This is a genomic window from Polymorphospora sp. NPDC050346 (assembly GCF_040655695.1).
Classification (GTDB): domain Bacteria; phylum Actinomycetota; class Actinomycetes; order Mycobacteriales; family Micromonosporaceae; genus Polymorphospora; species Polymorphospora lycopeni.
This window is the reverse complement of sequence record NZ_JBFAKM010000010.1, coordinates 1-223,934: the sequence shown is the minus strand read 5'-3', so window position 1 is coordinate 223,934 and position 223,934 is coordinate 1. Positions and strand designations below refer to the sequence as shown.

General features: G+C 72.1%; 182 protein-coding genes and 4 pseudogenes. 79 read left to right on the top strand and 107 right to left on the bottom strand.

The window, feature by feature from the left end:
• The 7 genes and pseudogenes from AB0I42_RS13570 to AB0I42_RS13540 form a co-directional block, all read right to left on the bottom strand.
• A pseudogene (locus AB0I42_RS13570) lies at positions 1 to 820 on the bottom strand (IS1634 family transposase); the annotation flags it as partial.
• Between the two features lie 57 nt (positions 821 to 877).
• Positions 878 to 1,111, bottom strand: a pseudogene (locus AB0I42_RS13565) (hypothetical protein); the annotation flags it as partial.
• 938 nt (positions 1,112 to 2,049) lie between these two features.
• Positions 2,050 to 8,916, bottom strand: a complete 6,867-nt coding sequence (locus tag AB0I42_RS13560) for a polymorphic toxin-type HINT domain-containing protein (RefSeq protein WP_357537146.1) — start codon at positions 8,914 to 8,916, stop codon at positions 2,050 to 2,052.
• Between the two features lie 90 nt (positions 8,917 to 9,006).
• Positions 9,007 to 12,303, bottom strand: a complete 3,297-nt coding sequence (locus tag AB0I42_RS13555; RefSeq protein WP_357537143.1) for a DNRLRE domain-containing protein — start codon at positions 12,301 to 12,303, stop codon at positions 9,007 to 9,009.
• 1,014 nt (positions 12,304 to 13,317) lie between these two features.
• Positions 13,318 to 13,605, bottom strand: a complete 288-nt coding sequence (locus AB0I42_RS13550) for a hypothetical protein (protein WP_357537141.1) — start codon at positions 13,603 to 13,605, stop codon at positions 13,318 to 13,320.
• 35 nt (positions 13,606 to 13,640) lie between these two features.
• Positions 13,641 to 14,315, bottom strand: coding sequence for a response regulator transcription factor (locus AB0I42_RS13545; RefSeq protein WP_357537139.1), 675 nt, complete (start codon positions 14,313 to 14,315; stop codon positions 13,641 to 13,643).
• Positions 14,316 to 14,322: 7 nt separating this feature from the next.
• Positions 14,323 to 15,459 carry a histidine kinase gene (locus AB0I42_RS13540; protein WP_357537137.1) on the bottom strand — a complete coding sequence of 379 codons (1,137 nt, stop codon included), beginning with the start codon at positions 15,457 to 15,459 and terminating at the stop codon, positions 14,323 to 14,325.
• A gap of 173 nt (positions 15,460 to 15,632) precedes the next feature.
• Between AB0I42_RS13540 and AB0I42_RS13535 the strand changes: the two genes are divergently transcribed.
• Positions 15,633 to 16,310 carry a DUF2306 domain-containing protein gene (locus AB0I42_RS13535; RefSeq protein WP_357537135.1) on the top strand — a complete coding sequence of 226 codons (678 nt, stop codon included), beginning with the start codon at positions 15,633 to 15,635 and terminating at the stop codon, positions 16,308 to 16,310.
• Between the two features lie 676 nt (positions 16,311 to 16,986).
• On the opposite strand, the gene AB0I42_RS13530 is transcribed toward AB0I42_RS13535, so the two are convergent.
• The 3 genes from AB0I42_RS13530 to AB0I42_RS13520 form a co-directional block, all read right to left on the bottom strand.
• On the bottom strand, positions 16,987 to 18,165 hold the full coding sequence (locus AB0I42_RS13530; RefSeq protein WP_357537133.1) for an IS110 family transposase: 1,179 nt from the start codon (positions 18,163 to 18,165) through the stop codon (positions 16,987 to 16,989).
• Between the two features lie 378 nt (positions 18,166 to 18,543).
• On the bottom strand, positions 18,544 to 18,939 hold the full coding sequence (locus AB0I42_RS13525; protein ID WP_357537131.1) for a hypothetical protein: 396 nt from the start codon (positions 18,937 to 18,939) through the stop codon (positions 18,544 to 18,546).
• A 30-nt stretch (positions 18,940 to 18,969) separates the two neighbouring features.
• Positions 18,970 to 20,979: a hypothetical protein gene (locus AB0I42_RS13520; RefSeq protein WP_357537162.1), complete on the bottom strand. Its 2,010-nt coding sequence runs from the start codon at positions 20,977 to 20,979 to the stop codon at positions 18,970 to 18,972.
• A gap of 680 nt (positions 20,980 to 21,659) precedes the next feature.
• Between AB0I42_RS13520 and AB0I42_RS13515 the strand changes: the two genes are divergently transcribed.
• From AB0I42_RS13515 to AB0I42_RS13490, 6 genes are all read left to right on the top strand, one after another.
• Positions 21,660 to 22,178, top strand: coding sequence for a hypothetical protein (locus AB0I42_RS13515; RefSeq protein WP_357537129.1), 519 nt, complete (start codon positions 21,660 to 21,662; stop codon positions 22,176 to 22,178).
• 319 nt (positions 22,179 to 22,497) lie between these two features.
• Positions 22,498 to 22,716 carry a hypothetical protein gene (locus tag AB0I42_RS13510; protein WP_357537127.1) on the top strand — a complete coding sequence of 73 codons (219 nt, stop codon included), beginning with the start codon at positions 22,498 to 22,500 and terminating at the stop codon, positions 22,714 to 22,716.
• 504 nt (positions 22,717 to 23,220) lie between these two features.
• Positions 23,221 to 23,817 carry a TetR family transcriptional regulator gene (locus AB0I42_RS13505; protein WP_357537125.1) on the top strand — a complete coding sequence of 199 codons (597 nt, stop codon included), beginning with the start codon at positions 23,221 to 23,223 and terminating at the stop codon, positions 23,815 to 23,817.
• A complete protein-coding gene (locus tag AB0I42_RS13500; RefSeq protein WP_357537123.1) occupies positions 23,814 to 25,364 on the top strand; it encodes an MFS transporter in 1,551 nt (516 codons plus the stop codon). The genes AB0I42_RS13505 and AB0I42_RS13500 overlap by 4 nt, the downstream gene beginning before the upstream one ends.
• Positions 25,365 to 25,439: 75 nt before the next feature.
• The gene (locus AB0I42_RS13495) at positions 25,440 to 26,192 is read left to right on the top strand and encodes a MerR family transcriptional regulator (RefSeq protein WP_357537121.1); all 753 of its coding nucleotides are present in this window, start codon (positions 25,440 to 25,442) and stop codon (positions 26,190 to 26,192) included.
• The gene (locus AB0I42_RS13490) at positions 26,189 to 28,645 is read left to right on the top strand and encodes a PEP/pyruvate-binding domain-containing protein (protein ID WP_357537118.1); all 2,457 of its coding nucleotides are present in this window, start codon (positions 26,189 to 26,191) and stop codon (positions 28,643 to 28,645) included. The genes AB0I42_RS13495 and AB0I42_RS13490 overlap by 4 nt, the downstream gene beginning before the upstream one ends.
• Before the next feature lie 21 nt (positions 28,646 to 28,666).
• Here the strand turns inward: AB0I42_RS13490 and AB0I42_RS13485 are convergent, their stop codons facing one another.
• On the bottom strand, positions 28,667 to 29,929 hold the full coding sequence (locus AB0I42_RS13485) for a citrate synthase (protein WP_357537116.1): 1,263 nt from the start codon (positions 29,927 to 29,929) through the stop codon (positions 28,667 to 28,669).
• A 68-nt stretch (positions 29,930 to 29,997) separates the two neighbouring features.
• Between AB0I42_RS13485 and AB0I42_RS13480 the strand changes: the two genes are divergently transcribed.
• Positions 29,998 to 31,104 carry a citrate synthase 2 gene (locus AB0I42_RS13480; RefSeq protein WP_357537114.1) on the top strand — a complete coding sequence of 369 codons (1,107 nt, stop codon included), beginning with the start codon at positions 29,998 to 30,000 and terminating at the stop codon, positions 31,102 to 31,104.
• 104 nt (positions 31,105 to 31,208) lie between these two features.
• Here AB0I42_RS13480 and AB0I42_RS13475 read toward each other — a convergent pair whose 3' ends face one another.
• Entirely contained in the window at positions 31,209 to 32,132 is a 924-nt protein-coding gene (locus tag AB0I42_RS13475) for an NmrA family NAD(P)-binding protein (protein ID WP_357537112.1), read from the bottom strand.
• 94 nt (positions 32,133 to 32,226) lie between these two features.
• Here AB0I42_RS13475 and AB0I42_RS13470 point away from each other — a divergent pair, with 94 nt between their 5' ends.
• Positions 32,227 to 32,814: a helix-turn-helix domain-containing protein gene (locus AB0I42_RS13470; RefSeq protein ID WP_357537110.1), complete on the top strand. Its 588-nt coding sequence runs from the start codon at positions 32,227 to 32,229 to the stop codon at positions 32,812 to 32,814.
• Between the two features lie 1,680 nt (positions 32,815 to 34,494).
• Here AB0I42_RS13470 and AB0I42_RS13465 read toward each other — a convergent pair.
• Entirely contained in the window at positions 34,495 to 35,388 is an 894-nt protein-coding gene (locus tag AB0I42_RS13465) for a LysR family transcriptional regulator ArgP (RefSeq protein WP_357537108.1), read from the bottom strand.
• 72 nt (positions 35,389 to 35,460) lie between these two features.
• On the opposite strand from AB0I42_RS13465, the gene AB0I42_RS13460 reads away from it, so the two are divergent.
• Positions 35,461 to 36,057 (top strand): LysE family transporter, encoded by a 597-nt coding sequence (locus AB0I42_RS13460; protein WP_357537106.1) that lies wholly within the window; start codon positions 35,461 to 35,463, stop codon positions 36,055 to 36,057.
• A gap of 15 nt (positions 36,058 to 36,072) precedes the next feature.
• Here the strand turns inward: AB0I42_RS13460 and soxR are convergent, their stop codons facing one another.
• Positions 36,073 to 36,522, bottom strand: coding sequence for a redox-sensitive transcriptional activator SoxR (soxR, locus tag AB0I42_RS13455; protein ID WP_357537104.1), 450 nt, complete (start codon positions 36,520 to 36,522; stop codon positions 36,073 to 36,075).
• Positions 36,523 to 36,698: 176 nt separating this feature from the next.
• Here soxR and AB0I42_RS13450 point away from each other — a divergent pair, with 176 nt between their 5' ends.
• The gene (locus AB0I42_RS13450) at positions 36,699 to 37,637 is read left to right on the top strand and encodes an NADP-dependent oxidoreductase (RefSeq protein ID WP_357537102.1); all 939 of its coding nucleotides are present in this window, start codon (positions 36,699 to 36,701) and stop codon (positions 37,635 to 37,637) included.
• A gap of 81 nt (positions 37,638 to 37,718) precedes the next feature.
• Positions 37,719 to 38,057, top strand: coding sequence for an Imm51 family immunity protein (locus AB0I42_RS13445; protein ID WP_357537100.1), 339 nt, complete (start codon positions 37,719 to 37,721; stop codon positions 38,055 to 38,057).
• A gap of 53 nt (positions 38,058 to 38,110) precedes the next feature.
• Here the strand turns inward: AB0I42_RS13445 and AB0I42_RS13440 are convergent, their stop codons facing one another.
• The 6 genes from AB0I42_RS13440 to AB0I42_RS13415 form a co-directional block, all read right to left on the bottom strand.
• On the bottom strand, positions 38,111 to 39,169 hold the full coding sequence (locus tag AB0I42_RS13440) for a cobalamin-independent methionine synthase II family protein (protein WP_357537098.1): 1,059 nt from the start codon (positions 39,167 to 39,169) through the stop codon (positions 38,111 to 38,113).
• A gap of 139 nt (positions 39,170 to 39,308) precedes the next feature.
• Complete coding sequence (locus AB0I42_RS13435) at positions 39,309 to 40,241, bottom strand: proline dehydrogenase family protein (protein WP_357537096.1); 933 nt, start codon at positions 40,239 to 40,241, stop codon at positions 39,309 to 39,311.
• A gap of 16 nt (positions 40,242 to 40,257) precedes the next feature.
• Entirely contained in the window at positions 40,258 to 41,622 is a 1,365-nt protein-coding gene (locus AB0I42_RS13430; RefSeq protein ID WP_357537094.1) for an amidohydrolase family protein, read from the bottom strand.
• Positions 41,619 to 42,308, bottom strand: a complete 690-nt coding sequence (locus AB0I42_RS13425; protein ID WP_357537092.1) for a hypothetical protein — start codon at positions 42,306 to 42,308, stop codon at positions 41,619 to 41,621. Before AB0I42_RS13425 ends, AB0I42_RS13430 begins: the two co-directional genes overlap by 4 nt.
• Positions 42,305 to 43,036: a PIG-L deacetylase family protein gene (locus AB0I42_RS13420; RefSeq protein ID WP_357537089.1), complete on the bottom strand. Its 732-nt coding sequence runs from the start codon at positions 43,034 to 43,036 to the stop codon at positions 42,305 to 42,307. The genes AB0I42_RS13425 and AB0I42_RS13420 overlap by 4 nt, the downstream gene beginning before the upstream one ends.
• Positions 43,037 to 43,137: 101 nt before the next feature.
• Positions 43,138 to 44,955, bottom strand: coding sequence for a class I adenylate-forming enzyme family protein (locus tag AB0I42_RS13415; RefSeq protein WP_357537087.1), 1,818 nt, complete (start codon positions 44,953 to 44,955; stop codon positions 43,138 to 43,140).
• Between the two features lie 369 nt (positions 44,956 to 45,324).
• Here AB0I42_RS13415 and AB0I42_RS13410 point away from each other — a divergent pair, with 369 nt between their 5' ends.
• Positions 45,325 to 46,926 carry a thiamine pyrophosphate-dependent enzyme gene (locus AB0I42_RS13410; RefSeq protein WP_357537085.1) on the top strand — a complete coding sequence of 534 codons (1,602 nt, stop codon included), beginning with the start codon at positions 45,325 to 45,327 and terminating at the stop codon, positions 46,924 to 46,926.
• 59 nt (positions 46,927 to 46,985) lie between these two features.
• The gene (locus AB0I42_RS13405) at positions 46,986 to 48,158 is read left to right on the top strand and encodes a pyridoxal phosphate-dependent aminotransferase (protein WP_357537083.1); all 1,173 of its coding nucleotides are present in this window, start codon (positions 46,986 to 46,988) and stop codon (positions 48,156 to 48,158) included.
• A 58-nt stretch (positions 48,159 to 48,216) separates the two neighbouring features.
• On the opposite strand, the gene dapA is transcribed toward AB0I42_RS13405, so the two are convergent.
• From dapA to AB0I42_RS13375, 6 genes are read right to left on the bottom strand one after another with little or no spacing between them, the layout of a single operon-like run.
• Positions 48,217 to 49,101 carry a 4-hydroxy-tetrahydrodipicolinate synthase gene (gene dapA, locus AB0I42_RS13400; protein WP_357537081.1) on the bottom strand — a complete coding sequence of 295 codons (885 nt, stop codon included), beginning with the start codon at positions 49,099 to 49,101 and terminating at the stop codon, positions 48,217 to 48,219.
• A 33-nt stretch (positions 49,102 to 49,134) separates the two neighbouring features.
• Entirely contained in the window at positions 49,135 to 50,043 is a 909-nt protein-coding gene (locus AB0I42_RS13395) for a hypothetical protein (RefSeq protein ID WP_357537079.1), read from the bottom strand.
• Positions 50,044 to 50,091: 48 nt separating this feature from the next.
• On the bottom strand, positions 50,092 to 51,402 hold the full coding sequence (locus AB0I42_RS13390) for a type III PLP-dependent enzyme (protein ID WP_357537077.1): 1,311 nt from the start codon (positions 51,400 to 51,402) through the stop codon (positions 50,092 to 50,094).
• The gene (locus AB0I42_RS13385) at positions 51,399 to 52,937 is read right to left on the bottom strand and encodes a class I adenylate-forming enzyme family protein (RefSeq protein WP_357537075.1); all 1,539 of its coding nucleotides are present in this window, start codon (positions 52,935 to 52,937) and stop codon (positions 51,399 to 51,401) included. Before AB0I42_RS13385 ends, AB0I42_RS13390 begins: the two co-directional genes overlap by 4 nt.
• Positions 52,930 to 53,724, bottom strand: coding sequence for an alpha/beta hydrolase (locus AB0I42_RS13380; RefSeq protein ID WP_357537073.1), 795 nt, complete (start codon positions 53,722 to 53,724; stop codon positions 52,930 to 52,932). Before AB0I42_RS13380 ends, AB0I42_RS13385 begins: the two co-directional genes overlap by 8 nt.
• Positions 53,724 to 53,981 carry a phosphopantetheine-binding protein gene (locus AB0I42_RS13375; protein ID WP_357537071.1) on the bottom strand — a complete coding sequence of 86 codons (258 nt, stop codon included), beginning with the start codon at positions 53,979 to 53,981 and terminating at the stop codon, positions 53,724 to 53,726. The genes AB0I42_RS13380 and AB0I42_RS13375 overlap by 1 nt, the downstream gene beginning before the upstream one ends.
• A gap of 303 nt (positions 53,982 to 54,284) precedes the next feature.
• Between AB0I42_RS13375 and AB0I42_RS13370 the strand changes: the two genes are divergently transcribed.
• From AB0I42_RS13370 to AB0I42_RS13360, 3 genes are read left to right on the top strand one after another with little or no spacing between them, the layout of a single operon-like run.
• Positions 54,285 to 54,602 carry a phosphopantetheine-binding protein gene (locus AB0I42_RS13370; RefSeq protein WP_357537068.1) on the top strand — a complete coding sequence of 106 codons (318 nt, stop codon included), beginning with the start codon at positions 54,285 to 54,287 and terminating at the stop codon, positions 54,600 to 54,602.
• Positions 54,603 to 54,606: 4 nt separating this feature from the next.
• Positions 54,607 to 55,542, top strand: a complete 936-nt coding sequence (locus AB0I42_RS13365) for a hypothetical protein (RefSeq protein ID WP_357537066.1) — start codon at positions 54,607 to 54,609, stop codon at positions 55,540 to 55,542.
• Positions 55,539 to 56,699 (top strand): acyl-CoA dehydrogenase family protein, encoded by a 1,161-nt coding sequence (locus AB0I42_RS13360; protein WP_357537065.1) that lies wholly within the window; start codon positions 55,539 to 55,541, stop codon positions 56,697 to 56,699. The genes AB0I42_RS13365 and AB0I42_RS13360 overlap by 4 nt, the downstream gene beginning before the upstream one ends.
• A 9-nt stretch (positions 56,700 to 56,708) precedes the next feature.
• Here AB0I42_RS13360 and AB0I42_RS13355 read toward each other — a convergent pair whose 3' ends face one another.
• From AB0I42_RS13355 to AB0I42_RS13340, 4 genes are all read right to left on the bottom strand, one after another.
• Entirely contained in the window at positions 56,709 to 58,478 is a 1,770-nt protein-coding gene (locus AB0I42_RS13355) for an NAD(P)/FAD-dependent oxidoreductase (protein ID WP_357537062.1), read from the bottom strand.
• A 72-nt stretch (positions 58,479 to 58,550) separates the two neighbouring features.
• Positions 58,551 to 59,855, bottom strand: a complete 1,305-nt coding sequence (locus tag AB0I42_RS13350; protein WP_357537060.1) for a serine hydroxymethyltransferase — start codon at positions 59,853 to 59,855, stop codon at positions 58,551 to 58,553.
• 300 nt (positions 59,856 to 60,155) lie between these two features.
• A complete protein-coding gene (locus tag AB0I42_RS13345; RefSeq protein ID WP_357537058.1) occupies positions 60,156 to 60,665 on the bottom strand; it encodes a DinB family protein in 510 nt (169 codons plus the stop codon).
• 206 nt (positions 60,666 to 60,871) lie between these two features.
• Positions 60,872 to 62,611 (bottom strand): condensation domain-containing protein, encoded by a 1,740-nt coding sequence (locus AB0I42_RS13340; RefSeq protein ID WP_357537056.1) that lies wholly within the window; start codon positions 62,609 to 62,611, stop codon positions 60,872 to 60,874.
• A 353-nt stretch (positions 62,612 to 62,964) separates the two neighbouring features.
• On the opposite strand from AB0I42_RS13340, the gene AB0I42_RS13335 reads away from it, so the two are divergent.
• Positions 62,965 to 64,866 (top strand): ABC transporter ATP-binding protein, encoded by a 1,902-nt coding sequence (locus AB0I42_RS13335; protein ID WP_357537054.1) that lies wholly within the window; start codon positions 62,965 to 62,967, stop codon positions 64,864 to 64,866.
• The gene (locus AB0I42_RS13330; protein ID WP_357537052.1) at positions 64,866 to 66,650 is read left to right on the top strand and encodes an ABC transporter ATP-binding protein; all 1,785 of its coding nucleotides are present in this window, start codon (positions 64,866 to 64,868) and stop codon (positions 66,648 to 66,650) included. Before AB0I42_RS13335 ends, AB0I42_RS13330 begins: the two co-directional genes overlap by 1 nt.
• Positions 66,651 to 66,665: 15 nt before the next feature.
• On the opposite strand, the gene AB0I42_RS13325 is transcribed toward AB0I42_RS13330, so the two are convergent.
• The 10 genes from AB0I42_RS13325 to AB0I42_RS13280 are packed head-to-tail and all read right to left on the bottom strand — an operon-like array spanning position 66,666 to position 77,126.
• Positions 66,666 to 68,297, bottom strand: coding sequence for an FAD-dependent oxidoreductase (locus AB0I42_RS13325; RefSeq protein WP_357537050.1), 1,632 nt, complete (start codon positions 68,295 to 68,297; stop codon positions 66,666 to 66,668).
• Complete coding sequence (locus AB0I42_RS13320) at positions 68,297 to 69,004, bottom strand: GntR family transcriptional regulator (RefSeq protein ID WP_357537048.1); 708 nt, start codon at positions 69,002 to 69,004, stop codon at positions 68,297 to 68,299. Before AB0I42_RS13320 ends, AB0I42_RS13325 begins: the two co-directional genes overlap by 1 nt.
• Positions 69,004 to 69,690 (bottom strand): putative N-acetylmannosamine-6-phosphate 2-epimerase, encoded by a 687-nt coding sequence (locus AB0I42_RS13315; protein ID WP_357537046.1) that lies wholly within the window; start codon positions 69,688 to 69,690, stop codon positions 69,004 to 69,006. Before AB0I42_RS13315 ends, AB0I42_RS13320 begins: the two co-directional genes overlap by 1 nt.
• On the bottom strand, positions 69,687 to 70,655 hold the full coding sequence (locus tag AB0I42_RS13310; protein WP_357537044.1) for a BadF/BadG/BcrA/BcrD ATPase family protein: 969 nt from the start codon (positions 70,653 to 70,655) through the stop codon (positions 69,687 to 69,689). Before AB0I42_RS13310 ends, AB0I42_RS13315 begins: the two co-directional genes overlap by 4 nt.
• On the bottom strand, positions 70,655 to 71,677 hold the full coding sequence (locus AB0I42_RS13305; protein ID WP_357537042.1) for a dipeptide ABC transporter ATP-binding protein: 1,023 nt from the start codon (positions 71,675 to 71,677) through the stop codon (positions 70,655 to 70,657). The genes AB0I42_RS13310 and AB0I42_RS13305 overlap by 1 nt, the downstream gene beginning before the upstream one ends.
• On the bottom strand, positions 71,649 to 72,674 hold the full coding sequence (locus AB0I42_RS13300; RefSeq protein ID WP_357537039.1) for an ABC transporter ATP-binding protein: 1,026 nt from the start codon (positions 72,672 to 72,674) through the stop codon (positions 71,649 to 71,651). The genes AB0I42_RS13305 and AB0I42_RS13300 overlap by 29 nt, the downstream gene beginning before the upstream one ends.
• Before the next feature lie 46 nt (positions 72,675 to 72,720).
• Positions 72,721 to 74,235, bottom strand: a complete 1,515-nt coding sequence (locus AB0I42_RS13295) for an ABC transporter substrate-binding protein (RefSeq protein ID WP_357537037.1) — start codon at positions 74,233 to 74,235, stop codon at positions 72,721 to 72,723.
• Between the two features lie 21 nt (positions 74,236 to 74,256).
• Positions 74,257 to 75,189: an ABC transporter permease gene (locus tag AB0I42_RS13290; protein ID WP_357537035.1), complete on the bottom strand. Its 933-nt coding sequence runs from the start codon at positions 75,187 to 75,189 to the stop codon at positions 74,257 to 74,259.
• Between the two features lie 13 nt (positions 75,190 to 75,202).
• Positions 75,203 to 76,126 carry an ABC transporter permease gene (locus AB0I42_RS13285; RefSeq protein ID WP_357537033.1) on the bottom strand — a complete coding sequence of 308 codons (924 nt, stop codon included), beginning with the start codon at positions 76,124 to 76,126 and terminating at the stop codon, positions 75,203 to 75,205.
• A 10-nt stretch (positions 76,127 to 76,136) separates the two neighbouring features.
• Complete coding sequence (locus tag AB0I42_RS13280; RefSeq protein ID WP_357537031.1) at positions 76,137 to 77,126, bottom strand: Gfo/Idh/MocA family oxidoreductase; 990 nt, start codon at positions 77,124 to 77,126, stop codon at positions 76,137 to 76,139.
• A gap of 189 nt (positions 77,127 to 77,315) precedes the next feature.
• On the opposite strand from AB0I42_RS13280, the gene AB0I42_RS13275 reads away from it, so the two are divergent.
• On the top strand, positions 77,316 to 77,678 hold the full coding sequence (locus AB0I42_RS13275; RefSeq protein ID WP_357537029.1) for a hypothetical protein: 363 nt from the start codon (positions 77,316 to 77,318) through the stop codon (positions 77,676 to 77,678).
• Positions 77,679 to 77,705: 27 nt separating this feature from the next.
• On the opposite strand, the gene AB0I42_RS13270 is transcribed toward AB0I42_RS13275, so the two are convergent.
• The 3 genes from AB0I42_RS13270 to AB0I42_RS13260 all read right to left on the bottom strand — a co-directional run bounded on the left by AB0I42_RS13270 (position 77,706) and on the right by AB0I42_RS13260 (position 80,200).
• Positions 77,706 to 78,164: a hypothetical protein gene (locus AB0I42_RS13270; RefSeq protein ID WP_357537027.1), complete on the bottom strand. Its 459-nt coding sequence runs from the start codon at positions 78,162 to 78,164 to the stop codon at positions 77,706 to 77,708.
• Positions 78,165 to 78,293: 129 nt separating this feature from the next.
• Entirely contained in the window at positions 78,294 to 79,058 is a 765-nt protein-coding gene (locus tag AB0I42_RS13265; protein ID WP_357537024.1) for a TIGR03089 family protein, read from the bottom strand.
• Between the two features lie 59 nt (positions 79,059 to 79,117).
• On the bottom strand, positions 79,118 to 80,200 hold the full coding sequence (locus AB0I42_RS13260; RefSeq protein ID WP_357537022.1) for a hypothetical protein: 1,083 nt from the start codon (positions 80,198 to 80,200) through the stop codon (positions 79,118 to 79,120).
• A 140-nt stretch (positions 80,201 to 80,340) separates the two neighbouring features.
• Between AB0I42_RS13260 and AB0I42_RS13255 the strand changes: the two genes are divergently transcribed.
• The 3 genes from AB0I42_RS13255 (at position 80,341) to AB0I42_RS13245 (ending at position 83,535) form a co-directional block, all read left to right on the top strand.
• A complete protein-coding gene (locus AB0I42_RS13255) occupies positions 80,341 to 81,366 on the top strand; it encodes a suppressor of fused domain protein (RefSeq protein WP_357537020.1) in 1,026 nt (341 codons plus the stop codon).
• Positions 81,367 to 81,475: 109 nt separating this feature from the next.
• On the top strand, positions 81,476 to 82,762 hold the full coding sequence (locus AB0I42_RS13250) for a VWA domain-containing protein (RefSeq protein ID WP_357537018.1): 1,287 nt from the start codon (positions 81,476 to 81,478) through the stop codon (positions 82,760 to 82,762).
• The gene (locus AB0I42_RS13245) at positions 82,759 to 83,535 is read left to right on the top strand and encodes a peptidase (RefSeq protein ID WP_357537016.1); all 777 of its coding nucleotides are present in this window, start codon (positions 82,759 to 82,761) and stop codon (positions 83,533 to 83,535) included. Before AB0I42_RS13250 ends, AB0I42_RS13245 begins: the two co-directional genes overlap by 4 nt.
• 48 nt (positions 83,536 to 83,583) lie before the next feature.
• Here AB0I42_RS13245 and AB0I42_RS13240 read toward each other — a convergent pair whose 3' ends face one another.
• From AB0I42_RS13240 to AB0I42_RS13230, 3 genes are all read right to left on the bottom strand, one after another.
• Complete coding sequence (locus tag AB0I42_RS13240; protein WP_357537014.1) at positions 83,584 to 84,678, bottom strand: hypothetical protein; 1,095 nt, start codon at positions 84,676 to 84,678, stop codon at positions 83,584 to 83,586.
• Positions 84,679 to 84,780: 102 nt separating this feature from the next.
• On the bottom strand, positions 84,781 to 85,446 hold the full coding sequence (prfH, locus tag AB0I42_RS13235) for a peptide chain release factor H (RefSeq protein WP_357537012.1): 666 nt from the start codon (positions 85,444 to 85,446) through the stop codon (positions 84,781 to 84,783).
• A complete protein-coding gene (locus AB0I42_RS13230) occupies positions 85,443 to 86,618 on the bottom strand; it encodes an RNA ligase RtcB family protein (protein WP_357537010.1) in 1,176 nt (391 codons plus the stop codon). Before AB0I42_RS13230 ends, prfH begins: the two co-directional genes overlap by 4 nt.
• Before the next feature lie 502 nt (positions 86,619 to 87,120).
• Here AB0I42_RS13230 and AB0I42_RS13225 point away from each other — a divergent pair.
• From AB0I42_RS13225 to AB0I42_RS13180, 10 genes and pseudogenes are all read left to right on the top strand, one after another.
• On the top strand, positions 87,121 to 87,780 hold the full coding sequence (locus tag AB0I42_RS13225) for a hypothetical protein (protein ID WP_357537008.1): 660 nt from the start codon (positions 87,121 to 87,123) through the stop codon (positions 87,778 to 87,780).
• Between the two features lie 5 nt (positions 87,781 to 87,785).
• The gene (locus AB0I42_RS13220) at positions 87,786 to 88,889 is read left to right on the top strand and encodes an SRPBCC family protein (RefSeq protein WP_357537006.1); all 1,104 of its coding nucleotides are present in this window, start codon (positions 87,786 to 87,788) and stop codon (positions 88,887 to 88,889) included.
• A 2-nt stretch (positions 88,890 to 88,891) separates the two neighbouring features.
• Positions 88,892 to 89,092, top strand: a pseudogene (gene gvpJ, locus AB0I42_RS13215) (gas vesicle protein GvpJ); the annotation flags it as partial.
• A gap of 182 nt (positions 89,093 to 89,274) precedes the next feature.
• Positions 89,275 to 90,054, top strand: a complete 780-nt coding sequence (locus AB0I42_RS13210) for a GvpL/GvpF family gas vesicle protein (protein WP_357537160.1) — start codon at positions 89,275 to 89,277, stop codon at positions 90,052 to 90,054.
• 4 nt (positions 90,055 to 90,058) lie between these two features.
• Positions 90,059 to 90,274 (top strand): gas vesicle protein GvpG, encoded by a 216-nt coding sequence (locus AB0I42_RS13205; RefSeq protein WP_357537004.1) that lies wholly within the window; start codon positions 90,059 to 90,061, stop codon positions 90,272 to 90,274.
• 25 nt (positions 90,275 to 90,299) lie between these two features.
• Positions 90,300 to 90,764: a gas vesicle protein GvpO gene (gvpO, locus tag AB0I42_RS13200; protein ID WP_357537002.1), complete on the top strand. Its 465-nt coding sequence runs from the start codon at positions 90,300 to 90,302 to the stop codon at positions 90,762 to 90,764.
• 7 nt (positions 90,765 to 90,771) lie between these two features.
• Positions 90,772 to 91,122 (top strand): gas vesicle protein, encoded by a 351-nt coding sequence (locus AB0I42_RS13195; RefSeq protein WP_357537000.1) that lies wholly within the window; start codon positions 90,772 to 90,774, stop codon positions 91,120 to 91,122.
• The gene (locus AB0I42_RS13190) at positions 91,119 to 91,898 is read left to right on the top strand and encodes a GvpL/GvpF family gas vesicle protein (protein ID WP_357536998.1); all 780 of its coding nucleotides are present in this window, start codon (positions 91,119 to 91,121) and stop codon (positions 91,896 to 91,898) included. Before AB0I42_RS13195 ends, AB0I42_RS13190 begins: the two co-directional genes overlap by 4 nt.
• Entirely contained in the window at positions 91,895 to 92,206 is a 312-nt protein-coding gene (locus AB0I42_RS13185) for a gas vesicle protein (protein ID WP_357536996.1), read from the top strand. The genes AB0I42_RS13190 and AB0I42_RS13185 overlap by 4 nt, the downstream gene beginning before the upstream one ends.
• Positions 92,207 to 92,367: 161 nt before the next feature.
• Positions 92,368 to 92,631 carry a gas vesicle protein K gene (locus tag AB0I42_RS13180; protein ID WP_357536995.1) on the top strand — a complete coding sequence of 88 codons (264 nt, stop codon included), beginning with the start codon at positions 92,368 to 92,370 and terminating at the stop codon, positions 92,629 to 92,631.
• 19 nt (positions 92,632 to 92,650) lie between these two features.
• Here AB0I42_RS13180 and AB0I42_RS13175 read toward each other — a convergent pair whose 3' ends face one another.
• Both AB0I42_RS13175 and AB0I42_RS13170 read right to left on the bottom strand, forming a co-directional pair.
• Positions 92,651 to 93,214, bottom strand: coding sequence for a dihydrofolate reductase family protein (locus AB0I42_RS13175; protein WP_357536994.1), 564 nt, complete (start codon positions 93,212 to 93,214; stop codon positions 92,651 to 92,653).
• 53 nt (positions 93,215 to 93,267) lie between these two features.
• On the bottom strand, positions 93,268 to 93,819 hold the full coding sequence (locus AB0I42_RS13170) for a pyridoxamine 5'-phosphate oxidase family protein (RefSeq protein ID WP_357536992.1): 552 nt from the start codon (positions 93,817 to 93,819) through the stop codon (positions 93,268 to 93,270).
• 104 nt (positions 93,820 to 93,923) lie between these two features.
• On the opposite strand from AB0I42_RS13170, the pseudogene AB0I42_RS13165 reads away from it, so the two are divergent.
• The 3 genes and pseudogenes from AB0I42_RS13165 to AB0I42_RS13155 form a co-directional block, all read left to right on the top strand.
• A pseudogene (locus AB0I42_RS13165) lies at positions 93,924 to 94,763 on the top strand (LysR substrate-binding domain-containing protein); the annotation flags it as partial.
• Between the two features lie 183 nt (positions 94,764 to 94,946).
• The gene (locus tag AB0I42_RS13160; RefSeq protein WP_357537158.1) at positions 94,947 to 95,945 is read left to right on the top strand and encodes an RNA polymerase subunit sigma-70; all 999 of its coding nucleotides are present in this window, start codon (positions 94,947 to 94,949) and stop codon (positions 95,943 to 95,945) included.
• A 143-nt stretch (positions 95,946 to 96,088) separates the two neighbouring features.
• On the top strand, positions 96,089 to 96,547 hold the full coding sequence (locus AB0I42_RS13155; RefSeq protein ID WP_357536990.1) for a DUF6069 family protein: 459 nt from the start codon (positions 96,089 to 96,091) through the stop codon (positions 96,545 to 96,547).
• 2 nt (positions 96,548 to 96,549) lie between these two features.
• Here AB0I42_RS13155 and AB0I42_RS13150 read toward each other — a convergent pair whose 3' ends face one another.
• From AB0I42_RS13150 to AB0I42_RS13130, 5 genes are read right to left on the bottom strand one after another with little or no spacing between them, the layout of a single operon-like run.
• The gene (locus AB0I42_RS13150) at positions 96,550 to 98,115 is read right to left on the bottom strand and encodes a long-chain fatty acid--CoA ligase (RefSeq protein ID WP_357536988.1); all 1,566 of its coding nucleotides are present in this window, start codon (positions 98,113 to 98,115) and stop codon (positions 96,550 to 96,552) included.
• Positions 98,112 to 98,579 carry a MaoC family dehydratase gene (locus AB0I42_RS13145; RefSeq protein ID WP_357536986.1) on the bottom strand — a complete coding sequence of 156 codons (468 nt, stop codon included), beginning with the start codon at positions 98,577 to 98,579 and terminating at the stop codon, positions 98,112 to 98,114. The genes AB0I42_RS13150 and AB0I42_RS13145 overlap by 4 nt, the downstream gene beginning before the upstream one ends.
• The gene (locus AB0I42_RS13140; RefSeq protein ID WP_357536984.1) at positions 98,576 to 99,748 is read right to left on the bottom strand and encodes an acyl-CoA dehydrogenase family protein; all 1,173 of its coding nucleotides are present in this window, start codon (positions 99,746 to 99,748) and stop codon (positions 98,576 to 98,578) included. The genes AB0I42_RS13145 and AB0I42_RS13140 overlap by 4 nt, the downstream gene beginning before the upstream one ends.
• A gap of 34 nt (positions 99,749 to 99,782) precedes the next feature.
• Positions 99,783 to 100,541 (bottom strand): 3-oxoacyl-ACP reductase FabG, encoded by a 759-nt coding sequence (gene fabG, locus AB0I42_RS13135; protein ID WP_357536982.1) that lies wholly within the window; start codon positions 100,539 to 100,541, stop codon positions 99,783 to 99,785.
• Positions 100,542 to 100,561: 20 nt separating this feature from the next.
• Entirely contained in the window at positions 100,562 to 101,713 is a 1,152-nt protein-coding gene (locus AB0I42_RS13130; RefSeq protein ID WP_357536980.1) for an acyl-CoA dehydrogenase family protein, read from the bottom strand.
• Positions 101,714 to 101,802: 89 nt separating this feature from the next.
• Between AB0I42_RS13130 and AB0I42_RS13125 the strand changes: the two genes are divergently transcribed.
• The 3 genes from AB0I42_RS13125 to AB0I42_RS13115 all read left to right on the top strand — a co-directional run bounded on the left by AB0I42_RS13125 (position 101,803) and on the right by AB0I42_RS13115 (position 105,024).
• Complete coding sequence (locus AB0I42_RS13125; protein ID WP_357536979.1) at positions 101,803 to 102,441, top strand: TetR/AcrR family transcriptional regulator C-terminal domain-containing protein; 639 nt, start codon at positions 101,803 to 101,805, stop codon at positions 102,439 to 102,441.
• Between the two features lie 91 nt (positions 102,442 to 102,532).
• The gene (locus tag AB0I42_RS13120; protein WP_357536978.1) at positions 102,533 to 103,951 is read left to right on the top strand and encodes an aldehyde dehydrogenase family protein; all 1,419 of its coding nucleotides are present in this window, start codon (positions 102,533 to 102,535) and stop codon (positions 103,949 to 103,951) included.
• Complete coding sequence (locus AB0I42_RS13115; RefSeq protein ID WP_357536976.1) at positions 103,948 to 105,024, top strand: alcohol dehydrogenase catalytic domain-containing protein; 1,077 nt, start codon at positions 103,948 to 103,950, stop codon at positions 105,022 to 105,024. Before AB0I42_RS13120 ends, AB0I42_RS13115 begins: the two co-directional genes overlap by 4 nt.
• 8 nt (positions 105,025 to 105,032) lie before the next feature.
• Here the strand turns inward: AB0I42_RS13115 and AB0I42_RS13110 are convergent, their stop codons facing one another.
• Together AB0I42_RS13110 and AB0I42_RS13105 are read right to left on the bottom strand one after the other, a co-directional pair.
• Entirely contained in the window at positions 105,033 to 107,927 is a 2,895-nt protein-coding gene (locus tag AB0I42_RS13110) for an AAA family ATPase (RefSeq protein ID WP_357536974.1), read from the bottom strand.
• 135 nt (positions 107,928 to 108,062) lie between these two features.
• Positions 108,063 to 108,647, bottom strand: a complete 585-nt coding sequence (locus AB0I42_RS13105; protein WP_357536972.1) for a TetR family transcriptional regulator C-terminal domain-containing protein — start codon at positions 108,645 to 108,647, stop codon at positions 108,063 to 108,065.
• Positions 108,648 to 108,708: 61 nt separating this feature from the next.
• Here AB0I42_RS13105 and AB0I42_RS13100 point away from each other — a divergent pair, with 61 nt between their 5' ends.
• Both AB0I42_RS13100 and AB0I42_RS13095 read left to right on the top strand, forming a co-directional pair.
• Positions 108,709 to 109,431 carry a CPBP family intramembrane glutamic endopeptidase gene (locus AB0I42_RS13100; RefSeq protein WP_357536971.1) on the top strand — a complete coding sequence of 241 codons (723 nt, stop codon included), beginning with the start codon at positions 108,709 to 108,711 and terminating at the stop codon, positions 109,429 to 109,431.
• 97 nt (positions 109,432 to 109,528) lie between these two features.
• The gene (locus AB0I42_RS13095; protein WP_357536969.1) at positions 109,529 to 110,563 is read left to right on the top strand and encodes a hypothetical protein; all 1,035 of its coding nucleotides are present in this window, start codon (positions 109,529 to 109,531) and stop codon (positions 110,561 to 110,563) included.
• 13 nt (positions 110,564 to 110,576) lie between these two features.
• Here the strand turns inward: AB0I42_RS13095 and AB0I42_RS13090 are convergent, their stop codons facing one another.
• The 5 genes from AB0I42_RS13090 to AB0I42_RS13070 form a co-directional block, all read right to left on the bottom strand.
• A complete protein-coding gene (locus AB0I42_RS13090) occupies positions 110,577 to 111,182 on the bottom strand; it encodes a TetR/AcrR family transcriptional regulator (RefSeq protein ID WP_357536968.1) in 606 nt (201 codons plus the stop codon).
• Positions 111,183 to 111,234: 52 nt separating this feature from the next.
• Complete coding sequence (locus AB0I42_RS13085; protein WP_357536966.1) at positions 111,235 to 112,449, bottom strand: acyl-CoA dehydrogenase family protein; 1,215 nt, start codon at positions 112,447 to 112,449, stop codon at positions 111,235 to 111,237.
• A gap of 70 nt (positions 112,450 to 112,519) precedes the next feature.
• Positions 112,520 to 113,542 carry a phosphotransferase family protein gene (locus AB0I42_RS13080; protein ID WP_357536964.1) on the bottom strand — a complete coding sequence of 341 codons (1,023 nt, stop codon included), beginning with the start codon at positions 113,540 to 113,542 and terminating at the stop codon, positions 112,520 to 112,522.
• Between the two features lie 30 nt (positions 113,543 to 113,572).
• Positions 113,573 to 114,421, bottom strand: a complete 849-nt coding sequence (locus tag AB0I42_RS13075) for an SDR family oxidoreductase (RefSeq protein WP_357536963.1) — start codon at positions 114,419 to 114,421, stop codon at positions 113,573 to 113,575.
• Positions 114,418 to 115,203, bottom strand: a complete 786-nt coding sequence (locus AB0I42_RS13070) for an SDR family oxidoreductase (RefSeq protein WP_357536961.1) — start codon at positions 115,201 to 115,203, stop codon at positions 114,418 to 114,420. The genes AB0I42_RS13075 and AB0I42_RS13070 overlap by 4 nt, the downstream gene beginning before the upstream one ends.
• Positions 115,204 to 115,337: 134 nt before the next feature.
• Here AB0I42_RS13070 and AB0I42_RS13065 point away from each other — a divergent pair, with 134 nt between their 5' ends.
• Positions 115,338 to 116,561, top strand: coding sequence for an acetyl-CoA C-acetyltransferase (locus tag AB0I42_RS13065; protein WP_357536960.1), 1,224 nt, complete (start codon positions 115,338 to 115,340; stop codon positions 116,559 to 116,561).
• Positions 116,562 to 116,620: 59 nt separating this feature from the next.
• On the opposite strand, the gene AB0I42_RS13060 is transcribed toward AB0I42_RS13065, so the two are convergent.
• The 8 genes from AB0I42_RS13060 to AB0I42_RS13025 form a co-directional block, all read right to left on the bottom strand.
• Positions 116,621 to 117,901: an ABC transporter substrate-binding protein gene (locus AB0I42_RS13060; protein WP_357536958.1), complete on the bottom strand. Its 1,281-nt coding sequence runs from the start codon at positions 117,899 to 117,901 to the stop codon at positions 116,621 to 116,623.
• Positions 117,902 to 117,993: 92 nt separating this feature from the next.
• Positions 117,994 to 119,082, bottom strand: coding sequence for a branched-chain amino acid ABC transporter permease (locus AB0I42_RS13055; protein WP_357537156.1), 1,089 nt, complete (start codon positions 119,080 to 119,082; stop codon positions 117,994 to 117,996).
• 2 nt (positions 119,083 to 119,084) lie between these two features.
• Positions 119,085 to 119,963 carry a branched-chain amino acid ABC transporter permease gene (locus AB0I42_RS13050; protein WP_357536957.1) on the bottom strand — a complete coding sequence of 293 codons (879 nt, stop codon included), beginning with the start codon at positions 119,961 to 119,963 and terminating at the stop codon, positions 119,085 to 119,087.
• Positions 119,964 to 119,976: 13 nt separating this feature from the next.
• Positions 119,977 to 120,708: an ABC transporter ATP-binding protein gene (locus AB0I42_RS13045; protein ID WP_357536955.1), complete on the bottom strand. Its 732-nt coding sequence runs from the start codon at positions 120,706 to 120,708 to the stop codon at positions 119,977 to 119,979.
• A 70-nt stretch (positions 120,709 to 120,778) separates the two neighbouring features.
• Positions 120,779 to 121,669: an ABC transporter ATP-binding protein gene (locus AB0I42_RS13040; protein ID WP_357536953.1), complete on the bottom strand. Its 891-nt coding sequence runs from the start codon at positions 121,667 to 121,669 to the stop codon at positions 120,779 to 120,781.
• A gap of 129 nt (positions 121,670 to 121,798) precedes the next feature.
• Positions 121,799 to 122,905, bottom strand: coding sequence for an acyl-CoA dehydrogenase family protein (locus AB0I42_RS13035; RefSeq protein ID WP_357536951.1), 1,107 nt, complete (start codon positions 122,903 to 122,905; stop codon positions 121,799 to 121,801).
• A complete protein-coding gene (locus AB0I42_RS13030; protein ID WP_357536950.1) occupies positions 122,902 to 124,101 on the bottom strand; it encodes an acyl-CoA dehydrogenase family protein in 1,200 nt (399 codons plus the stop codon). The genes AB0I42_RS13035 and AB0I42_RS13030 overlap by 4 nt, the downstream gene beginning before the upstream one ends.
• Positions 124,102 to 124,263: 162 nt before the next feature.
• On the bottom strand, positions 124,264 to 125,160 hold the full coding sequence (locus tag AB0I42_RS13025; RefSeq protein ID WP_357536948.1) for an alpha/beta hydrolase: 897 nt from the start codon (positions 125,158 to 125,160) through the stop codon (positions 124,264 to 124,266).
• A gap of 264 nt (positions 125,161 to 125,424) precedes the next feature.
• Between AB0I42_RS13025 and AB0I42_RS13020 the strand changes: the two genes are divergently transcribed.
• A complete protein-coding gene (locus AB0I42_RS13020) occupies positions 125,425 to 126,357 on the top strand; it encodes an ion transporter (RefSeq protein ID WP_357536946.1) in 933 nt (310 codons plus the stop codon).
• Between the two features lie 67 nt (positions 126,358 to 126,424).
• Here AB0I42_RS13020 and AB0I42_RS13015 read toward each other — a convergent pair whose 3' ends face one another.
• Positions 126,425 to 127,630: a hypothetical protein gene (locus tag AB0I42_RS13015; protein WP_357536944.1), complete on the bottom strand. Its 1,206-nt coding sequence runs from the start codon at positions 127,628 to 127,630 to the stop codon at positions 126,425 to 126,427.
• A 361-nt stretch (positions 127,631 to 127,991) separates the two neighbouring features.
• Here AB0I42_RS13015 and AB0I42_RS13010 point away from each other — a divergent pair, with 361 nt between their 5' ends.
• Entirely contained in the window at positions 127,992 to 130,928 is a 2,937-nt protein-coding gene (locus AB0I42_RS13010) for an AAA family ATPase (protein WP_357536942.1), read from the top strand.
• Between the two features lie 35 nt (positions 130,929 to 130,963).
• Here AB0I42_RS13010 and AB0I42_RS13005 read toward each other — a convergent pair whose 3' ends face one another.
• The 5 genes from AB0I42_RS13005 to AB0I42_RS12985 form a co-directional block, all read right to left on the bottom strand.
• Entirely contained in the window at positions 130,964 to 131,950 is a 987-nt protein-coding gene (locus AB0I42_RS13005) for a LacI family DNA-binding transcriptional regulator (protein WP_357536940.1), read from the bottom strand.
• A 279-nt stretch (positions 131,951 to 132,229) separates the two neighbouring features.
• Positions 132,230 to 133,732: an L-arabinose isomerase gene (gene araA / locus AB0I42_RS13000; protein WP_357536938.1), complete on the bottom strand. Its 1,503-nt coding sequence runs from the start codon at positions 133,730 to 133,732 to the stop codon at positions 132,230 to 132,232.
• Positions 133,733 to 133,758: 26 nt separating this feature from the next.
• Positions 133,759 to 134,748, bottom strand: a complete 990-nt coding sequence (gene yjfF, locus AB0I42_RS12995) for a galactofuranose ABC transporter, permease protein YjfF (protein WP_357536936.1) — start codon at positions 134,746 to 134,748, stop codon at positions 133,759 to 133,761.
• Entirely contained in the window at positions 134,745 to 135,812 is a 1,068-nt protein-coding gene (locus AB0I42_RS12990; protein ID WP_357536934.1) for an ABC transporter permease, read from the bottom strand. Before AB0I42_RS12990 ends, yjfF begins: the two co-directional genes overlap by 4 nt.
• Positions 135,809 to 137,350, bottom strand: coding sequence for a sugar ABC transporter ATP-binding protein (locus AB0I42_RS12985; protein WP_357536932.1), 1,542 nt, complete (start codon positions 137,348 to 137,350; stop codon positions 135,809 to 135,811). The genes AB0I42_RS12990 and AB0I42_RS12985 overlap by 4 nt, the downstream gene beginning before the upstream one ends.
• 161 nt (positions 137,351 to 137,511) lie before the next feature.
• Between AB0I42_RS12985 and AB0I42_RS12980 the strand changes: the two genes are divergently transcribed.
• Complete coding sequence (locus AB0I42_RS12980; RefSeq protein ID WP_357536930.1) at positions 137,512 to 138,717, top strand: RNA-guided endonuclease TnpB family protein; 1,206 nt, start codon at positions 137,512 to 137,514, stop codon at positions 138,715 to 138,717.
• Between the two features lie 123 nt (positions 138,718 to 138,840).
• Here the strand turns inward: AB0I42_RS12980 and AB0I42_RS12975 are convergent, their stop codons facing one another.
• The 3 genes from AB0I42_RS12975 to araB form a co-directional block, all read right to left on the bottom strand.
• A complete protein-coding gene (locus AB0I42_RS12975; protein ID WP_357536929.1) occupies positions 138,841 to 139,842 on the bottom strand; it encodes an ABC transporter substrate-binding protein in 1,002 nt (333 codons plus the stop codon).
• A gap of 135 nt (positions 139,843 to 139,977) precedes the next feature.
• Positions 139,978 to 140,670, bottom strand: a complete 693-nt coding sequence (locus AB0I42_RS12970) for an L-ribulose-5-phosphate 4-epimerase (protein WP_357536927.1) — start codon at positions 140,668 to 140,670, stop codon at positions 139,978 to 139,980.
• Positions 140,667 to 142,349, bottom strand: coding sequence for a ribulokinase (araB, locus tag AB0I42_RS12965; RefSeq protein WP_357536925.1), 1,683 nt, complete (start codon positions 142,347 to 142,349; stop codon positions 140,667 to 140,669). Before araB ends, AB0I42_RS12970 begins: the two co-directional genes overlap by 4 nt.
• A gap of 343 nt (positions 142,350 to 142,692) precedes the next feature.
• On the opposite strand from araB, the gene AB0I42_RS12960 reads away from it, so the two are divergent.
• A complete protein-coding gene (locus AB0I42_RS12960; protein WP_357536923.1) occupies positions 142,693 to 143,364 on the top strand; it encodes an NADPH-dependent F420 reductase in 672 nt (223 codons plus the stop codon).
• A 41-nt stretch (positions 143,365 to 143,405) separates the two neighbouring features.
• On the opposite strand, the gene AB0I42_RS12955 is transcribed toward AB0I42_RS12960, so the two are convergent.
• Positions 143,406 to 144,026 (bottom strand): M23 family metallopeptidase, encoded by a 621-nt coding sequence (locus AB0I42_RS12955; RefSeq protein ID WP_357536922.1) that lies wholly within the window; start codon positions 144,024 to 144,026, stop codon positions 143,406 to 143,408.
• Positions 144,027 to 144,189: 163 nt separating this feature from the next.
• Between AB0I42_RS12955 and mltG the strand changes: the two genes are divergently transcribed.
• The 3 genes from mltG to AB0I42_RS12940 all read left to right on the top strand — a co-directional run bounded on the left by mltG (position 144,190) and on the right by AB0I42_RS12940 (position 147,224).
• Positions 144,190 to 145,335 carry an endolytic transglycosylase MltG gene (gene mltG, locus AB0I42_RS12950; protein ID WP_357536920.1) on the top strand — a complete coding sequence of 382 codons (1,146 nt, stop codon included), beginning with the start codon at positions 144,190 to 144,192 and terminating at the stop codon, positions 145,333 to 145,335.
• A gap of 100 nt (positions 145,336 to 145,435) precedes the next feature.
• Positions 145,436 to 146,260: a nuclease-related domain-containing protein gene (locus AB0I42_RS12945; protein ID WP_357536919.1), complete on the top strand. Its 825-nt coding sequence runs from the start codon at positions 145,436 to 145,438 to the stop codon at positions 146,258 to 146,260.
• A gap of 193 nt (positions 146,261 to 146,453) precedes the next feature.
• Positions 146,454 to 147,224, top strand: a complete 771-nt coding sequence (locus AB0I42_RS12940) for a cutinase family protein (protein ID WP_357536916.1) — start codon at positions 146,454 to 146,456, stop codon at positions 147,222 to 147,224.
• A 43-nt stretch (positions 147,225 to 147,267) separates the two neighbouring features.
• Here the strand turns inward: AB0I42_RS12940 and AB0I42_RS12935 are convergent, their stop codons facing one another.
• Entirely contained in the window at positions 147,268 to 148,212 is a 945-nt protein-coding gene (locus AB0I42_RS12935; protein WP_357536915.1) for a saccharopine dehydrogenase, read from the bottom strand.
• Positions 148,213 to 148,282: 70 nt separating this feature from the next.
• Between AB0I42_RS12935 and AB0I42_RS12930 the strand changes: the two genes are divergently transcribed.
• From AB0I42_RS12930 to AB0I42_RS12920, 3 genes are all read left to right on the top strand, one after another.
• Entirely contained in the window at positions 148,283 to 149,230 is a 948-nt protein-coding gene (locus AB0I42_RS12930) for a helix-turn-helix domain-containing protein (RefSeq protein WP_357536913.1), read from the top strand.
• A gap of 233 nt (positions 149,231 to 149,463) precedes the next feature.
• Positions 149,464 to 150,003 carry a DUF1349 domain-containing protein gene (locus AB0I42_RS12925; RefSeq protein ID WP_357536911.1) on the top strand — a complete coding sequence of 180 codons (540 nt, stop codon included), beginning with the start codon at positions 149,464 to 149,466 and terminating at the stop codon, positions 150,001 to 150,003.
• Between the two features lie 178 nt (positions 150,004 to 150,181).
• A complete protein-coding gene (locus AB0I42_RS12920) occupies positions 150,182 to 150,937 on the top strand; it encodes a DUF4184 family protein (RefSeq protein ID WP_357536909.1) in 756 nt (251 codons plus the stop codon).
• A 10-nt stretch (positions 150,938 to 150,947) separates the two neighbouring features.
• On the opposite strand, the gene AB0I42_RS12915 is transcribed toward AB0I42_RS12920, so the two are convergent.
• Positions 150,948 to 152,309 carry a hypothetical protein gene (locus tag AB0I42_RS12915; protein ID WP_357536907.1) on the bottom strand — a complete coding sequence of 454 codons (1,362 nt, stop codon included), beginning with the start codon at positions 152,307 to 152,309 and terminating at the stop codon, positions 150,948 to 150,950.
• Between the two features lie 150 nt (positions 152,310 to 152,459).
• Here AB0I42_RS12915 and AB0I42_RS12910 point away from each other — a divergent pair, with 150 nt between their 5' ends.
• Entirely contained in the window at positions 152,460 to 152,951 is a 492-nt protein-coding gene (locus tag AB0I42_RS12910; protein WP_357536905.1) for a MaoC family dehydratase, read from the top strand.
• Positions 152,952 to 152,954: 3 nt separating this feature from the next.
• On the opposite strand, the gene AB0I42_RS12905 is transcribed toward AB0I42_RS12910, so the two are convergent.
• From AB0I42_RS12905 to AB0I42_RS12880, 6 genes are all read right to left on the bottom strand, one after another.
• Positions 152,955 to 153,911 (bottom strand): ornithine cyclodeaminase family protein, encoded by a 957-nt coding sequence (locus tag AB0I42_RS12905; RefSeq protein WP_357536903.1) that lies wholly within the window; start codon positions 153,909 to 153,911, stop codon positions 152,955 to 152,957.
• A complete protein-coding gene (locus AB0I42_RS12900) occupies positions 153,908 to 154,777 on the bottom strand; it encodes an aldolase/citrate lyase family protein (RefSeq protein WP_357536901.1) in 870 nt (289 codons plus the stop codon). Before AB0I42_RS12900 ends, AB0I42_RS12905 begins: the two co-directional genes overlap by 4 nt.
• Entirely contained in the window at positions 154,774 to 156,027 is a 1,254-nt protein-coding gene (locus AB0I42_RS12895; RefSeq protein ID WP_357536899.1) for an aminotransferase class I/II-fold pyridoxal phosphate-dependent enzyme, read from the bottom strand. The genes AB0I42_RS12900 and AB0I42_RS12895 overlap by 4 nt, the downstream gene beginning before the upstream one ends.
• The gene (locus AB0I42_RS12890) at positions 156,024 to 156,833 is read right to left on the bottom strand and encodes a cupin-like domain-containing protein (RefSeq protein ID WP_357537154.1); all 810 of its coding nucleotides are present in this window, start codon (positions 156,831 to 156,833) and stop codon (positions 156,024 to 156,026) included. Before AB0I42_RS12890 ends, AB0I42_RS12895 begins: the two co-directional genes overlap by 4 nt.
• A 62-nt stretch (positions 156,834 to 156,895) precedes the next feature.
• Entirely contained in the window at positions 156,896 to 157,921 is a 1,026-nt protein-coding gene (gene dmpG, locus AB0I42_RS12885; RefSeq protein WP_357536897.1) for a 4-hydroxy-2-oxovalerate aldolase, read from the bottom strand.
• Positions 157,918 to 158,847: an acetaldehyde dehydrogenase (acetylating) gene (locus AB0I42_RS12880; protein WP_357536896.1), complete on the bottom strand. Its 930-nt coding sequence runs from the start codon at positions 158,845 to 158,847 to the stop codon at positions 157,918 to 157,920. The genes dmpG and AB0I42_RS12880 overlap by 4 nt, the downstream gene beginning before the upstream one ends.
• Before the next feature lie 1,011 nt (positions 158,848 to 159,858).
• On the opposite strand from AB0I42_RS12880, the gene AB0I42_RS12875 reads away from it, so the two are divergent.
• The gene (locus AB0I42_RS12875) at positions 159,859 to 161,199 is read left to right on the top strand and encodes an MFS transporter (RefSeq protein WP_357536895.1); all 1,341 of its coding nucleotides are present in this window, start codon (positions 159,859 to 159,861) and stop codon (positions 161,197 to 161,199) included.
• A gap of 4 nt (positions 161,200 to 161,203) precedes the next feature.
• Complete coding sequence (locus tag AB0I42_RS12870) at positions 161,204 to 162,589, top strand: hypothetical protein (RefSeq protein WP_357536893.1); 1,386 nt, start codon at positions 161,204 to 161,206, stop codon at positions 162,587 to 162,589.
• Between the two features lie 62 nt (positions 162,590 to 162,651).
• On the opposite strand, the gene AB0I42_RS12865 is transcribed toward AB0I42_RS12870, so the two are convergent.
• Positions 162,652 to 164,157, bottom strand: coding sequence for an aminopeptidase P family protein (locus tag AB0I42_RS12865; RefSeq protein WP_357536892.1), 1,506 nt, complete (start codon positions 164,155 to 164,157; stop codon positions 162,652 to 162,654).
• Positions 164,158 to 164,254: 97 nt separating this feature from the next.
• Complete coding sequence (locus tag AB0I42_RS12860; protein ID WP_357536890.1) at positions 164,255 to 165,457, bottom strand: cytochrome P450; 1,203 nt, start codon at positions 165,455 to 165,457, stop codon at positions 164,255 to 164,257.
• Positions 165,458 to 166,149: 692 nt separating this feature from the next.
• On the opposite strand from AB0I42_RS12860, the gene AB0I42_RS12855 reads away from it, so the two are divergent.
• The 3 genes from AB0I42_RS12855 to AB0I42_RS12845 all read left to right on the top strand — a co-directional run bounded on the left by AB0I42_RS12855 (position 166,150) and on the right by AB0I42_RS12845 (position 170,719).
• Positions 166,150 to 169,248 (top strand): beta-L-arabinofuranosidase domain-containing protein, encoded by a 3,099-nt coding sequence (locus tag AB0I42_RS12855; RefSeq protein WP_357536887.1) that lies wholly within the window; start codon positions 166,150 to 166,152, stop codon positions 169,246 to 169,248.
• A gap of 105 nt (positions 169,249 to 169,353) precedes the next feature.
• Positions 169,354 to 169,860 (top strand): hypothetical protein, encoded by a 507-nt coding sequence (locus tag AB0I42_RS12850; protein WP_357536885.1) that lies wholly within the window; start codon positions 169,354 to 169,356, stop codon positions 169,858 to 169,860.
• Positions 169,861 to 169,900: 40 nt separating this feature from the next.
• Positions 169,901 to 170,719 carry a MerR family transcriptional regulator gene (locus AB0I42_RS12845; protein WP_357536883.1) on the top strand — a complete coding sequence of 273 codons (819 nt, stop codon included), beginning with the start codon at positions 169,901 to 169,903 and terminating at the stop codon, positions 170,717 to 170,719.
• Positions 170,720 to 170,746: 27 nt separating this feature from the next.
• Here AB0I42_RS12845 and AB0I42_RS12840 read toward each other — a convergent pair whose 3' ends face one another.
• Complete coding sequence (locus AB0I42_RS12840) at positions 170,747 to 171,148, bottom strand: peptidase inhibitor family I36 protein (protein ID WP_357536881.1); 402 nt, start codon at positions 171,146 to 171,148, stop codon at positions 170,747 to 170,749.
• 287 nt (positions 171,149 to 171,435) lie between these two features.
• Here AB0I42_RS12840 and AB0I42_RS12835 point away from each other — a divergent pair, with 287 nt between their 5' ends.
• Positions 171,436 to 172,554 (top strand): M14 family zinc carboxypeptidase, encoded by a 1,119-nt coding sequence (locus AB0I42_RS12835; protein ID WP_357536879.1) that lies wholly within the window; start codon positions 171,436 to 171,438, stop codon positions 172,552 to 172,554.
• A gap of 96 nt (positions 172,555 to 172,650) precedes the next feature.
• Here AB0I42_RS12835 and AB0I42_RS12830 read toward each other — a convergent pair whose 3' ends face one another.
• On the bottom strand, positions 172,651 to 173,631 hold the full coding sequence (locus AB0I42_RS12830; RefSeq protein WP_357536877.1) for a hypothetical protein: 981 nt from the start codon (positions 173,629 to 173,631) through the stop codon (positions 172,651 to 172,653).
• 860 nt (positions 173,632 to 174,491) lie between these two features.
• The gene (locus AB0I42_RS12825) at positions 174,492 to 175,865 is read right to left on the bottom strand and encodes a hypothetical protein (protein WP_357537152.1); all 1,374 of its coding nucleotides are present in this window, start codon (positions 175,863 to 175,865) and stop codon (positions 174,492 to 174,494) included.
• Positions 175,866 to 176,264: 399 nt separating this feature from the next.
• Here AB0I42_RS12825 and AB0I42_RS12820 point away from each other — a divergent pair, with 399 nt between their 5' ends.
• The 5 genes from AB0I42_RS12820 (at position 176,265) to AB0I42_RS12800 (ending at position 179,979) form a co-directional block, all read left to right on the top strand.
• Positions 176,265 to 176,915: a glycosyltransferase family 2 protein gene (locus AB0I42_RS12820; RefSeq protein WP_357536875.1), complete on the top strand. Its 651-nt coding sequence runs from the start codon at positions 176,265 to 176,267 to the stop codon at positions 176,913 to 176,915.
• A gap of 65 nt (positions 176,916 to 176,980) precedes the next feature.
• On the top strand, positions 176,981 to 177,721 hold the full coding sequence (locus tag AB0I42_RS12815; protein ID WP_357537150.1) for a DUF2064 domain-containing protein: 741 nt from the start codon (positions 176,981 to 176,983) through the stop codon (positions 177,719 to 177,721).
• A gap of 41 nt (positions 177,722 to 177,762) precedes the next feature.
• Positions 177,763 to 178,359, top strand: coding sequence for a class I SAM-dependent methyltransferase (locus AB0I42_RS12810; protein ID WP_357537148.1), 597 nt, complete (start codon positions 177,763 to 177,765; stop codon positions 178,357 to 178,359).
• Between the two features lie 13 nt (positions 178,360 to 178,372).
• Positions 178,373 to 179,515 (top strand): molybdopterin-dependent oxidoreductase, encoded by a 1,143-nt coding sequence (locus AB0I42_RS12805; RefSeq protein ID WP_357536873.1) that lies wholly within the window; start codon positions 178,373 to 178,375, stop codon positions 179,513 to 179,515.
• Positions 179,512 to 179,979 (top strand): hypothetical protein, encoded by a 468-nt coding sequence (locus AB0I42_RS12800; RefSeq protein ID WP_357536871.1) that lies wholly within the window; start codon positions 179,512 to 179,514, stop codon positions 179,977 to 179,979. The genes AB0I42_RS12805 and AB0I42_RS12800 overlap by 4 nt, the downstream gene beginning before the upstream one ends.
• On the opposite strand, the gene AB0I42_RS12795 is transcribed toward AB0I42_RS12800, so the two are convergent.
• Together AB0I42_RS12795 and AB0I42_RS12790 are read right to left on the bottom strand one after the other, a co-directional pair.
• Positions 179,964 to 180,272 carry an AzlD domain-containing protein gene (locus AB0I42_RS12795; protein ID WP_357536869.1) on the bottom strand — a complete coding sequence of 103 codons (309 nt, stop codon included), beginning with the start codon at positions 180,270 to 180,272 and terminating at the stop codon, positions 179,964 to 179,966. The two genes, AB0I42_RS12800 and AB0I42_RS12795, sit on opposite strands and share 16 nt — an antisense overlap.
• The gene (locus AB0I42_RS12790; RefSeq protein WP_357536867.1) at positions 180,269 to 180,997 is read right to left on the bottom strand and encodes an AzlC family ABC transporter permease; all 729 of its coding nucleotides are present in this window, start codon (positions 180,995 to 180,997) and stop codon (positions 180,269 to 180,271) included. The genes AB0I42_RS12795 and AB0I42_RS12790 overlap by 4 nt, the downstream gene beginning before the upstream one ends.
• A 712-nt stretch (positions 180,998 to 181,709) precedes the next feature.
• Here AB0I42_RS12790 and AB0I42_RS12785 point away from each other — a divergent pair.
• The 10 genes from AB0I42_RS12785 to AB0I42_RS12740 all read left to right on the top strand — a co-directional run bounded on the left by AB0I42_RS12785 (position 181,710) and on the right by AB0I42_RS12740 (position 203,589).
• Positions 181,710 to 181,913 carry an MbtH family protein gene (locus AB0I42_RS12785; protein ID WP_357536865.1) on the top strand — a complete coding sequence of 68 codons (204 nt, stop codon included), beginning with the start codon at positions 181,710 to 181,712 and terminating at the stop codon, positions 181,911 to 181,913.
• Positions 181,914 to 181,937: 24 nt separating this feature from the next.
• On the top strand, positions 181,938 to 185,237 hold the full coding sequence (locus tag AB0I42_RS12780) for an amino acid adenylation domain-containing protein (RefSeq protein WP_357536863.1): 3,300 nt from the start codon (positions 181,938 to 181,940) through the stop codon (positions 185,235 to 185,237).
• 19 nt (positions 185,238 to 185,256) lie between these two features.
• Positions 185,257 to 187,878 (top strand): amino acid adenylation domain-containing protein, encoded by a 2,622-nt coding sequence (locus tag AB0I42_RS12775; RefSeq protein WP_357536862.1) that lies wholly within the window; start codon positions 185,257 to 185,259, stop codon positions 187,876 to 187,878.
• Between the two features lie 16 nt (positions 187,879 to 187,894).
• On the top strand, positions 187,895 to 195,085 hold the full coding sequence (locus tag AB0I42_RS12770; protein ID WP_357536861.1) for an amino acid adenylation domain-containing protein: 7,191 nt from the start codon (positions 187,895 to 187,897) through the stop codon (positions 195,083 to 195,085).
• Positions 195,085 to 196,242 (top strand): acyl-CoA dehydrogenase family protein, encoded by a 1,158-nt coding sequence (locus AB0I42_RS12765; protein WP_357536859.1) that lies wholly within the window; start codon positions 195,085 to 195,087, stop codon positions 196,240 to 196,242. Before AB0I42_RS12770 ends, AB0I42_RS12765 begins: the two co-directional genes overlap by 1 nt.
• Positions 196,239 to 197,345, top strand: a complete 1,107-nt coding sequence (locus AB0I42_RS12760) for an acyl-CoA dehydrogenase (RefSeq protein ID WP_357536858.1) — start codon at positions 196,239 to 196,241, stop codon at positions 197,343 to 197,345. The genes AB0I42_RS12765 and AB0I42_RS12760 overlap by 4 nt, the downstream gene beginning before the upstream one ends.
• A 14-nt stretch (positions 197,346 to 197,359) precedes the next feature.
• Complete coding sequence (locus AB0I42_RS12755; RefSeq protein WP_357536856.1) at positions 197,360 to 198,679, top strand: MFS transporter; 1,320 nt, start codon at positions 197,360 to 197,362, stop codon at positions 198,677 to 198,679.
• Between the two features lie 84 nt (positions 198,680 to 198,763).
• Complete coding sequence (locus AB0I42_RS12750; protein WP_357536855.1) at positions 198,764 to 199,825, top strand: winged helix DNA-binding domain-containing protein; 1,062 nt, start codon at positions 198,764 to 198,766, stop codon at positions 199,823 to 199,825.
• A 52-nt stretch (positions 199,826 to 199,877) separates the two neighbouring features.
• Complete coding sequence (locus AB0I42_RS12745) at positions 199,878 to 200,390, top strand: NUDIX domain-containing protein (RefSeq protein WP_357536853.1); 513 nt, start codon at positions 199,878 to 199,880, stop codon at positions 200,388 to 200,390.
• A gap of 298 nt (positions 200,391 to 200,688) precedes the next feature.
• On the top strand, positions 200,689 to 203,589 hold the full coding sequence (locus tag AB0I42_RS12740; RefSeq protein WP_357536851.1) for a BTAD domain-containing putative transcriptional regulator: 2,901 nt from the start codon (positions 200,689 to 200,691) through the stop codon (positions 203,587 to 203,589).
• Here the strand turns inward: AB0I42_RS12740 and AB0I42_RS12735 are convergent.
• Genes AB0I42_RS12735 through AB0I42_RS12725 form a run of 3 tightly spaced genes read right to left on the bottom strand, consistent with a single transcriptional unit; the run spans position 203,567 to position 206,300 of the window.
• Positions 203,567 to 204,394: a 5'/3'-nucleotidase SurE gene (locus AB0I42_RS12735; protein ID WP_357536850.1), complete on the bottom strand. Its 828-nt coding sequence runs from the start codon at positions 204,392 to 204,394 to the stop codon at positions 203,567 to 203,569. The genes AB0I42_RS12740 and AB0I42_RS12735 overlap by 23 nt on opposite strands.
• A gap of 9 nt (positions 204,395 to 204,403) precedes the next feature.
• A complete protein-coding gene (locus AB0I42_RS12730) occupies positions 204,404 to 205,330 on the bottom strand; it encodes a PfkB family carbohydrate kinase (protein WP_357536849.1) in 927 nt (308 codons plus the stop codon).
• Positions 205,331 to 205,379: 49 nt separating this feature from the next.
• Complete coding sequence (locus tag AB0I42_RS12725; RefSeq protein ID WP_357536848.1) at positions 205,380 to 206,300, bottom strand: PfkB family carbohydrate kinase; 921 nt, start codon at positions 206,298 to 206,300, stop codon at positions 205,380 to 205,382.
• A gap of 94 nt (positions 206,301 to 206,394) precedes the next feature.
• Here AB0I42_RS12725 and AB0I42_RS12720 point away from each other — a divergent pair, with 94 nt between their 5' ends.
• A complete protein-coding gene (locus tag AB0I42_RS12720) occupies positions 206,395 to 207,750 on the top strand; it encodes a hypothetical protein (protein ID WP_357536847.1) in 1,356 nt (451 codons plus the stop codon).
• Between the two features lie 14 nt (positions 207,751 to 207,764).
• On the opposite strand, the gene AB0I42_RS12715 is transcribed toward AB0I42_RS12720, so the two are convergent.
• The 7 genes from AB0I42_RS12715 to AB0I42_RS12685 form a co-directional block, all read right to left on the bottom strand.
• Complete coding sequence (locus AB0I42_RS12715) at positions 207,765 to 208,346, bottom strand: DNA starvation/stationary phase protection protein (RefSeq protein WP_357536846.1); 582 nt, start codon at positions 208,344 to 208,346, stop codon at positions 207,765 to 207,767.
• A 337-nt stretch (positions 208,347 to 208,683) separates the two neighbouring features.
• Positions 208,684 to 210,726: a glycogen debranching N-terminal domain-containing protein gene (locus AB0I42_RS12710; RefSeq protein WP_357536844.1), complete on the bottom strand. Its 2,043-nt coding sequence runs from the start codon at positions 210,724 to 210,726 to the stop codon at positions 208,684 to 208,686.
• A complete protein-coding gene (locus tag AB0I42_RS12705) occupies positions 210,723 to 211,112 on the bottom strand; it encodes an SCP2 sterol-binding domain-containing protein (protein WP_357536842.1) in 390 nt (129 codons plus the stop codon). Before AB0I42_RS12705 ends, AB0I42_RS12710 begins: the two co-directional genes overlap by 4 nt.
• Positions 211,113 to 211,222: 110 nt before the next feature.
• A complete protein-coding gene (locus AB0I42_RS12700; protein ID WP_357536841.1) occupies positions 211,223 to 212,335 on the bottom strand; it encodes an LLM class flavin-dependent oxidoreductase in 1,113 nt (370 codons plus the stop codon).
• Positions 212,336 to 212,399: 64 nt separating this feature from the next.
• Entirely contained in the window at positions 212,400 to 213,767 is a 1,368-nt protein-coding gene (locus tag AB0I42_RS12695; protein WP_357536839.1) for an NtaA/DmoA family FMN-dependent monooxygenase, read from the bottom strand.
• Positions 213,768 to 213,805: 38 nt separating this feature from the next.
• A complete protein-coding gene (locus AB0I42_RS12690) occupies positions 213,806 to 214,978 on the bottom strand; it encodes an LLM class flavin-dependent oxidoreductase (protein WP_357536837.1) in 1,173 nt (390 codons plus the stop codon).
• 156 nt (positions 214,979 to 215,134) lie between these two features.
• Positions 215,135 to 215,683, bottom strand: coding sequence for an adenylate kinase (locus AB0I42_RS12685; RefSeq protein ID WP_357536836.1), 549 nt, complete (start codon positions 215,681 to 215,683; stop codon positions 215,135 to 215,137).
• Between the two features lie 97 nt (positions 215,684 to 215,780).
• On the opposite strand from AB0I42_RS12685, the gene AB0I42_RS12680 reads away from it, so the two are divergent.
• Both AB0I42_RS12680 and AB0I42_RS12675 read left to right on the top strand, forming a co-directional pair.
• On the top strand, positions 215,781 to 217,226 hold the full coding sequence (locus tag AB0I42_RS12680) for an MFS transporter (RefSeq protein WP_357536835.1): 1,446 nt from the start codon (positions 215,781 to 215,783) through the stop codon (positions 217,224 to 217,226).
• Positions 217,227 to 217,267: 41 nt separating this feature from the next.
• The gene (locus AB0I42_RS12675; RefSeq protein ID WP_357536833.1) at positions 217,268 to 217,681 is read left to right on the top strand and encodes a VOC family protein; all 414 of its coding nucleotides are present in this window, start codon (positions 217,268 to 217,270) and stop codon (positions 217,679 to 217,681) included.
• A gap of 15 nt (positions 217,682 to 217,696) precedes the next feature.
• Here the strand turns inward: AB0I42_RS12675 and AB0I42_RS12670 are convergent, their stop codons facing one another.
• Complete coding sequence (locus AB0I42_RS12670) at positions 217,697 to 219,280, bottom strand: winged helix-turn-helix domain-containing protein (RefSeq protein WP_357536831.1); 1,584 nt, start codon at positions 219,278 to 219,280, stop codon at positions 217,697 to 217,699.
• A gap of 195 nt (positions 219,281 to 219,475) precedes the next feature.
• Here AB0I42_RS12670 and AB0I42_RS12665 point away from each other — a divergent pair, with 195 nt between their 5' ends.
• A complete protein-coding gene (locus AB0I42_RS12665; RefSeq protein WP_357536829.1) occupies positions 219,476 to 220,123 on the top strand; it encodes a response regulator transcription factor in 648 nt (215 codons plus the stop codon).
• 30 nt (positions 220,124 to 220,153) lie between these two features.
• Here AB0I42_RS12665 and AB0I42_RS12660 read toward each other — a convergent pair whose 3' ends face one another.
• From AB0I42_RS12660 to AB0I42_RS12650, 3 genes are all read right to left on the bottom strand, one after another.
• Positions 220,154 to 220,804 carry a response regulator transcription factor gene (locus AB0I42_RS12660; protein WP_357536827.1) on the bottom strand — a complete coding sequence of 217 codons (651 nt, stop codon included), beginning with the start codon at positions 220,802 to 220,804 and terminating at the stop codon, positions 220,154 to 220,156.
• The gene (locus tag AB0I42_RS12655; protein WP_357536824.1) at positions 220,801 to 221,859 is read right to left on the bottom strand and encodes a histidine kinase; all 1,059 of its coding nucleotides are present in this window, start codon (positions 221,857 to 221,859) and stop codon (positions 220,801 to 220,803) included. Before AB0I42_RS12655 ends, AB0I42_RS12660 begins: the two co-directional genes overlap by 4 nt.
• A gap of 135 nt (positions 221,860 to 221,994) precedes the next feature.
• Positions 221,995 to 223,320, bottom strand: coding sequence for an RNA-guided endonuclease TnpB family protein (locus AB0I42_RS12650; protein ID WP_357536822.1), 1,326 nt, complete (start codon positions 223,318 to 223,320; stop codon positions 221,995 to 221,997).
• A gap of 155 nt (positions 223,321 to 223,475) precedes the next feature.
• Between AB0I42_RS12650 and AB0I42_RS12645 the strand changes: the two genes are divergently transcribed.
• Positions 223,476 to 223,853 carry a hypothetical protein gene (locus tag AB0I42_RS12645; protein ID WP_357536820.1) on the top strand — a complete coding sequence of 126 codons (378 nt, stop codon included), beginning with the start codon at positions 223,476 to 223,478 and terminating at the stop codon, positions 223,851 to 223,853.
• The last annotated feature ends 81 nt before the right edge of the window (positions 223,854 to 223,934 follow it).

The window sequence follows — 223,934 nt, the reverse complement described above, 5'->3', positions numbered from 1 at the left end:
ACGACGTAGGGGACCTCGGGGATCCGGGCGCCGAGAATGAACGACAACCCGGCTTCCTCGATCGCCTTCTGGTTCGCCGCTGACACCATGCCCGCGTCGGCCACGATCGTCACGTCGGGCAGCTGGTGGGCGGCCATGAACGCGCGGATCGTCGGCAGCATCGTGGTCGTCTCGGCCTTGTTGCCCTCGAACGCGTCGACCATCAACGGGAATCCGGTCGCGTCGGTCAGCAGACCGATCGTGATCTGCGGTTCCAGGCGCCGTTCCTTGGAGAACCCGGGTTCGCGGAACCCGTCGCCGGCATCGGTCTCGAAGTACAGCGTCGACACGTCGTAGAGCACCAGGCTGGCCGGGCCCAAACCAGCGTGCGTGGCGCAGGCCGCAGCCAGCCGCTGTCGCCACGACTCCTGCGCGAACACGGGTAGGCGACGCTTGATGGTCGCGTACGACGGCGCCCGCACGCCCGTCTCCTCGAGGACCCGTAGGCTGTCGAGCTTGCTGGTCGGCTCGATGATCCGGGCCAACACGAGCTGCCGGAACACGTCGTCCCCACCTGCCGCCCGCGCGAACCCGAGCACCTCATAGGCGTGCGTGAGAGCGTCCCCCAGGTGCCCCATCCGCGCCGACGTGATCGGCAACGGATCACCCGCGCTGCGCTGGCCGACCTCAGTGCGCTCCAGCCCCAGGTCCAGCTCGCCCTGCCCGCGGCCAGACGCCGCCGGGCGACCGCCCGCAAGACCTCCAGCCCGGCCTCGTCGTGCGCCGACCCGATGTGCTCGATATCCCGCGACCCACGCCGTGAGGAGTAGACGATCTGCACCGCCCTCGCGCCTGACGCGGTCCTCACCGTGCGCACATACGGGGACATCAGCCCACCCTACGACCCGGGATTAGTGCGCAGATCCGCCGACGACGAGCCAAGAACCCGCTGGTCAGCGCCAGGAGCCCGCTCAGGAACCATGATCGTGAGCCAAGTCAGGTTCAACGGCGCTTTCCACCGCATGGCCCACCTGCGGCGGCCGGCGCCGGTGGGGTCGAGGCTCATTAACGCCATGTACACGCACTTGAGCGCGGCCTGCTCGGTCGGGAAGTGGCCACGGGCCCTACCAGCAGATCCTGCACATCCTCGGCACCCCGCCCACCGGCATGCAGGCAAAGGCCATCTGCCTCGCACTCGGCATCGAGCCCTCACCGAAACACGTGAAAGCACCCGCGCGAAGCTGAAACGCATGGTCAACCGCCAAGCCCTGACCGAAGACGAACCCGGAGTATTCACACTCGCCCAGAAAACGGACCTAATCCTCCGAATCGTCCTCTCAGGGACCCTCGCCAGACACCACGAAGGATCTGTGACGGAGGTCTGGCCACGCACCCCTCTCCGGTGCACATCGAGGCGCGATCACTACTCTCCGTCACGAGTTCGACTGAAAGCCGTCCGTCACAACTGCCCCTCAATCGCGAGCCAAGCCTGGACTTCCCGACGAATTTCTGGATTCGTCAAGCGATCGGCAATCCATGGCAGTGCGGACAAAATTCTCTCAACCCCCCTTAGTGCCAACGCTTGAGCATCAGGCTCCTGACTTACAGAGTCGTAGGGAGACCCGACAGGAGCGAAGAAAGATTCATCGGCAGCTAAGTACTGCCCTCTCCTGGATTGAGCCGCTGCCACTGCCTCGTCTCGCGGCAACGGAACATGATCCAGTGCCCAAGCGGCAGACCCGTCAGGTGTCAGCACGACCGGCATCTCACTAACCGGCAAGTCGAGACGGACCGCTGCTGCCGCGAGCCTAAGCAACCAGTACGCCCCCAACGATGCATCAATATCGCGGCGTTCGACAGCAAGAATTGCAGCCACAGCACTGATCTTTAGGTCGGATATCCGTTGAGAGCGATCAACGTTCCTCAGCGGGCTAACGGCCGATTCTACCGACTCGAACAGCGCCTGCCACCACTGAGGTGACGCCCGTCGGGGGAACCGAGCGCGCAGCCACTCACCGAGCGAGTCGAGCGGGATCACCCGAAGTTCCTGCAACTCTGATCGCGTTTCCACTATGGAGCCCTTCCGCCGTAATCTCTAATAGCTCTTAGTGGAATCCTCACACCTACCGCACCAAAGGCGTCCACGCCTCGCTGAATGAACGTGCCAGCACAGCTAGGACACGGAGTATAGTGGCCCGTCATGTTGTCGAACGATGTCACCGCACCGTTCCGGAACGAGATCTGCCCTGCCGCCATAACAGGAGCACCACCCGAAGCTACCGTGTGATGGATACCGCGCCCCGCAGCAACCATATTCAGGTTTCCTCCCTCCCCCACTGTCCAGAGAAAATCCCCGCTTCCCGAGGCTGCGCGCGAGAAGCCAGAAGTACCCGCTGCAACAGGCGAAACGCCCGCAAAATCTGCTTCCATCAGCTCTAGCGACAGATCCCCAGGTCGATTGTTTGGAACTGGCCCGCAGTTGTGGACCAGCACCGGCTGGTCACCGGCGATCACATAGTACGTGTGGATGTCGGCAACGGTGAGGTTGTGTACGGTGGCGATCTTGTCGTAGGCGACGATGTCTATGACGCGAACCCGTGCGCCGTCGGGTGTCAGTAGTTCGTCGCCGGCTCGCAGGTCGATTGCGTCGCGCCAGGCGTCTTGGCTTGCCACCCAGAAGGGGTGGTCTCCGGTCGCGGTGAGGATCTCGTCTCGATCCTGCGTCCCTACGGAGTCAGTGATGACCTTGACGAGGGTCTTGGCGCCATCGCCGACGATGAGCGCGGTGACTGGCTTGCTGGCCGTCACGCCGGTTTCGGGGTCCGTGGCAAGAACCTCGTCTCCAACCGCCAGGGCAGCGATTGGTTTCGTTGTTCCGTCGGCCATCAGGACGAGTGTGGTGGGGAGGAAGCTGTTCTTGCAGCCGGGTGACTTGATTCCGGCTCGGCCTCCGGCGGCGAGTGAGGCGCCGGCTATTGCGCCCTTGGTCCAGCTTTCGGCGGCGCCTTCCCAGTCGCCGTTGGCTACGTGTCCCCAGGTGCCGAGTAGTCCGGCGTATGCGTCGTACACCGCCACGACTGGGCTGATCAGTGCCGTGACGTAGTTGGTTCCGAGGGTGACGGCGGCTTCGGTGGCGAAGTCGGTTATGGACATCCGGCCGTCGAGCACGGCTTTTCCGTTGTTGATGGTTGATGTCCAGCCGTCGACGACGGTGTTGACCGCCGCTACGAAGGGGTCGTAGGTGGATTGTTTGACGCCGGAGTAGATCCCGCTTCCGACCTTCTGCCACCATGTTTTGTTGTTCTTGTTGTTTTTGTTGGTGTCGCCGATGTTCGGCCAGACGGTGACCTGGATCGGCGGTTCTTTCGGTGCTGGCGTCGGTCCGCCGCCGTCGCGCGACGCGGAGAGGTGCTTCAGTCCGGTGGGGTCGCTGTAGGTAGTGGGGTTGTTGTTGCTGTAGGCGTAGCCGTGCCATTGCTGGGGGTCGGCGTGGTCGATGATGGGGTCGACTGAGATGAAGCGGCCGATGGCGGGGTCGTAGTGGCGGGCGCCGATGTGGGTGAGGCCGGTGTCGTCTTTGGTGCCGCCGACGAAGCCCTTGTCCATGACGGTGGGCCAGGTGCCGCTGGTGGTGCCGCGTTCTTCGCCGAAGGGCAGGGTTCGGCGGCGGCTGGCGTTGAGGGTGTTCTTGTCGATGGTGGCTTCGGCGGTGCCGTGGTGGTCGGCGGCGAGCCAGTTCAGGTTGCCGCTGTTGTCGCGGACGGCGATGGTGCCGGCGGCGCCGCTGTAGTAGCGGGTGGCGGTTGCCGTGGCGGTGGTGTCTTTGCGGACTTCGGTCCCGCCGGGTAGGTAGAGGGTGGTGCCGGTCGGGTCGCGGCGGATGAGTCGGTTGCCGTCGGCGTCGTAGAGGTAGGTGGTGTCGTCGGCGCCTTCGGTGACGGTGTCGAGTTTGCCTTCGTTGTTCCAGGTGAGGGTTTGAGTGCCGGTGGGGCCGGGTCGGCTGGTGGTGTTGCCGGCGGCGTCGTAGGTGTAGGTCTTTGTTGCCGGGTTGGGGCCGGTGGTGGTGATGCTGGTGACGGTGTGGGGTTTCGATCCGGCGGGTCCGCCCGGGTTGGGATGCTGGTAGGTGTGGACGGTGTTGGTGGTGGCGTGGCGGGTTTCGGTGAGTCGGTTGCCGGTGTCGTCGTAGGTGTAGGAGTGCCAGTAGGGTGCCGGTCCGCCGAGTCCGGCGACGGTGCGGGTGGTGTCGCAGTCGTGGCTGGACGGGGTCCAGGCGTTGGTGAGTCGGCGTAGGTGGTCGTAGTTGTAGCACTGGGTGTCGGCGGTGCCACCAAGCGGCGTGTCGGCGATTTCGGTGAGGTTGCCGGCGTGGTCGTAGGTGTAGGCGAAGTCGAAAACCGGCGACTTGGCGTGGGGTGTGGCGGTGGAGGTGGTGCGGCGGCCGGTTCGCTCGTCGAAGCCGTTGGCGAGTACGAGGGGGGTGCTGCTGCCGCCGAGTTGTTGCTCGATGACCTGGCCGAGCTTGTTGTAGGTGACGCCGGTGTAGACGAGGCTATGAGTCGTCGACATCAGGCTGCTCTCCAGGCCGATGTCGTTGTAGAGGTGGGCGAGGTTCTCGCTGGGCAGGCCCGCTGCTGCGGGTAGGCGGCTGGTGGCGGGGGATCCGTTGGGCCGGTAGGTGACGCTGGTCGTGTAGGTGCAGGGGGTGAGGGTGCCGGCGGCGCATAGGCCGGTTTCGGAGGCGGGGATGGTGACGCTGCTGCCGGTGGGTCGGCCGGCTGTGTCGTAGCCGTTGACGCGGGTGGTGTAGGCGTTGGTCGAGCCGGCGGGTTCGTAGCGGATGGATTCGGTGAGCTTGCCGATGCCGTTGGTGAGGGTGTCGTAGACCCATTCGGCGCGTTTGGGGCCAGTGGTGGAACCGTCGCGCAGGCTTGTCGGCCGGCCGAGCGCGTCGTAGGTGTAGGCGAGGGTGATGTTGCGGCCGTCGGTGCGGGTGACAAGTTGTCCGGCCGCGTCGTAGGTGGTGGTGTTGACGCCCTGGTCGGGGTCTTCCTCGCTGATCTGTCGGCCGAGTTGGTCGTAGGTGTAGCGCCAGGTGTTGCCGGCGGCGTCGGTCATGGCGACCAGTTCGTCGCGGCGGCTGTAGGTGTAGCTGATCGAGGTGTAGGTGCTGGGGTTGGTGCTGCCGGCGTCAGCGCGGTTCTTGTACTGGCGCAGTTCGGTGGTGCGGCCGAGGGCGTCGACGATCGTGGTGGTGGCGGTGCCGCCGTCGGGTGGGGTGACGGTTGTGCGGTCGCCGTGGTGGGCGGTGACGGTGCGCCATTTCTCGGTCAGGGCGATCTTGAAGATGGCGTTGGTGAGCCGGCCTGCGCCGTCGTAGACGTTCTCGGTGTGTGCGGGTACGACGGAGGCGCCGACGCCGCCGACGAGGATGGGTTCTGGTGCCGTGCCGCTGCTGTCGTAGTAGGGGACGGAGGCCCACTCGACCAGGCCGCGGGAGTCGTAGACGGTGTCGGTGATGATTCGTCCGCCGCCGGGTGCCTGGGTCTGGGTCTGCCGTTCGCGTAGCAGTCCGTCGTAGAGGGTGATGGAGGTGGAGTAGGTGGGGCTGACTGACGGGGTGAGCTGTTTGCTGATGACGGCGGTGGGCTGTGTGGTGTGAGGTAGGTAGATGAACTCGGCGTTCGGGGCGTTGGGGTAGGTGGCCTTCGCCCGGCCAGGACCCCAGACCTTTAGTAGCCGGCCGAGGCCGTCGTAGGTCATGTCGGTGCGGGACCCGTTCTCGCCGACGATCGTCGCGGGCAGTTTCCAGGCCGGGACCATGGTCGTGGTGGCGGTGTGGCCGGCCGCGTTGGTGACCTTGACGGTCGTGACCGGGCCGCTGGTCGACGGGGTGAACTCGGTGGACGTGACCCGGCCGAGGGCGTCGTAGGCGTCGGTGGCGCGGCCGTTGGCGTCGTACTCGGTGCGGGCGCTGGTCGTCCACACCGGGGTGGTGCCGGACCAGGACGAGATGTTCTCGACCTTGGCGACGATGCCCCGCTCGGGCAGGTCGGTGTCCCAGTCGTTGTTGACGTCGTCGTAGGTGTTTCGCGTCGAGGCGAGCATGTCGCCGGGCAGGGCCGGGGTGGCGGCGCAGTTGACACCGACGCGCTCGGTGCGCTTGACCCTGTCGAGCATCCAGTTGTTGGCGTTGCGGGCGTACCAGGTCCGGGTGCAGACGTCGTCGCTGGTTGTTGCCTCGTCGCCGAACTCGTCGGTCTGGGTGGGCAGGTTGTCGCTGTTGAAGGTCGTGACGCTCTTTGTCCAGCGGGTGCTGCCGTCGGCGAGCTTGGTGCGGGTACGGGTGGTGCCGGTGTTGACCATCCAGGCGTTCAGCGGCCCGGCGGTCGCGTTCGGGCCCTGCTTCACCGGGGTGTAGATGGTGCCGCTGATCCAGGGTCCGTCGTCTCCGAGCAGGGTCGTCTGCTCGCGCAGCATGCCGGAGTAGGCGTTGTGGTCCTCGATGCCGGTGCCCTGCGAGTCGGTGATCCACACGTCGCGGGTGCCGGAGGGTTGCTTGTCGCCGTCCATCCCGCGCAGGTAGAGGTATTCGGTGGCGGACTGAACTCCGGATTCCAGGCCGGTGCGGACCTGGACTCGGCTGTAGCCGCGGTAGTCGCCCCAGGTGCGTTTCTCCGGTTCGACGAGTTCGGAGTCGTCGTAGCGCCAGGCCGGGGTGTCGAGGTAGTCGTAGTTGGTCTGTTCGTGGGTGAAGCCGCCGGTGTTGTCGTAGACGTCGACCCGGTTCACGACGTACTTGTGGAACCAGTCCAGCGTCGGTTCCTCACCGGGCGGCCCGTAGTACTGCGGGAAGCACCGTTTGGTGTTGTTGTGCTCGGTGGGCCGATTGCTGCGGGTGCATTCGGTGGGCGAGTAGCTGACGGCGATTTGGGCGCCGGCTTCGGTGGTGATGGTGTTGATCCGGTAGCGGAACAGGTTGGATCGGCCGTCGTGGGGGCCGTCGACCCGGTTGGCGAGCGGCTCGGAGCCGGGGTCGAACACGGTCTCCGGGTCGGATACCTCGGATCCGCCGGCGGTGGTGACCTTGCCGGTGCGGGTGATGCCGGCAAGCCACATCGGCTCGCCCTCGTTTCCACCGGACTGCAGGTAGGTGTGGCGCAGGCGCCAAGACTCGACGTCGTTGTAGGTGTCGCCGCTGCCGGAGTAGACCTGGCTGCGGATCGTGTCGAGTCGCTGGCTGGTCCAGAATGTGGGTGCGGTCTGGGTGGTGCAGGGGGCGGCGGCGCAGTACTGGTCCCAGGGGGTGTCGACCCACGACGCGGCGACCGGGTTCGAGCCTGACCAGCAGTTGGTGACGCAGCGGTCTTCGGTCTCGAAGAGGACCTGGGCGGCGGCACGGGTGGTTGACGGCGCGTCGGTCCGGTTGCCGTACTCGACGCGGGTCAGGTGGCCGCCGCGGTCGTAGGTGGTGCGTTTGTTGACGTCGTCCTCGCGGGCATAGGCGCCGGTTTCCCGCTCGTAGAAGTAGGTCATGGTGTTGCCGTGCGGGTCCACGACGTGGTCGAGGTTCCATCGCCAGGCCTGCGTGCGGCGCGATCCGGGGAAGTTGCCGGCGGTGTAGCCGGGCTCGTTCGGGTGGTTGCCGTACACCGGCACCGTCCACACCGACTTGGTGGCCGTTGAGGCGCTGGAGCCTCCGGGGCTGGTGTTGCGGCCGAAGAAGTACTGGGTGCCGTCGATCGTGGTGATCTTCCAGTACTCGCCGTCGTCGTCGGTGTTGGCGAAAGAGGTGTTCTTGAGCAGTTCGACCTTCGACCCGTCGTCGCTGACACCCTTCCACGTGTTGCCCGTCGACTTGACCAGTTCGGTGGCCCGGCCGTTGAGCGACATGGTGGCGTTGCCGTCCGGTTTACCCCAGCACAGGTCGCCGCCGTGGTAGGAGGTGTTGTTCGGGGTGACGCCGCCGACTGCGGTCTTGTCCGTGTCGCACGGCTTGTACTTGCGTTCGATGTAGCCGGGCCACATCTCCCAGCCGTCACCGATCCAGGAACCCTGGGTGTTGGTGCCACCGGTGCGGCCGTCGACCGAGCCCGAGGAGTACGACATCTGCAGCGTCGGTTCCGGCCCGCCGACACCGGGCACGACCCGGATCGTGTTGGACCAGGAGAAGTCGCCGGTCTGCTGCGACACCTGCCACTTGCCCGCCGCGGACAGGCTGGTGGCGCTGTAGTCGCCGTTGTCACCCGAGGCGCTCGAGGCCAGCGCCACCGCAGACGCCCCGGTCGCCGACAGCGGCACCACCGCGGAGACCGTTGACGACGCCAGGTCGTTGGTGCTGTCCAGCGGCGTGCCGTCGGGAAGGGTGACCAGCCGCAACCGGCTGGCCCAAGCGCCGCCGTACGCTCTGGCGAACTTGCTGTAGTCCACCCGCACCGTTACCGCACCGCCGGCGCGCACGTTGTCGGCCCGGCCGATCCGCAGCACAACCCCGGGCACCCCGGCGCGGGCCGCGCTCGCCCGGTCCGCGACCTGGACCGTGACCTTGCCGACCGGCGCGGACGCCGGGCCGTCGAGGGCGCGCTGGCCGGCCTGGTCCGACACCCCGGAGACCCACACCGGCAGGTCGCCTGCTTTCGCGCCGACGGCATTCCCACCACGGGCGCGGGCAGGATCGGCAACATCGACGGTCGCGGTGCCGGGTGCGGGCCAGTCGACCCGCGGTGTCTTGCGGACCTCCCGGTCGCCGGCCGTCCACACCGGTCGGACCTTGTGTTTGACAGGGGCCACGGCCACACCTGTGACGTCCTTGCCCTCCGGCGCCCGCCACTGCGAGCCGGGCTCGGCCGAGCTGGGTGTGCCGACCAGCAGGGTGGCGGCGACCCCCACCGCGACGGCGCCACCGACACGGCGGCTGGCCCGCCCCGCTCGCCGCATCACCGTCGCGGTAAACAGCGGCTTACTGCCCACAACGTCCACGAGAATCCTTCCCACTGGTCGAGCCGCAGCGAAGATCAAGGCAGGCGCTCACATGGCCGCGTGAAGCGCAATGTCCCAGTCCGCCCACACCAACTGGACGGCGTAGACGTGGTCAAGGTCACCGATCCACCCCTGGGCGGCGGCGCCGTTCCAGGCGCGACCGATGGCGAATTCGCCGGTGGCCGACCAGGCGCCGCTGTAGGCGGCCTGCGCGACGGCGCCGCCGAAGTCGGGTGGGCCGTTGACATAGATCTTGACCAGGCCGGCGACGGGGTCGTAGATGCCGACGAGGCTGACCCATTCGCCGGCGACGACGTAGTCCGTGGTGCAGGCGGCGGCTTCGGTCGCGGTGGCCGAGTCGGATCCGGCGAAGGTGAAGCACCAGGCGCCGTCCGGCTCGTTGTCGCCGTTGAGGTCGAGGTCGTTACGGAAGCCGAGCCGGAACATCGACGTGTTGACGCCGTCCTGGGAGACAGCGGTACGGGACTGCTCGGTGTCGGTGAGCCGGACCCAGGCCGCGACCGTGAAGCCAGCGGGCGCCGCGGTGTTCAGCACCGGCGACGCGGTGGCCAACTCGCCGGTGCCGTCGAGGGTGACAGCGCCCGCGCCGACCCGGCCCGGGCTGGTCCAGGACACGCCGGTACCGCTCAGCGTTGCGGGACGGGTGTCGGGAACCGAGGCCGCGACACTTCCAGTGTTGTCGTCCAGGTGCCAGTGCCAGGCACCGCTGCTCGGAGCGACCAGGAACCGGTAGATCTTCGGGTCCGAACTCACTCCGACGGAGTTGCGGGACTGTACGGACAGCACGTTGAGGCCGTCACGGGTGGGGGTGACCGACTCGACCGTGGTGGTGCCGACGACCTCACGGACCGACAGGTCGTCCCAGTACACGGCCTTGCCGGAGCCGACGTTGAAGCCGTTGTACAGGCGGATGAACGCGTCGGTCGCCGACGACGGGACGGTCATCGCGACCGAGAGCCGCTGCCATCCGTTGGTGATGGAAGCTTTCGGGGAGGCGATCTCGGTGAACGTCGTACCAACGCCGTAGAAGGCGACCAGACGCAGGCCGCGGCTGGCGCCGGTCGCTCCGGGTGGGTTCAGGCCCGTCGCGGCGGGAACGTAGACCCAGCCGGAGATTACGTACCGTTTCCCGGCCTGCATGCCGACGCGCATGCCGCCGTAGTCGCCGCCGACCGTAGCGTAGGTGTCACCGACCGCACCGCCGGGGTTCCCGCCCGATGCCAGTGGGGTGAGCGACAACGAGTCGGTGGAGCCGTGACCCAGGCTCGTGTTGCGGGCCAGGGTCACGTTGACCGGGTCGAAGCCGGTCACGCCGGTGGAGACCTGCTGCTGGTTGGCCGAAAGCTGCTCCGCCTGCGGGCTTCCCGCCGCGACGGTGACGGCGTTGCCGCCGTTGAGTTGATAGACGTACTCCGTCACGTTGGAAGCGCCGTTCGGTCCGAACGTGAACGTGCCCGCCTGCCCAGGCCCGCCGTTCCAGGTGCCGGCCGACATCTCCGCGTACGGGGTGGCCGAAACGGTCGGCAGGGTCAGGTCGTCAGGAACCACCTCGAACACGAACCAGCCCGAGTAGGCGCCACAGGTCCAACTGTCGCAGGCCCTCACCCGCCACTGGTACGTCCCCGTCGGCAACGCCCCACCCGCCGACGGCACGATCCGCCACCAACGCGCCGACCCGGACGACACACCGGTCACCGTGCTACCGGACGCCGCCAGACGCGTGGTCCCGGCGCTGTTGAACACCTCGTACTCCGCACGCAGCACCCCGCCGTCAGGGTCGGAGACCGTCGCCCTGATCTGGGGCGTACCCGACCGCACCGCAGCCGGCGAGGCACACGACGTGTAACACGAATCGATCGCCAACCCGGTCGGCACGTTCGGGGTCCGGTTGTACACCAACTCCACGTACGGAGTGTTCGACGACGCCTCCGACGAGTTGAACTTCTTCCATCCGTCGTGATGGTTCTCGTTCGTAGCCTTGAGGCCGATGTTCGCGGTGTGGGACTGAGTGTTGAAGCTGTGCTGGAACGTCTTTCTCACCGATATCTCGACGTATCGAGAGGCACACTCCGACGAGTAGCCCCTGGTCTCATCCGAGGTGCCGTCCAGTTCCCGCCACGCCGGCCAACTGTTCCACCGCACCGTGTGGTTCACGAAGTCGGTACGCCACGCCTCCCAGCCCGCCTTGGTGCACGACCACGAATGCGTGGGCCACAGGTGCAGGCTTGCCGACACCACCGTCGCCCCCCAGTAGCCGCCAAGATTGTGGAAGCTGAGAAACGACCTGGCCCGGCATGGGCTGGCGCAACCCCGGAGGGCGTCGTTGCTGTAACCCAGCCTCAACTCCTTGGCCTTGGACTCGTCGCTGGAGTACGTGTTCTGCACGAACGCGTCGAACGCCGGGTTCAGGTTGACCGATGGATCGATCGTGACCGGATACTCCACCAGTGGATCGTCGAAGAACGACTCGTCCGGCGTCAGCACCAGATCCGTATCCGACCCATTCGGCACCATCGACACATCCACGGCCGCCGCATACACGTGGTCCGACAGTTCAGGCGCCACCCGCGCGTCCCACATCCGCGCCTGCGACACCACCACCGACGACTGCGACGCCGTCCGCCACCGCAACGCCGCCCCCGATGCCGACTCCGGCACCGACCCGTCCCCGGTACGCCACGGCATCGCGATCGACGACATGCTCGCCGCCGCGGCCGCGTTCTTCACCAGGAAGTAGTACTCGTAACCGCTCCTACCGACCTCGACCACCAGATCCACACCAGGCTTCACCTCGGCATAGGTCGCCTTCTGCCCATCGAGGACCGGCGCCGGCAACACACCCCGCCACCCCAACTCACTCGCATCGGCCCCGGTGCCCAACTCCACCAGCGAATCCGACTCCACACCACGTGCACCCGACAACCGCAGATGATGGGCATGCGCCTTCGGCCCCACACTGCCGTCCGGCTTGACCTCCAACGTCAGATCCACATCGACCCAGTCACCAGACGCGTCACGCGCCCGCACCGGCGCCAGATGCTGCTCCGCCCTAAACGTCCCGTCCGGCAATGCCCATACCCGCGAAATCTCCGACGTCATCGCCGTCACCTCGACCGGCTGACGAGTCCGGTACGCCAACGCCATCGCCGACGCCTCGTCCAACTCGTCGAGTGAGGACTGCGACTGGCCCGACGCATCGGGCGCCGGGACCGGCGGCGCCGCGACCGCAGCAGCCGACGGCAACGACAAACCAGCAACAACAAGGGCCAGGACCACCATCCCGAACGGCCACTTCGGACAACATGACGACAGCCGACCCAGCACCGAGAACCCCCGTGATCGCGGTCAAGACATTCCGCAGCGACGATAGAGATCGACACGAAGTGTGTAAATAGCGATCACAATTCGTGATCACAAATTAGACATCGCCCACCATGACAGCCATCATGATCACTCTCAGGCACCTGCGCAAATGCCACCAGAAGAACTATTGCCCGATATCCGATTTCGACAGATCACGCACCGCCGCAGAGCACCGAGTTGCCCCTGCCGGAGCGGGGCAATCAACCTTGACTAGCGACGATCGCAAAAGGTGCGGCCCACCCCGCCACACATTCATCGACTCTCATCGATACTGCGGGTCGGACGGCCGAACTATCCCCAGTCATCGGGTCTGCGATAGCCGACACGTCCGGGCCCCCGGATGGAGCACGAGGCCGACCTCCCACCACAGCCAACGACACAGCGATGCAACCCTGCTAGACAGCGCTGGCGACAAGCCCTTCCAACCGCCCCCGAGAGAGTCCTCGAGACGGGGTTCCGTATTCCGCCGAACCCGGAGCACACTTCCGGCTTCGAGAAGAGGTCACAACCTCCATCGCCCCTGATCAGCACCCCCTTCCCACGGCCAGCGCGAAGACCTCTTCCAAACCGCTCGCCGCCAACACTGATTCGCCACTCCTGCACTCATCCTGCTCCCAAGGAAACGTTCAGTAGCTCTCCTGCCCCTTACTGACCACTCCCCCGCACCTGCCCCTGCCAGGCAGGATAGAGAGCCGTTGAAGTCCTTTCGGAGCCGTTGAGCGCAGTTGTGTCAAGGAACGGTCCGCAACGCTCTGACCAGGAGAAACGCAAACAGCCGCAGGTCGGGCGGAGACGATCCACGCAGGTCAGGCCGGTTGGACGCCGTTCAGCGCCGTTGGAAGCGACCCGCTGCTCCCAATCTGCTCCCTGGTTCCGCTCAGACGGTAGGGATGGCCGGATTCGAACCGACGACCCCTTGATCCGGATGCTACCGATCCCACGCCCGGCGCTCCGGGCGATGGCCCGGGCCGGCTGTCAGCGGCTTCGAGCGCGGTGTTCGTCGGCGGCGACCCGGATGTCGCGGTGGTCGCGGACCGCCGCGCGTGCCATCCGTGCCAGCGCCGCGAGATCGCCGTCGGCAAGCACGAGTACGTCGTCGAGCACGTCCGGCGGGAGGCACAACTCCTGCGGCCCGTAGCAGTCGTGCCATGCCAGGTCGGCCAGCTCCAGCAGGTCCAGCGCCGCCTCGACCTCCGGCTGACGGAACGACGCGGCGATCCGGGGCAGGCGTTCCCCACGTCGCTGTGCGCTGCCGACCGCCACGTGGCGCCCTCCGATACCTGATCGAGAGTGCCACCCTACTTCGGCGGCCCGAGCCCCTTCCTGACCCGGTCGGTCTCGTACGCCCAGATGGCGATCTCGACCCGGTTACGGACGCCGAGCTTGGCCATCAGGCTCGCGATGTGGGACTTGACGGTGCTGAGGCTGATGTGCAGCTCGTCGGCGATCTCGCCGTTGGTGCGACCGCGTGCGACGGCGACGAGGACCTGCTCCTCCCGGTCGGTGAGGGCGTCGACCGGCTGCCTCGGCGGCGCGGCCGGTCCCGCGTCGACGAAGGCCGTGAGCAGTCGGGTCGTGATGCTCGGGGCGATGAGCGCGTCGCCCTCGGCGGCGGCGTGCACGGCCTGGGTGAGCAGGGCCGTACCGGAGTCCTTGAGCAGGAACCCGCGCGCGCCGGCGCGCAGCGCGGCGTAGACGTACTCGTCGAGGTCGAAGGTGGTGATGACGACCACGGCGAGGGGATCGGCGACCGCGGGCCCGGCGAGGCGGCGGGTCGCCTCGATTCCGTCCACATTGGGCATTCGGATGTCGAAGAGGCACACGTCCGGGCGCAGGTGCCGGGCCAGCTCGACGGCCCGGCCGCCGTCGGCGGCCTCGCCCACGACCTCGATGCCGGGCTGGGCGTCGAGGATCATCGTCAAGCCGGTACGGACGATCTCCTGGTCGTCGGCGACGACCACGCGGATGGCCATGAGGCGATTATGCGGCCGTCGCGCTCCGGGGCAGCACCACGGCCACCGTCCAGCCCCGGTCGGGGTTGGGACCGGCCTCGCACGTGCCACCGAGGAGGCTCGCGCGCTCGGTCATGCCGACGATGCCGAACCCGCCCGGTCCGGCGGGGCGGGCCGAACCGGTGTCGCCGTCGTCGGTCACGCGCAGGCGTACGGATCCGGCGTCGGCGGCGACCCGGACCTCGATGCGGGTCGCGTGGCGGGCATGTCGTCGCGCGTTGGTCACCGACTCCTGCGCGAGGCGGTAGACGGCGGTGCCGACGGTCGCCGGGATGCCGTCGAGGTCGCCGGCCAGTTCCACGTCGACGATCGGACCGGGCTGGGAACCGTTCGCCAGCCATACGAGGTCGGGGATGCCCGGGTTGGGTGCCAGGTCCGCCGGTCCGGTCCGGCGCAGCGTGTGCACCATCGTCCGCATCTCGGCGAGGGCGCGCGCCGCCTCGGCCTCGATGACGCGAAGCGCGTCGACGGCGGCGTCCGGCCGGGTCGCCGCCACCGCGATGCCGGCCTGGGCCCGGATCGCCATCGCCGAGACGTGATGGGCCACGGTGTCGTGCAGGTCGCGGGCCAGCCGCTCGCGTTCGAGCAGTTTGGCCTGGTCGAGGCCGCGGGCCCAGAGCATCGCCCGGTACCGGAACGCGATGGCCAGGGCGAAGGTCGCGAACAGCACGACGAACCCGATGACCATCTCGGTGAGGTCGACGTAACCCAGCGCCGCCGACAGGAAGTTCTTGGCGACGATGAGCGCCGCGCCGGCCACCGCCTCCCGACCGGAACCCCAACGGAACAACCCGTACGGCAGGGCCAGCAGGTAGACCATGGTGACCAGGTCGGGTTCGCGGCCGATGAACAGCGGGGTCACGCCGGTGGCGACGAAGGCGATCGCGACCATCGGCAGCGGCCGGGCGCGGCGCCACAACAACGTCGGCACCAGCGCCAACGTGATGATCACCGCGGCGGCGCGCGCCGGGATGTCCGGCCGCAGGAGTCCCTCGAGGACCGTGAGCGATGCGACCACGCCCACGAGCGCCCAGTCCCGCCAGCCCAGCTCGGGCGGGTCGGGGGCTCGGGGCGCGCCCCACACGGAGCGGAGAAGCTCACGCACGTACCGATCGTACGCAGCGCCCGCCGGCACCGGATTGGCCCAAAGTACGGCTGGCGTCCCGTTCCATCGGCCGGGTCGGATCCGGCCCGCGCTCCGATGAGTTCCTGCGCACCGGCCGGGAGTATCGACGCACGACGACGGGCAACAAGAATCAGGCAACGGGAAGGGCAGCCGTGAACTCCTCCGCCAGATCGAACTGGCTCATCCCCACCGGCCTGCTCGTGCTCGCCGCCGTACCGGTGGTCGCGGGCGGGCTACGACTGACCGAGTTGGCCGGCGGCGGGCAGGTGCTGCCGGACGGCGAACGGATCGGCTCCGCGCCGGTGCCCGTGATACTGCACATCGTCGGTGTCACCGTGTACGGCATCCTCGGCGCGTTCCAGTTCGCGCCCGGCTTCCGGCGCCGGCGCCGGGGCTGGCACCGGGCCGCGGGACGGCTGCTGGTGCCCTGTGGACTGCTCGCCGCGCTGAGTGGACTGTGGCTGACCCTGTTCATGCCGCGCGCGGCCATCGACGGTGACGTGTTGGCGGTCATCCGGGTGGTGGTGAGCGTCGCCATGGCCGGTTGCCTCGTCCTCGGCTTCGTCGCGGTCCGGCGGCGGGACTTCGCCCGGCACCGGGCGTGGATGATCCGCGGCTACGCGATCGGCATGGGCGCGGGCACGCAGGCCTTCACCGCGGCGGCCTGGGTCGCGGTGGCCGGCCCGCTCACGATGTCGGGCAAGACCGGCACCATGACCGCGGCCTGGCTGATCAACGTGGTCGTCGCGGAATGGATCATCCGCCGCCGTCCGGTCACGGCCCCCGGCCGGCCGGTGCCGGCGCCGGCCGGAATCGCCCCGTCGATTTGATCGTCTGCGGTTCAGCACTGCCGGTACGGCGTGTCGAATGCCTGGGCAGCAGACGATCAAGGCGGCACGGACGCCGCACGCGGAAACCGTTGCTCTATCCCCTGAGCTACGGGGGCGCGATGATCCAGACTAGCTAGCAGCGGCTGTCGGCGTACCGCAGGGAGCCGCAGGCGCGATCGACGCCGGCACCGCCACCAGCGGATCACACGACGACCCACACGCGCGCGGCCCGAACAGGCGGTCTTCAGCGACGGACACGATCGGTCGAGATCGGTCACGACCGGTCACCGTTGCCGGAGCACGCACCGGGCACACACACAAAGGCCAGCGATACCTGTTCACGCCGGCCGGTCTCGTCGAGGTGATGCCCTCCAGATGCGGGGTTGTCCCGAGCCGGCGTCTGGCTGTCCGCCGATCAACTCCCCCGCGGCCCGCGGGTGGCGCGAGTTGGAGCGGCTTCGGTGAGCGGGTAGCGACGCTTCGGACGGGCGCGATATCGGCGGCATCCGCACACGCCCAACTCGTCCCATCCCGCGAGCAGGTACACCAGCTGGCGGGGGCCACGACCAGAACGCCGCCCACGACAGACGCGCCGCCGCCGATCCAGACCACACGGTCCGTTACCTCCCCGACACTTTTCGCAAGCCGATACGCCCTCTTCTGGCTCCCCTCTGTGTCAAGACGCCGGCGGGAGTGGGGTTCTATGCTGGGTTGCGGCGGGTCCGGGAAGTGACTTGTCCGAAGAGCCGGCGTGGGGATGTGAGCCGGTCGCGCTGGAGTCGGTAGCCGTTTCCCGTTGTCCTCCCGGGCCCGTCGTCGTGGCGGCTGCGGTGTCGTTGATCATGCGCCGGTAGACGATGTCGGACAGGCGTCGCTTGAGCGCACGCATCGCTTCCATCGATGTCTTGCCGGAGGCTTTCTTCCGGTCGAAGTAGGTGCGGCCTTCGGTGGGGTTACGCAGCTGGACGGTGGCCATGATGTGCAGCACCCGGTTGATCTGCCGGTTCCCGGCACGGGAGAGCCGGTGTCGTACCTGTTCGCCGGAGGATGCGTCGATGGGGGCGGTGCCGTTCCAGGAGGCGAAGTGGGCGCGGTTGGGGAACCGGCTGATGTCGCCGACCTCGACCAACAGCCGGGCGGCGCCGGAGGGTCCGATGCCGTGCAGGTCCATCAGCGTGGTGCCGGTGGCGGCGACCAGGTCCTTCAGCTCCTTGTCGGCCTCCTTGGATCGTCGGTAGACCCGTTCGAGGTCGCTGATCAGTTCCGCGGCGACCCGGCGTCGGGTCTTGCCGACCACGTCACGGGGGCGGACCGTGGCCAACATTGCTTTGGCCTGGGCGGCGGACAGGCTCTTCTTCGCGCCACCCGGGATGAGTTCCAGCAGCAGCTGGTGCAGCTGGGACACCATTCGGGTGTGGTCCTCGCCGAGGGATCGGCGCCGGTCGACCAGGATCCGCAGCAGGGCGAGCTGTTCGTCGTTGACCAGCGGACGTAGTCCTGCCATCCGGGTACCCACCAGCGCGACGGAGTGGGCGTCGGTGGCGTCGGTCTTGCGGCCCTGCCCGGTGGCGAACACCCGCGCCCTGGCGGACAGCTTCGGCGGCACATCCACGATCTGCTCGCCATCGGCCAGCAGCCGGTTGGCGATGTGCCGGCCGATTCCCTGGCAGCCCTCGATCGCCCAGACCCGGTTCGGCCACCGTTTGGCGTACGTCTTCATCGCGGTGTAGCCGTCGCGGTCGGTGTCGAACCGGCCGCCGCCAACGACGGTCTCGTCGCCGGCCATGACCTCGATCGTGGCAGAGCGTTTGTGCGGGTCCATCCCGATGACCACACGGTCCGATGTGACAGTCACAGCGTCCTCCGATGCTCGATCCATCTGGTTGTCGAGCCGGGAGGGCAACGCTACTTCGAGCCGAGCAAACCCCTCTTGAGCCTCTCCCCGCCCCTGGGGCGACGCCCGGAGCCGCGCAGGCCAAAAGAGAGCCACACGACCAGCGTGGGCAGCCGATGTGAGAGCGACAGCCCGGGCGCCTCGACCGAAGCCTGGCCGGGCAACGGTCGCAGGTCAATGAAACAAGTAGCCGATGAGCGGACGTCGCGCTCGCTGTCGTACCGATGTGAGTTCGCCGAGAAGTGGCCGTGGGCGCCGGCCTGGTCGCGCAAGTCTTGCATGGCGACCGTACTTCTCGGCGATGTGCGGGCCTGCTGGCAAACGCTGATTGTCAGCGGGCTACAGGTTGTTGATTCGGGCCAGCAGCTCTGCCTCGGTCAGATTCTCCAGGACCGCGTCCTGCTTGCGGCCCAGGACTGCCAGCAGCTTTTCCTTCTCCAGTTTCTTGGCTGCCGCCGCCTTCGCCGACTGGTCCTCCGCGAGGCGGATGGCGATGACGTGCTTGACGACCTCCAACTTGGTCTCCAAGGTTGCCTTGGCCGGATTGGTCTCGGTGGCCACGAACGACTCGGTGTCGATGGCCTTGAGTTCGGCGTTGACCGCCTTGGCCACGTCATCGAGGCTGAAGCCGGACATGGCGGTCAACGGAAGCTCCCACAGCTGTTCCGTGGTCAGCAGTCCCTTGGCCGACGGGTAGCGGAATTTCTCCCGTGTGGCCTTTTCAAAAATGGTCACGATGGCCTCTCAAATTTTCTGGGTAGGAAATCAGAACTGGATACTGATGAGGTGGCGCCGGCCGTCGGTCATGGTCACCTTGGCGACCACAGAGCTGCGGACCGTGGAGCTGAAGCCGAGGCCAGACAGCTGATCCGGGGACGGCTCGCACTTGGTGCGATCGCCGAGAACCTCGAACACCTTGCGGTGCGGTTGCAGGTCGCCGCGGAGGAACTCGTTGTAGATTCCCCGGGTCGGTTGGTCGTTCACGCACCCTTTCAGGATGAAGAAGTAGTGGCGGTTGCCGACCTCGCCGTCGTCGAAGTAGTTCGGCGAGTACATGATGGTGGACACCGGCACGAACTGTTCGGTGGTGATTCCCCACAGGTTCTTGCCTGCGCTGCCCGGCTGCATGTCCTTACCCGGCCGGAAAGCGGTGATCACCTCGTCGGCGACCGTCATCCGGCCCACCTCGACGGTCTCCTTGTGGCCGACCGCCCGCTCGTGGCTGTAATGCTCGATTTTCCCGTTGCTCTCGGTCTCGATCACAAAGCCGACCTCGGTGCTTTCCCGCTTGTTGAACTGGTGCACCTCGATCCGATACTCGCCGTCGGGGACGTTGTCGGTCCAGGTAACGTTCTCCACCGGCTCGCGCGAGAACATCCCGCCCGCGTTCATGTCGACGTCCAGCTTGTTGCGTTTCTCCTTGTACCAGATGTGGTCGCCGTTGGGTTCGAACACGTGCAGGTCGAGGTCGTCGTGGTTGAACCAGGACAGGCTCACCCGCAGCTTGCCGGTGACGTTACCGCCGGCCCGCTTGACCTTCTCCTTGATCGAGTCGGTGACGTTGCCGTTGTAGGACCAGCCGAAATCGTTGTCCCAGGTGAACAGCCGCGGGGCGGCCGGGTGCCGGCCGGTGGTGAGACTGACGAAGTGCGGTTCGTGGCTGTTGGCGACCCACAGGTCGATGGTCGCGGCGCCAGGCAGGATGTCTTTCATGAAGGTGACCACGGGAGTCTCCTCCGGCTTCGCGTCACGAAGGCGCGCACCTGCCGACCTCATGGTGGCCGCCTGCATGAGCAGCCCTTCGATGCCGTCCTTCATGCGTGACTGTGTGTCGTTGTCGACCCATAGCACGTTGGTAACCGACACGTCGGACAGCCGGGCGAACCGTCGCTGCAACGACTCCTCGATGCCCAACTCGTCGATGGTCTTCATGGCAGCCTTGACCATGGCCGGGGTGATCAACGCCGTGGGGCGCTGGTAATTCTGCGGTGCCACCTTCGTCTCGAACGACCGGACCGCCTGCTCCAGGTCGACGCCCGCGGAGAGATCCTGGACAAGGGTGCCGATCACCGTGTTGCGGAACCGGGCCGCCGGGTTCATGGCGTTGGCGAAAATGAAGGCCTGTCCGTCGGTCGCCTTCGTCCACCGGTTCTGCAGTGACCGGAACTCGGTCACCGCCCGACGATGCTCCGTGCCGCGGTAGAGGGCGTTGTCGTCGATGAGGTCGACGACGGTGTCCAGAGCGTGCTGGGTCAGCTCGGCCAGGCCACGCCGGAACACCTGTACCGCGGCGTCGAAGGTGCCCCGTGCCGCGCCGACGTCTTTGATGCGATGCCGCTTCTCCACCCGGCCGTGCAGGTGGTGCCACACCTCGACCTGGCCGTCGCGCAGCGTCCGGGTCGTCCTCGTCCCGTACTGCGCCTCGGTGGACCGGAAAATGGTGGACAACGGCAGCGTGCTGACGAATTCGTCCATTGCGGCGGCGACGATGGAGAAAACCGGGTCGGATGCAGACACCCCGGACCAGACGGAGCGGACCTGTCCGTTGTGGATCTCGACGATGTTACCGAAATTCTTGATGAACCCGCGGCAGGTCGAGCAGTCGTACTCGGACCGCTCACGGAACCGGAGATTGGTGCCGGCAGGGAAGGAATCGAGAAAGGTGAGCCAGAGTGAGTCCCGGTCGAGACCGTCACCGACGACGTACAGCTCGTCCTTGGACATCGCGGACAGACGTGTAGTCACATCCGTCACGAACTGCTGGAAATCACCCACTGTGTCATCCTCCTTGATCACCGGAGATCCTATGGAGTGCCTGCAATCGGAGAAACGCATTTCCGGCTGTCCGCATGGTCACGGACGGGCGCCGGTGGCCGGCGGTCAGTCGACCGGATTCGCGTACGGCGGTAGGGTGCCGAGCCGGCGGTCAGCAGTTCCGCCAGTTGGCCGGTGGCTCAGTTGCGCAGATCCCGACTCACGCCGTGGTTGCCTTCCCGGGCACCGGCGGGCCTGGGTGGTCGGGGCATGCTCCGCATGATGATTTTCCTCGCCACCAACAACTCCGCCGACTACTGCGAGGAGACCGGCGTCCTCGCGCTCGAACTACGTGCCGAGATCGCGAGGGTCACCTGAGACCTGACCCGAGTAGCGGATCTCGAACATCCTCTCAAGCACGCCAGGCTCGCACCGAGGGACCGTGTGAACGCGCGCTTGATCAGGTACTCGCTCATGCCGCCGATAGTGCGCGTCGGCGCCGAAGCACCCCATCACTCGGTGGCCGTCAGCGGTGGTACGTCCAGGTGCGAGGCCGTCCTGTCGTGCCGCTGACCGTACGCGCTGACGACCCTGAGCCGTCCGGTCGTCAAGGGTGGCAGGCATCCTGGACAAGCCGAGAGCAGTAGCGGACTTCCGTGGCGCGTTGGTGGCATAGAATCGCTTGGATATTGGGGGTCTCCTTGCGTCTGTTGCTGGCTTGCCTCGTGGCCATCGTTTCGGTCGGGCTCGTCGCGTTCGGTGGCGTGAGCGCGCTTGCTGGGTTCCTGGACCAGCGCGCGGCGGATCGCGTGTACGTGGTCCAGTTCAAACGCCCCGGCGACGAATGCGGCGGCGCGCGGCAGTTGCACCTCGACGTGACCGACGGAAAGCCGCTGAGCTGCCGACCAGGGTATGCGGGGGTCGTCGGGGGATACGCCAGAAACGACCTGCCCGGCTTCGCCGACGCGCAGAACGAGCAGGTGCTGGCCTTGGCCGAAGGGCTCGGCGGCGATGGGCTGTCGAGCGCTGAGCAACGCCAGATCCAGGACCGGGTGGATCAGATCTTGGCCACGGTGCCAGCCGCCGAGCGGCCGGACCGCAAGCCGGGCTTGTGGGGCGCGCGCCAGGCCTGGCTAGGGGGTGGGCTGGCCATGGCCGGCGTGATCGGGTTGGTTGCCCTCTTGCTGCTCGCCATCCGCGCTACTAAGCGGGGACGCTGAGGTGGAGCGGCCTGGGTGGGACATCAGACCGCGCGGAGCGGCTTCGCCGCGAAGACTGGCAGCTCATGCTGACCAAGACAGAGATCAGCGCCATGATCACGTATACGGACATGCCGCGATCCGGGCACACGGAGCGTGCCATCGGCAGGTCGGTAACCGTCCGGAACTGCCGAGTTGAGGACGTTGTGGCGAACGAACCAATTAGGAGCAGGCGACAACGGGCGAGCGACCGAAGGTACGGATTCAGCGTCTCGTCTGAGCCGAACGGCTTTGCGGCTACGCTGCCGGCCGTCCGGGCTCCTACTGGTACGGTCGGCGGGTGATCGTCGAGGAGCACTGGTGGAACGGGGAGGCGGCGACACGAAGGCGTCGCGACATCTACATTCGTACCGATGGTCGTCGCTGGGAAGTGCAGGCGCAGATCGGTGGTGCGCACGGCCGTTCAGAGGTGCTGGAGTGCTTCAGCCGTAGCTCGGCGAGCATCCTCGCGAGGGCTTGGCGCGGGGGCAACCCGGCTTGGCGCGAGCTGCCTCACTGAGGGTAGTGCCGTCGGGCGTCAGGCTGACGGCAGGCACAAGGTCCCTCGACCGAAGGGCCTCGACTGGCGGAGAGCGGGAACCCAACCGCGTTTCAACTTCTGATCCACGATCCTCACCCTCCACTGGGCGTCCGGCATCTCCGAAACGATCGCCTCCCCGCCTTCAGAGTAGGCACACCAGTGCCCCACCTGCCCGCCACGGCCTCGGGGCCGTGGCGGATCGCGTACGGGTGCGCGTGGGTTGCCCGAACCAATACAGCTCGATGACCTCAATGGCGCGACCGCGTTTCATCGGAGCGGGCACGGAGCGTGCTGGTACAGGAATGCGTGCCATCCGTGGCCAGTGTGCAGCTTGTCGGGCTGCCGCAGTGTCGAACATCGGCACACGGAAACCACCGTGCGGTTCTGTCGCGTGACGGCACCAACGCCGACTCACCCTTGACAGTCAGGTACAGATGTACTGGTACGCTCGTACTAGTACATCCGTACCTGATGGGGTGGGAGATGCCTGACGTGGATGTGGGGGCCGGCAGCGCGCCGATCGAGCGGTCGCGGCGCGACCCGGAGGGCCGCCGGCGGGCGATCGTGGAAGCGGCGGCGGCGCTGATCGTGGAGGACGGACTGACCGACCTGACCCACCGGCGGGTGGCCGCCCGGGCCGGGGTCTCACTGAGCGCGACGACGTACTACTTCTCCTCGCTGGAGGAGCTGAGCGAGGAGGCGCTGCGCCTGCTCGCCGACCGGATCGACACCGAGCTGGCGGCCGTCGCCGAGACGCTGGCGGCCCACGGCGGCGACCCGGCCGTGCTGGCCGGGATCCTGCACGGCTACCTGCTGGAGCCGACGCGGGTGCAGGCCGACACCGCGCTCTACCTGGCCGCGACCCAGCGGCCGGCGCTGCGCCCACTGGCGCTGCGCTGGTTCGACGGCCTGGTCGAGGTTCTGTCGAACCACGTCGACGCGGGCACCGCGACGGCGCTGGCGGTCTACGCCGACGGCGTGACCGTGCACGCGATGCTGCACGACGAGATCCTCGACCTCACCGCGATCACCAGGGCGGTGACGGCGCTGATGCGTCCCGACGACGGGAGCCGGCGATGAGCGCGCCGCAGGACGTCCAGCCGGCCCCGGGCCTGTCGAGGGCGCGCCGGTGGGCCTGCCTGGCCGTGCTGTCGGCCAGCCTGCTGGTGGTCGTCATGGACATGACCGTGCTCAACGTGGCACTGCCCGACCTCGCGGCCGACCTGTCGCCGACGTCCGACCAGCAGTTGTGGATCGTCGACACGTACTCGCTGATCCTCGCCGGTCTGCTGGTGCCGATGAGCGCGCTGGCCGACCGGTGGGGCCGCCGGCTGCTCCTGCTGGGCGGCTTCGCGGTCTTCGGTGCCGCGTCGCTGCTGGTCCTGGCCGCCGACACCCCGAACGCGGTGATCGCGGTACGCGCCCTGCTGGGCGTCGGCGGAGCGATGATCATGCCGACCACGCTGTCGATGATCCGTACGGTGTTCACCGATCCGGGCGAGCGGGCGACCGCGCTCGGGGTGTGGGCGGCGGTGTCGTCGCTGGGCGCCGCGGTGGGACCGATCGTCGGCGGACTGCTGCTGGAGCACTTCTCGTGGCAGGCGGCGTTCCTGGTCAACGTGCCGCTCATGGTCGCGGCGCTGGTCGCCGGGCGGCTGCTGCTGCCGGAGGCGCGTGACCCGTCCCCGCCCCGCTGGGACGTGGTGGCGACCGTGCTGGCGATCGTGGGCATGGTGTCGCTGGTGTGGGCGATCAAGCAGTTCGCCAAGTACTTCGCCGACGACGGGCTGGCCCAGCCGGCCGCCTGGGCGGCGCTGACCCTGGCGATGGTGCTGCTCGGCTGGTTCGTGCTGCGCTGCCTGCGCCGGCCGGACCCGCTGCTCGACGTACGGCTGTTCACCCGCGCCCCGTTCACGGCCGGCACGGTCGCGGCGCTGGTGTCGATGTTCGCGATGGCGGCGCTGCTGCTCCTCGTCGCGCAGTGGCTGCAACTGGTCGAGGGCCAGTCGCCGCTGCAGGCCGGGGTGCACCTGCTGCCGATGGCGGCCGGGGCGGTGGTCGCCGCGCCGCTGGCACCCGCGCTGGCCGGGCGCGTCGGGGCCCGTACCGTCCTCGCCGGCGGGCTGGCCGTGGCCGGCGTCGGTTTCCTCGTGCTCTACGCCGCCGCCGGGCCGCTCAGCTATCCGGCGGTACTCGTCGCCCTGGCGCTGCTCGGCGCCGGCTCGGGGTCGCTGGCGATCGCGTCGGCGATCATCATGTCTGGCACCCCGCAGAGCAAGGCCGGCAACGCCGCCGCGATCGAGGAGACGGCGTACGACCTCGGCAACGTGCTCGGCGTGGCGATCCTGGGCAGCGTCGCCGCCGCGCTCTACCGCGACCGGCTCGCCGGCCTGACCGGGGAGGGCGTCGACGGCTCGCTCGTCGCCGCCGCACAGGAGTCGCTCGGTGCCGCCCTGCACGTCGCCGCGCAGGCCGGCGTACCGGAACTCGCCGCCCGTGCCCGGGACGCCTTCACCGATTCGCTGGTGCAGATCGGTCTGGTCGGCGGCCTGGCGATGCTCGCCGCCGCGGCCGTCGTCTACATCCTCGTGCCCCGCAGCCTCGACCTGACCAAGCAGCAGCACTGAGCCGGTCACGACACCGACCGCCGGTTCGCCGGTTCGCTTGACCTTGCCGCAGCGTCAACGTTTCTACTGGTGGTCATGCGGATCGGCGAACTGGCGGCGCTGGTCGGGGTGTCCACCCGGACCGTGCGGCACTACCACCACCAGGGGCTGCTGCCCGAACCGGGCCGGCGGCTGAACGGATACCGCGAGTACGAACTGCGGGACGCGGTCGTGCTCGCCCGGATCCGCCGGCTGACCGAGCTGGGCCTGTCGCTGGACGAGATCCGCGACGTGCTCGCCGACGACGAGGGCCGCGAGCTGCGTGACGTACTGCTGGAACTGGACGCCGACCTGGCCCGGCAGCAGGCGGAGATCACGACCCGGCGGGACCGGCTGGCGGCGCTGCTGGCCGCGACCGACCTCGGTCCGGACTCGGCGATGTCGCCCGCCCTGGCCGAGGTCCTGGGTGGGCTGCCGGCCGGCGGGTCGCGGTTCGCGGCGTTCGACCGGCAGGTGCTCGGCCTGATCGAGGCCGCCGCCGAACCGGCCCACCGCGACGGGTTCGCCGCGCTGTTCCGGCCGCTCACCGAGCCGGACGCGGTGCGGCGGGGGCACGCGCTCAACGCCCGGATGGACGAACTCGCCGACGCCACCCCGGACGACCCGCGGGTCGCCGCGCTCGCCGCCGACCTCGCCGCGCACCTGCCGGACGAGATGGTGACGGCGCTGGTGGACAGTCTCGACGATCCCGACTCCAGCCACTGGCTGGAGGTGACGTCGCGCGAACTGCCTCCCGCACAGCAGGCGGTGATCCGGTCGATGGTCGAGTTGTTGAAGGAGCAGGGATGAACATCGCGGTAGTGGACCTGGCCGGAATCGACACCGGCATGGCGGACCTGGTCGGTGGCAAGGCGGCCGGCCTGGCCCGGATGATCCGCGCCGGTGAGCGGGTGCCCGGCGGGTTCTGCGTCACCACCACGGCGTTGGTCGGCGGGACGCTCCCGGTCGGGGAGATCGAGCGGGCGTACGAGCGGATGGGCGGCGGCGCTGTCGCCGTACGGTCCAGCGCCACCGCCGAGGACCTGCCCGACGCCAGCTTCGCCGGACAGCACGTCACGGTCCTTTCCGTGACCGGGCTGCCGGACCTGCTCGAGGCGGTCCGCGCCTGCCTGGACTCGCTGGACTCCGAACGGGTCGCGGCCTACCGCGCGGCCAGCGGAGTCGGTGCCGCGCGGATGGCGGTCGTCGTGCAGCGGATGGTCGACGCCGCGGTGGCCGGGGTGCTGTTCACCGCCAACCCGGTCACCGGGAGCCGGTCCGAGATGGTCGTCGACGCGGCGCCGGGGCCGGGCGCCGCCCTGGTCGACGGGGCGGTGGACGCCGACCACTACGTACTGGCGGCCGACGGCCGCCCCGACCGGGTCGACGGCTGCCTCGCCCCGCAGCGGTTGGCCGAGCTGTACGCGGCCGGCCGGCGGCTGCGGGACCGGGCCGGGACACCGCAGGACGTCGAGTGGGCCGTGGACCACGACGGGGTGCTCTGGCTGCTCCAGTCCCGGCCGGTCACCACCCTCTTCCCCGTGCCGCCGCAGACCGGCCGGCCCGGTCCCCGCGTCTACCTGGAGCTGGGCGGGCAGTTCCAGGGGGTGTTGCAGCCGTTCACACCGATGGGGGTCGCGGCGCTGCGGGCCGTCGCCGCGGGCATCGGCGGCGGGTCCGGCAAGGAGGGCCGTCCTGGCAAGGACGGCCGGTCCGGCAACGACAGTTCGGTCGTCGAGATCGGGGGCCGCCTCTACTTCGACCTCACCGACACCGTCCGCCGCCCCGGCGCCGACCGCTGGCTGCCGAAGTTCGTGGAGGCGGACTTCGGCCCCCGGGTGCGGACCGTGGTCGAGCAGGTGCTGGCCGATCCGCGCTTCGCCCCCGACCCGAAGCCGGCCCGCCGGGGCGGCGGAGTCGGGCCGCTGCTGCGCGTCGCCCCGCGTGCCGTCGCCGGCGTCGTACGGGCACTGGCCCGCCCCGCACCGGCCCGCGACCGGGCGTTGCGCGCGGTCGACGAGTTCCGGCGGGAGTCCGTCGCCCCGCCCGGGCTGGACACGGCCGCGCGGCGGCTGCGTTTCGTCGCGGACGTCGGGCTGCCGACCCGGAACCTGGAGCGGATGATCTGGCCACTGATGGCCGGCATCCTGGCCGGCGCCGCACCGGCGGCGCTGCTGAAGGGCGTCGCGACCGAGGCCGAGGTCCGCACGGTGCTGGGCGGCATGCCGCACAACATCACCATCGAGATGGACCTGGCGCTGTGGGAGATCGCCGAACGGGCCGGCGGACACCGCGAGCTGCTGCTCGGCGTCCCGGCGGCCGAACTGGCCGCCCGCTATCTCGCCGGGGAACTTCCCGACATCGGGCTGGCCGGGTTCCTGGACCGGTTCGGGCACCGCGCCGCCGTCGAGATCGACATCGGGGTGCCGCGCTGGGCCGAGGATCCGGCGCCGGTGTTCGCCGCGATCGCGAACTACCTGCGGATCACCGACCCGGACCAGGCCCCCGACCGCAGGTTCGCGCGGGCGGCGCGCACGGCCACGGCGACGCTCGACGACCTGGCCCGCCGGGTCCGCCGGCGCCGGCCGGTACGCGGCCGGATCGCGGTCTTCCTCCTGCGCCGGGCCCGGCAACTCGGCGGCCTGCGCGAGCTGGGCAAGTTCGCCGGCCTCTACCCGCTGGGCGAGATGCGCCGGCAACTGCTCCTCGTCGGCGCCGAACTGGCCGGCCAGGGGCTGCTGAAGGAGGCGCAGGACATCATGTTCCTCGACCTCGCCGAGGCGGACGCCGCCGTACACCGGCAGGTCGACCACCGGGAGCTGGTCGCCGCCCGCCGGCTGGCGTACGACCGGGAGCGGCGCCGTACCCACGTCCCGGTCGCCCTGCTCTCCGACGGCACCGACGTCGAGGCGCTGCGTACGGCGAAGCCGGCCGGCGAGGGGACGCTGGCCGGGCTGGCGGCGGCACCGGGCACGGTCACCGGACCGGCCCGGGTGGTGCGGGACCCGGCCGACGCGTACCTCGAACCCGGCGAGATCCTGGTGGCCCCGACCACCGATCCCGGCTGGACGCCGCTGTTCCTGACCGCCGGCGGCCTGGTGACCGAGATCGGGGCGCCGCTGGCGCACGGCCCGACGGTGGCCCGGGAGTACGGCATCCCGGCGGTGATCTGCGTACGGGACGCCACCCGGCTGATCCGTACCGGTCAGGTGATCACGGTCGACGGCGCCACCGGCACGGTCGTCCTGTCCGACGGCGCCTGACGGCGGCCCCCAGGGTCCTGGTCAGGCCCGGACGGAGCCGGCTCGGCCGCGGGCCGGTACGTCCTTCGGCAGCCGGCCCGCGTAGCGGCCGCTGGGCCGGAACCGGCTGGGCCGGTCGCCGTACTCCTCCAGCGCGTGGGCGATCCAGCCGGCGGTGCGGGCGACGGCGAAGATCGCCTCCCCGGCGTCGGCGGCCATCCCGTTGAGCAGTGTGAAGGCGGCGAGGGCGAAGTCGACGTTGGGTGCGGTGCCCGAGCGGCGGGTCACCGCGTCGGCCACCCCGGCGACCAGGTCGCGGGTACACGCGCCCGGGCCGGCCGCCGGGGCCGGGCTCGCCCACAGCAGTTCCAGCAGGGTGGCCGCGCGGGGGTCGCCGGCCGGGTAGAGCGGATGCCCGAAGCCGGGGACGCCGCCGCCGGCGCGCAGCCGGTCGGAGACGGTGCCGACCGGGTCGCCGGAGCGTACGGCGTCGGACAGCAACTCGTACGCGAGTCCGCTGGCCGCGCCGTGCAGCGGCCCGTCGAGCGCGGCCAGGCCGGCGCCGACGACCGCGTACGGGTGGGCACGGGCCGAGGCGGCCACCCGGGCGGCGAGGGTCGACGCGGCGATGTCGTGGTCGGCGAGCAGGACGAGCGCGGTGTTGAGCGTGTCGATCGCGGCGGGGGTGGGCGGGGCGGCGGTGAGCCGGGGCCAGAGCGCGTCGGCGACCGGGAAGCCCACCGGCGGGCCGGTCTCCCGGGCCTGTACCGGTAGTGCCGCCACCATGGTGTCCAGCATCGTGCGGGCGGTCGCGACCACCGCGGCGGGCGTGGTGTCGAAGCGCAGCCGGTCCGCCGCCGCGGCCGCCGCCACGATGATCCGCAGCCGGTCGGTCGGCCGGGCGGCCGGCGGCAGCGGCGCGGTGACCGCCCGGGCGAGGGCTCGCAGTTCGTCGTCGGGCACCAGCGGGACGTGGCGCGGTTCGCCGGTCCACAGCAGGGTGGCCACCGACTCGTACGACTCGGTGCGGGCCAGGACGCGTACGTCGTGACCCCGGTAGTAGAGCGCGTCGCCGGTGATCAGGGTGATGCCGGTGTGGATCGCCGGGGCGTCGGGGGCGGGTCCGGGCCGGCGCCGTCCGGCGGCGAAGGTGACGACGTCGGACTCGGCGAACAGGCTCTCCTTGCCGTCGCCGTTGCGCCGGCTGGCCAGCAGGCCACGGCTGACGTAGGCGTAGACCGTCTCCTTCTTGACGCCCAGCCGGCGAGCGACCTCCTCGGTGGTCAGCAGGCGGTCCGGGCTCATGTGGCCATGCTCCCATATTGACTGAATCAATATTGACAGAGTCGACAGGGCGCCCGGACATTGAAGCGATGCTGACCGTGAAACCTGGACTTGCCGACGTCGTCGCCTTCGACACCGAGATCGCCGAGCCGGACCGTGCGGGCGGATCCCTGCGCTACCGCGGCATCGACATCGAGAAGCTGGTCGGCCACGCCACCTTCGCCGACGTGTGGGGGCTGCTGGTCGACGGCGACTTCGGACGCGGGCTACCGCCCGCCGAACCGTTCCCGATCCCGGTGCACTGCGGTGACATCCGGGTCGACGTGCAGGCGGCGACCGCCATGGTGGCACCGTACTGGGGGCTGCGGCCGCTGATCGACATCGACGGGGAGCAGGCCCGCGAGGACCTTGCCCGTACCTCGGTGATGATGCTGTCGTTCGTCGCGCAGGCCGCCCGCGGCGCGCGGCTGCCCGCCGTACCGCAGCGGCTGGTCAACGGGGCCCGGACGGTCACCGAACGGTTCATGATCCGATGGCAGGGTGAGCCGGACCCGCGCCAGGTCGAGGCGATCGACCGGTACTGGGTCTGCGCCGCCGAACACGGCATGAACGCCTCGACGTTCACCGCCCGGGTGGTCGCCAGCACCGGCGCGGACGTCGCCGCCTGCCTGTCCGCCGCGGTCGCCTCGATGTCCGGTCCGCTGCACGGCGGCGCCCCGGCCCGGGTGCTCGGGATGATCGAGGACGTGGAGCGGGGCGGCGACGCCCGGGCGTACGTCAAGGGGGTGCTGGACGGCGGCCGCCGCCTGATGGGCTTCGGGCACGCGATCTACCGGGCCGAGGACCCCCGGGCGCGGATCCTGCGGGCGGCGGCGAAGGAGCTGGCCGCCCCACGGTTCGAGGTGGCCCTCGCGCTGGAGAACGCCGCCCTCGCCGAGCTGCGGGAACGCAAGCCGGACCGGGTGCTGGAGACCAACGTCGAGTTCTGGGCGGCGGTCGTCCTGGACTTCGCGGGGGTCCCGGCGGATCTGTTCACCCCGCTGTTCACCTGCGCCCGTACGGCCGGGTGGAGCGCGCACATCCTGGAGCAGAAGCGGCTCGGCAAGCTGATCCGCCCGTCCGCCGACTACGTCGGCCGGCCCGACCGCGACCCGGCGGACCTGCCCGGCTGGGACGGCGTCCGGTCCCGCCGTTAGGCCCGGTCTGCGGCCGCCCCGTGTCCCGCCGTTAGGTTCCGCTGCGTGGCCGCCCCATGCCCGCGGGCATGGGGCGGCGGTCAGCCGGCTCGCCCACCTGAGGGTCAGGCGTCGGCCCGCATGTGTTCCCGCGCCCACGCGTCGAAGCTGGTGAGCGGGATGTTGAGGTCCCTGGCGTAGCGGGGGCGGCCCGGCTGGGGGGCGGCGTTCAGCCACTCGTGCCCGGCGCCCATCGCCGGCATCCCGGCGGCGAACGCCTCCTCCTCGGTCATGTCCGGCGCGGACAGCCGCGTGCCCAGGACACGGGAGAGCACCTCGGCGATCTCCGTCATCGACAGGTGGTCGCTGGCGAACTCCAGCTCGACCCGGTCGAACCGCTCCGGCGCGGCGATCGCCGCGGCGGCCGCCCGGCCGATGTCGTCCACCGCGACCAGGGACAGCCGGGTGTCGGGCTTCAGGACGCTCACCAGGCCACCCTCGATGCCGCGCGGGAACAGGAACGCCATGGACGGCAGGAAGTTCACCATGAAGAAGCCCGGCTTGAGGATCGTCCAGTGCCGGAAGCCGGCCGCCCGGACCCGGTCCTGGATCGCACTCTTGGCAGTCATGGTGGGTTCCACCGCGGCCCAGCGCCCTTCGGCCCAGCCCGGGGTCTCAGTGTGCTGACCGGCGCCGGTGACGGACGTGTGCACGAACTGCGGTACACCGGCCGCCTTGGCGCCCTCGACGAGGTTGACGCCCTGGGCCACCTCCCCGTCGAAGTCGAAGCCCGCCGCGGTGACCGCGGGCGCCTGCACGGAGAAGACGGCGCGGACCCCCTCGGCGGCCCGGATCACCGAATCGCGGTCGTGGAGATCGCCGGTGACCAGTTCGGCGCCGAGCGCCTCGACGGCCCTGGCCCGCTCGGTGGCCGGGTCGCGCACCAGGGCGCGTACGGGAACGCCTGTCGCACGCAGGGCGCGGACGGTGGCACCGCCCTGTCTGCCGGTGGCACCGGTGACCAGGACGGGCGCGGAGGCTGTGGACATGGGTGCTCCTCGACTGCTCGGCAACTAACTGGCGGGGCCCGCCGTTTACGCTTGGCTACGATATGGCGGACCCCGCCACTTAGCAAGCTCGGAGATGAACGCCATGCCCGACGGCCAGCGCGCCGACGCCCGGCGCAACTACGCGCGCATCCTCGCGGTGGCCGAGAAGGAAGTCGCCGACCATGGCGCCGCCGCCTCCCTGGAGCAGATCGCCCGCACCGCGGGGGTCGGCTCGGCGACCGTACGTCGGCACTTCCCCACCCGCCGCGCACTGCTGGAGGCGGTATCCCGGAAAAGGATCGAGGCACTGTGTGTCCGCGCCCACGAACTGACCGGCAGGGGCGACAGCCGGGACACGCTCCTGGAGTGGCTGGACGACGTCCTCACCTACTCCGTCTCGGTCCGCGGACTGGCGGCCGCGCTGGCCTACGACGACCCCGGATCCGACCCGGTGCAGGAGAACGCCTGTTCGGCGGCGCTGGAAGAGGCGGCCGGTCCCCTGCTGCACCGCGCCGCGCAGGACGGCGCGGTGGCGACGGGTGTCACCGTCGCGGACCTGATCACACTGATAGTCGGCATCGTCCTGGCCACGGAGCACCACCCCGACCCCGCCGCCCGGGCGGATCGACTGTTCCGGCTCGCCGTGACCGGACTGAGCCCAGCCCCGCACCGCCCGCGTTGATCAAGGACTTGTCGCCAAAACCCTGACCTGTTTTGTCCGACGGCGAAACACCACCCACCTCCACAAGCGGCTCTGCCCCGGCGGATCGTCGTGCCGAAGTTGCCGGCCGCTCAGCCGGCCCAACCGGGGCGTCGCGCCGCCCCGGACCGTGCGACGAGGGCCCTGCCAGCGGAAGTTCGTGCCTGATAGCCGGTTGTGGATCTGGGCTTGTGCGTCGCCGAGGCCTTCGGGGCCGGTTCGTGTGTGCTCTGGTCGGGCGGCCGGCGTCGGTGTGTGTGGTGGTGGTTGGCGGTGTGCGCCGGGATGTGTCCGGGGCCAGCTGGCGTGTGCTGCTGAGGGGTGGGTGTGGTCGTGGTGTGTGCGTGCTGCCGGGGTGGATGGTCGCGCCGACCGGCGGTGTGCGGGTGGGCTGTGTGCGACGGGTGTGCGGTGGCACGCAGCGTGCGGGTGTTGCTGTGTGGGTCTCTGAAGGAGAGATTCCACGGTAGTCCGTCGACCCAACCGACCTGGTGTGGTCGTGCTGTGGTGATCTCGGTGGGGGCGCCGTCGGGGCCTGTTGGCGGGTGTTGTCGTGCCGGCCGGGGTGGTTCGGCGCGTGTCCACGGACGGGGCGGTGGTTTCCGTCTGTGTGTTGTCGCGTGGGCCTGGTCGTGGGGCGGGTTGTGGTGGTCGGCGGTGTCGGAGCGGTCAGGGCGGCCCGGGACCGTGTGGAGGGGATCGGCGACGCGTCAGTGCCGGGTGTTTCTCGGCCTTTTGCTGCTGCCCCCGGTCGGGAGAGTATCCCCCAAGGGGATGTTTAGGGGCAGACCATGATCGTTGATCATGGGCTGCTACCTGCACAGTTGGGCCGGATGGTGCCCTTTGGTGACGACGGGTGCCTGCCTGGGGGTTTGCCCAGGGGTTTACCCAGGGTCCTGCCCGGGGGTTTGCCTACCCCTGGTCAGCCCCGGAGTGGCGGGCGCGGTGGTCTGCCGGACGGACTGCGTGATGTCGGTGGCCGCGGGCAGGTGACCGTCGAACCCGCTCCCGTACGGGCCGAGGGCCGGATCGAAACGGTGAGGCTCGCCGATGCCGCCCTCACCAGCCCTGGCGTGCCGACCGACGACCCGTCCCGGCGACGTGAAGGAACCCGGTATCACGACCTCGGCAGCTGCCGTCCGGCAAGGACCGGTGAGATGCCAACGCCAGCAGCGCCGACGCACCTACGTACCCAACCGGGAGCCAACTGGGCACACCACCGGCGCAAACAACCAACTGGTTGCCGGGCCAACGAGCGGAACCCCGGTCACATGAAGCCAGTTGGCCAACCCGACACCACCAGGACAGCGCCCAGTTGCCCAACTCGTTCGACCGCACGACTCCGGTTGGGCAACGAGAACCCGGTTGCTACGGCACGATCCGTACCGCCGGGGTGTCACCCGGGTGTGCCGGACAGAATCTTCTCCAACGGCGGCACCGGAGTGGTCACGACCGAGCCGTCACCGCCGCAGCCGGCGGAAGTGTCGCCTGGCCGAAGCCGGAGGCGTCGAGCCGGACGGCCACGGCAGCGGCCCCGTCGGGCGTGAACGAGACTGCGAGACGGTGACGACGCCCAGCCGCAGCGGCACGAGAAGCAGCGCCGGCCGGTGCGGCCCGACGTCGTCGGCATCCCTTTGATCAACGAGGCGGAAGGGGGGTAGGTCAGCGTAGGGCGGTCGCCGCGCCGGCCCGTACGGCGGTGGTCAGCGTGGTGAGCACCGTCGACTCCAGCCGCCAGTACTGCCAGTAGAGCGGCACGTCCAGGTGGCGACCGGGGGTGAGGTCGACACACCGACCGGCGGCGATGTCCTCGACGGCGATCCGCTCCGGCACCAGTCCCCAGCCCAGCCCGAGCCGGACCGCCTCCACGAACGCGGCGGCCGCCGGGACGTAGTGGATCGGCGGGTCGAGCGTGCGCTCGGTCAGCGTGCCGAGGAACCGGTGCTGGAGCCGGTCCTTGCGGTTCAGCACGATCATCGGCGCGGTCGCGAAACCGGCGACCACGTCCGTACCGGCGAAGTGCGCCCGCCGCAACGCGGGCGCGGCCATCGCCAGGTAGCGCATCGCGCCCAGCCGCTCGACCCGGCAGCCCTGCACCGGCACCTGCTGGGCGGTCACCGCCGCCATCGCCGTGCCGGCGCGCAGGATGTCGGCGGTGTGGTCCTGGTCATCCTGGTGGATGTCGAAGGCGAGCCCGCCCTCGGCCGTCAGCGCGGCCAGGGCCGGGAGGAACCAGGTGGCCAGCGAGTCGGCGTTCACCACGACGGCGACCCGGGTGTGGGTGTGGCCACCGGCGACCGGTCCGCGCGCGGCGTCGAGGGCTTCCCGTTCGAGCAGGGCGGTCTGGCCGGCGAGCCGGACCAGTGCGGTGCCCGCCTCGGTCGGCTCGCACGGCTTGCCGCGCCGGACCAGGACCTGCCCGACCGCCTGCTCCAACGCCTTGATCCGCTGGCTGACCGCGGACGGGGTGACGTGCAGCGAGCGGGCGGCGGCCTCGAAGCTGCCCTCGTTGATCACCGCCTGGAAGGTGACGAGTTGGACCGGGTCGAGCGCCATGATTAGCGATTCTAATGCAGGTTGAAAATCTTTAGCTGGAGCAAAGTGACGCCGGCTCCTAGCGTCGTCGGGGTGATCGCCTCGACCATCGCCGGATTCTCCGTAGCCGTCGCACTCATCATGGCCATCGGCGCGCAGAACGCGTTCGTGCTGCGGCAGGGGCTGCGCCGCGAATACGTACTACCGGTGGTGTTCACCTGCGCCGTTTCGGACGCGGCCCTGATCGCCGCCGGCATCGCCGGCCTCGGCGCCGCGATCGCCGACCGGCCCGCCGTCCTCGCGGCCGTCCGCTACGGCGGCGTCGCGTTCCTGCTCGGCTACGCGGTGCTCGCGGCCCGCCGGGCGATCCGGCCCGGCGCGCTGACGCCGGCCGGGCGGCCGGCCGGCACGCTGCGCGCCACGCTGCTGACCTGTCTCGCCTTCACGTACCTCAACCCGCACGTGTACCTGGACACGGTGCTGCTGATCGGCTCGATCTCCCGGCAGCACGCGTATCCGTGGTGGTTCGGCGGCGGTGCGATGCTGGCCAGCGTGGTCTGGTTCGCCGCCCTCGGCTTCGGGGCCGGCCGGCTCGCCGGGGTGCTGGCCCGACCGGCGGCGTGGCGCGTCGTCGACGGCGGGGTCGCCGTGCTGATGGTCGTGCTGGCGGTCACGCTGCTGCTCGGCTGAGCCCGCGACGCCGGCTCAGGGGAACCTGCGGGGGCCGGGGCCCTCGCGGCCGAGCACGTCGCCGGGGTTGGACAGCGGGCAGGACCGCAGCGTCAGGCACCCGCAACCGATGCAGTCGGAGAACTGGTCACGCAACGCGGTCAGTTCGTCGATGCGACGGGTCAGGTCGTCGTGCCACTGCCGGGAGATGGCCGCCCAGTCCCGCTTCGTCGGCAGGCCCTGGTCGGGCAACTGGTCGAGGGCCTCCTTGATGCGCTCCAGCGACACCCCCACCCGCTGGGCGGCCCGGATGAAGGCGATGACGCGCAGCGTGTCGCGACGGTATTCGCGACGGTTACCCGCCGTCCGGCGGCTGCGGATGAGGCCGAGACTCTCGTAGTAGTGCAGCGCCGAGACGGCCACGCCGGCCCGGGCGGCGACCTGGCCGGGCCGCAGCCACACGAGGTCGGCGTCGAGCTGCGGCATCCTCTTCCCCGATCGGTCACCCCGACCGGTCGGCCCTGGCTCTGTCCCGACTGGTCGGCCCTTGACGTCAAGTGCACTTGACGAAGTTGACTCTACATCAAGTGAACTTGACCAGGAGGAAGCGTTATGACCAGGTCGAATCCGGTGGGTACGCCAACGTCGGCGGACGGTCCCCGATGAACGCACCGACGATGCGGGCGGCGGCGTTCGACGAGTTCGGGGACGCGGACGTGCTGCGGACGCGCGAGCTGACCCGCCCGCCGTACGGGCCGAAGGAGGTGTTGGTGCGGGTCGCCGTCGCCGGGGTGCAGCCGGTCGACGTGGCCGTACGCTCCGGCGCCCTCCCGCCCTGGGCGGACATCACGTTCCCGCAGGTCGTCGGCAACGAGTTCGCCGGCACGGTAGAGGCCGTCGGCGCCGACGTCCACGACTTCGCGGTCGGCGACGAGGTCGTCGGATTCCGGGTGCTCGGCTGCTACGCGGAGTTCGTCGCCGTCCCGGCCACCCAGGTCGTACGCAAGCCCGCCGCCGTCGACTGGCTCACGGCGGGCACCCTGTCGGCGTCGGGCCAGACGGCGCACACCGCGCTGGAGCGACTGGAGGCGACGGCCGGCGAGACGCTGCTCGTCCATGGTGCCGCCGGCGGGGTCGGCACCATGCTCGTCCAGCTCGCCCGGGCCCGCGGACTGGCCGTCGTCGGAACGGCCGGCGCGGCCAACCAGGAGTACGTCCGCTCGCTCGGTGCGATCCCGGTCCACTACGGCGACGGTCAACTCGACCGCATCCGGGCGGCCGCGCCCGGCGGCATCGACCTCGCACTCGACGCGGCCGGACGCGACAGCCTGCGTACGGCGGTCGAACTCGTCGCCGACCGGAGCCGGATCGGCACCATCGCCGACTTCGACCTCGCCGAGGAACTCGGCTGCCGGCCGCTGCGCAGCGACCGCTCCGCCGCCCGGCTGACGGAACTGCTGGCCAGGTGCGCGGACGGCACGCTGCGGGTCACGATCCGCGCGGCGTACGAACTGGACCGGGCCGCCGACGCGCACCGCGACGTCGAGACCGGGCACGGGTACGGAAAGGTGGCCCTGCTCGTAGGGAACCAGGTGCCGTGACCGCCGGCCGGTCGCCCGGCTGCCGGGATGCCTGACGGGGCACGGTTGCCGGCGCCGGCCGGCACCTGCGAGGCTGCCCGCATGGAACCGATGCGGCTGATCGAGCCGTCCCCCGGCAAGTACTCCCTGCTGCTCGACGCGGGAACCACCGCCGTCGACGACGTGATCGCCGAACTCGGCCACGAACCCAACGGATACTTCTGGGAAGGCGTCGCCCAGCTTCTCGTCAGCACCGAGGCTCCGGCGCTCGAGGGACGTTTCTCGTACGACCCGGAGGGCGGCATGTTCTGCGCCTACGGCACGGATCGGGAGGCTCTGGAGGACCTGGCGAACCGGATGGCGGCGGTCGCCTCGGACGCCGGACGGATCCAGGAGCTGGTCGAGCTGGCGAAGGCGAACGGGTTCGAGTTCGACGACTGAGCTGGCCGGTGCCGGGGTCGACGGATGTCGTTCCGCCGACCCCGGGCCCAGGCTCACAGGCGCTGCGCCGCCAGCGCCGTCCCCTCGATCCGGGCCCTGATCTTGGCCCAGGCCGTGTCCCTGGACGTCGACACGTCGTCGCCGAACGGCGCGAACCCGCAGTCGTCACAGGTGCCCAGCCGGTCCGGCGGGATGTGTTCGGCGGCCCGCAGCACCCGGTCGCGGACCAGTTCGGCGGTTTCCACCACCGGGTCGACCGGATCGGTCACCCCGACGAAGATCCGCTGGTCGGATCGTGAGTGGGTGGCGATCGCCGCCAGCACCCGGTCGGGGTCCGGCTCGCTGGCGAGCTGCACGTAGAACACTCCGGCGTTCAGCGCGAACAGGTGCGGCAGCAGCTCGGTGTAGTCGACGTCGAGGCTGTGCGTGGAGTCCTGGTCGCCACCGGGGCAGGTGTGTACCCCGATCCGGGCCCGCTCCTGCGCGGTGAAGCGGTCCAGGACCCGGTTGTTCAGCGCGACGAACGCGTCGAGCACCCCCTTGGAGGGGTCGAGCTTGATCGACAGCCGGCCTTCGGTGAAGTCCAGCTGCACCGAGTACGCCCCGGCGTCGAACGCCGACCTGATGTCCGCCTCCGCCTCGTCGACGAGGTCGTCGAGGAACGCCTCCCGGTCGTATCCGTCGATGCCGCCGCCGGGGTACAACAGGCTCAGCGCCGACGGCGCGATCACCGCCTGCTTGACCGGCACCGTGGCGTGCTTGCGCGCGGCCCGCAGGTACTGGCCGGAGCGGACGGCGTAGCGGAACGGGCCGGCGGTCAGCCGGGGTAGCTGGCGGGTGTGTCCGTCGGCGAACGGGATGACCGCCCCGTCCGAGGCCAGGTCGGACAGGCCCTGCAAGGGGTAGGTGGCGAAGCTGGGTTTGGACTGTTCGCCGTCGGTGACCACGGGCGAGCCGAGGGCCTCGAGGCGGGCGATGGTGTCGCGTACGGCGTCGTCGTAGAGGGCGTCGAGGGCGGCCGTGTCGATCCGGCCGGCGGCGTGGTCGGCGATGCCGGCGATCAGCCGCTGCGGTCGTGGGATGCTTCCGATGGATTCCGTCGGGAGAATCATGCATGAACGCTAATGCGATCCTGGACATTCCACAATAGGCAGTCGTGACGCGCATCCGTTCGGCGGCAAGCGATTCCGGACCCGCCGACGGCGCCGACCAGGGTCGGCGACCGGCGCCTACCCGCGCGGACCGGGCCGGCTACCGCCGGGAGGCCAGGGCCCGCAACAGGAACAGGGTGTTCGCCGGCCGCTCGGCGAGCCGGCGGGTGAAGTAGCCGTACCACTGTGGCCCGAAGGGCAGGTAGACGCGTACGCCGTGGCCGGCGGCGGCCAGCCGGCGCTGCTCGCCGTCGCGCACGCCACGCAGCATCTGGTACTCGAAGTCGCCGGCTCCCCGACCGGTCCGTCGGGCCAGCTCGGCGGCGATCGCGACCAGCCGTGGATCGTGGGTCGCCACCAGCGGATGTCCGGCGCCGGCGAAGAGGGTCCGCAGGCACCGTACGTAGGCCAGGTCGACGTCGGTCCGCCGGTGCAGCGCCACCGCGGCCGGCTCCCGGTAGGCGCCCTTCACCAGCCGGACCCGCGAGCCGGCGTACGCCAGGTCGGCGCAGTCGGCGGGGCTGCGCCGCAGCGCGGCCTGGATCGCGACACCGACCCACGGGAAGTCCCGCCGCAACGCCCGCGTGATCTCCAGCGTGCTGTCGGTGGTGGTGTGGTCCTCCATGTCGAGGGTCACCAGCACGCCCGCCCGGTCGGCGGCGGCGCAGATCAGCCGGGCGTGGTCCAGGGCGCGGGCCGGGCCGTCCGCGCCGTCGAGCAGCCCGAGGGCCGACAGCTTGACCGACAGTTCGCTGCCGGGGCCGGCCAGCCCGCTGTCGGCCAGCCGCCCGGCGAGCGCGACGAAGTCGTCGCGGGTCTGCCCGGCCCGGCCCGGATCGGTGACGTATTCGCCGAGCTGGTTGAACGTCACCCGGAGCCCCGCGGCGACCAGCGTCGCGGCGGCCGCGAGCGCGTCCGCCGTCGTCTCGCCGGCGACGAACCGGGCCACGACGGCGCGGGTCGCCGGCACGGCCTGCACGGCCGCCTTGACCCGGTCCTGGTTGGCGGCGGCGATCAGGGTACGGCGCAGCACGGTGTTCCCTTCCCGGTCAGTGCACCGAGGTCCGCAGGTGGTGCGGGCTACAGACCTCCTCGTCGATCTCGGCGGGTGGCGTCTCGTGCGGCGCGGTGATGTCGGCGCGCAGCGCGTCGAGGTCGAGGAGCCGACCGCGCAGCACCACGGCGTCGATCGCGCGGACGGCGGCGATGTCCGCCAGCGGGTCGGCACCGAGCAGGACGAGGTTCGCGTCCTTGCCCTCGGTGACGGTGCCGAACCGGTCGGCCAGGTGGAAGGCACGGGCGGCGTCGATGGTCGCCATCCGCAGCACCCGGGCCGGTGCGAGGCCCTGTTCGGCGTAGATCGCCAGCTCGCGGTGCAGCGCGTCGCCGGGGAACGTGTACCAGGTGCCGGCGTCGGAGCCGGCGACGACGGTGACGCCCGCGTCGAGCAGCGGCACCAGGTTGGCGCACGCCTCGTCGTAGGCGCGCGCGTAGTCGTCGATCTGGTCCTTGATCTCGTAGATCGACCGGTGCTGGCGCTGGTACTGCGCGACGCTGTCCGGCGGGGCGGCGGGTGGCAGCGAGATCCGCCAGCGGGGCAGCGACCGCGACTCGTACGAGGCGAGGGTGGGGATCAGGATCGTGCCGGCGTCCGCCATCCGGGCCAGCAGTTCGGGCGGCATCGGGTCGATGACGCCGTGCCCGATGATGTCCGCCCCGCAGTCGACGGCCACCGAGGCGTCGTCGACCGTCGCGATGTGCACCGCCGCCCGGTATCCGCGCCGGTGTGCCTCGTCGATGAGCGCGGCCAGCAGGTCCGGGCTCAGGTTCGGCAGCGTGCCGAAGACGTCGTCGTAGACGATCTTCACGAAGTCGGGCCGGGCCGCCGTGATCCGGTCGATCTGCTCGCGTACGTCGTCCATGGTGACCACGACGCTCGCCGCGTCGCCGACCGAGCAGCTGCAGAAGCCACCGGGGGCGTTCAGGCAGCCGTACGAGGTGAGCAGCCACGGCCCGAGGAAGCGGCCCTCGTTCACGTCGTCGCGTACCCGGTCGGCGGCCGAGCCCGGGAAGTGGCCGCCGGCGGTGAAGAAGTCGACGGCCTGGGTCACGCCGTGCACGAGCATCTGCTTGAGGGTCCGGCGGAAGTCGGACTCGACGCCGAGGAAGCCGTTGAAGGCGATGTGCACGTGGCAGTCGAACAGGCCGGGGATCAGGTAGCGGCCGGCGCCGTCGACGACCCGCGCCGACGCCGGTGGCGGGTCGCCCTCGGCGGTCGGCACGATCCGGGTGATCCGCCCGCCGGCCACCCACACGTCGCGGGCCGGCCGGTGGGCGCCGGCCTCGACGTCGACCACGGTGACGTCGCGTACGACCAGGTCGGGAGCGTCGTCATACGCCGGGGTGCCGGTCATCGGGCCGCCGCCCGCGCCGGGTCCTGCTCGTGCAGGTAGGCGTAGATCGCCTGGGCCATCCGGAAGTCGTCCTCGGTGTCGATGTCCACCGGCTGGTTGGCCGCGTCGAACCAGTACGGGTTCGCGCCGATAGGGCCGAGCGTGGTGGCGGTGGAGCGACGCAGGATCGAGAGGGTGAATCCGAGCTGGTAGTGCATCGGCAGGGTCTGCGACGGCCGGTGCCAGGGGCCGAAGCCGAAGCCCATCGGCCGGTGGTCGTGGTCGAGCAGGTACATCTGACGGGGGTAGACCACGACCAGGGCGTCGTTGTGGTCGCGGGCCTCCCGCCACCGGGCGAGGCATTCGGCGTACTGGTCGAAGAGCGGATCGGTGACGTGACACCACATGATGTCGTCGTCGCCGGGGGTGTCCCGGCAGATCTGGCTCACCACGGACGCGTACGGCGTCTCGTTGCGGGCCAGCTCCGGTGCCCGGGACAGGAAGTTGATGCCGAGCCGCTCGGCGTGCGCGGCGCAGGCGGGCTCCTCGCTGCTGACGTAGATCTGTTCGGCCGGCAGCACGGTCAGCAGTTGGCCGACCTTGATGTCGAGCAGGGAACGGGTGCCGTGGAAGGGGCGGAAGTTCTTGTCCGGCACCCGGGTCGAGGATGCCTTGGCCGGGATCACGGCCTTGATCGTGGGGGTCACGGGGTCGCCTCCGCCGTCACGGCTTCGGCACCGGCCGCCGCCTCGGTGATGATCCGCCGGTACGACTCGGCGTAGCGGCAGCCGGCCACCTGCCCGTTGCCGCTGAGCCGGTTGACCACCCAGGCCAGCGCCGCCGTCGGGTCGACGTCGTCGGCGAACTGGCTCTTGTGCCGCTGGATGGCCTCGATCTTGCGGGTCAGGTACGGCGACACGTCGACGTAGAAGTCGGTGTGTTCGTGCCCCGGTATCCACACCTCCTGGACCCGGTGCGGGGTCAGTCCCTCGCTCAGCAGCTCCGGGTATGCGCGCGGGTTGCGGGCGTCCGGGTAGACGGCCGCGAGGGCGGCCTCGCCGGTGGCCAGGTGGTCGGGGTGCGACGCGCCGATCGGGAAGATCAGGGAACGCAGCGGCTGGTGGGTCAGCACCAGCTCGGGCCGGTGGCGGCGGATCTCGCGGGTGAGCGCGCGGCGCAGCGGCACGTCCGGGGTGAGCGATCCGTCCCGCAGCCCCAGGAAGACGACCTCGGTGGCGCCGAGCAGGTCGGCGGCGTCCTGCTGCTCGGCGTAGCGGCGCCGGGTCAGGTCGGCGTCGGACACCGACGGGTCCTCCCCGCCCTGCGAGCCGTCCGTGCAGACGACGTAGACCACCTCGGTGCCCGCGTCGGCGAGCCGGGCGACGGTGCCGCCGAAGCTGTATTCGGCGTCGTCCGGATGCGCGGTGATGACCATGGCGCGACCGAAGTCGCGGGGCAGTGGTAGCAGGATCGTCTCCTTTCTCCGCGGGTGGCTGCCGCGACCCGCTTCCCTTGCGCGTACGACGGCCGGACCGCTCAGCCGACCCGGGTGTCGGACCGGCCCGCCCGGGCCAGCCGGACGAGGTCGTCGATGCTGCCGTCGGTGAGCAGGTCGCCGAGTTCGACGGTGAGGTCGACGTCGCTGAGGCGGGTGGTGAGCGCCAGCGCGAGCGCCGACGTGCCGCCCGCGTCGAGGAACGACAGTCCGGGATCGGGGTCGGCCACCTGCATCACCTCGCCCCAGATCCGCGCGATCCGCTCGTGCAGCGGGTCGCCGGCCACGGTGGCGACCGGGGCGGTGGCGACCGGCGCCGGGGCGGCCGGGGCGGCGGCGGTCAGGGCGGCGCGGACCTGCCGCCGGTCGACCTTGCCGGGCCCGAGGGTGGGAATCCTGGGTACGACCACGACGCGCTGCGGCACGAGGTGGACCGGCGCGTTGTCCCGTACGTGGCGTACCAGGCCCGCCGGCCGCGCCGTGGCGCCGGGGCGCAGCACCACCGCGGCGGCCGGCACGGCGCCGAGGATCTCGTCGGGCAGCCCGGTGGCGCAGACGTCGCTCACGTCCGGGTGGCTGGCCAGGATCTTCTCGACGTCGCCGGGGAAGACGTTCTCGCCGCCGCAGACGAACATGTCGTCCATCCGGCCGACGAAGTGGTACCAGCCCTCGTCGTCCACCCGGAAGATGTCGCGGGTGCGCAGCCAGCCGTCGACGTAACGCTCACGCGTGGTGACCTCGTCGAGGATGGTGCCCGCGGAGATGAGATCGCTTTTGATCCACAGTTCGCCCTCCGTGCTCTGCCGTCCCGACTCGTCGAGCAGCCGGGCCTCCACGCCGGCCCACGGCCGGCCGCAGCTGTCCGGCGCCTGCTTCTCGCCGGGCGGCTGGCCGAGGCAGGGCGCGCATTCGGTGAGGGCGTAGATGTTCAGGATCTCGGCGGTCGGCACGGCCGCCCGGAGCCGGTCCAGCATGCCGGGCGTGGAGGGGCCGCTGCCCACCCGGATCGAGCGCAGCGCGCTGAGGTCCAGGGCCCGCAGCAGGTCCCGCTCGCGCAGCAGGGCGGCGGCCTGCGACGGGGTGAAGACGACCGTGGCGCAGCGGTGCAGGGCGAGCTTGACGAGGATCTTCGCCGGGTGGAAGGAGTCGGCGACCACGCCCGTCCAGCCGCGCAGCAGTCCCAGCATGACACCGGCGTTCAGGCCGGAGGTGTGGTAGAGCGACGTGGCGACCAGGTAGCGGCCCTCGGCCTCGGTGGCCGCCCCCGCCGACGCGGTGTATCCGCCGCTGCGGTAGCGGGTCAGCAGCCGGAAGTGCTCGTGCGTCTTGAAGATCATCTTGGGTCGGCCGGTGCTGCCCGAGGTCAGGAAGGCGACCGCCGGAAACCGGTCCGGGACCTCCACCGGCAGGTCGGCCACGGGGGCGGCGAGCAGTTCGGCGAAGCGGCGCGGCCCGGGACCACCGATGGTGAAGGTGCGTGCCGGCAGCCGTCGCACCGCCGCCGTGGTGACGCCGCCGTCGCCGCCGTCGACCACCGCGGCCAGACAGCCGGCGTCGGCCAGGATCGCCTCCGCGGCCGGCGCGGGCAACCCGGGGTCACACAGCACGGCGGTGAGTCCGGCCCGGACGGTCCCGTAGATCGCCTGCAACAACTCGGGCCCGGGCCGGGCCGAGATCAGCACCCGGTCCCCCGGAGCCAGCCCGTCCGCCAGGAGCCCGGACGCCACCCGGTGCACGTCGGCGTCGAACTCGGCGTAGGTCACCACCCTGTCGTCGCCGTCGCCGACGAAGACGAACGCGGCCCGGTCGGGCGCCGCCTCGACGTGGTCACGGAAGAGGAGCACACCGTTCGTCTGCAATCTCACTCCCCTGGTGACGCCGTCGGGCGCCGGTGATCCTATCGCAATCTTCGATACCTTCGGGCCGCCGCCAAACTGCCGGCCGCAAGCCTTACCGGTCAACCCGTTCGGCCGCCCGTCAATCGACAGCGATGGAATATCAATGACGATTCGGAACCCCGAGCTGACCGATTGACCATTGACATCCGTCGTGTGCTGGCGGCCCGCTCATCCACCATGGACCCCGTCGATGCGATGTGCAACACTGCACGCCATGCCAGCCTCTCCGGATCGGACGGACAGTGCCGGGTCCGCCGGATCGCACCACGGATCAGCGGCGGTCGTCGTGACGACCGTGCCGTCTCCGGCGGCGACCACCACGGGCGTCCGGTGCGGGTAGCCGAGCACATCGTCCGCAAGCTGGTCGCGGAGGGCGTGGAAGTCCTCTTCACGGTGCCCGGCGAGCAGATGGACGCCCTCTTCGGTGCCCTGGCGAACACCGACATCCGGGTCATCCACACCCGACACGAGCAGGGCGCCGCCTTCATGGCATACGGCTACGCCCGCTCCACCCGCAAGATCGGCGTCTACACCGTCATCTCCGGCCCCGGCGTGCTCAACTCCACGGCCGCGCTCGCCACCGCATACGCCGGCGACGCCCGCATCCTCTGCCTCGCCAGCGAGATCCCCACGCCGCTACTCGGCCGTGGCTACGGCGTACCGCACGAGGTCCCCGACCAGCTCGGGATCCTGCGCCGGCTGACCGGCTGGGCCGAACGCGTCGGCACGCCGGATCAGATCGACGCCGTACTCGGCGAGGCGTTCCACCGGCTGCGGTGGACCCGGCCGCGCCCGGTGGCGGTCGAGGTGCCGACCGACGTGTGGGGGGCCGAGGCCGGCGACCCGCACCGCTGGACCGGGCCGGCCGTCGACCAGCATCCCGACCCCGCCGCCGTCGAGGCCGCCGCCGCGCTGCTCGCCTCCGCGAAGGCCCCGCTCATCATGGTCGGCAGCGGGGCCCGCGGTGCCGCCGCCGAGATCCAGCGGCTGGCCGAGCGGCTGCGGTGCCCGGTGACGGCGGACATGGGCGGCCGGGGCATCGTCGGCGACCGCCACGAACTGTCGGTGACGCTTCCGGTGGCCCACCGGCTCTGGGCCGAGACCGACGTCGTCCTGGGCATCGGCACACGGCTGATGCGCCCGCAGGTCGAGTGGGGGTTGGACGACAACCTGCAGATCATCCGGGTCGACCTCGACCCGACCGAGATCGACCGGGTACGGCCACCCGCGGTCCCGATCGTCGCCGACGCGACCCTCGCGGTGCGGGCCCTGCTCGACCGGGTCGACGACGCGCCGCAGCGGGAGGACTGGCTGGCCCGGGTGAAGCGGGCCCGTGACGACGTCGAGGCCGAGGCCGCCCGGCTGGTGCCCCAGGTCGACTTCCTGCGGGCGATGCGGGCCGTGCTGCCGGACGACGGCTTCTTCGTCGACGAACTCACCCAGGTCGGCTACGTCTCCCGGTTCGCCTTCCCGATCTACGCGCACTCGACGTACGTGCCGGTCACCTACCAGGGCGCGCTGGGGTCCGGCTTCGCCACCGCACTCGGCGTCCAGGCCGCGAATCCGGGGCGGCCGGTCCTGTCGATCTCCGGCGACGGCGGCTTCCTCTACACCGCCGTCGAACTGTCGACCGCCGTGCAGCAGCGGCTGCCGGTCGTCGCGGTCGTCTTCAACGACCGCTCGTACGCCAACGTGAGCCGCTCACAGCTGCGCAGTCTCGGCGCGACGGTCGGCACCGACCTGCACAACCCCGACTTCCCCGCGTTCGCGAAGGCGTTCGGCGCCTACGGCGTTCGGGCGACCACGCCAGACGAACTGGCGGCCGAGATCTCCGCGGCGTTCGGCCGGCCGGACGCGCCGACGGTGATCGAGGTGCCGGTCGGCGAGATGCCGAGCCCGTGGCCACTGATCCGCCTGCCGCGGGTCAGGTGAACGCCGATCCCGCACCGGCCGGGAGGCCGTCCGTCCCACGCCGCTTCCGAGGAGTCGACATGGCCCAGGCCACGCCACACACGTTGCCGTTCCGCCCGGCGTTGGCGCACATGCGCAGCCAGCGGATCGTCGAGGTCGCCAAGGTCACCAGCAGCCACCCGGGGGCGATCAGCCTCTGCTTCGGTGAGACGGACCTGCCGACCGCGACGGTCGTACGGGAGGCGGCCGAGCAGGCCATGCGGGAGGGCAAGACCACCTACGCCGACCGGCGCGGCATCGCGCCGCTGCGGGCGGCGATCCAGGAATACCACCACCGCACCCACGGCCTCGACATCGACCTGGACCGGATCTCGGCGACCTCGTCGGGCATGACCTCGATCATGATCGCCCTGCAGTGCCTCGTGGAGCCGGGCGACAACGTCGTGGTGGTCGCGCCGATCTGGCCCAACATCGTCATCGCGATCGAGGCGCTGGGGGCCGAGGTCCGCTTCGTCCAGCTCGACGCCGAGCAGGACCGGTGGTCGCTCGACCTGTCCGCCGTCGACGCCTCCTGCGACGAGCGGACCCGGGCGATCTTCGTCGCCTCGCCGGGCAACCCGACCGGCTGGACGATGACCTCCGACGAGCAGCGGGAACTGCTCGACCTGGCCCGGCAGCGCAACACGTGGATCATCTCGGACGAGGTCTACAACCGCCTGGTGTACGACGGCTCGTTCGCCGCCCCCTCCTTCCTCGAGGTGGCCCGCGACGACGACGCCGTGTTCGTGGTGCAGAGCTTCTCGAAGACGTGGGCGATGACCGGCTGGCGGCTGGGCTGGCTGGTGCATCCGGCGGCACTCGCCCACCAGGTCGGCAACCTGAGCGCGATCAACAGCACCGGGTCGGCCACGTTCGTGCAGCACGCCGGCGTCGCCGCGATCCGGCAGGGCGAACCGTTCGTCGGCGAGCTGATGGCCCGCTGCCTGGACGGCCGGAACATGGTCGACGACGCCCTCGGCCGGATCGCGCGGGTCTCGGCGCCGCCGGTGCCCGCGTCCTTCTACGCCTTCTTCCGGATCGACGGGGTCGAGGACGATCTCGCGTACGCCAAGGACCTGGTGGCCCGGGCCGGCGTCGGCCTGGCGCCGGGCTCGGCGTTCGGTCCCGGCAACGAGGGCTGGTTCCGGATCTGCTTCGCGCAGGATCCGCAACGGCTGGCCACGGCACTCGACCGGCTCGTCGCCACCATCTGACACCGGCGCGGACCGCGCCCGGGCGCCACCACCCGGTGGCGCCCGGTGCGAGGGGCGGCTAAGCCGCGGCGAGCTGGGCGGTCAGCTCGTCCAGCGTCGCGGCCAACCCGGCCGACACGCGGGTCAGCGGCAGCCGGCACTCCGGGGAACGCAGCAGACCCTGCCGCCACAGGCAGTACTTCAGCGGCATCGGGTTGGACTCGCCGAACAACGACGGGATCATCGGGCTGATGGTGCCCCAGGCGGTCCGGGCCCGGACCAGCTCCTGCTTCGCGATGGCGTCGGCGACCTCGACGAACGTCCGGGTCGCCAGGTGCGAGGAGGCGAGGATGCCGCCGGCGGCACCGTTGGCGAGGCTGGTGAAGAACATCGGGTCCTCGCCGGTGAGGACCGACAGTTCCGACGGCGCCCGGTGCAGCAGGTCGAGGCTCTGCATGAGGTTGCCGGTGGAGTCCTTGACCGCGCGTACGTTGGGCGCGGCCGCCACGATCTCGAACAGCGCGTCGTTGGAGAGGTTGACCCCCGTCCGGTACGGGACGTTGTAGACGATGACCGGCCGTTCGGTCTCACCGGCGACCGCCCGGTAGTGCTCGACGAGGCCGTCCGCCGGGGGCCGGTTGTAGTACGGCGTGACGACCAGGTATCCGGCGACGTCCAGCGACTCGTACGAGGCGATGCCGGCGGCGACGTGCCGGGTCGAGTTCCCGCCGACACCGACGTACACCGGGAGGGCGCCCGCCACCGCCTGGATGGTCTCGACCACCACCGCCCGCTGCTCGTCGGGCTCGACGGTCGGGCTCTCCCCGGTGGTGCCCATCATGATCAGACCGGCCAGCCCGAAGCCCGAGTAGTGATCGACCAGCCGCCGCAGCGACTCCAGGTCGACGGCACCGTCGTAGAACGGTGTCACCAGGGGCAGGTACACGCCTTCCAATTTGGTCATCAATCAACCTTCGCTCTTGATCCCGGTCGCCGGTCAGCCGACGACCTCAACGTCCATCAATGCCCACGAATTGGGTCCCGTTGCCGAGAGAGCGAGCCTGGCACCCGGCTCGAGCGTGCCGGCCCTGGCGAACAGGGCGCAGTTTACCAACAGGTCGGCCGCGAAGCTGTGTCCGTGATCGGCCACCGGTCCCGGCACCAGTTGGGCCGCCGCGAACCCCGCGGCCCCGGCCAGGAACCGCTGCGACGAGAGCCGGTAGTTGTTGAACAGCGCGTGGGTGTAGTCGCGCGGGCCGAGGCCGGTCACCTCCTTCAGGCCGGCGGCGGCCGAACGGCCGAGCAGGACCGTCCGGCGCTGCCCGGCGGGGCTGACGTCCGCGGTGCCGCCCTGCGCGTCGGTGCGTACGGCGACGCCGTGCACCCGCAGCGCCGGCCGGGCGGCGGGCGCCTCCCGGGTGGCGAGCACCGCGGCGGCGCCGTCGCTGAGCACCGACAGCGGGCCGGTCATCATCCGGCCCCGGCCGCTGGCCACCCGGTCGGCGGTGACGATCAGGGCCGAGCCGGTCGGGTGGCGGCTCAGCAGCGCGTCGGCGACCTGGACCAGCAGCCCGAGGTTGCCACAGCCGTGCCCGGCCAGGTTGAGCACGACCGTGCCGGGTATGCCCAGCGCGACGGCCAACCGGGCGTTGGTGGACAGCGCGTCCTCGCCCACCTGCGGTGTCTCGGTGGCGTAGAGGACGAAGTCGGGGCTGGCCCCGGCCGCCGCCAGGGTCTTCGCGCCGACGTCACACGCCATCTCCAGGGACGACGCGGTCGTCTCCCGGTAGTCGCGCAGGCCGTCCTGGCTCAGCCGCTCGTCGTCGCAGCCGGGTTCGCCGAGCCCCGCGACGGGGCGCGGGTCGCCGTGGACGTACGAGATGGACGACAGATGGATGTCCGCCACGGACACCTCCTCTCCGGTTCCGGGCCACGCCCGGGCGGGCCAGCGGTCTCAGTCGCCGGCCGGGACGGGCTCGCGCCGCAGTTCGATACGCGACGCGGAGACGACCCGGCCGCCGGCCACCACGACCTCGGTCGGCACCGGGTGGCTGAGGAAGCCGAGCAGGCTGGCGCTCAGCCCGTACGCGCCGACGTTCGGAATGGCCAGGACGTCGCCCGGGGCGAGCCCCGGCAGGCCGAGCCCGTGGCCGAGCATGTCGAGCGGGGTGCACAGCGGCCCGGCCAGGTCGACCCCGGCGTCGTCGGCCTCCTTCGCCACGGCCTGGATCGGCTGGGCGGAGGTCGGCAGCAGCCGGCGCAGGCCGGACAGGCCGCCGAGGTGGTTGATGCCGGCGTCGAGGACGGCGAACCGGCGCCCGTGGCTGTCCTTGACGTCGAGCACCGTGGTCAGCAGGGTGCCGGACGTCCCGACCAGGTGCCGCCCGGTCTCGACGGCGATCCGCGGGTCGCCGTCGCGCCACCCGGCGACCCGGTCGTCGAGTTCGGCGGTGAGGGCGGCGGCCAGCCCGGGGTAGCCGACCCGCTCCCCCGGCCGGGCGTACGGTGCGGCGAAGCCGCCGCCGATGTCGAGGACCTCCAGCGGCAGGCCCTTCTCCCGCAGCCAGGCGGCGGTGCGGATGCTGCCGCACAGCTCGGCGACGAGGGCCTCCTCGGTGGCCGCGTTGGTGATCGAGTAGAAGTGCGCGCCCCGGACGGTCACCGCGGGGCAGCGTGCCGCCGTGTCCAGCAGTGCCGGTACGTCGGCGAGATCGACGCCGAACTGGCTGGCCGTGCCGGTCATCCGCAGTCCGGAGCCGCCGGCCGCGGCCCCGTTGACCCGGACCAGGCAGTCGACCCGGACACCGTGCCCGGTGGCGGCGGTGTCGAGACGGCGCAGGTCGGTGCGGGACTCGACGGAGAAGACCCGGACCCCCCGGTCGAGCGCGTACGCGACGGCCCCGGGCGTCTTGCCCGGCCCGGTGTAGAGGCAGTCCGCCGGGTCGGCGCCGGCGCTGAGGGCGACGTCGACCTCGCCTGACGAGGTGATCTCGGGATGGCAGCCCGCCGACACCAGGGCCGCCACCAGCGCCGGATGCGGGTTCGCCTTCAGCGAGTAGTAGACGCGGGTGCCGGTGGGCAGGCTGGCCGAGAGGTCCCCCAGCGCGCGGGTCACCTCGTCCAGGTCGTAGACGTAGGCCGGGGTGCCGAACCGGCGGGCGAGCGCCGCGTGGTCGGGTGCGGCGACCGTGGTCGGGGCCGCCGGGTGGCCGGCCCGGTCGCCGGCTCCGGTGACGTCGGCCGGTCGTACGCCGTTCGGGGTCATGCCGGTAGCTCCTCGGTACGCCGCCGCAGGACGGCCCGGTCGATCTTGCCGTTGCCGGTGACCGGCAGCCGGTCCACCAAATGGCAGGAGTCCGGGCGACGGGCCGGGTCGAGCCACTGCCCGAGCTGGCGCAGGACGTCGTCGGCGGTGACCGTGCCGGTGACGTAGACGTCGAGCCGGTCACCGTCGGCGTCGTGCACCGCCGCGCACTGGCTGACGCCGGGGACCCGGCTGACCGCCGACTCGATCTCGATGAGGCTGACCCGCAGGCCGCGCCGCTTCACGATGTCGTCGCGCCGGCCGGTGAAGTAGAGGTGGCCGTCCGCGTCGAGGTAGCCGTAGTCGCCGGTGTGCAGCCGGCGTTCGCCGGTGCGGGGATCGGCCCGGAACCGGGCGGCGGTCAGTTCGGGCGCCCGCCAGTAGCCGGTCATCACGTGCGGGCCACGGACCACGATCTCGCCGACCTCGCCGGCCGGGGCCGGGGTGCCGGCCTCGGTCAGGATCTGCACCTGGGTGCCGGGCAGCGGCCGACCGACGGAGTTCGGGCGGGTCAGGTCGCCGTCGGGTTCGCCGATGGTGACCCGCTTGCACTCGGTGATGCCGAACATCAGGCAGATCCGCGCGTCCGGGTAGGCCCGCCGCAGCCGGTCGATGCTCTGCGCGGACATCGCCGCGCCGGTGTTGGTGAACAGCCGGACCGGGCTCGGCGCGGGTTGCGGTGCGCCGGGGCGTACGCGTTCGGCGAGCGCGGTGAGGGTGGCCGCGATCGAGGGCACCAGCGGCACCACCGTGGCTCCGGCGGCGCGGATCTGGCGGTCCAGGGTCAGGTCCGGCCCCGAGTCGCTGAAGACGACCGACGCGGTGCTGAGCGCCGCGAGGAACACCTGGTAGAGGCCGTAGTCGAAGGACAGCGGCAGCCGGACGAAGACGACGTCGTCGGCGCGGTAGCCGAGGCGTTCGGCGATGGCCAGCGTCGCGAAGTGGACCTGCGCGTGGCTCGACGTCACCGCCTTCGGCCGCGACGTGCTGCCCGAGGTGTAGATCATGAGGCAGAGGTCGGCGGGAATGGTGTCCGCTTCCGGCGCGTCGGCGACGGTGCCGGTGCCGTCCAGGCGCGTCCACACTTCGGTGACGCCGACGGCGGCCCGGCCACCGACGCTCGCCCAGCCGTCGGTGTCGCCGTCCTCCAGCACCACGACCGCCGGGTCGGCGTCGGCGACCAGGTCGGCGAGCAGGAACGGCTTGAGGTCGCGGTGCACCGGTACGGCGATCGCCCCGGCCCGCGACGCGCCGAAGACCATGGCCACCTGCTCGCGGCGGTTCGCCGTACGCAGCAGCACCCGGTCGCCGGGCCGTACGCCCCGCTCGCGCAGCCAGTGGGCGAACCGCCGGCTGTGGTCGGCCAGTTCGGCGTACGACCAGCCGCCCCGCTCGTCGCGTACGGCGGGGGCGTCCGGGCGCCGCCGGGCGGCATCGTCCAGGATGGAGTGCAGCCGTACACCCCAGGGAGCACCGTCCCGCGTCGGCTCACCCATACTGCGCCATCAGTTCGTTCATCAGGTCGACGAAGTCCTGGTGGTGCTCGACCCGGGTCTGGTGCCCGCCACGCAGGCAGTGGGTGCTCACGCTGCCGATCTCCTTGGCGTATTCCTCGACGTACTGCCACGGGGTCAGCAGGTCGGCGGAGGACCCCACCAGGTGGACCGGGCAGCGGTAGGTGTCCGGCCCGTCGCGGCCGAGCCGGAAGAAGTCCTCCAGCGCGCCGATCAGCGCGAGCACGGCTTCCGGGCGCCGGCCGTACTGGCCGGCGAACGCCTTCATGGTGACGTCGAAGTGCCGGGTGTGCCGGCAGACGAAGTCCGGGGAGAAGATCTGCAGCAGCACCGTCCGGACGAACAGGTCGGTCTCGCCCTTGGCGATCAGTTCGCTCCAGGTGGCCAGGCGGCGGAGCTGGTATTCGGCCAGCCGGTGCGAACCCACCCCGCCGAGGATGATCGCCCGGAAGTCGACGCCCATCTCCAGGTGCAGGTAGCGGCAGACGTTGCCGCCGAAGGAGTAGCCGTGCACCACGCAGTCGGCGGGATCGACGCCGATGCTGTCGAGGTAGGCGGCGGTGTATCTCGCGTAGTGCGCGATCGTGTTCATGTCCGGGTCGGTCGGCGACGAGCCCTGGTTGGGAAACTCGAAGGTCAGCGTCCGGCAGTGCCGGGCGAGCTGGGCGACCGTGGGGTCCCAGCTGTCCCGGGACTGGAAGTGCCCGTTGATCAACAGCAGCGGGGTGCCCTGGCCGCGTTCCTGATGACGAAGGGTCGTCAGGTCCATCAGCCCGCCGCCCGCAGCCGGGCCACGACCGCCCACAGCCGCTCGGCGCTGGCGAACGTCTCGAAGTTCATCTCGCTGTCCGGGAACGAGATCCCGTAGACGGACTCCAGGTCGATCAGCAACCCCACCATCTCCAGCGAGTCGAGGCCCAACTCGACCAGGCTCGCGTCCGGCGCCAGCGGGTCATCCGCGGCAAGCAGCTTCAGATGCTTGCGAAGCACCGTGATGAAGGTGTCGTCCCACGCCCGCTCCACCATCGATCTCCCTGCTCGCCCTGTCCCGCCCGGTCACCGACCGGGCGGTCGACCCTACGGTCCGCGGTTCACCGACGGTCCGCGGTTCGCCCTACTACCCGCGGTTCACCCTACGACCTGCGGTGATTGACATCGATCGGCTGGTTGACCAGGATCGTGATGCCACCGGACCATTGCGGACCGCGACAAGCATGCCACAGTGGAATCGACGGGCGTGAACGGAATCGACGGGCGCTGACGGGTTCGGCGGGCGTCGACCCGAAGCGCCGGTCCGGCCCGGTCCAGCCAGCGAAGGAAGGCCCGCACGTGCAGACAACTGGGGATCCGGCTGCCCCGTCGGCCACCGGCGCCGACCAGGGGACCGAGCGGCCCGGCGACTGGCCGTCCGCGTTCGAGGAGGCGGTCGTCGCGATGCTGCCGGAGGTCCCGGGCGGCCACCGGATAGCGCCGGACACCGACCTCGCCGCGCTCGGCCTGGACAGCCTCGGCCGGACCGGGCTGGTGCTGCTCCTGCAGGACGAGTGGGACGTGGAGTTTCCCGACGAGGTCCTGATCGGCAAGAACTTCGAGACCCCGGCGACGCTGTGGGCGGCCGTCTCCCCGTTCCTTCCCGAGGGCCGCTGACCCGGTGCGCCAGCGGCTTCGGCAGGCGCTGTGCCGGGACGGCTACCTGTTCCCCACCGCCGTCGCCGGCCTGTACGGCCGGGACGGGCGCTTCGAGAGCCTGGTGGATGCCGTCGGCTCGGCCGTCTCGGCGATGGCCGCCGAGGTCGGCGCGACGGTGGTCCGGTATCCGCCGGCGGTCGCCGTCGACGAACTGCACCGGGTCGGCTACCTGCGCTCGTTCCCACACCTGGCCGGCACGATCAGCGTCTGCGCCGACACCACGGGCCGCGAGACGGCGGTCGCCGCCCGACTGCACCGCGACGGCGCGTGGGAGGAGCTGCTGCGGCCGTCGGAGCTGGCACCGTGCCCGGCCGCCTGCTACCCGGTCTACCCCCACCTCGCCGGCCGTGACGTCGGCGGCGGCGCGTGGTACGACACGATGGGCTACTGCTTCCGGCGGGAGCCGAGCGACGACCCCTTCCGGATGCAAATGTTCCGGATGCACGAGATCGTCTGCGTCGGCGACCGGGCCACGGTCGACCGGTTCCTGGCCCGGGCCCACGACTTCGCCGGGCGGCTGTTCACCGGCTTCGGCCTGACCGTCACGCGGGCGGTCGCCACCGACCCGTTCTTCGGCTCCGGCGGCCGGATGCTCGCCCGCGAGCAGCTCGAACGCGATCTCAAGCAGGAGTACGTCTGCCCGACCGACGACGGCGGCGTCGCGCTGGCCTCGGTCAACGACCACGAGACGCACTTCACCCGCCCGTACGGCGTCACCGGCGGCGACGGGCAGCCGGCAGTCTCGGCGTGCGTGGGGTTCGGGCTGGAACGGGTCGTCCTGGCCGCGTTCCTCCAGCACGGCCCGAGCCCGCGGGACTGGCCGGAGGTCACCCGCCGGGCGTTCGGTGCCGGCCGGCCGGACCGGGCGACCGACGACGGTGCCGCGGAGGACCGGTGACCGGCGGGCCGGCCGCCGCAGAGGCCGCCCGGCGGGCGGCGGTGGTCCTGCGCCGGCACGCCGACGACGTCGACCGGCAGGGCCGCTTCCCGCACGAGTCGGTGGCGGCGTTGCGGGACGAGGGGCTGCTCGCCGCACTGATCCCCGGCGACCTCGGCGGCGGCGGGCTGACCGTCGCCGAGGTCGCCGACGTCTGCACGATCCTGGGAAAGTCCTGCGCGTCGACGGCGATGATCTTCGCGATGCACCAGATCCAGGTCGCGTGCCTCGTCGCGCACGGCGGGGCGCCCGGCCGCGACTTCCTGCGCCTCGCCGCCGCCGGGCAGTTGCTCGTCGCGTCCGGGACCTCCGAGGACGGGCACGGCGGCGACATCCGCTCCAGCACCGCCGCCGTCGAAGCCGACGGCGACCACGTCCGGCTGCGCAAGCACGTCGGCACCATGTCGTACGGGGAGCAGGCCGACGCCCTGCTGGTCACCGCCCGCCGCGGCCCCGACACGGCCGGCACCGACCAGGTCCTCGTCCTGTTGCGCCGTACGGACCCACCGGCCGGCGAGTGGACGAAGGTCGGGGCGACCCGGCCGTGGAACGCCCTCGGCCTGCGCGGAACCGCCAGCGTCGGCGCCACCGTCGACGCCCGGGCGGCGGCCGGCGGCGTCCTGCCGGCCGCGTTCGCGGAGATCCTCGCCGCGACCATGTTCCCGGTCAGCCACGTGCTGTGGTCGGCGGTGTGGCTGGGCATCGCCGCCGACGCGCTGGAGACCGCGGGCCGGCACCTGCGTCGGCCGGGCCGTGGGCAACGCGCGCTGCCGCCGGGCTACACCGAGCAGGTCGCGGCCTTCTACGAGTTGGACGGGTTCTGCCGGCGGCAGGCGGCGGCGGTGTCGGTCCGGCCGGATGGTGGTACGGCCGGACCGACCGCCGGGCTCCGCGGCGCCGTCGAGCTGAACAGCCTGAAGGTCCGCGTGTCCCGTGGGGTGGTGGACATCGTCGTCGGCGCGATGGCCGCGGTCGGGTTGGACGCCTACCTGCTGGACACCGACGTCGCCCTCGGCCGTCAGCTACGGGACGCGATGAGCGCGCCGTTGATGATCCGCAACGACCGCCTGCTGGACAACGTCGGCGACTCGCTGCGGATCCTCAAAACGCTGTTCTGACCCGGTCCGTCAATCCCGGCGGCGGAACTCCAGGCCGTCGAACGTCCCCGTCGCGCGCCACTGCCCGATGAAGCGGAAGAACGCCTGGGCGCCCTGCGGATATCCGACGAAGAACGCCCGCCGGGGGCCGGAGTCCTGGCCCTCGTTGTTGTAGGAGCCGGGCGTGCAGTCGGCCGATCCGACGTTGCTGGTCGATCCCAGCAGCAGCTCCATCCAGGCGTCCTCGGCCTCGCGGGTCACCTCGACCTCGTCGTGGCCGTGCTCGAGGGCGTGCCGGACGATGCCGGTGATGGTCGTCCCCGACTCGGTCAGGTTGTGCGGGATGTTGGCGATCAGGCGGGCGCCGTGCGAGGGCTGCACGAAGAACGCGTTGGGGAACCCGTGCACGTGGATGCCGTGCAGGGTACGCATTCCCTCACCCCAGTAGTCCGACAGTCGCCCGTCGCGTCCGGTCATGTCGAAGCCGCCACGTTCGGTGAACGGGGTGCTGACCTCGAACCCGGTCGCGTAGACGATGCAGTCCACCGGGTGCTCGACACCGCCGGCGACGATCCCGGTCGCGGTGATCCGTTCGACGCCGCGCCCGTCGGTGTCGACCAGGTGGGTGTTGGGCCGGTTGAACGACTGGAGGTATTCGTCGGAGAAGCACGGTCGCTTGCAGAGCTGCCGGTACCACGCCTTGAGCCGCCGCGCCGTCTCCGGGTCGTCGACGACGGTGTCGACCCGGGCGCGGATCTCCTCCATCTTCTCGAAGTCCGCGTCCTCGTACGCGGCGTTGATGCCGTCGCGGGTCAGTTGGGTGCGGGGCAGCTTGCGGATCCGGTCGCGGGCCCGGCGGGCGAGATCGGTCCACGCGTCCATCACCAGGTCCTCGCGTGCGGAACCGGTCTGGTTCGCGGTGAAGTTCTCCAGCCAGCGTTGCTGCCAGCCGGGTGTGGCGATCTCGGCGAACCAGGCCGGGTCGGTGGGCCGGTTGCCGCGTTCGTCCACAGAGGACGGCGTCCGCTGGAAGACGAGGAGTTCGGCGGCGTCGCGGGCCAGGGGCGGCACGCACTGCACGGCGGTGGCACCGGTGCCGATGACGGCGACGCGCTTGTCCCGCAGCCGGTCCATGGGTGCGCCGAGCGGGTCGCCGCCGGTGTATTCGTAGTCCCAGCGGCTGGTGTGGAAGCTGTGCCCGCCGAACGTCTTCAGCCCCGGGATGCGGGGGATCTTCGGTACGTGCAGCGGCCCGGTCCCGAGTGCGACGAACCGGGCGGTGAACTCGTCGCCCCGGTCCGTGCGCACGATCCACCGCGAGTGGTCGCCGTCCCACCGCAGGTCCGTCACCTGGGTGTGGAAGAGCGCGTCGGCGTAGAGGTCGAAGTGCTTGCCGATGCGCCGGCAGTGCTCCAGGATCTCCGGCCCGTGCGCGTACTTCTCCGACGGCATGTAGCCGGTCTCTTCGAGCAGTGGCATGTAGACGAACGAGGCGGTGTCGCACTGCACGCCCGGGTACCGGTTCCAGTACCAGGCGCCGCCGAAGTCGCCGCCCTTCTCTACGATCCGGACCGAGTCGACGCCGGCCTGCTTGAGCTGGGCGCAGGTGGCCAGGCCGGCGAAGCCGCCACCGATGAAGGCGACGGTGACGTGGTCGCGTTTCGGCGGACGTGGCGTGACCGGGGTGAACGGATCCGGGCGGCTGTCTTCCCACCGGCGGTACTGCAGCGGCCCGTCCGGCCGTAGCCGCTTGTCACGCTCCAGTGCGTACCGGCGCTTCAGCGCTTCCTTGTCGGTCATCGGTCGTTCCCCTGTCGACATGAGACATCCGGCCGGTGTCGTGGCGGTGTGGTCGGTCCGGGCTTACCGGTATCAGACCAGTTCCTCGACATCAAGCCCCCACCAGGCGTCGTTCCAGGCGTGGTAGCCGTAGCGGATCTCCGCGGCCCTGGCCCGTACCTGTTCCTCGACCGCGTTCTGCCGGCCGCCGTTGCGCAGCACCCGGGCCACCAGCCCGGCCACCTCCGCGATCACCGGTGGGTCCATGCCGAGGGTGGTGACCGCCGCCGTGCCCAGGCGCAGCCCGCTGGGTCGGCGGGGGCTACTCGGGTCGTTGGGGATCTGGTTGCCGTTGCTGAGGATGCCGGCCGCCGAGAGCCACTGCGCCGCCACGTCGCCGGTCACCCCGAGGGGGCGTACGTCGGCCAGGCAGGCGTGGTTCTCGGTCCCGTCGGTGACCAGGTCGAAGCCCCACAGCACGAGGTTGTCGGCGAGGCAGCGGCTGTTCTCCACGACCTGCCTGGTGTAGGCCCGGAACGAGTCGGTCAGCGCCTCGCCGAGCGCGGCGGCGATGCCGGCCACGATCCGCACGTTCGTCCCACCCTGGCAGATGGGATAGACGGCCCGGTCGACCTTGTCGGCCAGTGCGGCCGTGCTCAGGATGAGTCCGGCGCGGGGACCGCGCAGGGTCTTGTAGGTCGCGGCGGTCATGATGTCGACGTGCGGTGCCGGGCTGGGAATCGCGCCGCCGGCGATGAGCCCGGCCGACTGGGAGATGTCGGCGATGAGCACGGCACCGACCTCGTCGGCGATGTCACGCAGCGCGCGGAAGTCCCACAGCCGGGGATACGAGGTGTCGCCGCAGAAGATGGCGCGGGGCCGCTCCCGGTGGGCGAGGGCGCGGATCATGTCGTGGTCGAGCCGGCCGGTGTCGGGCCGCAGGCCGTACGGGACCACCCGGAACATCCGGCCGATGAGGTGCAGCGAGCCGCCGGTGGAGTAGTGGCCGCCCGCGGCGGTCTGCAGGCCCAGGACCGGGTCGCCGGGCTGGAGTACGGCCAGCGCCGCCGCGAGGTTGGCCATGGTGCCCCGGTAGGGCTGGACGTTGGCGTGCTCGCTGCCGAAGAGGCGGCAGGCCCGCTCGACGGCGAGCCGCTCGATGGCGTCGGACACCGCCTGCCCCTGGTGGTAGCGGCGGCCCGGGTATCCCTCGCAGTGCACCGCTTCGAGCGCGGGGTGCATGGCGGCCCGCACCGCCGGGGTCAGGTAGTTCGCCGCGGCGATCAGGTTGATGGTGGTGGACTGCCGGGTCAGCTCCTCTTCGATCATCCGGGCGATGGTCGCGTCCGCGCCTCTCAGCGCCGAGACGTCGTCGACTCCTGACACAGGCTCACCCACTCAGCCACCGTCCCACTCAATGATGATCTTCATTGCGCATTAACCAATGTAACTCATGTGGACGGCCATCAAATGAGCCGAGGGAGAGGCCGCCGACGGCGAGGTGGACAGCGTCGGCTATCCATATCGGGCAAAACTGGTGACAGTCGGCGGGATCGCTCCCACGCCGGCCAGCAGTCGCATTAACGCGAGCCCGGACGCGTCGACAAAGGCGGGCTGTCCGTCCACACAAATTGGATCGGAGATGCCTGGAATCTTGACCGTTCAGCCGATTCCGGGATGAAATGCGGTCGGCCGGCGCTACGCCGTCGCCGGTTCCGCCGCGGTCACCCGACCGGTCGACCGCCAGAACATCCAGCCACACAGGAACGGCACGGTCAGGCCGTGCGCGCCGAGGACCGAGCAGACGTGCGTCCGGTGGTCGTTGCCGTGCTGGAGGGCCTCCAGGAGCACCAGCGGCCGCGCCCCGGTCACCTCGGGCCACGGGCCGCGCGGCGGCAACGTGACCTCCATCTCCTCCCGGCGCCGCAGCACGTCGCGCCACCGCTCGCTCTGCCCGGCCCACACCGCGTGCAACTCGGCGAGCGTGAAGGACTCCTCCTCGACCACCGGCACCTCGGCCGCCTCGCCGGTGAGCCGCCGCAGGAGCCGCTGGTCCTCGGCGATGATGTGGGTGATCGTCGGCACGATGGCGCCGTACGTGCCCGGCGTCGAGAGAGCGAGCTGTTCGGGCGTCAACGTCTGGCAATGCTCGATGAGCGCCCGGGTGGCCCAGATGTGATGCTCGAAGAGGATCTCGAAGTCTCCCACCCGGCCATGCTATTCACGCCGCGACGGACGGTGCAAGCACGGCCCTCGATCAGACGGCGCCCGAATCCGGCACTTTCCGCTCACGCCCGGTGCGCAAAACTTGTTTCCGGCCCGAGAACTGGACGAGGAAACCGCCGGCAAACTCGCTTATCGGCAATGGAGCGTCCGTCGAAATGATTTCGACGCGACGAGTGGCGCCTTTCGTCTCATCGGGACACCGGCACCTGGCGCCCGGTGCCGTGGTCGATGACCGGCAGCGTCTCCCACCGCCCCAGGTCCGCGTCCGGGCCCACAGGCCCCCGGCACAGGGTGTAGTGGTCGGGCGCGACGACGCCGGGCTCGTCCGGCAGCGCCGCGACCACCCGCCGGTGCAGGTCCGGCAGCGGTTCGGGGGTCGTCGCCCCGTCGACGGCGACGTAGACCTCCAGGTCGACGACCTGCTCCGCGCCGGCCGCCGGTCGGCACGCGACCGTCACCGCGGTGCCGGGCAGCAGGCCGGCGACCAGCCGCCGCACCGCCTCCGGCCGGGTCCAGCCGGCCCGGGTACGAACCCAGTCCGGGCCCCGTACGACCGGCGCGACCCCGCACAGCCTGGCCACGTCGGCGACCGACAACTCCTCGTGCACGGCGGTGCAGACGACCAGCTCCAGGCCACGCAGGAACCGCTCCCCGACCGGCGGGGGCAGGTAGCGCCCGTCGGCCAGCAGGACCAGCCCGCACCGGTCCGGCTCGGGCCGGTTGAAGCTCAGCATGAACTTCATGTCGTGCCGGGGCAGCGACTCGAACCGGCTGAAGGTGCTCGCGGCCCGCAGCCCGGCCAGCTCGGCCGGGTCCGGAACCGTGGCCGGCGGCGCCCAGTCGCGGTCGCGGCGCGCGTCGTTGAAGTACGCCGACAGGTCGAAGCGCAGGCCACGGGCGAGCCCGACCTCCGCCTGCCGCGCGACCAGGTCGTCGAGGTGATACTGGCCGTTGCGGTAGCCGCGTACGGCCGCCGGGAACGCCTGGCGGAAGGCCGCCGACAGCGCGACGTCCTGTCGTGGCAGCACGAACAGGCCGTCCTGCGCGGTGGGTGCCCGCAGGGCACGTAGCCGGTCGTCGAAGCGGTTACCGGTGATCAACTGGAGCACCGCGGCGTCCTGGCCGGAGTAGGCGGCCAGCCACAGCGCGGTGACCGTCAGCAGCACCGTCGAGATGGAGGTGTTGGAGCGGGCGGCGAGGATCGGCGTCGCGACCGCGACCGCCGGGGACACCATGCGGTAGCGGTGGATCGGCGGCCCGGCGGCCGGCACCGGCGCGAAGTCGAACATGGTCGCGGGCGCGGCGTGCAGCCGGTCCCCCCAGTGCCGCAGCGCCCCCGCCGCCAGCTGCCGGCCGGCCTCCGAGCGCTCGAACTCGAACTGTTCCAGCGGCGACCAGGCGGTGTCGGGCTCGGCGGCCGGCGCGGGCTCGGCGCCGAGCAGCACCCGCAGGTCCTCGGCCAGGCTCTCCACCGCCCAGTTGTCGACCGCCACGTGCGAGGCGACCATGACGACCGCCACGACCTGCTCCGCCGGGGAGAGCACGGCGGCGAACCGGACCGGCCACACCGAGGTCAGGTCGAAGCTGTCGGCGGTCAGCGTCCCGGCGATGTCGGCGGCGTGGGCGGCGGCGTCGGCGCCGTCCGGCAGCGGGTGGAAGGCGACCGCCATCTCACCGGTGCCGGCGATCCGCTGCTCGCCGTCGACGAAGTGCGTACGCAGCGACGAGTGCCGTTCGACGAGGGCGCGTACGGCGTCGAGGAACCGCGCGCCGCTCACCGGCCGGGCCAGCTCGAACGACCGGCTGAGGTTGAACGACGCGGTGGCGTCGCCGAACCACTGCAACGGCTTCCAGATGGCGTACTGGCCCCAGGTCAGCGGGGCGGTGACGGACTCACCGGCGTCGAACGTCAGGTGACGGATCGGCATGGCGCACATGATGTCCCCGGTCGTCGCATCGGCGGGCGTCGTTGATGATCCAGCGGGTCCTGGAGCGTACCGTCGCGCCCGGACCGGGGTCAACGAGTCGCGTCGCCGGCCGTTCCGGCGAGGCGGCACGACGTCCCGGTGATGCGGTATCGTCCGTCCGATAGCCACGCGTCGATCGCGCCGGCCGCCGGCGTGGCACCACGTTCCGGCGAGCAGCATCAGAGTGACGTCCCGCAGAAGTGACGTTCCCGAGCGGCGACGCTCCGAAGAGGACGGTGGGCACCGCACGACGTCGCCGTTCCGGCCGGCGCCCGACGACGGCCACCGCCACCGATCACGTTCTGGAGACGGAATTGCGAAACGACGCCCCAGCCCATCCCCGGCGGCGTGACCGGATCAGGCAGGGGATCGTCCATGCCGGCGCGATCGCCCGGCCCCGGTGGGAGATCGCGAAACTGATCCCGACGGCCGGCTGGCCGCTGACCGTCGCCCTCACCCTGTTCAACGTCGTGTTCGGGCTGCTGCCGGTGGCGTTCGTCGTCGCGACGAGCGTCCTGCTCGGCCAGGTGCCCGCCGCGGTGGCCGGCGGCGCCGACTCGGCGGCGTGGGCCGACATGATGCTCGCCTTCTGGATCGCCGCCGCGGCGTTCGTCGGCCAGCAGGTGCTCGCCCCGTTGCAGAGCGCCCTCGGCGAACTCGTGGCCCGGCGGGTCGACGGCAAGGTGACCCGGATGCTGATGGCGGCCTCGCTGCGCAGCCCGACCGTCGCACCGCTGGAGAACCAGCGGCTGCTCAACGAGCTCGGCGACGCCGGCCGCGAACTCGAACACGGCTTCACCAGCCCCGGCAAGGCGTGCGCCGGACTGCTCGCCCTCGTCGCCCGGTACGTGCAACTCGCCGGCCACGTCGTACTGATCGGGTTGTTCTTCTCGTGGCTGATGGGCGTCGCGGTCGCCGCCGTGGTCATGTTCCTGCGCCACGGACAGCGCGGCGGGCTACGCAGATACTCGCAGGTGGGGCGCGTCATCGCGGCCGACCGTCGGCGCAGCGACTACCTGCGCGACGTGGGCGCCGGCGCACCGGGCGGCAAGGAGATCCGGGTCTTCGGGCTGGCCGGCTGGCTGGCCGACCGCTACCGCGACGGATACATGAAGTGGATCGTGCTGGTCTGGGCGGCCCGGCGCCGGGTCTTCCTCAAGCCGCACCTGTGGATGGCCGCCGCCGCCCTTCTGGTCACCGCGGCGCTGCTCGGATCGGTCGGCGCGGAGGCGGCCGGGGCGCTGCCGCTGACGAACCTGGTCGTCACCCTTCAGGCGGTCCTGGCGGCGCTGCGCCTCGGCGAGCAGTACCCGGAGTCCGACGTACCGACCCAGTTCGGGATGAACGCCTACGACGCGGTCCGCACCTTCGACAGCAGCGTCCGGGCGATGACCCCGGCGACCGGCCCGGACGACGGGGACGAGGTCCGGGCCCCGGCCAGCGGCATCCGGTTCGACGGCGTGGGATTCGGCTACCCGGGCGAGAACCGGGCCGTCTTCGACGGGCTGGAGCTGGCCATCCCGGCCGGCCGGTCGACCGCCATCGTCGGTGTCAACGGAGCCGGCAAGACCACCCTCGTCAAGCTCCTCGCCCGGCTGCAGGAACCGACCAAGGGCAGCGTACGCGTCGACGGGGTGGACGTACGCGAGCTGCCGGTCGACGGGTGGCGGCGGCACATCGCCGTCATCTTCCAGGACTACCTGCGCCACGACCTGTCGGCGGCGGAGAACATCGGATTCGGTGCGGTGGAGCACCTGTCCGACCGGGACGGCATCCGCGCCGCCGCCGACGCGGCCGGCATCCTCGACGCCCTCGACCGCCTGCCCAAGGGGCTGGACAGCCCGCTGGCCCGGCACCTCGACGGCGGCGTGGACCTGTCGGGCGGGCAGTGGCAGCGGGTGGCGATCGCCCGGGCGCTGTTCGCGCTGCGCCACGGCGCCTCGATCCTCGTCCTCGACGAGCCCACCGCCAACCTCGACGTGCGCGCGGAAGCCCAGTTCTACGACGAGTTCGTCCGGCTCACCGAGGGGATGACCACGATCCTCGTGTCACACCGGTTCTCCACCGTCCGGCACGCCGACAACATCGTCGTACTCGAACACGGGCGGGTCACCGAACAGGGCTCGCACGACGAACTCGTACGCCTCGGCGGCCGCTACGCCGAACTGTTCCGGTTGCAGGCGAGCCGGTTCACCGACGACGCGAAGGCGGCCTGATGCGGGACCTGTTCTCCACCGCCCGGCAACTGCTGTCGATCTGCTGGCACCAGAACCGGCGCAAGACGATCGTCGCGGTCACGCTGATGATCGCCGGTGCGGTGGCCGCGCCGCTGACCGCGCTCGGCCTGCGCTGGCTGATCGACGCCGCCCTCGACGGCCGGGTGGCCGACGCCGTGTTCGCCGGTGTCACGGTCGCCGCGCTGGCCGTCGCCGCGCTCACCCTGGGCCACTTCGCCCACATCGCACACTTCGAGCTGTCCGAACTGAACGTGGTCCACATGGACCGGGAGATCATCGCCCTGGCGAACGGGTCGCCCGGGCTGGCCCACCACGAGCGGGCCGACTACGCCGACAAGCTGACCGTGCTCCGCCGCGAGATGCAGCAACTGCGCAGCAGCCTGGAGGCGCTGCTCGCCCTCGCCGGGCTGGCCGTGGCGATGGTGCTCACCGCGGTGCTGCTGGCGATGGTCAACCCGTTCCTGCTCCTGCTCCCGCTGGCCGCCGTACCGCCCCTGGTCACCGGGCGGATCGCCGAGCGGATGGTCGACCGGGCCAAGCTGGCCACGGCCCAGGACGACCGGGTGGCCCAGCGCCTGTTCCAGATCACCACCGACGCCGGACCGGCCAAGGAGCTGCGGGTCTTCCGGCTCCAGCGGGAGGTGCTGGCCCGGCACCGGTCGTTGTGGGACGGCGTCACCCGCCGGCTGTGGCGCTCGCACCAGGCGGCGACCCTGGTGCGGACCGCCGGTCAGCTCTGCTTCGCCGCCGGATACGTCGTCTGCATCCTGCTCGTGGTCCGCGACGCGGCCGCCGGCCGGCGCACGGTCGGCGAGGTGGTGCTGTCGATCGCCCTCGCCGCCCAGGTCAACCAGCAGGTGGCCGCGGCCGTGGCCCAGCTGCAGCAGTTCCAGCAGATCACCAACGCCTTCGTACGCCTGAACGAGATGCGCGAACTGATCGACACGGCCGAACCGGTGGCCACCGACAGCGAGCCGCCGACCCGGCTCAGCGAGGGCATCCGGCTGCGTGGTGTCGAGTTCGGCTATCCCGGTGCCGCCGCCCCGGTCCTGCGGGACGTCGACGTGACCCTGCCGGCCGGCACCTCCGTGGCCATCGTCGGCGAGAACGGGGCCGGCAAGAGCACCCTGGTCAAGCTGCTGTGCGGCTTCTACCAGCCGGTCCGGGGCGAGATCCTCGTCGACGGCGTCGAGCTGCGCCGGATCCCGCTCGAACAGTGGCGGTCCCGGATCGCGGCCGGCTTCCAGGACTTCGTCCGCTTCGAGTTCCTGGCCCGGGAGGCCGTCGGCGTCGGCGACCTGCCCCGGATCGCCTCCGGGCCGGCGGTGTCGGCCGCCCTCGAGCGGGCACAGGCGACCGACGTCGTGGACCGGCTCGACCACGGGCTGGAGACCCCGCTCGGCAAGACCCTCCCCCAGGGCACCGAACTGTCCGGCGGGCAGTGGCAGAAGCTCGCGCTCGGCCGGGCGCTGATGCGCGAGGAGCCGCTCCTGCTCGTCCTCGACGAGCCGACGTCGGCGCTGGACGCCGCCGCCGAACACGCGCTGTTCGAGCGGTACGCCGCCCAGTCGCGCGAGCTGGCGGCGAAGACCGGGGCCATCACCGTCTTCGTCTCGCACCGGTTCTCCACCGTCCGGATGGCCGACCTGATCATCGTGGTCGCCGACGGGCGGATCGTGGAGGCCGGCGACCACGCCGCGCTGGTCCGGGCCGGCGGCCTCTACGCGGAGCTGTACGAGCTGCAGGCGGAGGCCTACCGGTGAATCCGGGCGCCCGGCTCAGGTCACTGGGGCGGGAGCGGGCGCACCGGTGACGGTGGCCGGCCAGTGCAGGTCGACGCCGCGCCGGTCCAGTTCGGCCCGGAAGTCCTCGAGCAGCTTCGCGTCGTCGCGTACGGCGTGCGGCGACGTCTGCCGGTCCAGGCAGTAGGCGGCGAGCGCGCCTGCCGCCTCGCCGATCGACCATTCGGCCGGGTGCACCCGGTAGCAGCCGTTGGTGATGTGCGTCGTCCCGATCGCCTTGCCGGCCGCCACCACGTTCGTGACCCGTCTGGGCAGCAGCGCCCCGAGCGGAATCTCGAACGGGTGCGCGGCCACGTCGAGGTAGCCGTCGCCGCCGGTCGTCGGGTGCAGGTCGATCCGGTAGTGGCCGGTGCCGACCGAGTCGTGGTAGCGCACCGCCCCGGCGTCGCCGCGAACCGCGACGGACAGGTCCTGCTCGGCCGGTGTCGTCACCGCCTCGAGCCGGCGGGCCTCACGGATGTACGGCGCCTGCGCGAAACCGTCGACGGTGCCGGTCACGTCGGGCCGCAGCCGCAGCCCGGGGAAGCCGGTGCCGCCGTCCGGCCGGGGCGCCTCGGTCTGCATCCAGTAGAGGAACGCCTGGCTGAACTCCTTCGCCCGCCGCACGTGCCGCTCGGCGTCCGGCACGTCGAACAGCGGCCCGTCCAGGTAGTCGGTCATCGGCCAGTTGACGATCGTGACGTCGCTGCGCAGCAGGCCGGGCCGGAACGCCTGCCGGTCCAGGATCCGCCGGTAGGTCCACAGTTCCGGGGCGAGCAGCGCCTCCTCCATCGACGTCGTCGCCGTCGCCGGTGGGTTCGGGACGAACCGGCCGGTGACCGGCTCGCCGGTGCGCGGATCGGGGTAGGTCCAGCTGAAGAGCCGGCCGGGCCAGCCCGGCGCCGACTGGTCACGCCAGTGGGCGTAGTCGGCCGGCCGGTCCACGGTGTGGTCGCCGTCGACGTGTTCGAGCGCGAAGCAAACGGTGGCCGCCTGCATGTTCAGCGGCGCCGCCTCGCGGGGCGCGCTCGGCTCGCCGGTCTGCGCCTGCGACTCGGTGCCGGTGCGGTGTTCGATGCCGGCCAGGGCCAGCAACTCGCCGGTCTCGCTGGCCTCCAGCACCAGCCGGGCGCCGATGTGGCGTACGGTGCCGTCGGCCAGCCGTACGGCGACGCCGGTCACCGTGTCCCGGTCGGTGTACGCCCGCTGCAGTTGTGCCCGGGTGTGGATGGTCAGCCGTCCGGCCGCGCACCACGGGGCGGTCATCGCCTGGAGCACGGCCAGCGCCGCGCGGGGTTCGTGGCACAGCGGGCTCACCCAGCCGTTGCCGGGGTTGAGCAGGTCGCCGGCCGTTCCGGACGCCAGCGGGTACCAGTCGCGGTAGTGGCCGCGTACGCCCTGCCGGAAGCGCCGGTAGGCGCGCGTCGAGCCGTACGTCTCGATCCACCGGTGCTCGTCCGGCGGCACCGCCTGCGAGGTGAGCTGCCCGCCGATCCACTCGTACGGCTCCACGACGACGACCCGGGCGCCGCCCTCGCAGGCGGCGAGCGCCGCGGCGATCCCGCCCACTCCCCCGCCGACGACGAGTACGTCGGTGAACTCCTCGACCGTCGTCGTGCCCGTGCCCATCAGCCGCCCTCGCCTCGTCGTGCCGTCAGTGAGAAGTGGTACCGGTCGCCCCGGTAGAACGAGACCGCGCGTTCGATCGCCCGGCCGCGCCCGTCGTAGCCGATGCGGCGTACCTCGAGCAGGGCCGCCGTCGCCGGGATCTCCAGCAGGTCGCACTGCCGCTGTGTCGGTACGACGGCGGCGATCATCTGCTGGGCGACGGTGACCTGGACGCTGTAGCGGTCCTTCATGGTCTCGTAGAGCCCGCCGCCGAGGTCCTCGACCAGCAGTCCCGGGAACAGGTCGGCGGGCAGGTGCACCTCTTCCAGGCACATCGGCGCCCCGTCGGCCAGCCGCAGCCGCTCGATCCGGTAGAGCAGCGACCCTTCGGGCAGGCCGAGTTCGGTGGCCACGGCGTCGCGGGCGACGACCGCGTCGGCGTCGATCATCTTGCTGCTCGGGATGAGGCCACGGGCCCGCATGTCCTCGCTGAACCCGCTGAGGCTGGTGTCCTTGGCGATACGGGTGTCGGAGACGAACGTGCCCTGGCCCCGGATGGTGTAGATCAGGCCGGCGTCGAGCAGTTCACGCAGCGCCTGGCGCAGGGTGGTCCGGCTCACGCCGAGTTCCTCGGCGAGGTCCCGCTCGCGGGGCAGCGCCGCGTGCGGCGCCAGGGCCGAGACGCGGTGCCGCAGTTCGGCGCGGACATGGCTCAGTTTGGTGGTCATCACGGCTCCGCTGTGGGGTGTGGGCAGGCCTGCGCGAACCAGCGCGTGGTGCGGACCGGGTCGGAGATGGCGGTGCCGACGACGACGGCCCACGCGCCCTCGGCGAACGCCGCCGATACCTGGGCACGGGTACGGTACCGCCCCTCCGCGATCACCGGAACCGGACAGTGCCGGGCCAGGGATCCGACCAGGGCGATGTCCGGCCACTCCGGAACCGGCCCGGCGGTGTAGCCGGACAGGGTCGTACCGACCAGGTCGGCTCCGGCGTCCACGGCGGCCAGCGCGGCGTCGAGACTGTCCACGTCGGCCATGAACAGCGCCCCTCCGGCGTGCGCGGCGGCGACCAGGTCGGCGAGCTTCTCCCCGCCGGGCCGGGGGCGGGTGGTGCCGTCCGCCGCGACGATCTGTGCGCCGGCCCGGGTCAGCGCGGTCACGTCGGCCACGGTCGGGGTGATGTAGACGGCGCTGCCGGGCGTGGTGCGCTTGACCAGGCCGATGACCGGCACCCCGAGGTCGACCATGCCGCGTACGTGCGCGATGCCCTGGCCGCGCAGGCCGGCGGCGCCGCCCAGGACGGCCGCCGACGCCATCGCCATCATGTGCGCGGTGTCCACGAACGGGCTGTCGCTGTCCTGGGCCTGGCACGAGACGACCAGCCGTCCACGGATGGCATCGGCCACGTTCATCGGTGTTCCTCTTCTACGACGTCGACCTTTTCCAGGTCGACGTGGACGGTGAGTGCGGCGAGCGGGGTCGGTACGGCCGACCCGTCGGACAGGGCCAGGGCGCCTGCGAGCGGGTCGCTGGCGGCCGGTACCGGCCGGGCCTGCGGCAGGCCGGCGCGCAGCGCGGCGGTGAACGGGGCCAGCAGCAGGTCGCCGGCGCGGAAGAGGCCGCCGGTGCCGGCGACCGGCACCTCGGATTCGACCGGCCCGGTACGACGTACCGCGCCGATCACCGACTCGGCGAGCAGCCGGCCAGCCCGGTCCCAGATCTGGCGGGCGCCGTCGTGGCCGGCGCGGGCCAGGTCGGCGACGGTGGTGGCGAAGGCGGCGACCTGTTCCGGGGTCGGCGGACGGTCGCGCCAGCGGGCCGGCAGCTCGCCGACCGGCCCGAAGGCGGCGGTGACGGCCGCCAGCAGCGGGCCGGACCGGCCACGGTCGCGGTCGCGCAGGGCCAGCCGGATGCCGGCCCGGCCGATCCAGTGCCCGGAGCCGCGGTCGCCGAGGTCGGCGCCCCAGCCGTCGGCGCGGGCGACGGTGGCGCCGACGGCGAGCACCACCACGCCGGTGCCGGCGGCGACGACCGCGCCGGGGACCGGCCCGAGCGCACCGAGGTAGGCGGTGACGCTGTCGTCGGCCACCCGCAGTGTCCCGCGCAGGCCCAGCTCGCGCAGCCCGGCCCGGATCGCGTCCACCCGTGGCGGCTGTCCGTTGAGGCCGGTCATCCCGACCCCGACGCTGACGGGTACGTCCGCGACCGGTCCGAGGTCGGCCAGCGCGGCACGTACCGCCTCGACGATCCGGGTGTCGGGATCGGCGCCCCAGAACCCGCCGGCCTCGGCGCGGCCGGTGTGGGGGCCGTACGTAGCGAGGGCGCGGCAGCCGCCCTGGCCGAGGTCGACCCCGACCCGTACGACGTCGGCGTCCACTACCGCACCGCCCTGTCGAGAGCGACGTCGCCGGACAGGCTCACCTCGGCGTAGTGGCAGGCGACCTCGCGGCCGTCCACCGTCCGCAGTTCCGGCTCGACCTCGGCGCACCGGGGCTGGGCGAGCGGGCACCGGGTCCGGAACCGGCAGCCGGACGGCGGCGAGGCGGGCGAGGGGACCTCGCCGGTGAGGACGATCCGTTCGCGGGGCGGTGCCGCCCAGGGCCGGGGCACCGGGGCCGCCGAGATCAGCGCCCGGGTGTACGGGTGTGCGGGCTGGTCGTACACCGCCGCGGCGGGGCCGGTCTCCACGATCCGGCCGAGGTACATCACGGCGAGGTCGTCGCTGATGTGCCGCACCACGGACAGGTCGTGGGCGATGAACAGGTAGCCGAGGCCGAGGTCCTCGCGCAGGTCGGCGAGCAGGTTGAGGGTCTGCGCCTGTACGGACACGTCGAGGGCGCTGACCGGCTCGTCGCAGACGACGATGCGGGGTGACAGCGCCAGTGCCCGGGCGATGCCGACCCGCTGGCGCTGCCCGCCGGAGAGCTGGTGCGGGTAGCGGTCGGCGACCTCGGCGGCCAGGCCGACCCGGGCGAGCAGGTCGACGGTCCGGTCCGCCCACTCGTGACGCGGCACGAGGTCGCGGTGCGCCCGCCAGCCCTCGGTGACGATGAACGACACCTTCTTGCGCGGGTTCAGCGACGAGTACGGGTCCTGGTACACCATCTGGATCTCGGCGGTCAGCCGGCGCCGCAGGGCCGCGTCGGCGTGGTCGACGCGCTGGCCGTCGTACCAGATCTCGCCGCCGGCCGGGCGGCGCAGGCCGACGATGGTGCGGGCCAGGGTCGACTTGCCGCAGCCGGACTCGCCGACCAGGCCGAGGGTGCGGCCGGCGGTCACGGTGAGGCTGAGCCGGTCGACGGCGGTGACGTCCGGCCCCCGGTTGAACAGGCCGCCGCCGGCGGGATAGGTGATCCGGAGCTGCCTGACCTCAAGCCGCGCCCTTGACGGTGTCGACACCGGTCATCACCTCCTGCGCGTAGTGGCACGCCGCCTCGTGGCCGGTGGCGACGATCCGCAGTGCCGGCCGGTCGGTGCGGCAGTTCGCCCGGGCGACGGGACAGCGGGGATGGAACGGGCAGCCGGTCGGCGGGTGCAGTGGTGACGGCGGCATGCCCTCGATCGGGGTGAGCCGGGTGCCGGGCCGGTCCGGGGCGGGGACCGAGTTCATCAACCCCCGGGTGTACGGGTGGGCCGGTGCGTCGTACACCTCGCGCAGCGGGCCGGACTCGACGACGGTGCCGGCGTACATGACCGCGACCCGGTCGGCGACGTCGGCGACCACGCCGAGGTCGTGGGTGATCAGGATCATCGCCATGCCGTCGGCCTCGCGCAGTTCCCGCAGCAGGTCCATGATCTGCGCCTGCACGGTCACGTCCAGGGCGGTGGTCGGCTCGTCGGCGATGAGCAGCTTGGGCCGCAGCGCGAGCGCCATGGCGATCACGACCCGTTGCCGCATGCCGCCGGAGAACTGGTGCGGGTAGTCGTGCGCCCGTTTCGCGGCGTTGGGGATGCCGACCCGGTCCAGGCCGGCGACGGCCCGTTGCCACGCCTCCCGGCGGGAGAGGCGCTGCCGTACCCGGAAGAGTTCGGCGATCTGCTGGCCGACCCGGACCACCGGGTTGAGCGCGGTCAGCGAGTCCTGGAAGACCATGGCGATCTCGGTCGCGGAGAGTTCCCGGGTACGGCGCACCGGTTTGGCGGAGATCTCCTCACCGGCGTACCGGATGGTGCCGCGTTCGACGCGGGCGCTGTGCCGGGGCAGCAGCGCCATGACGGCGCGTACGGTGACCGACTTGCCGGACCCGGACTCCCCGAGGATCGCCAGTGTCTCGCCCGCGTCGACGTGGAACGAGACGCCGTTGAGCGCCCGGTAGGTGCCCAGCGGGCCGTCGAACGAGACGACGAGGTCGTCGACGGCCAGCAGTGGCTGGCGGGCGGGTGGTGGTGCGACCATCGGGTCCTCCGGGTCCGGGTCGGCGGGATGTGGCGCGGGTGCCGGCTCAGCGCAGCGAGACGCCGGCGAAGTCGGGCAGGTCGTTCGGGGACGGTGTGAACCCTTCGACGCCCTTGCGCAGCACCACGTTGCCGCTGAGGTCGAGCGGGAAGATGCCGACCGCGTCGTCCCAGACGATCTTGCCGGCCTGGGCGTACAGGTCGGCCCGCTTGTCCTGGTCGAGTTCGGCGCGGGCGGCCAGCAGGATGCGGTCGAGTTCGGGGTTGGCGTAGCCGTTGCGGTTGGCCGTCGACAGGTAGAGCCGGGCCAGGGTGAAGTCGGCGTCACCGGTGATGGTGCTGCCGGTGGTCATCGTGCTGTCCCAGTCGAGCTTGAGCAGCTTGTCCAGCCAGGTGGCCCGCTCGAGTTCCTCGGGCTTGACGACGATGCCGACCTTGGCCCAGTCGCTGATCATCGCGTCGGCGAAGGAGTTGCCGTTGGTGCAGCAGCCGGTGCTCCACATCATCGAGGTGCTGAACCCGTTCGGGTAGCCGGCCTCGGTGAGCAGCTGCTTCGCCTTGGCGGGGTCGTAGGCGTACGGGTTCTGCCCGGCGGCGCCGAAGATGGCCTCCGGCAGCGGTCCGGTGGCGGCGGTGCCGGCCTGGTCGAACAGCGAGTCGTTGATCCGGCCGAAGTCGACGGCGTGCCACATCGCCTGCCGGACCCGGGCGTCGGTGAACGGCTCACGGGAGCTGTTGAACCAGATGTAGTAGTTGGCGTACGTGGGGAACGACTCGACGGTCAGCGCGTCGTTGTCGCGCAGGCCGGTCAGCTGGTCCGGCGGCAGCCCCCAGGTCACGTCGATCTCGTTGTTCGAGAGCGCGGTGACTCGGCCGGAGACCTCGGGGATGTAGCGGTACGAGATGGTTTCGAGCTTCGGCTGGTCGCCCCGGTAGTTGTCGTTGCGGGTCAGTTCGACGCTCTGCCCGGCGGTGAACGACGAGACCTTGAACGGTCCGGTGCCGTACGGGGCGTTGAAGAACGCGCTGTCGGCGAGCTTGGCGGCCGGGGCGATCCAGAGCAGGGTGAGGTTGCTCAGCACGGTGCCCAGTTCGCTGCTGGTGTGGATGGTCAGGGTGTGCTTGTCGGGGGTGCCGATCTCGTCGACGGTGGCCCACAGCCCGGCCAGCGGCCCCTTGCCGTCGATCAGCGCCTGCAGCGACGCCTTGGCGTCGGCGCTGGTCATCGGGGTGCCGTCGGCGAACGTGACGTCCTTGCGCAGCACGAACTGCCAGGTCAGCGGGTCGGGGTTGGTCCAGCTCTCGGCGAGCTTGGCGGCGATCTCGCCGTTCTCGCGGACGACCAGGGTCTCGAAGACCTCCTGGACGACGGTGAGGGTGGGCTGGTCGGCCGAGTTCGCCGCGAACGGGTTCAGCGACACCACCGGGGTCGGGTTCGCCACCCGCAGCGTGGTGGCGCCGGTGCCGTCACCGGTGGAGCTGCCGGAGTCGAAGGAGCAGGCGGTCAGTCCGAGCACGCCGGCGAGGGCCAGCGCGCCGAGGCGGGTGGTCAGAGATCTCATGTCGTCCCTTTTCACTGACGGTTACCGGGTGGAGAGGTTCGGGTCGGAGCGGTCCCGCAGTTCGTCGCCGAGCACGCCGACGCAGACGACGAAGGCGGCCAGGACCAGTCCGGGAATGGTGGCGATCCACCAGGCGCTCGCCAGGTAGTCGCGGCCGTTGGCGATGGTGGTGCCCCAGCTCGGCGTGCCGGGCGGGATGCCCAGCGACAGGAAGCTCAGCGACGCCTCGGCGACGATGACGAATCCGAGTTGGACGGTGGCGATGACCAGCAGCGGGCTCGCGACCGCGGGAAGCACGCAGTGGCGTACGACGTGCCAGGCGCCGGCGCCGAGGGTGCGGGCCGCGTTGGCGAAGTCGCGCGACTTGGTGGCCATGGTCTGTGCCCGGGCGACCCGGGCGAAGATCGGCCAGGTGGTGATGGACAGGGTGAGTACGACGTTGGTGACGCTGGAGCCGAGGACGGCCGCGACGAAGACGGCGAGCAGGATCGACGGGAAGGCGAGCTGGATGTCGGCCAGCCGCATGAGGATCGCGTCGACGATCCCGCCGAGATAGCCGCAGAGGATGCCGATCGCCGCGCCGACGATGCCGGCCAGCAGCAGCGTCGCCGCGCCGACCATGATCGAGACCCGGGCGCCCTGCATGATCTGGGGCAGCAGGTCGCGGCCGACCTGGTCGGTGCCGAGCAGCGCCAGGCTGCCGTCGGCGAGCCGGCTGCCCGGTGGCAGCAGCCGGTCGGTGACGGAGGTGGCGATCGGGTCGTACCGGGCGATGACCGGGCCGATCACCCCGGCCACCACGTAGGCCACGATCACCCCGATCGGGATCCACAGGCGCAGCCGGCGGCGGCGCCGGCGCGGGGTGCCGGCCGGCGGCCCGTCGTCGCCGGACTTGTCGACGTCGACGGGTTGGCCCGGTGTCCCGAGCGCCACGGACGCGGGTACGTCGGTCACGTCGGCCACCTCCTCAGACGCTCTCGCGCACGCGCGGGTCCAGCCGCACGTACAGCAGGTCGACGACCAGGTTGATGACGATGAAGATGGCGGCGACGGTGATCACGCACGCCTGCACGACCGAGTAGTCGCGGGCGGCGATGGCGTCGGTCATCAGCCGTCCCACGCCGGGCCAGGCGAAGACCGTCTCGACGATCACGGCACCGCCCAGCAGGCTGCCGAACTCCAGTCCGGCCACGGTGACGACCGGGATCAGCATGTTGCGCATCGCGTGCCAGCCGACGACGCGCGTCTCGGACAGCCCCTTGGCGCGGGCGGTGACGACGTAGTCCTCGTGCAGCACGTCGAGCAGGCCCGACCGGACCAGCCGCAGCACGACGCTGAGCAGCGGCAGCGCCAGCGTGACCGCCGGCATGATCATCGCCGCCGGTGATCCCGCACCGGAGCTGGGCAGCAGGTGCAGGAACCGGGAGAAGATCAGGATCAGCATGATGCCGACCCAGAACGACGGCAGCGACTGGGTGAGCATCGACAGCACCGACACCACCCGGTCGAAGAACCCGTTCGGGCGGGTCGCGGCCAGCGTGCCGAGCGCGAACCCGACGACGATGGCGATGGCGAAGGCGGTCGCCGCGAGTGCGGCCGTCGCCGTCAGGTGGGTGAAGACCAGGTTCGTCGCGCTGTCGTTGAGGCGGAACGACTCGCCGAAGTCGAAGGTGGCGGCCCGTTGCAGGAAGCGGACGTACTGCACCACCGGGGACGCGTCCAGGCCGTACTCCCGGCGCAGCGCCTCGACCGCCGCCGGGTCCGCGTCGGGCCCGAGCTGGTTGATCGCCGGGTCGCCGTCGACCTCCCGCATCGCGAAGAACACCACCGTCGCCGCCCCGAAGAGGACGAGCGCCGAGATCGCGAGTCGGCGGATCGCAAACCGCAGCATCGCCGGAGCCTCAGCGTCCGGGCGGCGACGCCGGGTCGCCGAGCAGGGCCGCCTCGATGTCCTCGACGACGGCGACCGCGGCCCGGCCTTCGGCGCCGCTGACCGGGGTGGGTCCGCCGGCCAGGGCCGCGTCGACGAAGGCTTCCAGTTCGGTACGCAGGTTGTAGGCGCCGCCGCCGTCACGGCTGGGCCAGAAGTAGGTGTCCTGGAAACTCGCCACGCCGTCGCGGCGGGCGTACATCAGGTCGTTGTGCGAGAGGTTCATCTCGAGGATGCCGTGCTCGCCGACGATCCGCAGGCCGGCGTCGGCCCGCGACGGCCGGGAGTGCGGCAGCGTCCAGTTGTTCTCCATCGTGCCGATCGCGCCGTCGTCGAAGCGGATCGTCGCGTGCACGACGTCGTGGCTGGGCGACAGCACCTTGCGGCCGACGGCACCGGTGACCTCGACGTCCCGGCCGGTCACGAACCGGACCAGGTCGGCGTCGTGGATGCCGAGGAACCAGGCGACCGAGGTACGGTCCCAGATTCCCTGGCCGACGGCCTGCGAGGTGCAGCGCCAGACCTTGACGTGCCAGATGTCGCCGAGTTCGCCGGAGCGTACGACCTCGCGCAGCCGGATCACGCGCGGGTCGAAGCGCAGCACGTGGCCGATCATCAGCGCGTCGGGGTCGGGGCAGCCGGCGATGATCCGGTCGCAGCTCGCCGTCGACAGCGCCATCGGCTTCTCCAGCAGCACCCGCTTGCCGGCGGCGAGGGCAGCGAGGGTCGCGTCCTCGTGCAGGTGGTCGGGGGTGCAGATGCTGACCGCGTCGACGTCGTCGAGCAGGTCGCCGATGTCCTCGACGGCGCGGACCCCGAGGTTACTCTCTGCCCAGTCGCGGTTACGGGGTGACACGTCGGCGACGGCGACCAGTTCCGCCTGCCGTACGTCGCGCAGCGCGCGGGCGTGCAGCTGTCCCTGGACACCGATACCGACGACGCCGATCCTGAGGCGGTCCACGCCAGACCTCCAACTGTTGCAAACCAGATGAACGCTAGGTGTGTACCTAGCTGGGGATAGTTCTACACCCAGCTCGGAGTGCAGGGCAAGGGTCCGCGCGCCACAAAATCGCCGGTGACCTGCGGATTCGTCGCAACCCATCGATGTCCCGCGCGGCGCGGCCGCGTCTTCTCGCTTAACGTCCATGCCATGAGCGAAAACCCGATCGCCCGGGACTTCTTCGAGACCTACACGCGCGCCCTACTGGACCGGGACGCCCGGGCGATCGCGGAGCACTACGCGGTACCCGCGCTGATCGAGTTTCCCGACCATCCGGTCGCGGTCTCCGATGCCGCCCAGACCGAGGCGTTCTTCGCCGGCGCGTTCGGTCAGTACGAGAACGTCACCGATTGCCCGGGCCGACGTCCATGTGGTCGCGGCGACCGGGCACAGCCTGTGGGCCGATGTGAGCTGGTCCTACGACGGCGCCCCCGACGAGCGGAACATGTACCAGCTCGTCCGCACCGGCCAGACCTGGAAGATCGCGGTCCTGACACCCCTGTGACGCGATGAGCGCACGCCCGACGACGCCGTTCCGCTTCAGACGACCTCCAGGCTCGTCACCGCCCAGACAGGAAGGTCGAGGTCGCAGGCCGCGGGAACCCGGAGGTTCTCCGGGAGCGACTCCAGATCGAAGATTCCGCCACCCCCGGTATCGACGGTGTCCCCGATCCGGGCCTGCCCGCCTTCCGGGATACTGATGGTCTCCCCATCCATCGTTGCCCCTTCGGACAACGCGAGCCGATACTTCAGCGACACCTCGGGCGCGTCCGGCGGCTGAATCACGCAGACGCAGCCGTCCGTCACCACCAGGGTGGCGTCCTTCATGAGGGCTTGCATGTAGACGCGCTCACCGACGATCGTGACGAAGGCCGCCGCGGGCGGCGCGGCCGGCGCCGTGGTCGGTGCCGAGGTCTGCCCCTCAGGCGCCGCGCAGGCGACCGAACCCAGCATCGCCAACACTCCGGACAATCCGAGAAGCCGCCGCACATAGCTCATACAACGATCGCCCCCGCCGAGAAAACCGCCATCCATCGAAGACGCCCCGTACGTTGCGTTGTGGCCACGATACGAAACGACGCGGGACACCCACCACATACGTTCGGTCGCAGGTGGGCGGTCTGCCGACTAGAGCACCTGGGTGATGCCCTCGGCGGCGACGTGGGCGTCGATGGCGGCGGGGTCGAGGTTGGCGCACAGCACGATCGACGCCCCGGCCGACAGCGGCGCGAGCAGCCACTTGACCGGCTCCTCGTGCCGCGCGACGTCCACCAGGACCCGATCCCCCCGGCGTAGGCCCCACATGGCGGCGAGTTCGCCGGCCAACCGGGCCCACTCCTCATAGCTCGTGCCGTCCGGGCTGGCCGGGTCGTCGCCCCGGATCTCCTGGTACGCCGGCGGGAGGTCCGGGTAGCGACGTACCTCGACGGCGTAGTCCCGGTAACCGTCGGGCACCTCGGCCAGCGCGGCACCGTCGGCCGCGAGACCGAGCACGAACCGGTGCCGCGCCTCCGGCACCGTCTCCAGCCAGCTGTCCAGCCGACGCCGCGCCACGAACACCGCGTCCAGCGGCTCTTCCGGGCTCGCGCCGAGGGGTGCCAGCCCGGCCGACGCCCAGGGCCGGAACGACACGGTGATGCCGGCGGACCAGGCGCCCAGCAGCACGGCCGCGGTCTGCCAGTGCGCAGGCAGCAGGATGGCAACCCGGCCACCGGCGGTCAGCCGGCAGCCGGCACGCAACATGCTCGCGGTCCGGGCGGCCCAGCCGCCGAGCGCCGCCGCGCCGAGGTCGATCCGCTCGCCGGTGGCACCGTCGAGATAGGTCAGCAGCGGGTGGCCGGCCTCCGGGTCGTCGGCGATCAGCGGGGCGTGGGCGGCGCTCGTCGAGTGCATCCGGCAACTCCCACGTCGGCGGCCAGTGGTCCCGCCGACCCTACCCGGGGTCGGCTGCCTCAGGCCCGCGAGGTGAAGGCCGCCAGGATGCGGCTGCCGACCGGGTTGCCGGCGTTGTCGAAGCAGATGACGTCGAGTTCGGCGTCGGTGCCGGCGTGCGACCAGGGCTGGGCCAGGTTGCAGTAGTTCGGGCCGGGTCCTTCGGCGACCACCTGCGCGTGGGTCTGTTCGACACCGAGCTGCGGATAGCGGACCGTGAAGCGGCCGGGCGCGACGGTGCTGATCGTGTTGCCGCCGACGCCGGTGACGCTGTTGTGGTTCGCGTCGTACCGCCAGTGGTGGAAGTAGCCGAACTTCTGCGGCGTGCCGAGCGAGGCGGTCAGGGACCGGCCACGGTGGTAGGAAAGCGTGAAGTCGCTCCAGGTCAACCTGCCCTGGTGGTCGAAACAGCTGACTTCCGCCAGGATGTCGGTTCCCTCGAACATCCAGTTCGTCACCTTGCACCGACGCGGGACCGCCTGGCGTTGCACGGCGGTCACCTGCACGTTCCCGGCGGGGATCGCGGCGGCTCCGACCCGATACAGCCGGACCTGATAGGTGCCGGTCGACGAACGCCCCGCCAGGACCGTGCCCTGGAGCGAGCTGTGCGAGTGCACGACGCGGTTCTCCTGGTCACGGTAGTGCAGGTAGGCGTAGGTGGTGGCGGTGGGCGCGTAGCTGACCCGGTAGGTCCACATGACGGAGAAGGCGGTGTCGGTGAGGACGCCGCCGGGGGCGCGGCACTGCACGAGGACGATCTGGTTCGGCGTCACCTCGTGCCACTGGACGACGGAGCAGTAGTGGCCGGCACTGTTCACCGGGGTCACGTGCGCGATCCCCAGGCTGCTCGACCCGATGCGCGGAAACCTGACCTGGAACACCCCCGCGCTGATCTTGCCGCCCTCGGCCCAGAGATCGGGAGCCGTGGTCTTCCAACTGCCCCACTGGCGGGTGGTGTCCAGCGTGGTCCACGACGCGACGGTGGGATCGGTGACGAGGGCGAAGCCCCAGCTGTTGGCGACGGCGGCCTGCGCCGGGCCGGCAACGCCCGGCACGAGTGCCGCGACCAGCGCTACGACGAGGACGAACGGACGCAACCGCATGACGCCTCCAATCGAGATAGATCGATTGGACGCTAACACCGCGACCGGTGGCGGTCGACACCCACGATCCTCAGATGGAGAACAGGGCGCCGCCACGCACAGCACGGGGGCGTCGTCCACCGGCGGTACAGTCGCTGATCATGACCGAACCGACCTCACCCGGCTGGGACGCCATCGACGCCGCTCTCGACCGCCGCTATCCCGGCGTACGGCCGCTGCACCACGCCTCCGCGCTGCCGTACGCGGCGGGCGGCCGGGACCCGCTCGACGGCATCAGCCTCTACCCGCGCGACGACCACTGGCACCTGGTCAGCTACGGCATGTCCGACCTGCACGAGAAGAGGTCGCCGGACGAGGAGGAGTCCGGGTGGGGCTTCGAGTTCACCATCCGGGTCGCCCGCGCCGCCGGTGACGACGAGCCACCGACCTGGGCGCTGAGCTTCATGCAGAACCTGGCCCGCAACGTGTACGCCCGGAAGGCGCCGTTCGTCCCCGGCAGCCACCTGCAGGTGAACGGGCCGATCTCGACGGCCCGGCCGGACACCGCGATCCGCGCGGTGGGGTTCGCCGAGGACCCCGAACTCGGCACCATCGACACGCCGCACGGAAAGGTACGGTTCCTCCAGATCGTCGGCCTCACCCCGCAGGAGTACGCGGTCATCGACCGGTGGGACGCGCGGCGACTGCTCGACGCACTGCGTCCGTCGCTGCCGCTGCTGGTCACCGACCTCGACCGGACCGACCTCACCGCCGATCCCGGCGTCGCCGCCGTCATCGAGGAAGGCGTACGGCGAGACGGCTCCTCCAGGGCACTCATCCCGGCGAAGAAGGCGAACTGGCGTGTCGAGGACGGCGTCACGACGGTGACCCTGGACGTGGCCGCCGCGGAGCATGCCGGCCGCCTGCTGCCGCTCCGGTTGCCGTACGGCCGCGACCTGACCGTGAACCCCTTCGACAAGGGGGTGAGGTTCGGGCCGGGCGAGGAGTTCACGGCCGCCCCCGGACGCTTCGGCCTTCTGGAGATTCGGCTGCCCGCCGAAGCGGCGACCGAGGTCGCCACGGCGCTGCGGTCCGGCGCGGGCACCTACCGGCCGGCCGGAACTCCCGGCCTGCAACTCCGCATCGCCCCGGCCACCCGCCGGTTCACGTTCCCGCCCCCGGCCTGACCGGCCGCCCGGGAAGGCTGTCGGGGCGGTTCAGCGTACGGCCCGGGGCCACCGGTGGGCGAACCCACCCCGGGATCGCTCTGAAGTGGACACAACCTACACTTCGCCGGTGATCAACAAGAAACGATCAACAATCGTCCTTATCGGACTGTTGGCGGTGACCCTGTTGGGCGGTCCCGCGCCGGCGTTCGCGGAGGAGGAACCACCGGCCGAACCGCCGAAGGTCGAGCTGGTGCTCGACGTCAGCGGATCGATGCGCGCCGCGGACATCGACGGCCGCAGCCGGATCTCCGTGGCCCAGCAGGCGTTCAACGAGGTCGTCGACGCGCTGCCCGACGAGACGCAGCTCGGCATCCGGGTACTCGGCGCCACGTACCCGGGCAACGACAAGACGAAGGGCTGCCAGGACACCCAGCAGATCGTGCCGGTCGGCCCGGTCGACCGGGCCCAGGCCAAGGCCGCGGTGGCGACGCTGCGACCGACCGGGTTCACCCCGGTCGGGCTGGCCCTGCGCGAGGCCGCCAAGGACCTCGGCACCGGCACGACCGCCCGCCGGATCGTGCTGATCACCGACGGCGAGGACACCTGCGCCCCTCCGGACCCGTGCGAGGTCGCCCGGGAACTGGCCGCCCAGGGGACGAAGCTGGTCGTCGACACGCTCGGCCTGGCCCCGGACGAGAAGGTACGGCGGCAGCTGCTCTGCATCGCCGAGGCGACCGGCGGCACGTACACCGCGGTGCAGCGCGCCGACGAGCTGACCAGCCGGATCAAACAACTCGTCGACCGCGCCAAGGACACCCACACGGCGGCGCCGGCCATCGTCGCCGGCAAGTCGGCGTGCGACGACGCGCCGCTGCTCGCCCCCGGCGTCTACAGCGACCGGGCGGCGTTCTCGGAGCACCGCTGGTACCGGGTGCCGGTCCTGCCCGACCAGGAGCTGCGGGTGTCGGTCAGCATGGCGCTGGACCGGCCGGTCAACCCCGACTACGCGGTGCTGCTGCGGGCCACCGCCACCGACGGGCGGGAACTGGTCCGTGGGGTGGACGCGGGCAGCGGTCGTACCGACGTGGTTTCCGCGGGCCTGCGCTGGTCGGGGGGTGAGGAGCCGACGGACGAGGCGTCGCCGACGCCCGACACCGGCACCACCGTCGCGGCCACCACGGTCTGCCTGGTGGTGAGCAACGCGTTCGCGCCGCGCCAGGGCACCCAGGCGACGCCCGGCATGCCGGTGGAGCTGACCGTCGACGTGGTCGCGTCCTCCCCCGCACCGACCGCACCCGACCTGGGACGCGGCTGGGTGCTGCTGGTGCTGCTGACCCTGGCGGGCCTGCTCACCGGACTGGTCACCGGCCTGCTCACCCGCTGGTGGGTCGCCACCTGGAGGGAGAACCGATGAGCACCCCGACGCTCCGCGCCGCGGCGGCACTGACGGCCGCCGGCCTCGTCCTGCTGGCCGTACCCGTGCCGGCGCAGGCCGCGCCGACGCCGTCGCCCGGCGCCACCCCGGTCACCCGCGCCGGTACGTCGTTCCTGACCGCGACCGGCATCGCCGCCGGGCAGCCGGTCCGGGTGGACGCCGCCACCGGCGACTACCTGTACTGGTCGTTCCCGGCCACCGCCGGCGAACGGCACGAGATCACCGCGACCGTGTCGTTCCCGGAATCGCGCAGCGGCCCGTCGACCTGGACCGTCGAGGTCTTCGACGGGCTGCGGCGACGGCAGTCCTGCACGGCCGGCGCGCAGACGCCCACCGCCGCCGCGTCCGCCGCCAGCGTGTCGCTCGGCTGCGCGCTGCGTCAGGTGCGGTCCTGGGCCGAGCCGTGGTCGGCCGACCCGCTGCCCGGGACGTACTACGTCCGGCTGTCGGTGACCGAGCTGCCGGAGGCCGACCTCGGCCTGCCGGTCGACGTGGAGCTGCTGGTCAGCGCGGACGCCAGCGACTCGCGCGACGACGGCGAGCTGAAGGCCCCGCTGGTGCCGAACACGAAGGCCGGCGCGGTGCTGAACGCCGAACCGGTGGCGCAGCAGGACGAGGAGGACGGCACCGGATACTTCGGCTGGCTGCCGGACCTCGGCTCGCGCTGGGTCTGGAGCGCGATCGGCGGCGTGCTGGCCGCCGTCGCGGGCGTGGTCGGCTTCGCCCTGACCCGCCGTCCCCGCCGGCCGTGACCGGACCGGCCGGTGGCCGCCACGTGGCGGCCGCCGGCCGGGCGCGGGTCAGTCCTTCGAGGTGAACGTGGACAGGAAACGCTGGTCGATCGGCAGGCCCGCGTTGTCGTAGCAGGCCACCCCGACCTCGGCGGTGGGGCCGAGGTGGCTCCACGGCTCGGCGAGGTGGCAGTAGTCGGACCCGGCGCCCATGGCCACGACCTGCGCGTGGGTCTGGGCGAGGGCGAGCAGCGGGTAGCGGACCCGGTAGTAGCCGGGCGCGACGGTGTAGATGGTGTTGACGCCCATTCCGCCGCCCGGGTTGTTGTAGTTGGCCTGGCTGACGAACGGGAAGTAGTAGCCGAAGTATCTCGGCGGGGTGAACGAGCCGAAGACGGCGCGCTGCCGGTGGTAGGACAGGCTGAAGGCGGTGTCCACCGGCTTCCCGGCCGAGTCGTGGCAGGCGACGTCGGCGGCGATGTCCAGCACGTTGAACGCGTACCAGTCACTGATCTTGCAGCGTCGCGGGGCGCCGCCCTCGTCGACGGCGGTCACCTGTACGTTGCCGGCGAGCCCGAGCGCCGAACCGACGCCGGCGAGCTTGACCCGGTATCCCCCGTTCCCCATCGGTCCGATGTCCACCGGCAGGCCGGTGGAGTTGTATCCCTGTACGACGGCGGCCGCGGCCGTGCTCCGCAGGTACGCGTACGTGCCGGTGTTGGGTGGTGCGATTCCGGAGCTGGCGGTCCACAGCACGGCGAAGGGGGTGTCGGCGTGGCCGCCGCCCGGGGCGAAGCACTGCACCTCGACGATCTCGTCGAGGCCGACCTGGAACCATCGCAGCACCGTGCAGTAGTTCCCGTTGGAGTTGATCGGGGTGACGTGCACGACCCCGTCCGAGTTGGAGCCGACCCGCGGGAACCTGACCTGGAACCGGCCGGCGCCGAGCTTGCCGCCCTGGGCCCACCCGGGGAAGCCCGCCTTCCAGGAGCCCCACTGGCGGTTGGTGTCCAGCGTGGTCCAGGCCGGGACGTTCGGGTTGTCGACCAGGGCGAAGCCCCACCGGTCGGCGGTGGCGGCCCGGGCCGGCTCGGCGGTGCCGGGTACGACCGCCGCCAGCGCGGCGACCAGGGCGACGGCGAGGGCGAGTGGACGCAGACGCATTGTCCCTCCTATCGAGTGACATCGATTGGAGTGCCATGCTCGCACCTCGCGGCGCCGGGACGCCCCGAATCCCGCCCCCGGTCAGCATGGTGCCGATTGTGGCTAGTCGCCGCCCGTCCGCCGCACCGCCTTCCGGCGCGGCTGGTCCCGCCCGGACGGCTCCGGACGTTCGGTCCGGACGGGATCCCCGCGTACCAGCTCGTCGTGGATGCGCCAGCGGGCCACGTCGACGGCCCGCCCCGCCGCCTCGTCGCGCCGCTCCAGACGCTGCCGCAGCAACCGCATGGCGATACCGCGGTTGAGGCCGAACTCCCGCTCGGTGTCGACCACGACGACGATCCCCGACGGCCGGTGGGTCGCCCGTACCGCCGTGCTGGCCTTGTTGCGGTGCTGACCGCCGGGACCGCCGGTGCGGCAGGCGACGACGTCGACGTCCGCCTCGACGAACGTCGTACGCGGGGCGTCGACCTCACAGGGCCGGGCGGTGACGTACCAGTTCTTGCGGCCGATCCCGGTCCGGTAGGGACTGGGGGCCTGCCAGCACAGGGTGCCGGTCCACGACGCGGCGAACGCCTCGGCGCCGGCCCCGGAGATCTCGACCAGGACCGACCGGTAGGTGCCGGGCCGCTCACCGGGAACGGTCTCGGCCCGTCGCGTGGTCACCTCGTGCCGGACCGCGTCGCCCTCCAGCCGCCGCAGCAACTCCGCCAGGGCCCAGGCGCACTCGCGCGGGCCGCGCCCGGCCGACATGAGCAGGTGGACGCTCACGACCGGCCCCGTCCGCGCCGGTGGTCGCGACGGTCCCGCCGACCGGCGGTGCCGGGCTCGGGCGTCTTGTAGGTGACCAGCGGCACCGTGGTGACGACCGGGGTGGCCAGGCCGTGGTCGACGAGATCGGCGATCACCTGCTCGATGCGCTTGTACGCCGTCGGCGCCTCCTCGAAGAGCAACTGCCGGTCGCCGCAGACCACCAGCGACCCCACCGGCGTACGACGCAGTTCCTCGACGGTGTGCTTGGCCCGGCCCCGGCGCAGGGCGTCGGCGCGCGACATCTTGCGGCCCGCACCGTGCGCCACCGAATGGTTGGCGTCCGGGCCGGCGTGGGCGGCCACCAGGTAGGAGGGTGTCCCCCGCGTGCCGGCGACGAGCACGTCGCGGCCGTCGCCCGGGGCCGCCCCCTTGCGGTGCAGGTAGCCGCCGTCGCGGACCTCGACCAGGTTGTGGCACTGGTCGACGACCGGCTCGGTCGGTTCGGCGCCCAGGGCGTGGGCGACCCGGGCCGCCAGCAGCCGCCGGTTGAGCGACCCCCACCGAACGGCGGCGTCGTGCATCGCCAGGTAGCCGGCCGGATCGGGGGTCGGGCCGGCGCCGTGGACCTCGGTGTGCGCCCGCAGGATCCGCTCCCCCAGGCCACGGGAACCACTGTGGACGACGAGGACGACGTCGCCCTCGGTCAGCCCGAGCCGGCGCGCGTGCTCCGGCTCGAAGACGGTGCCGACCCGGGCCAGCTCGACGAAGTGGTTGCCCCGGCCGACCGTGCCGAGCCCTTCGACGTGACCCGCGGGAATGTCGCCCGCCACGACGGCCCAGGCCGGGTCGTCGGCGTCCCGCTCGGGGTCCAGCGCACGGTCGAGGTCGGGGAAGCGGGCGGCGAGCTTCTCGGGTACGACCCGCTTGAGCCGGAGCGGGAACACCGCGATGCCGCATCCGATGTCGGACCCCACCAGGAACGGGTACAGCACGGTGGACGTCATGGCGGCCCCGATCGGGGCGCCCTTGCCGGGATGCAGGTCCGGCATGCCGGCGACGTGGACCATGCCGTCGAGCGCGGCGACCTGGTGGCACTGCGCGACGGCGTCGGACTCGATCCAGCTCGTGGGCGAGGCGAAGACGGTGACGGTGGCCGGGACGGACTCCGGCCGGGGGTGGTGCTGGGACAAGGACGCTCTCTTTTCGGGGAGGCACGGACGGACGGCGGCCCGGCACACGGAGGTGCCGTGGGGCCTCGGAGTGAACGTGGGTGCGGTCCGTCAGAACGTCATGGGCACCACCCTCGCCGAGCCGGTCCGGGCCGGGCAACCGGTTTTCGCCGTACGGGCGGCGCTCGATGCGGGGACTCGGCAGAGGACCGGCCCGAACGGAAACTCGGATCGCATTTCCGTAAGCCCCGTCACGCAATTCTTCGACAGGTGTTCACAATGACTGCTTAATGCATTTCTCGCACCCTGCGTTCCGCCTCGACCCGCCTGACCGATTTGTCCGACCAATCTGCGTGTCAGCTGGCACATACATGGCGTGACCAGCAAAAACCCATGTTTCCGGGGCTCTTCCACGTGGGTAGCAGAGGCCCCGTCGGCACGCTTGCCATCCGGCAACAGCACCAAGCCGACAGCACGACATCGCAATTCGTGGCAGGACACGCGATCGGGAAGAGGTCCGATAGTGATTCAGCAGGGAGCGCGTTTTGCGCTCATTCTCGGGACGGGATATCTCCTCGGCCGGCGCAAGCGACTCGGCGCGGCACTCGTGCTCGGCGCCGCGGCGGCGGCGGGCCGGCTCAGCGCGAACTCCGGCGGCCTGCTCCGGTCGCTCGGCGGTTCCGTCGACGTCGCCAAACTCCTCGACCTGCGCGGGCCGCTGGTGACCGCCGGCAAGGCGGCGGCGGTCAGTGCGGTGAGCAGCCGGATCGACTCGGTGAGCGACCGGCTGCACGGCCGGGCCGAGACCCTGCGCGGCGCGGACCGCGTCCTGCGGGACGACCGCGACGAGCCCGGATCGGACGACGAGCGGGACGACCAGCGCGACGAGGACCTGCGCGCGGACGAGCCCGACGACGAGGCGTACCGGGACGACGAGCCCGACGAGGACGACCGCGACGACGAGCCGGCGCCCCGGTCCGGCCGCGGGTCGCGGGCGGGCCGGCAGGGCGGCGGTCGGGCCCGGCGGTCGGCCGGACGCGACGCCGACGGTGACGGTGAGGACGACGGGGACACCGACGGGGAGGACGACGGCGGGGAGGACGACGCTCCGCGGACCCGGCAGGCCCCACGGTCCTCCCGGTCGAAGACCACCGACGCGCCGGTCCGCCGGCGAGGAAGGTGAGCACGATGACCACCCGGAACCCCGGCGTCGGCCAGGGCATCGGCGAAAAGATCTCCGGGCGCCTCGCCGACGAGGTGCAGAACCTGGTCAGCGCCGCCGTCGAGCGGCTGGTGTCGGCGGCCGCCGACCGCATGGGCGCGGCCACCGAACGGCTCGTCGACTACGCGGCCAACGGCGGCGGCCCGGGCGTGGTGGCGGCGGCCACCGGCGCGCGGAAGCTGGCCGACGGATCGTCCCCGTTGAAGGCCGGGCTCAGCGCCGGCCTGGCCGGCGCCAAGGAGAAGGTCAAGGAAGCCATGGGCAAGGCCGGCGGCGGCAAGGGCAAGATCAAGGTGACCAACATCGTCGAGTCGATCGACGTCGGCGTGCCGGTCCGGGTCGCATACGACCAGTGGACCCGCTACGAGGACTTCTCCAGCTTCATGAAGAAGGTCGAGAACGTCGACCGGGCCAGCGACGAGAAGACCACGTGGAAGGCGCAGGTCTTCTGGTCGCACCGCACCTGGGAGGCCACCGTGGTCGAACAGGTGCCCGACGAGCGCATCGTGTGGCGGTCCACGGGCAAGAAGGGGCACGTCGACGGCGCCGTCAGCTTCCACGAGCTGGCCCCTGACCTGACCCGCATCCTGGTCGTACTCGAATACCACCCGCAGGGCCTGTTCGAGCGCACCGGCAACCTGTGGCGCGCCCAGGGCCGCCGCGCCCGGCTCGAACTGAAGCACTTCGTCCGGCACGTGATGACGCGCACCGTGCTCGACCCCGACGGGGTCGACGGGTGGCGGGGCGAGATCCGCGACGGTCAGGTGGTCCGCGACCACCAGACGGCGCTCGCCGACGAACGGGCCGACGACGAGCACGACGGGCGGGCCGACGAGCGCGGCGGGCGGGCCGACAAGCGCGACGAGCGGGCCGACGACGAGCACGACGACCCCGTAGACGAGCCGGACGACCGGGACGGCGACGACCGGGAACCCGACGCCGAGCCGGCACGCGGCCGGTCGCGCGCGGGTGCCGCGACACGCAAGGACCGGGACGACGACACCGGGCGGTCCCGACCGCCCCGACAGCGCGGCAACCGTGACCGCGCCTCTGGAGGTGACCGGCGATGACCATGGCAGTACAGGAATCCGGCGGTGGTGGAGTCCAGCGCGGATCCGCCTCGGACCTCGCCGAGGTGGTCGGCACGATCCTGGACAAGGGCGTGGTGATCGACGCACACGTGTCGGTCGGCATCGTCGGGATCAAGCTGCTGACCATCGACGCGCGGATCGTGGTCGCCAGCGTCGACACGTACCTCCGCTTCGCGGAGGCGACCAACCGGCTCACCCTCGACGGCTCGCAGGCCGGTCGGGGCCTGCCGGAGGTCGTCCAGGGCCCGAAGGGCAACTTCCTGGACAAGGCCGGCGACGCCCTCGGCGAACTGGTCGGCGGCGGCCGCGACGACAACGACCGCGAGCGCGCTCCGCGCCGCCAGCGACGGGAGGACCGGTGACCATGTCCGTCGACACCCGCGAGGCGGGTCCCGACACGAACGGCTTCTTCATCTACGGCCTGGTGCCCGCCGACGTGGAGCCGACCGGTGACGCCCGGGGCGTGGGCGATCCGGCGGCGCCGGTCTCCGTCGTCGTGCACGGCGACGTCGCCGCCCTGGTCAGCGACGTTCCGCTGGACCGGCCGCTGGGTCGTCCCGACGACCTGCGGGCGTACCAGACCCTGCTGGACGGGGTGACGCTGGCCGCGCCGGTGCTGCCCGTACGGTTCGGGACGGTGGCCCGCGACGAGGAAGCCGTAACCGACCTCCTCGCCGACCGGCACGACGACTACCGGCGGGCGCTCGACCGGCTGGAGGGCGTGGCCCAGTACGTCGTCCGGCTGCGATACGTGGAGCGGGCCGTACTGTCCGAGGTCCTCGCCGGCAACGCGGAGGCGGCGGACCTGCGCGACCAACTCCAGGGGCAGCCCGCCGAGGCGCTGCGCGACGTCCGTATCCGGCTCGGCGAGGTAATCAACGCCGAGGTCGAGGCCCGGCGGGCCGCCGACACCGAGCAGTTGCTGGCGGAGCTGTCGCCGGTGGCGGTCACCGCCGGCACCCGGCCGCCGACGTCGGAGTTCGACGCCGCGCACCTGGTCTTCCTGGTGGAGACCGACCGGCAGGCCGAGTTCGAGGACGGGGTGGGGCGGATCGCCGCCGAGCAGGAACAGCGGGCCACGGTCCGGCTGATCGGCCCGCAGGCGCCGTACGACTTCGTCGACCGGTTGCTGGACCGGGGGTGAGTCGGTGTTGGGCCCCATCCTGAGCCTGCCCCTGGCCCCCGTGCACGGTCTCGTCGGACTGGCCAGGGTGCTGCGGGACCAAGCCGAGCAGGAGCTGTACGACCCGGCCACCGTCCAGCGGCAACTCGAGGAGCTGTCGGCGGCGGCCGCCGCCGGCGAACTGTCCGACGAGGAACTGGCCGCGGCCGAACAGCAGATCATCGACCGGCTGGTCGGCTGACCAACCGGCAACAACGGAGGTAACCATGCCCACCTCGAAAGCGGACCGGTCGGCGACCCGGCGGTCGCGCGGCGAACGCTATCGGGACGAGGCCGACGACGACCGGCTGCGGCACGAGCAGGACGGGGACGGGCCGGCGTACGACGATGACGACGCCGAGCCGGACGACACCGATTTCGACGACACCGACCGCGACGACACCGGCCGGCCGGAGTCCCGGTCGGGGCTGCCGGCCAGCCGGGCCGCCCGCGCCGGCCTGGAGTACGTCGCCGAGCTGACCGGCAAGGCGCCGATCGGGATCACGTCGCTGGAACGCGGCGGGTCCGGCTGGACGGTCGGCGTCGAGGTGGTCGAGGACCGCCGGGTCCCGTCGTCCGGCGACATCCTCGCGGTGTACGTGGCGGATCTGGACGACGACGGCGAACTGCTCGGCTACCGGCGCGTCCGCCGTTACGCCCGGGGTCGCGGCGATACCGGCGGGGACCGGTGAGCGGGCGATGAGCACCCTGCAACCCCGTGGGCAGGATCCGACCAACCTCGCCGACATCCTCGAACGGGTGCTCGACCGTGGTGTGGTGATCGCCGGCGACATCCGGATCAACCTGCTCGACATCGAACTGCTCACCATCAAGCTGCGCCTCGTGGTGGCCTCGGTGGACACCGCCCGGGAGATGGGCATCGACTGGTGGGAACGCGATCCGTTCCTGTCCAGCCGCCCGCGCGGACCGGAGGTCGGGGCCGCGCCGACCGGGAACGAGATCGAATCCGACGGTGACCGGCGGGCGGTGGAGGCGGAACCGGTACGCGACGAGGGGCGCCTGGACGCCCGGCGGGAGGAGACCCGATGAGCGAACACGGAACCTGGGTGCACGCGGTCAGCCGGGGCCTGTCCGCCGACCGGCTGGCCGGCATCACCGGGGTCGGTGGGGCGCCGGTACGCGCCGTCGGGGCGGCCGGTCTGGTCGCCGTGGTCGCCACCGTGGACCTGGCCGAGTACGGCGAGGAGGCGTTGCGGCGCAACCTCGAGAACCTGGACTGGCTCACCAGCGTCGCCCGAACACACCACGAGGTCGCCGACGCGGTGGCCCGCCTCGGTCCGGTCGTACCGGCCCGGCTGGCCACCGTCCAGCTCGACGACGCGCGGGTGGCGGCCATGCTGACCGAGCACCACGACGACCTGACCGCCGCCCTCGACCGGGTCGAGGGCCGCATCGAGTGGGGCGTCAAGGCGTACGCGGTGCCGGCTCCGACGGCTCCGGCCGAGCCGGCGGGTGCCGGCGGCGGCGCCGGACGGGCGTACCTGATGCGCAAGCGGGCGCGGATGACGGCGACCGAGACCGCCGAACGGACGGCCGCGGCCGACGCCGACCGGCTGCACGCCGCGCTCGCCGGGCGGTCCCTCGAGGCCCGGCACCACCCGCCGCAGGACGGCCGGCTCAGCGGCCGTCCGGAGTGGATGGTGCTGAACGGCGCCTACCTGGTCGACGCGGACCGGGCGGACGACTTCGCCGACCTGGTCCGGGAGCTGGCCCCACGGCATCCCGGGGTCACCGTCGAGCTGACCGGCCCCTGGCCGCCGTACTCGTTCACCGCGACCGACGAGCGGAAGGCGGCGACCCGATGACCGAGATGGTGCCCGGTGGCCCCGGTGGGGCTGCCGACTACCGACCCATCGCGCTGGTGGACCTGCTCGACCGGGTGCTCGGCAAGGGCGTCGTGGTCAGCGGTGAGCTGGCGTTGTCCATCGCCGATGTCGACCTGGTGCACGTGTCGCTGCGGGCGTTGCTCGCGTCGGTACGGGCCAGCGCCGGTGCCGCCGAGGCAACGTCCGGGACGGCGTCCGGCGGGGGCGGCGCCGGGGCGGTCGTCGACGGCGAGGTGGCGGACCCCGTGGACCACGCCACCCGCTCCGGCGGGGGGCCGGCATGGTAGACCCGCCCCAGCCGGGGGCCGACAGGCTAGACACGCCCCAGCCGGGGGCCGACACGGTAGACACGCCCCACCTGGGGGCCGACAGGGTAGACCCGCCCCATCTCGGGGCCGACAGGGTAGAAGAGCCGGACGTTCCGACGGTTCGGCCGCTCGGGCCACGGGTGGACGTCGACCGGGACGGGATCGAGCGTGGCCTCGGCGGCCTGGTGCTGACCATCATCGAGCTGCTGCGGCAGCTCATGGAGCGCCAGGCCCTGCGCCGGATCGACCAGGGCGACCTCACCGAGGAGCAGATCGAGCGGGTCGGTGCGACGCTGATGGCGCTGGAGGAACAGATGACCGAGCTGCGGGAGCACTTCGGGCTGTCCCCCGAGGACCTCAACCTGGACCTCGGCCCGCTCGGGCCGCTGCTCCCCCGCCAGTGACGGCCGGGCTGCCGCCCGGCTAGGCGTCGTGCCGTACGCCGTATCGAAGGTAGACGACACCGTTGCCGAAGCGGCGCTCGTCGAGCAGTTCGAGGTCGACGCGCACCGGGGGGAAGAACGGATTGCCGCCACCGACGATGACCGGCGCGACGTAGAGCTGGAACTCGTCGACCAGTCCGGCACGAACCGCCTGCGCCGCGAGGTTGGGCCCGTCGACGGTGATGTCGAGATCGGATTCCGCCTTCAGGGCGCGCACCGCGTCCGGGTCGAACGTCCGCTCGATCCGCGTCCGTGTGCTGGCGACCTCGTTCAGCGTCGTGGAGTAGACGACCTTGTCGGCGGCCTGCCAGGCCCGGGCGTACTCCAGGATGAACGGGGGCGGATCGGGCAGGGTGTGCGCGGTCTCCCAGTAGACCATCGTCTCGTACATCCGGCGACCGTAGAGGTACGTTCCGAACGAGCGCGACAACTCGTTGACGAACTCGTGCAACTCCTGTTCGGGGAAGCCCCAGTCGAATTTGCCGTCCGGGTCACTCACGTAGCCGTCGAGGGACGTGATCATCGAGTAGATCAGCTTGCCCATGCCCGTTCTCCTTCCGTCGTGGCTCACCTGCCATGCAAGCGGATGCGAGCGCCCTAGACCGGCCGGTCGGGGGATATCGGTGTGCCGGGATCAGGTGGGGTGACCGCGAGCCGGGCGTCGGTGACGTTGTCGAACCGGGTGTCACCGCCCCGGATGAGTATGAAATGCCTGGCGATGGCGGCCTGGTAGACCTGTAACGGTCCCGCTGGTTCGAGGTCGTCCGGGCCCAACTGGTGACTGGTTGGCAGCCGGGTGTTGAGCACGGCGAGGGCCGCGGCACGGGCATCGTCGGGGACCGGTTCAGCGGTCGCCTCCAGGTAGAGCGCCTCCGCTCCGCCGATAGGCGCGTGCGTGTCGAAGACGGTGATCGCCACTTCGGGACGCGCGGCGATGTTGCGGGAGTGCCGGCTGTCGGGTGCGGACACCCACAGGATCCGGTGCTCGCCGTCGGCCGCGTAGAACACCGGGGTGGCCCACGGGCGGCCCTCGCTGTCCGCGGTACCGAGGACGAGGTAGTGGTGCTGCGCGAGCAGGCGCGGCACGGTGGCCCACATCGACGCTCCCCCCACCCGTCGGCTGTTCAGGTCGACCGGTTCGCCTGCCATCACGCCTCCCGTTCGTGCTGTCAGGGCCATCCTGGTCAGCCGGAGGCGGCGCGATCAACAGCGAGAATTTGCATGATTGTTCAGCCGGGCTGAACAATCATGGAATGGAACGGCAGGACATCGAGGTGTTCCTCGCACTGGCCCAGGAACTGCATTTCGCTCGCACCGCCCAGCGTCTGCGGGCGGCCCCGGCCTCGATCAGCCAAACGATCAAGAAGATCGAGCGCCGGTTGGGGGCGCCGCTGTTCACCCGAACCACCCGCCGGGTGGACCTCACCCCCCTCGGCCGACAGCTCCTCGACGAACTCGGCCCGGCCTACGCCCAGGTCCAGACGGCGATCGCGCGGGCGATCGCCGCCGGCCACGGCACCACCGGCGAACTCCACCTCGGCTACATGTCCGCCGCCGTCGCGCGCCACGTCCTGACCCTGGTCGACACCTTCCACACCCGCACACCCGACTGCCGGGTCACCATCCGCGAGACCGCCCTGGCCGACCTGTGCGGGCCGCTACGCCGCGGTGAAGTCGACCTGTCGGTCCTGCCGCTGCCGGTCACCGAACCGGACCTCACCGTCGGGCCGGTGCTGCTGTCCGAAGCGGCACTGCTCGCCGTCCCCACCGACCACCACCTGGCCCGGCGCGCCCACGTCGCACCCGCCGATCTGGCCGAACAGAACTTCCTCTTCGCGCAGGGCCTCCCCGACTACTGGATCGAGCACCATCTCCCCATCGCCTGGCCGACGGCCAGAATCACGTTCCTGCCCGGCTTCCAGGAAATGCTCGCCTACGTCACCTCCGGCCACGGCGTCGCCGTCGTCGGCGCCCAGACCGGGCAGCTCTATCCACGCCCCGGTCTCACCTGCGTACCCATCGCCGGACGCCCCACCTTCGACTACGCGCTGGTCTGGCGCACCGACGACCTCGGCCCCCTCGCGTCGGCCTTCCTCCACCACGCCGCCGGGCCGGCCGTCCACCCACCCTCCGCCACCAGTGCCGATCCCGCCGGCGCCGACTCGACCCCGGCCGGCAGCCCCTGCCCAGCCATGCCGACCGCCCCTGGTGATGAGTTGTCGGGCCCGCACCCGTCATACGTACGACGGGACACGACAAGGCGGAGGGATGACGTGATGAGTGCGGACACACGGCTGGAGGAGCTGGGCGTGAGTGGTCTGGGCGAGGTCGACGAGCCGGCGTTCTCGGGGCTGGCGGAGCGGCACCGGCGGGAGCTGCACGTGCACTGCTACCGGATGCTCGGGTCGTTCGAGGACGCCGAGGACACCGTGCAGGAGACGTTCCTGCGTGCCTGGCGGCGGCGGGAGACCTTCGAGGGGCGGTCGACGTTCCGGGCCTGGCTGTACCGGATCGCCACCAACGCCTGCCTGGACCTGCTCGCCAGGTGCCGCCCGGAGCCCGCGACCGGCGGCGAGGTGCGGTGGCTGCAGCCCTACCCGGACCGGCTGCTCGACGAACTGCCCGCGGGCGACGCGGACGAGCCGGAGACCGTCGCCGTCGCGCGGGAGACGATCGAGCTGGCCTACCTGGTCGCGGTCCAGCACCTCGCGCCGCGTCCGCGGGCCGTACTGATCCTGCGGGACGTGCTCGGCTGGCCGGCGAAGGACGTCGCGGAACTCCTCGGGGACTCCGTCAACTCCGTGAACAGCGCGTTGCAGCGGGCCCGCGCCGGCATGCGGGAGCACCTGCCCGCCGAGCGGCAGGACTGGACCGGCGGCGAGGAGGACGCCGGGACGCGCGAACTGGTGCGCCGCTACACCGACGCCAGCGTGGCCACGGACGTCGACAGGCTCGCCGCACTGCTGCGGGACGACGTCCGCTGCTCGATGCCGCCCACGCCCGGCCTGTACGTCGGCCGCGACGCGGTGGTGAACGACTGGATCGAGAGCGGCTTCGAGGGCATGAAGCACCTGCGCGCCGTCCCTACCTCCGTGAACCGGCAGCCGGCCGTCGCCTTCTACCACCGGCGGAAGCCGGAGGGGGCGTACCTGCCACTGACGATCGACGTCCTGCGCGTCACGGGCGGGGCGATCACCGAGATCGTCACGTTCCACGACGACCAGTTCGCGCGGCTCGGGCTGCCGGAGCGCCTGCCGGCGGACGGCACGGAGTAGTCCGGTTCGGCGTCCGCGCCCCGCGCGACCCGGCCGTCGCCGGGCGAGGGTGCGCGTCGTCATCCCGGGACCAGGACCGGCACCTGCCGGTCGACACACCCCGTACGACGGTTACCGAATGGTGGAGGAACAACGTGAACAGCATGAATGACACCGGGGTCGCCGCGAGCCCGGCACCGGGCCGGACCAGCCACCCCGTCCGACTCGGCGGGCTCGCCGTCACCGGCTTCATCGCCGCGCTCGTGGCGACGGTGGCCACCACCCTCGCCGCCGCGCTTGCCCGGGCCGTTGGCGTCGACTTCGCAGTCTCCGACAGCGGCGAGACGATCCCGTTGGCCGGGTTCGCCGTCGTGACCGGCTTCTTCTCGGTCGTTGGCATCGTCATCGCCGTCGCTCTTCTTCGTTGGAGCGCCCACCCCGCCCGGCGATTCGTGTGGACGGCGGTGTCGCTGACCGCGATCTCGATGGTCCCGCCCTTCCTCGCCGGGGCGAACACCGCCACCATCGCCGCCCTCCTCGGGCTGCATCTCGTCCCCGCGGCGGTGATGATCCCCACCCTGGCGCGGAGCCTGCGCACCCGCTGCGGCGAGCGCGGTTCGTGACGTCACCGGTGTTCCGCCGCGAAGGTGCGGCGCAGCTGCCGTTTCAGCACCTTGTGGCTCGGCCCGAGCGGCAGCCGTTCGAGGAACCGGATCCGGCGCGGATACTTGTGCCGGCCGAGCCGCTCGCGGGCCCAGGCGATCAGTTCCTCCCCGTCCGGTGGCGGGTCGGCCGCCGGGTCGGGCACGACCACGGCGCAGATCTCCTCACCGTGCACCGGGTCCGGTACGCCGATCACGGCGACCTGGGCGACCGCCGGGTGCCGGGCGAGCACCTCCTCGACCTCGCGGGGGTAGACGTTGAACCCGCCCCGGATCACCACGTCCTTGGTCCGGTCGACGATGGTGACGAACCCGTCGGCGTCGCGGGTGCCGAGGTCACCGGTGCGGAACCAGCCGTCGACGACCGCCTCCGCGGTCGCCTCCGGACGGCCGAGGTATCCGGCGAAGACGTTGTGCCCGCGGATGACGATCTCGCCCAGCTCACCGACGCCCAGCAGCTCGACGCGATCCGGAACCTCCGGGCGGGCGATCTCGACCTCGACGCCCCAGATCGGATGCCCGACGGTGCCGGCGCGGGTGCCGAAGTGCGGCTGGTTGGTGGTCGCGGTCGGTGCGGTCTCCGACAGGCCGTACCCCTCGAAGATCGTGGTGCCGAAGGCGGTGTTGAAGCGTTCGAGTACGGCGACCGGCAGTGACGCGCCGCCGGAGACGCACAGCCGCGGCCGGGGCAGCTCGTCGCGGCCGGCGGCGGCTTCCAGCAGCGCGATGTACATCGTCGGCACGCCGTGGAAGACGTCCACCCGTTCGCGGACCATCAGGTCCAGCGCGGCGGGGCCGGTGAACCGGGCGAGCAGCACCAGGGTGCCGCCGATGCGGAAGGTGCCGTTCATCGCCACCGTCTGCCCGAAGGTGTGGAACAGCGGCAGGCAGCCGAGCACCACGTCGGTCGGTCGGGCGTCGTTGGCGTCGAAGACGTTCACCATGGCGTTCATCACCAGGTTGAGATGGGTCAGCACGGCGCCCTTCGGCTCGCCGGTGGTGCCGCTGGTGTAGAGGATCACCGCCGGGTCCTCGGCGCCACGGGAGACGTACGACAGCACCGGTTCGAGTCCGGCGCACAGGTCCTCCAGGCGCCGGACCGGCGGCGCGGGACGCTGGGCGGGCACCGGGGCCACCGCGCCGACGGTGACCAGCGGGATGCCGGCCCGTTCGGCGGCCGCCGCGCCCATCGCGAGCTGGCTGGCGTGGCAGACCAGCAGGTCGGCCCGGCTGTCGCGGAGCACGTACGCGGCCTCGTCGGCGGTGAGCAGCAGGTGCACCGGAACCACGACCGCGCCGGCCGCGAGCGCCCCGTAGTAGGCGCGCGGGAAGTCGACCACGTTCGGCGCGAGCAGGGCGACGGTGTCGCCGGGCCGTACGCCCAGTTCACGCAGGCCGGCCGCGTAGGTGCGGGCCTCGTGCCACAGCCGCGCGTACGTGACCCGGGTGTCGCCGTCGACGACGGCGACCTTCGCGGGGTGCCGCCGGGCGGATTCGGCGAGCACGGTGGCGAGCGAGAGGCTGGTCACGACTCCTCCCCGGCGAGGTAGAGGCGGCTGACCGTCTCGGCCACGCAGACCGGTCTGCCGCCGCCGTCGCTGTCCACGGTGACGGTCTTGACCACCTGGAGCCCACCGGCCGCCTCGGTCACCGCGTCGATCCGGACGCTGGCCCGGATCCGGCCACCGGTGCGCAGCGGGGCCGGGAACCGTACCCGGTTCAGCCCGTAGTTGACCCCCATCCGCACCCCGTCGACCCGGTAGACGTCGCGGACCAGGGCCGGCAGCAGCGAGAGGGTGAGATAGCCGTGGGCGACGGTGCCACGGAACGGTCCGGCGGCGGCCCGGCGCGGGTCGACGTGGATCCACTGGTGGTCGTCGGTGGCGTCGGCGAAGAGGTCGACCCGGTCCTGACCGACCGGGTGCCACCGCCCGGGGCCGAGGATGTCGCCGACCGCGGCGGCGAGTTCGGCAGGCGATCCGAAGGTTCTCACGCGAGGTGCCCTCCGAGCTTGGTGTAGCCGCGCAGCAGGTCGCGGGAGATGATGAGTCGTTGCATCTCGTCGGTGCCCTCGAAGATGCGCAGCAGCCGGGCCTGCCGGTACCAGCGTTCGATCGGCAGTTCCCGGGTGTAGCCCATGCCGCCGTGGATCTGCATCACCCGGTCGACCACCCGGTTGACCATGCCGGCGCCGTAGAGTTTCGCCATCGACGAGGCGTGCCTCGGGTCGAGTCCGGCGTCGACGGTCCAGGCGGCGCGCAGCACCAGCCAGCGGGCCGCCTCCAGTTCGGTCTCGGAGTCGGCGAGCATCCAGGCGATGGCCTGGTTGTCGCCGATGGGCCGGCCGAAGGTGTGCCGGGTGTTCGCGTGGTCGATCGCCATGGCCAGCGCGCGTTCGGCGATGCCGAGCGCGTGCGACGGGATGACGTACCGGCCCTTGCCGATCCACTGCATGGCCAGCGCGAAGCCCTGGCCGACCTCGCCGAGGACGTTGCGGGCCGGTACCCGGACGTCCTGGAAGACCAACGCGGCCGGGCCGCCCTCCCCCATCGTCTGGATGAACTCCGAGCGCCAGCCCATGTCGCGGTCGACGAGGAAGGCGGTGCTGCCGCCCCGGCGGACGTCGCGGTCGCGGTCGGTGACCGCGATGACGATGGCGAAGTCGGCCTCGTTGCCGCCGGTGATGAAGGTCTTCTCGCCGTCGAGGACCCAGTCGTCGCCGTCGCGGCGGGCGGTGAGGCGGATGTTGGCCGCGTCGGAGCCGGCGCCGGGTTCGGTGATGGCGAAGCAGGAGCGGCGTTCGCCCTCGATGGTCGGCAGCAGGTATTCGCGCTTCTGCTCCTCGTTGGCGTGGAAGAGGATGTTGTCGGCCTCGCCGCCGAACCGGAACGGGACGAAGGTGCGCCCCAGCTCGGTCCAGACCAGTGACTGGGTGACGGCCGGCAGGCCCATCCCGCCGTACTCGTCGGGGGTGTCGAGGCCCCAGAAGCCGAACTTGCGGGCCCGCAGCTGCAGCTCGCGTAGCTGGCCGGGTTCCAGGCCCGGCAGGTGGGCACGTTCGCGGCGGAGCACCTCCGGCTCCAGCGGCATGATCTCCCGGTTGATGAACTCCCGGGCGGTGTCCCGGATCGCCCGCTCCTCGTCGCTCGGTGCGAAGTCCACGGTCTCCTCCTGGCGTGTTCGTCGGTGCCGGCGGTCAGCGGGCGCCGCCGTTGACGTAGAGGGTCTGGCCGCTGACGTACGACGCGTCGTCGCTGGCCAGGAAGGCGACCACGGCGGCGATCTCCTCCGGTTGGCCGACCCGGCGCAGCGGGGTCAGGTCGGCCACCGTCCGCTGGTGGTCCTCGGGGGTGGCGCCGACCCGGACGGCGGTGGCGGCGGTCATCGCGGTCGCGACGTAGCCGGGAGCGACGGCGTTGACGGTGACGTTGTACGGCCCGAGTTCGATGGCGAGGGTGGCGGTGAGCCCCTGCACCCCGGCCTTGGCCGCGGCGTAGTTGACCTGCCCGCGGTTGCCGAGCGCGGAGCGGCTGCTCAGGTTGACGATCCGGCCGTAGCGTGCGGCGACCATGTGTTTCTGAGCCGCCTGGCAGCAGTGGAACATGCTGGTCAGGTTGGTGTTCAGCACCGCGTTCCATTCGGTGGCCGACATCTTGAAGAGCAGGTTGTCGCGGGTGATGCCGGCGTTGTTGACCAGGATGTGCGGTCCGCCGAGTTCGGTGACCACCCGTTGGGTCATCGCCTCGACCGCGTCGGCGTCGGTGACGTCGCAGCCGATGCCGATCGCCCGGCCGCCGGCGGCGGTGAGTTCGTCGGCGACGAGTTCGCTCCGCTCGGGGTCGAGGTCGACGACCGCGACGGCGGCTCCCTCGGCGGCGAGCCGGCGGGCGGTGGCGGCACCGATCCCCTGGGCGGCGCCGGTGACGATGGCGACCCGGTCGGCGAATCTGTTCACGGGGCTCTCCCTGGTGGTTGTCACTTGAAGGCGCTGACGCCGGTGAGCGCCCGCCCGATGAGGAGTTGCTGGATCTGGCTGGTGCCCTCGTAGAGGGTGGCGACGCGGGCGTCGCGCAGGTACTTGCCGACCGGGTACTCGTCGACGTAGCCGTACCCGCCGAAGACCTGGAGTGCGTTGTTGGCGGCGCGGACGGCGGCCTCGGTGGCGAAGAGTTTGGCCACCGACGACTCGGTGGCGAAGGGCTGTCCACGGTCGATCAGGTCGGCGACCTGCCAGACGAGCAGCCGGGCGGCGGCGGTGTCGACGGCGATCTCGGCGATCAGTTGCTGCACGAGTTGGTGGCCGGCGATCGGTTTGCCGAACTGTTCCCGTTGGGCCGCGTAGCCGAGTGCGGCGTCCAGGCTGCCCTGGGCGATGCCCACGCAGCCGGCGGCGACCGACATCCGGCCCTTGGCCAGGGCGCGCAGCGCCAGGTCGAAGCCGGCGCCGGCGGCGCCGAGCCGGGCGCTGTCGGGCACCCGGACCCGGTCGAGGGCGAGTTCGGCGGTGTCCTGGCCGCGCAGCCCGAGTTTGCCGTGGATCGGGCGGCGGGTCAGGCCGGCGCTGTCGGCGGGGATCAGGAAGGCGGTGATGCCGCGCGGGCCGGGGCCGCCGGTACGGGCGAAGAGGAGGACGACGTCGGCGCGGGTGCCGTTGGTGATGAACACCTTGGCCCCGCTGATCAGCCAGTCGTCACCGGCGCGTTCGGCCCGGGTACGCAGTGCGGCGGCGTCGGATCCGACATCGGGTTCGGTGAGCGCGAAGGCGCCGAGCAGGTCGCCGGCGCAGAGTCCGGGCAGCCAGCGGGCCTTCTGCCCGGGTGTGCCGTGGGCGGCGATCGACTTGGCGACCAGGCCGAGGGAGACCGAGACGATGCCGCGTACGGACGGGTCGCCCCGGCCGAGTTCCTCCAGCACCAGGCAGTAGGTCAGATGGTCGCCGCCGGAGCCGCCGTCCGCCTCGTCGATGGTCAGCCCGAGGAAGCCGAGGTCGCCGAGCTTCCCGACGACGGCCGGGTCGACCTGTTCGGCGCGGTCGGCCGCGGCGGCGTACGGCGCCACCTCACGATCGACGAACTCGGCCGCGAGCTGACGCGCGGCGGCCTGTTCGGGCGAGAGGCTCAGATCCATGGACATTAAACTAGCGCTGCAAGTTTTATCTCGTCCAGACCCGAATGTGGAAGAGTTCCTTGCGCACCCGTTCCGGAGGAGACCGACCGATGCCGCGTCCCAGCAAGGCCCTGCTCAGCCGGGAACGAATCGTGGCCACCGCCGCCCGACTCATCGACACCGAGGGGCTGGCCGGGTTCTCCACCCGCCGGCTCGCCACCGAACTCGGGGTCCGCGGCCCCTCGCTCTACAACCACTTCGCGACCAAGGACGAGATCCTGGACGCGGTCGCCGACACGATCATCGCCGAGGTGGACGTCTCGTTCTTCCGTACGCACGAATGGCGGGCGGCGCTGCGACTCTGGGCGATGTCCTACCGCGAGGCGCTGCTCGCGCACCCGAACATCGTCCCGTACCTCGCCCAGGGGCCGGGCCGGCGGCCGGCGGCGCTACGGATGGCCGACGCCGTCTACGGAGGACTGGTCGACGCGGGCTGGCCGCCGGCGAAGGCCACCCACATCGGCGCGCTGATGCGCTACCTGGTCACCGGCTCCACCCTCGGCTCGTTCGCGAAGGGCTTCATCGAGGATCCGGCGCTCTACGACGGACACCCCCACCTCGGCCAGGCACACCGGCTCGCCGAACACCAGCGCAGCGTCGACGACGGGGCGTTCGCCCTCGGCCTGGACGCGCTCATCGACGGCCTCTCGACCGACTACGAGAAACTCGCCCGGCCTATGGATCGGTGAGGCGGCGGGCGCTACAGTCGGAAAACTTGCGGCGCTAGTTATTGCCGCCAGACGGCACCGCTGCCCACTCACCCGAGTGAGAGGTCCACCGATGCAGCTCACCCGTACCGAAATCCACCTCGGCGGTCGATGGGTGCGGCCGGAGGGCACCGGGACGATCCCGGTGGAGAACCCGGCCACCGAGGAGACCATCGCCGAGATCCCGGCGTGCACCGCCACCGACGTCGACCGGGCCGTCGCCGCGGCCCGCGCCGCCTTCGACGGCTGGGCCGACACCGGCCCGGCCGACCGGGCCGCGGCGCTCGACCGGCTGCACGACGCACTCGCCTCCCGCGCCGACGCCCTCGCCGAGACCATCGGCCGCGAACTCGGCAGCCCGCGCAAGTTCGCCGCCCGGGTCCAGGTCGGACTCCCGCTGCGGGTGCTGCGTGGCTACGCCGACCTGGCCCGGCAGCCCGCCCCCGCCGAGACCATCGGCAACTCCCTGGTGTTGCGCGAGCCGGTCGGCGTCGTCGGCGCCATCACCCCGTGGAACTACCCGCTGCACCAGGTGGTCGCCAAGCTCGCCGCCGCCCTCGCCGCCGGCTGCACCGTCGTACTCAAGCCCAGCGAACTGACCCCGCTGGTCGCCTACCAGCTCTTCGACGCGATCGACGAGGCCGGGCTGCCGCCCGGGGTGGTCAACCTGGTCACCGGGACCGGTCCGGTGGTCGGCGCGGCCCTCGCCGGGCACCCGGACGTGGACATGGTCTCCTTCACCGGCTCCACCGCCGTCGGCCGGCAGATCGCGCACCTGGCGGCCGACCGGATCGCCCGGGTCGCACTCGAACTCGGCGGCAAGTCGGCGAACATCATCCTCGACGACGCCGACCTCACCACCGCCGTGAAGGCCGGCATCGGCAACTGCTTCGTCAACTCCGGCCAGACCTGCACCGCCTGGACCCGGATGCTCGTGCACCGCACCCGCTACGCGCAAGCCCTCGAACTGGCCGCCGACATCGCCGCCGGATACCGGCTCGGCGATCCCTTCGACCCGGACACCCGGCTCGGACCGCTGGTCTCCGCCACCCAACGCGACCGCGTACGGAAACACATCGCGCGCGGCCTCGCCGACGGCGGCCGGCTCGTCACCGGCGGTCCGGACGCGCCGGTCCCCGACCGGGGCCACTTCGTCGCGCCGACCGTCATCGCCGACGTCGACCCCGACAGCGCCCTGGCCCAGGAGGAGGTCTTCGGACCGGTCCTGGCGGTCATCCCCTTCGACGACACCGACCAGGCCGTCGCCATCGCGAACAACTCCCGGTACGGCCTCGCCGGCGCGGTCTTCGCCGGCGACGAGGAACGGGCGCTCGCCGTCGCACGCCGGATCCGCACCGGCTCGGTGGACGTCAACGGCGGCTCCTTCAACCCGCTCGCCCCGTTCGGCGGCTACAAGCAGTCCGGGATCGGCCGCGAACTGGGCGTGCACGGGCTCGCCGAGTTCACCCAGCTCAAGTCGATCCAGCGATGAGGGCGCTGGTCGTCGCCGGCGTCGGCGCGCCGCCCACGGTCACCGACATCGAACTGCCCGCCCCCGGGCCGGGCGAGGTCCGGGTCCGGGTCCGCGCCGCCGGGGTCTGCCACTCCGACCTGTCGATGACGAACGGGACGGTCACCCCGACGTACCCGCTCGTGCTCGGGCACGAGGCCGCCGGGCTGGTGACCGAGGTCGGCGCCGACGTACGCCGGGTCGGTGTCGGCGACCACGTGGTGCTGAACTGGGCACCGCCGTGCCGCGGGTGCTGGCCCTGCCGGCACGACGAACCGTGGCTCTGTGCCGAGGCGGGCACCCCGTCGGTGGCCCGGGGCCGGACCGCCGGGGGCGATCCGTTGCACGTCACCCTCGGCCTCGGCGCACTCGCCGAGGAGGTGGTGGTCGGCGAACGGGCGGTGATCGCCGTGCCGGCCGGGCTGCCGTTCGAATCGGCCGCCCTGCTCGGCTGCGCCGTCCTGACCGGGGTCGGTGCCGTCACCCGGACCGCCGCCGTCGCGCCGGGTGAGTCCGTGCTGGTTCTCGGGCTCGGCGGGGTGGGCCTGGCCACGGTGATCGCCGCCGCGTCGGCCGGTGCCGGACGCGTCGTCGCCGCCGACCTCGCCGGGGCCAAGCGTGAGCTGGCGATGGCCGCCGGGGCCACGGACTTCCTGGTCGCCGACGACACCCTCACCCGACAGGTCCGGACGCTGACCGGCGGGCGCGGGGTCGACCACGCCTTCGAATGCGTCGGCCGGGCCACCACGATCCGCACCGCCTGGCGGGCCGCCCGGCGCGGCGGCCAGGTGACCGTGGTCGGGATGGGCGGCAAGGACGACCTGGTCGAACTGAGCGCGCTGGAGATCTTCCACTCGGCGCGTACCCTGCGCTCCTCGGTCTACGGGTCCTCGGACCCGGACCGGCACCTGCCGGAGTTGGCCGCCGCGGTGCTCGACGGGTCACTCGACCTCGGTCCGTTGATCACCGACCGGTGTGGACTGGACGAGGCGCCGGCCGCCTTCGCCCGGATGGCCCGGGGCGAGGGTGCCCGCACGGTGGTGCTGTTCGACTGACCACCGGCTCAGCGCAGGGCGCGGGCCAGCTCGATCCGGGACCGCAGGCCGAGCCGGTGGAAGATGTTGCGCAGGTGGTGGTCGACGGTCCGGGGGCTCAGGTGCAGACAGGCGGCCACCTCCCGGTTCGTCGCCCCCTCCCCCACCAGCCGGGCGATCCGCAACTGTTGGGGGGTCAGCGTCCGCACGTCGACCGACGGGCGTACGGCACCACCCGGCGGCCGGGGGTCGCCGACGGGCCGGCGCGCGGTGGCGGTGTGGGCCGGGACCGCCGCACCCGCCGCCCGCAGTTCCGCCGTCGCCTGCTGTGCCCAGCCGGCGACACCGAGCCGCTGGAACGTCTCCATCGCCCGGCGCAGGTGCTCCCGGGCGTCCCGGGGTCGGCGCGAGCGACGCAACTCCCGGCCGAAGAGCAGTTCCGTACGCGCCCGCTCGAACTCCGCCCCGCCCGCCGCGTGCAGCCGCAGCGCCTGCCGGAACCAGTCCTCGGCCGCCCCGCTGCCCCGGGGGGCCAGCAGTGCGCGGCAGCGGGCCGCCACGGCCCGGCGGGCCGGATTCCCGGTGCCGTCGGCCCAGCGGTCGAAGACGGCCGACGCGTGGAGTGCCCGCGCCCGCCGTGCCGCCGTCGCGGGTCCCGCCGGGTCGGCGTGGGCGACCGCTTCGACCAGGTACGGCGTGGCCATCACCTGCACGACGAGTTGGCCCCGGCCGGTGCCGGGTCGGGCCAGGGCGTGCAGCCGGGCGGCGGCGGCCGTCGCCCGGCCCTCGGTCAGGTCCAGCACCGCCAGCGCCCACTGGCCCAGCGCCCAGGGCCGCTGCCCGCCGGCGTGCGCGCCCGCGCCGGGCTGGCCGTGCCGCAGTGCCACGGCCCGGTCGCCGCGGATCGCGGCCAGCAGGGCGAGCATGCCCCGATGGTTGGCGGCGCAGTTGTCCTGCCCACTGTCCCCGGCCACCGCCAGCCCTTCCCGGGCCGCCGCCACCGCCGCCGGACCGGTCGGGTCGAGCCAGTAGTGGGCGTAGCTCAGCAGCTCCAACGCCCGGGGCAGGGCCGAGACGTCGCCGGTGGCCCGGGCCCGGGCCACGGCCCGGGAGGCGAGCCGGCCGGCGGCGGCGTCGTCGGCGGCGAGCAGGCCGGCGGCGCTGGCGGCGATAAGCCCGACGGGGTCGTCCAGCGACGCGGCGAGGTCGACCGCCCGGCGCAGGGCGGCGACCGCGTCGCGGTGGCGGCCCTCGAAGGTCGCGGCGGAGCCGGTGATGTGTTCGTGGGCGACCAGGGCGGCGGCGGTGGCGTCCGGCCGGCACAGCGCGGCCGCGCGGCGGGCGATCTCGGCGTACCGGCGGTAGTCGCCGGAGAGGCAGACCGCCTCGCCGGCCTGTACCAGCGCGCCGAGGGCCGCCCGGGGATCGGTCGGGGCCAGCACCTCGGCCGCGGCCAGCAGCGGCTCCGGTGCGTCACCGGCGACACCCGTGCGCAGGGCCATCTCGCCGCGCAGCAGCCGGACCCGGGCCCGCACCACCGGGTCCGCGCCGGTGTCGCCGATCCGGAAGAGCAGCCGGCGGGCACGCTGCGGGTCGCCGGCCAGCCAGGCGTACCGGGCCGCGGCGACGAGCCGGAGATCGGCCGCGGCGCCGGTCCGGGCGTCGGTGAGCTGGGCGGCGCGTTCCAGGGCCGCCGAGGCGGTCGCGTAGCCCCCGGCCGGATCGGGTCGGCCGGCGGTCGTACGGAACGGGCCGGCGCCGGGGTCGGGGGCACTGGCGCGGACGTGCGCGGCGGCCCGTTCCAGTTCGGCGGCGAGCGGTTCGTCCGGGCCGTCGGCGGCGGTGGCCAGGTGTACGGCCCGACGCAGTCGCTGGTCGGGTCCGGTGCTGATGGTCCGGGCCAGGAGCAGGTGCGCGGCGCGGCGCCGGGCCAGCGGTGCCTGTTGGTAGGCCAGGGTCCGGAGCAGTCGCTGCGGAAAGCCGACCCCGTGGGCGTCGACGCGGATCAGGCCGGCGAGCTCCGCCGGGGCGAGGGCGGTCAGCCGGGTACCGGAGGCTTCGGCGGCCCGGACCAGGCCGAACTGGTCGAGTGCCTCGTCGGCGGCGGCGAGCAGGAGCAGCCAGCGGGTTTCGGCGGGAAGCCGGCGCAACCGGTCCCGGTAGGACCGGCCGAGCACGCCGTCGGGGGGCAGTGCCGTGGGCGGCGGCTCGTCGCCGTACCGCTGGGCGGGGGTGAGGGTGGTGGCGAGGTCGGTGAGCGCCTGCGGGTTGCCCCGCGCGAGCCAGGCCAGTGCCGCGGCCGTGTCGGCCGGCAGGCCGTCGGGGACCAGGTCGCCGAGCAGGCCCAGACTGTCCGTCTCGTCGAGCGGGGTCAGCCCGAGCGCCGGTACGTCGCAGACCGCCTCCGCCGCGTCGCCGGCGAGCACCATGGCGACCCGGTACGGGCGCAGCCGCCGGGCGGCGAAGGCGAGCACGTCGAGCGACGGTGGGTCGGCGGCGTGCGTGTCGTCGAGGCGGCAGAACAGGGGACGTCCGGTGCCGGCCGTACCGAGCAGGCCGAGGACGGCCCGGCAGAGGACCAGCCGGTCCGGCTCGGGGCAGCCCTCCCCGCCCAGGGCGCGGGTGAGCACGTCGCCCTGCCGGCCGGGCAGCGGCGGGATCCGTCCGGCGAGGGGTTCGAGGAGCCGGTGCAGTACGGCGTACGGCAGGTCGGCCTCGTCGGGCAGCCCTTTGGCGGCGAGGACGGTGAACCCGGCGGGGTGGGCGGCCGCGGTCACGCTGCCGTCGTCGAGCAGTGCGGTCTTGCCCAGGCCGAGTTCGCCGTGCAGCAGCAGGGCGCCGCCGGTGCCGGTGGCCGCCGCGTCGATCAGGTCGGTGATCGCCCGGCGTGCCGCGCTCCGGCCCCGCAGCACAGATTTTTGCACTAGCGATGCATCAATCATATAGTGAGTGTTACCTATTGGTAACGAGATCGGAAGAGGGCGACATTTCGCTCACCTGAGGCACGACGACGGGCCCCTACGCCTCGACCCTCACACCTCGGACCGACCCGCCCGCGATCAGGACGCGAGCCGGGCGAGGTAGCCGTCGACCTGATCGCGGGCGTCGTCCGGCGCGAGAGCGGTGGTGAGCACACGCACGGTGATGCCGTCCATCAACGTGGTCAAGGCGGTGGCCTCGGCCCGCGCGTCCACATGGGAGCCGACGGTGCCGTTCACCTTGCCGGCGGAGAGCAGACGCTCGAGGTTGGCGCGCAACCCGGTCTCACTCTCCGCCAGGATCGCCGCGACCTGCTCGTCGACCAGCGCCTCCGCCGTCAACGCCAGCCAGACGCGCGCCTCGAGGACGCGCTCCTCGTCCAGCGGGAGGAGTTGCCACATCGCCTGCCGGATGACGTCCAGGGTGATCGGGTCGGCCGGGATCGTCCGCGCCCGCCGCACCACCCGGTCCACCAGGTGGTCGATCGCGGCCCGAACCATGCGCTCCCGGGTCGGGAGATAGTGCTGGGCGGTCGCGAGAGCCATCCCGGCCTCCTGCGCGACGGCCCGGACGGTCATCCCCACCGACCCGACCCGCCCCAGCACGACGCAGGCGGCGGCGCCGAGATGGCGTCGCCGCTCCTCGTGATCCACGACCTTCGGCATGCTGCGATCATAGATGATCGGTCATTTGACCGAAATAGGTCAACCACCTAATCTCGATGTCATGAGCGACTTGTCCCCTGGTCACACCGCCCCGGTACGCAACGCCCCGCGCTTCGGCTACGCCGACATGGCGGTGGTGCTCATCGTCGGGATCGGCCTCGCCAACTCGACGGTGGCGGAGTTCCTGGCCCAGGGACCGGCCCGGCTGGGCATGTCGGAGATGGCCTCGTCGAGCATCGCGTGGACCCTGATCAACGGCACACAGCTGGCCGTCGGGCTGGCTGTCGTCCGGCACCGGTTCGGCGCGATCAGAAAGCCCCTCATGCTGGACCGCCCGAGAGGCGGTCAGGTCGGCGCCGCGATCGGCTGGGGGCTGGCCAAGGCGGCCCTGACCCTCGGCCTGCTCCTGGCGCTTCCGGCGGCGATCGTCGAAGGCGGCGGAGGTGAGGGGGGCTACCCCGCCGGGAGCCTGCTGGCACAGTTCGTCTTCGCACTCGCCTTCGGCGCGATCGCCAGCCCCCTGTACGAAGAGGTCCTCTACCGAGGCGTCTTCTACCGTGGGCTGGCCGCACGGCTTCCCGCCGTCGCCGCCATCACCCTGTCGGCGGGCTTCTTCGCCGTAGTCCACCTGCCCCGCGTCTTCAACACCGTCAGCGCGCTGCTGGCCGGCCTCCTCTTCGCCTGGCTCCTGCACCACCACCGCAACCTCTGGGTACCGATCATCGCCCACGCCGTGAGCAACGGGTTCCTGGTCGTGCTGGCCTTCGCCGCCCAGGCCGGCTGAGACCCGGGAGCAGACTTGATCTAGGCCGATACCGTGTGCGGGTCGACGGACTCACGGTGCCGAACGAGCCCGAGCCCGAGCGGGATGGATGGAGCGGATGGGGCGGAGAGCGGGACGGCCGGTCAGCGCCCTGGTCGCGGTGGCTGTGACGGCGGTGCTGGCCCTGTCCGGGTGCGCGGCCGCTCCCGACCCCGTCGAGGCCGTGACCGCGCTCGCCGAGGAGACCCACCCCGGTCAGTTGCGGCTCGTGACCGTACGGCAGGCAACGGCCGACGGCGCCGCCGAGGTCGTCTTCGCACTCGGCGACGACTCCGACGCCGCGGTCGTGGTGAACGTCGGCGGCGCGCCCGACAGCGCCGTGGACGAGGAGGATCTGCGGTCCGCCGTACGGGCGGCCCGGGAACGGGCGGACCGCTACCGCACCCTGGTGGCGGCCTTTCGACGCTGCGGGTACGCACTGGTCGCCGTCCACGAGATCGGGCAGCCGTCGCACGAGGTGGTCTGGATCGCCGCCGACGACGCCGGCCCGGTGGACCGTACGCCGCTCCGTCTCCAACCGTGCCGGGAGGACTGGCGGTTTCCCGACCAGGACGCCGCCCCCGGCGTCAACCTCGTCGACGCATCCGTGCTCGCCGGCCTGGCGGCTCCCGACCCGGAGCTGCCGCCCGTCCTGCGGGTCACCGAGCGGCACCTGGACGCGGCCCTGAAGGAGACGTTCCACCACACCGTCGAGGTCTGGCCGGCGGCGGCCACCACCCCGTCCGCCCACGCCGGCCGCGTCCGCCCCGTCTGGCCGGCGAAGGAGTGGCAGACGATCGCACAGACCCTGCGCGCGTGGATCGACGAATGGCTCGACGAGAGCGGGGTCGCCCACGTCAGCGGCCTTGAGGTCTACGAGCAACGGTGGTTGATTCCCGGTACGTCCCGCGAGATGCGCTACTACGAGGCGGTCTGCACCGAACGTGAAACGTCCTGGCGATGCGTCGGGCCGATGGTCGGCGTCGCCGCCGTCACCGTCGACCTCGACGACCTCTCGGTATCCGCGCCGCGACTGATCACCGACATCAGGCAGTGGCGGGACATCCCCGCCAACCGACCGCTCGAACCCGAACTCGCCACCGCGGTCGAGTGACGGTCGCGGGCGGTCAGTCGCGGGCGGTCAGCAGGGCGGTGACGGTACGGGCCATCGTCCGGCGGGCCTCGTCGACGCCGAGCCCCAGCCCGTCGCGGAGCATCGACCAGGCCGGCCACATCGTCGCCGCGACCACCGCGTTGAGCAGTTGCCCGCGGCCCCGCCCGGCCGCGGCGAGTTCGACGGCGAACACCTCGCCCACCTCGTCCCGGAGCCGTTCGATGTGCTTGGCCCGGTTACGGCGCAACTGCTCCGAGGTCGGTTCGCGCAACTGCGCGGCCCGCGCCGAGGGAGTGATCAGCTGGAGCAGCCGGGCACGTTGCCGGCAGAAGGCGTCCACCCGCTTGGCCAGCGGCAACTCCGCCGGGATCGGCCGGTGGGCGGCCTGCTGCTCGGCGAGCACCCGCTCACCGCTGGCCTCGAACAGGGTCTCCATGTCCTTGAAATTGGTCCAGAGCGCCCGCAGGGAGACCCCGGCCCGCTCGGCGATCCGCTCACCGGTCGGCCGCAGGTCGCCCTCACCGATCAGCGCCAGATGCGCGTCGACGATCGCCGCCCGGGTGCGTTCCGCGCGGGCGGTGCGTCCATCCACCCGCACCGGTGCCTCGGTGTCCGTCATCGCCTCGTGCTCCCGCCGACCGTCGAAACCTGCACCCGCAGTGTAGTGGCGGTCAGTCGCCCGCCGGCTGGTGGCGGCGCAGCTCACGCCGGGCCAGCGACCGCCGGTGCACCTCGTCGGGGCCGTCGGCGAGCCGGATGGTCCGGGCCGACGCCCACAGCCGCGCCAGCGGGGTGTCCTGGCTCACCCCGGCCGCGCCGTGTGCCTGGATGGCCCGGTCCACCACCCACTGGGCCATCTCCGGCACGACGATCTTGATCGCCTGGATCTCGGTGCGGGCGGCCCTGTTGCCCGCGGTGTCCATCAACCAGGCGGTCTTGAGCACCAGCAGCCGGGCCTGCTCGATCCGGACCCGGGCCTCGGCGATCCAGTCCTGGACCACCCCCTGGTCGGCCAGCGGCCCGCCGAACGCGTACCGGCCGCTGACCCGGCGGCACATCAGCTCGAGGGCCCGTTCGGCCATGCCGATCAGCCGCATGCAGTGGTGCACCCGGCCCGGGCCGAGCCGCGCCTGGGCGATCGCGAACCCGGAGCCCTCCGTGGAGATCAGGTTCTCCACCGGCACCCGTACGTCGACGAAGTCGATCTCGGCATGCCCACCGTGGTCGGCGTCGTCCCAGCCGAAGGTGTGCATGCCCCGGCGGATGGTGACTCCCGGGGTGTCCCGGGGCACCAGGATCTGACTCTGCTGCCGGTGCCGGGGCGCGTCCGGGTCGGTCTTGCCCATCACGATGAAGACCTGGCAGAGCGGGTTCATCGCCCCGGTGATGAACCACTTGCGGCCGTTGACGACGTACTCGTCGCCGTCGCGTTCGATCCGGGTGGCGATGTTGGTCGCGTCGGAGGAGGCGACATCCGGCTCGGTCATCGCGAACGCCGACCGGATCCGCGCGTCCAGCAGCGGCTCCAGCCACCGCTCGCGCTGCGCCCCGGTGCCGAACTCCGCCAGCACCTCCATGTTCCCGGTGTCCGGGGCGGCACAGTTCAGCGCGGCCGGGGCCAGGCCGGGACTGCGTCCGGTGATCTCGGCGAGCGGGGCGTACTGCTGGTTGGTCAGGCCGGCGCCGTACGCGCCGGGAAGGAAGAGGTTCCAGAGCCCGCGCCGGCGGGCCTCGGCGCGCAGTTCGTCGAGGACCGGCGGGTGCGACCAGCCGGAGTGCCGGGCCTGCTCGGCGAAGACCTGCTCGGCCGGATAGATCCGCTCGGCCATGAACTCGAGCAGCCGGGCCCGCAGTTCCTCCGTACGGTCATCGAAGTCGAAGTTCATGCCGCCTGCTCGCTTCGCTCGCAGTCGTCATGAACCCACCTGAGCCAACCCATTCGCTCGCCACGCTCGCTCATGCCGAACCGTCCAAGGTCTCGTGTGCCTGCCGGACCAGCGGGACGACCTGCGCCCCGATCCCCTCGAAGCCGGGGCCGACCGTCTGCCCCCGCACGTACCGGTAGTGCACGCCCTCGAGGATCACCGCGAGCTTGAAGGCGGCGAAGGCGAGATACCAGCGCAGGCCGCTGGTGTCGCGGCCGGATCGGCGCGCGTAGTGCGCGGCGATCTCGGCCGGGTCGGGGTGACCGGGTACGGCGAGCGCGGGGCGGGTCGGGCCGTCGGCGGCGGGCATCGGCCGGTCGGCGTAGATCAGCATCAGTGCCAGGTCGCTCAGCGGGTCACCGAGGGTCGACATCTCCCAGTCGAGCACCGCGCGAATCCCGCCCTCCGGGCCGATCAGCACGTTGTCCAGCCGGAAATCGCCGTGCACGATCGTGCCGGCGCCGCCGGCGGGTACGGCCGCGGCCAGCCGCTCGTGCAGGTGGTCGATGCCCGGCACGTCGCGGCCGCGCGAGGCGTCGAGCTGGCGCTTCCAGCGCCGGACCTGCCGGTCGTTGTAGCCCTGCGGGCGGCCGAAGTCGGCCAGCCCCACCTCGGCCGGCGGGACGGCGTGCAGGTCGGCGAGCACCTCCACCAGGGCGAGCACGAGGGCGCGTACCCGGTCCGGACCGAGCCGTTCCAGCTCGGCGGGGTCCCGGTGGATGACGCCGTCGACGTGTGCCATCAGGTAGAAGGGGGCGCCGAGGACTGCCGGGTCCGGGCAGAGGAGCACCGTCGGCGGTACGGGGAAGCCGGGCGGCCCGAGCGCGCTGAGTACCCGGTATTCCCGGGTCATGTCGTGTGCGGTGGCCAGGACGTGTCCGAGTGGTGGGCGGCGCAGCACCCACCGCGACGTCCCGTCGGTCACCGCGTACGTCAGGTTGGACCGGCCACCGACCAGCAGTTCGGCCCGCAGGTGCCCGGCGACCAGGCCCGGGGCATGCCGGTCGAGGTGTTCGCGGAGCCGGTCGAGGTCCAGACCGGGCGGCCCGCTCATGCTGCCCGCCCGCTCATGCTGCCGGCCCGCTCATGACGCCGGCTTGCCGCGCTCGCCCATGACGGCTCCCTCCGCGCCGGGCCGGACGTGGGTGGGCGCCGACTCGTGGCGCTGTTGCAGGCGGTTCATCGCGCTCAGCCACCGGTCCGGGTCGCTGGCCCGGTGGAGATAGAAGTCTGCCACTTCGGGGTGCGGCAGCACCAGGAAGCGGTCGTCGGCCATCGCCGCCAGCACCGAGTCGGCGACCTGGTCGGCGGTGAGCGCGCCGTCGTCGAGCAGCGCGCCGCCCATCGGCCCGGAGCGGGCCAGCATCGGGGTGCGTACGCCCTGCGGGCAGAGCGCCTGGACGACGATCCCCCGGTGCTCGTAGCTGGCCCGCAGCCATTCGGCGAAGCCGAGCGCGGCGTGTTTGGTGACCGAGTACGGCGCGTTGCCGAGCATGGTCAGCAGCCCGGCGGCGGAGGCGGTGACCAGGAGCCGGCCCTGCCCGTCGGCGAGCCAGCGGGGCAGCAGCGCGCGGGCGGCGTGGACCTGGGACATGACGTTGACCCGCCAGGCCGTCGTCCAGACCTCGACCGGGGCGTCGGCTCCCCCTTCGGGAGCGATGCCGACGTTGGCGCAGAAGAGGTCCAGGCCGCCGAGTTCGGTCCAGACCCGGTCGACGAGCCGGTGGACGAAGTCGGGGTCGGCGGCGTCGCCCGCGACGGCGAGGGCGCCGGTCCGGGCGGCGACGGCTTCGGCGGCGGCCGGGTCCAGGTCGTTGACGACGACCCGGGCACCGGCGGCGACGAAGCGTTCGGCAAGGGCGGCCCCGATGCCCGACCCGCCGCCGGTGACCACCACCACCGCGTCGGTGAGGTCGAGGCCGACCGGGGTCATCCGGCGGCCCGGTCGGCGACGGTCAGTCCACCGTCGACGATCAGGGTCTGGCCGGTGATCCAGGCGGCGTCGGGGCCGGCGAGGAAGGCGACGGCGGCGGCGACGTCGGCCGGTTCGCCGAGCCGGCCGAGCGGGTATCCGGCGGCGACCTCGGCCTCGCGCCCCTCGTAGAGGGCGGCGGCGAAGCGGGTCTTCACCACCGCCGGGGCGACCGCGTTGACCCTGATCCGGGGCGCCAGTTCGACGGCGAGCGCGGCGGTGAGCTGGTTGAGCGCGGCCTTGCTGATGCCGTAGAAGGCGATGCCGGCGGCGGGTTTGAACGCGGAGACCGAGGAGAGGTTGACCACGGCACCGCCGTGTTCGCCGAAGCCGGCCGCGCGGGCCTGCTGGACCCAACCGAGCGCGGCGAGCACGTTGACCTCCATGATCTTCCGGGCCGCGCCGAGGTCGAGTTCGGTGAGCGGCCCGTACACCGGGTTGGTGCCGGCGTTGTTGACCAGGATGTCGAGCGGGCCGAAGGTGTCGGTCGTCTCGGCGACGGCCCGCGCCCGGTGTTCGGGGTCGTCGGCCGCGCCGGGGACGCCGTGGGCCACCGCCGGGCCGCCGAGGGCGGTCACCGCCTCGGCGAGCGGCGCCGCCTTGCGGCCGGTGATCACGACCCGGGCGCCCTCGGCGACGAGGCGTCGGGCGACGGCCAGCCCGATGCCGCGACTGGCGCCGGTCACCAGGGCCACCCGACCGGCGAGGCGACCGTCGACCGGATGCTCAGATTTTGCAGTCACAGTGCTGATTTTAGGAACGCCCGCCCGGCCCGTCAATCACCGTGACGATTCCCACCCGGGATTCGATGGACAGCGGACTCAAAGTAAGCGCACTCTTGGTGCACATTGATGCTCCGGAGAGGACGTCTGAAGCCATGCCCGAAGCCGTCATCGTCGCCGCCGCCCGCTCCCCGATCGGCCGTGCCAACAAGGGTTCCCTGACCGACGTACGCCCCGACGACCTGGCCGCGACGATCGTGCGGGCCGCCCTGGACGCCGTACCGCAGCTCGATCCACGCCAGATCGACGACCTCGTGCTCGGCACCGGGCAACCCGCCGGCGAGCAGGGCTACAACCTGGGCCGGGTCGTCGCCGTCCTGCTCGGCCTCGACCACCTGCCCGGCACCACGGTCAACCGCTACTGCTCCTCCTCGCTGCAGACCACCCGGATGGCGTTCCACGCGATCCGGGCCGGCGAGGGGGACGTCTTCGTCTCGGCCGGGGTCGAGGCGGTGTCCCGCTACGCCCGCGGCCGCGGCGACGGGCTGCCGGAGACCACCAACCCGCGCTTCGCCCGGGCGATGGAACGGACCGCGGAGCGGGCCGGGATGCCGGGCGCGGCGCCATGGTGTGACCCTCGCGCGGACGGCGGACTGCCCGACGTCTACGTCGCGATGGGGCAGACCGCGGAGAACGTCGCCCAGCTGCACGGGGTGAGCCGGGCCCGGCAGGACGAGTTCGCGGTCCGCTCGCAGAACCGCGCCGAACAGGCGATCGCCGCCGGCTTCTGGGCCCGCGAGATCACTCCGGTCACCCGCCCGGACGGCACCGTGGTCACCGCCGACGACGGCCCGCGCAAGGGGGTCACCCGGGAGGCGGTCGCCGCGCTGAAGCCGGTCTTCCGCCCCGACGGCACGGTGACCGCCGGCAACTCCTGCCCGCTGAACGACGGCGCGGCGGCGCTGGTGGTCATGTCCGACGTTCGCGCCCGGGAACTGGGCATCGCGCCGCTGGCCCGGATCGTCGCCACCGGGCTGTCCGCGCTGTCCCCGGAGATCATGGGGCTCGGCCCGGTCGAGGCGTCCCGGCAGGCCCTGGCCCGGGCCGGGATGTCCATCTCCGACGTCGACCTGGTGGAGATCAACGAGGCGTTCGCGGTGCAGGTGGTGGCCAGCGCCGACCAACTCGGCATCGACGAGGACCGGCTGAACGTCAACGGCGGGGCGATCGCCGTCGGCCACCCGTTCGGGATGACCGGTGCCCGCATCACCACCACCCTGCTGAACTCGCTGAGCTGGCACGACAGGACCATCGGCCTGGAGGCCATGTGCGTCGGCGGCGGCCAGGGCATGGCGATGATCGTCGAGCGGCTGCGCTGAGGCCACGACACCCGCCGGCCGCCCCCGGGTGCGCGGCACCCGGGGACGGCACCGACGGGTCAGACGGACGGGATCCCGTTCGCGGGCGGGGCCGGCGGCGCCTCCGGATACTCGTTGACCGGGCCGCCGCCCGAGTCGGTCTCGTAGGTGGGGCCGAAGTAGTCCTGCTTCCCCTGCTCCACCTTGATCATCCGCATGCCGCCGTACCCGGAGTGGTTGTCCTTGGCGAACCGCAGCGGCGCCAGGCCGGGCCCCTTGAAACCGCCCCGCTCGATCGCGTCGATCAGGCCCTGCCGGGTCAGGTCCTCGCCGGCGGCGAGCAGTGCCTGCACGAAGAGGTAGCCGACCGACATGCCGTAGACGATGTTGCCGTCGAACGCCGCACCGCCGTTGCGCTCATCGTTGATCTTGCGGAAGAGCGCGGTCCACGGGTCGTCGGTGGCGGCGGCCGAGGGCAGGTAGTTCACCCCGAGCATCCCCTCCAGCAGCCCCTTGGCGTCACCGAGCTGGGCGGCGAGCGTGGTGTAGTCACCACCCACGCCGGAGACCAGCCACGTCGGCGCGAACCCGATCCGGGCCGCGGTGCCGATCGACAGCGCGGTGAACCCCGGCACGGTGGCCAGGACGACGACCTGGCAGCCGCCGGCCTTCAGCTCACCGATCTGCGGCGCGACGTTGGTGTTGCTGGTGACGTACGTCTGCTTGACCGCCACCGCGGTCGCGCCGAGCACCTGTTCCACGCCGGCCAGGCTGTCCTGGCCGAAGTCGTCGTCCTGCCCGAAGAAGCAGACCTTCTGCCCGGCGAGGTTGTTCCTGACGTACGTGGCGAGGATCTTGCCCTCGACGGTGTAGTCGGTGTTGAAACCGAAGGTGTACGGGTAGCGGTCCGGCGCGTTCCAGGCCCGGCTGCCGGAGGCGACGAAGAGGTCCGGCACCCGGCTGGTGTTGAGGAAGTCCAGCACGCCGCTGTGCGGCGGGGTGCCGAGCCCGTTGAGGATGGCGAAGACCTTGTCCTGCAGCACCAGCTCGCGGACCACCTGCTGGGTGGTCGCCGGGTTGTAGCCGTCGTCCATGATCTTGTAGTTGATCTTCCGGCCGTACACCCCGCCGTTGGCGTTGACGTGGTCGAAGTACGCCTTGGTGGCCGGCGCGATCTTCGAGTAGCCGGCCGAGGCCGGCCCGGTCAGCGGCATGTGCGTGCCGACCAGGATCTCGGTGTCGGTGACACCGGGGACCGCCGCCCGGTCCGGGCCGGCCCCGTCACCGCCACAGGCGGCCAGTGCGGTGACCAGTACGGCGCAGGCGGCGATCGCGAATGCGCGGTGCGCGATGCGGTGCATCGTCCGACCTTTCTCGATCCGACGGTGGTCCGCTGGACCGTTGACGAGGGGTGGGTGGTGATGGTGGTGGAGCGGGCGCGTGCGCTGTCGGCTCACCGCCCGGTCGGCACCCGCCACCGGGCACCGACGAACCGGCCGGCGCGGCGCAGCAGACCCTGCACACCACCCGGCGCGGCGATCATCACGACGACCAACGTGACTCCGAAGATCGCCAGGGAGAGGTTTCCGTCCAGCCGCTGCGCGACGGCCGGCGGCGGGTCCACCAGATCCGTGATCATGTGGGTCGCCGCCGGAAGGGCCACCAGGAGCAGGGCACCCCACAGCGCGCCGGCCAGGCTGCCGAGCCCACCGATCACGATGGCCATCAGCAGGTACAGCGACAGGGTCAGCGAAAAGGCGCCGGGCGAGACGCTCTGCGCCAGCACCGCCAGCAGGCCGCCGCCGAGACCGGCGCAGCCCGCGCTGACCACGAAGGCCAGCACCTGGGTACGGCCGACGTGGATGCCGGCGAGCCGGGCCGCCACCTCGTCGTCGCGGACCGCCCGCAGGTTGCGGCCGAACCGGCTGCGGGTCAGGTTCGCCAGCAGCACCAAGGTCAGCAGCGCCCCGGCGACGGCGATCCATGCCTGCCAGCGCTCGTACGGGAAGTAGGGTCCGAGCGCCTCCGGCGCGGGCGCCAGGTGGACCGGCAGCCCCTGCTCGCTGTTGAGGACGCCCCGGAAGGTGGTGGTCAGCGCCGGCACGACGACCGCGACGGCGAGCGTGACCCCGGCCAGGTACGGTCCGCGCAGCCGGGCGGCGGCCGCGCCGATCACCGCACCGGCGGCGACCGTCACCACCACCCCGAGGGCGAGTGAGAGGAGCAGGTATCCGCCGCCGGGCCGGCCGGCGTCGGCGAGCGCGTTCTGGGTCAGGGCCACGGTGTAGGCGCCGGTGGCCATCAGTGCCCCGTGGCCGAGGGAGAGCTGACCGTTGAGTCCGGTGAGGACGGTGAGCCCGGCGGTCGCGCACAGGTACGCGGCGACCGTCGCCAGCTGGTAGTTGCGGAACGGCTCCAGTGCCCCGGTGAGGACGAAGAGCCCGGCTCCGGCGACGACGGCCAGCAGCAGGTGCCGCAGCAGGGTGGAGCGCGGCAGCGGACCCGTCCGCCGGGTGGTGGGCGTGGTGAGTGGTCGGAGAATGGTCACACCTGCCTCGCTCTGCCGGTGGTGAACAGGCCCGCCGGGCGCAGCAGCAGCACGGTGAGCAGCAGGACCAGGACCGCCAGCGGGGTGGTGTCGCTGCCGACGTACCCGCTGACGTAGGACAGGATCAGCCCGACCGCCAGCCCGCCGACGACCGCGCCCGGTGGGGAGTCCAGGCCGCCGACCACGGCCGCGGTGAAGGCCGAGACGAAGACCAGGTCCATCGCGTGCGGGTGCAGGCCCAGCTCGGTCGGGATGACCAGCAGCCCGGCCAGGGCGCCGACCGCGGCGGCGAGCGCCCAGCCGAGGGTCAGCATCCCGGCCACGTTGACCCCGAGCAGCCGGGAGACCTCGGGGGCGAAGGCCGAGGCGCGCATCCGCAGGCCGACCGGGGTGTAGGTGAACAGCAGGGCGAGACCGGTCACCACCACGGCGACGGCGCCGAAGACGAAGAGGTCGTACCGCGAGAGCAGGGCCAGGTCGCCCAGCGTGAGCGGGTCGCGGGAGAACGGGGTGCCGACCGGCCGGAACTCGTTGCCGTAGAGCATCCCGAGGACCGCGTGCACGAGCAGGATCAGGCCGAGCGCGACGATGACCGCGTTCAGCGGCGCCCGGTGGTCGACGAACCGCATCACGCCGCGTTCGACGGCGGCGCCCAGCAACAGCCCGCCGCCGAGCGCGGCGACGAACCCGAGCCAGTACGAGCCGGTCGCGGCGGTGACGCTGTAGGCGACGTAGCCGGTGGCGACCGCCATCGCGCCCTGGGCGAAGTTGACCACCCGGGCGGCTCGCCAGATCAGCACCAGGGCGAGGGCGAACGCGGCGTAGACCGCGCCCCGGCTGAGGCCGTCGACGGTGAGGAAGACGAAGCGTTCCATCGGCTGGCCCCTCCTAGAAGCCCAGGTAGGCGTGCCGGAGGTCGTCGTCCGCACGCAGCCGGGCGGCGTCGGCGGTCACCACCACCTGCCCGAGCGCGAGAACGACGCCGTCGTCGGCGACGGACAGCGCGCCACGTACGTTCTGCTCGACCAGGAGCACGGTCAGACCGGTCCGGTCACGCAGGTCGCGGAGCAGCGCCATGATCTGGGCGGTGACCTTCGGGGCGAGGCCGAGCGACGGTTCGTCGAGCAGCAACAGCCTGGGGCGGGCGACCAGGGCCCGGCCGAGGGCGAGCATCTGCCGCTCACCGCCGGAGAGCTGGTGCCCGCTGGCCCGCCGCCGCCGGGCCAACGGCTCGAAGAGTTCGTACACCTCGTCGAGGGCGCGTTTCGCGTCGGCCCGGTCCCGGCGCCAGAGCCCGCCGAGGCGCAGGTTCTCCTCGACGGTCAGCTCGGTGACCACGCCCCGGCCTTCGGGGACGTGGGCCATCCCCCGGCGGACCAGCCGCTCGACCGGGGTCGCGCCGATCTCCTCACCAGACAGGACGATCCGGCCACCGGTGGGACGGATCAGCCCGGACAGGGTACGCAGCAGCGTGGTCTTTCCGGCCCCGTTGGCACCGAGCACCGCGGTGATGGTGCCGGTGCGGATGGTCAGGTCGATGCCACGCAGGACCGGGGCGGCGCCGTACCCGGCGGTGAGCCCCCGCACCTCGAGCAGCGGAACAGCACGACGCTCGCTCATGCCGCCGCCTCGCTTCGCTCACCAGCGGCATGAGTCAACACGGAGCCGACCAATCGCTCGCTCCGCTCGCTCATGCCGCCGCCTCGCTTCGCGTGCCGTCCTTGTCGGAGCGGTCCGCGCCGTCCGAACCGGACGGTCCGGACGGGTCGTCGACGCCCAGGTATGCCTCGGTCACGGCCGGGTCGGCGCGGATCTGGTCCGGGGTGCCGGTGGCGACCACCCGGCCGAAGTCGAGCACCATGATCTGGTCGCAGACCGACATCACCAGGTCCATGTGGTGCTCGACCAGCAGCACGGAGCAGGGTTCGTCGGTGTCACGGTGGCGACCGGCGCGCCGGGGCAGGCCGCTGACGAGTTCCCCGAGTTCGGCGATCTCCTCGACGCCGAGGCCGCCGGCCGGCTCGTCGAGCAGCAGCAGCCGGGGCCGGGCGGCCAGGGCGCGGGCCAGCGCGACCCGTTTGCGTAGCCCGTAGGGCAGGGTCGCCGGTAGCGCGTCGGCGTGGCCGGCGACGCCGAGTTCGTCGAGCAGTTCGAGGGCGTCGGCCCGCAGCCGGCGCTCCTCCCGGTCGCTGCGCCGCAGTCCGAGCAGCGCGGACAGGAATCCGGCCCGGGCGGAGCCGGTGGCGCCGGCCATCACGTTCTCGGCGACGGTGAGGCCGGCGAAGAGCCCGACCCCCTGCAGGGTACGGGCGATGCCGAGCCGGGTGAGCCGGTCGGGGCGCGGGTGCAGCGGCCGCCCGCGCAGGGTCAGTGACCCGGCGGCCGGGCGGACGAAGCCGCAGATCACGTTGAACAGGGTGGTCTTGCCGGCGCCGTTCGGGCCGATGACGCCGACGACCTGGCCGGGTGGCACCCGCAGGGAGACGTCGTCGAGGGCGACGAGGCCGCCGAACCGCACGCCGATGCCGTGCAGGGCCAGGCCCTCGCCGGGCACCGGCCGCGCGATCGTGGTGTCGGCCATCGGCCCTCCTCCCCCGCTCACGCTCGTTCCGGTCCGGAAACTTTTTGCACTGCCACTGCTTTTTACACTGGCAGTGTACTTTTCATACGGGGCTCGTCAATACCTCGTTACGAACGGGTGACCCGGGGATCACGCCGGCGGCAGGTCGACCAGGCCGGCCAGCGCGGCCCGGTGCCGGTCGGCCGTGCCGAACGCGACGGCGGCCGTCCGGGCCCGCTTCAGGTACAGGTGGGCCGGGTGCTCCCAGCTGAACCCGAGCCCGCCGTGGAGCTGCACGCACTCCTCGGCGAGGCGGACCGCGACCGGTCCGCAGTGCGCCTGGGCCAGCGCCGCCGCCACCCGCGCCTCGGAGTCCGGCCCCGCACCGGGATCGGCCTCGGCGAGCACGTCGACGGCGTACCGGGAGACCGCCCCGGCCTGGGTGACCTCGACCCAGGCGTCGGCGAGCCGGTGCCTGAGCGCCTGGAACTGCCCGATCGGGCGGCCGAACTGGTACCGGGTCCGGAGATGGTCGACCGCCGCCGAGAGGCACCACCGGGCGATCCCGTGCTGCTCGGCGGCGAGCAGGACCGCCCCGGCGGCCAGCCCCCAGTGCACCGCCTGGGCCGCCCGGCGTCCGGTCGCGACCCGGTACGCCGGCACCGTGTCGAGGGTGATGTCGGTCAACGCCCGGGTCTGGTCCAGCGACACCACCGGTGACCGGTCGACCCCGGCGCCGGCCGCCTCGACGACCCACAGCGCGTCCACGGTCGGGACCAGCAGCAGGTCGGCACCGCCGGCATCGGCGACGCCGGGTACCGCGCCGGTGAGCCGGCGGCCGTCGGCCGCGACGGCGGGCCCGAGGGCGGGACCGGGCGGGGTGTCGACGGGCAGCACCAGCACCGCCCGGCGGGTGCCGTCCGCGAGCCGGGCGAGCCAGTCGTCCGCGGCACAGGCCAGCAGCGTCTGGGTGGCGACCACCGCGCTCGCCAGGTAGGGCACCGGCGCCACCGCCCGTCCAAGCTCCTCGCAGACGACCGCGTTCTCCCGCAGCCCGCCGCCACCGCCGCCGAGCCGTTCGGGGATCGCCAGCCCGGCCAGCCCCATCTCGACGGCGAGCAGCGACCACAGCACCGGGTCGGTGGGCCGGCCCTGGTTGGCCAGCACGACCTGCCACGGGACGCGCTCGGCGAGCATCGCCCGTACGCTGTCACGCAGGTGCGTCTCCACCTCGTCGTACCGCGGGTCGACGCTCATCGGGGAACGTCCCGCCAGGCGGTGTCCCGGTCGGCACGGGGTCCGGCGGGCAGCCCCAGAACGCGCTCGGCGATGATGTCGCGCAGGATCTCGGAGGTGCCGCCCTCGATGGAGTTGCCCCGGGCGCGCAGGTAGCGGTAACCGGGGGTGCGGCCGAGCATGTCGACCCGGTCCGGCCGCCGCATCTCCCATCCGTCGTAGCGCAGCCCGTCCGCGCCGAGCAGGTCGAGTTCCAGGCCGGAGACCGCCTGGGTGAGGGTGGCGTAGGAGAGCTTGACCGCCGACCCCTCCGGGCCCGGGTCCCCGGCGGCGGCCTGTCGCCGCACGAGCATCCCGGTCAGCCGGACCGCCTCGGCCCGGACCCAGAGCCGGACCAGCTCGTCGTGCAGCCCGGGAGTACGCCGGTCGGGGCGCTCCCGCCAGGCCCGCGCGAGTACGCCGATCATGCCGCCCTCGCGCGGGGCCGGCCGGCCGCCGATGGCGACCCGTTCGTTCATCAGGGTGGTACGCGCCACCCGCCAGCCCTGACCGACCTCGCCGAGGCGCAGCTCGTCGGGGAGCCGTACGTCGGTCAGGAAGACCTCGTTGAACTCGGCCTCGCCGGTGAGCTGCCGGAGCGGGCGGACCTCCACACCGGGCGCGGTCATGTCGCAGACGAAGTAGGTCAGGCCCTGGTGTTTGGGCAGGTCCGGGTCGGTCCGGGCGAGCAGCAGCCCCCAGCGGGCGCGGTGGGCCATGGAGGTCCAGACCTTCTGCCCGTTGACGATCCAGCCGTCGGTGCCGGTCACGCGGGCCGCGCGGGTGGCCACCGAGGCGAGGTCGGAGCCGGCGCCGGGCTCGCTGAAGAGCTGGCACCAGATCTCCTCGCCGGTCCACAGCGGCCGCAGCAGCCGCTCACGGAGGGCGGGGCCGCCGTGCCGGAGGATGGTCGGCGCGGCCATGCCGAGACCGATCCCGTTGCGGTGGGGTGCGTTGTCGGGGGCGCCGGCCGCGGCGAACGCCGCGTCGACCAGCGGTTGCAGTTCGCGGGGCGCGTCGAGGCCGCCGAGGCCGGCCGGGTGGTGGACCAGGGCCAGCCCGGCGTCGAACCGGGCCCGGAGAAATCCCGTACGGCCCAGCGTGCCGGGGTCGTGCCCGGCCAGGAACTCGGCCACCAGGCCGGGCAACCGGTCCTTCCACACGCCTACCTCCCGCATGACTAGTTGCACTGAGGGTGCAATATATGACCGACGACCGACCGCCGTCCAGCGCCCGGCACGACCGAGCCGGCGGAGGTCGCTCCCCCGCCGGCCGGTCGTCACCGGGCGGTCGCCGGCGGCCGGATCGTGGCCGGCGGCCGGATCGTGGGCCGGCGGCCGCTAGACCGGACAGGTGTTCCGGTACTCCTCGACCGCCAGCCCGCCCGGACCCGGGCAGAGGAACTGCGTGTACCGCGTGTCGTTGTCCACGAACCGCTTCAGCCACGAGATCATCTGCTTGGCCATCGGCGTGTTGGAGACCTGCGGGAAGAAGTGGCTGGCGTTGTTGAGCTCCAGGTACGCCTTCTCCGGCGCCGCCGAGATGCTGGCGTAGAACGGCTCGGAGTGGGTCGCGACCGGGGCCACGCTGTCCGACTCTCCGCCGATGATCAGCGTCGGCACCCGCAGCGTCGACCAGCTCTTCGTGGTGTGCCACGGAGCCAGCGGAATGGCCGCCTTCAGATCCGGACGGCTGCGCGCCGCCGCCAGCGAGCCGCCGCCACCCATCGAGTGACCGGCGACCGCCAGCCGGGAGGCGTCGACCCGGCCGCGCACCGAACTCCGGTTGACCAGGTAGTCGAGGGCGGCGAGCAGTTGCCGGCCCCGGCTGTCCGGCTGGTCGAGCGTGGTGTTGGTCTCGATACCGAAGACCACGAAGCCCTGCGAGGCCAGCCGGGGACCGAGCCAGTCCAGGCTGGACCAGTAGGCGGTGAAGCCGGGCGAGATCGCGACCGCACCGAACGTGCCGTCGGCGGTCGTGGTCGGGTAGTAGATCACGCCGCCGCCGAAGCCGGTCGCGACCAGTGAGGAGACGTTGACCGACGAGGTCGCGTACGGGCCCCGGGCGGCCTCGACGCTGGCGTTGGTCGGGGCGGGGCCGCGCTCGTACGGGTTGTCGGCGGCCTGCGCCGCCGGGGCGGCGACGATCGTACCGGCGACCAGGCCGGCGACCATGGTCAGGCCGAGGAGGACGCGGGCCGGGCGGCGGGTCGGGGTGGGACGGGTGGTGGCTGACATGTCACTGCACTCCCTGCCGTGCGGGGATATATCGACATCGGCCAGTTTCTTGCCGGAGGCCGGTCGCCCGCATCGGCGAAACCACCGGTCTCCGCCACCCCGGCCCGCGCACGGCCGGATACCGGTGCCCGGACCGCCGGTCCGGGCCCGGGCACACCCGCCCCCGGCGGCCCCGACGGCGGTCCTTTGTGGTCGCTCCGGTCGCCGGCCGGCGACCGGTCATGCCCTAAGCTCCACTGCGGTTCAGAGCCGCCGAGGAGATCCATGTCGAGCAGTCCCCGTCCCCCGTCGCATCCGATCTCCGCGGCGTGCGGGGCCCTGGTCGGCGCCTCCTGGTTCAACATCGCCAGCTTCGTGGTGGTGGGCGTCAACGCGGTGGCGCTCGGCCTGGAGACGTACGACGCGGTGGTCGCCGTGGCCGGCTCCGCGCTGCGCTGGATCGAGTACGCCTGCCTGGCCTACTTCGTCCTCGAACTGCTCATCCGGTTCGGGGCGCACCTGCCGGCACCCGCCGGCTTCTTCCGGGACGGGTGGAACGTCTTCGACCTGGTGATCGTGACCGCACCCCTGCTTCCGGGCGTACGGGAGAACGTGACGGTGCTGCGGCTGCTGCGCCTGGCGCGGATCGCGCGGGCGTTCCGGCTCTTCCCCAGCCTGCGCGTGATCTTCGTCGGGATCCGGCGCAGCCTACCCGGCCTGGGCAGCTTCCTACTGGTCACCGCCCTACTGCTGTACGGCTACGCGGTGCTCGGCTGGATGCTCTTCGGCACCGCCTATCCCGAGCGGTACGGCACGGTCGGGCAGGCGATGCTGACGCTCTTCCTCCTGCTGTCGCTGGACGGCATCACCGACACACTCCAGGCCGGCCGCCAGGTGACCGACTGGGCGGTCCTCTACTACGTCTCCTACATGGTCGCCGCCTGCTACCTGCTCACGAACCTGCTCGTCGGCCTGGTGCTGACCGCCCTGCAGGAGGCGCACCAGGACGAACGCGCCGCGGCGCTGCAGAGCCGCCGACCGCCGGCCGGCGACGACCGGCGCGAGCCGTCCGTACAGGAGCAGCTGGCCCAACTGCACGCGATCATCAGCGACCTGGAACGGCGGATGCCGGACCGGTCGCCCGCCCCGGATGCCCCCGCCCCAGCCTGCGACGGAACCTGCGACCGGCCGGTGGCCGACCGCGGCGTCGCGGCGTAGCGCCGCCGGGCGAAACGGTGCCGGGTGGCGACCCTCGCGGGCCGCCACCCGGCGGGGGGAGGAGGAGCTATCTGCGCCAGGTCCAGGAGTAGTGGACGTCGTAGACGCCGTCGTGGTCGGAGAACCGGAACACACCCGAGGGCAGCGCGTCGTTGATGGTGTTCAGCGTGAACTGCGAGCTGCCGGCCTGCATGAAGACGTCGTCGTTGAACGAGTTGATGATCCAGTTGACCAACTCGACGGCGAAGTACCCGGCGAGTGCGCCGAGCGCCTGCGCGACCAGCTTGCTGCGCAGGACCGGTTCGAGCACCTGGCCGACCCGCCGTGCGACCTCGGCCTGGACGGTGCCCTTCACCTGCTGCCACACGGTGTTGAGGACGCTGGCGAAGCCGCCCGCGTCGACCTCGGTGAGCAGGACCGACGCGGTGTAGACGCCGGGGTAGGTGGTCGGCAGGTCGAACGAGCCGAACGTGAACCCGTTGTTGTAGAAGGTCCAGATGGTGCCGTCGTCGAAGCCCTGCGGGATCTCGTAGGCACCCACCTGGACCGTGTCACCGCCGGGGGTGACGACCAGGCCGCCGAGGGCGATCTCGTCCGAGCCCCACTCGCCGACGCCGCTGCCGGTCTCGTCGATACAGACGACCTTGTTGATCATGAACTTGAGGCCGGTCTTGGGCTTGGGCGCCGGGGGCGGCTCGCAGATGCCCAGGTCACGGCAGGGGTCCGGCTCCGGGTCCGGGCAGTCCTGGCAGCGGGCGTCCTGCGCGCCACCGGGCGCCTTCAGGGCCGCCTCGGCGTCGTGGCGGGCCTTGAGCGCCGAGCCGAACCGGGCCGGGTCCACCGGCAGCGGGCTCCGGGCGTAGACGTCGGCGAACCCGCGCCCCGCGTACTCGGCGGGAGCGACCTTGCCGTACCGCCCGAACTGGGTGTCGGCCTTGGTCAGCATCGCCTTCGCGCCGTCGGTGTACGCCTGGCGCCGCTGCGCCGGCATGTCCTGGAACGCGTCCGCGAGCTGCGCCTCGATGCTGCCCGCCGGCCACGAGCGATCGGGATCGGCGGCGGCCACGGCGATCGAGTAACGCATCGCGTCGCTGGCGTCGGTGAAGAGCGCGTTCACCATCTCGGTGACGTCGGCCGCGGACGCCGGCGGCGTCGCGGGCTTGGCGACCGCGTGGGTGGCCCCCAGCCCGACGGTCATGACGGCGGCGCAGGTGACCGCGGCGGCTCTGCCGAGCCAACCCACGCGCCGCTGTGAGGTGTGAAGAATTGACATGCGACTGATGCTCATCGCTGGTTGCCGCCCTTACATGGGTGCACACCACCCACATTTCTGCGGCCGTATCCGGCCGATCGGCTGGCAACCGGAACGGCTTGCAAGGGCGTCTACGATCGCGAGGACCACAGTCTCACCAACGAGGGGGACCCATGGCACCCAAGCGCCGGTTCCTGGCCGCACTACTTACCGCGGCCCTGGTCACAGTAGGTTTGGTCGGCGGTGCGGCCACCAACGGCAGCGCATCGTCCAACCCGGACACGGCGGTCGTCACGGCCGCCGGATACCACCCGCACGGCTGCGGGGGATGCGGCAACGGGGGAAGCTGACGGGGTTCGATCCGGCACCACGCGGAAGTGACGTGAACCCGACTCCACTGACCTCGCCCGTCCTGATCGGACGGGATGCCGAGCTCACCACGATCGCCGAGGCGGCCGGCCAGGTCCGCCTCGGTCACGGCCGGGCGCTGTTCGTCACCGGAGAGGCCGGGATCGGCAAGTCCCGGCTGATCCGGGACGCCGGCCGGGCCGTGACCGGGATGACGGTGCTGTCGGGCCGGGCCACCGTGGCCGGCACGTCGATGCCGTTCCGGCCACTGGTCGAGGCACTCAACACCCGCCTGCGGGTCGGCCCGACACCCACCGGCCCGGAACTCGAACCGTTCCGGCCGGCGCTGTCGCGGCTCTTTCCCGAGTGGCGGGCCGACGGCGCGGCCGGGTCCGGCGCGGGCGAGTCCACGCTGGTGCTGGCCGAGGGGGTGCTGCGGCTGCTGGCGGTGCTGGGCCGTGAGCAGCCGCTGCTGCTGGTGCTCGAAGACCTGCACGACGCCGACCCGGAAACCCTCGAGGTGCTCGGCTATCTCACCGCCAACCTGGCCGGGCTGCCCGTACTCGTGCTCGCCTCGCTGCGCACCGGGCCGTCACCGGCGCTCGACCTGGCCTACCGGCTCCGGCGCGACCACGACGTGCCGCTGCTGGCACTGTCCGCGCTGACGCCCGCGCAGGTGACCCAGCTGGCGGCCCAGTGCCTGCGCACCGATCCCGCCGACCTGCCCGATCGGCTGGCGGACCGGCTGGCCCGCAACTCCGACGGGGTGCCGTTCGTCGTCGAGGAGCTGCTCGCCGGCATGATGGCCAGCGGGGCCCTGCGTCAGCACGACGCCCGCTGGCACAGCGACCACGACCTGGCCGGCCCGGTGCCGGTGACGGTCGTACGCGCCGTCGCCGACCGCGCCGACCGGCTCGGGCCACCCGGGCGCCGCCTGCTCGAGGCCGCCGCGGTGATCGGTGCCCGGTTCCCGCTCGCCGTACTGCACTCGATGCTGGAGCAGACCGCCGAGGCGACCGACGAACTGCTGCGCGCCGCGACCGCCGCGCACCTGCTGCGCCCCGACCCGACCGACCCCGACTGGTACGCCTTCCGGCACGCCCTCATCGCCACCGCGCTGCTCGGCGAACTGCCGCACCGCGAACGGTCCCGGCTCGCCGCCACCGCCGCCCGCGCGCTGGCGGCCCGCTATCCGGACCTGCCGGGTGAGCTGTGCCCGCTGGCCGCCGAGCTGCGGCTCGCCGCCGGGGACAGCGCCGGTGCGGCGCACCTGCTGGCCCAGGCCGGCGACCGGGCGCTCGCCCAGGGCGCGGCGAACTCGGCGGCGACGCTGCTCGAACGCGCGCACCACCTGTTGCGCAGCTGCGGCGACCGGCCGGGCTCGGTCGCGGTGCTGGAACGGCTGCTCACCGCCCTGGAGGAGATCGGTGAGTTCGACCGCGCGCAGGGGCTGGTCAACGCGGTCCTGGCGCTGCCCGACCTGACCACCGCCGAGGCGATCGCGCTGCACTCCCGGCTGGGGTGGATGGCTTTCCACGGTGGCCGCACCGCCGACGCGGAGAGCCGTATCGCGGCGGCCCGCATGCTGCTCGGCCCGGACGCCGGTGCCGCGCAGCTCGCCGCCGTCGACGTGGTGCACGCACACGTGCTCAGCCTCCAGGAGGGGCGTGCCGACGAGGCCGAACGGGTCGCGTTGCGGGCGGCGACCGAGGCCGAGCGGGTCCCCCTGCCCGAGGTCGTCTGCCGGGCCCGGCAGCTGCTGGCGCTGATGGCCCGGCGCCGGGGGTTCGCCGAGGCGGACCGGCACCTGCTGGAGGTCCTGCGGGTGGCCGAGGAACACCGGCTACCGCTCTGGCGGATCAGGGCGTCGATCCGGCTCGCCTCCAACCGCATGATCCAGACCGGCCACAGCGAGCAGCTCCGGCAGGCCCGCGCGGCCGCCTGGGCGATGGGCGCGGTACACACCGGCTACGAGGCCGACGCCAGCCTGGCCATGCACGACGTCTTCTACGGCCGGTACGACGAGGCGCTGCGGGGCGCGGGCGAATGCGCGGCGGCGATGGTCCGCTTCGGCAAGGCCGGCGACCTGCGGTACGCGCTCGCGGTCCAGGCGGCCGCCCACGCGCACCGCGCCGACCGGGCCGGCATGGAGGCGGCGCTGGCCGAGTTCGCCCGCCGCGGCGGCCTGGACTCCTACCACATGCCGATCGTGCACGGGCTCTCCCGCGCCTTCTGCGCCCTGCTGGAGGAGGACCGGCCGGCGGCACGTTGCGAACTGGACGCGGCGCGGGCCTTCGACGAACGACGCGACACCATCTACTACCAGTACGGCAGGTACGGGCTGGCGCTGCTGCTGGACGTGCTGGCGGGCGGCGCCGGCCGGCGCGAGTACGAGGAGGTCGCCGCGCACCCGGCCGCCGCGCTGCGCTGGAACCGGCAGTTCGTCCACTTCGCGGACGCGGTGCTGCTCGGTGCCACGGGTGCGGCCGGCCCGGCCGCGACGGCGCTGGCCAGGGCGTGCGAGGCGGCGGCGGTGTTCCCGACCGCGCACCGCCTGGGCCTGCGGCTGGTGGCGGAGGCCGCGCTGGAGCACGGCTGGGGTGATCCGGCCCGGTGGCTTCGGGAGGCCGAACTCCATTTCCAGACCATCGGTACGCCCTGGGTCGCCGCCGCCTGCCGGACCCTGATCCGCCGGGCCGGGCAGCGGGCCCCGCAGCGCCGTACCGGTCACGACCTGCTGCCGCCCCGGTTACGGGAGCGGGGGGTGACCGTACGGGAGCACGAGGTGCTGCTCCTGCTCGCCGAACGGCACGGCAACAAGGAGATCGCCCGCCGCCTCTACCTGTCGCACCGCACCGTCGAGAAGCACGTCGCGAGTCTGCTGCGCAAGTTGGATCAACCGCACCGGTCCGCGCTCTGCGACTATGCCGCCGCCATGCCCGCGCCCGGCCATGGAGAGCCGGCCGGGTAGCACCGACGGCGGGAAGCGATCCGGCGGGTGGCGGCTCAGCCGGGTGGCGGGGCGACGCTGTCGCGGGCGACCAGGGTCGGCGCGATGGTCTGGCGCAGCGCCCCACCGGTGTCGGACTCGATCTGGGTCAGCAGCAACCCGATGCTCGCCCGGGCCACCGCGCCGAAGTCCGGCCGGACGGTGGTCAGCGGTGGGATGAAGTACGCGGCCTCCGGCACGTCGTCGAAGCCGACCACGCTGATCTCGTGCGGCACGCGGCGGCCGTGCTCGTGCAGGGCCCGCAGTACGCCGAGGGCCAGGTGGTCGTTGGCGGTGAAGATCGCGGTGACCTCCGGCATCCGCGCCAGCATCTGCCCGCACCGGTAACCGGCCGCCGCGGACCAGTCCGCCGCGATCAGCGGTGGCACCTCGGCCCCGGCGGCGTGCAGGGCGTCCCGCCAGCCCTCGATGCGGCCGACGCTGTCGAACCAGTCGGACGGCCCGGACACGTGCCAGACGGTGCGGTGCCCGGCGTCGAGCAGGTGCCGGGTGGCCTGCCGGGCACCGGCCACCTGGTCGACCGTCACCAGCGGCACCGGCCGGTTCGGGTCTCCGTCGATGGTGACCAGCGGAATGTCCTTGGGCAGCCGTTCGAGTGCCTCACCGGCCGACTCCACCGGGGCGATCAGGACGATGCCGGCGACCCGGTGGGCGAGGTGCCGCTCGACCACGGCGGAGATCGACCGGTGGTCGAGGTTGCGTACGCTGCCCACGCTGACGGCGAAGCCGGCCTCGGCGGCCTCCTGTTCGAGTGCGGCGAGCAGCGAGGCCGGGCCGTAGAGGGTGGTGTTCTGGGCGACCACGCCGATCACCTGCGAGCGGCCGGTGACGAGCGCGCGGGCCGCCGGATTGGGCCGGTAGCCGATCTCGGCGATCGCGGCCTGGACGCGCAGCCGGGTCTGCTCGCGGACGTTGGGGTGGCCGTTGAGCACCCGGGACACCGTCTGGTGGGAGACTCCGGCGAGGCGAGCCACGTCCGTCATCGCAGGCTCACGCACGGCCATCCACTCCCCGCCTGCCCGTCGGTCGTCGTGGCTCCGTCCACGATGTCCGGAGCGACCCGAGAACCGAAACCCCTCTCGCGGTGTCCACTTCAGCGCTCATCGTCCGGGTGGATAGCGATCACCGTAGTCTACGGCAACCGCCTCCGCCGCAACGGAAAGCACGTCGTCCGTTCGGCGCGTCCGGGCCCGTACGGCCGGCCCCGGAGACGCGACGGAGGTGCCCCGGGCATGGACGAGGACACCTCCGTCACAGCCCGGTCAGAAGCCGCGGGCGAGCCGGTAGTAGGCCTGGTTCCAGCGGATCTCGTCGGCGAACCGGCGGGGGTCGGTGCGCTCGTCGATGACGACCAGCTCGGTACGGCTCATCTCGGCGAGGTCCGTCAGTTCCTCGACCCCCACCGCCTGGGACAGCACGGTGTGGTGCGGGGCGCCCGCGGTGATCCACGCCTCGGCCGAGCCGGGCAGGTGGGGCCGGGGCCGCCAGACGGCACGGGCCACCGGCAGGCTCCGCAGCGGCTGCGGCGGCGCGACGACGTCGACCTCGTTGGCCACCAGCCGGAACCGCTCCCCCATGTCCGCCAGGCCGAGCACCACCGCCGGGCCGGGTGCCGCGTCGAAGACGAGCCGTACCGGGTCCTCGCGCCCGCCGATGCTGAGCGGGTGGATCTCCACGTCCGGTACGCCCGCCGCGATGGTGGGGCACACCTCGAGCATGTGGGCGCCGAGGACGAGTTCCTGGCCGGGCGTCAGATCGTAGGTGTAGTCCTCCATGAAGGACGTTCCACCCTCGACACCGACCGACATCGCCTTGAGGGTGTGGACCAGGACGGAGGTCTTCCAGTCCCCCTCGCCGCCGAAGCCGTAGCCGTCGGCCATCAGCCGTTGCACGGCGATGCCGGGCAGTTGGCGCAGTCCGCCGAGGTCCTCGAAGTTGGTGGTGAACGCCTTGAACCCGCCGCCGTCGAGGAAGGTCCGCAGGCCGATCTCGAGCCGGGCGGCGTAGCGCAGGGAGTCGTGGCGGTCGCCGCCGGGGCGCAGCGCGGCGACCACACGGTAGGTGTCGTCGTACTCCTTGACCAGGTCGTCGACCTGCGCCTCGGTGACCTCGCCGACGACCTGGACCAGATCGTTGACGCCGTACGTGTTGACGGAGACGCCGAAGCGCAGTTCGGCCTCGACCTTGTCGCCCTCGGTCACGGCGACATCGCGCATGTTGTCGCCGAACCGGGCCAGCCGCAGGCTGCGCATCGCCGACCAGCCGAGTGCCGCCCGCGTCCAGGCACCGACGCGGGTGGCGACGCGCGGGTCGGTGACGTGCCCGGCGACGGTCTTGCGGGCCACGCCGAGACGGGTCTGGATGTACCCGAACTCACGGTCGCCGTGGGCGGCCTGGTTCAGGTTCATGAAGTCCATGTCGATCTCGTCCCACGGCAGCAGGACGTTGGCCTGGGTGTGCAGGTGCAGCAGCGGTGTCTGCAACGCGTCGAGGCCGCCGATCCACATCTTGGCCGGCGAGAAGGTGTGCATCCAGGCGATGACCCCGACCGCCCCCTGTACGGCGGCGTCCCGGCAGACCCGCAGGATGTCGGCGCTGGTCGTCAGGACCGGCTTCCAGACCACGCGGGCGGGGATGTCCGGCGAGTCGTCGAGCAGTGCGGCGATCTGCCGGGACTGGTCGGCGACCTGGCGCAGGGTGTCCTCGCCGTACATGGCCTGGCTGCCGGTGAGAAACCAGACCTCGGGTTCAGGGTGGGGTGCCATGGGGTTGCCTTCCGCGAGTGGGGCGATCATTTGAAGCGGATGCCGATAAGGCGTTGCAGGAGGATGAAGGCGAAGAGCAGACCGCCGATCACGATCTTGGTCCACCAGGAGTTGAGGCTGCCGTCGAAGGTGATCAGGGTCTGGATCACGCCCAGGACCAGCACCCCGAGCACGGTGCCGAAGACGTAGCCTGACCCACCGGTCAGGACGGTGCCGCCGATGACGACCGCCGCGATCACGTCGAGTTCCATGCCGACGGCGATCAGCGGCGCGCCCGACAGGGTGTAGAACGACAGCAGGATGCCGCCGATCGCCGAGCACAGGCCGCTGATGGTGTAGACGGCGATCCGGGTACGGCCGACCGGCAGCCCCATCAGCAGGGCCGACTGCGGGTTGCCGCCGATCGCGTGGACGTTGCGGCCGAAGCGGGTGTAGGCCAGGACCCAGGCCGCGACGAGCACGACGACGAACGCGATGAGCACGCTGATCGACACGAAATTGCCACGCGGATCGCCGATGCGCTGCTGGGACATCGTGGTCCAGAAGCCGTCGGTGATCGGGATCGACCGGTCGCTGATGAAGGTGCACATGCCCCGCGCGAAGAACATCCCGGCGAGCGTGACGATGAACGGCTGGATCTCGAAGTAGTGGATGGCGCAGCCCATCAGGAAGCCCAGCGTCGGTCCGATGAGGAGCGCGATCAGCAGCACCGGCAGCGCGGGCAGGCCACCCTCGAGCAGCCACGCCGAGACCATCGCCGTCATCGCCACGACCGAGCCGACCGACAGGTCGATGCCGCCGGTGAGGATCACGAAGGTCATCCCGACCGCGACGACGAGCAGGAACCCGTTGTCGATGAAGATGTTGAAGACGACCTGGACGTTGGAGAAGGCCCGGTACTGGGACACCCCGATGCCGTACATGACCAGAAGCAGGGCCAGGGTGGCCAGGACCGGAATGTGCCGGCGGGGCAGGCGGGGCCGCGGGCGGCCGGTGGTCAGGGTCGAACTGGTCATGCCGGCACCTGCTCCTTCTGCCGCTGCGGGGCCGTCGGCCGAGGCGGGGTGTTGCGACGGCGGGTGAACTTCGCGCGGAACGCCGGGGCCTGGACGAGACAGACGGCGATGACGACGACCGCCTTGAACAGCAGGGCGGTCTGCGGCGAGATGTTCATCGCGTACACCGACGTGGTCAGGGTCTGGATGATCAGCGCGCCGAGGATCGTCCCGCTGAGGAAGAACCGGCCGCCGGCCAACGCGGTGCCGCCGATGACGACCGCCAGGATCGCGTCGAGTTCGACCCAGAGGCCGGCCGCGTTGCCGTCGGCGCTGGAGACGTTGGCCGTCATCATGAACCCGGCCACCGCCGCGCAGCCGGCGCTGATCACGTACACCAGGAAGATGATCCGGCCGGAGCGGATGCCGGCGAGCCGGCTGGCCTCGGCGTTACCGCCGACCGACTCGATGATCATGCCCAGTGCGGTACGGCGGGTGATCACCGCCACCAGCAGGGCCGCCGCCAGCGCGATGAAGATCGCCAGCGGCAGGGTGAGGAAGTGACCGAGCCCTATCGCCCGGTAGGGCCCGGAGTTGACCGTGACGATCTGGCCCTCGGTGATCAGCTGCGCGAGGCCCCGGCCGGCCACCATCAGGATCAGGGTGGCGATGATCGGTTGGATGCCGATGACGGCGACCAGGACTCCGTTCCACGCACCGAGCGCCAGCGCGACCCCGAACGCCAGGGCCAGCGCGGTCAGGACGGTGGCGAGACTGTTCTGGTCGGGCTGGCCGCTGATGTAGACGCAGGCGACGGCGCCGCTGATGGCACAGAGCGAACCGACGGACAGGTCGATGCCGCCGGTCGAGATGACCAGGGTCATGCCCAGCGCGACGAGGATCAGGGGCGCGCTCAACCGCAGGATGTCGATCGGGGTCCCGTAGAGGTGGCCGTCCTTGACCTCGATCGCGAGGAACCCGGGACGGTAGATCGTGTTGGCGGCCAGCATGAGCACGAGTACGGCGGCCGGCCAGAAGAGCCGGTGACCGATCAGCGCCCGGTAGCGGCTGCGTACGTCGTTCATCGGGTCGCCTCCTCCCGCTCGGATCCGCTGGCGATGGTCTGCATGACGCGGTCGGCGTCGACGGTGTCGTCGTTGGTGAGCTGGGCGACCATCTCCCGGTCGCGCATGACCACGACCTTGTGGCTCAGCCGCAGCACCTCCTCCAGTTCGGCGGAGATGAACAGCACGGCCATGCCGCCGTCGGAGAGCTGCACCACCAGCTTCTGGATCTCGGCCTTCGCGCCGATGTCGATGCCCCGGGTGGGTTCGTCGAGGATCAGCAGCCGGGGCTCGGTGATCAGCCACCGGGCCAGAAGCACCTTCTGCTGGTTGCCGCCGGACAGGTTGCGTACCGGCATCTCCGGGTCGGCCGGCCGGATACTCAACGCCCGGACGTACTTGTCGACCAGCTCGTCCTGACGGCGGCGCGGGATCGGCCGGAGCCAGCCGCGCGCGGCCTGCATCGCGAGGATCATGTTCTCGCGGACCGACAGGTCGGCGATGATGCCCTCCGCGCGGCGGTTCTCCGAGCAGAAGCCGATGCCGTGGCCGATCGCCTGGACGGGGTTGCGCAGCGCCGCCCGCCGGCCGCTGACGGAGGCATGGCCGTGATCGGCGCGGTCGGCGCCGAACAGCAGCCGCGCCGCCTCGGTGCGACCGGAGCCGAGCAGGCCGGCCAGGCCGACCACCTCGCCGGCGTGGATGGTGAGGCTGAACGGCTCGACCGCGCCCTTGCGCCCGAGGTCGGCCACCTCCACGAACGGGGTCCCGCTCTCCAGCGCGGCCACGTCGGGGCGCGGCTGTTCCTCCAGCCGTTCGAGGACGTCGAGCTCCTTGCCGATCATCTTCTCGACCAGGGTGAGCTGCGGCAGTTCCGCGGTCGGATACTCGCCGACCAGCCGGCCGTTGCGCAGCACGGTGATGCGGTCGGCGATGCCGTAGACCTGGTCGAGGAAGTGGGTCACGAACAGCAGGGCGATGCCCTCGTCCCGCAACTGGCGCATGATGCGGAACAGTTGCGCGACCTCGCCGGCGTCCAGGCTGGACGTCGGCTCGTCCAGGATCAGCACCCGCGCCTGTACGTCGATCGCCCGGGCGATCGCGACCATCTGCTGCACGGCCAGCGAGTACGTCCCCAGCGGCGCGGTGACGTCGATGTCGATCTCCAGGCGGGCGAGCAGTGCCCGGGCGCGACGGCGCACCTCGCCCCAGCGGACCGCGCCGAAGCGGCGGGGTTCACGGCCGATGAAGATGTTCTCCGCGACCGACAGGTTGGTGCAGAGGTTGACCTCCTGGTAGACGGTGCTGACCCCGGCCGCGGTCGCCCGCATCGGACCGCTGAAGGCCACCTGCTCCCCGTCGAGGGTGATGGTGCCCTCGTCGATGCCGTAGACGCCGGTCAACACCTTGATCAGGGTTGACTTGCCGGCGCCGTTCTCGCCCATCAGGGCGTGTACCTCGCCCGGGAAGAGCCGGAAGTCGACGTCTTGGAGTGCGCGTACCCCGGGGAAGGTCTTGCTGATCCCGGTCATCGTCAGGACCGGACGGCTATCCGTCATCGGAACCTTTCCATGGATGCTCCGGCCGTCCGGCCGGAGAGGAATCGGAGCCCCTGCGGTGCAGGGCAGGGAAAGCCGATCCGCCGCCCCAGCGGATCAGCGTCCACGTCTACCACCGCGCCACCGCGAGACCCACCGGTCAGCCCGCTAACATGCGAGCCGTGGCCAGGACGGTGAAGCGGGCGTTCAAGTACCGCTTCTACCCCACCCCCGGGCAGGCAGCCGAGCTTGCCCGCACGTTCGGGTGCGTCCGGCTGGTCTACAACATGGCCCTGCAGGCCAGGACCGAGGCGTGGACGCTGCGTCGGCAGCGGGTCAGCTACAACGCGACCTCGGCTCTGCTGACCGGTTGGAAGAAGACCGAGGAACTGGCGTTCCTCAACGAGGTCTCCTCGGTGCCGTTGCAGCAGGCCCTGCGACACCTGCAGGTGGCTTTCACGAACTTCTGGGCCAAACGCGCGCGGTATCCGTCGTTCAAGTCGAGAAAGAGGTCCCGCCGGTCGGCGGAGTACACCACCAGCGCCTTCCGGTTCCGCGACGGCGAACTGAGGTTGGCGAAGATGTCCGCGCCGTTGGACATCGTGTGGTCCAGGCCGCTGCCGGCGGGTGCCTCGCTGTCCACGGTGACCGTGTCCCAGGACGCCGCCGGGCGCTGGTTCGTGTCCCTGCTCTGCGACGATGTGATCGAACAGGTCCCGACCCTGGGTGTGGTCGGGATCGATGCCGGCCTCGACAGCCTGCTGACCCTGTCGACCGGGGAGAAGATCGTCAACCCCCGCCATGAACGCGCCAACCGCCAACGCCTGGCGAAGGCACAGCGGAACCTTGCCCGTAAGAAAAAGGGTTCGGCGAACCGGGCCAAGGCCCGGCTGAAGGTCGCCCGCGTCCATGCGCGGATCGGCGACCGGCGCCGTGACCACCTGCACAAGCTGACCACTCGACTCGTGCGTGAGAACCAAACGCTCGTGATCGAGGACCTGACCGTACGCAACATGGTCAAGAACCGGAGCCTGGCCCGCGCCATCTCGGATGCGGGCTGGCGGCAGTTCCGCACCATGCTGGAGTACAAGGCCGACTGGCACGGCCGGAACCTGGTCGTCGTGGACCGCTGGTTCCCGTCGTCGAAACTGTGCTCCACCTGTGGTGCGCTCGCAGAGCGGATGCCGCTGAACGTACGGACATGGACGTGCCGGTGCGGCACCGTCCACGACCGGGACGTGAACGCGGCCCGCAACATCCTGGCCGCCGGACTGGCGGTGACAGCCTGCGGAGACGGTGTAAGACCTCAACGGGAATCCTCCCGGACGGGGCGGTCGTCGGCGAAACAGGAAAACCCGAGGGCGACCAAGGGAGTCCCCGTCCTTTAGGGCAGTGGAGAATGTCAACCCATCGGACCTCTTCTGCTTGCGGTGCAGAGGAGCCGTAGGCCCGGCCGGTCGGGGCCGGCTGCGGCACCCGGGGCCGCCAAGGCGGGCGGCCCCGGACCCCGGTCAGTACTTGCGGTTGGGCAGGGCTTCCTTGGCCTGCTCCTGGGTGAAGGTGGTCTCCTCGGTCTCGATCCGGGGCGGCACCGTCTCACCGGCGTGGACCTTCTTGGCCAGGTCCATCAGCTGTGGGCCGAGCAGCGGGCTGCACTCGGCGATGAAGTTGAACTTGCCGTCCGCCAGGGCCTGCATGCCGTCGCGTACGGCGTCGATGGTGATGATGATGATGTCCTTGCCGGGCACCTTGCCGGCGGCGGTGATCGCCTCCAGGGCACCCAGGCCCATGTCGTCGTTGTGCGCGAACAGCACGTCGATCTTCGGGTTGGCCTTGAGGAACTGCTCCATGACCTGCTTGCCGCCGGCCCGGGTGAAGTCACCCGACTGCGAGGCGACGATCGACAGGTTGGGGTTGGCGGCAATCGCCTCGGCGAAGCCCTTCTTGCGGTCGTTGGCCGGCGCCGACCCGGTGGTGCCCTGCAGTTCGACGATGTTCACCGGGCCGGTCGCGGACTTGGTCTGCTCCAGCAGCCACTCCCCCGACAGCCGGCCTTCCTTGACGAAGTCCGAGCCGAGGAAGGTCTTGTACAGCGTCTTGTCGGCCGAGTCGACGGCGCGGTCGGTGAGGATGACCGGGATGTCGGCGTCCTTCGCCTCCTTGAGCACGGTGTCCCAGCCGGACTCCACCACCGGCGAGAAGGCGATCACGTCGACCTTCTGCTGGATGAAGTTGCGGATGGCCTTGATCTGGTTCTCCTGCTTCTGCTGGGCGTCGTCGAACTTCAGCTCGATGTCCGCGGCGGCGGCCGCCTCCTTGACCGAGGTGGTGTTCGCCGTACGCCAGCCGCTCTCCGCGCCGACCTGGGAGAAGCCCAGGGTGATCTTGCCGTCGTCGGCGGCGGCCCCGCCGGTGTCGCTGTTGCCGCAGGCGGCCAGGCCGCCGACGAGCAGTACGGCGCCGAGCGCCGCGGCGACGGGGCGGGCCAGGCGGAACCTCTTCGTGCCTCTCATCGGATCTCCTTCCGGGGGTGGTGGATACACCTGTCCGTGCGTGGACCCGGGGGGATGCACGGGCTGGTGCGGTTCAGGTGTGGTCGCGGCCGCACCGCGAGACGGTGCGCCGGCCGAGCCGTGGGTGTCGCCCGGCTAGGTGTTCGTCGGCGACACCGGGCGTTGGCCGTAGACGTTCTGGTAGCGGTCGTAGAGCGCGTCGACGTCGGCCGGATCGATCGGTACCGGCTGCCCGAGCGCCCGGGCCAGGTGCGCCGTACGGGCGACGTCCTCGCACATCACCGCGGCCTTGACGGCCGCGCGGGCGTCCCGGCCGATGGTGAAGACGCCGTGGTTGCGCATGAGTACGGCCGGCGAACGGTGTCCGGTGAGGGTCGAGACGATGCCCTTGCCGATGTCGTCGCCGCCGATCAGCGCGAACGGCCCGATCGGTATCTCCCCGCCGAACTCGTCGGCCTGCGCGGTCAGGTGGCAGGGAATCGCCTCGCCACGGGCGGCCCAGGCGGTGGCGTACGTGCTGTGGGTGTGGACGACCCCGCCGACCTCCGGCATGGCCCGGTAGACGTAGGCGTGGGCGGCGGTGTCGCTGGACGGGGAGTGGTCGCCTTCGACGACGGCACCGTCGAGGTCGCAGACGACCATGTTGTCGGCGGAGAGGTCGTCGTAGTCGACGCCGCTCGGTTTGATGACCATGAGGTCCCGGCCCGGTACCCGGGCGGAGACGTTGCCGGCGGTCCAGGCGACCAGCCCGTACCGGGTGAGTTCGGCGTGCAGCCTGGCGACCGTCTCCCGCAGCCGCGCGATCTGCTGTCCTGACTGGACGCTCATACCGCCACCTCCTGGGGGGTCGTGGCCGGTGCCGCCCCGTCGGCGGCGGCGTTACGGATCGCCCGCAGCCGGGACATGACGTCGTTGGCGCCGCGACCGAAGTGGTCGTGCAGCAGCCGGTACTCGGCGTAGAGGGCGTCGTACGCCCGTACGTGGTCGGCCTGCGGCCGGTAGACGTTGCGGTGCACCCGGCCCATCGCCTTCGACGCCGCGTAGACGTCCGGGTAGGCGCCGGCGGCCACCGCGGCGTGGATCGCCGAGCCGAGCGCGGGGCCCTGGGCCGAGCCGATGATGCTCAGCGGCCGGTCGGTGACGTCGGCGTAGATCTGCATCAGCAGCGGGTTGGCGGTCAGGCCGCCGGCCATCACCAGTTCCCGTACCGGCACTCCGGCGTCGGCGAACGCTTCGATGATCATGCGGGTCCCGTACGCCGTCGACTCCAGCAGCGCCCGGTAGACGTCCTGCGGGCGGGTGGCCAGCGTCATCCCGACGATGAGGCCGCTGAGGTCGTGGTTGACCAGCAGGGAACGGTTGCCGTTCCACCAGTCGAGGGCGACCAGGCCGTGGGCCCCGACCGGCTGGGCCGCCGCGAGTTCCGACAGCCGCTCGTGCGAGGCCACCCCGACGGGGGCGGCGTGCTCGACGAACCAGCCGAAGATGTCCCCGACCCCGCTCTGCCCGGCCTCGTAGCCCCACATGCCGGGGCTCAGCCCGCCCTCGACCACGCCGCACATGCCGGGGACCTCGCCGAGGCCGGTGCCGTTGACGACGTGACAGGTCGAGGTGCCCATGATGGCGACCAGGTGTCCCGGCTCCAGGGCCTGGGCGGAGGCCGCGGTGACGTGGGCGTCGACGTTGCCGACGGCGACCGCGATCCCCTCCGGCAGCCCGGTCCACGCCGCGGCCCGCGCGGTGAGCGAGCCGGCCCGTTCGCCCATCGCCATCAGCGGGCCGTCCAGCTTGCCCACGAAGTCGACGAAGCCGGGGTCGAGCGCCGCCAGGTATTCGGCCGACGGGTATCGGCCGTCCTGCCGGATGCCCTTGTAGCCGGCGGTGCAGATGTTGCGGGTCTCGGTGCCGCAGAGCTGCCAGATGATCCAGTCGGCGGCCTCGACGAAGCGCTCGGCGCGCCGGTAGACCTCCGGGTCCTCGTCGAGGATCTGGAGTCCCTTGGCGAACTGCCACTCGGCCGAGATCTTGCCGCCGTACCGGTTGATCCAGGGCTCGCCCCGCTCGTGGGCCAGCGCGTTGATCCGGTCGGCGTGCGGTTGGGCGGCGTGGTGCTTCCAGAGCTTGACCCAGGAGTGCGGGCGGTCGCGCAGTTCGGGGACCTCGCACAGCGGGGTGCCGTCGGCGAGCGTCGGCAGCACCGTGCAGGCGGTGAAGTCGGTGCCGATGCCGATCACGTGGGCCGGATCCACCCCGGCGTCGGTCAGGGCCGCGGGTACGGCGTGCCGCAGTACGCCGACGTAGTCCGCCGGGTCCTGTAGTGCCCAGTCCGGCGGCAGGGGCCGTCCGCCGTCCGGGAGGGCGGCCTCCATGACGCCTCGGGGGTACTCGTAAACGGCGGTGCCCATCTCGGCGCCGTCGCCGACCCGGACCACCAGCGCGCGTCCCGACAGGGTGCCGTAGTCGACACCGACGACATACCGGTCGCCCGGCGCGTCCACATCGCTCATGTCCATCTCCAACCCGTAGACGAACCTCAGTGTTAGCGCTCACAACGATGGGGTCAAGACACCTTCCGGCAACATCTCCGTAACGGAGACCGGAAGTTGCTTGCGCCACGGCGCCGGGCGCCGAGATCAAACGGCTACGAACTGGCCGGTAGGGAATGGGAGCCACGCCGCGCGGCCGCCGACGGACGAACCCGAGGGCTTGCCCGACCGTCCGGTAGCCGCTATGTTAGCGATCACAGACCCGGGCGACGACAGGATGCGGCGCCAGCCGACCCCCTGTGCCATCGGTCACAGCCGATGCCGCCCCGGAATCCCGGCGCCCGACGGCGGGGTTCGCACGGGCATGACGACAATCGGACTCATCGGCAGTGGACACATCGGCGGCACGCTCGCCCGGCTGGCGGTCGCCGCCGGCCACGACGTGGTGCTCAGCAACTCGCGCGGTCCCGAGACGCTCGCGGAACTCGTCGACGAACTCGGCCCGAAGGCCCGTGCCGGCACTCCTGCCGAGGCGGCCGAGGCCGGCGACATCGTGGTCGTCACCGTGCCCCTGAAGGCATACCGGGACGTCCCGGCCGGACCGCTGGCCGGCAAGGTGGTCGTCGACACCAACAACTACTACCCCGAGCGGGACGGCCGGATCGCCGAACTCGAGGACGGCTCCACCACCACCGGCGAACTGCTTGCGCGGCACCTCACCGACGCCCTGGTGGTCAAGGGCTTCAACAACATCTTCTTCGCGCACCTGGCGTCGCTGGGCCGCCCGGCGGGCGCGGCCGACCGGACGGCGCTGCCGGTCGCCGGCGACGACCCGGCCGCGAAGCGGGCGATTGCCGATTTCCTCGACAGCATCGGCTACGACACCGTCGACATCGGGCCGCTCGCCGAGAACTGGCGCACCCAGCGGGACACCCCGGTCTACGTCACCCCGTACGGCGCCTTCGACGACCCGTTGGGCACCCCGGCCGACGCCCCGACGATCCGCGACGCGGTCGCGGCGGCCACCCGGGCCTGACCCGCGGGCGGCGGCCGCCCGGACCCGGGCGGCCGCCGTGGTCAGCAGTTGTTGCTCGTCCGGGTGACCGTGTATTCGCTGTCGTCGTGGGTGATGCCGGACGGCGCCCCGTCGAAGTACGTCTCGACCTTGCGCCAGCCCCGGCGCTGCTCGTAGTGCAGGTGCGGCGCGCCCGAGTTGCCGGTGCTGCCGACCAGCCCGATCTGCTCGCCCCGGGCGACCCGCTGACCGACCTCGACCAGCGGTGGTTCGAGCAGATGGAGATACTGCGTCTCCCACCGGCCACCGTGGTCGATCTTCACCCAGTAGCCGCCCCCACGGCCCCGCGGCCCCTGCGGATCCTGCGGCGTACGGCCGCCCAGCGTCCCGTTGACGCCCGCCGCGGTGACCCGGCCGGCGTACGACGCGAGCACCGGTCGCCCCCACGACTCCCCCTCCATGGGGAACAGGTCGACGTCGTAGTCGTCGTGGCCGGGGTAGGTGCCGAGCTGCCACAGCTCCCCACACGCCACCGGAAGCTGGAAATGCGGTCGCGGCCCCGGCCGCAGCAACGGCACGACGACGGCGACGGCGAGGACGGCGCCGAGCGCGCCGAGTGCGAGAAGTAGAAGAACGAAGCGGCCCCGGCGGGGGCGGGATCTGCCTGGGCGACCGGTCGTCACCGCTCCGAGCATGGCAGACACCGGCAAGGTGCGGTGGTGGATGGGGCGGTATTTTCCTCTCGTACGCTGTCCCGGCGGAATGTCCGGGGTGGGCGCCATCGGGCGTTCACCGGCCGGGGATACCCTGCCGCGCTGGTTCACCGCGAAGCGGAGGCGGACGTACATGATCGATGACCTGGACCTCGCGTACGACGAACGGACCGGGAAGGGCCGGCACCGCCGTCCCGGCGGTCCGGGCAAGATGATCGTCGCCCTGGTGGTCGCCGTGGTCCTCGTCGGCGGGGTCGGCTGGTACGGCTTCAACATGTTCTTCGCCGCCCCGGACCACAGCGGTGACGGCACCGGCGAGGTGACCGTCGAGGTACGTGCCGGCGAGAGCGCCGCCCAGATCGCCGGCACCCTGGTCGACGCCGGCGTGGTCAAGAGCGCCAAGGCGTTCGTGAACGCCGCCCGCGACGACCCGCGCAGCCAGGGCATCCAGCCCGGCCGCTACACGCTGCGCAGGGAGATGAGGGCCGAGGCGGCGCTGGCGATGCTGCTCGACCTCGACAACAAGATCCTCAACGGGGTGACCGTCCCCGACGGCCGCAGTACCAAACAGACCCTGGACCTGCTCGCCAAGGAAACCGGACTGCCGGTGGAGGACTTCCGGAAGGCGGCGGAGGACCCGGTCGCCCTGGGCGTACCGGACTCGTGGTTCACCCGCAACGACGGCAAGAAGGTGACCCGCTCGGTGGAGGGCTTCCTCTACCCGGACACCTACGAACTCGGCGAGGACGTGACCGCCGAGGGCATCCTGAAGATGATGGTGCAGAACTTCCTCACCGTCACCGGCGAGATGCGGTTCGCCGAACGGGTCGAGGCCGAACGCGGCGGCATCTCCCCGTACGAGGCACTGATCGTCGCCTCGCTCGCCCAGGCCGAGGCGGGCACCACCGAGGACCTCGGCAAGGTCGCCCGGGTCGCCTACAACCGGGCCTACGGCGACTTCCCCTGCGGCTGCCTGGAGATGGACGTCACGGTCAACTACTGGCTGGAGGTCACCGGCAAGCCGACCAAGACCTCCGCCGAGATGACCCAGGACGAACTGCTCGGCGTCGACAACCCGTACAGCCGCAAGCTGCGCGGCCTGGTCCCGACCCCGATCAACAACCCGGGCAAGCTGGCACTGGAAGGCGCGATGGACCCGCCACCGGGCGACTGGACCTTCTTCGTCGCGATCGACAAGAGCGGCCGCTCGGCCTTCGCCGACAACTACTCCGACCATCTGAAGAACGAGGCCATCGCCCGCGAGAACGGCGTCCTGTGACCCGGTCCCACAAGCCGGCCCGATCCCTTGTGGAGGGTCGTCTCGGCCCCCCGTGTGGTAGAAGTTGGCGCGGGGAGCACCGGGTGGCGAGGAGGGTCGCGTGCGGGTCGAATACCTGTCCGACCACGGTGGCCAGCAGTTGCGGCAGGCCGAGGAGCAGCTGCACCATGCCCAGGCCGGTCTCGCCTCGTGGCACGACGCCGACGCGCGGGCCAGCGCCGACCTGAAGTCCGCGCGGCGGGCGAAGCCGCTGTGGAAACGCCTGCTGTTCGTGGCCACCCCCGAGGAGACCGCCGCCCGGGCCCGCCGGGCGCAGGCCAGGCAGCAGGCGTTCCACGCCGGGCAGAACGTGCGGCAGATCGACCACGTCGTACGGCAGCGGGCGGCCGGCGTGGCGGGCGAGGACGCGCTGGCCTTCGAGCTGTCCAGCCTGTCCGACGAGTGGGTCTGGCTGCGCGGTTACCGCAACCGGCGCGGGGAGACCGACCACGTACTGGTCGGGCCGCAGGGTGTGTGGGCGATCGAGGTGAAGCTGCGGCGGGTCCGGATCCATGCCGACGGTGACGAGTGGTGGTTCGAGAAACTGGACCGCTGGGGAAACGTCGTGGATTCCGGGCCGGCTACCGATCGCGGCGGACGGAGCTGGGCCCGCCAGGTGACCGACGTGGCCGGCGACCTCGCGGCGTGGCTCGGCCGCAACGGCCAGGCGGTGCCGGTCCGCACCGCGGTGATGTTGATGCACGAGCAGGCGCAGATCGGGCGTTGCGACAACCTGGGCGTCGACGTGGTCGCCACCGAGACCGGATATCTCCTGCGGGAGATGTGGCAGCGGGCGTCACCGCTGAGCCCCGACGACCGCGCCAGCATCGTCGCGCTGATCCAGCGCGACCACCGGTTCCACCAGGGTCGGCGACGCAGGCGCTGACACCGGAACGAGTCCCGGTGCGAGCCGGGGCCCGAGACCCGGCCCCGCACCGCCATGCCGGACCGGCCGCCCGGTCGGGCGGCTGACGAGGTCCACCGTGCCGGCACCCGTTCATCGACCGGAAGTCAAGTCTGGCGACACCTGAATTGCCGTGTCATCCTGGCGGCCCCACTCCGTTCATAGGAGGCTGCCGATGCGGCATTCACGTCAAGCTGGCCGCCGACCGTCCACCACCGGGCTGCGCCGGGCGGCGACCGCGGCCGGAATGGCGCTGGCCAGCGTGGCGGCCGGCACCGCCGTCGCGGTGCCGGCCCAGGCGGTCAGTTCGTCGGCGACCTGCCCCCGGGTCATCGTCATCGGTGTCCGGGGCACCGACGAGGCCGCGGGCTCGGGCGGGGGTTCCTACGACTACGCGACCGGCGGCTTCGGCAGCCGGCTCAACCTGACCTCCACCGTGGTCACCGGGACCTCGCTGACGGCGCGCCGAACCGGACTGAAGTATCCGGCGAAGGCCATCGCGCCGATCTACCCGATCAGCCAGGGGCAGGGCACGACGAACGTGAAGAACCTGGTCACCTCGCTGGGCACCACCTGCTCGTCGAGCACCCGGTTCGTCCTGGTCGGATACTCGCAGGGCGCGCACGTCATCGGTGACGCGCTCGCCAGCGACTCGGGCAACCGGATCGCCGCGACGTACCGGAACCGCATCGCGGCGGTGGTCTTCTTCGGCGACCCCACCTACCGCGCGGGCGAGCCCTTCAACGCCGGCACCGGCACGAGAAACGGCACCTGGCCGCGAGCCGTGGGCGTGCTGAGCGAGTTCAACAGCCGCCTCCGCTCCTACTGCTACGCCGGCGACAGGTGGTGCCAGAACATCAGCGACCCCAACGACGTCCACGGCACCAGGTACCAGACGTCCGCCGTCCAGACCGCGGCGCAGAGCTTCGTCCTCTCCAAGCTCTGAGCACACTTCTCACGCTCGCCGAACGATCCGGGCCTGGGGGCCGTCACACCGTCTCCGCCGGCCCGAAGGCCAGGGCGTGCGGATCGAGTGCGCCGAGGAAGTCGGCCGGGTCGAAACGCGCCCCGGCCGACGCCACCCCGGCCGCGGCGCCCTCCCCCGCCAGGATCCGTACGGCCGCCTCGACCACCAGCGGCGCGGTCACCGCGTAGATGTCACGGCCCGCCGCGGTCGCCCGCCGCGCCACCCCACCGGTACGCGCGACGACCTCGACGTGGAACGTCTGCGCCGACCGGCCACTCGCGTCGACGGCCACCGGCCCCGACGGGTCGTCGGCACGCAGGTCGTCGACCGCGTTCGACGTCATGTACGTCCCGATGCGCGCCACGTCGACATGGGTGGGGATCGTGGCACTGTCGGCCATCGTGAACTCACCGACGACCGGCCGTACCCCGGTCGTGAACTCGTACGTGGTCCGGGGCGCGGCGCCGTCGCGGTAGTCCAGCCGGCCGCCCTCGTACACGACGCGGCGGCCACCACGGCGCCGCGCCGACACCGCCCCGGTCGCCCGCGTTCCGGCGGTGGGGCGCCAACTGCTCAACGCGTACGCGACGACGATCTCCTCGGCGCCGCGGGCGCCGCCGAGCGCGGCGGTGGCCAGCAGGTCGCCGAGACCGCCGTAGAACGCGACCGCGGGCACGATCGGGACGGCGGCCCCGGCGTGGCGGGCGAACGTGTCGGTGACGACCTCGATCTCGGCGGTGACGTCGAGGTACGGGATGCCGGCCCGGACCGCGGCCGCGATGACGGGTTCGGCGGTGGCCGCGAACGGCCCGGCACAGTTGATCACCGCGTCGGCGCGGCGCAGCGCCACGTCGAGATCTGTGGTTCGGTCACAGGGAATCGGCGTCAGTCCCCGCCGGCGAAGCTCGGCGAGAACGAACCGCCCGGTACGGCCGGTAGCGCCCGGCACCGCGATGTGTCTGCTCACCCACCCAGCCTCGCGTCGACCCGGCCCGGGTACGAGCGTCCGTAACGCCACGCACCGTACAGTTTCGGACATGCACCGGGTGGCACTGGCCGTTACCGACGGAACACCGCTGTTCGAACTCGCCGCGGCCTGCGAGGTCTTCGGCATCGACCGTGGGCTCGCCGACCCCTGGTACGACTTCCTGATCTGTGGCGATGACGGCGCCCGGGTCGGCGGCTGGCTGAACGCCGGCATCCGCCGCGGCCTGGACGCCCTGGTCGAGGCCGACACCGTGATCGTCCCGTCGTGCCGCGACGCCGCCGAACCGCCGCCGCCGGCCCTCGTCGCCGCCGTCCGCGCCGCGCACGAGGCCGGCGCGCGGATCGCGTCGCTGTGCACCGGCGCCTTCGTCCTCGCCGAGGCCGGCCTGCTCGACGGCCGACCGGCGACCACCCACTGGGCCCACACCACCCTGATGCGCGACCGGTACCCGGGCGTACGGGTCGATCCGGACGTCCTCTACATCGACGACGGCGACGTGCTCACCTCGGCGGGCAAGGCCGCCGGCATGGACCTGTGCCTGCACCTGGTCCGGCGCGACCACGGCACAGCGGTCGCCAACGCCCTGGCCCGCACCCTGGTCGTGCCCCCGCACCGGCCCGGCGGACAGGCGCAGTACATCCCCGCGGCGGTCGCCCACGGCCGCGACCACGTCCTCGCCGACCTGATGACCTGGGCCCTGGCCCGCCTGGACCGGCCGACGACCGTACGCGAACTCGCCCGGCAGGCCGGGATGAGCCCCCGCAACCTGACCCGGCACTTCACCGCCGTCACCGGGACGAGCCCGCTGCGCTGGCTGCACACGCAACGGATCCGCCGCGCCCAGGAACTGCTGGAAACCTCCGACCTCAGCGTCGAACAGATCGCCGCCCGCACCGGGATGGGCACCGCCACCACGTTGCGCCGCCACTTCAGTCACCAGCTCGGCGTAGCGCCGGCCGCCTACCGCCAGACCTTCACCCGCGCGCGCACCGACTGACGGACCGGGCGAGACACCGACGGTCGGCTGTGGCAGGCTGCCCGGATGATCGACAGGCGTGCGTCGTTGGCAGCCGTGCGCCTGGCCCGCCCCGCCGACCGATGAGCCGCCACCCCGCTCCGTCCACTCTGGACGTGGGAGCGTCGGCCGTCGATACTCGATCCTGCCGTGCGGCCCCTCGGATCCCGGCAGTCCGAGAATTCCGCCAGCACGGCCATACCGAGGAGATGGACGTGGACATCGAAAGCCTGACCGGACCGCTCAGCGCGGACGCCGGCACCGACTGGTTCATCGATCCCGCCACCGGGGCCGCGACCGCCAGCGCACCGCTGCGCCTGGTCGCGCCGGACGGCGACTTCCAACTGAAGGCACGCGTACGAGCACAGCTTCGGGCCACCTTCGACGCCGGGGCGCTCTTCGTGCACGGTGGCCCGGACACGTGGGCGAAGCTGGCCCTGGAACGCTCCCCGGAGGGCGCGGACACCATCGTCACCGTGGTCACCCGCGGTGTCTCCGACGACGCGAACGGGGTGTCCGTCCCGGTGCCGGGCGAGACCTGGCTGCGGGTCTCCCGGGTCGGCGAGGTCTACACCTTCCACCACTCCGCGGACGGGGTCCGCTGGTCGCTGGCCCGCCTCTTCACGCTCGGCCCGGTCGACGGCCACCGGGTCGGGGTGAGCAGCCAGTCCCCGACCGGTGACGGGCTGACCACCTCCTTCACCGACGTCTCGGTGACCTCCTCGACCCTCACCGACCCCCGCGACGGCTCCTGACCACCCGGTACGCGGGCTGGCCGGCACGACCGTCCCGCTGCTAGGGTCCGCGCGTGGGAGCGATCCGGCCGGTGCACGTACTCGCCCTGTTGTGTCTTGTCGTCGTGGTCGCCGTCGCGGCGGGTCTGATCGCCTTCGCGAGGTCCCGGCGCTAGACCGTCGTCTACGGGAAGCTGGCGTGCCGTTCACGGGTAGTCACATCGCGGCCGTGCTGCCGCTGGCGCGGGTGGCGTGGCTGGTGCCGTCCGCCCTGGTGGTCGGGAGCATGGTTCCCGACCTGCCCTACTACCTGCCGCTGCCGGTGTCGGCGACGCTGACCCACTCGGTCGCCGGCGTCCTCGGCGTCGACGTGCTGCTGGGTCTGCTGGCACTCGCCCTGTGGCACGGGCTGCTCGCCCGCTTCCTGACCGCGATCTCGCCGGCCCGGTTGCGCGAGCGCCTGGTCCGGCCCGCGTCGCCGCGGCCCCGGCCGGTCCGCCTCGCGCCGATGCTTGTCGTCTCGCTGGCGGCCGGCGCGGCGACCCATGTGCTGTGGGACTCGTTCACCCACGACGGGATGTGGGGGGCCACCCACATCGGCTGGCTGGCCGAGCCACACTTCGGGATGGCCGGCTACCGCTGGGCGCAGTACGCCAGCACGGTGGCCGGTGCCGTCGCCGTGGCGGTCTGGCTGCTCCGGTGGTGGCGTACGGCACCGCCCCGGAACGCGGCCGGGCAGCGGCCGCCGGCCGGCCGGATGCTCGTGGCGGCGGCCTGGACCGCCATCGGGCTCACCACTGTCATCGGAGCTGCCCTGGCCCTCACCGAGGACGTGACACCGCGGCGAATGGTGTTCCTGGCCGTCACCAACGCCGGCGGCGCCGGACTGACGGCCGTCATCGTCCTGGCCGCGGGCTACGCCGTGCTGGCCCGACGCCGCCCGGCCCCGCGCTGACCCGACCGGGTCAGACCGCCACCACGCAGTTGTCGGAACTGCTGGTGCCCGCCCGGACACTGACGATCCCGGCCGAGCCGTCGCCGTAGAACCGGCAGAACAGGCCGGCGGGGCGGCCGCCGAACAGCAGCGGCCCGAGCACCGGGGCGACCTCGGCGTCGTACGGCTCGTCCGCGTCGTCGGCGATCAGCGTGACCCGGCACGTCTGCGGCACCACGAACTCCTGCACGATGCTGGTGCCGTCAGCCGCCGCGTCGACGGCGGCCTCCCACGCCGCCTGGTCGACGTCGCGCCCGAGGACGACCTGCTTGCCGCTCTCCCCCAGGCCGGCCTTGAGCACCAACTCCTCCCGGTGCTTCACCACGTACGGGAGCAGGTCGACGTCGCGGCCGTCGCGGGTGGTGCCGCGGTCGGCGAGAACCCGGGTCCACGGCAGGTATCTGTCGACGAGGGCCCGCTCGGCCGTGGTCATCCAGGGCCGGCCCTCCGACAGCAGGCCGAGGGTCAGCTTGCTGTGCAGGAACGTCGACGTCTGGGTGCCGACCAGCAGGCAGCCGTGGTCGAGCGCGTCCTGGACCGGGGAGGTGTCGAGGCCGGCGTCGAGCCAGTCCGGGATGGTGAAGTTACGCAGCCCGACGGGATAGCGCAGATGCGGCGCACAGTCCCACGCCTCGACCAGCTCCTCCGGCTCGAAGAACCGCGCGGTCAGCCCGTGGCTGTTGAAGTGTTCGGCCTCGACCTGGAAATAGCGGCTCTCGACGCCGTGCACCCGGGCACTGCCGGCGACGGCGACCCGCGGCGCCACCCCCAGTTCGGCGCACAACGACCGGAACATGTCGGCGCGTACGGCGAACGGGTCCGGGGAGCCGTACGGGACGCGCCCCTGTTCGTCGGCGTGCAGGCGGCGCCACACCTCGAGGCGGGAGTGCGTCTCGAGTACGCCGCCGAGCGCGCCGCTGACGTTGAACTCCAGGATCCGTGGCCCGTCGGGGCCGACGACGAGGTCCGGCCGTACGACGCTGTCGGCGTACCGTTCCTCGGCGAACGGGTCGGACATCCACAGCCGGTCCTCGGTGGGCGGCATCCGGTAGGCGGCGAGCCTGCCTTCGGTGGTGGGCGCGGTTTCCAGGGCGGTACGGCGCAGCAGGTCGAGCAGCGCGGTGGACGCCCGGAACACCTCGGTGTACGAGGCGCGCGGGATGGCCATCGGCGCGGCGGGCAGGACCCGCTGGTAGGGCCAGCCGGTGTCGCGCAGTTCGTGGCGCAGCATCCGGCGGATCGTGTCGGCCGGCGCGGCCGGGGTCAGCCGGTGGCTGCCGAACCACGGGTGCCCGGCCGGCCGGGTAGCGCGCGCGTCGTCGAACGTGGCCATGTGACGCTCCCCGGAGGCTGTGTGCGGGGCCGGTCGGCCCGGCGAGCGGATCCGTTCAGAACGAGCCTGATCCATCCAGGACGATAAGATCAATAGACTAGCATTCATGTGGCGTGGGCCGCGTCGACGCGGGAACCCGGAGGTGTGGGCATGACGCTGCGTCATGTGGGAGGCAACGAATACCGCGAGGAACACGGCGGCGACTACGAGGACTTCGAGCCCGGCATGGTGATCCGGCACTGGCCGGGCCGCACCATCTCCGAGACCGACAACACCTGGCTGACCCTGCTGACCATGAACCAGCATCCGCTGCACTTCGACGAGCACTACGGCAGCGGCACCGACTACGGCCGCGTCCTGGTCAACAGCGGGATCACGCTGTGTCTGGTCGGCGGGATGACGGTGCAGGCGCTGTCGGCGCGGGCGGTGGCGAACCTCGGCTGGGACAAGGTCCGGCTGCGCGACCCGGTGTTCGTCGGCGACACCCTTTACGCGACCAGCCGGATCCTGCACAAGCGGCTGAGCGGGTCGCGGCCCGGCCTGGGCATCGTCACGGTCGAGACGACCGGCGCGAAATCCACCGGTGAGACCGTCATCGTCTTCGAACGGTCGTTCATGGTCCGCTGCCGCGACCACTCCTGAGCTCTATCCGCCGGCCGCCTCGTGCAGCGCCACCGCGGCGGCGGTGTCCTCGATCGCCATCCCGACGGTGCGCAGGACCGAGGTCCGGCCACCGGCCCGGACCTCGCCGGTCACCAGCGCACCCAACTCGCACAGGTCGTCGGGACGGATCAGCCCGGCGGCCAGGGCCGCCCGCACCTCACCGGCGCCGTCCCGGGCCGCGGCCCGGTCCTCGACGACGACGACCGCGTCGGCGAGGAGGGCGGGTTCGACCTCGATCGCGTCCGGATGCGTGCCACCGATGACGTTCACGTGCGCCCCGGACGCCACCCAGTCCGCCGCCAGCACGGGTCTGTCGGCACTGGTCGACGTCGCCGTACAGATGATCGGCGCGTCCCGGACGGCGGCCCGGGCCGTGTCGCAGACCTCGACCCGGACCGGATGGGGTGCGGTGTCGCGGACCTCGTCGGCGAACTCCTCGGCCCGGGACCGGGTCCGGGAGAAGATCCGCACGGTACGGATGCGCCGCACCGCCGCGACCGCGCGGACCAGCGAGCGGGCCTGCACCCCGGCACCGATGACGGCGAGATCGTCGGCGTCGTCGGCGGTGCACCAGCGGGTCGCCAGGGCGGCGACGGCGCCGGTGCGGATCGCGGTCAACTCGGCACCGTCCAGCAGGGCGGTGATCTGCCCGGTGGTCAGGTCGGTCAACGCGACGACGCCGTGGATCAGCGGCAGCCCGCGCTCCGGGTTGTCCGGGGTCAGCGTTGTGATCTTGACGCTGCCGACACCGCGCTGCTCCCAGATCGCGGGGCTGACCAGGAGCACCCGCTGCGGACCGTGCTCGAGCACCGTCCGGGCCGGGGACCGGGTCCGGCCGGCGGCCAGGTCGACGAACATCTCCCCCAGTACGTCGATCACCCGGATCAGGCGGCGGCTGCCCGCCATGCCGGCCGCGGTGACCGTCACCGGGCCGGTCATCCGGCACCGAACCGGGCGGTCCACGCGTCGCCACGGGCCACGGTGTCGCGGGCCATCCGGGCGAACGGCGGGCCGACCATGTTCCCGTCGAGTACGGCGATCCCGCCGCCCGCCGCCCCGACGGCCTGGGTCACCCGGCGGGCCAGGCGCAGGTCGTCGGGATTCGGCCGCAGCGCCTGGTTGATGACGGCGAGTTCGCTGGGATGCACCGTCGCCTTGCCGTGGAAGCCGAGGGTCCGGATCCGGGCGGTCTCCTCGGCCAGGACCGCCGGCTCGGTGAGCCGGAAGTTGGCGGTGTCGATGCACGCGATGCCGTAGCGGGCACAGGCCAGCGCCATCGCCTGCCGGGCGGCGAGCATCGCCTCCCAGGTGATCTCGACGCCGAGGGTGGCGGCCAGATCGGCCGAGCCGAGGACCAGGCCGTCCGCCGCCCGCGCGATCGGGTCGATGTCGACGACCGCCTCCACGGTCTCGACCGTCACATAGATCTCCGGGTGCGCGTCCGCCGACGCCAGGATCCGGCGGACCACCTCGATCTCGGCCGCGTCGGTCACCATCGTCATCATGACGATCCCGGGCCGTACCCGGGACTCGGTGAGCATGACCAGGTCCTGCACCGCCGCGACACCGCGCAGTTCGTTCATCCGAACCGCGATGTTCGCCGGCTTGGGCGCCTTCTCCAGCGCGTCCCGGCACACGGTGCGCGCGGCCGGCTTCTCCGCCGGCGGCACCGAGTCCTCCAGGTCGATCAGGTGGACGTCGGCGTCGTAGTTCCACGCCTTGACGACCCGGTCCAGCGACAGCGCCGGGGTGTAGAGGATGCTCCGCGGAATCCCCACCGTACTTCCCTCGCTGCGCTCGGTCATGGCGCCACCGGCTCGGGCCGGGCGCCGGCCGGCCGGGCACCGGCCTCGACGAGCACCGCGCACAGCTGCCGGATCTGCTCCTCGGTCTGGCCGGCCCGCAGCATCGCCCGCAGCCCTGCCGTGCCACGGGCGACGATCGGGAAGAAGACCGGCGAGACGTAGAAGCCGGCCGCGAAGACCCGCTGCGCCGCCTCGATGACCGTCTCGTCGCTCATCGGCACCACCCGGATCGGGTACGTGCTGCCGGCCTGTTCGGTCGCCAGCAACGAGTCGAACAGCGCGATGTTGGCGTACAGCCGCTCCTGCAACTCGGTCAGTTCCTCGGTGCGGTGGATCTCCGCGGACGCCATCGCCGCCCCGACCGCGGCCGCGTTCATCTTCTGCGAGTAGCCCAGCGGCCCGGCGAAGCGTTCGATGATCCGCCGCGTCTCCTTCGGATAGCCGTCGATCAGGATCGCGGTGCCGCCGGCCCCGAAGCCCTTGCTGAGCGTCGCGACGGTGACGGTGCGCTGGTCCAGCGCCGGCGAGTGCGAGCGGACGTAGCCGATGCCCCGCTCCCCGTACGCCGACAGCGAGTGTGAGTCGTCGTAGAAGACCATCATGTTGTATTTGTCCTGCAGCTCGGCCAGTTCCCGGACCGGGGCGTAGCCGCCGAGGCTGTCCGACCCGTCGACGACGTAGCAGACGCGTTCGTAGGTGCGGCACATGTCCTCGAGGAAGTCGAGGTCGTGGTGGCGGCTGGTGACCACCTCGGTCTCGTCGGCACAGGCCGGCTTGGCGTTGGCCAGCGACACGTGGGCGTTCTTGTCGAAGACCATCAGGGGCCGCACACCGTTGCCGAGGTGCCCCGACGAGATCAGCGGCAGCAGACCGGTGCTGGCCGCCGCCGTCGAGATCGCGGTGACGACCTCGGCGCCGAACAGTTCGCCCAGCGAGTCCTCCAGTTCGAGCAGCACCGGTGTCTGGACCCGGGTACGCGGGATGCAGTGGTCCAGCACGCCGAAGCGCCGCAGGGAGGCGACCGCCCCGTCGATGACCTTCGGGTGCGTGTCCAGGTCCAGATAGGAGCAGACGGTGAAGTTCACGAACTCGTGCCCGTCGGCGGTACGCAGCACACCGTCGTTCAGGTCACCGACGATCCCGGCGACCCCGTGCTCCTCGCTCATGTTCCAGAACATGTTCCCGATCCCGACGAGCTTGTCGTTGTTGCGGTACCGGTGGGCGGGCGTGATGGTCTTGCGCTCGCTCATGACGACTGCACCTCGGTGGGCTTGTAGTGGTAGACGCGCGTGAGCTTGCGGTACGCGTAGGTGTAGAGCGCCACGCCGAGCACGTGCGGCCGGCGGAAGATCTTCGCCGACTTCAGCCAGAAGTTGACGTTGACGTTGACGTCGTCCAGCGACTCGGCCTGGTGCCACCAGCCCAGCGGCAGGTAGAGCATCTCGCCGGCCTCCAGGATCAGGTCGCGGCGCTGCGCGAGCTTGGGCACCAGCCTCGGGTAGCGCTGCATGTCGACGTTGTCCATGTCGAACACCTGCGACTTGTCGCCGAAGCCGCGCAGCACCGACCGCGGGTAGTACTCCCGGGAGCCGGGCGGGGCGATGATGAACCGCTTGCGGCCCTCGAGTGCGATGTTGAAGTTCTCGAACTCGTCGAAGTGACTTTTGGTGAACACGCCGCGGTGGCTGATCCACAGGTTGGCCGCGTACAGCGAGCGGCCGTATCCGAAGAACTTCTCGGCGTCGAACCCGATGACGGCGTTGACGTCGGCGGGGCTGTTGCGGATGTTCGACACGATCCGGTGCCAGGTGTCCGGGCTGGTCATGTACGTCTCGTCGGCGAAGAACTCGCGCAGCCGGATGTCGCGGGTCTCCCAGCGTCCGGGGTGGTTCTTGTCGCTCGGCTCGGTGAAGAGGGTGACCAGCATGTTTCCCAGCCGCTGCGCCACCCCCTCGCGGCCCAGCCCCTGGACGCTGTCCGGCAGCTTGATCACCACCGGGACGTCGGCCCGGAACAGGCCGCCGGGTCCGGCGGCGTTGAACTCGTCGAACGACATCCGGGTGACCGGCACTCCCGCCGTCCCGGCTACCGCATCCGATTTCTCCATGTTGCCTGTCCTTACTTCTGAAGGGCCGCCACGCGCCCGGTACGGGCGCTCAGCTCTGCCACCACGTCCACGATCAGGTCCTCCTGGCCGGCGATGGCCTGCCGTCTGCCGAGTTCGAAGAACACGTCGCGCGGGTCGACACCGGCGCGGGCGGACAGCTCGACGACCCGGTGCTTGAAGCCGGAGAACACCCCGGCCAGGCCACTGACGATGGTCATCGACGCGGTCACCGGCGGGGCCGGCATGAGTTCGCGCTCGGCCAGGTCGGCGGCGTCGAGCAGCGCGTAGAGGTCGATGCCGGTCGAAAAGCCGCTGCGTTCCAGGACCGGCACCAGCACCTCGAGCTGGGTGTTGCCCGCCCCGGCACCGAAGCCGCGGGCGCAGCCGTCGATGATCGAGGCACCGGCCTGGGCGGCGGCGACGGAGTTGGCGACCGCCATGCCGAGGTTGTCGTGCCCGTGGAAGATCACCGGCGTGTCGACCGCCGACCCGATCGCCGCGATCCTCGCGGTGACGTCCGGGGGCAGGAACCAGCCGGCCGAGTCCATGATCCCCACCGCCTGTGCCCCGTATCCGACGGCCCGCGCGGCGTGCTCGGCCAGTTCCCCAGGGGTGGCCATGTGGCTCATCATCAGCACGCAGTGCGCCTCGGCGCCGGCGTCGCGCAGGACGCCGAGGTGCCGTTCGGCGAGCGACGTCTCGGTGGCGTGCACGCCGATCCGGACGACGTCGGCGCCGCGGGCGATGGCCCGCCGCAGGTCGGTGGAGGTGCCCCAGCCGGGCAGCATGAAGACACCCATCCGGCTGTGCCGCAGGGCCTCGCGGACCGTGGAGAGCATTTCGTCGTCGCCGACCGCGGCGAGTCCGACCTGTAGCGACGAGGCTCCCAGGCCGTTGCCGTGGCCGACCTCGACCACCGGGATGCCGGCCGCGTCGGCGGCCTCGGCGTAGCGGCGGATGGCGTCGACCCCGAGCTGGTGGCGGACCGCGTGCTGGCCGTCGCGCAGGGTCGGGTCGTAGATGAGTACGTCGTTCACCGGTGCGCCTCCGCCCGGACGGTCCGGCCCGTCGCCGCCGCGTGCTGCTCGGCGACCATGACGGCGGCGGAGTTGATGATGTCGAGGTTGCCGGCGTAGTGGGGCAGGACGTCGCTGTGGGCCAGCACCTGCACGGCGACCGTGACCCGGTCGTCGACGACGGTGCAGGCGGTGACCGCGTAGCCGGGGGCGAAGGAACGCACCCGGGCGGCGGCCTCGTCGACCGTGGCCCGTATCGCCGCCGGGTCGGCGCCGGGTATCCGGGCGTGCACCGCCGTACGGAACGTCGCCGGCGGGACGGCCGGGCTGATGTTCAGGATCGCCTTGACGGCCGAGACCCCGGAGTACGTGGTGACGGCGTGCTCGGTGGTCGCCACGTACTCGTCGAGGTTCAGTCTGGTCGCGCGGCCGGCGATGGTGCTGGCCACGGTCGAGACGACCTCGATGTACGTCGCGGGGAACCGGGTCGCCAGCGCGTGCACGATCGGGACGGACGCCTGACCGCCGCAACTGATCAGGTTGACGTTGCGTCCGGTCGCCACCCCGACCCCGGTCACGGTCGGCACCACCATCTGCCCGACCCCGCTGGGCGTCAGGTCGACCACCAGCGTGCCCAGCGGCTCCAGCAGTCGCCAGTGGTGCCGGTGGGAGGCGGCGTTGGTGGCGTCGAAGACGATGTCGAACGGGCGTTCCGCCGCCAGGATGGCGTCGATCCCGGCCGCGCTGGCCGGATAGCCGAACCGCTCGGCGTGCCGCAGCCCCGCCGAGTCCGGGTTGCGCCCGGCGACCAGACGGCAGTCCAGCGCCCGGGACCGGTCGATCTTGCTGATCAGGTCCTGGCCGATGGCGCCGGTGCCGATGACGGCGACGGTGGCGGGCGCGACGAGGTCCGGTCCGGGGGTGGTCACGTCCGGGGTGAGGCTCACGGCGTGCCTCCGTGGGGCCGGGGTCGGCAGGTCCGCGGATGCCGGGCGAGGGATCGCTGGACACCGGCCGGGTGGCGCCCGGCGTCCGGTTCACGGGTTCTCATGTACGTCGTCCTCACCATTCGATCCGCGCCGGCCACTCCTGACCGGCGGCATTCCGGCGGTGGTGGCGCCTGGAGGGGGTCCGGTACCCGTCCATCGGGTGGCCGCCGGGGCTGCCCGTCCAGGTCGGACCGGCAGCGGCGGGCGGCACGGTGATGCGGCGGCTCTCAGGCCGCCGACGGGTCGCCGAGAAACGAAAGGTCCGCCGGCTGACGGATCGCGTTGCGACCGGAAACCACCATTCGACAGGGTCCATTCGGCCGCGTGTGCCGCACCGTCAAGCAACAAACGGACATATGACTGATCTCAGAGATTCCCAAGCAGCAATCGAAAGCACTCCCGGATGCATTCATCTCCAGCAATGCTGGACCTTACTGTGACGAAGCGACCGACCGCGAGAACCAACCGCGACCACTATCCGTGACAATCAACCCCAACAGCCGGCCGCCATCGACGGTACCAGATATTTACGGGTATCGGACCTGCGTGTTGGGTCACCCTCGGGACAGTCGAGAGCGGGACACCCGACACCCGGGACTACGCCGGCACTCAGCCGCAAAGCGACGCCAACCAGCATCGATCAGGCTCACCCCCAGCATTTTGCCGACCGTCACACACCGTCCCGGTCGATGCCTATACAAAACCAAAACCCGATCCGTCAACCCGAAGATCTGTTGCCGCACCGCCGGCCGGCGACACTGCGTAACCGATGCCGCCACGATCCTTTCGACTATCCTCATCACACTCGTGCGTACGTGCATTCCGGACCGTGGTCCGGGCAGAGCCGCGACGTACGCACCGCTCGAAAGGGGACACGATGGATCGTCGGCCGTGCCGCAACAGGGCTGGTCAGGGACACCACCCGCCAGGCAGCACCGGACCGGACGGGTCCCGCCCCAGCACCACGCCATGACCAAACTGGCCACCCCCACCGCCGCCGGACGCCAGCGGCTGGGCGCCGACTTCTCCAAGCTGTGGTCCGCCGCCGCCGTCTCCGCGATCGGCGACGGCGTCACGATCGCCGCCGGTCCCCTGCTGGCCGCCCAACTCACCGACGACCCCCGCCTCATCGGCGGCGTCTCGGTCGCGTTCACCGCCCCGTTCGTGCTGTTCGGCATCCCCGCCGGCCTGCTCGTCGACCGCGTCGACCTCCGCAAGGCGCTGGTCCGGGTCGACCTCGCCCGGGCCGTCCTGCTCGTCGTGCTCACCGCCGGGATCATCGGCGGTTGGGGCGGGCTGCCGCTGCTCTACGTGTGCATGTTCCTGCTCGGTGTCGGGGAGGTCTTCTGCCGCAACGCCGCACAGGTCCTCGTCCCGTTCGTCGCCCCCGAGTCCGGACTGTCCACCGCCAACGCCCGCATCATGGCCGCCCAGGAGGCCGGAACCGGCTTCGTCGGCCCGCTCTTCGGCGCCCTGCTCTTCGGCGTCGCCGTCGCCCTGCCGTTCGGCGTCGACGCGGCCACGTTCCTGTGCTCGGCCCTGCTCCTCGCCCGGATGCGCCGCACCCGACCGCCCGCCGAACGGCGCGACACCACCGGCGTGCTGGCGCAGATGCTCGCTGGCGCGAAGTGGCTGTGGCGCCACCACCTGCTCCGCAACCTCGCCCTGCTCTCCTGCACGATCAACCTCGCCGGCAGCGCCATGCTCGCCGTACTCGTGGTGCACAGCAGCCAGGTGCTCGAACTGAGCCCGTTCGGGTACGGCGTCATGCTCTCCTGCCAGGCCGTCGGAGCCGTCCTCGCCTCCCGGATCGCCCCCCTGCTGACCAACCGGCTCGGCCGCGAGGGAGCACTCGTCGCCACCGCCACCCTGATCGCCTCCAGCGAAGCCGTGCTGGCCCTCGTGCCCTCGCCGTACGCGGCCGGCATCGCCCTCGCCCTCTTCGCCTGCGGGACGGTGACCTGGAACGTCGTCGTGGTGGTCCTGCGCCAGACCCTGGTCCCCCGGCACCTGCTCGGCCGCGCCAACAGCGTCTACCGGCTGATCGCCTGGGGCGGGCTGCCCGTCGGCGCGGCGGCCGGCGGCATCGTCGCCGCCGAGGCCGGCACCCCCGCCGTCTTCGGTGCCGGCGCGATCGTCATGACAGTCATCGCGGTGATCCTGATCCGCGGCGCCCGCCGGCGGTGGATCACCACCGTCGTGGAGGCCCAGCAGGACGACGGCCCCGCCCACGCCACCGACGACCGGACACCCGCCGGGCCGGACACCACCGACACCGGGCCGAACGCGCGCACCATGCCGGAAAGGTAAGCCGATGACCGTCACCCGCCCGCCCCACCTGCACCGGTCACCGCTGGGGCACGCGTACGTGGAACACCTCGCCGGAGCCGCGGACGCGGGCGACCCGACGGCCGCCGCCCGCGAATCCGCCGCCCTCACGCTGGCATACCGGGACCGGTTCCTGGCCGGCCCCGCCTTCCTCGGCGACGCCGAGCGCCGCACCGTCGCCGGTGACCTGCGCACCATCTACGACCTGCTGCGCTCGCTACCGGACCGGATCTTCGGGGGAAGCCTCGCCGCCCTGGCCGGGGCCGTCGGCATGAGCGGCCAGCAGACCGAGCTGATCACCCGCAGTGCCCGTACCGGGTCGCTCGTCCCGCTCGGCCGCGCCGACCTCTACCACGACGGTACGGCGTTCAGCCTGCTCGAATTCAACATCACGAGCGCGCTCGGCGGTTTCGAGAACGCCGACCTCAACCGGGCCATGCTGACCTTCGCCCCGCTGCGGGAGTTCGTGACCCGACACCGGCTGGGCCACCGCGACACGCTGGCCTGCATGGCGCGGACGATGCTCGCCGAATGCGCCACGGCGGTCCCCACCGGCCGGCCGCCGGTCGTCGCCGTACTGGACACCGTGGACAACTTCGCCGTCATCGGGCCCCGGCTGCGGGTGTTCGCCGCGAAGCTCGCCGAACACGGCATCGAGGGAATCGCCTGCCACCCCGGCCAGCTGACCTATCCGAACGGCCGCCCCACCGTCGCGGGCCGGACCGTCGACATCGTCTACCGGTATTTCCTCGCCGAGGACCTCGCCGATCCGGCGTCCGTGGCCGAACTGGAACCGCTCCTGGCAGCCGCCGACCAGGGGAAGGTCGGCCTGTTCAGCCGGCTGGACGCCGAGATCTACGGCAACAAGGCAACGCTGGCCATGCTCTCCGACGACCGGCACCGTGCCCTGTTCGACGCCGCGGAACTCGCCTGCGTCGACCGCCTCCTGCCCTGGACGCGGTACGTACGCTCACGGACCACCGACCCCGGCGGCAGCGACGTCGACCTGCTCCGCTACGCCGTGGCGCACCGCGACGACCTGGTCCTGAAGCCGACCCTGCTGCACGGCGGCAGCGGGATCGTCGCCGGCTGGCAGGTCGACCCGGCCCGGTGGGAGGCCGACCTCACCGCGGCGATGGACGGCCCGTACGTGCTGCAACGCCGCATCCGCCCGGCGGCCGAAGCCTTCCCGGACGGCGCCGGCGGCGCCCAGGACCTCTACCTCAACTGGGGGATCTACCTCGGCGACGTCGACGTCGTCGGCGAGGACGGATACGCCGGATGCTTCGTACGCGGCAGCACCGACCCGGCGGTCGGTGTGGTCAGCCTCGGTGCCGGCGCGGCCGTCGGGTCCGCCTTCCACGAGAGCTGACCGGATCGGGCACCGGCGGCGCGGCCGCGCCGCCGGTCCCGGCGAATCGGTTCAGGACGTGGTCACTCGTCCGCGCCGGACTGCACCCGGGCGATCCACGCCTCGACGTCGTCGGCCGTGCGCGGCATCGCCGACGACAGGTTTTCGTGGCCGTCCTGCGTGACGAGCACGTTGTCCTCGATCCGGACCCCGATGCCGCGGAACTCCTCCGGCGCCACCAGGTCGTCCGCCTTGAAGTAGAGACCCGGCTCGACGGTAAGGATCATGCCCGGCTTCAGTTCGCCGTCCATGTAGTCCTTACGCAGCAGCATCTGGCAGTCGTGCACGTCCATGCCCAGGTGGTGGGAGGTGCCGTGGACCATCCAGCGCCGATGCCAGCCACCGTTCTCGGGGTCCAGCGTCTGCTCCAGCGTCACGCCGTCGGGCAGCAGCCCCCACTCGTGCAGCTTGCGGGCGATGACCCGGTTGGCGGCGGCGTGGATGTCGCTGAACTTGTTGCCCGGCTTCACCGCCGCCATCCCGGCCTCCTGTGCCTCCAGGACCGCCTCGTAGATCTTGCGCTGGACCTCGGTGAAGCGGCCGTTGACCGGCAGGGTCCGGGTGATGTCGGCGGTGTAGAGCGAGTCCAGCTCCACCCCGGCGTCGATCAGCATCAGGTCGCCCTCGCGCACCTGCCCCGTGTTCTTCGTCCAGTGGATCGTGTTGGCGTGGTCCCCGGACGCGCAGATCGACTCGTATCCGACGCCGTTGCCCTCGTGCCGCGCGTACAGGCCGAAGAGTCCCTCGACCCAGCGCTCGCCGCGGCCCTTGCGGACCGCCTCCGGCAGCCCGTCGATGATCGACTCGAAGCCCTGGTGGGTGGCGGCGATGGCCCGGCGCATCTCGCCGATCTCCCACTCGTCCTTGCAGATCCGCATCCCGGACAGGAACCGGGCAAGTTCCTCGTCCGCGTCGGTCGGCCCGGAGGCGGACGTCGCCGCCTCGGCACGGACCTCGTCGACCCGGCGGGCCACCTGGTCGTCGGCCGCCCGCACCACCCGTAGCTGGATCACACCGGCGTCCTTGGCCAGCGTGTCCGGCAGCGAGTCGATGTGGCGGGCGCCGACCCCCAACCGGGACTCGATGTCCTGGATCGTCGGGCGCGGCCCCACCCAGAACTCGCCGAACCGGGCGTCGGCGAAGAACTCCTCGGTGTCGCGCGCGGCGAGGGGCCGGAAGAACAGGATCGCCTCGTGGCCGCCGCCCTCCGGCTTCGGGTCGAGCACCAGGACACTGTCCGGCTCGCTGTCCGCGCCGAGACCGGTCAGGTAGGCGAACGCGGTGTGCGCCCGGAACGTGTAGTCCGTGTCGTTGCTGCGTACTTTCAGGCCGCCGGCCGGGATGACGAGACGCTCGCCCGGGAACCGCTCGGACACGGCCGCCCGGCGCCGGGCGGCGTGGTCCGCGATCTCGGCGCGCGGTACGGGTTCGGTACTCCGGCTGGCCCATCCGGAAGCGATGAACGCGCGGAACGCGTCGCTGCCCGGGGTGTTCCGGTGGCTGGCCTTCACCTGCTTGTCGCTCGTCATGGTCGATATTCTGCCACGTGGTCGGGTGTTTCCCGACCCGCGACCAGGCCGCCCGCACCGACGGTGACGGCGCGGACACGGCACCGCCGGGCCGGTGTCAGCCGGGTGGTCCCACCCGGAGCGGCAACACGTTCCGGTGCAGCCTAAAGCCGTCGAGGTCGGCGGGGTCGACCGCGAGACGCAGGTCGGGGAGGTGCCGGACGATCCGCTCGAACATGATCCGGCTCTCCAGCCGGGCCAGGTGGGCGCCGAGGCAGAAGTGGATGCCGTACCCGAAGGCGATGTGCCGGCGGACGTCGGTGCGATGGATGTCGAACTCGTGCGGCCGGTCGAAGACCGCGGGGTCCCGGTTGGCGCCCCACAGCGAGAGTCCCACCCGGTCGAACGCCGGGATCCGCCCGCCGGCCATCTCCACGTCGGCGAAGGCGAACCGCGGCGGCACGATCTCGACCGGGCCGCGGAACCGCAGCGTCTCCTCGACCACCGCCTCCGCCAGCGCCGGATCGTCTCGTACCGCCCGCCACTGGTCGGGGTGGGTCAGCAGCAGACGAAGCCCGTTGACGATGAGGTCGACGGTCGTCTCCTGACCGGCGACGAGCAGCAACTGCACCAGTGCCACCAGTTCGTCGCGGTCGAGCCGGTCTCCCCGGTCCTCGATCGCCACGAGTTGCGAGATCAGGTCGTCGGCGGGGTCGGCCCGGCGCCGGGCCGCCAGCTCGTCGAGGTACGCCCCGAACTCCAGGGTGGCCGCCGGGCCTTCGGCGCTGGCCGACACGATCGCCGCCGACCAGGCGCGGAACCGCGGCCGGTCGGCATCGGGTATGCCGACCAGTTCGGCGATGACGTTGACCGGCACCGGGTCGGCGAGGTCGGCGACCCCGTCGACGTCTCCCCGCTCGCGGGCCCGCGCGACCAGCCGATCGGCGAGGTCACCGATCCAGGGCTCCAGCCTGGCCACCATCCGTGCCGTGAAGCCACCGCTGACCAGCCCCCGCAGGCGGGTGTGGTCGGGTGGGTCGAGGTTGATGAGCTGACGGGCCTCGAGTCGCGCCACTTCCGTCAGCTCGTGCGGCGCGGGCCGCCGGCTGCCGGGAAAGTGCCGGTGCACCTCGTGCCCGATCGCCGGATGACGGAGTCCTTCCAGGACATCGGCGTGGCCGGCGATCACCCAGAAGCGGGCGCCGCTGGGGTCGATCTGGAGCACCGGCCCGCCACTGTCCCGTACCCGGTCGTAGAAGGCGTGCGGATCGCGGCGAACCACCGGATCCCACAACTCCGAGATGCCGAACTCGGCGGCCACGTCGCCCCCTCCTGGCAGGACAGTCCACTGTGCACCTCGACGGCCCCGCGCGATGCCGTCGGACGGCACGCCTCCGACGGCCGCGCCGCAGGCCCCGCGGGCCGCGTACGACTTACCGAGCGACAGTATGTGAGCGTTAACATAGTTGGGTTACCGGAATGTGTCAACCGTGAACTCTTACTCGATCGTAGGGATTGACCCGGGTGAAGTTAGCGTTCACACTTCCTGAACACCACAGTTGCCGACGCCGATGAGACGACCCCCGCCACGGCCGCCGCAGGTCCCCTACCGTCACGAATCAGCGCTTGACAGAGAGGCTGGGATGCAATTGCAATAGTATACGCGCCACATCCTCGTCCCGCCCGACGGCGGGAGGCAAAAGAACACTCCGGCAGGCCACCGAGTCGCGCCGCACGCGGTACGTCCGACGCCGCACCGGGCCCACCCACCTGAGGAACGGGCGGACCGGCTCCCGGAGCAGCGACACGACAGACCCGCCGACTCACCAAGCCACCGTCCCGACCTGCCCAGCGACACCCGCCCCGCCGTCCGCCGTGGTCACCACCGCCGCCGTCAGGGATGGCCGCCAGCCCCGGGCCGGACCCACGTCAGCCAGTGGATCCAACCGGGCCCGGCGAGCGGGCGGCAGGCCGAGCCGTCACACATACCCACCCCTGGAAGGACGATCCTCAGTGGTTCAACCCGAGAAGCTCCCCATCAGTCGTCGTCAGGTTCTTCAGGCCTCCGCCATCGGCGCGGCCGCGGTCGCCGCCGCCGGTGCGCTCCCGGCCGCCGCCGCGCAGGCGGCACCGGCGACCGAGGCGGTGACCGGCCCGAACCCGTTGCCCGGGACCCCGCCCGACCTCGGCCCCGGCGGCACCGCCCCGGTCCGGCCGTTCCAGTTGCGTGACGTCTCGCTCGGCGACGGCCTGTTCCAGGAAAAGCGCGACCGCATGAAGAACTACCTCCGGCAGTTCGACGAGCGGCGGTTCCTCGTGCTGTTCAACAACCAGGCCGGCCGGCCGAACCCGCCGGGGGTGTCCACCCCCGGGGGCTGGGAGAACGGCGGGCTGCTCAGCGGTCACTGGGCCGGCCACTTCATGACGGCGCTCGCGCAGAGCTACGCCGATCAGCGTGAACCGATCTTCAAGAGCAAGCTCGACTGGATGGTCGACGAGCTGGCCGCGTGCCAGGCCGCGATCACCGCCCGGATGGGCACCGGGGGGCCCGGCGGCGAGAACCCGCAGGAGCCGGAGATCGGCCGGGTGCCGGGCCGCTTCGGCAGCGCCCTGCGCCTCAACGGCCCCAGCCAGGCCCAGTACGTGACGCTGCCGCAGGAGACGATCAGCCAGCTCACCAACTTCACCATCGCCACCTGGGTGAACCTCGCCTCGGCCCAGGACTGGAGCCGGCTGTTCGACTTCGGCCAGAACAGCACGGTCAACATGTTCCTGACCCCCCGCTCCGGCGCCGCGGGCAACGCCCCACGATTCGCCATCACGGTCGGCGGTACCGCCCAGGAACAGCAGATCAACGGTAACGCCGCGCTGCCGACGGGCCAGTGGGTCCACCTGGCCGTCACCCTGTCGCAGAACACCGGCACGCTGTACGTCAACGGCCAGGTCGCCGGCACCAACACCAACATGACGCTGAACCCGGCCAACCTCAGCAACCCGGCCAACCGCTGGATCGGCCGCTCGCAGTACGGTGACCCGTTCCTCGACGCCACCGTCGACGAGTTCCACATCTTCGACCGGGCGCTCAGCCAGCAGGAGGTCCAGTCGCTGCAGGACTCGGCCGCCGGGAGCACCGGGGGCGGGAGCATCGCCTGGTACCGGTTCGAGGAGGAGGGCGGCACCACCCTGCGGGACTCCTCGCCGAACGGTCGCGACGCCGGCGTCGTGGCCGCCGACAGCGGCGGGTCCGACCTGTGGATCCCGACCCACCCCGGTTACCTGGGTGCGATCCCGGAGGACGCGGTGCTGCGGCTCGGGCCGCCCCGCTGGGCCATCTACGGCGGCAACGCCGACACCAACACCTGGGCGCCCTGGTACACCCAGCACAAGATCATGCGTGGCCTGCTCGACGCCTACTACCACACCGACAACGCCAGGGCGCTCGAGGTCGTCGTCAAGATGGCCGACTGGGCCCACCTCGCGCTGACCCTCGGGGACAAGAACCACCCCGACTACGAGGGCCCGCTGACCCGGGACAACCTGAACTACATGTGGGACCTCTACATCGCCGGTGAGTTCGGCGGGGCGAACGAGGTGTTCCCCGAGATCGCCCGGATCACCGGCGACGCGAAGCACCTGGCGACCGCGAAGACCTTCGACAACCGGGAGTCGCTGTTCGGCGCCACCGTCGAGAACCGCGACATCCTGGTCACCACGCCGGAGACCCGGCCCGGCCGGCGCCGCCCGGAACGGCTGCACGCCAACACGCACGTGCCGCAGTTCATCGGCTACCTGAGCGTCTACGAGCAGAGCGGCGACCAGGAGTACTTCCAGGCCGCGAAGAACTTCTACGGCATGGTCATCCCGGACCGCATGTTCGCCCACGGTGGTACGGGCGGCAACTACCCCGGTTCCAACAACAACATCGAGATGTTCCAGAACCGGGGCAACATCGCCAACGCGATCGCCCAGGGCGGCGCGGAGACCTGCACCACGTACAACATGATCAAGCTGGCCCGGAACCTGTTCTTCCACGAGCACGACGCGGCCTACATGGACTACTACGAGCGCGGCCTGCTCAACATGATCCTCGGCTCCCGTTCCGACAGCTCGAGCGTCAGCAACCCGCAGGTCACCTACTTCCAGCCGCTGACACCCGGCAACTCCCGTGGTTACGGCAACACCGGCACCTGCTGCGGCGGTACGGGCATCGAGAACCACACGAAATACCAGGAGACGATCTACTTCAAGTCCGCCAAGGGCAACACGCTCTGGGTGAACCTCTACGTGCCCTCGACCCTGACCTGGGCGCAGAAGGGCTTCACCATCACGCAGGAGACGAGCTACCCCCGGGACGACCGGGTCAAGCTGACCGTCACCGGCAGCGGCCGGCTCAACCTCAAGCTGCGGGTGCCGGGCTGGACGCGGCGGGGCTTCTTCGTCAACCTCAACGGCGAGCCGGTGAACATCAACCAGAAGTCCGGCCGGTACGTGACGCTGAGCCGGACCTGGACGTCCGGTGACGTCGTCGAGATCCGGATGCCCTTCAGCATCCGGATCGAGCGGGCCCTGGACCGTCCGGACACCCAGGCGATCTTCTGGGGTCCCCTCGTCCTGCAGGTCCTGGGCAACCCGGGCGGCGGGAGCTACCGCGAACTGTCCCTCTACCGCTACCTCAAGCGGGACGGCGACTACGGCCGCTCGGCCATCACCCACGCGAGCACCACGGCGGCGGGCGACAAGCTCTTCACCACGCACGACTTCACCCTTCGGCCCTACTACATCAGCGACACCCAGGCCGCCTCGACCTACTTCCGGCGGGTCGAGCCGACGATCGTGTTCGGGTCGATCGACACCGGGGTGCCGAACTACAAGCGCAACGACGGCCTCCCGAACTACGACGTCCCGGTGACGGGCATCCCGTCGCCCGGCACCGACGGACCGACCTTCCTCGACCTGCTGTGGGACCAGGCACCCTTCCGCAACCACGGCCAGTTCGTATCGAAGGTCACCGAGCTTGCCGAGGCGTTCGTCGCGGCCGGCATCCTCACCGAGGCGCAGAAGACCCTCGTCGTCTCGCACGCGGGTCGCGCCAACAGGGAGCTCGCCCCGTAGGCCGTAGGCCCCGCCCCGGAGGGCCGCGGTCGACCGCGGCCCTCCGGGGCACCTCGATCGGCGGCGGCTTGACCCTCACGTCACGTGAGGCTCGATGCTGGCGTCATGACCGACACCTTTCCCGCCTTCGACCTCAGCCCCGTCCCGACGCCGGCACTCGACGCGGTGCCGCCGGAGTTGTTCCGCGGCATCTACGGGATGCCGATGTTCGTGACGGTGCCGACCGACGACCTGGCGGCGTCGGCCGACTTCTGGGTCCATGGCCTGGGCTTCTTCGACCTGTTCTCCATTCCCGGCCGGCTCACGCACCTGCGGCGCTGGGCGTTCCAGGACGTCCTGCTGATGGCGGCCGAAAGCGCCGCCGAACCTCCGGCGCTGACCGTGAGCTTCTCGTGCGTGCTGAGCCAGATCGACGAGATCGCGGCCGCGGGCGAGAAGCTTCTGCCCGGTTCGACGACGGGGCCGCGGCACATGCCGTGGAACTCGGTGGAGTTGGAGGTCGTCACGCCGGAGAACACCCGGGTGATCATGACCGCCGCGCGCCCGTACGACCCGGACAGCCCCGAGGCCCAGTTCCTGCGGGACATCGGGATCGAAGCCCCTGCGGCGTGACGCGGCGGGCCCGACCGGACCCGGCTGCCACACTGGTGACGTGACACCTCGACCTGCCGACGGGACCGCGGCGACCGACGGGCTGACCGTCGGCGCCGTGGCCTCCGTCGCGGGCGTCACCGTCCGGACGCTCCACCACTGGGACGCGATCGGGCTCGTCCGCCCGTCCGCACGCACCACCGCCGGCTACCGGCTCTACACGGCCGCCGACGTGGCCCGCATCCACCGGGTGCTCGTCTACCGCGAACTGGACGTACCTCTCGACCGCATCGCGGACCTGCTGGACGCGCCGAGCGGCGACGCCACCGAATCCCTGCGCCGGCAGCGCGACCAGCTCCGCGAACGCATCCTGCGGATGGAGCGGATGGTCGCCGCGCTCGACCGCATCGTCGAGGCCCGGGACACCGGCATCCTGCTGAGCGCCGAGGAACAGGTCGCGATCTTCGGCGCGCAATGGCGACCCGCCTGGGTCGCGGAGGCGCGCGAGCGCTGGGGCGAGACCGGCCAGTGGGCGCAGTACGCCGAACGCGCCGCCGGGAGGACCGCCGACGACTGGCGGTCGATCACCACGGACGTCGAGGCGCTCAACGCCGACCTGGCCGCCGCCCGCCGCGCCGGGGTCCGGCCCGGAAGCGACGAGGCGAACGCGCTCGCCGAGCGGCACCGGGCGTCGATCGGCGTGTACTTCGACTGCACGCACTCCATGCACGTCTGCCTGGGCCGCAGGTACACGACCGAGCCGGGTTTCGCCGCCTACTACGACGGCTTCGAGCCCGGCCTGGCCGGGTGGCTGCGCGACGTCATCGACGCCAACGCCCGCGCGCACGGCGTCGACCCGGAGTCCGCGACCTGGCGGTGACGGCGGCGGGGCGCGGTTCGGGGGCTGCTACGGGACCCACACGCTGTCCGCCTGGAACGAGCTGAGGTCGGCGATGCCGCTGTTGCCCGCCACCTGGTAGGGACCGCCGACGCAGTCGTCGCCCGCGAACAGTGCGGCGGACCCGGCACCGGAGTTGAGCACCGAACGGATCCGGCCGCCGCCGAAACCGTGGTCCACCAGGCTGACGCAGGCGCCGCCCGGACCGGTCGCGGCCACGGTGAACCGGACACCGGCGTAGCCGGTCTGGTCGAACAGACACACGGTCTTCGGGAACGGGCAGTCACCCGCGGTCACGCCGGCCCGCTCGGTATGCACCGCGGCCGCGCCGGGGGTGGCGGTGGTGAGCACGGTCGTGGCGGCGAGCACCACGACGGCCAGGACGGATTTCACGCCACTGTGCACTGACACGGGAACCTCCAGGGGGATGGCGAACAGGCCGGCACGATATTAACAGACTTCGATGCGCCAACCTGGTCACCAGGGGCCCAGACAGCACAGATCCCCTGAAGATCGACAAAGCACCGCGGCCGATGTTGGCCGTTGACGATCATGATCGTCCATTGTTAGATGATCTCCAACGTCCGGGATGCCTGGTCAGCGGGCTCCGGTCGGTCCTGGGTGCCAGTACGGCGACGCCATCACCCCGGCGCTCGCAGACCTGTCATCCGCGACAACCCTCAGAAGGGAACGTCACCGTGTTCAGAACGCGCCGCAATCTCCTCCTGGTAGCCCCGATGTTGCTCGCCACGGCACTCGTGCCCGGCGTCGCCAACGCCGACGGGCCGTTCGTCCCCCCGAACCAGAACACCGTCAACCGCGCGTCGATGCTCAGCGCCGCCGAGGTCGAGAGCACCCTCCACTCACTCGCCGCCCGCAGCAAGGGCGCGCTGCGGGTGGAGGAGATCGGCCGCAGCGGCCAGGGCCGGCCGCTCCAGGTCGCCTACATCGGCACCGGCGAGACCCGGATCTGGATCCAGGGCCGCATCCACGGCAACGAGCCGTACGGCGCGGAAGCCTCCCTGGACTTCCTGAAGACCCTGGTCTCGGGCGGTAAGCACGCCCGCGAGGTCCTCGAGGAGATCACCTTCGCCGTCATCCCGCTCTACAACCCCGACGGCTTCGAGGCGTACCAGCGGCAGGAGCAGGTGCACCGCGTCGACCTCAACCGCGACTGGGGCGTCGACCGACCGATCTTCGACCAGCTCAACTCGGTCCGCGCCTCGCTCGGCCAGCCGCCGCTGTCGGAGAACACCTACAACAACTACACCCGGCACCGCGCCGTCGAGTCACAGGCGTTCTGGTACGCGTGGGCCGACTTCCTGCCGCACTACATGATCGACCTGCACCACCAGGGCACCTACTACGTCGGTGACACCGACGAGATGACCACCTTCTCGGTCGGCATCTCGCTCGACCCCGGCATGCTCCAGCCGGCCCAGTGGGACGCGGTCCGCCGGATGGGCGTGGTGGCCGCCGACGCCGCCGGCAAGAGCGGCGTGGTCAACGTGACCCGCTACCCGTACATCAACATCCCCGAGGGCGTCACCTCGGCGTCGATGCTCAACGGCCCCGGCCCGCGCGGCGAGTACGCCAACTGGCGGACCAGCGCGATGTTCTTCGAGTCGCGCGGCGGGATCGGCCACAAGAGCAGCGGCTACATCATCAAGCAGAACGTCAACGGCCTGTGGGCGATCACCGACGCGATCGCCGACGGATCGCTGGCCACGGTCGACGCCAACCGTTGGGCCGACATCCCCGCCCGGGGCGCCACGATCCAGACCTGCGACAAGTTCCCGCAGCAGTGTGAGTTCTGATCCACCCGTACCGCGCCGGGACCACCGGCGGTGACCGTCTCCGGACGGCCGCCGCCGGTGGTCCCGGCTTCTCGTTGCGGGAAAGCCGGCCGGGGGTCAGCTCACGGCGGGCGGGTCGGCCAGGACGACCAACGTCGGCTGGTGCGTACGGATCACGACCGGGGTCGCGCTGGCGAAGTCGGTGCCACCGTGCCAGCGGACCGTGTCACCGCACAGGCACTGGATCTTGACCTGCTGGCCACCGAGGATCTCCATCACCGGGGCGAACGCCCACGGACTGACCCGGTCGGCCACACCGATCGGGTCCTGGGTCACCGCGTTGCGGACCACCAGCCGGCCACCGACCGGCGGCGGCTCCGGAACACTGACCGTGACCAGGGCACCCTGGTCGAGGTGGTGGTAGCCGGGAACCGGCTCGCCGACGGTCGCCGGCACCAGGTCGGCCAGCAGCCGGTTGCCGACGTTACCGCTCCACTGGTACGGACGATGATCCGTACGGAACAGCAGCGGCCACCCGTACGGGCCGAGCCAGTCGATCCGGAACGTACCGTCGGCGGCGATCGGCGCGTAACGCGGATCGACCCGGCCGTACGGGTCGGGGCCGACGATGCCGACGGTGCCCTCCCCCGCCGCCGGGCCCACCCGGCCACTGATGACCGCCCGCCGGTCCAGCCGGATCATCGGTACGGACTTGGCCTCGCCGGCGGCGAGCGTGATCCGGCGGGCGCCCTGCTGCGCTCCGGTGCCGCCGGCCGGTCCCACCCACTGCGCGCCGTACCGGCTCCCGGAATCCGGCAGCACGAAGAGGTTGTACGAGCCGGGTTCCGGCACCGTGACGGTCACCTGTCCGGCGACGTCGCTGCGCTGCGGGCAGGTGTCCGGAAGGCGGAAGGTCAGCACCGGGACGGCGAAGACGCAGATGTCGCGTACCGGTGTGGCCGTGGCGCCGTCGACGACCTTCGTCCGGATACTCAGGCCGGGCGGGTCGGCGGCGTACGCCGGTGGTCCGACCGCCACGACGGCGACCAGCAGCGGTACGACCAGCGTCGCGAGCCCGCGCAGCTTTGCTCGATCCATCCCGGCTCCTCGGTGTCACGGAGAAGATCCGGGCATCCCACCGTCGCCCGGATCGGTGGTCAGGACGCTAGCCGAGCGGCGGCGCCGCGCACAGTGGACGACCGACCGACGGCTCCTCGCCGAACATGTCGACGAGACGACCGTGCCACCGCTACCCGGCAGGCCGGGTTTCCTGTCGGTGGCCGGCCCTGGTGTTCGGGCACGGCGCGGACAATTGGCAGGACGGTCGCGCAGAAGATGGGCGTCCGCCCTGGGTGCCGAGCACACCTGCTGGGTGCGCCGGCAGAGGCGGTCGCCGCGCTCGAGTTTTGCCCAACCTTGCTCGGGTCGACGGGCTGGACGGGGAGTTCGACTACCTCCACCTGTTCGTGGGGCCGTTTCGCCACTCCGGAGGCCGGCCGCTCCCCGGCCCGATGCCCGCCTGGTCGGCCGCTCCCCACGTGGTACCCGCTCAGCCGGCGGTGCCCGCCCGACGCCCGCCCAGCCAGCCGGTGCCCGGACGATGGCCGCCCACCCGGCCGGTGCCCGCGCGACGCCCACCCGGCCGACCACTTTCCGGCGCGGTGTCCGCCGGGCCGGACGTCGCGACAGGTGCGGCCCGGCCATGGCCCGACGGTCGCCCAAGCGGGGGTGTGCAGCGGGTGGGCAGCGGCCACCTATTGCTGTCGCGCTCCACAGCGAATTCGCTGTTTGTACGCCGAATTCGCTGTGGGCCGCAACAGCAGTACCGCCCCGCCAGCCGCCTCATCCCCCGCCCGCCGCCTCATCCCAGCCAGCGCCTCATCCCCCGTCAGCCACCTCGTCCCGCGCCGGCCGTGCCCGGGCCGGGGTTCGTCGATCAAGGACCGCGGGCGGCACGGTCACCACACGGTCAGGACGAGATGGTTGACCGCGAGCGCGGTGACCGCCTGCGCGACTAGCCACCAGCGCCGGTGGCGTGCCGGGAGCAGGGCGGCGCCGGCCATCAGCCAGACGCCGAACGGCAGCCAGATCCGCTCCACCTCGGCCTTGCTCAGCCCGGACAGGTCCGCCGCGACGATCGCGACCACCGCCGCCAGCGGCAGCGCGACCGGGCCGGTCGACAGCCGCCCGAGAAACCGGCGGACGGCACCGGGCGAAGCCGGCCGCGCGTGCCGCGGTGCCCCGGAACCGCCGGCCCGGCCATCCCACCCTGCACCGCCGGGCTCCCCGGGGGCGGCCGGGCCGAGGGCGACGACGGCGCGGCGCAGGATCGGGGCGGTGGCCGGACCGGCCGCCAGTACGAGGGTGGCCAGGTTCGCCCAGACCCAGTAGGCGTACGGCCGTTCCCGGCCGATGCCCTGGTAGTAGCGCTCGACGACGAGCCGGTAGCCGTCGTACCACCAGAAGCCGGCGGCGGCGAAGACGGCAACGACCGCGACCGCGCCGGCCAGGGCGAACAGGGTGGCCCGCAGCCGGCGCGACACCAGGGCCGGGACGAGCGCGATCGGGGCCATCAGGACCAGCCCGTAGGAGAGGAAGATGCCGTAGCCGAGAAGCACGCCGGCGGCCAGGGCGAGGACGGGGCCGCGTCGCCGGCCGGCGACGGCGAGCGCGGCGACGCCGGTGGCGGTCACCCCGGCGAAGATCGCGTCGGCGGACGCGCCGAGCCAGACCGCGCCGGGGAAGAGGACCACGAACGGGAGTACGGCCCGGGCGGCGGGCTCGTCGCCCAGCGCCCGCAGGGTCACCGGTACGGCGACGGCGGTGAGCGCGCCGACCAGGACGCAGAGCAGGGCCGCGGCCGTGCCGCCACCGAGGCCGATCCGGTCGAGGACGACGAAGACGAGCAGCGCGCCGGGCGGGTGCCCGGAGACGTGGGTGTGCCAGGAGTCCGGCTGGAAGTCCAGGATGCGGTCGGTGAAGGTGCGCAGCATGACGGGGATGTCGGTGACCCCGGGTACGTCGATGAGGTATTCGGCGTCGCCGGTCAGGCGGCTGGTCAGGCCGTCCCGCCACCCGTCGATCATGGCGAGGGAGAGGATCCAGGCGAGCGCGGCGACGTACGCGGTGAGCAGCAGGCGGCGCCAGCCGAGCCGGTCGGCGAGCCGGGGCAGCCAGCCGACGACCGCGGCGGCGACCAGGGGTGCCAGCACGGTGCCGATGCCGACGTGCGGGCCGGGGGTGGCGAAGAGCGGGGCGCTGCCGGCGTAGATCGGCACGTGGCGCCGGTTCAGCCACCAGCCGACCGCGACGGCGGCCGCGACCAGGAGCAGCGCGGCGCCGGCCGCGACGACGTCGGCGCGGAGGCCGTTCCGGGCCGCCGCACCGGTACGGTCCGTCGGCGCCTGGCGCACCCGGTCACGGTAACGGTGCGCCGGGTACGACCGGGCCGGAACCTCCGAAGCGCCGCCCCGGCGTTTAGCCGGCACGGAAACGGCTAACTCGCGCCCATGACCGAGCGGAGCGAGGGAATCAGCCGGCCCGGCCGATCGTCAGGGCGGCCCGAGCGGAGCGAGGGTCTGCCATGACCGAGCGCAGCGAGGGAATCAACCGGCCCGGCCGATCGTCAGGGCGGCCCGAGCGGAGCGAGGGTCTGCCATGACCGAGCGCAGCGAGGGAATCAGCCCGCCCAGCCGATCGTCAGGGCGGCCCGAGCGGAGCGAGGGTCCGCCATGACCGTGGACGTGGTGCTGCCCTGCCTGGACGAGGCGGCGGCCCTGCCGGACGTGCTGCGCCGGATTCCCCGGGGCTACCGGGCGATCGTGGTCGACAACGGTTCCCGGGACGGGTCGCCGGAGGTCGCCGCCCGGGCGGGCGCGACGGTGCTGGTCGAGCCGAGGCGCGGCTACGGCGCCGCGGTGGACGCGGGGCTGCGGGCCGCCGACGCCGATGTCGTCTGCGTGCTCGACGCGGACGGCTCGATCGATCCGGAGGGGTTGTCGATGCTGGTGGACCTGGTGACCGGTGGTGCCGCGGATCTGGCCGTCGGCCGGCGGGTGCCGGTCGGGCGGGGCGCGTGGCCGTGGCACGCCCGGGTCGGGAACGCGATGCTCGCGGCGTTGATGCGGCGGCGGGGGCTGCCGGTGCGTGACATCGGTCCGGTGCGGGCGGCGCGGCGTGGTGACCTGCTGCTGCTGGACGTACGTGACCGGGCGTTCGGCTATCCGCTGGAGCTGCTGGCGCGGGCGGGACGGGCCGGCTGGCGGATCGTGGAGCGGCCGGTGGCGTACCGTCCCCGCGCGGCGGGCACGACTTCGAAGGTTTCCGGTTCGGTGCGGGGCAGCCTGCGGGCGGCCCGCGACATGGCGCGGGTGCTGTGGTGAGCCGGTCGGGCCCGCCACCGGCTTCGGGGCATCGGGAGCCGCCGGCCGGGACCGGCGGCCCGGCGGTGCTGCTGGTGGTCGCGAAGGCTCCGGTGCCGGGACGGGTCAAGACGCGGTTGTCCCCGCCGGCGAGCCCGGAGCAGGCGGCGTGGATCGCCGCGGCGGCGCTGCTCGACACCATCGAGGTGGTGTCGGCGGTGCCGGACGTGGTGCCGGTGCTGGCGCTGGAGGGCGAACTGTCCGACGGGGTCGGATCGGGGCCGATCGTCGGGGCGCTGGACGGCTGGACGGTGCTCGCCCAGCGGGGCAGGGAGCTGTCGGAGCGGCTGGCCGCCGCGCACGCCGACGCCGCGGACCGGTATCCGGGGTCGGCGGTGTTGCAGATCGGCATGGACACCCCGCAGGTGACGGTGGCGATGCTGACCGACTCGTTGGACCGGCTGGCGGGTGGTGTCCCGGCGGTGCTCGGTCCGGCCCACGACGGCGGCTGGTGGGCGCTCGGCCTGTGCGATCCGGCGCACGCCGAGGTGCTGCGCGGGGTTGCGATGTCGCGGCCGGACACCGCCGACCGGACGCTGGCCGCGCTGCACGGGCGGGAGCTGCCGGTCGGCATCCTGCCGAGTCTGTCTGATGTGGACACGATGGCGGACGCGGTGGCGGTGGCGGCCGCCGTACCCGACGGCAGGTTCGCGGCGGCGGTGCGCGCGGTCACCGCACCGGAGGTGTCGGCGGCCCCGGTCGGGGCGGTGCCGACCGTACCGGTGGCGGACCGTCCGGCGACGGCGCCCCGCCTGGCGGCCTGGTGACCGCACGCACCGCCGGCACGGTCGCCGACGGGTACGCGGCCGTGCTCACCGGGCTGCGCTGCGACCGGGTCGACGGCGACGGCCGGCAGACCGTGCTGCCGGTACACCGGTGGCACGGCGCCGCCGAGCCGGTGATGCGCCGGCTCATCGACCGGTGCGCGGGGCCGGTTCTCGACGTCGGCTGCGGGCCGGGGCGGCTCAGTGCCGAGGTGGTGGCCCGGGGCCTGCCGGCGCTGGGTATCGACACGTCGCCGCGGGCTGTCCGGTTGACCCGGAAGCGCGGGGCGGCGGCGTTGTGCCGCAGCGTCTTCGACCGGTTGCCGCACGAGGGGCGCTGGCGGCATGTCCTGCTCGCCGACGGCAACCTCGGTATCGGTGGCGACCCGGTGGCGCTGCTGCGCCGCTGCGCGGGCCTGCTGCGCCGGGGCGGCACGGTGGTGGTCGAGGTCGACGAGCCCGGCAGCGGCCTGTGGCGGGGCTGGTCGCGGCTGCACCACCAGCGTGGTGAGGGGGTGCCGTTCGAGTGGGCGCGGGTCGGCCTGGACGCGCTGCCGGCGCTGGTGGTGGACACGCCGCTGGTGATCGGGGTGGTGCTGTGCGACGAGGACCGTTGGTTCGCCGAGCTGGCCCCGGCGTGACCGGGGTGGGCGCGTGACCGGGCGCGGCGAGGTCACCGGCAGACCTCACCTCCGGCTGCCGCGGGAGGAGGACTTCCGCGCCGAGGGTCACGACGTACGGGTGGCCGCCCGGCTCGGTGTGCTGCTCGGGGTGGCGTTCGGGTTGTGTTTCGTCACCGGTGTGCTCTCGCACGTCGCCCAGCACGGTTCGTGGTGGCCGACCCGGCCGGTGAACCTCTACCGGGTCACGCAGGGTGTGCACGTGCTGAGCGGGATCGCGGCCGTACCACTGCTGCTGGCCAAGCTGTGGAGCGTCTACCCGAGGCTGTTCGCCCGGCCGGTGCTCCGGTCGGTCGGGCACGCGCTGGAGCGGGCGTCGCTGTTCGTGCTGATCGGCGCGGCGTTCTTCCAGCTCGCCACCGGGATGTTCAACAGCGCGCAGTCGTACCCGTGGTTGTTCCGGTTCGTGCCGACGCACTACGCGGTGGCCTGGGTGGCGGTCGGGGCGCTGCTGGTCCATGTCGCGGTGAAGCTGCCGAAGATCCGCGACGGGTTGCGTCGGCAGGTGGGGCGGCCGGCGCCGGGGGTGTCCGGGCTGAGCCGGCGCGGGCTGCTCTCGGCCAGCGGGTTCGCCGCGCTGGCGGCGGTGGTGGCGACGGCCGGGGCGACGGTGCCGTGGCTGTACCGGGTGTCGCCGCTGAGCTGGCGGGCGTCGCGGGGACCGCAGGGGTTGCCGATCAACCGGAGTGCGACCGCGGCCGGGGTGGCGCGGGTCGGCGCCGACTGGCGGTTGGCCGTCGAGTGGCCCGGTGGCCGCCGGGAGCTTTCCCGGGACCAGTTGGCGGCGCTGCCGCAGCACACCGTACGGCTGCCGATCGCGTGTGTGGAGGGGTGGAGCGCGTCGGCGGTGTGGACCGGGGTGGTCGTCGCCGATCTGCTCGCCGCGGTCGGTGCCCCGACCGGCCGGGTGCGGGTGGAGTCGCTGGAGGCCGTGGGGACGTACCGGGAGAGCCTGTTGCTGCCGGACCACGTCCGGGACCGGCTGACCCTGCTCGCGTTGGGGCTCAACGGCGAGGAGTTGAGCCTGGACCACGGCTATCCGTGCCGGATCATCGCCGCGACCCGGCCGGGGGTGTTGCAGACCAAGTGGGTCGCCGTGCTGCGGGTGTTGCCGTGACCGCCGGCCGGGGGCGGCCGGGCGGGGTACGGGTGGCGCTGGCCGCGGTCGGGGCGGCCGTGATGGGGTACGGCGGCTGGCTGCTGGCGCGGGAGGTCGAGTGGACGCCGGCGGTGCTGTTGTCCGTGGCGGCGTGGCTGGTGACCGGTCCGCCGGCGCACGACCTGCTGCTGGCGCCGCTGGTGGCGGTCACCGGTGTGCTGGTCGCCCGGCTGCTGCCCCGGCCGTGGCGCACGATGGTGGTGGTCGGCCTGTTCGCCACGGGGACGCTGCTGCTGGTCGGTACGCCGTTGCTGACCCGCCCGTCGGCGGCGCCGCCGAATCCGGGGCTGGACGACCGGGACTACCTCCCGGGTCTGCTGGCGTATCTGGGGGCGGTGTGGGCGCTGCTGTTCGCGGTGACCGCCGGTGTGGCGCTGCGCCGGCGCCGCCGGGCCCGGCGGTCGGCTCAGAACGGCAGTTGACGGGCGAGCGCGGTGGCGATCACCCCGACGAGTACGGCGAGCAGCATCGGTGCCCGCCACGCCCAGGCGGCGGCGGTGGCGGCGAGGCCGACCAGCAGGGTCCAGTCGACGCCGGTCCACTTCGGGCCGAGGACCTCCACGACGATCAGCCCGGCGAGCAGGGCGGGTGCCAGCAGTGCGATGACATTGCGGGCGGCGGGCGGCAGTTCCCGGTCGCCGAGCAGGGCGGGGCCGATCGCCTTGAAGGTGAAGCTCACCGCGGCGACGGCGATGATGGCCAGCCACAGGTTCATGACTGCTTTCCCTTTCCGCGCAGGCCGAGCAGTGCCCCGGCGGTGGATCCGAGCAGTGCGAGGCCGGTCGGAACCACGAGGACCAGGCCGGCGGCGACGACACCGCCGATGGCGGCGGCGAAGCGGCTGGGGCGTGCTCCGCGTAGTTCGTCGAGCAGGAGCAGCAGGAAGAAGGCCGGGAAGATGACGTCGAGGCCGAGGGTTTCCACCAGACTTTCCGGCGGGGCGAGGGCGACGCCCAGGGCGGTGCCGGCGACCCACGCCGGCCACTGGACGATGGTGGCGCCGATCAGCCGGTAGCGGTCGAAGCGGCCGCCGCCGAGGTGCGCGGCGACCCAGGAGGCGTCGACGACGGCCTGGCCTTCGATGGCCCGGCGCAGCCGGCCGCCGCGCAGGTCACCGGCGACCGCGACGCCCATCGGGATGAACCGCGCGTTGATCAGGGCGGCGGCGGTGACGGCCGCCGGGATGCCGCCACCGCCGGCGAGGGCGGCGGCGAGCGCGAACTGCGCGGAGCCGGAGAAGACAACCAGTGAGCAGACGATCGGGGCGATCACTCCCCAGCCCTCGGACCGGGCGAGGGCGCCGAAGGTGACGGCGAGCATGAACGCGGCCAGGGCCAGCCCGACGCCGACCCGGAGCCCGGCGACCAGGCGCTGGCGGGGGGTTTCGGATAGTGCCGCCGGGCGGGTTCCGCCGGTGTCCGATGCCGGCTCGGATTCCATGAGGCTGGAGACTAACAGTCAGCGGTGGATCACCCGGTCCCTGCCGCGCGACATCTGACCAATGACAACACATCAATCGATGTCCGTCATCATCGATTGATGTGTCGTCGACTCACCAAACCCCGTCGGACAACGACGCCCGACCCTCGAAAGCGGGCCAGACTTCCGAGCCGGAGGATCGCGACAATACCGACCGATCGGCATCGAAATCGATCATCAATCGTACCGAACTTACAAACCGGTCAACATGATGTGGCGACGTCACGACACGTGATTCATCGAGAGACATCGACGCTCTAAAAATGCTACCGGCCCCCCGGAAACCGACACGGTCATCATGAGCAGCGCAGACGCCACCCCACACCACAGCGACAGCAGACAGCCAAGTCGATCAATATTGACAGTGGTCCGAATACCGAGATAGCTTCGCCCGGCAGGGGATTCGACCGGCTGCGCCACGTCACGCAGCAGGTCCCGGTAGAACCGAACACACCACACGGAGGCTCGCCGCCGTCCGGCGTACCGCCGTGCCCGTGATCCGACAGCCAGGTCCCGGCCGCGTCCGCGCCCGCGACCGGCACGGCCGTGGGCGCCCCCGGCCACCGGCCGGGCGGTGCGCACGCCCCACGGTGACCGGCGCGTACGTGGTGGTCGCCGGGACCGCCACGGCCGCGGAGCACGGTCGAGCGGCACCACGTAAGGGAGATCCGAGATGACCGATTCCGACGAGCGGGACGACACCCGGTACGCGGTCGTGGTGAACCACGAGGAGCAGTACTCGATCTGGCCGGAGGGTCGGGAGATCCCCGCCGGTTGGCGGACGGTCGGCGTCACTGGCCCGAAGGACGAATGCCTGGCCCACATCGCGCGGGTGTGGACCGACCTGCGTCCGTTGAGCGCCCGGCGCAACAGCTGAGCACAGGCACGGAAGGGGCACGAGATGACGGCGGGTGTGCGGGACCCGGGCGAGATCAAGCGCGCGTTGCTGGAGATGAAGATCCGGCAGCGGCTGGCGGAGAAGGCGCAGCGGCAACGCATCGTGCCGGTACCGCGCGAGGAGAAGATGGCCGTCTCGGAGCAGCAGCGCTACCTGTGGTTCGTGCAGCAGCTCACGCCGAAGTCCCCGGCCTACAACCAGCCGTTCGCGCTGCGCCTGCGCGGCGCGCTCGACCTGGCCGCGCTCGGCGAGGCGCTCCGCGGGCTGGTCGTACGGCACGAGGGGCTGCGCACCCGGTTCGGCAACGACCACGGGGTGCCGTACCAGGTGATCGACCCGGCACCGGACGACTGGCCGCTGACGGTCGTCGACGCCGGGGACCGGTCGGTCCACGAGTGGGTCCAGGAGCAGGCCCGGGTGCCGTTCGACCTGGAGAGCGGCCCGATGTTCCGGACGCCGCTGCTGCGGGTCGCGCCCGACGACCACGTGCTGCTCCTGCTGATGCACCACATCGTCATCGACGGCTGGTCGGTCGGCCTGATCACCACCGAACTGGCCGACCGCTACGACGCCGCCGTCACCGGCCGGACCCTCGACCTGCCGGAGCTGGCGATCCAGCCGGCGGACCACGCGGCCTGGCAGCGGCGCTGGCTGGCCGAGGAGGTCGGCGAGAAGCAGCTCGCCTACTGGCGTGAGCAGCTCGAGGGCGCGGAGGACCTCGACTTCCCGCTCGACCGGCCGCCGTCGGCGACCCCGACCGGCGCCGGTGCCGACTTCAACACCACGCTGCCGTCCGACGTCGCCAAGGCGACCCGGGCGTTCGCCCGCGACCACGGCGTCGGCCTGCTCGCCGTGCTGTACGCGGCCTACCTGGCGGTGCTGCGGCGCTACAGCGGGCAGGACGACATCGCCATCGGCGGCGTGCTGCACGGCCACACCCGCTCGGAGATCGAGCCACTGGTCGGCTACTTCGCGAACATGGTGGTGCTGCGCTCCGCCGTCGGCGACAACCCGACCTTCGGCGACCTCGTACGCCGGTGCAACGAGACGGTGCTGGACAGCATCTCCAACCAGGACGTGCCGTTCGGGGCGGTGGTCGACACGCTCAAGCCGGAGCGGGTGGCCGGCCGCAACCCGCTCTTCCAGGTCTGCATCGCGCTCACCGGTGCCACCATGGCGACCCAGTTCCGCCTCGGCGACCTGGCGGTGGAGCGGGTGCCGGTGCACGTCGGCACGTCCCGGTTCGACCTGACGTTCATGCTGTTCGACGGCGCGGACGGCGAACTGCGGCTGTGGGTGGAGCACTCGACCGAGACGATCGACGCCGAGCGGGCGCACCGGCTGGTCGACCACTTCACGACGGTGCTCGCCGAGGCGCTGGCCGACCCGACCGTCCGGGTCGACGACCTGACGCTGCTGCCACGGGCGGAGCTGTCGTCGGTGCTGGCCGACTGGAATCCGGAGCCGGTGGAGCGGTCCGCCGCGCTGCTGCACGACCTGGTCACCGAACGCGCCGCCACCCAGCCCGATCACACCGCCATGCGCTTCGAGGGCACCGAACTCACCTACCGCGACCTCGACCGCCGCGCCAACCAGCTCGCCCACCAACTCGTACACACCGGTGCCCGACCCGGCACCGTCACCGCACTACTACTCGACCGCGGACTCCACCTACCCGTCGCCGAACTCGCCATCCTCAAAGCCGGCTCCGCCTGGCTCGCCCTCGACCCCCAATACCCCGACGACCGACTCGCCTACCAACTCCACGACGCACACGTCACCACCGTCGTCACCACCACCGACCTCACCCACCGACTCCCCCACCACATCCACACCATCACCCTCGACACCGACACCCCCGACACCCAACCCACCACACCACCCACAGTGGACATCCACCCCGAAGACACCGCCTACGTCATCTACACCAGCGGCTCCACCGGACGCCCCAAAGGCGTCATGGTCCCCCACCGCGCCATCGTCAACTTCTGCCGCAACATGCGCGAGCTGTTCAAGCTCGGACCCGGCGACCGGGTGCTGCAGTTCTCCAACCCGTCGTTCGACGTCAGCGTCTCGGACTTCTTCACCACCTTCACGACCGGGGCGACCCTGGTCGGTGCGCCCCGGACCACGCTGCTCGACCCGGACCGGCTGCAGGAACTGATGCGCGACGAGCGGATCACCTTCATCGACATCCCGCCGGCCGTACTGCGACTGCTCGACCCCGAGCCGCTGGTCGACCTGCGGGCGCTGTTCATCGGCATGGAGCCGTTCCCCGCCGCGCTGGTCAACCGGTGGCGCCGGCCCGGCCGCGAGTTCCACAACGGCTACGGTCCGACCGAGGTCACCGTCACCTGCACCGACTACCTGTGCCCGAGCGACAACCTGGACGCCGCCCCGCCGATCGGCCGGGCGATGGACAACCAGCGCGCCTACGTCCTCGACCGCAACCTGCGCCCGGCACCCATCGGCATACCCGGCGAGCTTTACATGGCCGGCGACGGACTCGCCCACGGCTACCTCGGCCGCACCGACCTCACCGCCGAAAAATTCCTCCCCGACCCCTTCACCACCCAACCCGGCCAACGCATGTACGCCACCGGCGACGTCGTACGCTGGCGCACCGACGGCAACATCGAATTCGTCGGCCGCGTCGACCGACAAGTCAAGATCCGCGGCCTACGCATCGAACTCGGCGAGATCGAGCACGTGCTCGCCGACCACCCCGGCGTACGGCAGGGCGTGGTGGCCGTGCGCGACCCCGGCACCCCGGACGCCTACCTCGCCGGATACGTCGTACCCGAGACCGGACAGGACGTCGACCTCGACGAGGTACGCCGGTTCCTCTCCGACCGGCTGCCGCTGCACATGGTGCCGTCGGCGCTGCTGACCCTGGCCGAGCTGCCGCTCAGCCCGACCGGGAAGGTCGACCACCGGCGGCTGCCCGACCCCACCCCGGATCGCACCGGGTTCGCCGAGCCGGCGACCGACACCCAGCGCCGGCTCGCCGACGTGTGGCGGACCCTGCTCGGCGTGGAGCGGATCGGAGCCGTGGACAGCTTCTTCGGACTGGGCGGCAACTCGCTGCAGGCCACCCAGCTCATCTCCCGCATCCGGGACCGGTTCGAGGTGACGTTGGAGGCCCGGCAGATCTTCACCCATCCGACCCTCGAACAGCTCGCCGCCCAGATCGACGAGGCGGCCCAGCCGCGGCTCGACGCGGCCGAACTCGACGCGCTCGAGGCGGAGATCGCCGGCCTGTCCGAAGAGGAAATCGACAAGTTGCTCGGCGAAGCCGGCTGATCGGCGGATGGAGCGCGACATGACCGACTCGCACGGCCGGCAGCTCGCCTACTGGCGGCAGCGGCTGGCCGACGCGCCCGAGCTGGAGTTCCCGACCGACCGGCCACGGCCGAGCCGTCCCACCGGCGCCCGGTCGTGGGCGGCCCGGGAGATCCCGGCCGTCCTCGTCGGTGAGCTGCGGGCCCTGGCCGGTACGCGGCCGTCGTCGTTCGACGCGGCACTGCTGGCCGGCTTCCTGGTCGTGCTGAACCGGCATACCGGGCAGGAGGACCTCGTGGTCGGTGCGCGGGTCGGCGCCGGTGAGGCCGGCGGCGGGTCGGCCGGCCCCGGCCCGGTGGTGCTGCGTACCGACCTGGCCGGCGACCCGACCTTCCGGGCGCTGGTGGACCGCTGCCGGGACACCGTGCTCGACGCCGCCGCGCACCGGGACGTACCGTTCGGCATCCTGGTCGACGCGCTCGCGCCGGAACACGTACCCGGCCGTCACCCGCTCTTCCAGGTCGCCTTCGGGGTGGCCGCCGCCCCGCCCGGAACGGCGGCGGGCGACACCGGGCCGGACGGGGCCGCGCCGGACCTCGAGGTCGTGGTCGTCGACGCCGGGGACGGCGGCCTCGGGCTGCACGCCGGATACGCCACCGACCTGTTCGACGGCGACCGGATCACCCGCCTGCTCGACCACGTCATCACCGTCTACGCGCGGGTTGTCGACGCACCCGACGAGCCGGTCGGCGGAATCGACCCGCTGGGCGCCGACGAACGCGCCACCCTGGCGGCGTGGGGCGCCGGACGCGCCGACTTCCCCGCCGACGAATCCCTCTACCGGCTCTTCGCCGACCAGGTGCGGCGCACCCCGGACAACATCGCCGTCACCGCCGGCGACACCCACCTCACCTACGCCGAACTCGATGCCGCCGCCGGCCGGGTCGCCGCCCGCCTCGCCCGGCTGCGCGTGGGAGCCGGTGACCTGGTCGCGGTCTGCCTGCCGCGGACGGCCGACCTCGTCACCGGCGTCCTCGGCATCCTGCGCGCCGGGGCGGCGTACGTGCCGGTCGACCCCGACCAGCCGGCCGACCGGATGGCCCACATCCTCGCCGACTCCGGGGTGAAGGCGGTGCTGGCACCGGCCGACTTCGCGCTGCCGGCCGGCGGGCACGTACGGGTGTCCATGGCGGACCTGCCGGACGAGCAGGGGCCGGTCGCGGCGGTCACCGGTGCCGACCTCGCCTACCTGATCTACACCTCCGGTTCCACCGGCCGGCCGAAGGCGGTGATGATCCCGCACGGCAACGTCGTACGGCTGATGCGCGCCACCGACGACTGGTACCACTTCGACGACACCGACGTGCACACGCTCTTCCACTCCGCGGCCTTCGACGCCTCCGTCTGGGAACTGTGGGGAGCCCTGCTCTACGGCGGCCGGCTGGTCGTCGTGCCGTACTGGGAGACCCGCTCGCCGGAACGCTTCCACGAGCTGCTGCGCCACGAACGGGTCACCGTGCTCGAGCAGACCCCGGCCGCGTTCCGGCAGCTCGTGGCGGTCGACGAACGGCGCCCGGACGCCGGCGAGCTGGCCCTGCGGGTCGTGGTGCTGGTCGGCGAGGCCCTCGACCCGGACTCGGTCCGGCGCTGGTTCGACCGGCACGGGGAGGAGCGGCCCCGGCTGGTCAACATGTACGGCATCACCGAGACCACCGTCCACGTCACCTACCAGGTGCTGTCCCGGGAGCTGCTGGCCCGGTGCGCCAGCCCGATCGGGGTCGCTCTCCCCGACATGCCGGTCCGCGTCGTCGACGCCGCCGGCCGGCCGGCCCCGATCGGGGTGTGGGGCGAACTGCTCGTCGGCGGCCCCGCCGTCAGCTACGGCTATCTCGGCCGGCCCGAACTCACCGCGCGGCGGTTCGTACCCGCCGACGGCGACCGGCTCTACCGCAGCGGCGACCTCGTCCGCTGGCTGTCCGACGGCACGCTGGAATACCTCGGCCGGGCCGACCAGCAGGTGAAGGTCCGCGGCTTCCGCATCGAGCTCGGCGAGATCGAGACCGCCCTGACCGACCACGCGGGAGTCACCGACGCCGTCGTCGTCGTACGCGGCGAGGCCGACAATCCGCTGCTGGTCGGCTACGTCGTCGGCACCGGATACGACGAGGCGGCGCTACGGGCGCACCTGGCCGCCCGGCTGCCGGCGTACATGGTGCCGGCCCACCTGGTCCGGCTGGACGCCATCCCGCTGACCGGCAACGGCAAGACCGACCGCAAAGCACTGCCCGAACCCCGGCACGAGATCGGTGCCGGTTTCACGCCGCCCGCCACCGCGACCGAGAAGACGCTGGCCGCGGTCTGGGCCGGCATCCTCGGCACCGACCGGATCACCGCCGACCGGATCGGCGCGCGGGACAACTTCTTCGAGCTGGGCGGCAACTCGCTCCAGGCCACCCAGATCATCTCCCGGGTCCGGGACGCGTTCCAGATCAGCCTCGAAGCCCGGCAGATCTTCACCCATCCGACCCTCGAACGTCTCGCCGGCCAGATCGACGAGGCGGTACGGCAGCAGCTCGACGCGGCCGAACTCGACGCGCTCGAGGCGGAGATCGCCGGCCTGTCCGACGCGGAGATCCACAAGTTGCTCGGCGGAGCCGGCTGACCCTCTGGAGCGCGACATGACCACCTCGATCGACCAGAAGCGGCGGGCACTGCTCGAACTGCGGCTCAAGCAGCGCCGGGCGCTGGAGGCGGAGCAGGAGCGGATCACTCCGGTGCCGCGCGACGGTGGACCGCTTCCGGTCTCGCACCTCCAGGAAGGGCTCTGGTTCCTGCACCAGCTCGACCCGTCCTCGCCGGTCTACCACGTGATCTTCGCGTTGCGGCTGCGTGGCGACCTCGACGTCGGTGCGCTGCGCCGGGCGCTGGCCGCCCTGGCCGGGCGGCACGAGGGGCTACGGACCCGGTTCGGCAGCCGCGACGGTGTGCCGTACCAGGTGGTCGACCCGGCACCGGACGACTGGCCGGTGCCGGTCACCGACCTCGACGAGGCCCGGCTCGGCGACTGGGTCAACGACCTGGTCCAGCAACCCAGCGACCTGGAGCGCGGCCCGATGCTGCGCACCTGGCTGGCCCGGCTCGCCGACGACGAGCACGTGCTGCTGCTGGTGGTGCACCACATCGTCGCCGACGGCTGGTCGGTCGGTCTGCTCACCGCCGAACTGGCCGAACTCTACGACGCCGCCCGCGCCGGACGGGCCGCCGCGCTGCCGCCGCTGGCGATCCAGCCGGCCGACCACGCCGCCTGGCAGCGCCGGTGGCTGACCGGTGAGCGGCTGGACCGGCAGCTCGACTTCTGGCGGGACAACCTGCGGGACCTGCCGGCGCTGGACTTCCCGACCGACCGGCCGCATCCGGCACAGCCGAAGGGTGCCGGTGCGCTGATGCGCCGGGAGCTGCCCGACCGGGTCGCCGCCGCGTCGCGGGAGCTGGCGCTCGGCGAGCAGGCGTCGCTGCTGGCCGTGCTGCTCGCCGGGTTCCTGGTGGTGCTGGAGCGCTACACCGGGCAGGACGACCTGGCGGTCGGCTCGGTCTTCTCCGGGCGTACCCGGTCGCAGACCGAGCCGCTGGTCGGCTACTTCGCGAACGCGCTGGTGCTGCGTACGGACGTCGCCGGCGACCCGACGTTCCGCGAGCTGGTCGGGCGCTGCAACGCCACGGTGCTGGGTGCGACCGCGCACCAGGAGGTGCCGTTCGGGCTGGTCGTCGACGCGTTGAACCCGGACCGCTCGCCGGGCCGCAACCCGCTCTTCCAGGTCAGTTTCACGTTGCAGGCGGCCGGGGTCAGCGGTGACTTCCGGCTCGGCGACGTCGCGGTCAGCCCGGTCGACATCGACTGGAACCGGGCCCGGTTCGACATCGCGTTCGCCGTCGTGGAGAAGCCGGGCGGTGGCATCGACGCGCTGGTGGAGTATTCCACCGAACTGTTCGACGCCGACCGGATCGACCGGCTGGTGGAGCACTTCGAGGTGGTCCTGCGCCGGGCGCTGGCCGAGCCGGACACCCGGATCGGCGACCTGCCGGTGACCGGCCACGACGAGCGGCGGCGGATGGTCGAGGAGTGGAACCCGGCTCCGGTGGAGCGGTCCGCCGCGCTGCTGCACGACCTGGTCACCGAGCGCGCCACCGCCCAGCCCGATCACACCGCCATGCGCTTCGAGGGCACCGAACTCACCTACCGCGACCTCGACCGCCGCGCCAACCAACTCGCCCACCAACTCGTACACACCGGCGCCCGACCCGGCACCGTCACCGCACTACTACTCGACCGCGGACTCCACCTACCCGTCGCCGAACTCGCCATCCTCAAAGCCGGCTCCGCCTGGCTCGCCCTCGACCCCCAATACCCCGACGACCGACTCGCCTACCAACTCCACGACGCACACGTCACCACCGTCGTCACCACCACCGACCTCACCCACCGACTCCCCCACCACATCCACACCATCACCCTCGACACCGACCACACCGCCAACCAACCCACCACACCACCCACAGTGGACATCCACCCCGAAGACACCGCCTACGTCATCTACACCAGCGGCTCCACCGGACGCCCCAAAGGCGTCATGGTCCCCCACCGCGCCATCGTCAACTTCTGCCGCAACATGCGCGAACTCTTCAAGCTCGGACCCGACGACCGGGTGCTGCAACTGGCGAACCCCACCTTCGACGTCAGCGTCTCCGACTTCTTCGCCACCCTGTCGGCCGGCGCGACGGTCGTCGGTGCCCCGCGCAGCACGCTGCTCGACCCGGACCGGTTGCAGGAGCTGATGCGCGACGCGCGGATCACGTTCGGGGACATCCCACCCGCCGTACTGCGGCTGCTCGACCCCGGGCCGCTGGTCGACCTGCGGGTGCTGTTCATCGGCATGGAGGCGTACGGGCCGGAACTGGTCAACCGGTGGCAGCGGCCGGGCCTGGAGTTCCACAACGGGTACGGACCGACCGAGGTCACGATCACCTGCACCGACTACCGGTGCCCGGACGAGCCGCTGACCGGGCAGCCGCCGATCGGCCGGGCGATGGGCAACCAGCGGGCCTACGTGCTGGACCGGCGGCTGCGGCCGGTGCCGGTCGGGGTGCCCGGCGAGCTTTACATGGCCGGCGACGGACTCGCCCACGGCTACCTCGGCCGCACCGACCTCACCGCCGAAAAATTCCTCCCCGACCCCTTCACCACCCAACCCGGCCAACGCATGTACGCCACCGGCGACGTCGTACGCTGGCGCACCGACGGCAACATCGAATTCGTCGGCCGCGTCGACCGACAAGTCAAGATCCGCGGCCTACGCATCGAACTGAGCGAGATCGAGCACGCCGTCAACGGGCATCCGGCGATCCGGCAGTGCACGGTCGTGGTCCGTGAACCGGGCACCCCGCAGGCGTACCTCGCCGCCTACGTCGTACCGGAGGCGGGTCAGGAGCCGCGCGACGAGGAACTGCGCGGCTACCTCGCCGACCGGCTGCCGCTGCACATGGTGCCGGCCACGGTGGTGACGCTGGCCGAGCTGCCGCTCACCGCCTCCGGCAAGGTCGACGAGGCCCGGCTGCCGGTGCCCGAACCGGTCCGTGGCGGCCGCGACGCCCCACCGGAGACCGACACCGAGCGGCGGCTCGCCGACATCTGGCAGGGGCTGCTCGACGTCGACGCCGGCTCGGTCGGGGTGCACGACAGCTTCTTCAACCTCGGCGGCAACTCGCTCCAGGCGACCCAGCTCATCTCCCGCATCCGGGACGGGTTCGGGGTGACCGTCGACCCGCGCCAGCTCTTCGTCCACCCGACCCTGGAGCAGCTCGGCAAGCTGGTCGACGGCGGGGAGGCCACGGCCGGCGACCGGATCGCCCCGGTGGACCGCGCCGGCCCGCTGCCGGTGTCGCACCAGCAGGAAGGGCTGTGGTTCCTGCACCAGCTCGACCCGGCGTCGCCGGTCTACCACATCCCGATCGCGTTGCGGCTGCGTGGCGACCTCGACGTGACCGCGCTACGCGGGGCGCTGGCCGGCCTGGTCGGCCGGCACGAGGCGCTGCGGACCCGGTTCGTCGCGCGCGACGGCGTACCGCACCAGGTGATCGACCCGGCGCCGGCCGACTGGCCGTTGCCGGTCACCGGCACCGACCCGGCCGGGCTCGCCGGCTGGGTCGCCGACCAGGCCCGGCTCCCCTTCGACCTCGGTACGGGCTCCGGCCTGCGGACCTGCCTGGCCCGGCTGGCCGACGACGACCACGTGCTGCTGGTCGTGCTGCACCACATCATCGCCGACGGCTGGTCGGTCGGGGTCGTCACCGCCGAACTGCCCGCCCTCTACGACGCGGCCCGCACCGGCGGCGGCGCCACGCTGGCCCCGCTCGCGGTCCAGCCCGCCGACCACGCCGCCTGGCAGCGGCGCACCCTCGACGGCGACCTGCTCGACCAGCAGCTCGGCTACTGGCGGCAGCGCCTCGCCGACCTGCCCGAGCTGGAGTTCCCGACCGACCGGGCCCGGCCGGCCCAGCCGACCGGGGCCGGCGCGCTGGCCGACCGGCGGGTGCCGGCGGACCTCGCCGACCGGTTGCGGGACCTGGCCCGCACCGAGCAGACGTCGTTCCTGGCCGTGCTGCTGGCCGGCTTCCTGGTCGTGCTCAACCGGCACACCGGCCAGGGCGACCTCGTGGTCGGCTCGGTGTTCTCCGGGCGGACCCGGTCGGAGATCGAACCCCTCGTCGGCTACTTCGCCAACACCCTGGTGCTGCGCACCGACGTCGCCGGCGACCCGACCTTCCGGGAGCTGGTGCACCGCTGCCGGGACACCGTGCTCGGCGCGACCGCGCACCAGGACGTGCCGTTCGGCACCCTCGTCGACACGTTGCGGCCGGAACGCGTACCGGGCCGCAACCCGCTCTTCCAGGTGTCGTTCACGTTGCAGACCAGCGGTGTCGCCGGCGGCGAACTGCGGCTGGGCGGCACCGTCGTCGAACCGGTCGGTTTCGACTGGGACCGGGCCCGATTCGACCTGGCGATCTCCGCCGTCGACCCCGGCGCCGGTCCCGTCGACCTCAACGTCGAATACTCGACCGAGCTGTTCGACGGCGACCGGATCGGCCGGCTGCTCGACCACCTCGCCGCCGTCTACGCGCAGGCGGTCGACGCACCCGACGGTCCGGTCGGCGGGCTCGACCCGCTGTCCGCCGCCGAACACGCGGCGCTGGAGGGCTGGGGGGCGAAGCGGGCCGACTTCCCCGCCGACGAATCCCTCTACCAGCTCTTCGCCGAGCAGGTACGGCGCACGCCCGACAACGTCGCCGTGGTCGCCGGTGACATCCGGCTGACCTACCGGGAGGTCGACCGGCAGGCCGGCCGGGTGGCGGCGAAGCTGGCGGAACTCGGCACCGGACCGGGCGACCTGGTCGCGGTCTGCCTGCCGCGGACAGCCGACCTCGTCACCGGCATCCTCGGCATCCTGCGCGCCGGGGCGGCGTACGTGCCGGTCGACCCCGACCAGCCGGCCGACCGGATGGCCCACATCCTCGCCGACTCCGGGGTCCGGACGGTGTTGACCCTGCCCGGCACGCAGCTACCGGCCGGCGACCACCAGCGGGTGTCCGTCGAGGACCTGCCGGACGGGCAGGCGCCGGTCACCCCGGTCACCGGCGCCGACCTCGCCTACCTGATCTACACCTCCGGCTCCACCGGCCGGCCGAAGGCGGTGATGATCCCGCACCGCAACGTCGTACGGCTGCTGCGGGGCACGCGGCACTGGTACCACTTCGGCCCGGACGACGTCTGGACCCTGTTCCACTCGGCGGCGTTCGACGTGTCGGTGTGGGAGCTGTGGGGCTCGCTGCTGCACGGCGGCCGGCTGGTCGTGGTGCCGTACTGGGAGACGCGTTCACCGGAGCGGTTCCACGAGTTGTTGCGCCGCGAGCGGGTGACCGTGCTCGGTCAGACCCCGGCCGCGTTCCGGCAGCTGGTCGCCGCGGACGAGGAGTGGGGCGGGCCGTCCGACGAGCTGGCGCTGCGTACGGTGATCTTCGCGGGTGAGGCGTTGGACGTCGACTCGGTGCTGCGCTGGTTCGACCGGCACGGCGAGGAGCGGCCCCGGCTGGTCAACATGTACGGCATCACCGAGACCACCGTGCACACCACCTACCAGGTGCTGTCCCGGGAACTGCTGGCCCGTTCCGCCAGCCCGATCGGGGTGGCGATCCCCGACCTGCCGCTACGGGTCGTCGACGCCGCCGGCCGGCCGGCCCCGATCGGGGTGTGGGGCGAACTGCTCGTCGGCGGCCCGGGCGTCGCGTACGGCTATCTCGGCCGGCCCGAGCTGACCGCGCAACGGTTCGTGCCGGCCGGGAACGGGCGGTTCTACCGCAGCGGCGACCTGGCACGCTGGCGGTCCGACGGGACGCTGGAATACCTCGGCCGGGCCGATCAGCAGGTGAAGATCCGCGGCTTCCGGGTCGAACTCGGCGAGATCGAGACCGTGCTGGCCGGCCACCCGGACGTCACCGACGCCGTCGTCGTCGTACGCGGCGACGCCCGCAACCCCCGGCTGGTCGCGTACGTCGTCGGGACCGGGTACGACGAGGCCGCGCTGCGGTCCTACCTGGCGGCCCGGCTGCCGGCGTACATGGTGCCGGCGATCCTGGTCCGGCTGGACGCGATCCCGCTGACCGGCAACGGCAAGACCAACCGGAAGGCGCTGCCCGAGCCACGGCACGAGATCGGCGGGGAACACGTCGCGCCACGCAACCCGGCCGAGCGGGACCTGGCCGGAATCTGGGCCGGGGTGCTGGGCACCGACCGGATCGCCGCCGACCGGATCGGGGTCCGCGACAACTTCTTCGACCTCGGCGGAAACTCGCTGGACCTGGTGCGGCTGGCCGCCGAGGTACGGCGGGTCTTCGACGTCGCCCTCGACCCGCGCAGTCTCTACGCGGCGCCGACGCTGGAGGCGATGGCCGGCACCCTCGGCCCGGCCGGTGCCGGAGCCATCCGCCCGGCCGGTGCGGGGAGCACCCGCCCGGCCAGCCCGCTGGTGCCGATCGTGACCACCGGCGACCGGCCGCCACTGTTCTTCGTCCACCCGGTCGGCGGCTCGGTCGCCCCGTACGTCCGGCTGGCCGGGCTGCTCGGACCGGACCAGCCGTTCTACGGTCTGGAGGACCCGGCCCTGCACGGCGGCACCCCCGGCACCTCGATCGCCGCGACGGCGGCGGCCTACGTCGCGGCGGTCCAGCGGCAGCAGCCGGCGGGGCCATACCACCTGGGCGGCTGGTCGCTGGGGGGCGCGGTCGCGCTGGAGATGGCCCACCAGCTGCGGGAGCGGGGGCAGCGGGTGGCGCTGGTCGCCGCCCTGGACACCGGGCTGCCGGACGGGTCGGACGAGCCGGACCACGCCGACCTGCTGGCCTGGTTCGTCCGCGACCTGGCCGGCATCGCCCGCGCGCGGCCGCCGGCCGTCGATCCCGGGCAGCTTCGCGGCCGGCCGGAGGCCGAACAGGTCGCTGCGGTGCTCGCCGCCGTCGCCGACCTGGTGCCGGGCGGGCTCGCCGACGAACTCGCCACCCGGGTACGGGTCTTCACCGCCAACTACCGGGCGCTGCTACGGCACCGGCCGCGGCCGTACCCGGGGCGGGTGCTGCTGCTCAGCGCGGCCGACGAGCCCGCCGACGACCTCGACCGGTGGCGGGCGGTGGCGGCCGGCGGCCTGGACCGGCGGACGGTGCCCGGCGACCACTACACGATGTTGCAGCCGCCGAACCTGCCGGAGCTGGCGCGCGCCCTGCGCGCGGGCCTCGACCAGGCCGACCCCGGAGGTGCCGAATGATGCCGTTGTTCACCCCGGAGCAGGACAAGTTCCGGGCCGAGGTCTGCGCGCTGCTGTGCGAGGAGGACGTGGTCGAGGCGGTGGCCCGGTGCCGCCGGCTGCCGGGGGGCGAGGAGCCGGAACTGCTCGACGTCTACCGCCGGCTCGGCGAACGCGGCTGGCTGGCCCCCAACTGGCCGGTGGAGTACGGCGGACTCGGCGCCACCATGGTCGAGAAGGCGATCGTCACCGAGGAGCTGATCCGGCACGGGGTGCCGGACGTGACGCACGGGCTGAGCGTCGACATCGTCGGGCTCGCCATCGCGCTCTTCGGCACCGACGCGCAGCGCGCCCGGCTGCTGCCCGGGCTGGCCCGCGGCGAGACGTCGGCCGCGGTGCTGTTCAGCGAGCCCGGGGTGGGTTCGGACCTCAGCTCGTTGCGGACCCGGGCCGAGCCGGACGGCGACGGCGGCTGGCGGCTGTTCGGCCGCAAGATCTTCAGCATGAAGACGCAGTTCGCGGACTTCGCGGTGGCCGCCGTCCGGACCACCGACACGGGCGTGAAATACCACGGCATCACACTGTTCCTGGTGCCGCTGCGGAATCTCGCGGTCACGATGCGTCCGATGTGGAATCTCACCGAGGACCGGATGGTCGACGTCACCCTCGACGGCGTACGGGTGGGCGCCGACGACGTGCTCGGCGAGGTCGACGAGGGCTGGCAGACCGTCAACCGTTTCCTGGGCCTGGAGCGCACCGGCGTCGACACGGCGGCCAAGGCGCAGCGGCTGCTCGACACGGTGCTGCGGCAGGCGGCGGCCACCGGCCGGCTCGACGACCCGGCGTACGCGCACCGCCTGCTCGACCTGACCGCGCGGGTCCGGGCGGCGCGGCTGCTCGCCTGGCGGTGCGTGACCAACCTGGTCGAGGGCCGCCCCGACGACGTGCAGTCGTCGGCCGCCAAGTGGCACGTCACCGAGGTGTTCAAGGAGCTGGCGGTCCTGGCACCGGAGTTCACCGGCCTCGACGGGGTGCTCGACGCCCGCGACGCCGACGCCCCGGCCGACGGCATCGTCGACGCCGCCTACCGCGAGGCGCCCGGACTCACCCTGGCGGCCGGCACCTCCCAGATCATGCTGTACGTCGTCGCCACCCAGGGATTGGAGCTGCTGACGTGACCACGACCCGGGTGCACGCGCTCGCGGAGTTCCTCGACCCCGACCTGACCGCGATGGTACGGCGGATGGCCTACCGGCCCCGGCCGGACAACGGGTCGACCGACGACAACCCGGCGATCCGCGCGATGATCTGGCAGGGCCTGGTCGGGCTCGGGCTGACCGGGCCGCCGCCGGACACCGCCGGGCCGGCGGCCGACGGGGCCGGCCCGGCACCGGTCGCGGACTCGCCGGTCGGCGGCCACGAGGAGCTGGTCGCGATCACCGAGCGGCTCGGCGCCGCCCTCTACCAGGGGCCGCTGCTCGACACCGTGACCGCCGCCGACCTGCTGGCCCGGGACGGGCGGGACCTGCCCGGCGACGGCGGCATCGCGCTGGCCGTACGCGCCGACGGGGCGGCGAGCCCCGCCGACCCCGGCGCCATGACCGTCGACCCGACGACCGGCGGCATCCACGCCGAACGCCGGTTCGTCGGCTTCGCCGCCGAGGTCGACCACCTGCTCGTGGTCGGTACGACCGACGACGGGCCCCGGATCGCGCTGGTGCCCCGCGACCATCCGACGGTCACCGTCCGCCGCCACGAGGAACTCGGTCAGGGCGAACTGCACCACGTGCGGCTCACCGGCACACCGGCCGTCTGGAGCGCCGACGGGTCAGGCTGGTCCCGCGCGCTCGCGACGGCCCGGATCCGCCAGGCCGGCTACCTCGTCGGGCTGGCCCGGGGCGCGTTCGACCTCGCCGTGGCGTACGCCCGCCAGCGGCAGCAGTTCGGGCAACCGATCGGCCGGTTCCAGGCGATCGCGTTCCGGCTCGCCGAGCTGTCCATCCACCTCGACGCCGCCCGGCTGCTCACCCTCGACGCGGCCCGCGATGCCGACCAGGGTCGCGACACGCGCCCCGCCGCCGCGCGCTGCCTTGCCACGGCCGCCGATCTGGCCCGTACGATGACCACCGAAGCGTTGCAGGTGCACGGCGCGTCCGGCCTGGTCAACGACCACGACGCACATCTGTTCCATCGCCGGGCGGCGATCGAGTCGCTGTGGCTCGGCTCGCCGACGCAGCTTCGCGCCGAGGTGCTGCCGCTGCTGCGCGAACAACTCAGGTGACGAGGAGACCGACGATGGACGCTCCGGAGCCGGAGAAGCGACCCGGGCGGCTGTCCCGGGACGCCGACTTCATGAAGTTCTGGTCGGCGGAGTCGCTGTCCATGATGGGCACCCAGATCTCCATCGTGGCCATTCCCCTGCTGGCGGCGGAGACCCTGGACGCCACCGCCTTCCAGATGGGTGCGCTCAACGCGGCCCAGTTCGCGCCGTACCTGCTGCTGACCCTCTTCGTCGGGGTGTGGGTCGACCGGACCCGGCGGCTGCCGCTACTCATCGGCACCAACCTGGGCCGGGCGGTCCTGATCGGCCTGATCCCGGTCATCGCCCTGCTCGGCGGGCTCAACGTCTGGCTGCTGATGGTCCTGGTCGTGCTGTCCGCGTCGCTGACGGTGGTGTTCGACCTGGCATACCAGTCCTACCTGCCGTCCATAGTCGAGCGTGACCAGCTCGTCGACGCGAACGGGCGGCTGGAGGGCAGCCGGTCGTTCGCCCAGCTCACCGGTCCGGGCGCGGCCGGCCTGCTGGTCGGCACGCTGACCGCGCCGGTGGCGATCGCGGTCAACGCGGCCACGTTCCTGGTCTCCGGGGTCACCCAGTTGTTCATCCGGCGGGTCGAGCCGGCCCCGGCCGGACACGACGGGCCGCGGCCGTCGGTCTTCGCCCAGATCGGGCACGGCCTCGGGCTGCTGCTGCGCAACGTCTACCTGCGGGCGCTCGGCATCGAGGCGGCGGTCTACAACCTGTTCAACCAGATGCTGTGGGCCGTGCTGATCCTGCACCTGACCCGCGGCCTCGACCTGTCGCCGACGGTGATCGGCATCGTGCTCACCATGTCCGGTGTCGGCGCCCTGCTCGGCAGCACCCTCTCCGCCCGGCTCGGCCGGCGGTGGGGCCTCGGCCCGACCCTGATCGTCTCGATCATGATCGCCAACGTGGCGCCACTGGCCATCCCGGCCGCCGGCGGGCACTGGTTGCTCGCCGCCGTCGTCATCGGCGCCGCGCTGCTGGTCAACGCCGCCGGCCTGGTCATCTACAACATCCAGGCGATCAGCCTGCGGCAGGCGTCGGTCACCTCCGACGTGCTCGGCCGCACCAACGCCGGCTACCGGTTCGCGGTCACCGGCACCGCCGCCATCGGCGCGGTCATCGGCGGTGCGCTCGGTGACCTGATCGGGCTACGCGCCACGATGGTCGTCGCCGCGCTGGGCACCATCTTCGCGGTGGTCTTCGTGATCCGGTCGCCGATCCCGAAGCTGCGGGACCTGTCCGAGGTCGTCCCCGAGGAGCCGTCGCCGCCGGTCACGCCGGTGCCGGCCGCCCCGAAGGCCGGCTGAACTCCCCTACCCGGCCGCCCCGAAGGCCGGCTGAATTCCCTACCCGGCCGGACCACGGGCACCGGCGGGGGCGAGAATCTGCCGGTGACGACACCATCCGACATCGGCCTGCTCCGGCTCACCGCCCAGCGCCTCGCCGGCCCCGGCCCGGCCGGCCCGGCCGAGGTGGTCGGGTGGCTGACCGCAGTACAGGCCCAGGATCTCAAGGGCGCGCTCACCTCGGTCGCGCTGCGTACCGCCGCCCGTAGCCTGGCGGTGGTCGAGGCCGCCCTCGACGCGGGCGAGGTCGTCCGGTCCTGGCCGATGCGCGGCACCCTGCACCTGGTCGCGGCCGGCGACCTGCGCTGGATCCTGGACCTGACCTCGGCCCGGATGGTCGCCCAGGCCAGGGCCCGGCTCGCCGAACTCGAACTCACCGACACCGTCGTCGAGCAGGCCCGGGTGCTGGCGGTCGAGGCGCTGACCGGGGGCCGCCGGCTGGGCCGGCGCGACCTGCTCGCCGTCTGGGACGGTGCCGGCGTCGCCACCACCGGACAGCGCGGCTACCACCTGCTGGCACACCTGGCGCTGACCGGCACGCTGTGCTTCGGCCCGATGTCCGACGGCGAACAGCAGATCGTGCTCGTCGACGAGTGGATCCCGCCGTCGCCGCGCCCGGACCGCGACGAGGCGCTCGGCGAGCTGGCCCGGCGCTACTTCCGCGGCCACGGCCCGGCCACGGTCAAGGATCTGGTGCGCTGGTCCGGCCTGACGACCACCGACGTACGGGCCGGGCTGGCGGTCGCCCGCCCGGGCCTGGCCGCCGTCGAGGTCGACGGAATCGAACACCTGATGGCGCCGGAGACGCCGGACCTGCTCGCCACCCTGCGCGCCGAGGCCGCCGACGTCTTCCTGCTGCCCGGCTTCGACGAGTTCATCCTCGGCTACGGCGACCGGACCGCCGTCGTACCCGCCGAATACGCCGACCGGATCGTGCCCGGCCGCAACGGCGTGTTCCAGCCGACCGTGGTCAGTGCCGGCCGGGTCGTCGGCACCTGGAAGCACACCGGCCGGGCACCGAACCGGACGGTGCTGGCCACCCCGTTCACCGCCTTCACCGAGCGGGTCGAGGCCGCCATCCCGCAGCGGTACGCCGACCTGCCGTGACCCCCGGGCGGTCCCGGCCACCGGTTGCCGGGCGCCGGTATCGTCGTGCGACGTGACCGGTCTTCTGCACTCGCACTGCTCGTACTGCGGAACCGTCTACGGGGCCGGGGCCGACTGGCCCAGGGTGTGCGCGGCCTGCGCCCAGACCACCTGGCGCAACCCGCTCCCGGTGGCGGTGGCGATCCTGCCGGTGCTGACCGCGGACGGCCTCGGCGTCGTCGTGCAGCGCCGCGACATCGAACCGGCCCGCGGCAAGCTCGCCCTACCCGGCGGGTTCATCGAGCACGGCGAGGACTGGCGCGACGCCCTGGTCCGCGAGTTGCGCGAGGAGACCGGCCTGATCGGTGATGCCGAGACGGTACGCCCGTTCGCGGTCCACAGCGCGCCCAGCGGCGGCACCCTGCTGATCTTCGGGGAGCTGCCGCCGCAGCCGGCCGACCGGCTGCCGGCGTCGGCGCCGACCGCCGAGGCGACCGAGTGGCTGGTCGTCACCGAACCGACCGAACTCGCCTTCTCCACCCACACCGAGGTCCTGGCCACCTTCCTCGCCGCCCAGGGCGGGTGAACGCACCCCGGGCGGCCGTCCACAGCGGACCCGTTGATGCCCGGAGAGTCGGCAACCTGACGCATTCCAAGTGCGAGCCCGGTCGACCTCCAGCGGAATCCCGACCGGTGACCGCGCAAACGCGCTGGTCACACCGCTGCGGGCGACTCTGCTGAGAGCCACTGGGAGCACGCTGCAACCCGGGTTGAGAGCCGAGTGGATGCGACTTGCGTGGCTATGGTGAGGTTGGAGTGCCTGGGGGGGCCGACAACACCACCCGACCGGCGTGGGCGGCGCACGGTAACCGGGTGGGGATTGCATGAGTATTCAGTTCCGGGTTCTGGGCCCTCTCACCGCCGAACTGGACGGGGACCCCGTCGACCTCGGCGGCCGCCGGCCGCGAATGGTCCTCGCCTCGCTGATCGCGGCGCAGGGCCGGGTCCTGTCCACCGAACGTCTCGTCGAGCAGGTGTGGAGCGACGGGCCGCCGCCGACGACGGCCACCCTCTTCAGCTACGTCGCGGCGCTGCGGCGCGCACTCGAACCCAACCGGGCCGCCCGGACGCCGGCCCGGCTGCTGGTGCGGGAGGGCACCGGGTACGCGATCCGGGTGCCACCGGAGACGATCGACGCCGAGCGGTTCACCGCGCTGGTGACCGCCGGCGACCGGCAACTCGACCGCGGCGACCCGACCGGGGCGCTCGAGTCGCTGAACGAGGGCCTGGCGCTGTGGCGGGGCCAGGCGTACGGCGACTTCGTCGACGCGCCGTTCACCGTCTCCGAGGTGGCCCGGCTGGAGTCGCTGCGGGCGGTCGCCCGGGAGCAGCGCCTCGCCGCGATGCTCGCGGTCGGCGAGCACAGCACCGCGATCGGTGAACTCGAGGCGCTCGTCATCGACCATCCGCTGCGGGAGCGCGGCTGGGAACTGCTCGCGGTGGCGCTCTACCGGGCCGGCCGGCAGGGGGACGCCCTGGCGGTGCTGCGGCAGGCCCGGGACCGCCTCGCCGCGGATCTCGGCTCCGATCCCGGTCCGGGCCTGCTGCGGGTGCAGGCGGCGATCCTCAACCAGGACGAGTCGCTCGAACAGCCGGGCGGTGACGGAGCGGCGCCGGCCCGGCAGGTACGGGTGGCGTTGCCGGCGAGCCGCAACGTGTCGGTGGCGCACTCGTCGTTCGTGGGCCGCACCGCCGAACTGGCGACGCTGTCGGACCTGTTGGCCCGGCACCGGCTGGTCACCGTCACCGGGCCGGGCGGGATCGGCAAGACCAGGCTGGTCCTCGAACTCTGCCGGGGCCGCGCCGACGCGGACGGGCCGTGGGTGGTGGAGCTGGCCGGGCTGCGGGAGCCGACGCTGGTCGCCCGGACGGTCGCCGAGACGGTCGGGATACCGGGCAACCCCGGCGCCGACGAACTGGCGGCGGTGCTCGCCGAACGTGAGATGGTGCTGGTCCTCGACAACGCCGAGCATTTGCTGACGGCGGTGGCCGGGCTGGCGCGTACGCTGCTGGGCCGGTGCCCGGGGCTCCGGCTGCTCGTCACGACCCGGCAACCGCTGGCGGTGGCCGGGGAGGCCGTCCTCGACCTGGCCCCGCTGCCGCCCGACGACGCGGTCGAACTGCTGGTGCAGCGCATCGCGGCGGTCCTGCCCGGAGCCGGGCCGGCCGACGTCGACCGGCCGACCGCGGCCCAGGTGTGCCGCGACCTCGACGGCCTGCCGCTGGCGATCGAACTGGCGGCGGCGCAGTCCCGCGCCCTGTCCCTGCGGGAGATCGCGTTCCAGCTCGACGACCGGTTCACGCTGCTCGACACCGGGCACGGCGACGACCACCGGCACGCCACGCTGGAGAACACGATCGGGTGGAGCTACCACCTGCTGACTGAACCGGAGCAGTGCCTGTTCCGGCAGCTCAGCGTCTTCGACGGCGGCTTCGACCTGGACGCCGTACGGCTGGTCGGCGGCGGCCTCCCGGTGTCGCAGGTGGTGCCGGCGCTGCTCGGCCTGGTCCGCAAGTCGCTGGTCGCCGCGGACGCCGGGACGACGCCGCGCCGCTACCGGATGCTGGAGTCGGTACGGCTCTACGCGGCGGCGCTGCTGCGCGACGACGAACTCCACGACGCCCAGGCCCGGCACCGGAGCTGGCTGCTGGGGCTCGTCGAGACCGGCGAGCAGCGCCTGCCGACCCCCGACGGCGACACCTGGCTGATCCGGCTCGGCCTGGAACGCGACAACATCCGGGCCGCCCTCGCCTCGGCGCTCGCCGTCGGGGACCCGCTGTGCGCGGCCCGGATCTGCGGGGCGCTCGCCTGGTTCTGGTACCGGACCGGGCAGATCGCCGAGGGGCTGCGCTGGGGCCGGCGTACCCTGGCCGCGCTGGACGGCCGGCGGCCGGCGGCCGACGCCGTGCCCGACGGGTGGACGCTGGCCCGGGCCCGGCTGCTGATGACCATCGGCGGGGTCAGCTACCTGGCCGGCGAGCACGCCGCCGCCATCCGGGCGCTGCGGACGTCGGCCGACCTGTGCGAGCGGGTCGGGGCCCGGGACGCGCACACCACCGCCGTCATCTACCTGGCCTCGGTCACCGCGATCAGCGGCGACATCGCCAGCGCGCTCCCCCTGGCCGACCAGGCCGTCCGGCTCGCCGAGGTGGTCAACCAGCCGTGGGCGCTGGCCGAGGCGCTGACCGTACGCGCCCAGCTCAGCCGGGCCTGCACCGACCTGCCCCGGGCCCGGGCCGAACTCGCCCGCGCGAACGAACTCGCCCGCTCGTGCGGGCACCGGTGGGCGGTGATCTCGTCGGACTGGGTCGACAGCAAGGTCAGCGTGGATCTCGGCATGCCGGGGCGGGCCCGGAACACCCTGACCACGCTGCTGCTGGAGTCCGATCCGGCGACGGACCGGTCGAGCTGGCTGGCGACGGCCCACTCGCTGGCCGGGGCGCTGGGGCGGACCGGGCGGGCCGGGGACGGGGCGGTCCTGCTCGGTGCGGTCGCGGCGCTCGGCACCCCGATCGGCTACTTCCCGGAGCGGATGGACCCGTTCGACTCCCCCGGCGACGTCGCCGCCGTGCGGGGCGCCCTGGGCGACGGCGCCTTCGACGCGGGCTTCGCCCGGGGCCGGCGGCTCGGCTGGCCGGAGCTGATCGAGCTGATCGTCTCCCTCGCCGGCCCGGACAACCGGTGGACCGGACCGGCCGGCGTCACAGGGCCGGTGGCAAGGTGACGCCGGGGTCGGGGGCCGGTGGGCGTACGGCGGTGACGGCCGCGTAGCCCTCGGCCAGCCAGCCGAGGTCGGTGCCGGGTGCCGGGTGCGGCTCGGACGCCTCGACGGTGGTGCGGACGTACCCCTCGCCGCGCTCGGCGACCGCCATCTGCACCTGCCCGAACGGGGCGAGAGTGGCCGGCCGCAGCCCGGCGATCCGGTCGGCGGGCAGGTCGGGCACGTTCAGGTTGAGCACCGTGCCGGCCGGGGCGTCGAGCAGCCAGGGCAGCAGGCCGATCGCGAAGTCGGCGGCGGCCGGCCAGTTGCGGACCTCGTCGTCGGCGGTGTCGAGGGCGGCGACGGCGGCGCCCCCGGTGGCGCTGGTCGCCGCGGCCGGGGTGAGCACGTCGAGGGAGACCGCCAGCGCGGACAGGCCCTGGTTGGCGGCGGTCAGGGCGGCGCCGACGGTGCCGGAGTGCAGGATCGCGTGGCCGGCGTTGGCGCCGCGGTTGATGCCGGAGAGCACCAGGCGCGGGGCCGGCCCGAAGACGCCGAGTCCGGCCAGCACGGCGATGTAGGCCGGCGAGGCGGCGACGCCGTACGCGACGACGTCCTCCAGGCCGGGCAGGGTGGGCCGGGTGATCACCACCCGGCCCTGGTCGGTGACGGCGCTCAGCGCCGCGCTCATGCCGCTGGCCTCCCGCTCGGGGGCGGCGACGACGACCTCGTGCCCCGCGCCACGGGCGGCGTGTGCCAGCCAGCGGATGCCGGGTGCGGCGACGCCGTCGTCGTTGGTGATCAGAATCCGTACCGGTCGGTCCGTCATGTCCACCGCCTACCCCTCGCCGAGCGGTGCCAGCCGCACCCGGCCGATCAGCTCCTCGATCGTCTCCGCCCGGCCGGTCCCCAGCCCGTGCCGGGTGACGTTCACGGCGCCGGCCGCGGCGCCGGTACGTACCGCCTGTTCCAGGTCGCCGCCGCGGGCCAGGACGGCCGCGACCCCGGCGCTCATCGAGTCGCCGGCACCGCGGTGGTCGACGACCTGGAGCGGGGGTACGCGCACCTCGGTGACGTCGTCGTCGAGCAGCGCGAGCGCGGGCGCGTCGGCGCGGCTGACCAGGATGGCCCCGGCACCGTCGCGGCGGAGCTGGTGGGCGGCGGCCACGAGTTCGTCGACGCTGTCGTCCTTCGCCCGGCCGTCGTCGATGAGTTCCTCGTGGCTGACCTTGACGAACGTGACGCCGCCGTCGAGGACCGCGGCGAGGTACGGGCCGGACAGGTCGGCGACGACCTGGCCGTCGTTGGCGCGCAGGTCGGCCGCGAGGCGCCGGTAGACGTCGGGGTCGACGACTTCCGGGGCCGCCGGTCCACTGAGTACGGACACCGGGGCGCGCAGCCCCTCGGCGAGGGTGATGCTGTAAAGCTCGTCGATGTCGTGGCGGACCATCGGCTCGCCCGGGTGTTCGGCGATCTCGGTCCGGCTGCCGTCGCGCCGGTCGTGGACGCTCCAGCCGGAGCCGGCCTGCCGGGCCACCGCCCGTACCTGGACGTTCTCGTCGGCGAGCAGGACCCGCAGGACGTCGCCGACCTCGCCGCCGACGGTGACGCACAGGGTGGCCGGCACCCCCAGTGCGGCGATCATGCGGGCCTGCCAGACGCCCTGCCCGCCCGCGTGCAGGTGCAATTCGACCGCGTCGGCCTGCTGTTCGATGGTCACGGTCAGCAACGGTGCCGGCGCGAACACCACCACGTGTCCAGTCATCCCCGCCTACTTCCCAGTACGGGCCGGCGGCAATCCGGCGTCAGGCGGGTCACGCCGTGAGGGCGGCCCGGTCCAGCGTGGGCCGGCCGCCCGGATGCCCCACGGTGGCGCCGGCAGCGGCGACGGCGTAGCGGACGGCGGCCGGTGGCGGGTCGCCGCGCAGCAGGGCGACGGTCAGCGCGGCGACCAGCGCGTCGCCGGCGCCGGTGGTGTCGACGACGCGCTCGGCGGTCAACGGGACCAGCAGGTGGCCCTCGCCCCAGCGCGGGTCGCGCCACACGGCGAGGTTTCCGGCCCCGCCGAGCCCGAGGACGAGCAGTCCGGGGCCGGCGGCGAGCAGGTCGGTGGCAACGGCCCGGACCCGCTCCGGGTCACCGGCGGTCACCCCGGTCAGCAGTTCCGTCTCGTGGTCGTCGGCGCGCAGCACGTCGGCGGCGGCGAACAGCGCGGCTCGGTGCCCGTCGTCGGTGGGCACGCCGTCGAGCACGACCAGCCGGCCGGCTTCGCGCGCCAGCCGGGCCGCGGTCAGCGTCGCCGTCGGCGGTTGCTGCAACTGCACCAGTACGGCGTCGGCGGCGGTGAGTACGTCGGCGTGGGCGCGCACGTCGGCCTCGGTGAGCAGGACGGCGTCCGGCAGATGTTCGACGTAACGCCAGTGCCCCCGCCCGTCGAGCAGTTCGACGATCAGCCCGGTGACCGTGTCGCGGCGCCGTACGACGGCCGACACGTCGATGCCGTCGCGGGCAGCCTGGGCGAGCAACTGGTCGGCGACGCTGTCGTCACCGGTCACGGCCAGCAAGGCCGGGTCGGCGCCGAGTTCGGCGAGCGAGACCGCCTGGTTGGCGCCTTTGCCGCCGAGCATCTCGCGGCGCAGCCGGGCGTCGACGGACCGGTTGGCGTCGGGCACCTCGTCGACGAGCAGCACCAGGTCGCGGGCGATCTGGCCGGCGACGGCCACCCGGGCGCTCACCGCCCGGCCTTCCGCGGGTTCGAATCGGTCATCCGCATATCCGGTGCGCTACCCGGTGCCGTACCGACCAAACCGGCCGCGGCTAGGGTGGGCCATGCCCAGGCGACCCGCGCTGCTCGGACTGGCCGGCAATCCCGCCCTGCCGGAGGCTCTCCTGATCCGGCTCGCCGGTGATCCCAGGGCCTCGCGTGAGCTGGCGAGACGATCCGGGATCCTGCCGGATCCGGTCGTGGAGGTCATGCTCGGGCACCGGGACGAAGGAACCCTCATCCTCCTAGTCCCGGACCGGGTGTCCACGGCGATGCTGGCCCGGATCGCCGGCGATCCCGATCCGGCCGTACACGACGCCCGTGCCGGGTTCCTTCGTGACCTCGTCGAGAGTGGCGTAGGCGGCCACATCGACGATCTGGAGGAGGCGTACGGCCGGCCACTGACGGTGCTCGCCGCTGACCCCGACCCGCGGCTCCGGGCGGCGGTGGCGCGGGCCTGGTGGGACCGGCCGGCGGACGTCCAGGTCGTTCTGCTCACCGACCCGGTTCCAGCGGTTCGGGCGGCCGCCGCCTGGCATCGTCGGCCCGGGGTGCCGGTGGAACTCCAGGCGGCGTGCCTGGCGGACCCGGCGACCCGCGCCTCCGTCGCCCGCTACGCCGAACTGACGACGGAACGCGCGATGGAGCTGGCCACCGATACCGACTACAACGTACGCACGTCCGTGGCGCGCAACCCGGCGCTGTTCACCGAGACGGTCGCGGTGCTCGCCGCCGACCCGCATCCCTCCGTACGCGGGGCGGTCGCGCAGCACCGGCTGGTCGACCGGGAGACCCGCGACCGCCTGTACGCGCGGCTCGCCGAGGAGAACGAGGCCGGCAGCGTCGACGCATATGTCGCCCTGTACTGGGATTTCGCCGAGCCCGATTGGCTGCTCGCCGAGCCGTCGGCAATCCGGCTGGCCTATGTGGACTCTCCGCACGTCGTGTTCCGCCGGGTCGTGGCACGTTCGGGCGACCTGCCGGCACAGGCGTGGCAGCGTCTCGACCGTGACCCCGACTGGCGGGTCCGGCGGTACGCCGCCATGCGACCTGACGTGCCCGCCGAGGTGCTCCTACGCCTGTTCCGGGAGCATGGCGACGGTGGTCCGCTGCGGCCCAACGTGATCGACCACCCGAACTTCCCCCGGGACGCGCTGCGTTCTTTCGTCGAGGTGCCGGAACCGCGGGTGCGGGCGCTGACGCTGGCCGATCCCGACCTGCCCGCAGACCTCTTGGCCCGACTCGCCGCCGACGCGGCACCTGCCGTCCGGCGGGCCGCCGCCGCCCACCCCGGGCTCGACCCGACGCTGCTGGAAGCCATGCTCATCGACGAGAACGACGACGTCGTCCAGCGGGCCGCCGCGAACCCCCGGCTGCCGGTGGCCTCGATGTACCGGATCGTCGACTCCGCCGGCCTCTGAGCCCACGGGGGCGGTTACGCGCGTACGACCGGGGTGTCGACGAGGTGTTCGGCGATGAACCAGGCCTGCAACTCGCCGGTCCGGATGACGTTGGAGACCAGTATGTCGTTGGTGCCGTCGTCGCCCATGTCCGCGACCCGGGCCGCGGCGTCGTGCGCGTCGGTCAGGATCATCTCGTGCGCCTCGAGGAGGCGGGACAGCATGGCGGGCACTTCCTCGGCGCCGTCCGGCGGGCGGGGCACCTTGGTTATCTCCGCGACGTGCCGGGGGTCGCCGACGGCGACGCCGCCGAGTGTCTGGACCCGTTCGGCGAGCATGTCGACGAGGGCGAGTTGTTCGCCGGCGTGCTTGTCGAGCAGCAGGTGCAGTTGGTAGAAGGTGTGGCCGCGCATCAGCCAGTGGTGCTTCTTGTAGAGGGCGTACAGGATCTGGGTGTCGGAGAGGATGCGGTTGACCCGCTCGCAGGAGTACATCCGGGCGTCGTACGACAGCCCGACCGGCAACTGGCGTACGGAGCCGAACTCCTGGATCTGCCGGCCGTGCTGGTGCAACAGGGGTTGGCTGGTGCTCGTGGTTCGCTCCACATACCTCGTCATGCCTGTGGCCTCCTGGAGATGTCGGGCATCACACGCCGCTCCCGACCACGCGGGTGGGGTCGCCGGTATCGGCGTCGGCGTGGGTGCGGCCGTCACCCGAACGATATGCCGGAAAAGGAGGGGCTGAAGATGCTTCGACGGTATCCATCGGGCTGCACCGTCGGGCCGGCCGCTGGCGGCTGTTTCCTGATCTGAGCGCCAGGGACCTTTCCGCCGACGGATAAGGTCCCTGGCGCTCAGATCGACAACGCGGAACCGGCGGTGGCGCGGTCAGCGGCGGGCTACACAGGCCGCGGCGGTGAGGTGCCGGGCTACACGGGCCGACGGTGGCGCGGTCTCAGCGGCGGGCGATGCCGGGCTGGCCGCGGCCGAGCGCGTCGAGCCGGCCCCAGCGGCCGGGGATGTCGTGCAGCTCGATTTGTCCCATCTCCTCCGGCACGGCCGGGTCGACCACGAGGTGGTCGTCGTACGGTTCCAGGCCGAGCAGGGTACGCAGGAACAGCAGCGGGGCGCCGGCCGAGGTGGCGTGCGGGGCGCCGGCGGAGGCGTACAGGACCGGATACTTCGTCAGGGTCGAGTCGTAGCCGGCTAGCGCCTCGGGCAGCCGTCCGCCGAAGTACCGGCCGGCGCCGAGGATCGCGGCGGCGACCCGGGCGGCCTCGGGGCGGAAGCCGTACCGGCGCAGCCCCCAGGCGATGATCGAGTTGTCGAACGGCCACACCGTGCCGGTGTGGTATCCGATCGGGTTGTAGCGCTGCTCGGTGGTCGCCAGGGTGCGGATGCCCCAGCCGGAGAACAGGGCGGGGCCGAGCAGGTGCGAGACGACGGCCTCGGCCCGGTCCGGTTCGACGATGCCGCTCCACAGCAGGTGGCCGATGTTCGAGGTGAGCGAGTCGACCTGCTGCCCGTCGGCCTGCAGGGCGGCCGCGTAGTATCCCCTGTCCTCGATCCAGAAGTCGCGGTTGAAGCGTTCCCGCAGTGCCGCGGCCTCCCGCTCCAGCCGGTCGGCGTACCCCGGATCGCCCCAGACCCGGCGGGCCAGCCGGGCGGCCCGGCACTTGGCGTCGTAGACGTAGCCCTGGATCTCGCACGCCGCCTGCGGATAGCCGGCCAGCCGGCCGTCGCGGAAGGAGACACCCTCGTTGGAGCACTTCCAGCTCTGGCCGACCATGCCGTCGGTGCTGCCGTGCGGGCCGTACCAGAGGTAGCCGTTGCCGACCAGGTCGGCGTACCGGTCGATCCAGTCGAGCGCCTGGGTGGCCTCGAACCGCAGCTCGTTGACGAGTTCGGTGTCGCCGGTCCAGCGTTCGTACTCGTCGAGCAGGATGACGAACAGCGGGGTGGTGTCGGCGGCGGCGTACAGGATCGCGTGTGGCCGCTCGTTGAACGCCGCGGACTCGTCGTACCGCAGTTCCTGAAGGATCTTGCCGGGCTCCTCGCCGCGGAACGGGTCGATCCGGGCGCCCTGCGCGAGCGACAGGATACGCAGGGCGGGTACGCAGGTCTGCGGCAGGAACGGCAGGGCCTGCATCCGGCTGAAGATCGCGTCGCGGCCGAACAGGTTCATGAACCACGGCATCCCGGCCAGCGGCTGGTACGCCCGGTAGTTGAGGCCCTTGTACCGCAGGGCGACCAGGTCGGAGAGGCTGCGCTGGTAGGTCTGCTGGAGCGGTTCGTAGTCGGTGCGCAGCCGGGGCGCCCCGCTCACCCAGTCGTCGAGTTCCTGCCGGATCTCCTCCGTGCTGCGCAGCCGGTGGCCGGGCAGCGCCTCCCGCAGGTCGGCCGGCTTGGCCGGCCGCAGGAGCGCGGTGACCCGCAGGTCGGTGTGCCAGATGCCGTGCGGTTCGACCCGGGTGGTGAACGTCATGCCGTTGTCGTCGGTCGCGCAGGGCTGGCTCGACGCGACCAGCGTCTCCCGGACGAAGACGCCGCGTTCGTACCGGATGGTCAGCACGCCGTCCCGGATCGTCGTCGTGGTTTCGCGGTGCCGCTGGATGCCGTGCTTGATGTCGAGCAGTTCGGCGAAGTCGGTGCCGATGTCGAGGCGGATGGTCAGGTCCATCGGCTCCTTCGAGTGGTTCTGCACCGACACCCGTTCCTCGAAGGCGTCGCCGGCCCACCGGTGCCGGAACACCGAGATGTCGGTGTCGACGTAGTGGGTCGGCTGGCCGGGGGTGAGGAAGAAGCGGGACTCGAAGTACTGCAGGTCGTCGATCGACAGCGTCTGCAGGCGCTCCCCGTTGACGGTGAGCCGCCAGGTGGACAGGAACCGGGTGTCGAAGAAGAACAGGCCGAGCGGCATCTGCCGGGACGGTTCGACGTCGCCCTTGCGGTCACAGGTCATGAACAGGTTGCCGTAGTAGATGCTGACCGGATTCACTCGCCACCTCCGGGCCGGGGGGCGTGCGCGGCGACGGCTTCGGGCAGCGGACCGCGGGTGTCGGCCAGGGGCGGCAGCAGTCTGCGGAAGGTCAGGAAGAGGGTGAGGTCGCCCTCGACGGCGGCGCGGTCGCGCAACGTCATCGAGACGGTGTGGTCGCGGCCGGCGAGCAGGTTCTCGAACCATTCGCCGGACATGTTCACCACGCACCCGGCCGGGCGGTCGTCGGGCACCGCGGTGGCGCCGCCGCCGGCGAAGGTGACCAGCCAGTTGTCGACGGCCCCGTTCCGGTGCAACACGAACTTGATCGTCCCGTGCCTGCTCGGTGGGAGCCGCCCCACCGACGTCTCGCCCAGCGTGGCGAAGAACCGATCGATGTCGTCCACCACCGGTGACAGCTCCCTCCGCTCGGCGTACGGCGGCAAGCCTGGCCGCAACCGGGGTGGCCGGGGATCACCCGGTTCGGGTGAACCGTCGCGGGAGCCGGGTCCGGTGGTCACCGGGAACGGCGTCGCCACTCCCGGGCGAGGAGTTCGTACGAGCGCACCCGGTCGGCGTGGCGGTGGGTGATGGTGGTGACGGCCAGTTCGTCGGCGCCGGTCGCCTCCCGCAACTGTTCGAGCCGGTCGGCGACCTCGGCCGGGGTGCCGACGAACTGTGTGTCGACGCGGTCGGCGACCAGTTCCCGGTCGGCGTCGGTCCATTCGTGGGCGCGGGCCTCCTCGGGGGTCGGGAACGGCATCGCGCCCTCGCCGGTGCGGATGCCGCGTACCCACGGGCCGTAGCCGGCGGCGAGTTCGCGGGCGGTGTCGGCGTCCGGCGCCACGACGACGTCGGCGGAGACGCTGACGTAGGGCCGGTCCAGTTCCGCCGACGGACGGAACGCGGCCCGGTAGCCGTCGGCCGCCTCCAGGACGGTGGCCGGGCTGACGTGGTAGTTGGCGGCGAACCGGAGCCCGTGCGCGCCGGCGACCTGTGCGCTCTCGCCGCCGCTGCTGCCGAGGATCCAGACCTGTAACCGGGCGCCGGTGCCCGGTACCGGCTGCGCCGGTTCGCCGTCGGTGGACCGGTAGGTGCCGCGTAGCAGGCGCAGCAGGTCGTCGACCTGCTCGACGTAGTCCTGCGACCGGGCGCCGGGTAGCTGGAGCAAAGTGCGCTGCAGCACGAAGCGGGGCGCGGCGAGCAGGTGGGCGGCGGAGAACCGGGGCGGGATCAGCAGCCCGTTCGGCGCCCGGCCACCGACCGGGGCCGGGGCCGGCTCGGTGGGCCGGCCGCCGGAGCGGCCGAGGCCGAGGTCGAGCCGTCCGGGATGCAGGGCGTCGATCAGCCCGAACTCCTCGACGGTCGACAGCGCGGTGCGGTGGCCCATCAGCACCGCGCCGGAGCCCACCCGGATCGTCGAGGTGGCGGCCGCGGCCAGCGCGATCATGATCGCCGGGGAGGTGCCGGCGACGCCGGGGTTGAGGTGGTGCTCGGCGAACCAGTACCGGGCGTACCCGAACCGCTCGGCCCGCCGGGCGAGGTCGATGCTGTTGCCTATCGCCTGCGCGGCGGTCGCCCCGGACGGGATCGGGACCAGGTCGAGCACCGCGAGCGGGGTGGTGGGCATCGGATTCTCCTCGTTCACTCGGCCGGGGCGGGAGCACGGGCGACGGGCGCGACCGCCGGGAACCTCATCCGGCGGTCCGGACCGCCGGTTCGGGTACGGCGAGCCCGAGGTGGTCCCGCAGCGTCGGCCCGGTGTATTCGGTGCGGAAGACCCCGCGTTCCTGCAGCAGCGGTACGACGGTGTCGGCGAACTCGTCGAGCCCGCCGGGGGTCAGGTGCGGTATGAGAATGAACCCGTCGCTGGCCTCGGCCCGGACGAACTCGTCCATCGCCCGGGCCACGGTCGCCGGTGAGCCGATGAAGGTCTGCCGGCCGGTGACCTCGATGACCAGTTCGCGGATCGACAGCCGCTTCGCCGCCGCGCGTTCGCGCCACTCCTTCGCCGTGGCCAGCGGGTCGCGGTACATCCGTACGCTGGCCCGGCCGCGGGCGACCAGGTTCTCGCCCGGCTCGGGATCGATCTCGGGCAGCGGGCCGTCGGGGTCGTACCCGGACAGGTCCCGGTTCCACAGTTGTTCCAGGAACCGGATCGCGGTCTGTCCGCTGACCTGCCGCAGCCGGATCTCGTGGGCCTGCTCGTGTGCCTCCTCGTCGGTGTCGGCGAGGGCGAAGGTCGTCGCCGGCAGGACCAGCAACTGCTCGGGCCTACGGCCGTAGCGGTGCAGCCGCGCCTTGACGTCGGCGTAGAAGGCACGTCCGGCCGCCAGGGTGCCGTGCTGGCTGAAGATCGCGTCGGCCGAGGAGGCGGCGAACTCCCGGCCGGCGTCGGAATCGCCGGCCTGGAAGATCACCGGCCGGCCCTGCGGCCCGCGCGGCACGGTGAACCGCCCGGCGATGTCGAAGTGGGCGTCGCGGTGCGCGAACGTGCCCGCCCGGGCGTCGCCGAGGAACACCCCCGACCGTCGGTCGGCGACGATCTCGTCGCCCCGCCACGAGTCGAAGAGCTCCCACGTGGTGTGCAGGAAGCTGCGGGCCCGCTCGTACCGCTGCTCCTGCGGCAGGAAACCGCCGCGCCGGAAGTTCTCGCCGGTGAACGCGTCCCAGGAGGTGACCACGTTCCACGCGGCCCGGCCGCCGGAGAGGTGGTCGAGGCTGGCGAACTGCCGGGCGACCTCGTACGGCTCGTTGAACGTGGAGTTGATCGTGCCGGCCAGGCCGAGGTGGTCGGTGACCGCCGCGAGGGCGGCGAGGACGGTGAACGTGTCGGGGCGGCCGACGACGTCGAGGTCGTGGATGAGGCCGTTCTGCTCCCGCAGCCGCAGCCCTTCGGCCAGGAAGAGGAAGTCGAACCTGGCCCGTTCGGCGGTGTGGGCAAAGTGGGCGAAGGAGCTGAACTCGATGTGGCTGCCGGCCCGGGGGTCGCTCCACACCGTGGTGTTGTTGACGCCGGGGAAGTGCGCGGCGAGGTGGATCTGTCTGGGCGGTCTGTCCATGGTCGGCTGGCCCTCCTGGGTCTGGCGGTGCCGGCGGTTCAGGCGGCGGCGTACCGGTTGGCCGGGCGGGGCAGGCCGAGCAGCCCGCGCAGGGTGCCGGCCGGGTACGTCCGGCGGAACGCACCGCGCCGGGACAGTTCCGGCACCAGCCCCCGGGTGACCTGTTCGAGGTCGTGGGGCAGGCAGGCGGGACGCAGCCGGAAGCCGGTGAGCCCGGCCTGCTGCCACTCCTGGAGCTGGTCCGCGAGTTCGGCCGGGGTGCCGGCGAAGACCGCCGCGTCCGTGGCGGGCGGGCCCCCGGCGAGTTCGTCGAGCCGGGCCCGCCGGGCGCGGGCCCGCGCGGCGGTCGCGTCGAGGAACACGATCAGATCGCCGAAGACGTGCGGGGTCTCCCCCGCCCGGTCCGCGGCGGCGCGGATCTCGGCGACGACGGCCCGGGCCGGCCCCGGACCGTCCGGAGTCACGAACCCGAGGTCGGCCGAGCGGCCGATCAGGCGGTACGGCAGGCTGCCGTGGGCGAGCGCGGCGACGACCGGTTGCCCCTGCGGTGGGCGGGGGGTGATCGACGGTCCCTTCACGCTGAACCAGCGGCCGGTGAAGTCGATGTGGTGCAGCCGGTCGCGGTCGACGAAGCGGCCGGTGGCGACGTCCCGGATCTCGGCGTCGTCCTCCCAGCTGTCCCAGAGCCGGCGGAGGACCTCGACGTAGTCGGCCGCCTCGTCGAACAGGTCGCGGACCGCGTCGGCGTCGCCGGGGTACGGCGGCCGACGGCGGCCGAAGTGGGCCGCCTCGTCGGGCCGGGCCGACACCCGTACCTGCACGCCGGCCCGGCCGCCGGACACGAAGTCGAGGGTGGCGATCGCCTTGGCGATGTGGAACGGCTCGGTGTGGGTGACCACGACGCTGGGCACGAGTCCGATGCGGCTGGTCAGTGGTGCGACGCGGGACGCGATCAGCACCGCGTCGAGCCGGCCGCGGATCCGGTCGGTGCGGTCGTCCGGCTCCGCCGGGTGGGTGGACTGCGGGCCGAGCGAGTCTTCGATGGTGACGAGGTCGAGCCGGCCGCGTTCGGCCTCGGTGACGAGGTCGGCCCAGTAGCCGGCGGTGAACAGGTCCGCCGGCCGGGCGGTCGGCTCGCGCCAGGCGGCGGGGTGCCAGCCGGCGCCGTCGAGCGTCACGGCGAGATGCATCGACGGGAGGGTGTCGGGCATGGCGCGGCTCCGCTTCCTGGGTGGGAGGTGGTGACGGGCCTGGCCGGCGGCGGAGGAACACGCCCGGTAAGCCGGGTTTGTCGGCTATCGCCGGACCGTTCTGCGAGGCTACCCCGGATCGAACGTACCTGTCTATCCCTACAGGATTAGTGGGCTTTACGACCGGCTCGCGGCTGCCTCCGGGCCGAGGCCGGCCAGCCACCGCTCGAGGTCCGCCGGCCGGCGGAACAGCAGGACCGGCGGCCCGCCCGGCCCGGCCTGCCAGCGCCGCATCCGCCGACGCTTGCGGGCGAACGACCCGAAGTGCCACACGACGACCGACTCGGTGGAGAAGACGCTGCCCAGCGACTCGTGGTTGCCGTTGCAGATCGGCTCCCGGGTCACCACCCGGCGCGCGGTCCGGCGCAGCAGCCGCCACAACGACAGCCAGCGCGGATAGTCCAGGCCGATGACGAGGTCGGCGTGGGCCAGCGGGAGGTCCAGCCAGGAGCCGTACGCCCCGTCGAGGATCCACCGCCGCTGCCGGCAGATGGCCCCGATCCGTTGGCGCTGCACCGCCGTGGGCACCTCCACCCAGCCGGGTTCCCAGGTCAGGTCGTCGACCGGATGCCACGGCAGGCCCAGCCGCCGGGCCAGTTCCTCGGCCAGCGTGGACTTTCCGGCGCCGTACACCCCGTAGACGAGGATTCTCGACGGGCCGGCCACCCGGCGAGGGTATGCCGTCGTGTCCTCCTCGACGAACCCGCGGCCCCGGAGCCGGTCGGCGCGGGGTCACCTCAGGAGCCCGGTCTAGCATTCGCTGATGCGAGCCAGCGTGGACGAGGACCCGGCAGCCGGAAACGACGGTGCCGGGCGGCGACCGGGGCGTCCCGCCCTGGCCGGCGCCCGGGAGGTGCTGGCGATCCCGGCGTTCCGCCGGCTGTGGATGGTCACCGGGCTGTGCAGCAGCGCGGACTGGCTGGCGCTGGCCGCGTTCGCCGCGCTCGCCGGCACCCTCGCCACCAGCAGCGCCGGGCTGAACTACGCGTTCAGCGGCGTCCTGTTCGCCAACCTCCTGCCCGGCCTGCTCTTCTCGCCGGTCGCGGGCCTGCTGGCGGACCGGTTCGACCGGCGTACCGTGATGGCCGTCGCCGACCTGGCCCGCTGCGCGCTGCTGCTGTCGATCGCGGCGGTGAACAGCTACTGGTGGATCCTCGTCGGCGGCTTCCTCGTCCAGGTGGCCACGACGATGTGGATTCCGGCGAAGGACGCCGCCGTACCCGGCCTGTTGCGGCGACCGGACCAGGTCGCGCCGGCGGCCCAACTGGGCCTGGCGATGACGTACGGTCTCACGATCGCCGTCGCCGGCGGCCTGTTCACGCTGATCACGGGAGCCGGTACGGTCTTCGGCCTGCCGTCGCACGTGCTCGACATGAACGGTCTGACCCGGCTCGCGGTCGTCGTCGCCGCGCTGTTCTACCTGGCCAGCGCGGTGTCGATCGCGACCGTCCTGCCCGAGCTCGCCGCCCGCCCGACCCCGGCCACGGCGGCCGCACCGGCCGGTGCGGCCGACCGGGCGCCGGACGCGACGCCCGGCCCGGGTCTGGGCGCGATGCTGCGCGACAGCGTCTCCTACGTACGCGCGAGCCCGCTGGTCCGGGGGCTGCTGATCGGCATGGCCGGCGCCCTCGCCGCCGGCGGCGCGGTCGTCGGCTCGGCCCAGACGTACGCGCTGAGCCTGCGCGGCGGTCAGGCCGCGTTCGGACTCCTGCTCCTCGCCGCGTTCGTCGGGCTGGTGGCCGGCATCCTCGGTACGCCCCGGCTGGCCCGTCGGGTGACGCACGAACGGCTGTTCGGGATCGCGGTCGTCGGTGCCGGGAGCGTACTGGTCGTGGTGGCGCTCTCCCCGCACCTGGCCGTGTCGCTGGCGGCCGTCGTGGCCGTCGGCGCCGGTGCCGGCACCGCCTTCCTGACCGGGGTGACGATCATCGGCTCCCGGGTCGAGGACGCGATGCGGGGCCGGGTCAACGCGCTCTACCAGTCGATGCTGAAAGTCGTCCTGGGGTGTTCGGTGGCCCTCGCGCCACTGCTGGTGACCCTGATCGGGCAACGCCGGCTGCACCTGTGGGGCGAGGACTTCCTCGTCGACGGCACCCGTCCGGTGATTCTCGGCGCCGGCCTGCTGGCCGCCCTGGCGGGCGGGCTGGCCTACCGCCGGATGCGGGCCGGCATTGCGCATTCCGGCGAAAGTGCCGGGCAACGTCGCTAGCCTGTCGGGGACCGCACTGGCGCGACCGGAGGGAGCACCCGATGGGTTCCCTGCTCAACCCCTACCTCAGCTTCGACGGCGACGCACGGCAGGCGATGGAGTTCTACGAGCGGGTCTTCGGCGGCACCCTGATGATGAACACCTACGGCGAGTTCGGCGCGCCGGACCCGGCGGCCGCCGACAAGGTCATGCACGCCAGGCTGGACACCTCCGGCGGGTTCACGCTCATGGGCGCCGACCACCCGCCCGGCGAGGACTACCGGCCGGGCAACAACCTGTCGGTCAGCCTGAGTGGTGCCGACGCCGACGAGCTGCGCGGCTACTGGGCGAAGCTGTCCGAGGGCGGGAACGTGTCGGTGCCGCTGGAGAAGCAGATGTGGGGCGACGAGTTCGGCACCTGCCAGGACCGGTTCGGGGTGACCTGGATGGTCAACATCTCCCAGCCGCAGGGCTGACCGGCCGATGCCGGCTCAGGACCGGCGGAGCCGGTAGCCGAGGCCGCGCAACGTCTCGATCACGTCGACGCCGAGCTTCTTGCGCAGGGTGCTGACGTGGACGTTGACGAGGTTGGGGCTGGGCTCGAACTCGTAGCCCCAGGCGTGGGCGAGGAGCTGTTCGCGGCTGAGTACCCGGCCGGGATGCCGGAAGAGCACTTCCAGAAGGGCGAACTCACGCCCGGTGAGGGCCACGTCCCGCCCGTACACGGTGACCCGCCGGGCCCGCGGGTCGAGTCGGACCGGGCCGGATTCGAGGATGGGCGGCTCGTCGATGCCGGCGTCCCGCAGCCGCGCCCGGATCCTCGCGAGCAGTTCCTCGAAGCGGAACGGCTTGGTCACGTAGTCGTCGGCGCCGGCGTCGAGGCAGGCGGCCGCGTCCTGGCCCGGCCGGCCGGTCAGCACCAGCACCGGTAGCCCGCGGCGGTGTGTCCGCAGGGTCCGCAACACGTCGAGGCCGCTGCGGTCGGGCAGTCCCAGGTGGATCGCGACCCCGCCGCCCTCGGCGACCGCCTCGTTCTCCGCGAACGACGCGCCGGTGACCGTCGCCCCGCCGCTGCCGCCCAGGTAGAGCCCGGCCCCGCCGCCGTCGCCGGACTCCGGGTCGCCGGCCGTGTTGCCGGTGAAGACGGTGCCGCGTACGGTCGTCGCCCGCTCCGAGTCGGCGAGCACGCCGCCACCCTCGCCGCCGGCGACGTTGCCGGAGACGGTGCCGCGGGTGACGGTCAGCCGGGTCTTCGAGGTACTGCTCACCCCGCCGCCGTCACCGCCGGCGGTGTTGCCGGCGAGCGTGGTGTCGGTGAGGGTCAGTTCGACCTCGTGCTGGTTGTGGACGCCGCCGCCGTCGCCGCCGGTGGCGTTGCCCCGGACGACGGAGCCGCTGATCTCGACCCGGCCCTCGCCGTCGAGGTCGATGCCGCCACCGGTCACCCCGGCGTACGAGTCGAGCACGGCGACGTCCTGCAGGCGCAGCAGGCCCGGTGACCGGCTGAGCAGCGCGCCGCCCTGCTCCGGGTCGTACCCCTCGCGCAGGGTGAGGCCGGAGACGGTGACGTTGCCGGCGGTGTCGTGGATCTCCAGCAGCCGGTCCAGGCCGCGCCGCTCCGGCGGCGCCCCGGCCGGCGGCTGGCCGCCGTCGACGACCGTGTGTTCGTCCCCGGCCCCGACGATGGTCAGCGGGCTGACGATGTCGAGGTCCCCGGTCGCGTCGCCGTTGTCGCCGGCCGGCGGCCGGGTGAGCTGGTAGGTGCCGGCCGGGACCTGGATGGTGTCGCCGGGCAGGGTCGCGTTCGCCTCCTGGATCGCGGCCCGCAGCGTGCAGGTGTTGGCGCTGGTCCGGCAGACTCCGTCGCCGATGTTCGCGTCGACGCCGTCGGCGGTGCTGGTGACCGTGAACGTCACCGCCCAGACCGGCTGGACCGTCAGCAGGGTGGTCAGCAGCCCGGCGGCGGTGAGCCCGGCCAGGACGAGCGTCCGGCGCCGCCGGTGGCCGTGCCGCCGGCGGTCCGCTGTCGCACCACCGCGCCGCGCGTTCGTGATCGTGGTACCGATACCAGCCATACCTGTCCCCACCCCGGTCGTGCCGCCAGTACCGGCCAGTGTCGGGAGGGTGCGTCACCCGTTTCTCAGGCGCCGATGAGAGTCCTCTCATCCGGTCCCCGCCGACGGTTATCCGACAGACGACGACGCCGTGGACGGGAATGACGGATGCTCGCTGACGGGTGGGTCGGGTGCCGTGTCGGCGGGGGTGGTTCGGTGCATCGCATACTGGTCGCCGAGGACGAGCCGAGGATCGCCGCGTTGCTGGCCAGAGGGCTGCGCGCGGCCGGCTACCTGCCCACCGTGGCCACCACCGGCACCGACGCGGCCGCCCTCTGCCCGGGCCACGACCTGCTCGTGCTGGACCTCGGGCTGCCCGGTCAGGACGGGCTCACCACCCTCGGTCAGATCCGGGCCAGCGGCGAACGGATCCCGGTGATCGTGCTGACCGGCCGCGCCGCGGTGTCGGACCGGGTCAACGGACTCGACCTCGGCGCCGACGACTACATGACCAAGCCGTTCGAGTTCGACGAACTGCTCGCCCGGATCCGCGCCCGGCTGCGGGGTCCGGCCACCGCCACCGTGCTACGGGCCGGACCGGTGCAGCTCGACCTCGTCCGGCGGACCGTCACGGTGCACGGCCGGCCGGTGGTGCTGACCGGCCGGGAATTCATGCTCGCCGAGACCCTGCTGCGTCGCCGTGGCGAGGCACTGAGCCGGGAGAGGCTGCTGGACCAGGTCTGGGGGCTGGCCCACGATCCCGGCTCGAACGTGGTCGACGTCTACATCGGCTACCTGCGCCGCAAGCTCGGCACCGACCTGATCCAGACCGTACGCGGCGTCGGCTACCGGCTGGCCGCCTGACGTCCCGCCGTACCGGGCCGCCGGCACCGGTCAACTTTCGGTGAGACCGGCCTCGTGGGCCAGCAGCCCGGCCTGGGTGCGGTTGGCGCACTCCAGCTTGACCAGCAGCCGCGACACGTAGCCCTTCACCGTCGCCTCCGACAGGTGGAGCCGGCGGGCGATCTGCTGGTTGGACCGGCCGGCGCCGAGCAGGGTGAGGACCTCCCGTTCCCGTTCGGTGAGCGCGGCGACGAGACCGCGGGCCCGCTGCCGGGCCTGCGCGGGACCGTCCACGATGCCGACCAGCCGGCGCGCCGCGACCGGCGACAGCACCGTGTGGCCGGCCGCCGCGACCCGGACCAGGCCGATCAGGTCGTCCGGCGGGGTCGACTTGAGCAGGAAGCCCGACGCGCCGGCCCGCAGTGCCCGCAGCACGTACGAGTCGACGTCGAAGGTCGTCAGCACGATCATCCGGGGCGGGTCGTCGAAGCCGGCGATGCGTTCGATGGCGGCGAGCCCGTCAACGCCGGGCATCCGCAGGTCGATCAGCAGGACGTCGGGCCGCAGCCGGATCACCGCCTCGACGGCGTCGGCATTGTCGTACGCCTCGCCGACGACCTCGATGTCGGCGGCGACGCCGAGGATGGTGCGCAGGTGTGCGCAGACCAGTCGCTCGTCGTCGGCGAGGAGGACACGGATCACCGGGCCGCCCCCGCCGGCAGCGCGGCCGAGACGGCGAACCCGCCGTCCGAGGTCGGCTCGGCCGACAGCGTGCCGCCGACCATCTCCACCCGGTGCCGCAGCCCGAGCAGCCCCGAGCCGCCGCCGGTCGCGGCGACCACCGGGTCGGGCGGCCGGCCCGGAGCGGTGTTGGCGACCGCCGCCCGCGCCTCGCCGGGGCCGTAGCGGACGGTGACGGTGACCGTCGAGTCCGGCGCGTGCTTGTGGACGTTGGTCAGCGACTCCTGGACGACGCGGACCAGGGTGCGGCGTACGGCCGGGGCGGTCGTGGCCGGGTCGCCGGACTCGGCGAGGGTCACCGGCAGGCCGACCGCGCGGGACTGGTCGACCAGGTCGGCGACGACGCTGCCGGGCGCGGCGTCGGTCGTGCCGTCGTGGTCCGGGCCGCCGGCCGCACCGTCACGGGCCGGTGGCGTGCCGGTGCGCAGCACCCCGACGACGTCGCGCAGTTCGGCCAGCGCGCGGCAGCCGTTCGCGCGCAGTTCGGCGGCCGCCGCCCGGGTCGCCGGGTCGGTCGTGGTCACCCCGAGCGCGCCCGCCTGCAACACCATCAGGTTGATCCGGTGGGTGACGACGTCGTGCATCTCGCGGGCCAGCCGCATCCGCTCGTCGGTACGGGCCTGCTCGGCGAGTTCGTCGAGCAGGTGGCGGCGGGCGCGGACGTACATTCCGAGCAGGGCGGAGACCAGGATCAGTGCCGGGCCGGAGAACGGGTCGGCGATCGCCCAGGCATGCGCGCCAACCGTCCAGCACACCACCAGTACGCCGATGGCCAGCCAGCCGCGTCGCCGGTCCCGCCCGTACGCGGTCACGGCGTACGGGGCGAACAGGGCGGCGGTGGCCGGGGCGAACAGGCTCAGCGCGGCGGCCCCGAGGGTCACCGCCTCCGGCCGGGTGCGCCGACGCAGCAGCAGCGTGGCGGCGAGGACCTGTGCCGCCACGTACACCCAGACCGGTGCGGCGACGTGCTTGGTGGCGAGGTTCGGGTCGGCGATCTCGCGGGCCGCGCCGAGCACGGCGGATCCGGCCCGGTGCGTCTCCGGATCACCGACGGGGGCCTCGGGGCATGCGACGAAAGTAGGGTCCGGCGGCTACCTTTCCCGCTGCCGGCGGACCGGGTCGGGCTGTTCGACTGGGGACATGGACGTACCTCAACGGGCCGGGGCGCCCGCCGGCCGGCGCATCTCCGAACTGGACGCGCTGCGCGGGCTGGCGCTCGTCGCCATCGTCATGGTGAACATCGTGCAGTTGACATCCTCCCCTCTCTGAAGGAAGGGGATTCCCTGGGTCGCCCCAGGGGTTTCCTGCTTCACCGCTGACCGCCCCGTCCGGGAGGACTCCCGTTGAGGTCTTACACCAGCTCCACAGGCAGCGACCGAGAGCCCCTCGGCCAGAATGTTCCTTGCCGCGTTGAGGTCCCGGTCGTGCACCGTGCCGCACCGGCAGGTCCACGACCGCGTGTTCAGCGGCATCCGATCCGCGAGCGCACCACAGGTGGAGCACAGTTTCGACGACGGGAACCAGCGGTCCACCACGACCAGGTTCCGGCCGTACCAGTCGGCCTTGTACTCCAGCATGGTCCGGAACTGCCGCCAGCCCGCATCACTGATCGCGCGGGCCAGGCTCCGGTTTTGGACCATGTTTCGTACGGTCAGGTCCTCGATCACGAGCGTTTGGTTCTCACGCACGAGTCGAGTGGACAGCTTGTGCAGATGGTCACGGCGCCGGTCGCCGATCCGTGCGTGGACACGGGCGACCTTCAGCCGGGCCTTGGCCCGATTCGCCGAACCCTTCTCCTTACGGGCCAGGTTCCGCTGTGCCCTCGCCAGCCGTTGGCGGTCGACGCGTTCGTGCCGGGGGTTGACGATCTTCTCCCCGGTCGACAGGGTCAGCAGGCTGTCGAGCCCGGCATCGATCCCGACCGACCCCATGCCCGGGGCGGAACCCGGTTCGATCACATCTTCGCAGAGCAGGGACACGAACCAACGCCCGGCAGCGTCCTGGGACACGGTCACCGTCGACGGCGACGCACCCGCCGGCAGCGGCCTGGACCACACGATGTCCAACGGTGCGGACATCTTCGCCAACCTCAGCTGGCCGTCGCGGAACCGGAACGCGCTGGTGGTGTACTCCGCCGACCGGCGGGACCTCTTCCTCGACTTGAACGACGGATACCCGGCGCGTTTGGCCCAAAAGTTCGTGAACGCGGTCTGCAGATGTCGCAGGGCCTGCTGCAACGGTACGCAGGAGACCTCGTTGAGGAACGCCAACTCCTCGGTCTTCTTCCACCCGGTGAGCAGGGCCGAGGTGGCGTTGTAGTTGGCCCGTTCCTGACGCAGCGTCCACGCCTCGGTCCTGGCCCGCAGGGCCATGTTGTAGACCAGCCGGACGCACCCGAACGTGCGGGCAAGCTCGGCTGCCTGCTCAGTGCTGGGGTAGAAGCGGTACTTGAACGCCCGCTTCACCGTCCTGGACACGGCCCACATAGTGCCAGCCATGCTTGCGAGCCCCGGTCCGGGGGCGGCCCGTACGCCTGTCCACTTAGCAGACGGATCGACTTTCCCCGCCCTGCTCCGCACGGGTTCCGATTCCTCACCAGCCTAAAGGCCGGAGTATCCACGAGAGGAATCCGATGACCGGGATGCCGAGGGCGTCCGGGGACAGCGGCGACCATCTCGGCGCGTACGTCTTCGAGCTGCTGTTCCTGCAACGACCGTTCCCGATCTTCTCGCTGCTGTTCGGCGTCAGCTTCGCCATCTTCCTGCGATCAGCGGCGAACCGGACCGACCGGCCACGGGTGGTGCTGCTGCGCCGGCTGCTGTGGCTGGGTGCCTTCGGGGCGCTGCACAGCCTGCTGCAACCCGGTGAGGCGCTGAAGTTCTACGCGGTGTTCGGGCTGCTGGTGCTGCTGCCGGCGACGTACCTGTCCCGCCGGTGGGTGCTCGGCCTGGGCGTCGTGCTGTTGGTGGCCGCCGGAGTCACCTTCAACGGCCTAGTAGTGCTTTGTTAGGTCGTTGTGGCGTGTCGCTTGTATGTGGATCGTGGCGGTGTTTGGCTGCCGTGTGTGGATGAACGCGAGCTGGCCCGGGTG

What these genes read in the sequence shown, in the direction of transcription:
- AB0I42_RS13130 (WP_357536980.1), bottom strand. Translation starts at nt 101,713, where the DNA reads ATGGATCTGAGCCTCTCGCCCGAACAGGCCGCCGCGCGTCAGCTCGCG.
- soxR (WP_357537104.1), bottom strand. Translation starts at nt 36,522, where the DNA reads ATGCCGCAGCTCGACGCCGACCTCGTGTGGCTGCGGCCCGGCCAGGTC.
- AB0I42_RS12775 (WP_357536862.1), top strand. Translation starts at nt 185,257, where the DNA reads ATGACCGACTCGCACGGCCGGCAGCTCGCCTACTGGCGGCAGCGGCTG.
- AB0I42_RS13480 (WP_357537114.1), top strand. Translation starts at nt 29,998, where the DNA reads ATGCTGACCGTGAAACCTGGACTTGCCGACGTCGTCGCCTTCGACACC.
- AB0I42_RS13545 (WP_357537139.1), bottom strand. Translation starts at nt 14,315, where the DNA reads ATGGCCATCCGCGTGGTCGTCGCCGACGACCAGGAGATCGTCCGTACC.
- AB0I42_RS12905 (WP_357536903.1), bottom strand. Translation starts at nt 153,911, where the DNA reads ATGACCGGCCCGGTGACGGTCACCGCGGCCGGCATGGCGGGCAGCCGC.
- AB0I42_RS13175 (WP_357536994.1), bottom strand. Translation starts at nt 93,214, where the DNA reads ATGGGCAAGCTGATCTACTCGATGATCACGTCCCTCGACGGCTACGTG.
- AB0I42_RS12690 (WP_357536837.1), bottom strand. Translation starts at nt 214,978, where the DNA reads ATGCCCGACACCCTCCCGTCGATGCATCTCGCCGTGACGCTCGACGGC.
- AB0I42_RS12765 (WP_357536859.1), top strand. Translation starts at nt 195,085, where the DNA reads ATGCCGTTGTTCACCCCGGAGCAGGACAAGTTCCGGGCCGAGGTCTGC.
- AB0I42_RS13050 (WP_357536957.1), bottom strand. Translation starts at nt 119,963, where the DNA reads ATGGAACGCTTCGTCTTCCTCACCGTCGACGGCCTCAGCCGGGGCGCG.
- AB0I42_RS13325 (WP_357537050.1), bottom strand. Translation starts at nt 68,297, where the DNA reads ATGGGCACGGGCACGACGACGGTCGAGGAGTTCACCGACGTACTCGTC.
- AB0I42_RS13330 (WP_357537052.1), top strand. Translation starts at nt 64,866, where the DNA reads ATGCGGGACCTGTTCTCCACCGCCCGGCAACTGCTGTCGATCTGCTGG.
- AB0I42_RS13275 (WP_357537029.1), top strand. Translation starts at nt 77,316, where the DNA reads ATGAGCGAAAACCCGATCGCCCGGGACTTCTTCGAGACCTACACGCGC.
- AB0I42_RS13015 (WP_357536944.1), bottom strand. Translation starts at nt 127,630, where the DNA reads ATGTCAATTCTTCACACCTCACAGCGGCGCGTGGGTTGGCTCGGCAGA.
- AB0I42_RS13270 (WP_357537027.1), bottom strand. Translation starts at nt 78,164, where the DNA reads ATGAGCTATGTGCGGCGGCTTCTCGGATTGTCCGGAGTGTTGGCGATG.
- araB (WP_357536925.1), bottom strand. Translation starts at nt 142,349, where the DNA reads ATGAGCGATGTGGACGCGCCGGGCGACCGGTATGTCGTCGGTGTCGAC.
- yjfF (WP_357536936.1), bottom strand. Translation starts at nt 134,748, where the DNA reads ATGACCAGTTCGACCCTGACCACCGGCCGCCCGCGGCCCCGCCTGCCC.
- AB0I42_RS12830 (WP_357536877.1), bottom strand. Translation starts at nt 173,631, where the DNA reads ATGGATCGAGCAAAGCTGCGCGGGCTCGCGACGCTGGTCGTACCGCTG.
- AB0I42_RS13020 (WP_357536946.1), top strand. Translation starts at nt 125,425, where the DNA reads ATGTCGAGCAGTCCCCGTCCCCCGTCGCATCCGATCTCCGCGGCGTGC.
- AB0I42_RS12990 (WP_357536934.1), bottom strand. Translation starts at nt 135,812, where the DNA reads ATGAACGACGTACGCAGCCGCTACCGGGCGCTGATCGGTCACCGGCTC.
- AB0I42_RS12790 (WP_357536867.1), bottom strand. Translation starts at nt 180,997, where the DNA reads ATGGAATCCGAGCCGGCATCGGACACCGGCGGAACCCGCCCGGCGGCA.
- AB0I42_RS12780 (WP_357536863.1), top strand. Translation starts at nt 181,938, where the DNA reads ATGACGGCGGGTGTGCGGGACCCGGGCGAGATCAAGCGCGCGTTGCTG.
- AB0I42_RS12735 (WP_357536850.1), bottom strand. Translation starts at nt 204,394, where the DNA reads ATGACGGACCGACCGGTACGGATTCTGATCACCAACGACGACGGCGTC.
- AB0I42_RS13495 (WP_357537121.1), top strand. Translation starts at nt 25,440, where the DNA reads ATGCGGATCGGCGAACTGGCGGCGCTGGTCGGGGTGTCCACCCGGACC.
- AB0I42_RS12785 (WP_357536865.1), top strand. Translation starts at nt 181,710, where the DNA reads ATGACCGATTCCGACGAGCGGGACGACACCCGGTACGCGGTCGTGGTG.
- AB0I42_RS13465 (WP_357537108.1), bottom strand. Translation starts at nt 35,388, where the DNA reads ATGGCGCTCGACCCGGTCCAACTCGTCACCTTCCAGGCGGTGATCAAC.
- AB0I42_RS13485 (WP_357537116.1), bottom strand. Translation starts at nt 29,929, where the DNA reads ATGAGCCCGGACCGCCTGCTGACCACCGAGGAGGTCGCTCGCCGGCTG.
- AB0I42_RS13245 (WP_357537016.1), top strand. Translation starts at nt 82,759, where the DNA reads ATGAGCACCCCGACGCTCCGCGCCGCGGCGGCACTGACGGCCGCCGGC.
- AB0I42_RS13005 (WP_357536940.1), bottom strand. Translation starts at nt 131,950, where the DNA reads ATGACGGACGTGGCTCGCCTCGCCGGAGTCTCCCACCAGACGGTGTCC.
- AB0I42_RS13100 (WP_357536971.1), top strand. Translation starts at nt 108,709, where the DNA reads ATGAGCGACTTGTCCCCTGGTCACACCGCCCCGGTACGCAACGCCCCG.
- AB0I42_RS12720 (WP_357536847.1), top strand. Translation starts at nt 206,395, where the DNA reads ATGCCCAGGCGACCCGCGCTGCTCGGACTGGCCGGCAATCCCGCCCTG.
- AB0I42_RS13045 (WP_357536955.1), bottom strand. Translation starts at nt 120,708, where the DNA reads ATGAGCGAGCGTCGTGCTGTTCCGCTGCTCGAGGTGCGGGGGCTCACC.
- AB0I42_RS13385 (WP_357537075.1), bottom strand. Translation starts at nt 52,937, where the DNA reads ATGGGTGAGCCGACGCGGGACGGTGCTCCCTGGGGTGTACGGCTGCAC.
- AB0I42_RS12900 (WP_357536901.1), bottom strand. Translation starts at nt 154,777, where the DNA reads ATGACCGAGCGCAGCGAGGGAAGTACGGTGGGGATTCCGCGGAGCATC.
- AB0I42_RS13085 (WP_357536966.1), bottom strand. Translation starts at nt 112,449, where the DNA reads ATGAACTTCGACTTCGATGACCGTACGGAGGAACTGCGGGCCCGGCTG.
- AB0I42_RS12915 (WP_357536907.1), bottom strand. Translation starts at nt 152,309, where the DNA reads ATGGCCACGTTCGACGACGCGCGCGCTACCCGGCCGGCCGGGCACCCG.
- AB0I42_RS13160 (WP_357537158.1), top strand. Translation starts at nt 94,947, where the DNA reads ATGAGTGCGGACACACGGCTGGAGGAGCTGGGCGTGAGTGGTCTGGGC.
- AB0I42_RS13405 (WP_357537083.1), top strand. Translation starts at nt 46,986, where the DNA reads ATGGCCCAGGCCACGCCACACACGTTGCCGTTCCGCCCGGCGTTGGCG.
- AB0I42_RS12795 (WP_357536869.1), bottom strand. Translation starts at nt 180,272, where the DNA reads ATGAACCTGTGGCTGGCCATCATCGCCGTCGCCGCGGTGAGCTTCACC.
- AB0I42_RS12670 (WP_357536831.1), bottom strand. Translation starts at nt 219,280, where the DNA reads ATGGCTGGTATCGGTACCACGATCACGAACGCGCGGCGCGGTGGTGCG.
- AB0I42_RS12755 (WP_357536856.1), top strand. Translation starts at nt 197,360, where the DNA reads ATGGACGCTCCGGAGCCGGAGAAGCGACCCGGGCGGCTGTCCCGGGAC.
- gvpO (WP_357537002.1), top strand. Translation starts at nt 90,300, where the DNA reads ATGCCCACCTCGAAAGCGGACCGGTCGGCGACCCGGCGGTCGCGCGGC.
- AB0I42_RS13375 (WP_357537071.1), bottom strand. Translation starts at nt 53,981, where the DNA reads ATGGTGGAGCGGGCGTGGGACGACACCTTCATCACGGTGCTTCGCAAG.
- AB0I42_RS12985 (WP_357536932.1), bottom strand. Translation starts at nt 137,350, where the DNA reads ATGACGGATAGCCGTCCGGTCCTGACGATGACCGGGATCAGCAAGACC.
- AB0I42_RS12970 (WP_357536927.1), bottom strand. Translation starts at nt 140,670, where the DNA reads ATGAGCGTCCAGTCAGGACAGCAGATCGCGCGGCTGCGGGAGACGGTC.
- AB0I42_RS13380 (WP_357537073.1), bottom strand. Translation starts at nt 53,724, where the DNA reads ATGGACCTGACGACCCTTCGTCATCAGGAACGCGGCCAGGGCACCCCG.
- AB0I42_RS13445 (WP_357537100.1), top strand. Translation starts at nt 37,719, where the DNA reads ATGGAACCGATGCGGCTGATCGAGCCGTCCCCCGGCAAGTACTCCCTG.
- AB0I42_RS13300 (WP_357537039.1), bottom strand. Translation starts at nt 72,674, where the DNA reads ATGGTCGCACCACCACCCGCCCGCCAGCCACTGCTGGCCGTCGACGAC.
- AB0I42_RS13500 (WP_357537123.1), top strand. Translation starts at nt 23,814, where the DNA reads ATGAGCGCGCCGCAGGACGTCCAGCCGGCCCCGGGCCTGTCGAGGGCG.
- AB0I42_RS13170 (WP_357536992.1), bottom strand. Translation starts at nt 93,819, where the DNA reads ATGGCAGGCGAACCGGTCGACCTGAACAGCCGACGGGTGGGGGGAGCG.
- AB0I42_RS13080 (WP_357536964.1), bottom strand. Translation starts at nt 113,542, where the DNA reads ATGAGCGGGCCGCCCGGTCTGGACCTCGACCGGCTCCGCGAACACCTC.
- AB0I42_RS13210 (WP_357537160.1), top strand. Translation starts at nt 89,275, where the DNA reads ATGTCCGTCGACACCCGCGAGGCGGGTCCCGACACGAACGGCTTCTTC.
- mltG (WP_357536920.1), top strand. Translation starts at nt 144,190, where the DNA reads ATGATCGATGACCTGGACCTCGCGTACGACGAACGGACCGGGAAGGGC.
- AB0I42_RS13075 (WP_357536963.1), bottom strand. Translation starts at nt 114,421, where the DNA reads ATGACCCCGGTCGGCCTCGACCTCACCGACGCGGTGGTGGTGGTCACC.
- AB0I42_RS12850 (WP_357536885.1), top strand. Translation starts at nt 169,354, where the DNA reads ATGACCGACACCTTTCCCGCCTTCGACCTCAGCCCCGTCCCGACGCCG.
- AB0I42_RS12680 (WP_357536835.1), top strand. Translation starts at nt 215,781, where the DNA reads ATGCGAGCCAGCGTGGACGAGGACCCGGCAGCCGGAAACGACGGTGCC.
- AB0I42_RS13060 (WP_357536958.1), bottom strand. Translation starts at nt 117,901, where the DNA reads ATGCACCGCATCGCGCACCGCGCATTCGCGATCGCCGCCTGCGCCGTA.
- AB0I42_RS12960 (WP_357536923.1), top strand. Translation starts at nt 142,693, where the DNA reads ATGACGACAATCGGACTCATCGGCAGTGGACACATCGGCGGCACGCTC.
- AB0I42_RS12910 (WP_357536905.1), top strand. Translation starts at nt 152,460, where the DNA reads ATGACGCTGCGTCATGTGGGAGGCAACGAATACCGCGAGGAACACGGC.
- AB0I42_RS13035 (WP_357536951.1), bottom strand. Translation starts at nt 122,905, where the DNA reads ATGAGCGTCGACCCGCGGTACGACGAGGTGGAGACGCACCTGCGTGAC.
- AB0I42_RS13065 (WP_357536960.1), top strand. Translation starts at nt 115,338, where the DNA reads ATGCCCGAAGCCGTCATCGTCGCCGCCGCCCGCTCCCCGATCGGCCGT.
- AB0I42_RS13470 (WP_357537110.1), top strand. Translation starts at nt 32,227, where the DNA reads ATGAACGCCATGCCCGACGGCCAGCGCGCCGACGCCCGGCGCAACTAC.
- AB0I42_RS13185 (WP_357536996.1), top strand. Translation starts at nt 91,895, where the DNA reads ATGACCGAGATGGTGCCCGGTGGCCCCGGTGGGGCTGCCGACTACCGA.
- AB0I42_RS13090 (WP_357536968.1), bottom strand. Translation starts at nt 111,182, where the DNA reads ATGACGGACACCGAGGCACCGGTGCGGGTGGATGGACGCACCGCCCGC.
- AB0I42_RS13490 (WP_357537118.1), top strand. Translation starts at nt 26,189, where the DNA reads ATGAACATCGCGGTAGTGGACCTGGCCGGAATCGACACCGGCATGGCG.
- dapA (WP_357537081.1), bottom strand. Translation starts at nt 49,101, where the DNA reads ATGACCAAATTGGAAGGCGTGTACCTGCCCCTGGTGACACCGTTCTAC.
- AB0I42_RS13505 (WP_357537125.1), top strand. Translation starts at nt 23,221, where the DNA reads ATGCCTGACGTGGATGTGGGGGCCGGCAGCGCGCCGATCGAGCGGTCG.
- AB0I42_RS13320 (WP_357537048.1), bottom strand. Translation starts at nt 69,004, where the DNA reads ATGACCACCAAACTGAGCCATGTCCGCGCCGAACTGCGGCACCGCGTC.
- AB0I42_RS12675 (WP_357536833.1), top strand. Translation starts at nt 217,268, where the DNA reads ATGGGTTCCCTGCTCAACCCCTACCTCAGCTTCGACGGCGACGCACGG.
- AB0I42_RS13560 (WP_357537146.1), bottom strand. Translation starts at nt 8,916, where the DNA reads ATGCGGCGAGCGGGGCGGGCCAGCCGCCGTGTCGGTGGCGCCGTCGCG.
- AB0I42_RS13255 (WP_357537020.1), top strand. Translation starts at nt 80,341, where the DNA reads ATGACCGAACCGACCTCACCCGGCTGGGACGCCATCGACGCCGCTCTC.
- AB0I42_RS13295 (WP_357537037.1), bottom strand. Translation starts at nt 74,235, where the DNA reads ATGAGATCTCTGACCACCCGCCTCGGCGCGCTGGCCCTCGCCGGCGTG.
- AB0I42_RS13195 (WP_357537000.1), top strand. Translation starts at nt 90,772, where the DNA reads ATGAGCACCCTGCAACCCCGTGGGCAGGATCCGACCAACCTCGCCGAC.
- AB0I42_RS13030 (WP_357536950.1), bottom strand. Translation starts at nt 124,101, where the DNA reads ATGCGGGAGGTAGGCGTGTGGAAGGACCGGTTGCCCGGCCTGGTGGCC.
- AB0I42_RS13440 (WP_357537098.1), bottom strand. Translation starts at nt 39,169, where the DNA reads ATGATTCTCCCGACGGAATCCATCGGAAGCATCCCACGACCGCAGCGG.
- AB0I42_RS12895 (WP_357536899.1), bottom strand. Translation starts at nt 156,027, where the DNA reads ATGAGCGAGCGCAAGACCATCACGCCCGCCCACCGGTACCGCAACAAC.
- AB0I42_RS13240 (WP_357537014.1), bottom strand. Translation starts at nt 84,678, where the DNA reads ATGCGTCTGCGTCCACTCGCCCTCGCCGTCGCCCTGGTCGCCGCGCTG.
- AB0I42_RS13450 (WP_357537102.1), top strand. Translation starts at nt 36,699, where the DNA reads ATGAACGCACCGACGATGCGGGCGGCGGCGTTCGACGAGTTCGGGGAC.
- AB0I42_RS12820 (WP_357536875.1), top strand. Translation starts at nt 176,265, where the DNA reads ATGACCGTGGACGTGGTGCTGCCCTGCCTGGACGAGGCGGCGGCCCTG.
- AB0I42_RS13125 (WP_357536979.1), top strand. Translation starts at nt 101,803, where the DNA reads ATGCCGCGTCCCAGCAAGGCCCTGCTCAGCCGGGAACGAATCGTGGCC.
- AB0I42_RS13315 (WP_357537046.1), bottom strand. Translation starts at nt 69,690, where the DNA reads ATGAACGTGGCCGATGCCATCCGTGGACGGCTGGTCGTCTCGTGCCAG.
- AB0I42_RS13475 (WP_357537112.1), bottom strand. Translation starts at nt 32,132, where the DNA reads ATGTCCACAGCCTCCGCGCCCGTCCTGGTCACCGGTGCCACCGGCAGA.
- AB0I42_RS12645 (WP_357536820.1), top strand. Translation starts at nt 223,476, where the DNA reads ATGACCGGGATGCCGAGGGCGTCCGGGGACAGCGGCGACCATCTCGGC.
- AB0I42_RS12940 (WP_357536916.1), top strand. Translation starts at nt 146,454, where the DNA reads ATGCGGCATTCACGTCAAGCTGGCCGCCGACCGTCCACCACCGGGCTG.
- AB0I42_RS13340 (WP_357537056.1), bottom strand. Translation starts at nt 62,611, where the DNA reads ATGCCGATCCGTCACCTGACGTTCGACGCCGGTGAGTCCGTCACCGCC.
- AB0I42_RS13390 (WP_357537077.1), bottom strand. Translation starts at nt 51,402, where the DNA reads ATGACCCCGAACGGCGTACGACCGGCCGACGTCACCGGAGCCGGCGAC.
- AB0I42_RS12740 (WP_357536851.1), top strand. Translation starts at nt 200,689, where the DNA reads ATGAGTATTCAGTTCCGGGTTCTGGGCCCTCTCACCGCCGAACTGGAC.
- AB0I42_RS13265 (WP_357537024.1), bottom strand. Translation starts at nt 79,058, where the DNA reads ATGCACTCGACGAGCGCCGCCCACGCCCCGCTGATCGCCGACGACCCG.
- AB0I42_RS12865 (WP_357536892.1), bottom strand. Translation starts at nt 164,157, where the DNA reads ATGACGAGCGACAAGCAGGTGAAGGCCAGCCACCGGAACACCCCGGGC.
- AB0I42_RS12700 (WP_357536841.1), bottom strand. Translation starts at nt 212,335, where the DNA reads ATGCCCACCACCCCGCTCGCGGTGCTCGACCTGGTCCCGATCCCGTCC.
- AB0I42_RS13190 (WP_357536998.1), top strand. Translation starts at nt 91,119, where the DNA reads ATGAGCGAACACGGAACCTGGGTGCACGCGGTCAGCCGGGGCCTGTCC.
- AB0I42_RS13105 (WP_357536972.1), bottom strand. Translation starts at nt 108,647, where the DNA reads ATGCCGAAGGTCGTGGATCACGAGGAGCGGCGACGCCATCTCGGCGCC.
- AB0I42_RS12975 (WP_357536929.1), bottom strand. Translation starts at nt 139,842, where the DNA reads ATGAGAGGCACGAAGAGGTTCCGCCTGGCCCGCCCCGTCGCCGCGGCG.
- AB0I42_RS13420 (WP_357537089.1), bottom strand. Translation starts at nt 43,036, where the DNA reads ATGGTCATCACCGCGCATCCGGACGACGCCGAATACAGCTTCGGCGGC.
- AB0I42_RS13430 (WP_357537094.1), bottom strand. Translation starts at nt 41,622, where the DNA reads ATGACCGGCACCCCGGCGTATGACGACGCTCCCGACCTGGTCGTACGC.
- AB0I42_RS13285 (WP_357537033.1), bottom strand. Translation starts at nt 76,126, where the DNA reads ATGCTGCGGTTTGCGATCCGCCGACTCGCGATCTCGGCGCTCGTCCTC.
- AB0I42_RS13155 (WP_357536990.1), top strand. Translation starts at nt 96,089, where the DNA reads ATGAATGACACCGGGGTCGCCGCGAGCCCGGCACCGGGCCGGACCAGC.
- AB0I42_RS13120 (WP_357536978.1), top strand. Translation starts at nt 102,533, where the DNA reads ATGCAGCTCACCCGTACCGAAATCCACCTCGGCGGTCGATGGGTGCGG.
- AB0I42_RS13115 (WP_357536976.1), top strand. Translation starts at nt 103,948, where the DNA reads ATGAGGGCGCTGGTCGTCGCCGGCGTCGGCGCGCCGCCCACGGTCACC.
- AB0I42_RS12875 (WP_357536895.1), top strand. Translation starts at nt 159,859, where the DNA reads ATGACCAAACTGGCCACCCCCACCGCCGCCGGACGCCAGCGGCTGGGC.
- AB0I42_RS12890 (WP_357537154.1), bottom strand. Translation starts at nt 156,833, where the DNA reads ATGTCGTTCGACGAGTTCAACGCCGCCGGACCCGGCGGCCTGTTCCGG.
- AB0I42_RS13040 (WP_357536953.1), bottom strand. Translation starts at nt 121,669, where the DNA reads ATGGCCGACACCACGATCGCGCGGCCGGTGCCCGGCGAGGGCCTGGCC.
- AB0I42_RS12695 (WP_357536839.1), bottom strand. Translation starts at nt 213,767, where the DNA reads ATGGACAGACCGCCCAGACAGATCCACCTCGCCGCGCACTTCCCCGGC.
- AB0I42_RS12770 (WP_357536861.1), top strand. Translation starts at nt 187,895, where the DNA reads ATGACCACCTCGATCGACCAGAAGCGGCGGGCACTGCTCGAACTGCGG.
- AB0I42_RS13355 (WP_357537062.1), bottom strand. Translation starts at nt 58,478, where the DNA reads ATGACCGACAAGGAAGCGCTGAAGCGCCGGTACGCACTGGAGCGTGAC.
- AB0I42_RS13220 (WP_357537006.1), top strand. Translation starts at nt 87,786, where the DNA reads ATGACCACCCGGAACCCCGGCGTCGGCCAGGGCATCGGCGAAAAGATC.
- AB0I42_RS13095 (WP_357536969.1), top strand. Translation starts at nt 109,529, where the DNA reads ATGGGGCGGAGAGCGGGACGGCCGGTCAGCGCCCTGGTCGCGGTGGCT.
- araA (WP_357536938.1), bottom strand. Translation starts at nt 133,732, where the DNA reads ATGGCACCCCACCCTGAACCCGAGGTCTGGTTTCTCACCGGCAGCCAG.
- AB0I42_RS12730 (WP_357536849.1), bottom strand. Translation starts at nt 205,330, where the DNA reads ATGACTGGACACGTGGTGGTGTTCGCGCCGGCACCGTTGCTGACCGTG.
- AB0I42_RS13260 (WP_357537022.1), bottom strand. Translation starts at nt 80,200, where the DNA reads ATGCGGTTGCGTCCGTTCGTCCTCGTCGTAGCGCTGGTCGCGGCACTC.
- AB0I42_RS13025 (WP_357536948.1), bottom strand. Translation starts at nt 125,160, where the DNA reads ATGTCAGCCACCACCCGTCCCACCCCGACCCGCCGCCCGGCCCGCGTC.
- AB0I42_RS12930 (WP_357536913.1), top strand. Translation starts at nt 148,283, where the DNA reads ATGCACCGGGTGGCACTGGCCGTTACCGACGGAACACCGCTGTTCGAA.
- AB0I42_RS12715 (WP_357536846.1), bottom strand. Translation starts at nt 208,346, where the DNA reads ATGACGAGGTATGTGGAGCGAACCACGAGCACCAGCCAACCCCTGTTG.
- AB0I42_RS12870 (WP_357536893.1), top strand. Translation starts at nt 161,204, where the DNA reads ATGACCGTCACCCGCCCGCCCCACCTGCACCGGTCACCGCTGGGGCAC.